The organism is Pantoea sp. SGAir0175, assembly GCF_043547855.1.
This window is the reverse complement of the sequence record NZ_CP028081.1, coordinates 1,095,760-1,326,445: the sequence shown is the minus strand read 5'-3', so window position 1 is coordinate 1,326,445 and position 230,686 is coordinate 1,095,760. Positions and strand designations below refer to the sequence as shown.

Sequence of the window (230,686 nt, the reverse complement as noted above, 5' to 3'; positions counted from 1 at the left end):
CGGGGCCGGCCTGATGACCGGTCTGGTCAGTGTGGCAGTGGCCTCATCCGTAATGGCCATGCTCATCAGCCGCTGAAGCCGGTGCCCGGTTTTAATGCCGGGCACCGTTTCTGACGGCCCCTGTATCCGGCAGTCCTGCGCCGGGGGATCGTGAACAGACCGGCAGACTTAATACCAGGAGAAAAATGATGGAACTTCGTGACGATTCACTGATTGACATGAAATTTATGATGCAGGATTCTGGCTTTACCGACCGCTACTTCTACAAGCAAATCGAGAAAGGCAGACTGCCACCGCCCCGTAAGTATGGTCGGGTGTCCCGGTGGGAATACCAGGAATATCGGCGCTGGAAGGCGTCATTTTCGCGAAAATCAGACGCCTGAACGGACACCTGTTTCATTGTGGGCATAATTGCGGGCACAGCCCATTTTCTGAACTCGAAAACCGCTTACATATCATATAACTGCCCAGCAGAAATGATGTCTGCAGGGGACACCAGTAACAGCTCTTCTGCTTTGCCTAACCGCTTCGTTTATTGGTCCTCTCCCTCTGCCACCCCAATGCTGTTTTTCATCTGCCACAAGGTGTAAATCTGCGATCGCAGGTGCTGTTCGAGCTGGCGTATAAGCTGTTGCCGCTGGGGCGCACTGGCTGGTAGCGAGTGAATTTGCCGCAATTGTTCCTCGATGGGCTCAGCCTGCTGAAAACGGGTCATCATGCCAAATACCGAGGACTTCAGTTCACTCACCGTGATGTATTTGCCTTTTTGCTCATCCAGTCCATTCAGCCGCTCGCTTAACTGTGCCAGCTTCATCATCCCCTGATGCCAGGCCGCAAGGTTTTGCGCTGGCAACGTGCTGGCCTCAAGCTGATACTGCCACCGCGCAGATAACGAACCCGTCTGTTCGGGCCACAGCGCCTGCGCCTGCTCCACCAGCTGCTGGCCATACGCAATGTTCCAGTCGGGCGCGAGTTGTTCCAGACGAGATAACTGCTGCTGCGTGTCGGCGATCAAGGCTGATGGTATGGACGTCCGCTGCCGCAGCACATCCTGCTGCTGTGACGTGAGTGTGGCGGGCACAGGAGCCAGCGATGCCACGAGCTGAGCCTGCAGTGGATCGGGCCGGTGCAGATATTGCCAGCCGCCCACCGCGACTACGCTGATAAGCAGCATGGTAAACATCCCAGCACTGAAAAATTGCCAGTGATTACCGCGGGCCGTTGCCGCTGTCTGCACCTTAATCTTTGGCTGATGTTGCTGCTGCGCGACATACACCCATCTGGCGCTATGCGAAGTTTTCGTTTCATGCGGGTGTGCAGATATCGCCCCGCTATCTAGCGTGGTGCCGGGCAAGATGTCGCTGGTCGTACCGTCACGGCTTTCCAGCCTGGTGGCACTGTTGTGCATCAGAGCACGCAATGTATCAAGCTGGCTAAGATGTTTAAGCTCCAGCCGCTGTAATACGGTCCCCAGGCGGGTAAGCAGTTGTTCAGCACGATAAAGCTGACTCAGATCGCCATAATTCAGGGAAAGGGTGCGCATCTGCTGCTGCACGCGCTGGCTCAGGCTGGTGAGAATGTCCATGCGCGCGTGGATCGGTTGCGGCCACAGCGCACCCCACTGATGCCTCACCAGCGCCTCCAGTAGTGCCAAACCTTCATTCAATCCGACCAAACCAGCCAGCTGCAGGCGGGCAAGCGTGTACCAGGCCGCGGTCTGCAACTCCACTCCATTTTGTTCGAACAGAGAAAGGCAGCGTTGTTCAACGTAAAGCCAGTCTATATCCGGGCGTGCCGGATGGGTCAATTTGCTCAGCTCTTCACGCAGAGCAGCATAATCCGGCAGCTTACGCGGGTCGCTGCCGGTTTTAATTTTACGTTGGGAAAGATTGTTCATGGCCAGATATCCATATGGCGTAGTTGAAGCAGTGGCAATTATTATTTATGCGGCTTAACTTTCTGCATACTCAAGGGCTTGCAAATACTGCAAAGCTATCGGATCTGCAAGGTATTCCACCAGCTCATGATGGCGTTCCACTTCATCGATAATGCGACTGAGTACGATGCGGAAAAACTTTCTACGCAGGTGGATCCTGTTAAACCGGTAACTTTCCAAATAGTCATGCAGGATCTTTTCAAGTGCGGGTGCGTCATCGCATGAACTCATAGCGTGAACATCAAAATAAAAATGTACGGCAGTTCCGCTCGTTTTTTTTACGCGCTTCTTGGGTTCCAGTCGTCATTTCATGCCAATTTTGAAGACATTTTCACCGAAGGATCCAATATTCGAAATCATATACACATGTCCCTGTTTTGTAAGCTGAACCATAGATTTGACACGTTCATATTGCTGGTGTACCTCCTGAATTTTCTGCTCCAGCGCCAGGCGCTGTCTTTCCAGCTCTTCCCTGTGGGCACCTTCGGCAGCGAGCAGGGCTTCTTCCTGTAAACACTGCTGCTCAGCAAGGCGTTACTCTTCCTCTTCCGCTTCGCGCTGTTGCTGGTCCAACTCATCCAGACGCTGTTTCTCTTCCCGCATCTGACGCTTAATCTCAGTCTGATACTCTTTGTCTTCCTGCGCTTTTTCAGCAGGACAACTTTATCCAGAAACTACTGCCTGACGCCTTCCCAGGCAGCATTATCTTCGAGTTCTAGAAAGGTGATTTTCTCACTAAAGGCAGAGTAAGCCTCTCTTTTCCTGAGCAGCTGGTAGTATTTACTTTGCCAGTTATTCTTACGAATATATTGAGCTCGGCAATAGCAATGCGCTGCACTTTTCATCCATTTTTAAAGTAATACTGATAACCAATAAAGGGAATGATTAGCGCTTACTGATTTAGATATTTTTACAAGTTTTCCAATCATAATAACCACCCCCTCTAAAATTCTGTTTAGGATAGTTATCAGGCAGCGTCAGGGACCATCCTTTTAGCTTTGACACGCAAACAACAACAGGAAAAAGGGAATAATCTATTGACTCACTAATGAACTGATCTTTACCTATATTGCTCAGGAATTTATCACCTCGATTCCAAATTGCTTTTCTTAGTCGAATATTCCACTCTCGATAACTTATGCCAGCAATATATCTCCCTCGTCCATTTGTGTTTGTTTTCTTCCAATTAACCTCGCCACCATCACTTAAATATTGCCATATTGCATAGCGCTCAAGTTCAAATTGACTGGGTAATTGACTGGCGTGTGCAGAATTAACATGGTCAAGCAAATGCGGGTCTGCCAGCAACATAGCCATTGCTTTATGCATATAACCAAGCATGATTTCAGGATGCTCCGGCAATCCTTCCTCTGCATTAAACAAGCTAAGATATGATAAATAAAGTGCATCATTTTGCACTGTTCTTCCGTTATCTTTAGCTGTTGCAACTATTTTTGCAGCACGATATTGCAAACTCCCCCAGGATTCTGCGCCGCTGATTGGTCTATAACGATGAGGATAAAGATTTCCTGTAAGGAATCCTTCTGCAGATTTTAGATCCCCGTTGTCAATTGCTGAAACTGCCCGAGCATGATCGGAAAGTGTCAATGTATTATTTTTAATATTTTTTGCAGTATTGATTATAGGTCTGCATCCGGAAGACATAACACTAGAAAACACCACAAAAAAAGCAGAAATCGCGACCCTTTTAATTTTATTCATGAGCTCCCCTTTACTTATATATATATTGCGTTGTTATTTGATATGGTTCAAGTGTAAGCAAGACAACTGTGCGGCCTTTTTCGTAGTCGCTCTGCCATTTTGGGCAATTTGTTATTTTGCTAACATCCAGTCCTTTATTATACCACTCCTTCTGTTTTCTCTTACATTCAGAAAGGCTTTTATAAAACCCCCTCTTGTCTGTAACTGTCTCTTCTTTATTTTTAGCCAGACCATATTGCTTTTCCAGAAATTTAGTTTGTTTTTGATAAATCTCAAGCCCCTCTTTTCCATTATCAACTCTCGCTAATTTATTTTTGTTATCATGCTGTTCATCGACTGATGCTGTAAATACGGCACCTATCAGTCCGGCTTTCTTATCAAAATATAAAATCACATGCTGGAATTCATTAGCATTCAATTCAGATGGTTCTACCTCTGCAGAGATTAGGTTAGGATCCATCCCTGCGTAGTTAATATCCTGGACTTCTAATGAGTACAACGGAATATTCCTTGCCTCATCGTAACTCATACCCCACCTTAAATTGTATGGCGCTGATGGTTCACCATCGTGATTAACACTGGCAACTGCGGCTACAAATATAGACGAAAGGAAACACGCCACTACTATCATTAACTTTACTTTTTTCATTACCATCTCTCTTTTTAATACACCTATTTGAAATCACCTATCATTCAACAATGAATGCATCAGTGATCAACTTTTATAACATCAGTCCTTTTATCAGCCACCAATGATGAGTTGGCTACTTTAATAATTCGGACATCAACCGGGGCAAGACGGTCCTAAGCCACTATATTTCTGACATCCTAATTACAATACATGCTCCACGATAACAACATACTGGCGCAGTGGTTACTGAGTAAAAACATCAATATTAAATCCCGTAAAATTGATTAAATATTCAATCTCTTTGGGTTATCATTGCCATCTGATAGGTCACACTACTTTCAATTGGTTAAATGATTCACTTTGGCGAACAGAAATACCTTCAGGTTTCAGGATAGGATTAACACAGATTTGCTTGCTATATCTCCAATGCGTCAAATGCTTTCTCATCACTAAGGAAATCAGCTCAATTTCATTTCACATCATTAAATTATAATCAATAAAATAGCACCCCCCTGTTTATTGGCATGGATTTGCACTCGTTAGTGGCGACAAAAATTAACAAGGCAGACATCATGATGGAGATATCAGTGCCTGACCTGCAATGAAAAAATAACAGTAGATGTTGAAGCACCGCTTGCTACAGCAAAGGAAAATCAACTTATAGCTTTGTGTATGTATTACTAATTGTCTCCATTTCCTGAATTCTGATGTCATTTTTTCACACGTAAGGCCCGGTCGTATTTAGCCATTTTGATAATTCATGGGATGTCCGAATCATGCCCATCGCACGTCATCACTTGCTGCCAGTTTTTTGTTACGGATATTCATTCAATAGCCGGGCTACACTCTGGCCTGATGATCAAGATAATGCTGCTGCTTCAGATGCCTCAACAGAACCCTTCCCTCGGGCATAAACTCGGTGCCATAGCGTACGAGGCCAATGTCTTTCAATTCAGCATCAATGGCATAATGCAACTCGCCGGGGACATTCTGCTCCAGCATGACGACAGTAATTTTTTTCAGGCGCGGCTCATACCTGAGCAGAACAGCAGACAGGGTGCCAATCAGCTCATGGGCAGTACCCGGCATGCCCTGCAGGATTTTGGTCATATCGGGCAGACCATAGTCCGGCAGATGCGCCAGCGTGCCGGCGCGGCAGTTGAGGATGCGCTGCATATTGTCAAGTACGGACAAAATCACCTGATTTTGTTCGCTGACCTGATGCAGATCGAGGCCACCGGTGAAGTTGCCGGTGAGCATTTCATACAGCGAAGGTGTGTTATGTCCCTGGGGCATCAGTCGTCCTTGAGCGGTTGCAGTGTCAGATGATTGTTACCGGCTTCCAGAATGCGCGGCTTATCCGGGTCAAGGTCTTCACGCCCTATCACCAGCTTCCAGGTGTTGTTAACTCTATCCGGATGGCGGAACAGCCCTGCCACGGCGACAAACTGCGCATCTTCTTCCATTGGCATATCGAGGTTCGCATCACCGCCAGGTTTTACCACTACATCCCGGGTCGCCAGCAGATCGGGTTTCAGGATCGTGTCGCCATCCCTGAGGAGCTGCTGATAGACCGTTTTGTCGAAGGTTTTACGGTCTTTCAGCTGCCAGACACGAATAACCACCGGCTCAGACAGCGAGTTACTTTCACGGGAATCGGTGTTCAGCGCCTCACGAGCGGTGAAATCCAGGTGCAGCACCTTAATCTTTTTGTAAAACACGGCGTTAAATGCCGATTTAGTGCCATCGGTGATCCCCTGCGTCACCCCACACCCCGTCAGGCTGAATGCCAGTAGCGCAGGTAGCCAGCATGCGGATTTAATCAAACTTGTACGTAACACGTCGGTTTCCTTGTTGTGATGATGCAGGCTCCAGCCCGGCGTAATAACCCAGTTCTGTGGTAAAGGTCTGCGGAATATCCTTCGGGAGATCTTCGTCTTCCGCGCCCAGAACGCCATTCATCCCCAGCCAGAATGGGCCTTCGCCGAGCGGCGGCGCAGCCAGCAGGCGGGTTCGGGTGGTCAGGGTGATTTTTGCTTTAAAGCGCCAGCCGAGATACACCCGCAGCATCACCAGAAAGTCCTGATACAGCAGGCCGTCCGGTTTCCAGCCCTGTGATTCCTGCTCGTTATCGGTGGACAGAGCAATCAGCAGCTGGCTGTTGGCATCCATCGCCTCTTCGCCCAGCGGCGTGTTGCCATCCAGCAGAAAATCGTCATCACCGTAAAAGCCCAGCGGCTGGCTGACAGCTACCGGTCGCAGGCAATACGGGCTCACCTGCACCGTCGTGTCGGGTGCCAGCAGGCTCACCAGGGCCTGCATCCCCTCCTGGGTTTTACCTGGCTGCTGCAGCACACCCAGCAGCGCCAGAAATCGGGATACCGGGGTGGCAATGTGCTCTGCGGTGCCCGGTATCCCCAGTCCCACCAGACCCAGCAGTGACTGCGAGATAGCGTCAGTACCGCCGGGCTCAAATGTGGCCGGGTAGGAGTATTTACGCCAGACACGGTAAAACTGCGTCAGGATACGGTGGCTGAAGATATCCAGAAAACCCTGCAGCGCTTCGTGCCCTTCGCGGCGCTGGGTGATGTCATCAAGGTACGCTGTGGGCAAAGGAGAATCGACACCGTACATCCCCATAAAGGTCGTGCGGATGAGCGGTGGCTTGCTGTCATCCTCCTCGTCATATTCGACAGTCTTTATTTCGCTGGCCGGAAATCCCATCCCCGGATGTGGCGCAAACCGCACCGGGTCATCCGCCGGGTGGCTGGTCGAGCCCAGCAGCGGCCTGCCAGGATTACGCTTCTCCAGCAACTGGCATAAGCGGTAAAAGTTGATGCGGTGAAGGTCGGCTTCCAGCCGCGGGGTCAGCCGGGAATGCGGCGATTGTGCTTCTCTTCCCATTCCAGGCGCTCTCCGGTCGGTTGCAGGATGATAATCAGGCGGTTGAACAGATAGATATCGGTATACAGCGCAAAGAAGCGGCTCAGCATCTCGCCGAACAGACAGATGTCGCCGCGCCCGGCAAAGCCGTGACTGTCCAGCGTCACCTCAATCTGCACACCGCGTACCAGATAGCCCTGTTCGAAACGCTCGGTTTCGCGGTGCTTCACATCAATGATGGCTTCCAGCCGACGGCGGTTCATCTCACTGTCGGTCCATTCGTACAGCGCCAGCGTCCCGCGTAGCACGTCGGCGTTATCCATCATCGACAGGAATCCGCTGCCGAGATGGCTCAGCACGCGCCAGTGGAAACGGTCCTGCGCCGGTGGATAACAGGGTAGTGTCGGCGCACACAGGTTACGCACGGCGATACTGGCTGAGGTGGTTTTCATCACCGTATCAAGCACCGTGCTCTGCAGAGCACGTCGTGGCAGCTGGCCGTTGGTGCCGGTGAGCGTCAGCGACAGGCTCTCGTCTTCCGGTACCGTGTGGTTATCAAACGCTTCACCGCCGAGGATAAGCCAGGTGTTATGCAGTCCGGACGGACCGCGACGTACGCGAGTATGGTAGTAATATTCCGGGGCCTGATGGCGCATCATGCCGCCTTTGTGGCGAAAGCTCGAAAACGGTACGTAGGTATGCTGGCTGGATGACATCACCGAATCCACCGCGTAAATCTCGGTATGACCATCCTGCACGCGCATCGGGCGCAGCATGTATTCGGTCTGCAGAGAGTTGAGCGTCAGCGGGTCTGACTCCAGCGGGAATAGGTTAATCACCGGCACACAGTTCAGGCGCAGATGTTTTTCGGTAAAGCTGAAGTCATGTTCCCAGCGCTCCGCCAGCACCACGTCGATTTCAAACCAGGGGAGCTCAGCCGGAAAGACCACGGTCTCCAGCCCACGCAGGCCCGTGAACATGAATTTCTCGCGGAAGGTGAAATACTCCAGCAACAGCTGATAGCCGCTGAAACTGCTGCTGCCCTTCGGCCACAGGTCGTCGTTATCGCCAAAGCCCAGCGCGGTGAAATACCCGTCGAGCGGTCTTCTGTCCATGTCACCCGGCAGGCGCAGCCACAGGCGGGCGACATTCATGGTGAAGGCTTCATGCATGGCACAGGCCAGCGGCGCGTCGGCGTTGAAATACAGCGGAATACAGCTCAGGTCGATGCGCGTCCAGTCAGCCAGGTCACTGCAGTGAAAACGCAGAGTAATAACCGAACGCCCGTCAGGGTCAGTCGACAGACGGACATGTTCCAGCGACAACGGCTGAAGCGTCATCTCTCTGGTGGTGGTATACCGGCAGCGCGTGCCTTTCTCGCCGATCGGCCGCGAGTTCACCTCAAAACCTTTGACGATGCGCATCGGCTCTTTCATCTCGCGCCAGTCAGGGGTGAATTCCACCACCGACATGGACGGAATGGTACGCAGGTAATGTGGCCACAGCAGGCTGACCAGCCCTTCGGTCAGTTCAGGCAGGTCGTCGTCGAGCTTCTCGCGCAGCCGGCCCATCAGGAAGGCAAAGCCCTCGAACAGTCGCTCCACGTACGGGTCGCGCGCTCCTGCTTTATCGAGATTGAGCATTGCCGCCTGCTCGGGGTGAGCACGGGCAAACTCTTCACCGGCTTCCAGCAGGTAGCGCATTTCAGCGTCGTAATAACGCAGGGTTAAATCATCCATAAAAACCTGAATATGTGTGTTTGAAAGGTATGCCTGGCGTTTTAACCGCAAAGCACTGCGCTGCTGGCCGGATCGAGCGCAATCAGACCCGCCAGAAGCTGGTCCATCTCTGGCTGTAACCGTAATTTATCGGTTTCACTGCGTGTGGCTTTCATGCGTAGCAGTCTGAGGCGTCGGGATTTCACTTCAAACAGCAATGCCGGTATCCACTGCGTGAGGGTAATTGACTGTGCGGCACTGTCGAGCTCTCCCAGCAGATGCAGGGCCAGTTCATTTTTGCCCTTCTGCTCGGCCACGCGGGCCATCAGCAAACGCAGCAACCATCTGTCTTTTGTCGAGTCGGTGCCCGGGCGTGTCTGTAGCCAGCGAAGCGTGGCATCCAGACCGTCGGTGTCCGCTTTATCCAGCGCTTCCGGCTCGAGAGCCAGGATATCGTTATCTGTTTCACCGGCGGCACTGACCGGCTCATCCCGCCAGCCGGACATATCGTCCAGTACGTTCTGATTTATCCAGTTCAGCGTCACTTCATCAGCAAACGGCGTACCGTCATTAAAGGCCAGGGTTTCAAGCCCGGTAAGGCGACGCAGTAATCCTTTCAGGTCGGCGGCGATGATCCCGGCAAGCACCTCATGCCCCGATTTCATCAGCGCCTGGTGGATATACCACTGCAAATCCAGCCAGAGGTGATTGGCGCCACGCGAGAAGGTACTGTCCGCCTGCTCCAGTATCTCCAGCCAGCTCTGCTGCAAATACAGGCGTTTGAGCATGGCACGCTGGTCTGCGCGAGGCGGATCTATGCGGGTTTTGCCTTGTGCATCCGGCGCAGGAATGCTGTGCAGCGTGTCATGACGCAGGCTTTTCATCAGCCGGTGTGCGGCAAGCCAGCCATCGGGTTGCTCACGCAGATATCCGGTCAGGGTGCGGGCCTGGGCCAGCAAATCCTGACCAGAGGTGATGCGGCTCAGCACAGGCGCATCTGGCTCCGTCACAGGCGTGGATATCTGTGACAGCGCCTTATTACCTGCATTCTGCGGTACCACGGCATCCACACCACCGGCCTTCATCAGGCGGGATTCCAGCGCGCTGTACAGGGCATTCAGCTCTGGCCGCGATGCTTCCGGCTCTGTGTCCAGACTGTCGCGCAACAGCAGCAGCGCACCGGCAGTGCGCAGTGCATCGTCGCGAATCACTTCCGGCCAGAGTGACAGGCTGTCCAGAACACGGGAGCCTGCGAGCCACTCCAGCGCCGGTTTACGGCTCCGCTCGCGCTGAGGATGAAGCTGCGTGCCATAACGCTGTAGCAATCCCGCCAGCAGCTCAAGTCCTTCGGCAAAACCGGCTTCGCCGTCCCGGTGCAGGCGCGCCCAGCAGTAATAAGTTGCAACGCGGATATCTTTGGCCGCAGTGGTCAGCAGTTTTTCGGCAAGCGTACAAATCAACCCGGTATCAATGCCGGAGAGCTTATTGACCTCTTCGCGGATACGCTGAAAATCATCATCATAGCCCGGGTCTTCACCGGTCGGACTGGCGCTACTTACCGGCGCAAGCCAGGGCTGCCAGTTTTCCGTGCGTGCCTGCGCCTGTTGTCGCAGCTGACTTTCGTCAGCCTGACAGGCGGTGACCAGATTCTGCAGTGTGCTCATTCTTCGACCACCTCCATGTCACTGTTTGCGGTGTTAGCCATCAGCGCCTGCGCGGTGGCCGCGCTGTCGACACTGAATATCTGATCCGGCAGCGTGAAACCGCGCAGATCCAGCAACGCCAGCGGACCTTTCCCGAGTTGTGAGCGCAGCACCCACTGCAAAGTGCGACCGTCCGGGGCAGTAAAGCTCATCATCCACTGGCTGCGGTCAAGCTGCTGGCGTTTGCCCTGGTCCAGCCAGCGAATAAAGCCCCAGGTTCCGGTGTAATCCCCGAACAGACGCGCACCGGCGTTGACTGAGGTCCAGGTCAGCATCGTCCCCGGCTTGTAAGTGTCACCCGGCCAGCGGAAGCTCTGCCAGTCGGCCATCTGATTGAAGTAGTGCAGCTTTTGTCCATCAATAATCAACTGGGTTTCCACGACCTGCGGTACGGGACGCGCCTGCAGCTCAAAGCTGATGCCCTGGCTGCCATCGGTGAACAGAATGTCAGACAGCTGGCTCAGCTGGTTAATCGCCCGCAGCAAGGCCGGGTTAAAGCTCAGCCCCTGGCTGTTGACCTTATCCGGCACCCACTGGCTGCCCTCTTTGTGCAGCACCCCGTTGAGCTCTGTCGTCAGGAAGCGCTCGATACGCCCGCTGTCCTTGCGCACAAATTCAGCCAGCATGGGTAAAGAGGCATCACTTTTGCTGGCGGCAAACGGGAAACGTCCGTCAAAGGCAGTTTGCCAGTTGGCGACAACCGAGCGGCTCCATTTATCATTCAGGCTCGCCGCCGACGGCTGAAGCACGGTCTCCCAGGCCTGAGTCAGAGGCTGGACAAACATCGTGCTGCCAAAACCACTCCACTCTTCGCCCAGGCTTGCCGAAATCAGACTGCCGTACTGCTGGGTGTCGGTCAGATCCACACTTTTGCCCTGGAACACGGTCTGCGCCAGAGTCTGCATCATTGCCTGCGGATCAGAGGCGCTGGCCACCTGCTGCAGGCGCAGACGCACGCGGGTGATGCGGGTCAGATACGTCTGCAGGCTCAGTGAAGTGTCCGTCGACATAACGTTGCTGCCTTTATTTTTACCTAAAAGCTGAAGCAGTGGGCCAAAGGTGTCATCCAGCGGTCCCTGCGGCCCTGATGCAGACTGGTCAATCGCTGGCTTGTCCTGTCCACTTACGAGATCTTTAGCCGATTTGATAATGGAATCCGACAGACTTTCGCTGTGCTGGCCGGTCTGCCCCTGCCAGGCAATGGTATTCATCAGGGCAATCAGTGGCGACTGACGGACATCGCTCATCAGCGTCAGCTGGTCGGTAACGTCTGCGATGTTGTTAGCAGGATTAAGTCGCAGACTGTTAAGGAAGCTCAGCCAGCTACCGGCAAAGTCGGTGAAGTAACGTTGCGTCAGGCGTGCTTGCAGGGCCTCCGGCGACAGATCTGAAGAGACCGCTTTCCGGCTGTCACTCAGCACCCAGTCAATTTCATCCCGGCGGGAGTTGGCGGCCTTTTCGATAGCCTGCTGAATACCGCCCTCCCACGCCTGACGGGTGAACATGCCCGGTACTACTTCATCAGTGGTGAACAGGCGGCGGGCATCAGTACCGCTGGTCATGTCTTCCAGCGGCACATCGGCAAAGTTACGGCGCACCGATGTGAGCATGTTTTCATACAGCGTGCTTTCGGCGTTACGCCGGCCAATCTGTTGCAACAGCACCTGGCGGCTCTGGCTCACCAGCTGCGCATCCGGGGTGATTTTCCACTGTGGTTGCCCAGGCAGTTCGTTAATGTAGAAAGCCCACAAATCCGGCGCCAGGCTTTGCCACAGGCCGGTTGAAATGCCCTTTCGCGTCGGCTGCACTGCTTTCATGGTCTGGGCGTAATACGCGCCGTCGGCTTTATCCGGACGCGCCATCATCAGCCAGGCCTTCAGCTGGTCATAGCCCAGCGTCGCCAGCTGAGCGCGCCGATCGCTGTTCGGTTCGGAATTCGCCAGCGCATTGAGTTTTTTAGTCAGCGCAGCACTGGCCGGATCGCGGATCAGGCGGTTGTTCGTCACGCCATACCAGGGCAGCAATGCCTCGAGCAGCTGCGGGTTATGGTCCAGGCCAAAACGCTGATACCAGGGTGCGCCTTCCTGAATACGATGCTGCAGGCGACCGGCATGATTACGCAGCGTATGCAGCGCCGTCAGCTGCTCATCCGATACCGCAGGATGCTCCACCAGAGCATGGGCCTGCTCAGCAACAGAAACGATCTGCTGACGGTTGACCGCGAACGACAGCAGCGTTCCCGCGCCCCAGATACCCATGATGGCCATCAGCGTCCAGGCAAGCGTCTGTTCCCACGCCATACCGACTCGGCGGCCACGAATACGAGTACAGTCGTCCACGATACCCTGCCAGGTCATCGGCAGGGTCAGCGCATGGCGTTGTGATTCCGGGATATATTTCTCTGCGTCGGCTGTTCCCTCTGTCGGATGAATTGAGTGACTGTCCGGCAGGCTGAACATCAGACCACGCAGCGGAACACGCTGCTGAGAGGCTGTCAGCCATGGCACCAGTTGCTGAGCCCAGCGGGCGATACCGCCGTGTTTGAGGTGCTGGCCCAGGCGCAGCAGGAAGTCGTGGCCGTTGTTCTCAGCGACCTGACTCACCCCCTGCGTCCGCAGGTCCGACAGCATCCGTTCAAGCTGACGACAAATATCGTCAGGCTCAGCACGCAGGGGAAAAGTCGCCCCTACCGTCTGTTCAGTGCGTTTTGCCTGCGACCAGGCGCTGTCGCACAGCTGCCACAAATAAACCGGAGCGGAATAGCGCAGCAGTTCGCTGATTTTTTCCAGACCGCGTAAATCGTTGTCACTGATTTGCGGAGTCAGATTAAACGACGGCGGCATGACGCGGACAATCCCGTCCAGCGGGCGCCCGCGGCGCAGTTTACGCAGCGCGGTGTATTTTTCCTTATCGGATTCAGCAGTCAGGCTGCCGCCGTAAATCAAGACCGTGCGGTTGCCTTCCAGCCACTGGCGGGCTTGCAGGTTGGGCACCAACTGAGCAATGGCGTTTTCATCGCCTGTGACTAACAGCAGGCGGACTTTACTTCGCCAGAAGAGGCTATAACGACGACGGAGATGGTTGCTGATGTCCGCCCTGAGCGGCAGACGGAGCGTTCTTTTATTTTTGACCGGTCTGGAAGAAGCCTCTCCCATCACTTTTTCCCGAATCATTAAATGAAAAGCGATAAACCCCAGCACCAGTACGCAGAGCGACACTCCCCAGACAACAAAACAGGCCGTCATGATTCGACGTATCACGTCCCATTCCGTGGAGAGATCTTCCCCCCAATACCACCACAGTAACCCACCTGCCAGCACAAGTAGCGTGACAGTAGCAACAAACAACACCGCCGTGGCAAACACCGAAAATTCAGCGGGTTTATTTTCCTTCACCATAAGGTTTAATAATTCCAAGAGCGAGAGTATGTAGAGGATCTTTGGCTATCCAGCCGCAGGGTTGTTGATAATTTTTTGCGTAAAGAGCCGCCAGAATCAGCACGATAAGCATTTCCATATCACCGGGGTTCCCCCAGTTGAGGTCCTGAACGTGATGGGTCACATTCCAGCCGCTTTGCGCCAGGGCGGGCAGCGCCGGCTGTGAGAACAGGATGCAGGTGTCATGCGGCGTTTCGAGGTCGCTTTGCTGCTCCGCTCGTTCGCAGACTGCGGTTAAAACCTCTTTCCCGGCGATATCGTAAACTTCCCCCCGGGTGAGACTGATCAGCCCTTTATGCGCGACCAGACACAGTGCAGCGGACTCACCGGCAGGCTGCGCAGAATTAAACGAGGCAGCTATTGAATGACACCCGGCGACCAGAATGGCCTCTGTTTCAGGGAGCGTTTGAGCCGTTGCGGCAAGTGCAGACAACGTCTCTTCGCCTTGCCATGTCTCCGGTTTTTCAGGAAGCGCCACGTCCGGAAATGAAACCTGCATCTGGCTACAGAATGCACGCCAGGCATCCAGAGAACCCTGCCAGTAGCAGTGCCATAAGCGTGGCAGAGAGGAATCTGCACGCTGCGTCCGCCATTGCAGCACCAGCATTTTTGCCAGCAAAGCCTCGCGTTCAGCCACCGTATCGACCAGCGTTCGACCGATACGCAGCGCTTTCCCGCTCGACTCATTTTTTATCTCAGGAACCCGATGCTCCCGCTTTAGCAGCCGCAACCAGTGTGGCGAATCGGTCCCGGCCGGGCCCAGCAGCACCATTTCACTAAGCGCGAAACGGTGCTGATGCCGCTGCCACCAGGCCTGCTGCTGCTGCTCAACCAGTTGTTGGTAATACCGGGCGTTATGGGCCGACGTCCGGTAATACAGCAGGCGTATTAACCAGAGCACGCCCATCAGAATCACCGCGCTTGTCATTCCTTTTATCACCAGTCCGGCACCGCTCCCGGCAGGATGAAGCAGCGCGCCGCCTCCCCCGCACAGCAACACCATCAGCGCCCCCGCTGACAGCCATCGCTTGCCGTCAGGGGCGCGCGCCACCCGGTAGGGTGGATACTCCGGGAATGGTCTCACAGCTCAATGCCGCAATCGGGAAAAGAGCTCACCAGCGTGCAGCCACAGGCACAACGATGACCATGCAGCGCCACCGGCTGTCCGTCCACTTCCGATAACGAACTGCCTTCACTGATGACCGTGATGCCATGTTTATTGCACTTCACTGCATCGCCTTTACAGGCGATCCCTTTCCCGAAGCACAGATAATGCCCGCCCAGCACTTTCCCACCGTACTCCCGCAGGGTATCGCCCTCGCGTATCACTGTTTTCATCCTTCATCCTTCCCTGAATCAGGCCGTTACGGTCGCCTTAAGATTTTCCGCCCAGCTGGACTCAATCATCGTTTTTGCCAGTGCCAGCCGCTGATCGCTGATGAGCTGCGTTTGCTGAGCCACCACTGTGCCTGGCTCCATCGTTGGCGCCTGCAGCTGTGCAGCGTTGGGCAGCATTGGCAGCGGTTTGCCGGAAAGCAGATCGATGGCCTGCGTTTCGAGGTAAACGGCACCCGCGGTACCGGCAAGCCCCGCGAGTTTGCCCTTCGCGCTTTTCTGTCTGATGATAACGGCCGCGCCTGCGGCAAGGGTCGCGACGCCCACCACCGCTCCGGCAATCATCAACGGCGTCATTGGCTTACTGCTGCAGCTGCCGAAATAGATCATCCGGTAAAGGAAATAGCTGCCCCAGGGTTCGCGGGAGCCGAAGGCGTTGTGCATAAACCACGCGCGGGAATCGTGGATCTGATCGTCAAACAGTGCCCGCACCAGCCCGCCTGGTTCAGTGGCGTTACTCGCTTCGCCGGCCGCCGGGAAAAGCACTTTTACACGATCGTCTCCGGCGGTTTTCATGCTGAGCCATTCGCCATACTCATTATCGTTATTCAGCAGGAAGATGGCGTTACTCATTGAATCAACCGCAGTAAAAATCCAGTTACCGGTACCCGACCGGGAGAGGCCGTGGTAATCCTCTCTGAACTCCTCTGCGGCCTGACGCAGCTGGGTTTGCCCCAGCGCGGCGTCGAAATCCTTTGGCCCCGGCGGGAGCATCAGGAAGCCATCTTCAGGTTTATGTTCGGCAATTATTTCCTTACGAGCATCGTCAACTTTTTTCTGTGCTTCTTTCCAGTCATCCTCAGACTGCTTTCTGACCAGCGGATCGCTGTCTTTATCCAGCCCATTTGCCGCCGAATCGACATAGAAGCGCTGGGTCTTGTAGGTTCCCCCGGCATAGCGGTTAATACGCCAGGCGGTGATCCAGCCCATCTGATCTTCAAGGGCTTTCTCCAGGCTGACCGGCGCGCGCGGTGGATCGTATATTGCGGCTTGTTCGGGGAGAATCGGGACTGTGGACGAACTCAGACCGAGGGTAAGCTCGCGCCAGGCGTTGAAACGATTGACTAAAGCAGTATCAATATCGAATTCTAAGACTCTATCGGCATCCATTACCCTCCAGCGCTGAGTTTTAAGATCCTCAGGTAAACTATCCTCTGGAACTTTTAGAGGGGCACCTGATTCAAAAGCAGCGGCGTACATTTCATTTAAAGCAATTTGTGACAACAGCAAACTATCGCCATCACCATTGGCCTTTCCCTGATCTCCCGGTGGATATCCCCCGCCTAAATCCGAGTGCATTCCCGGATAAACCACCTCCTGGCTGTTCGCCGGATACGTACCATCCGGACGGCGGATCGAATCCAGCGGGAAACACAGCCGCTGCTCGTGGGAAGAGACCAGATGGACACACTTTTTAATCAAGCCGCCGTAGATCTTCTCTGCCGGCAGTTCCTGGGTCTCGTCTGCCCAGCCCATATGCCCTTCCGCCACCGGGGCGATATGCGCCACTCCCACCGAGGCCACCGTGTCCAGCAGGCCCAGGAACTCCACACTGAGCGAAATTTTCAGATCGCCCACTGCCAGGCACTGCTCGGGTTTGTCTTTTCCCTCCTCAGGCTTTGGCAGCAGTTCGCTAAGCCAGCGGACAAAAGCTCGTGCTGCCGCTGCGCCGCGGGAAAAGCCGTACACGTACAGCTTGATTCCCAACAGCTTTGGCTTTCCGGGCTCGGTGGGTACCAGAGCCTTTTGCAGCTCTGGTGCCATATCTTTCAGCAGGCTATGGAAGGTCTCAAAACGGTTGGCAGCGCCGGTCAGCCCAAAGGACGCCATAGAGGTGGCCATTTTTTCCACCGCCTTCCAGCTTTCGTCGTCCGACAGCGTATCCAGGCCCATTGTCCGCTTCAGGGCATCGATAATCCGCAGCAGGCCCCAGTTGATTCTGTCTTCCCCGTGCGTCGCCGCCGCCAGCCCCATCATGCTGAAATCCAGGTCGTTCACCTCGGGGAAAGGTGTCCCGACGCCGGGAATATAATATTTGTAGTATTTGTCATCGCCGCTGCCGCTGGCATCCAGCAGCTCCGCTGTTTTATCTGCCAGCCCTCCGGCATAGCCCTGGCCGATAGTGGCGCGGAACAGGCGGGCAATATTAGTGGGGTGCTTTGGGTCAGCAATATATAAGTCGTGATTGAGGTTATTGCCGGTGCCGTCAAAAAACAGGCTGATGTGTAAAGTTTTACAGCAGGGAGGCTCCACGCGCCGCCTGGCGGCCAGGCACAGCTTCTGCCGCCAGGCCAGTTCATCGCTGTCCTGCAGCGCGCAGTTTGCACCAACCAGCGCAGACTTGGTGGGCAAACGCCCCTGAGCCGGAAACGCTGGCGGGAACCATGCCAAATCGGTAATTATTTTGGACATACTTTCGGCTCCGGCATTTGCAATGGCTCGTTGATTGGGTACCCCGGCCGGCCGGGGCTTACACAGCTGGTCGTCACTTTCACCTCATCACAGGGCAGAAAGTGCACCGTGATCCCGCAGGTTTTTTGCCCCGTATAATCCGGTACTGGTACCACCGCGCTGTGCTGCTTATTCTGGGCCTGCATATTTTTTTTCCATTTTTTGAACTTCTCTCTATCTGCAAAGCCGGGAAAACCCTTTGAGCCGCCCACCCCCGTTTCCCAGTCGACCTTCACCGTCATACCCGGTCGCCATTTCGCCGGCACGCCATAGCAGCACCCCCCGCCGCCGCCCTGATACGGACCAATAGCATCGATGCCAGACTGACCGTCGACGCTGAAATGGTTGATCGCCCATTTGGTGTGGTTGATGGCGACAATAATCCCACCGCCGCCGTTCCGGTTTTCCGCCTTTGCCACCGGCTGGCTACAGCCCGCCAGCAGCAGGGCACCCAGTACCACGAGGTAATGTCGTATTTTCATTTTGCATTCCTTTGATGAAGAAACGGATGACGTGCGTCTTGCTCAGCCATGACTTTTCGGGATGGCATGGCTGAGCATTACTGAAGAGGAATAAAAACCAGATCGTGATTAAGGTTATTGCCGGTTCTGTCGAAAAAAGGCTGATATGCACAGTCCTGCCGCCAGGTAAGCTCGTGGCTGTCCTGCAGCGCGCAGTTTGCGCCAACCAGCGCAGCCCTGGTGGGTAGACGCCCCTGAGCCGGAAATGCTGGCGGGAACCATGCCAGATCGGTAATTATTTTGGACATACTTTCGGCTCCGGCATCTTAAGGGGCTCGTTGATCGGGTAGCCCAGCCGGCCGGGGCTCACGCAGCTGGTGGTCACCTTCACCTCATCACAGGGCATAAAGTGCACCGTTATCCCGCAGGTTTTTTGCCCCGTATAATCCGGTACTGGTACCACCGCACTGTGCTGCTTATTCTGGGCTTTTATTTTTTGGGCCCAGGATAAAAATTTTTGTTCATCGGCATAACCCGGAAAATCCATTGAGTATCCCACTCCTGTTTCCCAGTCGATTTTGACCGTCATACCCGGCCGCCAATTCGCCGGCACGCCATAGCAGCACCCCCCGCCGCCGCCCTGATACGGACCAATAGCATCGATGCCAGACTGACCGTCGACGCTGAAATGGTTGATCGCCCATTTGGTGTGGTTGATGGCGACAATAATCCCACCGCCGCCGCTCCGGTTTTCCGCCTTTGCCACCGGCTGGCTACAGCCCGCCAGCAGCAGGGCACCCAGTACCACGAGATAATGTCGTATTTTCATTTTGCATTCCTTTGATGAAGAAACGGATGACGTCCGTCTTGCTCAGCCATGACTATTCGTGATGGCATGGCTGAGCATTACTGAAGGGGAATAAAGGCCAGAACGTGATTAAGGTTATTGCCGGTGCCGTCAAAAAAAGGCTGATATACACAGTCCTGCCACCAGGTAAGCTCGTGGCTGTCCTGCAGCGCGCAGTTTGCGCCCATCAGCGCAGCCCTGGTGGGTAAACGCCCTGAGCCGGAAACGCTGGCGGGAACCACGCCAGATCGGTGATTATTTTGGACATACTTTTGGCTCCGGCATCTTAAGGGGCTCTTTGATCGGATGTTCCGGATGGCCATAGTTGGCACAACTGGTCGTCACTTTCACCTCATCACAGGGCAGAAAATGCACCGTGATCCCGCAGATTTCCTGCCCCGTATAGTCCGGAACTGGTACCACCGCACTGTGCTGCTTATTCTGGGCCTTAATTTTATCTCGCCATTCTCTGTATTTTTTTGAATCAGCGAATCCTGGAAACCCTTTTGTTGATGCTTCGCCACTTTCCCAGTCCACCCTCACCGTCATACCCGGTCGCCATTTCGCCGGCACGCCATAGCAGCACCCCCCGCCGCCGCCCTGATACGGACCAATAGCATCGATGCCCGACTGACCGTCGACGCTGAAATGGTTGATCGCCAATTTGGTATGGTTGATGGCGACAATAATCCCACCGCCGCCGCTCCGGTTTTCCGCCTTTGCCACCGGCTGGCTACAGCCCGCCAGCAGCAGGGCACCCAGTACCATGAGGTAATGTCGTAATTTCATTTTACATTCCTTGTATGGCAGCCTCTCCGGAAGGCGAACTGCCTCATGAACCCACTTTCAGACTTCTGCTGAGGACCGTCCGATCAGGGTCTTAATCACCCAATCCTCGCGCTCTTTATCCAGTATCATCCCTTTGGCGGTGGCTGAAAGCATGCCGTTGAAACAGGCCGTAAACCGTTCAGTCTGCGAAGCAAATCCCGTATCGGGAACGTCCCGATAGCGAAGCATCAGCCTGGCATCGCAGATGCACATCAGGGCTTCAAACTGGCTATCGCTCAAAGCGATGTTTTGGCACTTCTCGTTGATGGCGGGCTGTGCTCCCTGCCCCATCAGCACCCCCGGCTTCTCGTCAGGATCCAGCCAGCTCCAGAACAGCGCCGGGCGCTGCAACTGGGCCTGCTGATCAGGTTCCAGAATATGAGAGAACAAATAAGGAAAAATACGGGCATCAAAGTATCTGAACAGCCCCGCCCGTCCTTCATGTGTCGCATCGGTGCAGGTTGTTAACCATTCCGCCAGCGTAGCGAAAGGCCAGGGAGAACAGAGCACCAGTAGTGGAGCAGTCTTTTGTACTTTCTGAGCCAGCTCAATCAACCACTGTTTCTGAAGCGGATCGTTCAAAGAGATCCTGATCAACAGCGGCGACTCTTCTGGCAGGGCATCTTCCGGCAAGCCCTGATAGAGAGACTGCCATACCAAAGGTGGTGAAAAATCGTGCAGTACCGGAATGACGGAAAAATCAATACCGCACTGGTCGAGAATAAAATCAAGGTGGTTCAGGTTTATATCAGCGCAGGTTTGCTGAAGCAGATTCACCCAGTCAGTGATATGGGTCGTGTTCATTTATGCCTCCCTTGGCACAAAGCCCTGTGCCAGCCGCTGCGCCTTTTTCAGACACTCTTTGCATACTGATGAAGGCAATTCAGGCAGCGGATAATCCTCACTCGCCGGGCCCTGTAATTTATGTTGCCCCTTGAGGCTTAACAGGCCTGGACCATGCACGTTGATTTCGCCCTGTGGCGTCAGCTTGATGTAAGCGCCACCGCAGGCGAGCGTGATCCCATTCTTTGCCGTCAGCTGCAGGTGTCCCTGCGTTGACTGGACGGTGACATCCTTCAGGGAAGTCAGCGACAGCACATCACTATGTGATTCAATCTCCAGTGCACCTTTGGCAGATACCAGCCGCATTCCTTCCTGTAGGGCTAGCAGCGAAACCGCCTGACTTGCGTTCACCGAATAGCGCTGTGCTGCGGTGATATTGACTTCTCCCAGGCTTTGCAGGTACAACCCTTTCCCGCTGTGCAACAGAGTCGTTTCCGGCGTAACGGCGGCAATACCTTTAGGTGAAGACAGCAGCAGCGCAGGCTCTTTAAGCTCACTGGCAGCGGAAACAAATGCTCTTAATGGCCCAGAATCAGGCGTTATGTTGTGGTGAGTCTGCGTAATCGCTCCCCATCCAGTTACCTGATTCAACGCTCCTTTTAGCAGACTGACCGCCGGCTGCATCTCCAGCACCTGGCCCTGTGCTTTCGTCTGGCCATCAGCGCTGATGAACATCCCTTTCTGTGCCCGGATGGCGCCCCAGCTGTCGGTTCTGAGCTCGAAACCCTCCCCACGCTTCTGCTTTTCGCCGTCGACCAGGTGCCCCAGATTCAGCTGACTCTTGCCGCCGTACTCGGTGCTGACCTTGACATGCTCTTTTCCGCGCTCGTCGTCGAGGCGGATTTTGTTGTTCGCCGGCGTGCGCAGCACGTTGCGTTTGTAGTTGCGGATGGTGACGTGGTCGCCGTGCGCCGAGTCGTGCAGCACGCCGGCGATGTACGGCCGGTCCGGGTTACCGTCCTCAAAGCCAATCGCCACTTCGGTGCCCGCCAGCAGCGGCAGGTGCAGACCGTAAGTATCGCCGGCATACGGGCGGGACTGGCGCACCCACAGGCTCTCGAACCCGGTTTCCCGGTTATCCCGGTCAAACAGCATGTTGACGCGATAGCGGCCGTCTTTATCGATGTGGCCGTAGGTGTCATTCTCGGTGGTGCTGGTGACGCGGGCTGGTAATGTGCCGGCCATCATCGGGCGTGAGCCTGGCTCAGGACGGAAACTAAAATCCGTGCTGTCCGGGATCCCGTCAAAATGCACTTCAAAATCCCGGTCACGCCGCGCATGGCTGCGCATCGCCGTGATGACCACGCCCTTGCTGAACACCTCGGCCACTTCATACCCACCGATGACGTTGAGCACCTGACCGGGATAGAGGGTCGGGCAGCTGGTGATGGCATGGGTCCGGGTCTGGCCATTCAGGTAGCGCTCATGACGAATGCGGGCATAGAATGCCCCCGACTCCGCAGCCGGATTGCGGTCGTACGCATTACCCTGGGTAAGGTAGTTGTCCCCCCAGTGGTAGGCATCTCCACAGGTGGTGGCATCCCCGCGGGTCACATCAACCTCGGTATTCATGTCATCCGTGGCCTGGCGGTAGTTGTAGTCGCGGGTGCTGACCTGCTTCTGCACCACGTTATGATGGCTCTCCATCCCCCACACCGCGTCCACTCCGTCTGAATGCTGGCCCGACGGCGGCACTGAGGGCAGCGTCAGGCCTTTTTCATACCCCTGCTGACCGTCGTAAAACTCCACCACGTCGATGTTCAGACGCGTATCCGTGGTAAAGCGGAACCAGATACCCGCCTCACCCAGCAGGCGGGTAATGAAGCGCAGGTCATCCTCGCCGTACTGTATCACCTGCTCCCGGCGCGGGTACTCTTTTGAGAGCGAGAACAGAAAATCCTGACCGCGCAGGTTGTGACGCTCGCGCAGGATTTTTTCCACAATCTGCGGCACCGACATGTCCTGATAAATGGCGTTCTGGTGTGAACGGTCGAGCAGCGCCAGGCGTGGCTGCAGCGTCAGGGCATAATGAGTTTCATCTTTTGATGTACCGAGGCGTTCAAAGCCGCTCACCACGCCCTGAAGGGTGCGCACCGCCTGCTGCATTTTGATGCCGTAACCCTGGTCAACCGGGGCCTGCAGCGTCAGGGAGGCCGCTTTCATCAGCATCATCTCTTTGCTGATGGCATGGTCAGAGCTGGTGAATTCAATACGGTAGCTGAACGGCCGGCTGAGCGCCTCATCGCCGTCAAACGCCAGTACATCGAGCCCGGCTTCACATCCTTTCACCGACAACTGGTGATGGCTGTGGCTGAATCTGATCGGGAGACGGGAGTTCATGCGTTATCTCCTTCAGTCCGGTCAAACTCCAGCCCGATCCCCTCTTCCTCGCTCCAGCTCAGCCATAGCGACTGTGGTTTCTGTCTGGCGGCCATGTGGCTCAGCAGTTGCTGACTCAGCACCGGCAGAATCTGCTGATTGAGCAGGCTGTCAACGTTGCGCGCGCCGGTATCCGGCAGCAGGCAGGCGGCGGTCAGCGCGCCATACAGGCTCTCATCAATCTGCGTGGTCAAACCGTAGTGACGATGTAAGAGTTTGCTGACCTGTGACAGCTTCATTTCCACGATGGTGCGCATCGCCGCTTCTGCCAGCGGGCGGTAAATCACCGTCTGGAAGCGGGCCAGCAGCGCCGGCTGGAAGTGGTCGCGCAATATCGGGCGCAGCAGCTCGTGGAGATTGCCTTCGCTGGCCTCCGGCTGTTCGTCCAGCAACTGCATCAGATGGTCGCTGCCGAGGTTGGAGGTCATCAGGATCACGGTGTTGCGGAAATCGATTTCACGCCCTTCGCCGTCGCGCATAAAGCCGCGATCAAACACCTGGTAGAACAGGTTCATGACGTCGCGGTGCGCCTTTTCCACCTCATCGAGAAGTACCACGCTGTACGGGCGCTTGCGTACCGCTTCGGTGAGAATGCCACCCTGACCGTAACCCACGTAGCCCGGCGGTGAGCCTTTCAACTGGGAAACAGTGTGCGGCTCCTGGTACTCGGACAGGTTGATGGTAATCAGCGATTTTTCACCGCCGTACAGCACGTCCGCCAGCGCCAGCGCGGTTTCGGTTTTACCGACGCCACTCGGGCCGACCAGCAGGAACACGCCCTGCGGGCCGTTCTCTGACGTGAGTCCGGTCTTCGCCGCGCGCAGGCGCCGGGCGATGGCGGTCAGCGCCACGTCCTGCCCGACCACACGCTGGCCGATTTCGTTTTCCAGCATCAGCAGTTCGGTTTGCTCGTCTTTCATCAGCGAGGACAGCGGCACGCCGGTCCAGTCGGCAATTACATTCGCGACGGTGCGGGTGTCCACATCCACCTGAACCAGCACATCGCCCTGCTGCGCCTGTTCGAGCCGCTGTTGCAGGTCGGAAATCTCAGCCTGCTGGCTGATGTCCTGGCGGCTGGCCGTCAGTTGCTGTGCCAGCGCTTTTTCGTGGCTGAAACGTGCTTCCTGCTCTTCGATGCGCGTCTCCAGTTCAGTCCGCTGCTGCTCAATGGCACCCAGGCGGTCATCGTGACGGTTGCTGCCGGCGGCGATATCTTCCCGCAGCGCCTGCGCTTCCAGTGCCAGCGCGGTCAGTTTTGCTTTCAGGCGCACAATTTGTTCTGGCACCGTGTCGAAACTCATCCGCACACGTGCGGCGGCGGTATCCAGCAAAGCAACCGCCTTGTCCGGCAGCTGGCGGCCCGTCAGATAGCGGCGGGACAGCGTGACGGCTGCGCGTACTGCATCATCAGTGATATGCACGTTGTGGTGTTCGGCGTAGCGGGCTTTCAGGCCGCGCAGCATCAGGCAGGCGGTCTCGTCGTCCGGCTCGTCTACTTTTACCATCTGAAAGCGGCGCTCCAGCGCGGCATCGCGTTCGAAGTATTGCTTGTATTCAGACCAGGTAGTGGCGGCGATGGTACGCAGTTCGCCACGGGCGAGTGCCGGTTTGAGCAGGTTGGCGGCATCCGCGCCGCCGGCCTGGTTGCCGGCGCCAATGATGGTGTGCGCTTCATCGATAAACAGCAGAATCGGTACCGGGGACTGCTGCACCGCATCAATCACGTTTTTCAGGCGCTGTTCGAATTCGCCCTTCACGCCTGCGCCCGCCTGCAACAAACCAAGGTCGAGGGTGCGCAGAACAACCGGCTTCAGGCTTTCCGGAACGTTGCCTTCAGCGATACGTAAAGCCAGGCCTTCCACCAGCGCGGTTTTGCCGACGCCCGGTTCGCCGACCAGAATCGGGTTGTTTTTGCGACGACGCGAGAGAATATCCACCATCTGGCGGATCTCCGTATCGCGCCCAAAGACCGGGTCGATTTTGCCTTCTCTGGCTTTGGCAGTAACGTCGAGTGTGAATTTATCGAGTGCGTTCTGCAGCGCTGGATTGAGTTCGCCTTCCTTTATGGCCGCGCCGACCGGGCGCCCGACAAACTCCACCTCACCACCATGACTCTGCGCAAGTTCCGCTGCCTGTTGCCGTTCCGGGCGTTCCTCCGACTGCCCATCAAGCAGCGGGCGCAGACGCTCCAGCTGACTGTGGCCCAGCGTCAGCAGCGGCCACAGCCCGTCACAGCGCACCAGTTTCTGTTTATCAACCAGCGCCATCAGCAGATGGACGCTGCGGATCTGTTCCTCACCGTTAAGAGAAGCAATCAGCCAGGCTTCCTGCATCAGCGTCTGAAGAGTGTCAGACAATTGCGGACGCTGACGGACTGAACGCGGCAGTTTATCCAGCCAGGCAAGCAAATCCTGCCACAGCATATCCATATCCCACTCATAGCGGCGTGCCAGTACCGTCAGGTCACCTTCCCCCTGTTCGAGCAGCTTCAGCAGCCAGTGCTCCGGCAAAATTTCCGCATGGGCGCGGGTCTGACACAGGGAGGCGGCGGCTTCCAGTGCGCGAGCACAGTAAGGGTTAAGGCGGCGTAATAAGGTTGATGCGTGATGCTCCATAAAGACTTTCTCCATTCTGACGCGCACTATCGGGTTTTACCGTATGGGGACTATCGGTTTCAGATATCCCCAACCGGAAGAGCCTCACCGCACACAATTCATGTCCTTTCAGGCAGGGTTACAGCATCTGAAACGCGACGATTAAATGGTATGTTTTTTTGATTTGGGCCGGGTCTAATAATGGCCGCCAATTTCCAGGATCGTTATGGACATTCCTACCACCGAGAATAAAACCCTGTCCTGCTGTGTAAGCCGGACAGAATAGAGGTTACTGTTGCCCTTCAATTTTTCATAATTCATATCTCCTGCAAGTCTTGCAGCATCTGACGGAGAACGGCCGGTCAGAATATATCTACGCCAGTCGTGATATTTCCGCATTCCTGCAGACGGCACACTGATTGATTTTCCTCTTTCCCAGCGCTGCCTGGCAGCTGAATCATCAAAAGTAAATGGCATAATTTTCTCCTTTTATGTCTCAGAAATAAGCCTGATTCATTCAGGCACGCTACCGCCCATCGCTTTTCCTTTTAGTAAGGAAGCCTAAGCGCATTAGGCCAGATTTTTGGATGTTCACTTTTAAACTGTCCCCTCAGCACAAAGGGGCTTTGCTAAAAGCTGCGGACAGGTTTCCCCATCCGCATCAGGCGTTACTCTAAACAACAACCCTGCAGCACCTGGCACGGCAGGTCATTACGCGGTGGCACGTTCGTTCCAGCTATCGGAATGAATGATGTTTCCATCTTTGTAGGTCCAGGTGATTTTTTCGTAACGCAGTTCAAGCTGTTCGAGGTGATTGTGCTTTTCGTAAGAGGGATTCTTAACGTCATGCATCAATGGATTCACTTTCACCACCTTCACATTCTCGAGTCTGGTGTTGAAGTATTCGACTTCCTGACCGGCGTCATTGATTTTGTACCACTTGAACTCTGCTGATTTCAGGGTCTGGCCAGTGGTCACTGCCTTGTACAGATACGGACTGGACGAGTCGATTTCCTTGGTGAACATAAACGGCGTGTGGATACGGGTGCCGGTCAGTTTGCCCGTGTTGTTGTCGGTCGGAATGTAGATATTGTGATCCTGAGCGACAACTTCGATGCTGCCTTCACGGTCCTTAACGTCTACGGAACCTTTGATGTCCGCGCCGCCATCGTCTTTCAGCCACAGATAAACAGGGATTGCCATGGATTACTCTCCGTTGTGTTGTGATACGTCATCATCCTGCGATGACGTCTGGGGGTTGCCCGGTATCTGGCAGGCATCAGCCTGCGGTACCAGACTGATTTCGACGCGACGGTTAAGCGCACGCCCATCCGTCGTGTCATTGGTTGCGACTGGGCGGCTTTCGCCATAGCCCTGCACCGCAAAACAGCTTTCCGGTACATCACCGGTGTCACGCATCCAGTCGCGCACCGCTTCGGCACGTTTCAGAGAGAGCGTTTGGTTCAGTTGCGGGTTACCGGTGTTATCGGTGTGGCCGGCGACCACAATCAGCCAGCCCGGCTTCGCTTTGATGCCGACCAGTGAGTTCACCAGCATTTTGGTGGACCCGGCTTTCAGCGTAGATTTGCCGGAATCGAACAGCGACATGCTGTCGAGGCGGACAATTTTCGGCACCGGTTTCGGCTGCGGTTTTGGCGGCGGTGGCGGGGGCACATACGAACGGATCGCATCCAGCACAGGCATTCGCAGACGCTCGCCCTGATATAGACCAAGGTCCATCCGCATCGGTACGCCATTGCGCGCCTGATCATCCAACCCGGCCGCATCGTCACGCAGAACGGCAACGGCGTCGGCTTTGGGTGCGAAATCCTGCATCGGGATGCGTTCATAACGGGCAATATCGAAGCTGACACGCTGCAGCAACTGGCGATTGTTCCAGCCACTGCTGAGCAGCGCAGCCATGGCCGCCAGCGTGAAAATCGCGAGCGCATAACGGAAGGCTCGCCCACGTGGCGTCAGGCCTCGCCCTTCCGGCAGCAGCGGCAGGATAAAATCCGGCAACGCGGCAATAACCGTACTGTCCGTTCCCACCGGCTGCCAGCCCGCTACCTGTTGCATCGCAGTATAACGGGACAGCCATGCCGTCCAGACCGAGGTGGCCAGACTTCCTGCCAGGATCGGTACCAATCCCCACAGCACCGCAACCGGTGCAATGACCGGAACATCCGGGCTCTCATCGATAAAGACAGCTTCAACGTGCTGATGGAACCAGCTCATCAGGCTGTTCATCAGCACCTGTTGCTGCATCGCAGGCGCGCCACCGGTGGTGACCCATGCAGCGACTGAGCCCGGCGTTGAAGACGCACGCCAGACCCTCACCCCTTCCCCAGGGATAGCCGCTTGCCAGAGCAGATCATTGGTCATCGCACTGCCAACCTGACCATTCAGAACCAGCGGCACAGAATGCCCGGTTTCTTTACGCAGCTGGCTGATTTGCCAGCGCAGCGCCAGCAGACGACGGGTAAGCCGCTCGCTGTCGGCGTGTTTTTGCGGACAGACGCTGACCATCACCGACAGCTGTCGGCCCCAGTCAGGACGCAACCCCAGTATCTGACGGGCAACCTGTTGCAGATCCTGATGTTCCTCCACGCGGATCCAGCATCCCTGTGTCACAGTAAGCACCGGTGACTGCTGCATACATGCCAGCGGCAGATCGCCACAGACCAGCACCACAGGCTGACGGTAAGTGGCTTCCGGGAGGTCATCCAGATTTAGGGCGACGTCATGCTCCGCACGACGCCTGGCGACAATCCACAACGCCAGGATAAGCCCCAGCACCGCAAGCAGAAAGAGCACCGAAACCAGTCGCGATACCGGCAGGAAACTCAGGCAAACCACGGCACTCAGCAGGGCGGCCCACAGCGCAAGCCCGCGCTGCTGTGCAGGACTCATTTCACGGCTCCCGGCAGCAGGGTCACCAGCATCTGATCCAGCCAGTGGCTCAGTCCCCACCACAGCGCAGCCACCAGCACCACGCTCAGGCCAATACGCACGGGCCATGACGCCAGCCAGCCGCCCATTTCTCGTCCGGTACGGCTTTCCGCCAGAACCGGATGGGTTGGTGGATAGCTGAACGGCGTGACATGTTCACTGAGCGCGTTGATAAGCTTCTGGCGCTCCGGATCGTTCAGAGAGCGGAAACTGCCGAGGAACCCCAGCATCATGACCCGCTGAAAGCAGGTCATGACAGCCTGGTCAGGCGCTGGTTCACGCAGCACATCACGCATGCGATCGCACAGCGTATCACCGGCATCCATGGTGCCGAGGAAGTGCCCCTGCAGGGGAATGTCATACCACTGCACGCAGGCGTCATCCTCCACACCACGACCTTTGACCGCCTCATCAAGCAGCGCACACTGTGCGGTGAGAATATGCTGACAGCTGACTTCATCGAGTTCGCTCGCTTTCAGCTCACGCTGCACACGTTCAACATCGGCAATGCAACGCTCCCACAACGTGCGCCCTTCTCCATCCTGAAACGTCGGACCGTGACGCAGGCTGATGACCTGCAGCCAGGTATCCTGCAGCAGAGCATCAATATCAATGGGCGCAGCAGTACTGCGTTTAGGCTCACTCATGTTCTCAGTACCGCAAAAAGTTCAAGTTCAGGCTCGCCGAGCATGCCCGGAACGTAAAACATACAGGTGCCGCTCTGAAGCATTTCACTGGCCAGGGGATGCGAGACATCAAGGCTGAAATACTGGTTTTCCAGACGCAGCGGAATGGCTGCCGGCACATGGCGCAGTGGCGTCAGTGGCACGCCCACCCGTGAGGAATTGACGATACTCCTGACATGATCGGGACTGCCGATCTTGCACTGGCGCGGGAACTGCTCCTGCAGTTGTGCCACCGGCATCGGTGAACGCACGGAAAGGTAGTAATCCGCCCCTTCGCGCAGACGGGAGTCATGCAGACGGGCCTGCCAGACGTGTAGCCGGGCATCGTGCTCAAGCTCAATCGCCACCACCCGCGACGGCAGGCTGGCTTCCAGCAGATCGCCCAGTAAGTCGAACAACGGCGGGAAGACGCTATTCAGCTGTTCATGCTGCCAGACCGGAATAGCACTCACCTGATGTTCCAGCGAGAAAGTCAGCAGGCTGCCCGCAAGCCGCACCAGTTCCGGGTACAAACGCTCCGGTGGGCTTTGCAGGTTACGCTGAAACTGGCCGAGCACCGGTTCTGCGCTGTTCAGGGCATTGAGCAGCCAGAACAACGACACATCAGCCACGGCAAAGTCGGCCATGCGCTCGTTACTTTCACGCCGCATGGACATCAGTCGACTCAGACGGGCACGCAGTTGCGTCATCAATTGTTCCAGCTGGGTTACCAGCCAGCGGCTGCCCTGCAGAGCCAGCAGTGGCGGAAGCCAGGTTTCATCGAGTGCCCAGCTGCCCTGGGAATCCTGCTGCAGACGGGCGACCGGACAGGTCAGATAATCACTGTTGTTCTGATGGGCAAAACGCAGCGTCAGCTCTGGCTGCATCACTGCAATCTGCCGGGTATCGTCGCCAAAGGTGTTGCGGACATCCCGCCAGCGCTGGCGATAACGCACAGGGCGCTCGGCCACCTCATCGGGTTTAAGGCAGTTGCCGCCATTTGCCCGCAGCAGCGGAAGCGCCAGCACCACCACCACGTCCTGTGATTCGCCCTCAAGCATCAGCACCGGCGGCAGGTCATCGGCGTTATCGGTGTCGATAAGCGTGCCATCGGGGAAACGGATGTGCAGGTGACGGGCCTGCAGGCGGCCCAGCTTCAGTGCATCAGGTTCGAAGGTGGCAGCAATCATCCCCCAGGGATGGCAGAGGCCCAGCCGGGCGATGCATTCCGCAGACCAGGCCGCATAGGCAACCTGTTGCTGGAAGTGCTGGGGAGAGACCATAACGCCCCTGCCCCATAACGGTTGTTCCGTTTTCATTGGCTTCCTGCCTTCGCTTACGATTTCGCCTTCGGCATCTGGGAAACCAGTGACAGGTTGACGTCCATGCCCTCTACCTGGAAGTGTGGGATGGCGTACAGCCTGACGCGGAAGAAACCCGGGTTGTCGTCGATATCTTCCACTACCACCTTCGCGTCACGCAGCGGGTGAGAAGCCTGCAGTTCATCGCCCGGATCGGTCATTTCGGTCACCAGACTGCGCACCCAGGTGTTTAACTCCAGTTCCAGCAGACGCCGATCCTTGGTGGTGCCGATGTTTTCACGCTGAATCAGCTTCAGATAATGCGCGATACGCGACAGCAGGAAGATATACGGCAGACGGGCGTTAATGCGGCTGTTGGCGGTGGCATCCGCAGTGTCATACAGCGCGGGTTTCTGGGTGGAGTTGGCTGAGAAGAAGCAGCTGTAGTCGCGGTTTTTGTAGTAAGACAGCGGAATGAAACCGAGATTGGCGAACTCAAATTCGCGGGTTTCCGGGATCATTACCTCACTCGGGATCTTCACCTGATTACCGGTGCCCAGATCGTACAAATGAATTGGCAGATCCTGCACCGCACCACCGGCCTGTGGACCACGGATTTGCACACACCAGCCATTGTTAATAAAGCTGCGCACCATGTTGGATGCGAAGGCAAACGAGGCGTTGGTCCACAGGTATTTGTCGTGATCCGGGCCTTTGACTTCTTCAACGTAGTTGAAGCTGCGCACCGGTACGGTGTCCGGGCCATACGGCAGGCGACCCAGCACACGTGGCATCACCAGACCGATGTAGCGCGAATCGTCCGTCTCGCGGAAGGATTTCCACTTGATGTATTCAGCGCGGTCAAAATAGTTACCGATATCTTTGATGGCAGCTACGTCTTCCATTGAATCCTTGAGGAAGAATTGCGGGCAGGCAGATCCGATAAACGGCATATGCGCCGCAGCAGACACTTTTGAAATATTGCGCAGCAGGGCAACATCCTGCGCAGACGCATCAAACTCATAAGCGGAAATCAGCGCCGCAATCGGCTCGCCGCCTGGTGTGTCATACTCATCAATGTAGGTGTGTTTATACAGACCGCTCTGGATAATTTCCGGGCTGTCCTCGAAGTCCTGACGCAGGTCTTCTTTAGACATATCCAGCAGTTCGACTTTCACGTTCTGGCGGAAATCGGTTTTATCAACCAGCGATTTCACGCCGCGCCACAGGCTCTCCACTGCCTGGAACTCTTCGCTGTGCATGACCGCATCCAGCTGACGACTGATCTGGTGATCCAGCGCGGCGATATGATGGTCAATCAGGTTTTTGTCGAGTTTTTCAACTTTTGCGCCTGATTTTTTCAGGCATTCCAGAAATACCTGCATGCCGGCGGTTAAACGCTCATCCGCCGTTGCATCCGACATCGCCTGCGCATCCTGCCAGATATCCAGCGCGCTCAGCTCAGAAACCGGGTTAAGATTGATTTTTTCAAACAGGGTGGCATAAACCCCATCGGTTGCCGGACGTTCCAGCACCACGCTCTCGCCACCCGTCGCATTCTCATTATTTACAGACATCAGCATCTTCCTTATTAATCCGTTAAATCATCGTGATGGTTATGGCTGTTTTGGTGCCAGAGTTGAGAGCTCAGCGCGCAGTTCTGCGCTTAACGCCGGGTCCAGCAGAATTTTTTCCAGCTCTTTTCGGAAGGCCTGGTTATCCAGCAGGTTGGCTTTTAAATCACGCAGTAAATTACGCATGGAAAGCATGGCCTTCAGCTGAGGTATTTGCCGGGAGACCTGTTCCGGAGAGAAATCTTTCATGCTCTGGAAAGTCAGACTGATGCTGTCTTCGCTGCCGTCATCGACCAGCGTATTTTTAACGGCAACCGTAACTTTTGGCGAATATTCGGAAAGCACTGCGTCAAAATTATTTTTGTTCAGATTAACCTTGGCTCGCTCTGATAATGGTGCGGTCGCCTGACCATGACTGAAGTCGCCTGCCACCAGTAATTTCAGCGGAAGCTCGGTTTTCTTGCTTGCGCCCCCGGTATGCAGGTCAAGTTTTAAGTTAATACGTGCCTTTGGCACTTCATTCTGGAAACTATCTGCCATTTCATCACCCCTCTGTTTATCTCAGCGCACATTTTTCGCGCCATACTACTTTAGAGGTAACAGCAGAGCAATGATCGACAAAAAAGCAAATGAACAGATCTTTAAGCTGAAAAAGTTACGCACGCAAGCCATTAACACTAAAAAAGGCAGATCATTGTCACCTGAAACCAGCTAAAAAAACTGGCAAAGACATTAAAGGCCACACATTAATGCCAATAAAAAATAAAGATGTGGATTAATATTAACAAAGCGTAAATTTGTTGATTCAGGTCAAAATAAAAAATCCGCCCAAAACCATCACACCATCAAGAAAGAAATGACATAAAAAGATAAAAATTGCGGATAGCAGCAGTGCGGAATTTCATACAGGAGGGTAATGAGATGAAGTAAAGATTTCAGGTAAAACAGAGCGCAACTAAGCCCCGTGCTACATCCGTTCAACGTAATCGTATAAATCATCACCCATGCGGGAAATTTCGTATAAATAACGTTCGGGTGCGACCAGAGGGATCAATCAGGATAGCGTGGTTCATGCAATAATGACGTACGCGATCAATCGCGCCGCTGCTAATTCAGTAATCTCTTCCTCACAAACTTCATTCCAACTGTCCCGTCAGCGCTGACGCCATGCCGAGGGTGCCATGCCGTGCAGCTGACGGAAGCGGTTGCTGAAATGGCTGGAGGAGTGGAAACCGCAGCGCAGGGCAATCTCGGTGAGCGACAGCGCGCTGAATTGCAGCAGTTGCTGCGCGGCTTCCATACGGCGGCGCATCACATACTGGTGCGGCGCTTCGCCGGTGCTGCTGCGGAACATACGTGCAAAATGGTATTCGCTGAGCGCCGCCTCTGCCGCCAGTTGGGCCAGCGTTAACGGCTGATCCAGCTGCGTATCGATCAGCGCCAGCACGCGGCGCAATACCACCGGTGCCAGTCCGCCGCGCACCTGCGGCAGCTGCCACTGTACCTGACTGTAGCGCTGCAGCAGATGGGTCATCAGCAGTGTTGAGGCGCTGCTCAGCATCAGCTGGTTAGCCGGCTGCTGCCAGTCGGAGCTCAGCAGAAAATGGCGATACAGCTGGGTGATGCGATCATCGTCGGCAAAAATCTTCTCATGCAGGTTAAGCTGCGCCGGGCTGCGATCCCACACCTGCTCACCGAGGTGACGCAAATGCGCATCGGTGCAATAAAGGTGCACGAAGGATAAATCCGCGCGCAGATCCCAGGTCGACTCGGTGCCAGACGGCATCAGGCAAAAGCGATCCGGCGCGCCGCCGTTGCGCCAGCCGTGCGGTGTTTTGTGCCAGGTGTCGTAACCATCGGCAACGTACAGGCTAAGCGTATGGTGATCGCTGAGGTTGGTCACGCGATCGCCACTGTTGAACCATGCCGCCAGCCGAATGCCGCCGCTCAGCTGCACGCTATCGCGCAGCTGCGCTTTGTGACGCTGAAGCATAGTAAACGTCTGATATTCCGGCATGGTCTGACATCGCTCTCTGGATTGATGTCCTGTAGTTTACGCAACTGACCGGACAGAAAACAGGCCAATGCCGGACCAGGCGGGAAAAAGCGCAAGAATTTGCAAGTGCTGCGCAAAGTCATGCAAGCCGCGCTCCTGTCGCTCAGGCACACTGCGAGCCTGATTCCGCCGGAGAGTTTCTGATGAACCTGATGTTATACCTCGCGGTGGTGCTGATTTGGGGCACCACCTGGATTGCGATTTTTCTGCAGCAGCAGGCCGCCGATACGCCGGTACTGGTGGCGGTATTCTGGCGCTTCCTGTTCGCCTCGTTGACCATGCTGGTGCTTCTCCGGCTGTTGAAACGTCTGCGTACGCTGGATGCGCGTGACCACCTGTTTTGTCTGTTACAGGGCGGCTGCGTATTCGGTTTCAATTTTGTCTGCTTTTACCACGCGGCAGCGATGATCAGCACCGGACTGGAGTCGGTGATTTTTTCGATGGCGGTGCTGTATAACGCGCTCAACAGCTGGATCTTTTTCCGCCAGCGTCCACCTTTCCGCCTGCTGCCCGCCGCCGCGCTGGGCCTCGGCGGGATTGTTGCGCTATTCTGGCAGGATATTCAGTCAGCCCATGTTGCGCCGCAGCTGCTGTGGGGCGTGGGGCTGAGCGCGCTGGGCACGCTCGGTTTCTCCTTTGGCAATATGATTTCTACCCGCCATCAACGTCGTCAGCGCGACGTGCTGACCACCAACAGCTACGCCATGCTGTACGGTGCGCTGATCATGGCCGTGCTGGCGCTGTTGAATGGCGACGCGCTGGCACCGGCACTCAATCTGCAGTGGCTGGGGGCAATGAGCTATCTGGCTTTGTTTGGCTCGGTGCTGGGCTTTGGTGCCTACTTCACGCTGGTGGGGCGCATCGGTGCCAGCCAGGCGGCTTACAGCACCCTGCTGTTTCCACTGGTGGCGCTGACGCTTTCGACGCTGTATGAAGGCTATCAGTGGCATAGCAATGCTATCGTCGGGCTGGTGATGATTCTGGCAGGGAATATGGTGATGTTCGTGCGCTGGCCGGCTCATCGCCGGTTACGTCTGGCGTGAAGCAAGAGCGGGCATGGCGCCCGCTCTGTCACTCCTCTAGCGCCAGCCCCCGACGCCGATGTTGAGCTGGTGAGGTTGGTTAATGGCTTTTCTGGCAATCCAGTAAAGCAGAACGCGTTCATCATCTCTGTCGCGGTCGGCCATCGCCAGTAATTTCAGCGACAGGGTGGACCTGGTCACAGGCTGCTGTTCATCGCTTAACTCGATAACCGCCTGACCGATGATGCAGCAAACCTCATCCCCGCTGGATACGGATTCATATGCCCGGTCTTTCATATTTCCTCCTGTTGAATGAACTATAAGCCTGGCAAAGTTCCTGCATTTTGCCGCGCAGATGCTGCGCTTAAAACACCTTGTTACACATGCTCACCTGTCGCAATGCCTGTTCATGTGACGACATCCGCGCTGCGCTTAAGCAAAGGCGCAATGCCATTCATACCGTTTTCACAGCATTTCATTCCGTCTCCCGCTCCGTTCACGCCCGTCCGTGCCACCCGCGCCCGCGTGAGGCTTATTATCGCTGCAGATTCCGTATTCCCGGATGGGAGAGAGAAAAATGACAACAGCCGTTACCCCTAATCATCAGCGTGTCCGTATCCTTACCCTCGCAGGCACCATCATTACCCAGTTCGCGCTCGGCTCGGTTTATACCTGGAGCCTGTTTAACGGCCAGCTGGCGCAGAAACTGGATGCGCCAGTCAGCCAGGTGGCTTTTTCCTTTGGTCTGCTCAGTCTTGGCCTGGCGATTGCCTCCTCGCTGGCCGGCAAGCTGCAGGAGCGCTTTGGCGTGCGTAATGTCACTATCGGTGCAGGCATTCTGATGGCGATTGGCTTCTGGCTGACCGCCCATGCTGACAACCTGATGATGCTGTACCTGAGCGCCGGCATTCTGGTCGGGCTGGCCGATGGCGCGGGCTATCTGATGACGCTCTCTAACTGCGTGAAGTGGTTTCCCGAGCGCAAAGGGCTGATTTCGGCCTGTTCAATCGGCGCTTACGGCCTCGGCAGCCTCGGCTTTAAATTTATCTGCGGCGCGCTGCTCAGCAGTCAGGGGCTGGAAAATACCTTTATGATTTGGGGCGTGCTGGCGATGACGATGATTATTGCCGGTGCCCTGATGATGCGCGATGCGCCGCTACAGCAGGCCGGCTCACGTCAGCAGCAGGCGGCACAGGAGTTTACGCTGGCGCAGTCGGTGCGCCTGCCGCAGTACTGGATGCTGGCGCTGATGTTCCTGACGGCCTGCATGAGTGGTTTGTATGTGATTGGTGTCGCGAAAGACATTGGTGAAGGCCTGGTGCATCTGAGCACGCAAACGGCGGCCAATGCGGTGACGATAATTGCCATTGCCAACCTGAGCGGACGACTGATTCTCGGCGTGCTGTCGGACAAAATGGCGCGCATCCGGGTCATTTCGCTGGCACAGCTGGTTTCGCTGAGCGGTATGAGCATCCTGCTATTCACCCACATGAATGAAACCACCTTCTTCCTGTCGCTGGCCTGCGTGGCATTCAGCTTTGGCGGCACCATCACCGTCTTCCCGTCACTGGTCAGCGATTTCTTCGGCCTCAACAACCTGACCAAAAACTACGGCCTGATCTATCTCGGCTTCGGCATCGGTAGCGTGCTTGGCTCGCTGGTAGCTTCGGTGTTCGGCGGCTTCACCGTGACCTTCAGTCTGATTATGACGCTGCTGGTGATCTCGCTGGTGCTGTCGCTCAGTATCCGTCTGCCAAATCGTCAAAACCTGGTCGCGCCGGTACTGCATAATTAATTCACCCACCCTGCCGTGTAAATGCACGGCAGGCTTTTTACTGATAACCACAGAATTGATCACGCGTTGAGAATGACTGTTATTTAACCTTGCATTTCAGAGTAATCGGGTTATTATCAGGCGCTATTCAGCTTATTCCGATTGGTTTATTTCCCGCCCTGTCACTTTTAGCTTTTAATTGACATATCTGGTAATAATTACGGAAATAACTCTACATTCACTGCATCTTCACTCCACTTTTCCCGGTTAATCTGGCCTCATTGGAAAAGAGGAGGACTCTCCATGAAGAAGTTAATAAAAGTCGCTTCGGTGGTGGCGATTATGACCATGCTAAGCGGGTGTATTATCGAGCACGACCATGGACGCGGTCCCGGCTGGGGCCACGGGCACGGCGGCGGCTGGCATCACGGCCATGGCGGCTATCGTCACTGGTAATTGGGCAAAGCACACACAGCACATAATAAAAAATGAATAAAGAAAGGGCGGGAATCAATCCCGCCCTTATTTTTTAGCTTTTCACCGCGTAATTACATTGATACCAGACTTTCTTCAGGCCAGGCAAATTGCTGTCCTGCGCCGGAAGCGATTCGACTTTATCGAAGCCGCGCTGGTTACAGTAATTCGCCAGATCAAGTTCCAGCGCATCTTTATCCAGCTTCTGTGGATCGTAACGATACTGTACGGTATTTGAACGGGCATCTTCATCCACGCGCTCAAAACCCCCGGGTTTGCTGACACTACAACCGGCCAGCATAAAAAGCGCTAACGCGCTAATAAGCATTTTATTCATTAGGGTGTCCTCATCAGACGTTGCAGTGTAAAAGGCAACGCCACACGCCTCTATAGGAAAAAGACGCGAAATGTCCGATTAATGCAAAGCTTTCGCCAATCAAATCAATAAAACCAAACGGTTTTCCTTATCACATCAGCAGTGAGAAAATGACTTCAGACAAAACGAAGTCTGCACCACACCAGGTGATACCCACAAAAAGACATACTGAAAGTGACCTTTATGCCCGTGCTGAGCGGGCTTTTTTTTCGCCCGTTATCCGGTAAGGCTGACCATCTTACGCAAAAGATTGGCCGCTTGTTTGTCCGGCAATGCGAGAATTCCGCTGTAAAGATCAATCGACATCGCGCACATCGTGCCGCGATCCACCGCCGTATCCGCCGGCATATTCAGCTGCTGCAGCTTATCGCCCCACTTGCCATACAGTTTTTCCACCACACGCTGCAGATCGCGCTGCGCCTGAGGCTGATCCACCGCCAGCTCATCGCCGGTACTGTTTTGCAGCAGTGTCTCGAGCGCTTCACCATCACGCTGATTAAGCTCCGGCGACAGCACCTGTTGCAGATTGACGCCACCGCTGACCTGCGGATAGAGGAAACGGAAGCAGCGCTGCGTATCCTGCTGCTGCAGCGCCTGCATCTCCTGCACCGAAACGCGGATGTAGTTGATGATTGCCGCATCGCTGGCGCGCGCCATGCGCTGATTCACCAAATCCATCAGCCAGCCGCGCATATCGCCCAGCGCCTGCTCCGCAGGTACGCCCTCTGCCAGCTTGTGCTGCAGCTCACGATTCAGCAGTTGCCACAGCGCCGGCTCCTGCACTTTCAGCACGCGATAACCCGGCGCGTCGCTCAGTTGGGTAGCCACCTGCGCCGCCAGCGCCTCGCGCTCCTGACGCGGATGCAGCCAGCTAAACCACAGCAGATTGGCCAGCAGCACAGGCAGCAAAAACAGCAGGACACCCTGCCAGACGCGCAGCGCGGTGGTGCGCAGCAGTATCACGATGATGATCGCCAGCACCACAAAAGCGGCCAGCGTGAGCGGGAAAAGCGAGAACATGGAGCGACATTAATCCTTGCGAACGTCAATTAAAACCGGACAGCTGGCGCGTTCAATCACTGTTGCGCTTACCGAGCCTTTCAGCAGGCGGTTGAGCGGCGACAGGTGACGACGGCCCATTATAATCATACTGGCGTGCAACGCCTCAGACTGCGCCACAATGGTTTCCGCCGCTTCACCGGCCAGAATCAGCCCGCGTGCGTCAATGCCAGCGCGCAGCAGCGGTGACAGCGCATGGCGTACCACCATTTCAGCCGTGTTTTGTTCATCCTGCGCCACGACAAAATCGTCCGGATCTTCCCCGGCGTCGATCTCAATCGGCTGATTGCACGACGAATAAGCCGGATCGACACAGCACAGCACGGTGACCTGCGCCTGTTGCGCCAGCGCCTGTTCAATGGTCAGGGCGATCACTTTTTCCGCCACCGGTGAGTTATCGATGGCCATCAGCAAGGTTTTCATCAGTCGGTTATCCTTCCGCAGCAGTTATTTTGCCAATTTCGCGAATCAGCGCCTCTTTACACTTTATCAGCGCTGTCCGGTAATGCGTTTCCTGGCGGTGAAAACGTGCCGTCGGCACCAGCAGTGAGATCGAGAAGCGCCCGAACAGCGTATCAATCGCGACCGCCATGGTGGAAATGCCCTCCAGCGTTTCGCCGCGATCGATAGCCAGTCCGCTGGCGCGCACCTCCGCAATCAGCGTCAGCAACTGCGGCAGCGTTTTTACCGTCATTTCCGTCAGTTCCGCATAGGCTTCACCGACCATCACCCGCACATCTTCGTCGCTCTCCAGCGCCAGCAGCGCCCGGCCACCGGACGTACTGTAGAGCGGCAGATTCAGGCCGATGTGGGGCACCACGCGCAGCTCACGCGTGGCCACCACGTAATGGACAATCGCCAGCTGCGTTCCGCTGGCTCGCGCCAGCGATACCGTTTCATTGATTTCCGCCGAGAGTTGTTCGAGGAACGGCCGGACAATTTCCACCACGTCACTGTGCACGCTGGAGATCAGCTTCAGCAACGCCGGACCGAGGCGCAGCCCGCCTGCCCCGCCGCTGCGCACCAGCTGTGCGCTATCCAGCGCCGCCACGATGCGCTGCACCGTCGAGCGCGGCAGATCGACCACCTGCGCAATTTCACCCAGACTCATGCCGCCCGGATGCTCACCGAGCGCATTTAAAATTTTTGCCGCACGCGCAATGACCTGAATGCCACCCGCTTTTTCATCCTCACGGCTTGAGGGAGGTTCTACCATGATACGTTCCTTTTTGGCCTGCCCTACTTTAGCGCGAACGATCGCACTTTTACACCCTGTATCACATTGCAATACACCATATCGAAATGTAAGATGCGAGCTGTATCACATCGCAATACACTGCATCAACTAATAACGAGACACCTGCTATGAATGCCCAGCCCGTCGCGGCACCGGCACCGCATCCTTTTACCCTGCGCCTCGCGCTGGGGCTGGTGGGGGTGCTGATCGCCGCGCTGACCTCCGGATTAAACGATCGCGTTACCGACATCGCGCTGGCCGATATTCGTGCCGCAGTCGGCATTAGCTACGATGACGGCAGCTGGATTATTTCGGCCTATCAGGCAGCGGAAGTCGCCGCGATGATGATTGCGCCGTGGTTCGCCGTCACCTTTTCGCTGCGCCGCTTCGCGCTGGCGGTGTCGGCCGGTTTCATGGTGTGCGGTGTCCTGCTGCCCTTTATGCCCACGGCTCCGCTGTTTATTGCGCTGCGCGTGGTGCAGGGACTGTTTGGCGGCGCCCTGCCGCCGCTGCTGATGACGGTGGCGCTGCGCTTTCTGCCACCGCCGATCAAACTTTATGGGCTGAGTGCTTACGCCCTCACCGCCACGTTTGGCCCGAATCTGGCGGCGTCGCTGGCGGCGTTCTGGACCGATGACGTCAACTGGATGTTTGTGTTCTGGCAGGTGGTGCCGGCCATGCTGATCGCCATGCTGCTGATCGGCTGGGGTCTGCCGCAGGATCCGCTGCGCACTGAGCGATTTAAACAGATTGACCTGTTCGGCATGCTGAGCGGCTGCTCGGGCATGGCGCTGCTGATTCTGGCGCTGACGCAGGGTGAGCGTCTCGACTGGCTCAGCTCGCCGCTGTTTGTCGCCCTATTATTCTGCGCGCTGGCGTTGCTGATTGTGTTCTTTATTAATGAATGGTTTCACCCGCTGCCGCTGTTTAAGTTGCAGATGCTGCGCCGGCGTAATTTGTCGCACGGTTTGCTGGCGCTGGCGGGTGTACTGATTCTGGCGCTGTCCGGTTCGGCGCTGCCGTCGGCCTATTTTGGTCAGGTGGAGGGGTTTCGCACGCTGCAGTTCGCGCCGCTGGCGTTGACCATCGGCCTGCCGCAGTTGCTGATTGCACCGCTGGTCGCCAGCCTGCTGAATATCCGCTGGATTGACTGCCGCTGGGTGCTGATCGCCGGTGTGCTGCTGCTGGCGACCGCCTGCCTGCTCGGCATGCAGATCACCACCGACTGGGCGCGGCAAAACTTCTGGCTGATGCAGATCTTGCAGGCGTTTGGTCAGCCGATGGTGATTCTGCCGGTGCTGATGAGCGCCACCAGCGTGGTCGCGCCGCCGGAAGGACCGTTCGCCTCCGCCATGTTCAATACCGTACGCGGCTTTGCCAGCATCGCTGCCAGCACGCTGGTGGAGTGGTTTATCAGCCATCGCGAGCAGTTTCACTCCAGCGTGCTGGTCGATCAGGCTGCCAGTCGCAGTTGGCTGATGACCGCAGCGGATAGCCAGCAGGCCAGCAGCAGCCTGCCGCTGTTGGCCGACGGCAGCGCCAGCAGCGCGGCCAATCTCAGCGGCTTCGCCACCCTGCTGAAGCATCAGGCGATGGTGCTGAGCCTGAGCGATGCGTATCTGATGCTGATCGCTTTCGCTGTCGGGCTGTTAGTGCTGACGCTGTGCCTGGCGAAACGCGTCTGGCCACCGCAAACCCTGGTTCAACCTGTTACCAAAACTCCGGAATAACTGTTATGCACGCTTTTGCTATGAAACGAACAATCCTGCTGAGCGCCCTGCTGCTGGTTTTGCTGGCGATGGCGTTCTGGCTGTGGTCAGCCATGACCGGCAACGACCATCGCACTGATGATGCCTGGGTGAATGCCGACTACACGCTGGTGGCCCCGAAGGTGTCCGGCTATATCGCCCACGTCAACGTGCAGGATAACCAGCGCGTGCGGGCTGGTGACGTGCTGGCGACGCTCGACGACCGCGACTATCGCGTGGCGCTGGAGACCGCGCGGGCTAATCTGCAGGTCAGCGACGCCAAACGGCTGAGCGCGCAGGCGCAGCTCGACCAGCAGCAGTCCACCATTGCCGAGGCCCGCGCCACGCTGGCCGCCAGTCAGGCATCGGCGCAGTATGCCGGACAGAGCGCGGCGCGCTACAACCAGCTGTACAAGAGCGGCACCATAGCCGCTGACGATCAGCAGAAAGCCAGCTCAACCCAGCGTTCCGCCGCCGCCACGGTGCGCCAGAGCGCAGCGGCGCTGGCGGCGGCCGAACAGCAGGTGAAGGTGCTTGAGGCCGCGCTGCGTCAGGCGGAAGCTGATGTCGCGGCGGCGCAGGCCAGCGTCGACCAGGCCGGGTTGAATCTCTCTTATACGCGTATTATTGCGCCGGTGGATGGCATGGTGGGTCAGCGTTCGGTGCGCGTGGGAGCCTGGGTCAGCGCGGGTACGCGTCTGCTGGCCGTGGTGCCGCTACAGCAGACTTACATCACCGCCAATTATCTGGAGACGCAGCTGGCGGATGTGCGCCCGGGCCAGAAAGTGGTAGTGAAGATTGATGCATTGCCCGGCAAGACCTTCACCGGTCACGTTGACAGTATTGCGCCCGCTACCGGCGCCACGTTTTCCGCGATTGCCCCCGATAACGCCACCGGCAACTACACTAAAGTGGTTCAGCGTTTGCCGGTGAAAATTGTGCTGGATCCGCATCAGAGCGATCTGGCGCAATTACGTGTCGGCATGTCGGCGATTCCGCAGATTGAGACCCGATGAAAATGTGAGCAACTTCTCAGAAGTGACCTATTTATTTTCGGATCGATTCCGCGTAAATTAGCGCTCGATCCTGTTTCGGGGCAGCCCGAAGCGACCTGAGTAGAAAGCGTGTAGCGATGATGAACTCCACCTTTCTCTTATTCTGTTCGGGTTACGCTGGTTTGGGATCGCCATCATTGTAACCGCTCAGAGGAGTTGTTTTGTGAAATACGCCTTGATGGGAATCTCTTTCTTCGTCTTACTTTGGGTCGGCACCTTCGTGCTGATGCTGTAAAGACGCCAGCCGGGGCGACCGCTCAGTCGCCCCGATTTGTAGTTACTCTGCTTCTTCCACCGCTTTTACCGTTCCCGGCAAAATACCGTCGGCGCGGAACATCGCTTTAATGCCACGCACCGCCTGACGAATACGATCGCTGTTTTCAATCAGGGCAAAACGCACGTGGGTATCGCCGTAATCACCAAAGCCAATGCCCGGCGAGACGCACACTTTCGCCTCCTGCAGCAGCAGCTTGGCGAATTCGAGCGAGCCTAAATGCGCGTAATGGTCGGGGATTTTCGCCCAGACGTACATGGACGCTTTCGGCAGATCGACCATCCAGCCTGCCTCATGCAGCCCCTTCACCAGTACATCGCGCCGGCGTTTATACTGCTCGGCGATATCACGCACGCACTGCTGATCGCCCTCCAGTGCCGCAATCGCCGCCACCTGCAGCGGTGTGAAGGTGCCGTAGTCGTGATAGCTTTTGATGCGTGCCAGTGCCGCCACCAGCTCTTTGTTGCCGACCATAAAGCCGATGCGCCAGCCCGCCATGTTGTAGCTTTTTGACAGGGTAAAGAATTCCACCGCCACATCGCGCGCGCCCGGCACCTGCATAATCGACGGCGCTTTCCAGCCATCATAGGTGATGTCGGCGTAGGCCAGATCGTGGATGACCAGCACGTTGTACTGCTTCGCCAGCGCGATGACGCGCTCGAAGAAGTCCAGCTCCACGCACTGCGATGTCGGGTTGGACGGGAAGCCGAGGATCATCATCTTCGGTTTCGGGTAACTTTCGCGGATGGCGCGTTCCAGTTCATTGAAGAAATCGACGCCCGCGACCAGCGGCACCGAGCGCACCTGCGCGCCGGCGATCACCGCACCGTAGATGTGAATCGGGTAGCTGGGATTGGGCACCAGCACGGTGTCACCGTGATCGAGCGTCGCCAGCATCAGGTGCGCCAGGCCCTCTTTCGAGCCGATGGTAACGATAGCTTCGGATTCCGGATCGATATCCACCTGGTAACGCTCGGCGTACCAGCGCGAAATGGCGCGACGCAGGCGCGGAATCCCTTTGGAGGTAGAGTAGCCGTGCGTGTCTTCACGCTGTGCCACCTGACAGAGCTTTTCCACGATGTGCGGCGGTGTCGCGCCATCCGGGTTGCCCATGGAGAAATCGATGATGTCTTCGCCGCGCCGGCGCGCAGCCATCTTCAATTCAGCCGTGATGTTAAATACATAGGGGGGCAGACGTTCAATACGCGAGAAACGACGGGGTGTGCTGTTATCAGCCATGATGTCCTCTGGATTACGTTAGCGCCCGGACCGTCCGAGCGACGCTGGTCACTGCCGTGACCGAAACAAGAACATAACGCGCTGATAACAATATTGTCGAGGGGGGACGGCAAATTTTCTTAGCCTGCTTCGTTTAAGCGCCCAAACACCCAATCGTTTACCCACTGGCCGTTGAGCCGGTAGTTATCGCGTAGCGTGCCTTCCAGCGCGAAACCGTTCTTTTCCAGAATGCGCCGCGACGGCCAGTTGCCCTCAATCACCAGCGCTTTGAGTTTGTGGAAGTCGGCCTGCAGCAGGAACGTGCACAATGCCTGCAACGCTTCGCTGCCGTAGCCCTGACCGGTACAGGCGTGGCGCAGCATGTAACCCACTTCGGCCTGACGATACGGATGCCATTCGGCGCTGCAGCCAAACAGGCCAATCGCTTCACCGCTGTCGCGCAGGCGCGCCACCAGGCACAGCATGTGAAAACTGCTGGGTTGCCACGGTGCCAGCCGCTCGTTAAAGCGCTGGCGGATGTCGTTTTCATCGGGGATCTCGCTCACCCAGGTCATGGTCGCGGCATCTTCATGGACCGCTTTGAAAATCTGCCAGTCTTCCGGCTGTAAACGGCTGAGGGACAAACGAGGGGTGAGTAATTGCATGGCCACGCTCCGCTGTTGTGCTTACGGCAACATAGCAAACCGCATCCGTGACAACCAGTGACCGCTGCACGCTTTCAGCAATCCTCTTTTTAGCACTCAGGATTTCCTCTTTTCAGGTTTCATAGCGGATAATCTGCCTTGCTTCCTTTCAGGGACGGGTGTTATGGGCGGATCTGGTCGCCATAAATGGCGCCCCTGGAGTGCATCCGCAGTCTTGCAGGGTGCGCATTGATGCGCACCGGCAGCGCGACCTTAAAAATTGATCCAGGCTATGAGAAACGTCTGCAGCTTGCCGGGACGCTGGCGGATCGCGATCACATTTTTTATCATGTCCGCAACCTTGCCTGCTCCGGAGAACACCGTGCCTTCCCATTTCGACATGCTGCTGGCGGTGTTTGACCGCGCCGCGCTGATGCTGATCTGCCTGTTCTTCCTGACCCGCACCCGCGTATTTCGTCAGCTACTGCAAAAAGATGAGCACTCAATCGGCGAAAAAGCCGTGGTGACCGCCATCTTCTCGCTGTTTGCGCTCTTCAGCACCTGGTCCGGCATCAACGTTGACGGCTCACTGCTCAACGTCCGGGTGATTGCGGTCATGGCGGGCGGCATTCTGTTCGGGCCGTGGGTCGGCATTGCAACCGGCGTGATTGCCGGCGTGCACCGCTTCCTGATTGATATCGACGGCATCACCTCGGTGCCCTGTCTGATTACCAGCATCGTCGCCGGTATCGCCGCCGGCGCCATCAACCGCTTCGTCAGCAAAGAGCAGCGCTGGCGCGCTGGCATCCTCGGCGGCATGCTGTGTGAAAGCCTGACCATGCTGCTGATCGTGCTGTGGGCGAAACCGATGTCACTCGGTTTAACCATCGTGTCGGAAATTGCGCTGCCGATGATTCTCGGCGCGTCGAGCATTGGTTTGATTGTGCTGCTGGTGCAGAGCGTCGAAGGGGAAAAGGAGGCGATTGCCGCGCGTCAGGCCAAGCTGGCGCTGGAGATTGCCAACAAAACCCTGCCGCTGTTTCGTCAGGTTAATAGCGACTCGCTGCGCAAAGTGTGCGCCATCATTCGCAGCGACATCCATGCCGATGCGGTGGCGATCACTAACACCAAACAGATTCTGGCTTACGTCGGCTACGGCGAGCAGAACTACCACAACGGCGACGACGGCATCAGTCCGACCACCGCGCAGGCGATCGCCAGCGGTAAAATTATCATTAAGAATAATGATGAGGCACACCGCACCAAAGATATTCACTCAATGCTGGTGATTCCCCTTTGGGAAAAAGGGGAAGTGACCGGCACGCTGAAAATCTACTATCGCCGCGCCCATCGTATTACTGGTTCACTGAAAGAGATGGCGGTCGGTCTGTCGCAAATCATCTCGACTCAGCTGGAAGTCTCGCGTGCCGAGCAGTTACGCGAGATGGCCAATAAAGCGGAACTGCGCGCGCTGCAAAGCAAAATCAACCCGCACTTCCTGTTTAACGCGCTCAATGCCATCTCCTCATCGATTCGCCTGAACCCGGACACGGCGCGCCAGCTGGTGATTAATCTGTCGCGCTACCTGCGTTACAACCTGGAACTCAACGACGATGAACCCATCGACATCAAAAAAGAGCTGTGGCAGGTGAAAGATTACATCGCCATTGAGCAGGCGCGGTTTGGCGACAAGCTGTCGATGATTTACGACATCGATGAGGATCTGCACTTTTCGCTGCCCAGCCTGCTGATCCAGCCGCTGGTGGAGAATGCCATCGTGCACGGTATTCAGCCCTGTCGCGGCAAAGGCGTGGTCACGCTAAGCGTGAAAGATCTGGGCGATCGCGTGCGCGTGGCGGTGCGCGATACCGGTGCCGGCATCAGCGAAGAGGTGGTCAGCCGGGTAGCGCGCAACGAAATGCCGGGCAACAAAATTGGCCTGCTGAATGTGCATCACCGGGTGAAACTGCTGTCCGGCCACGGCTTAACCATCACCCGTCATCAGCCCGGTACGGAAATCGCCTTTACCCTCAGCAAAAGTGGTCAGCGGCTGTCCGGCCCGCTCACCCCGTTAGCGGAAACCTCAGCGTGAAAGCCATTATTGTCGAAGACGAATTCCTGGCGCAGCAGGAGCTAAGCTGGATGATCCAGCAGCATAGCCAGATCAGCATCGAAGCCTGCTTTGATGATGGGCTGGAAGTGCTGAAGTATCTGCAGACTCATCGGGTGGACGTGATTTTTCTCGATATCAACATCCCGTCGCTGGACGGCATGTTGCTGGCGCAGAACATCAACCAGTTTATCCATAAGCCGCTAATTGTGTTTATCACCGCGTGGAAAGAGCACGCGGTCGAGGCCTTCGAACTTCAGGCGTTTGACTACATCCTCAAGCCTTATCACGAGTCGCGCATCATCACCATGCTGAACAAGCTGGAGGCCAGTGCACAACAGCAGCAGGCGCAGCAGCACAATCCGGCAGCCAGCGCGCCGCAAACGGTGAATTTAGTTAAAGATGAGCGCATTATCGTGACCGATATCAACGATATCTATTACGTTGAAGCGCATGAGAAGCTGACGTTTGTCTACACACGGCGCGAAGCCTATGTGATGTCGATGGCGATCAGCGAGTTTTGCAGCCGTTTGCCTGAGTCGATGTTCTTTCGCTGCCACCGTTCCTACTGCGTGAATCTGAGCAAGATTGGCGAGATCGAACCGTGGTTTAACAACACCTATCTGGTGAAGCTGCGCGATATGGATGCGCAGGTGCCGGTGAGTCGCAGCAAGGTAAAGGCGTTTCGCCAGTTGATGCATCTTTAGGGCGAACGGCGCAGGAAACCGTTCGCCCGGGTGATTACAGCACGCGCCCCAGCGCCTGACGCAGATGGGCACCGGCGCCAAGCAGGCCCGGCTGGTCGTGAGTAATCATGTAAACAGGAATATCGACGAGATAATCGCGGAAGCGGCCTTTATCTTCGAACGCCGCGCGGAAGCCGGACGCTTTAAAGAACTCGAGGAAGCGCGGCACGATGCCACCGGCAATATAGACGCCGCCAAAGGTGCCGAGGTTCAGCGCCAGGTTGCCGCCAAACCGTCCCATGATGACGCAGAACAGCGTCAGCGCGCGGCGGCAGTCAATACAGCTATCCTGCAGTGCCCGCTCGGTGACATCTTTAGGCTTGAGGTTTTCCGGCTCGCGCTGATCGGATTTCACAATCGCGCGATACAGGTTAACCAGCCCGGAACCCGACAGCACGCGCTCGGCAGAAACGTGACCCAGTTCGGCGCGCAGCACTTCGAGAATCGCGTCCTCTTCTTCACTGTTTGGCGCGAAGTCAACGTGACCGCCCTCGCCCGGCAGGCTGACCCAGCGCTTATCGACGTGCACCAGATGGCTGACGCCCAGCCCGGTGCCGGCACCGTAGATGGCAATCGGTTTATCCTGCACCGGCGATTTGCCGCCGAACTGCAGGACGTCCTGCGCCGTCAGCATCGGAATCGCCATGGAAACCGCGGTGAAATCGTTGATGATTTCCAGCGTCGCAAAGCTCAGACTTTCCTTCATCTGACGCGTTGAGAAAGCCCAGTCGTGGTTGGTCATTTCCACCCAGTCGCCGGTGATCGGACAGGCGATGGCGATGCAGCCGTCGGTAATGTCCTGTTGTTGCTCATCCAGATAGTGACGGATAACTGCTTCAAGGTTGTCGTAGTCTGATGTTGAGAATGTTTTGGCCTGGGAGATGGCGCCGGTCTCCACCTCACACAAGGCGAGACGAGCGTTAGTGCCGCCCACATCGCCGACCAGGGCGTATTTTGTCATTCTTCTGCTGCTCCGCTTGGGTCATAAACAAGTGCAGGACACTATAAAAGCCTGCCAATAAAACAACAACGCTCACCTTGCACGATGAGCGTTGGTCATTCAGTGCGACGCACAGCCTGACTGTCGCCAGCCCAACTGTACAGAGGCAACTGTCCTAAACTTTGTGGCTATTGCGCTGGTGCAGCGCCGCCGTGACGGTGCGCAGCAGCGGCGGCAAATCCTGTTTCTCCATCACCACTTCAATCAGTGACAGGCAACGCGCCTGGCTGAGCAGCGCCATCACGGCGTCGAGCTGCGCCGTTTCACTGATGCGCCAGCTCTGAGCCGCACAATTCAGGCTCATCGCCTGCGGCAGCGCGGTCCAGTTCCACTGCGCGATGTCGTTGTAGCGCTGTTCCGCTCCATGGATCGCGCGTTCGACAGTGTATCCCTCATTATTCAGCAGAAAAATGATCGGGCTTAAGCCGTCGCGCTGGATCGATCCCAGTTCCTGAATGGTCAGCTGCGCCGATCCATCGCCGATGATCAGAATGACGCGGCGGTCAGGCTGCGCCGTCTGGGCACCAAAGGTGGCGGGTAAAGTATAGCCAATGGAACCCCATAAAGGTTGTACCAGCAGCTGCGCATCATGCGGTAAACGCAGCGCGGCAGCGCCAAACGCCGCCGTGCCCTGATCGGCAAGGATAATATCACCGGGCTGCAGGAAACGCTGCATCGCCTGCCAGAAAGCCTGCTGACTGATTACGGCGGCAGCAGCGGGCGGTGCATCGTCCGGCATGTCGGCCTCGCCCGTGGCCCAGTGCGCGCAGTGGCGCTGATAAACCGGCAGCAGCGCGGCCAGCGCCTGCGCCATGCTCAGCGGTGCGAAGGTTTCTCCGGCGACGCTGGCATGAAACGGCTGCAGATCAATCACCCGCTGCGCCGACAGCTGCTGGGTAAACCCGGCGGTCAGGGTGTCGGTAAAACGCACGCCGACGCACAGGGTGACATCGGTGTCTTCAATTGCCGCACGCACGGTTTCGCGGCTGCCGCTGGCGGCGTAGGTGCCGACGAAGCCCGGCTGCTGCTCATCCAGCACGCCCTTGCCCATCAGTAGCGTGGCAGCCGGAATGGCGCGCAGCGCACGCAGCTCAGCCAGCGGTGCCTGCAGCTGCCAGCGGGCAGCGAGAAAATCGGCCAGCAGCGCCACGCGCTGCGCCGGTGCCAGCAGGCGCTCCGCCGCTGCGGCAAACGCCTGCGCCACGTCGCGGTTTTCAGCCGGTGCCGGGCTGGCGCTGGCTGACGGCAGCGTTACCGTGGCGGCGGCGACATCCACCGCCAGCAGCAGATAGCCCGGACGGTGCTGCTGTAGCGCGCCAGCGATGACCCGATCAATTTCAGCTACAGCGTTGTCGGCGCTCAGCACCGCGCTGGCGGCACTGACTTCCTGGGCCATGCGCAGAAAATGGCCGAAATCGCCGTCGCCGAGCGAATGATGCACGCAGTCGCCCTGCTGCTGGGCGTGGCTGGCGGGAGCGCCGACGATGTGAATCACCGGCACATATTCGGCGTAACTGCCGGCGATGCCGTTAATCGCGCTGAGTTCACCGACGCCAAAGGTGGTCAGCAGCGCGGCCGCGCCGTTGCAGCGACCGTAACCATCGGCCGCATAGGCGGCATTGAGTTCATTAGCGCAGCCGACCCAGGTAATACCGGGATGGTCAATGACGCTGTCGAGAAATTGCAGGTTGTAGTCGCCGGGTACGCCGAACAGATGGCGGATACCCGCCTGGTGCAAACGATGCAGTAAATAGTCGCCAACGTTAAGAGTGTTCATCGACCGCTCCTGTGAGGGGGAATGATCAGGAGTATTAGCGATGTGGCTGAACTGGCGAGATTTTCGCCATCATCGCGCTGTCATGCATGGCAAGCATTCGTTACGACGACAGAAAATTCTGTAAGTTGCGATCTTTGCCGCGTTACGGCGCAGTGTAAACGCATACACTGCTATGCTGATGCCACTTTCTCCCACCTGAGACAGGAACGCTGCATGAGTACTTTTCCCCACGCCGAACGTTATCACCAGATGCAGTATCGCCGCAGCGGCCGCAGCGGCCTGAAGCTGCCGGCGATTTCGCTGGGTCTATGGCACAACTTTGGCGACAGCACGCGCGTCGACAACAGCCGCGCGCTGCTGCGTCACGCGTTCGATCGCGGTATAACCCATTTTGATCTGGCCAATAACTACGGGCCGCCGCCCGGTTCTGCGGAGAGCAACTTTGGCCGCATTCTGCGCGAAGATTTTCACGGCCTGCGCGACGAGCTGGTGATCTCCACCAAAGCGGGTTATACCATGTGGGACGGTCCGTACGGCGACTGGGGCTCACGCAAGTACCTGATTTCCAGCCTCGATCAAAGCCTGAAGCGCATGGGGCTGGAGTACGTGGATATCTTTTACCATCATCGTCCGGATCCGGAAACGCCGCTGGAAGAGACCATGCGCGCGCTCGATCAGGTGGTGCGTCAGGGTAAAGCGCTATACGCGGCGATTTCGAACTACCCGGCGGATAAAGCCGCCGCCGCTATCGCCATGCTGCGCGATCTCGGCACCCCCTGCCTGATCCACCAGCCGCGCTATTCGATGTTCGAACGCACGCCGGAACAGGGTCTGCTGGACGTGCTGGGTGACAATGGCGTCGGCTGTATTGCTTTCTCGCCGCTGGCCGGTGGCGTGCTGACCGACCGCTATCTGCAGGGCATTCCGCAGGATTCGCGCATCGCCAGCGGCAGCAAATTCCTCAACGAAAACCAGCTAACGCCAGAGAAGATGGCGAAAGTGCAGCAGCTGCAGGCGCTGGCGCAGCAGCGCGGTCAAAAGCTGGCGCAAATGGCGCTGCGCTGGGTGCTGCGCGACACGCGCGTCACGTCGGTGCTGATTGGTGCCAGTAAAACCGCGCAGATTGATGATGCCGTCGACATGCTGAGCCAGCCTGAATTAACGGCGGACGAGATCGCCGCCATTGAGCAAATTCTGGTGTAACCGTTTACCCGCCCGGACTTTTCCGGGCGCTGTCCTTAGCAGAAAACGCTGCGCAACCTTTCGCTGGCACTTTTTCAGACTAAATCTCAAGGCGTGTCTGGTCCGATATGGCACACTAGCGCCACGGTAGCCTCGATGCTATCGATGAGGAGAAAGTATGAAACGTGCAATTTTGTTTGCCGCTTTGCTGGCAACGTTATCCCCTCTGGCGCTGCACACAGCTGAAGCCAGTAGCGCTACCATCAATCTGGCCCCTGGCGTCACGCTGCATCTCGGCGATCGCGATCGTCGCGGCTACTACTGGGACGGCGGTCGCTGGCGTGAACCGCGCTGGTGGCACGATCGCTATCAGTACAACGATCATCGCTGGTGGCGTCACGAAGAGTGGAAACGCCATCGAGCCTGGGAGCGTGAACGTGAGCGCCGCTGGCACGAGCGCGAACGTCGCGAACACTGGCGTCACGATCGCCGGCGCGATCGACACGACCGCCACGACCATCATCACCATTAAAAAAATCCCGGCGCAGACGCAGCCGGGATTTTTTTATTCAGTTATTCGCTTACCAGCCGAGCGCTTCGCCCACCAGCAGATAGATATTCAGCGCCACCACCAGCACCACAATCAGACGCCCGGCATTTTGCATCAGGCGTGAGTTCACCAGTTCATCGCCCATGATGTCACGGTTACCGGTGAACGACAGCAGCGGAATCAGCGCCAGCGCAATACCGAAGCTCAGCAGCACCTGGCTCATCACCAGAATGCGCGTCGGATCCCAGCCCGCCCAGATAACAATAAAGGACGGCAGCATGGTAATGGTGCGACGGAACCACAGCGGAATGTGGAAGCGGATAAAGCCCTGCATCACCACCTGGCCGGCCAGCGTGCCCACCACGGTAGAAGAGAGGCCGGCCGCTACCAGACTCAGCCCGAACACAATCGCCGCCGCGTGACCCAGCAGCGGCTGCAGCGTCAGATAGGCCTGGTCGAGATCGACAATGCTGGTGTGACCGCTAAAGTGAAACGCGGCCGCTGCGGTGGCCATCATCGCCAGGTTAACGAAACCGGCAATGGTCATGGCGATCGCCACGTCGAGCTTGGTGGAGGAGTAGCGCTCCGCCTTGCTGCCTTTATTACCGTACTGCGTGAGCGCCGAGTGCAGATAAATGACGTGCGGCATAATGGTCGCGCCCAGCACGCCAGCCGCGAGGAATACCGCGTCCGAAGTGGGCAGGCTCGGCAGCGCCATGCCCACCACCAGATCGCTGACGCGCGGCTGCGAGAAGAACAGCTCAACGATATAAGCGGCGGCGACAAACAGCAGCAGCCCGCCAATCACCAGCTCCAGCGGCTTCTGTCCACGGTTCTGCAGCATCAGAATCAGGAACGTGGCGATACCGGTTAACACCGCGCCCTGCAGCAGCGAGATGCCGAGCAGCAGCTTAAAGCCGAGCGCAGCCCCGATGAATTCCGCCAGATCGGTGGCCATGGCGATGATCTCCGCCTGTACCCAGTAGAACCATACCGCCGGGCGCGGGAAGCGATCGCGAATATGCTCGGCGAGGTTTTTACCGGTGGCAATACCCAGCTTGGCAGACATCAGCTGGATCAGCATCGCCATGATGTTGGCCCATACCACCACCCACAGCAGTTTGTAGCCGTACGCGGCCCCCGCCTGGATGTTGGTGGCAAAGTTGCCGGGATCGATATAACCAATGGCCGCGATGAAGGCCGGTCCCAGCAGCGCGAGCTTGATCTTTCTGGCTCCGCGAGCGGCGCGCTCGGCGGTGCGACTTTCTGACATAGTTTTGACCCTGTCCTAACGCTTGTCTGACCCATCCAGCTTACGGGGCATTCAAGGCAAGTGAAATTTGGTTATAGTTATCGCATTGATAGATGGTGCTATAAAGTATAGCCATTGCTATACCATAAGGTAAAGTTAGCGCTTGCTAAAAATTATGCAACAGGTTTCACTCTACTCCCGGGTTAAATTATAGACAATCTCTTTGTGGATATTTCTTGTGATCGATTTGTAAACAGGTTGTGAGCGGTGAGACTAATCTGAGAAATAAAGCGATACCGAATACTTATATTGTGGTTTTGATCTCGTTTTTAAGTAACGCGTTACATAGAATACGCAGCAAAATACAACCCTCCTCAAATTTGGAGCCGATATGTCCCATATTTTGCACTTCCTTTTAGCATTGGTGGTGGTAGCCGTGCTGGCGTTACTCGTCAGTCACGATCGTAAGAGTATCCGGATTCGCTATATCGTTCAGCTGCTGGTAATTGAAGTCCTGCTGGCGTGGTTCTTCCTTAACTCCGAAGCAGGCCTTGGTTTTGTTAAAGGTTTCGCCGGGCTGTTTGATCATCTGCTCAAATATGCAGCAGAAGGCACCAATTTCGTGTTCGGTAACATGAACGAGAAAGGGCTGGCCTTCTTCTTCCTCAATGTTTTGTGCCCTATCGTCTTCATCTCAGCCCTGATCGGTATTTTGCAGCATTTCCGCATCCTGCCGTGGGTGATTCGCGCTATCGGTACCGTGCTATCGAAGATCAACGGCATGGGCAAACTGGAATCCTTTAACGCCGTCAGCTCTCTGATTCTGGGACAGTCAGAAAACTTTATCGCCTATAAGGATATCCTCGGCAAAATGTCACAGCGCCGCATGTACACCATGGCAGCCACCGCGATGTCGACAGTGTCGATGTCGATTGTTGGTGCTTACATGACGATGCTGCAGCCAAAGTACGTAGTGGCCGCGCTGGTGCTCAACATGTTCAGTACCTTTATCGTGCTGTCGCTGATTAACCCGTACCGCGTAGACAGCGAAGAAGACCTGCAGCTGCAGGATCTGCATAAAGGTCAGAGCTTCTTTGAGATGCTGGGTGAATACATCCTGGCCGGTTTCAAGGTGGCGATTATCGTTGCGGCGATGCTGATTGGTTTTATTGCGCTGATCTCCGGCCTCAACGCGCTGTTTGATACCATCTTCGGCATCAGCTTCCAGGGCGTGCTGGGCTATGTGTTCTATCCGTTTGCCTGGGTAATGGGCGTGCCATCCAGCGAAGCGCTGCAGGTGGGCAGCATCATGGCGACCAAGCTGGTTTCTAACGAATTCGTTGCAATGATGGACCTGCAGAAAATCGCCGGTCAGCTGTCGCCGCATGCGGAAGGCATTCTGTCGGTGTTCCTGGTCTCCTTCGCCAACTTCTCCTCCATCGGCATTGTCGCAGGCGCGATCAAAGGTCTGCATGAAGAGCAGGGTAACGTGGTATCACGTTTCGGCCTGAAACTGCTGTACGGCTCGACGCTGGTGAGCGTGCTCTCCGCCGCCATCGCCGGTCTGGTGCTGGGCTTCTGATCTACAGGGCGGGCTGCGGCTCGCCCTTCTCTTCTTTTATATACCTAAGCGTTATATCCCGCGCCAGTCAGCCTGCCGCCGCGTCACGCCCTGCTTCACCGTTTCCCGCAAACCCTTTGCACAATATCGAATTTCCGTTGTTGCCGTCTGCGCCCGTAGCTTTTCCTTCTGACCTCACCTCAGGAGAATCGCATGAGCATTCAGTTCCTCGGCATGATTGGCCACCGGCTTGCCTCAGAAATCATTCCCGCATCCGGCAAGTTGTTCGATAAAGATTACATCGCCCGCTTTGCCCGCGCCCATGAAGCGGCCGGTTTCGACCGCATCCTTGTCGGCTACTGGTCCGATCAACCCGATGGCTTTCTGGTCACCGCTCACGCAGCGGCGCATACCCAGAAGATTAAATTCCTGCTGGCGCACCGTCCGGGGTTTGTCGCGCCCACGCTGGCGGCCCGCAAGCTGGCTTCGCTCGACCATCTCACCGACGGCCGACTGGCCGTGCATATTATCAGCGGCGGCAGCGACAGCGAACAGCGCCGCGACGGTGATTTTCTCAGCAAAGCTGAACGCTATGCGCGCACCGACGAATTTCTCAGCGTGCTGAAACAGAGCCTTGAGTCGCCACAGCCTTACGATCATCAGGGCCGGTTTTACCAGGCTGAGCAGGCTTTCTCTGCCATTAAACCGCTGCAACATAAGCTACCGATCTATTTCGGCGGATCGTCACCGGAGGCGATTAACGTGGCGGCGCGGCATGCTGATGTCTTCGCGCTGTGGGGCGAACCGTTAAAAGGCGCGGCCGAGACGGTACGTAACGTGCGTGCGGCGGCGGCCGCGCAGGGGCGCCAGATTGCGTTTAACATCTCCTTCCGGCCTATTCTGGGTAACACCGAAAAAGAAGCCTGGGAGCGCGCCGAACATATCCGCGCCACCGCAGAGAAGCAGCTGGCGGATACCGGCTATACCTTTGGTTTGCCGAAGCCGCAGAGTGTCGGTGCGCAGCGTCTGCTGGCGGCGGCGCATGAGAGCGATCGCCACGATAAAGTGCTGTGGACCGGCGTGGCAAAGCTGGTGCAGGGCGGCTACAACTCCACCGCGCTGGTCGGCACGCCGGATCAGGTTTCTGAGGCGCTGCTGGATTATTATCGCCTCGGCATTCATAGCGTGCTGATCCGCGGATTTGACCCGCTGAATGATGCGGTGGAATACGGCCGTGAACTGCTGCCGCTGACGCGTGAAAAAGTGGCTGCGCTCAGCGCAACTGAAAAAAGGAGCGCCTGATGCGTCTCGCCGCTCTGTTTGCCGGTGTTGCGCTGGCCCTCGCGTCACTCCAGCCGCTACTGGCGGCCGATAAAGTCACGCTGCGCCTCGGCGATGTGAAAGGCGATCGTTTTGCCGCCCTGAAAGCTTCGGGCGAACTGAACAATCTGCCTTACGATCTTAAGCTCACCGCCTTTGACTCCGGCGCGCCGGTGCAGGAAGCGCTCAATGCCGGGGCGCTCGATGTTGGCTTTACCGGTGATTTGCCGTTTCTGTTTGTCTATGCGGCAGGCGCGCCGGTGAAAGCCGTGGGTGCCTGGCAGAATAACCCGGACAGCATCGCCCTGCTGACCCGCCCCGACGCCGGCATTCACCGGCTGCAGGATTTGAAAGGTAAGCAGATCGCGGTCAACCGCGGCGGCTGGGGACACTATCTGCTGCTTGGCCTGCTGGAGCGCGCGGGCCTGACGCCGCAGGATGTCACGCTGCGCTTTCTCGGACCGGTGGATGGCCGCGCGGCGCTGACGTCCGGTGCGGTCGCGGCCTGGGCGCCGTGGGAGCCCTATATCGCCACCTCGACCGCCATCGACGGCACGGTGCGCGTGCCGGACGGCGGCGGTAAAGGCATTATGTCTGGTTACTCCTACGCGCTGGCCCGCAATGAAGCGTTGCAGGACGCCGGCAAGCGGGAAGCGATTGCCGACCTGCTGGCGCGACTGGCGAAGGCGCAAATCTGGGCGCAACACCATCCGCAGGAATTCGCCGGCGTGCTGAGCAAAACCCTGAATATGCCCCCCGCCATTACCCGCAGCTGGATTGACGATGCGCGCATCCGCCCGCTGGTGTTTGATACGCACCTGATTGCCACGCTGCAGAAATCCGCCGACTTTTTCCATCGTTATCAGGTGTTGCCAAAACAGGTCGATGTCAGTCAGGCGTTTGACTTCAGCCTGTCCGCCGCCGCTAACCGCATCGCCCAGCACGCGCCGGGAGACAAATCATGAGTGATTATCAGCACCATCGCCTGCGCACCTTCGTCGCCCGGCTGGCCACCCTGCTCGACAGCCAGCCGGACGAAGCGACCATTTTGCGGCAGGGCAGCGGCTGGCTGGCCGAACTGATTCGCCACGATGACTGGCTGGATGAGGCGTTTACCCAGCCCCATCCGCAGCACTATCAGCAATATCTGCTGTATGCCGATGCGCAGCAGCGCTTTTCCGTGGTGAGTTTTGTCTGGGGGCCGGGTCAGCAGACGCCGATTCACGATCACCGCGTCTGGGGCCTGATTGGCATGCTGCGCGGCGCCGAGATTTCACAATCGTGGCAGCCGGGCCCGCACGGTTTACAGGCTGAAGGTGCGCCGGTGCGGCTTGAATCCGGCAGCGTGGAGGCGGTGTCGCCGACGGTCGGTGATATCCATCGCGTCATCAACGCCTTTGACGATCGCGTCTCCGTCAGTATCCACGTGTATGGCGCGAATATCGGCGCGGTTGAGCGCGCGGTCTACACCGCCGACGGCCACGAAAAACGCTTTATTTCCGGCTACAGCAACCGTTATCTACCTAACATTTGGGACCTTTCACATGACTAAACCGGTTTTCCCGTTTCGCCAGGCGGCGGAACTGCTGACAGCGCTGCGTCAGCAACAGGAAGTGGCGATCATTGACGTGCGCGATGAGGCGCTGTTTGCCACCGGGCATCCGCTGTTTGCCGTCAACATTCCGCTGTCAAAGCTGGAGCTGGAGCTGCTGGACCGCATTCCCCAACGTCACACCGCCATTACGCTGTATGACAACGGCGAAGGCCTGGCGCAGACCGCCGCTGAACGTCTCGCCGCGCTGGGTTATCAGCAGGTCACGTTACTGGCCGATGATTTAGCCGGCTGGCAGGCGGCTGGCGGCGAGCTGTTTATCGATGTTAATTCACCCAGCAAAGCGTTTGGCGAACTGGTGGAACATCATGCCCGCACGCCTTCGCTCTCCGCCGATGAGGTACAGGCGCTGATTAGCGATGATGCCGACGTGGTGGTGCTGGATGCACGGCGCTTCGATGAATATCACACCATGAGCATTCCGGGCGCCACCAGCGTACCGGGCGGCGAACTGGTGCTGCGCGTGCGCGATTTAGCCCCCTCACCGCGCACCACAGTGATTGTGAATTGCGCCGGACGCACGCGCAGCATTATTGGCACGCAGTCGCTGGTCAATGCCGGTATTCGTAATCCGGTATTCGCGCTGCGCAACGGCACCATTGGCTGGACGCTGGCCGGTCATGCGCTGGAGCATGGGCAGAGCCGCCGCTATGGCAACACCAGCGAAACCGCGCAACGTCAGGCCGCGAGCCAGGCCCGCGCCATTGCCGATCGCGCTGGCGTGACACGCATTCCTCTGGCGACGCTGACGCGCTGGCAGCAGGAAGCACGCACCACCTACCTGTTTGACGTGCGTGATGCCGAAGAGTACGCCGCCGGTCATCTGCCGGGCAGCCGCCACGTGGCGGGCGGCCAGCTGGTACAGGAGACCGATCACTACGCCAGCGTGCGCGGTGCGCGTATCGTGCTGGTGGATGATGACGGTGTCCGCGCCAATATGACCGGCTCCTGGCTGGCGCAGCTTGGCTGGCAGGTGGCGGTGCTTGACGCATTGCAGGCCAGCGATTTCAGCGCTGTCGGTAGCTGGCAGCCGCAGGTGGCGCCGGTTGCTGCGCCGGAATCGATCTCCCCCGCGCAGCTGGCCGAGTGGCTGGCGGCTGGCGACACGCAGGTGCTGGATTTCACCACGCTCGCCAATTACCGCAACAGCCATATTCCCGGGGCGGCCTGGCTACTGCGTTCCACCCTGCAGCAGCAGGGCAAGGCACTACTGCCCGATGCTGGCCGCTATGTGCTGACCTGCGGTAGCAGCCTGCTGGCCAGCTATGCCGTGGAGCAAATTGCCACGCTGAGCGGCAAACCGGTGCGGGTGCTGGCGGGAGGCAATGCAGCCTGGCGTGCAGCCGGTCTGCCCACCGAACAGGGCGAGCAGCGCCTGCTCTCGCCGCCCATCGATCGTTATCGCCGCCCGTACGAAGGCACCGATATTGAACCGGACGTGATGCAGGCCTATCTCGACTGGGAATATGGTCTGGTGGCGCAACTGGATCGCGACGGTACCCACGGTTTTCGCGTGCTGCAGCTGCAGCCACAGGCCGTAACGGTTTAACACGGAAAGGCGCTGCAGGTCAGCGCCATTGCACGCAGCCAGTCGGCGAATGCAACGTCACACTCCGCAAACGGGCAGTATTATTATCGGGTTTTGAATACGTTTGTTCTGAACGAACAGAGAATTGGTGGAGATAAGCGGGATCGAACCGCTGACCTCTTGCATGCCATGCAAGCGCTCTCCCAGCTGAGCTATACCCCCACATCTGGAATTCGTTTTTTCAGTGCAAACCGTTGGGAGCGGTTTGGTGGAGCTAAGCGGGATCGAACCGCTGACCTCTTGCATGCCATGCAAGCGCTCTCCCAGCTGAGCTATAGCCCCGTACCGAAAAAACCGCCGAGTTACCTCGACGGACGGCATAATATGAGACCGCTGTTTGAGTGTCAACGGCAAATTCTCGTTCTGCGTGCGATCGCTGAAAAAGGCGGCAACCCTGTGTCGCCGTGGCTTTTTTTTCAGCGCAGCGCGTGCTCGTCATCCCTGCCCTCAGCCGTTATCTCAACGCCGCCTCAACGGTGCACCACGCCGAGGTTAACTTTAGGTTAAAGATGTTAGCGTCAGGCTTGTTTTCGTTAATGGTGCGTGTAAAACTTAGCGCGCTAATTAACCGGTTAGCCGTCCAGGGTATTCACTCGCTAACCGGCCAGCACGTCCTCCTTGTTTAATAAAAGAAAAGTGAACTATGTCGCTGCATACACCTAAAGAGATCGCGCAACTGGCGATTCAGGCCGGCGTGGCTAAAAGCCGTCTGCCGGTTTCCACCTTATTAATTCTTGGCTTTATGGCTGGCGCGTTTATCGCCACCGGCTTCCTGCTCGATCTGCACGTTATTAACCAGCTGCCTGCTGAATGGGGCTCGTTTGCCGGCTTCCTCGGTGCGGCGGTATTCCCGGTCGGACTGATTCTGACCGTGCTGGCGGGTGGCGAACTGCTGACCGGCAACATGATGACGCTGCCCATTGCCTGGTTCGCGCGCCGCATTAGCGGTTTCAGCGTGCTGCGTAACTGGTTTTGGGTCACCATCGCCAATTTTATTGGCAGCGTTGCGGTAGCATGGTTCTTCGGCCATCTGCTCGGCATGACCGAAGGCGACTATCTGAAGAAAACCGTGGCGATCGCCCATGCCAAAGTGAACGCCGATTTCATGCACGCGTTCATCTCCGGCATCGGCTGCAACTGGCTGGTGTGTCTGGCGGTGTGGCTGGCCTTCGCCAGTAAAGATATGGTCGGCAAAATCTTCGGCATGTGGTTCCCGGTGATGGCCTTCGTGGCAATCGGTTTCCAGCACGTGGTGGCCAACATGTTTATCGTGCCTGCCGCAATTTTTGCCGGTCAGATGAGCTGGGCAGAATTTGCACCTAACGTGGTTGCGGTATTTTTAGGCAATGGTGTGGGCGGTGCGATCTTTGTCGGCCTCACCTATTTCCTCGCCTTCCGTCCGGCACAGGCGGCGGTCAGCGAAGCGCAGTAAACCGATTTTGCCTTTTGTCGCACAGCAAAAGGCATTTTCTGCCTTGATTACTTTTCCCCGTAACGTTTTGTTGTAATATGTAGAGCTAATGTATTTAACAGGGACAGCATCGTGAAAAAGGAATGGCTCACTCCCGAAGAGCTCGCGCTGGAAACGGGCTACAGTCGGCAGACGGTGAATAAATGGATCAAGCGTGAAAACTGGACGACCACGCCCAAGCCCGGTGTACAGGGCGGTAAGGCGCGATTAATCCACATTGATGAGCGTGTCAAAAGCTTCATTCAGTCCACCCGCCATGCAAACGAACCGGCGGCGAATTACGGCGCTCAGCAAAATACGTTACCTGCGTTATTAATAAATTCTGTCCAGCAAATGACGGCCACCGAACAGGAACAACTGGCGGCGCTGTTATTGCGGGAAGGGATCAGGGGCGTATTACAGCGGTTAGGAATCCAGGAAGAATAGAAAAGCCGGAAGCAGTGAGATGCTTCCGGCTTTTTTGTTGCCTGCCTCATCACAGCAGCCTGACAGGCCGCTGTTCAGCTCAATCAGGCCTGTGCTTCACGCTCCGCGATGAACGCCAGCGCTTTTTCGATACGCGCCACGCTGCGGCTGCGGCCGATGGCTTCCACCGTCACGTCGAGTCCAGGCGACTGACCGGCACCGGTTACGGCAACGCGCAGCGGCATACCGACTTTGCCCATGCCGAGCTCAAGTTCATCCGCAGCAGCCTGAATGGCGTGATGCACGTTTTCCGCATTCCAGTCGCTGTCGCTGATGGCCGCCAGCTTGTCGCGCACCACTTCCAGCGGCTGACGCGCCACCGGACGCAGATGCTTTTTCGCTGCATCCGCATCAAACGCGTCAAACTCTTCATAGAAGTAGCGGCAGGACGCGGCGATTTCGACCAGCGTTTTGCAGCGCTCACCCAGCAGCGTCACCAGCTTCGCCAGCTCCGGTCCGGTGCGGGTATCGATATTCTGCTGCTCGATGTGCCACTGCAGCTGGGTCGCGACATATTCCGGCGGCAGCGTATTAATGTAGTGGTGATTGAGCCACTGCAGTTTCTCGGTGTTGAAGGCGCTGGCCGATTTGCTCACCGCATCGAGGGTGAACAGTTCGGTCATTTCCGCCACGCTGAAAATCTCCTGATCGCCATGTGACCAGCCGAGGCGCACCAGATAATTAAGCAGCGCTTCCGGCAGGTAGCCGTCGTCGCGATACTGCATGACGCCCACTGCGCCGTGACGCTTGGACAGCTTTTTACCGTCATCGCCAAGGATCATGGATACGTGCGCATAAGTTGGCACTTCCGCACCAATCGCTTTCAGGATGTTGATCTGACGCGGCGTGTTGTTGATATGGTCTTCACCACGAATAACGTGCGTGATGCCCATATCCCAGTCGTCGACCACCACACAGAAGTTGTAGGTCGGTGAACCGTCGGTACGGCGGATGATCAGATCATCCAGTTCCTGGTTGCTGAATTCGATCGGACCACGAATCTGATCGTCAAAAATCACCGAACCGTCCTGCGGGTTGCGGAAGCGCACCACGCACGGCTCATCGGCAGCATGATGTTCATGGCTGTCGCGGCAGCGGCCGTCATAACGGGGCTTCTCGCCTTTTTCCATCTGCTCTTCACGCAGCGCGTCCAGACGCTCTTTCGAGCAATAGCATTTATAAGCAGTACCGGCTTCCAGCATTTCGTCGATAACGTCGTTATAACGGTCGAAACGTTTGGTCTGGTAGTACGGGCCCTCATCCCAGTCGAGATTGAGCCAGTTCATCCCATCCATAATGGCTTCGATCGCTTCCGGCGTGGAGCGCTCCAGGTCGGTATCTTCGATACGCAGGACGAATTCGCCCTGGTTATGGCGAGCATAAAGCCATGAGTAAAGCGCAGTACGCGCACCACCGACGTGCAGGTAGCCCGTCGGGCTGGGTGCGAAGCGAGTTTTGATTTTCATTCAGCATTGCCTTAAATGCGCAGGTTTCGTTGTCTGGATGACAAAAAAACGGGTTAACGCGGAAAAACAGTGCGCATATTCTAGCAGGTGAGGCTGATTCCTCAATCACTGTCACGCTGGCGGCGCGGGCAGAAGTGCGTTTTTCTGCTAATAAAACCAGCACATTGGCTAAAAGCGCTGCATGATGTCTAAATTTAAAGCGAACGCACATTTATGTTTTAAAAAGCGTTGACTCACTTCGAAGGATCCCTATAATGCGACTCCACACAGCGGGGGTGATTAGCTCAGTTGGTAGAGCATCTCCCTTACAAGGAGGGGGTCGGCGGTTCGAGCCCGTCATCACCCACCACTCTTAATGAGATGGCCCGCAGTGAACAAGAGATAAGATATGGGTGATTAGCTCAGTTGGTAGAGCATCTCCCTTACAAGGAGGGGGTCGGCGGTTCGAGCCCGTCATCACCCACCATATCTTAGTCAGATGACACTCTTGTTAAGCAGTACCGAAGTGGGTGATTAGCTCAGTTGGTAGAGCATCTCCCTTACAAGGAGGGGGTCGGCGGTTCGAGCCCGTCATCACCCACCACTTCGGGTCGTTAGCTCAGTTGGTAGAGCAGTTGACTTTTAATCAATTGGTCGCAGGTTCGAATCCTGCACGACCCACCAAATTCAGAAAAGAGCGCCCTCAGGGCGCTTTTTTCGTTTCTGTGCGCCGATGCTGAACGTGCAGGATGAGAACCTGCTGCAGGTTCGACTGAATCGCCGGGAGCGATTCAGGCTGATGCGCCAGCATCACCCGCAGGGCGAGGCCCCGGATGGGCCGAGGCATATCCTGCACGACCCACCAAATTCAGAAAAGAGCGCCCTCAGGGCGCTTTTTTCGTTTCTTCACATCCCACTTCCCAGGCTATCAGCTAAGCTGCAACTGCATTCAACCACGGTTGCACGTTTGGTAGCGGCGCAATTTATTGCGCGATTAATCGCGCCGCTACGAATAGTGTGCGATTTGCGATTGCCTTACCTGACCGCTCTTACGTTCTCAGGGCGCCTTTTTTGCTTCAGCTATGAAGAAAGAACCCGCTCTGCCTGAGGCCGTGCCCGCCCTATCCCCTTCCTCATCCTCATTCCTGACGAAACCTTTTCGCAAATTTAACACCTCTCACCCTCAAGCCGCAGCGGCTGCGTTCCGATAACGAAAGGGCACATTTGCAAGGAGAACGTTATGACCACCATTTCGACCAATACCAATATTGGCAGCAGCAGTACTTCGGGATCCGGAAGCGCATCCGGCAGTAGCGATAGCGCTTCGAAAATCGCCAGCCTGACCAAACAAATCGCCAGCCTGAACGATGAACTGAAAGACATCGCGAAGGACAAAAGCCTGACCGAGAAGCAAAGAAAGGATAAGCAGGAGACGATTAACGCGCAGATTCAGCTGCTGCAGGCGCAAATCCAGCAGTTGCAGAAGCAGGAAAAGGAGAAAGCGGAGCAGAAGCAGGAGAAACAGGAGGTTACTGCAGTGAAAGCGGATGGTATCAACCGCCCAACCGACAGCAACCAACTTGACGTTTATGTTTAAAACGCCGGATTAAGCGCGCGATCCTGCGTCAGCAGCGCCGCCTGCTGACGCACTTCCTGCCAGATAGCCTCCGCTGCCGGGGTGAGTGACCGGTTTTTGCGTTTAATCAGCATCAGGCTGCGATTGATCTCCGGATAGAGCCGGCGCACCGTCAGCTTACGACCAGACGGCAGCGGCAGCGCCAGTGCCGGTAAGATACTGATGCCAATGCCCGCTTCCACCATCGGATAAAGCGTGGCCGGATGGCCAATCTCCTGCACCACCTGCACGTTCAGCGCCAGCCGCTGCAATGCGGCATCGACCAGCAAACGGCTGCCCGACGCGTAATCCTGCAGCACCATAGCGCGACCAGCCAGCATTGACCACTGGGCCTGCGGCACCTGCGCCAGCGCATCATCCTGATGACACAACAGTAAAAACGGCTCCTGCAGAATCTCCTCGCTATCGAAATCCGCATCCTGCAGCGGACCGATGACGATGCCAAAATCGACTTCCGCATTGCGCACGCTCTGCAATACCCACTGCTGCACGCGATCGTGCAGAATCACCCGAATGTCGGGGTAGCGCAGCTGGCTGCTGGCCAGACATTGCGGCATCAGATGCGCCGAGGGCGTCTGGCTGGCCGCCACGCGCACCGTGCCGCTGCGCTGCTCGCCATAGCTGCGCACATCGAGCAGCGTGGTATTGAGCTCCTCCAGCAGTCGTTCCAGCCGCGTTGCCAGTTGCTGTCCGGCTTCACTCAGTAACACTTCGCGCGTGGTGCGATCCAGCAGCCGTACGCCCATCTCCGCTTCCAGCTCTTTAATACTGTGACTGACAGCCGACTGGCTCAGCCCAATCGCCTGCCCTGCCTGGCTGAAACTGCCGTGCTGCGCCACCGCCACAAAGGTGCGCAGCTGTCGTAAGGTGTAATTCATCGATTACGCTCATAGATTAATGCAATAAATCAATTTTATTTCTAAACGCGACTGACGCACAATCAGCAGCATCATTTATTACATTTAACCGGATTGTAACAATGGGCGTTTTACGACTTGACCCGATGATGGTCAAACTCATCATCACCGTGCTGCTGGCCAGCTTCTTCCCAGCCAAAGGCGGGTTTGTCGATTTCTTCGAATATCTGACCACCGCGGCCATCGCCCTGCTGTTCTTCATGCACGGTGCCAAACTGTCGCGTGAGAAGATCATCGCCGGCAGCAGCCACTGGCGGCTGCATCTGTGGATTATGTGCAGTACCTTCGTCATTTTCCCGATCCTTGGCCTGCTGCTGGTGTGGTGGCATCCGGTTAACGTCGGCGCGGAGATTTATACCGGTTTCCTCTACCTGTGTATCCTGCCGGCGACGGTGCAGTCCGCGATTGCTTTCACCTCCATGGCGGGCGGTAACGTTGCCGCGGCGGTGTGTGCTGCCTCTGCCTCCAGTCTGCTGGGCGTCTTTATTTCGCCGCTGCTGGTTAACCTGGTGATGAATGTGCACAGCGATGCGCCGGGTAACGGCCTGGAGCAGATTGGTAAAATCATGCTGCAGCTGCTGGTGCCCTTTGTGCTGGGCCACCTGGCACGCCGCTGGATTGGTGGCTGGGTGGAGAAGCATCGCAGCCTGATTGGCAAAACCGATCAAACCTCGATTCTGCTGGTGGTCTATTCGGCGTTCAGTGAAGCGGTGGTTAACGGCATCTGGCATCGCGTCGGCGTTGATACCCTGCTGTGGATTCTGGCTGGCAGCCTGCTGATTCTGTTCGTCGCACTGGCGATCAACCTTGGCGCTTCCCGGCTGTTTGGCTTTAGCCGTGCGGATGAGATTGTGGTGCTGTTTTGCGGCTCGAAAAAGAGCCTGGCAAACGGCGTGCCGATGGCTAACATTCTGTTCCCGGCCAGCGCAGTGGGGATTATTGTCCTGCCGCTGATGATCTTCCATCAGGTCCAGCTGATGGTGTGCTCGTTCATTGCCCAGCGCTATAAAGCCGGCAATGAGAAGAAGCTGGCGAAGCAACAGATTGAAGCGCAGAAGTCATAAAACATCAGGCCCGCAATTGCGGGCCTGTCACTTATTCACTGCGCTTGAGCGGTTTAACTAAGCCCTGTAAGCCTTCGATTTTGATCGCCAGCGTCAGCTGCATCAGCTCACCCAGTTTGCCGGCGGGAAATTCATTTTTACGCGCAAACCACAGCAGATACTCTTCCGGCACATCGATCAGCATCCGCCCTTTGTATTTGCCAAACGGCATTGCGGTATTGGCAATCTCAACCAGCTGCTGCTTATCCATCTCAGGCGCCCAGTAACCGAATCATCTCGGCTTCATCGATCACCGCAATCCCCAGCTCCTGCGCTTTTGCCAGCTTGGAACCGGCGGCCTCACCGGCGATCAGCAGATCGGTTTTTTTCGATACGCTGCCGCTGACTTTGGCTCCCAGCGCCGTCAGCCGCGCTTTGGCATCGTCACGGTTCATCTGCGACAGCGAGCCAGTCAGTACCACGGTTTTTCCGGCGAACGGGCTGTCGATCTCTTCGGCTTTGACCACCACCACCGCCGGCCAGTGCACGCCCACCTCCTCCGTCAGTTGGCGAATCACTTCACGGTTGCTCTCCTCTTCCATGAAGTTGCGCACGTGCGCTGCCACCACTTTGCCGACGTCCTGTACCGCAATCAGCGCATCAAGGTCAGCGTTCATGACCTCTTCCAGCTCGCCAAAGTGGTTCGCCAGGTTGGCCGCCGTCGCCTCGCCCACTTCGCGGATGCCGAGCGCATACAGGAAGCGCGGCAGCGTAGTGAGTTTGGCTTTTTCCAGCGCGTCCACCACGTTTTGCGCTGATTTCGGCCCCATGCGGTCCAGTCCGGTCAGCTTGCCGGCGGTAAGACGGAACAGGTCGGCCGGGGTTTTGACGTACTCTTTTTCCACCAGCTGGTCGATGATTTTATCGCCCATGCCGTCCACGTCCATCGCACGGCGTGAGACAAAGTGCTTCAGCGCCTCTTTGCGCTGCGCGCCGCAAATCAGCCCGCCGGTACAGCGCGTTACGGCTTCGCCTTCCACACGCTCTACGTCAGAACCGCAAACCGGACAGTGGCTGGGAAACACAATCTCGCGCGCATCCGCCGGACGTTCGGATTCCACCACGTTGACCACCTGCGGAATCACGTCACCGGCGCGGCGAATCACCACTTTGTCACCGATACGCAGCCCCAGCCGGGCGATTTCATCGGCGTTGTGCAACGTCGCATTACTGACTATCACACCCGCGACCTGCACCGGTTCGAGGCGCGCCACCGGCGTAATCGCGCCGGTACGTCCGACCTGAAACTCAACGTCGCGCACCACCGTCATCTGCTCCTGCGCCGGGAACTTGAATGCTACCGCCCAGCGCGGTGCGCGGGCCACAAAGCCCAGCTGCTCCTGCAGCGCCTGCGAGTCGACTTTGATCACCACGCCGTCAATATCAAAGCCGAGTGACGGACGGTCCTGCTCAACCTGACGATAAAACGCCAGCACTTCATCTGCGGTGTGCACCAGGCGAATCCGATCGCTGACCGGTAATCCCCAGGCCTTAAACTGTTGCAGACGCTGCCAGTGGCTGGCAGGCATTTCGCCGTCCTCCAGCAGGCCAAAGCCGTAGCAGAAGAAGGTCAGCGGACGTTTCGCGGTGATACGCGGATCGAGCTGGCGCAGCGAGCCGGCCGCCGCATTACGCGGGTTGGCAAATACTTTGCCGCCGGTGCGTCGCGCTTCCTCATTCAGCTTCTCAAAGCCGCTTTCAGTCATAAATACTTCGCCGCGCACTTCTACCCGCGCCGGAATATTGTCGCCGTGCAGGCGCAGCGGAATGGCGTGAATGGTGCGCACGTTCGCCGTGATGTTTTCGCCGGTGGTGCCATCGCCGCGCGTGGCGGCTCGCACCAGCAGGCCGTTTTCATACAGTAAACTTACCGCCAGACCATCCAGCTTCAGCTCGCAGCAATAGGTGAGATCGTCAGTGCTTTTCAGGCGATCCTGCACGCGCTTATTGAAGGCAAGAAATCCGGCTTCATCAAAGGTGTTATCGAGCGACAGCATCGGCACTTCGTGGCGTACCTGTTCAAAGGTGGCAAGCGGTGCCGCGCCAACGCGCTGGGTGGGAGAATCCGGGGTGATTAAATCTGGATGCGCGCTCTCCAGCTCACGCAGTTCGCGCATCAATCGGTCATATTCTGCATCCGGGATTTCCGGCGTATCCATCACGTGATAGAGGTATTCGTGGTGGCGTAACGTGGTGCGCAGCGCGGTGATCTGCTCCTGAACCGATGTCATATTCTCTCGTCCGATAAAAAACCCCCGGCAAGCGGGGGTTATTTAGTTAAAGGGTGATACTGCTGGCGGCGCTTAGCCAATAACCTCGCGGATGCGTGCTTTGTAGGTTTCCAGCTTTTGTGGTGTCATCATGCGACGCTCATCATCCAGCACCACGCCACCGACATCATCGGCGATGCGCTGTGCCGATTGCAGCATCAGCTTAAAGTTCTGATTGGCGTCACCGTAGGACGGCACCATCATAAAGATTGAGACGCCCGGCGTGGTGAAATCGCCCATTTCATCCGGATTGAACGAACCCGGTTTGACCATGTTTGCCAGGCTGAACAGCACCGGACCGCTACCGGCCGGGCTAAGATGGCGATGGAAAATGTTCATTTCACCAAACTGGAAGCCGGCCTGCAGAATGCCCTGCAGCAGCGCTTCACCGTTCAGTGCGCCACCGGCATGCGCGGCAACGTGCAACACCAGCACCGCTTCTTTTTTACTGCCCGGCGCAGCGGGCTGCGGTTGCGGTGCAGCTTCCTGCACAGGCGCAGGTTCAGGTTGTTTAACCTCAGGCTCGGCGGCGGTAAACTCCGGAGCCGGCTGGGTGGCGGACAGCGGTTCATTATCCAGCAGCGGATCGGCCTGAATCGGTTGTGGCTGTGGCACGGGCTGCGCCACCGGCGCCTGCGGTTGTGGCGCAGGTGCAGGCTGACGTACCGGCTCATCGTCCAGCAGCGGATCGCCGCTTAACGGCGTTTCCTGGCGTGGAAACGGCTGACGCACCGGTTCCGGCGCACGCGGAGCAGCAGGTTTGGTGACCGGCGCATCGAACTGCGGCTCGTCTTCGGCATCACGCTGACGACGCACGCGTACTTCGCCGACGCCATCGTCTTCGCTGTTCAGCAGATCATCGTCATCCGCTTCTTCACGCTGTTTCAGACGTTTGTGCGGGCGATCGCGAAACACGGAAGAGCGCTCTTTACGGCTGGTCCACAGTCCGTGAAGAAGCAGCGCTATTATGGCGATCGCGCCAACAACGATTAATATCAGACGCAAATCCTGCATCATTGTATTCTCTGTTGTTCCAATACCTTGCCACCACGGCAAACTTTATCCTCTAACTGTATTTGCCCAGCTACACAAGTGCAAGTCTGTGCAGTATTTTCTGACAAATAAGATAGCTGCCCCACGCTTTTTTGCTGTTTTTTCGCGCAAAGTGCGCCTGTCACCGATAAAAAGCCAGGTTATGATGTTGGCGCCGCTACATAAAGGAGAAAGGCTCGCTATGCCCGCTGAGAATTCGGTCTCATCCATGAATGGTATTCATTATTTTGCCCAGGGCTGGAAACTGGTGCGTCTGCCCGGTATCCGCCGCTACGTCATCATTCCGCTGCTGGTAAACATTGTGCTGCTGGGCGGTGCGTTTATCTGGCTGTTTCAGCGCCTCGGCCAGTGGATTCCCCGGCTGATGTCGCACGTGCCGGACTGGCTGCAGTGGCTGAGCTATCTGCTGTGGCCGCTGTCGGTGATTTCGATTGTGCTGGTATTCAGCTATTTCTTCTCCACCATCGCCAACTGGATTGCCGCGCCGTTTTGCGGCCTGCTGGCGGAGCAGCTGGAAGGGCGTCTGACCGGAAAACCCCTGCCGGACAGTGGCTGGCTCGGCATGATGAAAGACATCCCGCGCATCATGAAGCGCGAGTTACAGAAGCTCGGCTACTATTTGCCGCGCGCACTGGGCCTGCTGCTGCTCTATTTTATCCCCGGCTTTGGCCAGACCGTGGCGCCGGTGTTGTGGTTTCTGTTTAGCGCCTGGATGCTATCGATACAATATTGCGACTATCCGTTCGACAACCACAAAGTCAGTTTTCCTCAGATGCGTAACGCGCTGCGTCAGCATAAAACCGCCAATATGCAGTTTGGCGCGCTGGTCAGTCTGTTCACCATGATTCCGATCCTCAATCTCGCCATCATGCCGGTCGCGGTATGCGGCGCGACCGCCATGTGGGTCGATCGCTACCGCAGCCAGCATGCGCGTCATCTATAATGCATCAAAAAGCCTTATGCATTTTTGCATCAGGCTTATGGTCGCAGGCTATATAGATATACGATTTCTTTCCTTCCGCCGGGGGTCAGAACAGGTATGCTCTGAGGGTTCCCAATATTTCATACAGTTAAGGACGGGCTATGAGTAAGATCTATGAAGACAACTCTCTGACAATTGGTCATACGCCGCTGGTTCGACTGAACCGCATCGGTAATGGACGCATTCTGGCGAAGGTCGAGTCGCGTAACCCGAGCTTCAGCGTTAAATGCCGTATCGGTGCCAATATGATTTGGGACGCAGAAAAACGCGGTATTCTGAAACCGGGCGTTGAGCTGGTAGAGCCAACCAGCGGCAACACCGGCATTGCGCTGGCCTATGTCGCCGCTGCGCGCGGCTACAAGCTGACGCTGACCATGCCTGAGACCATGTCGATTGAACGTCGCAAGCTGCTGAAAGCGCTGGGCGCCAATCTGGTGCTGACCGAAGGGCCAAAAGGCATGAAGGGCGCCATCGCTAAAGCAGAAGAGATTGTTGCCAGCGATCCGGACAAATATGTGCTGCTGCAGCAGTTCAGCAACCCGGCCAACCCGGAAATTCACGAAAAGACTACTGGCCCGGAGATCTGGGAAGACACTGACGGCGCCGTAGACGTTTTCATTGCCGGCGTGGGCACCGGCGGTACGCTGACCGGCGTGAGCCGCTACATCAAGAACACCAAAGGCAAGCAGGATTTGATCACCGTGGCCGTTGAGCCTACGGATTCCCCGGTCATCGCACAGGCGCTGGCGGGAGAAGAGATCAAACCGGGTCCGCATAAGATTCAGGGCATCGGTGCCGGTTTCATTCCGGGCAACCTTGACCTGAAACTGATTGATCGCGTGGTAGCCATCACCAATGAAGAAGCGATCAGCACCGCGCGTCAACTGATGGAAGAGGAAGGCATTCTGGCCGGTATCTCTTCCGGTGCAGCAGTGGCGGCTGCCCTTAAGCTGCAGGAAGATGAAGCCTTCGCCAATAAAAATATCGTGGTGATTCTGCCCTCTTCCGGCGAACGCTATCTCAGTACCGCACTGTTTGCCGATCTGTTCACCGAAAAAGAGCTGCAACAGTAAACGCCAGAGTCTGAAAATGATGAAAAAAGCACCCAAATGGGTGCTTTTTTGTGGCGCAGATCTCACTTTTATCACCGGGCAGATTGATTTCAGTGATGCGGCTCTGGTATTTAAGCAGCCAATTATTTCGGTGCCTGAAATTAATCTGCCTTTGAAGTGGATCAAGCTGAATCGATTTACTGATTTGGTGAAACGGCGAATCACGGCATAATCAGCAAAGTGACGTATTGCAGCAGTTTTGATCCGTCATCGAAAAAATGACTTTTTCATTCAAGCGCATTTTTTGGTCAGCGTGATGCCGTACCAGCGCACCTACACAGGCTAAAGTTACGGCTCCAGGCTAGACTTTAGATCCATAACACCAAACCTGATAAAGTTGGGGAAATAGAATGTTCCAGCAAGAAGTTACCATTACCGCACCTAACGGCCTCCATACCCGTCCTGCAGCTCAGTTCGTGAAAGAAGCGAAGGCTTTCCAGTCTGAAATCACCGTTACTTCTAACGGCAAATCTGCCAGCGCGAAAAGCCTGTTCAAACTGCAGACTCTGGGTCTGACTCAGGGTACGGTTGTTACGCTTTCTGCAGAAGGTGAAGACGAGCAGCAGGCGGTTGAGCATCTGGTCAAACTGATGGCTGAACTGGAGTAATTCCGCTCCGGCAAGCCATTAAACCGACTCCTTTGCCCCATTGAGTGCAATTATGTTGATCGCGGACAACCTGTCCGCGTTATTGCTTCCTTAGAGTACTGCTCCGCGACAGTGGCAACGCATTGGGTCAATGAGCCATCGTGATTAAAAGGTAGGGTTATGATTTCAGGCATTTTAGCATCACCGGGTATCGCTTTCGGCAAAGCACTGCTGCTGAAGGAAGACGAGATCGTCATCAGCCGTAAAAAGATTACTGACGACCAGGTTGAGCAGGAAGTTCAGCGCTTCCTCGACGGTCGCAGCAAAGCAGCCGGGCAGCTTGAAGCCATCCGTGTGAAAGCCGGTGAAACCTTCGGTGAAGAGAAAGCGGCGATCTTTGAAGGTCACATCATGCTGCTCGAAGACGAAGAGCTTGAGCAGGAAATCATCGACCTGATTAAAAAAGATCACGTAACCGCTGACGCCGCCGCCCACTCTGTGGTTGAAGGCCAGGCGAAAGCGCTGGAAGAGCTCGACGACGAATATCTGAAAGAGCGCGCGGCTGACGTACGTGACATCGGCAAGCGTCTTCTGCAGAACATTCTGGGTCTGCATATCGTTGACCTGAGCGCCATTGCTGACGAATCCATTCTGGTGGCGAAAGATCTGACGCCATCCGAAACCGCACAGCTGAACCTGAAAAAGGTGCTGGGCTTTATTACCGATCTGGGTGGCCGTACTTCACACACCTCGATCATGGCGCGTTCGCTGGAGCTGCCAGCAATTGTCGGCACCGGCAACGTGACCGCTACCGTGAAAAACGGTGATTTCCTGATTATCGATGGCGTGAACAACAAGATTTACGTCAATCCGACCGATGACGTGCAGGAAGAGCTGAAAGCGATTCAGACGCAGTATCTGTCTGAGAAGCACGAGCTGGCGAAACTGAAAGATCTGCCAGCGATTACGCTGGACGGCCACCAGGTTGAAGTGTGCGCCAACATCGGTACCGTGCGAGATGTCGCCGGTGCTGAGCGCAACGGCGCGGAAGGTGTAGGTCTGTACCGTACTGAATTCCTGTTCATGGACCGCGATTCGCTGCCTAGCGAAGAAGAGCAGTTCCAGGCTTACAAAGCCGTGGCGGAAGCGATGGGTTCCCAGGCCGTGATCGTGCGTACCATGGACATCGGCGGCGACAAAGATCTGCCGTACATGAACCTGCCAAAAGAAGAGAACCCGTTCCTCGGCTGGCGTGCGATTCGTATCGCCATGGACCGCAAAGAGATTCTGCATGCCCAGCTGCGCGCCATTCTGCGTGCGTCTTCCTTCGGCAAACTGCGCATCATGTTCCCGATGATCATCTCGGTGGAAGAAGTGCGCTTCCTGAAGGCTGAACTGGAGATGCTGAAGGCACAGCTGCGTGAAGAAGGTAAAGCCTTTGATGAGTCCATTGAAGTGGGCATCATGGTGGAAACCCCGGCTTCCGCAGTGATTGCCCGCCATCTGGCGAAAGAAGTCGACTTCTTTAGTATTGGGACAAATGACCTGACGCAGTATACTCTGGCGGTCGATCGTGGTAATGATTTGATTTCACACCTCTATAACCCAATGACGCCATCTGTACTGGGCCTCATCAAGCAAGTGATCGACGCATCACATGCCGAAGGGAAATGGACCGGCATGTGTGGTGAGCTGGCTGGTGATGAACGTGCTACACTACTGTTACTGGGAATGGGGCTGGACGAATTCAGCATGAGTGCCATTTCAATCCCAAGCATCAAGAAGATCATTCGCAATACCAATTTCGAAGATGCGAAGGCACTGGCAGAGCAGGCTCTGGCTCAACCCACAGCGGAAGATTTGATGAACCTGGTGAACAAGTTCATCAAAGAAAAAACGCTCTGCTGATCCACGAGACGCTGGCCCCAAATTACTGCTTAGGAGAAGATCATGGGTTTGTTTTCTAAACTTTTTGGCGATAAATCAGAGAGCGCGTCAGGGACTATCGATATCGTTGCGCCTCTGTCAGGCGAAATCGTGAATATCGAAGACGTACCTGATGTGGTATTCGCAGAGAAAATCGTCGGTGATGGTATCGCCATCAAACCTACTGGCAACAAAATGGTTGCACCAGTGGATGGTACTATCGGCAAGATTTTCGAAACCAACCACGCGTTTTCTATCGAGTCTGATAACGGCATCGAACTGTTCGTGCACTTCGGTATCGACACGGTAGAACTGAAAGGTGAAGGCTTCAAACGCATCGCTGAAGAAGGCCAGAAAGTGAAAAAAGGCGATGTGGTGATCGAGTTTGATCTGCCGCTGCTGGAAGAGAAAGCCAAATCCACGCTGACCCCGGTCGTGATCTCGAATATGGATGAGATCAAAGACCTGGTGAAACTCTCCGGTCAGGTTACCGTGGGCGAAACGCCGGTTATCCGCATCAGGAAGTAAACCGCGCTGATTGCGTGAAAACGGCACCCAATGGGTGCCGTTTTTGTTTGCTTCACACGCTGATGAATGATTTGCAGGCGAGCGCTTCTGGCAAAGCGCACCGTGCCTGTTTGAGGGCAGGACGACCGGGCAGAGGAGCAAAGCGTCCCGCGCCATGGATGGCGCGGGCCGAGGCCCAGGGACGGTTTATGCCGTCTTTGCGATCTGTCTGGTCGTCCTGACCGCCTGCGCCTGACGTGATGATTTACGCCTGCTTCCAGCGCGGCAGCCGCAGCGTCACTTCCAGCCCGCCTTCCGGACGATTCACGGCCTGAACTTCGCCGTGATGGGCCAGAACCACTTTGCGCACAATCGACAGCCCCAGCCCGTAGCCTTTGCCCATCAGCGGTGAATTCACCCGAACGAACGGATCGAAGATACTCGACAGCTTCTCATCATCCACGCCCGGCCCCTGATCGCGCACGCGAATTGCCAGCCACTGATTCTCCGCCTGCAACTGCACGCTGATATGCTGCCCCTGATGCGAGAAACGCAGCGCGTTGCGCAGCACATTCTCCACGCCGCGGCGGATTAGCTCAGCATTACCGCGCACGGTGTAATCCGCGTTCTCATCCACCAGAAAATCTACGTGCACACCGGGGATCTGCGCTTCGTAGCGCACATCGGTTACCACCGCATGCAGCAGGCCGGTCAGGTCAAAATACTGCTCGCCAGGCATGCTCTCATGCTCAGCGCGCGATAGCGTCAGCAGTTCGCCGATCATCTTATCCAGGCGGCGCGCCTCCTCGTCGATGCGATTCAGTGAGGAGGCTACCGACTCCGGCGTCTGGCGCGCCAGACCGGTGGCTAACTGCAGGCGCGCCAGCGGGGAGCGCAGCTCGTGGGAGATATCGTGCAGCAGCTCCTCGCGCGCTTTCACCAGCGTATCCAGCCGCTCCACCATCGCATCAAAATCCTGGGCCACAATCGACAGCTCATCATGGCGGCGGCGCATCACCGGATAGAGCCGCACCGACAAATCACCGCGCGACACGCGGGCAAACCCCTCGCGCAGCTGACGCATTGGCCGCGTCAGGTTCCACGCCAGCAGCAGACTGAACAGCAGCCCCAGCGCGCCGGCAAAGGTAAACATCGGCTCGGGGATATTCAGAATGCGACGCGGGCCTCCGCCACCCATTGAACTGTCCTCGCGCAGCCCTTTTACGTCATAGCGCAGTTCGTACTCTTTACCGTCAGCGCCCTTCACCCAGCGCACAATCACCTGCGGAAACGGGCCGTGAAACGGCTGATTAAAGGTCTCCGGCGGCGCATTGTCCGGCGTAGTGGCCGGTCTGGCGTGCTGAATCACCGAGAAAAACTGGCGATCGTTCGGCTCCCAGTCGGCCATCATATCGTCGAGCGAGCTGGGGCCGCCGCGCTCCAGTACCGACACCGCCGAAGCCATTTGCAGATTAACGATCCGACGCACCGCCACAATCTCCGGCGGCTCGTGACGGTTTCCTGACAAGGTAAAGCCCAGCCACAGCAGCTGGCTGATAATCACAAACACAATCCAGAAGCCCAGCAGGATCTTCCAGAACATGCGGCCACGGTAGCTGTGTTTCATCGAATGCGATAACCAATGCTGCGCACGGTTTCAATATTCACGCTGTCTGCGGTTAGCGCAGCCAGCTTCTGGCGGATGTTGCTGATGTGCACATCCACGCTGCGATCGTAAGCTTCACGCGGACGGCCCAGCCCCTTTTCCGACAGCTCATCTTTGGACACCACGCGGTCCGGTGCGCGCAGCAGCAGATCCAGCAGATTGAACTCCGACGCGGTGAGATCAAAAGCTTTGCCCTGCCACTCCGTGATACGCGTAGCCGGGTTCAGGCTGAGATCGCCCCAGCGCAGGACCTCTTTCTTATCCGGCACCGGTGCCTGATCTTCAAAGCGACGCAGCACCGCGCGCAGACGCGCCACCAGCTCGCGTGGATAGCAGGGTTTGGGCACGTAGTCATCCGCGCCCATCTCCAGGCCGATAACGCGGTCGATATTGTCGCCCTTCGCCGTCAGCATAATCACCGGCAGGCGGCTGTTCTGCCGCACCTGACGCAGCACATCAATACCGCTCATATCCGGCAGCATGATGTCGAGAATCATCGCAGTGTAGTGTCCGGATAACGCCCCTTCAATCCCGGCGCTGCCGGTCAGCACCAGCTGGGTTTCAAAACCTTCGGCAATCAGGTACTGGCTCAGCATGGTGCCAAGTTCAACATCGTCATCAACAAGCAGGATTTTCATCTTTTTCTCTCGTACAAAATTGCCGCTATTTTGTCCTGAGTGCCGCGGGAAAGCAGCCGGTTTTACGCGATCCTTACAGTGACCGCGTCAGAACATGCTTAGGGAGACTATAGACAAAAATGGCCCGTACGCCGCGTCACAGGGCGCACGAAGCCAGAAACAGGCGGGGGGAACTAGCGGTGAAAAACGCCGGTGGAGAGATAGCGATCGCCGCGATCGCAGACAATGGCGACAACCACACTGCCCGGCTGCGCCGTCGCGATGCGCAATGCGCCAGCCACTGACCCACCTGAACTGACGCCGCAGAAAATGCCTTCGCGCTGCGCCAGCGCGCGCATGGTCTCTTCTGCCTCCTGCTGCGCCATATCTATCACTTCATCCACCAGTTCCGGACGAAAAATCCCCGGCAGATAGGCCGCCGGCCAGCGACGAATACCGGGAATACTGCTGCCCTCCTGCGGCTGCAAACCAATCACTTTCACCGCCGGAGCAAACTCTTTCAGATAGCGCCCGACGCCGCTGATGGTGCCGGTGGTGCCCATGCTGGAGACAAAATGTGTCATACGACCGTGGCTTTGCTGCCAGATCTCCGGACCGGTGGTGAGATAATGGCCGAGCGGGTTGTCGGGATTATTAAACTGATCCAGCACTTTGCCTTCACCGCGCTGCGCCATGGCCTGCGCCAGATCGCGTGCGCCCTCCATGCCCTGCTCGCGTGTCACCAAAACCAGCTCAGCCCCGTAGGCGCGCATCGCATCCTGACGCTCCTGGCTCATGTTCTCCGGCATCAGCAGGCGTAACCGGTAGCCTTTCAGCGCGGCAATCATCGCCAGCGCAATGCCGGTATTGCCGCTGGTGGCCTCGATCAGGGTGTCGCCGGGCTGGATTTCACCCCGCAACTCAGCGTGGTGGATCATCGACCAGGCCGCGCGATCTTTCACCGAACCTGCCGGATTGTTGCCTTCCAGCTTGAGCCAGATTTCGCTGCCGTTATCCGGCGTCAGGCGCTGCAACTTAATCAGCGGCGTATTGCCGATGGTGTTTTCCAGAGTGGTCACGGTGTCATTCCAGCCGAAAGGAGTACCAATAAATCGGGCGGGAAAATCCCGCCCGAAGGAGTGACAAAAATATCAGGCGCTTTCGGCAAAGGCAACCGGGCGCAGCGGCGTGGTGCCCTGATAGATACGTGCCTGTTGCAGACCAACAAACAGCCGTTCGCCGCGGATTGGCGCCGTCTGTTCACCGGCGAATACCACCGAGATTGGCTCGCTCTGCCAGCCGACGGGCTGAACCACCAGCTGCCAGAAGTGGCCACGCGGACTGACCTCCAGCACCTGTACCGGCAACGGCGTCTCCAGGCTACTCTGGCGTGACACGTCCACTTCCCACGGACGCAGGAACAGCTCCACGTCGCCCTGATGCGCTGGCGTATAGCCCAGCGGCCAGCGATGCGCGCCCACATGGAACTGCGAGCCGTGCACTTCGCCGTCAAAGCGGTTCACTTCGCCGAGGAACTCCAGTACGAAGCGGGTCGCGGGTTCACGCCACACGTCATCCGGTGCGCCCACCTGCTCAATATTGCCCTGACTCATTACCACCACGCTATCCGCCACTTCCATCGCTTCTTCCTGGTCGTGGGTCACAAACACGCTGGTAAATTTCAGCTCTTCATGCAGCTGACGCAGCCAGCGGCGCAGCTCTTTACGCACCTGGGCATCCAGCGCGCCAAAGGGTTCGTCCAGCAGCAGAATCTGCGGCTCAACCGCCAGCGCACGCGCCAGCGCCACGCGCTGTTTCTGTCCACCGGAGAGCTGTGCCGGGTAGCGGTTGGCCAGATGTGCCAGCTGTACCATCTCCAGCAGACGGGTAACGCGCTGCTTAATTTCGGCGCTGTTCGGACGCTCGCGGCGCGGCAGCACCGTCAGACCAAAGGCGATGTTGTCGAACACCGTCATATGGCGGAACAGCGCATAGTGCTGAAACACAAAGCCGACCTGACGATCGCGTGCGTGCGTGCGGCTGACGTCTTTGCCATGAAAATGGATCTGCCCGCTGTTCTGGTGCTCCAGCCCGGCGATAATGCGCAGCAGCGTGGTTTTACCGGAACCGGACGGTCCAAGCAGCGCCACCATCTTGCCGGAAGGAATATCCAGAGAGATATCGTTCAGCACCGGCGTGCGGCCAAATGCTTTATTAATGTGTTTAATCTCAATGCTCATGATTTTCCTCCTGTTGGCGCTTCTGCTGATGCTCTAATCGCCACTGCACCACGCTTTTCAGAAACAGCGTCACAATTGCCATCAGGGTCAGCAGCGCGGCGGCGGTAAAAGCGCCCACGGTGTTGTAATCCTGATGCAGTAATTCAACCTGTAAAGGTAAGGTATAGGTTTCGCCGCGAATCGAGCCGGACACTACCGATACCGCACCAAATTCGCCGATGGCGCGCGCGTTGGTAAGCACCACGCCGTACAGCAGCGCCCAGCGGATATTTGGCAGCGTCACGCGGCGGAACATCTGCCAGCCAGACGCGCCCAGCAGCACGGCGGCTTCATCTTCATGGCTGCCCTGGCTCAGCATCACCGGCACCAGCTCGCGCACCACAAACGGACAGGTGACGAAAATCGTCGCCAGCACCATACCCGGCCAGGCAAACATCACCTGGATGTTGTGCGCATCAAGCCAGCCGCCAGCCGGGCCATTCACGCCCCAGAACAGCAGATACATCAGACCGGCCACCACCGGCGACACGGCAAACGGAATATCGAACAGCGTCAGCAGCAGCTGGCGACCGGGGAAAGTAAAGCGCGTCACCAGCCAGGCCAGCAGCGTGCCGAACACCAGGTTAACCGGCACGGTAATCAGCGCCACCAGCACCGTCAGCCAGATAGCATGCAGCATGTCACTATCCTGCAGGTTGCTAAAGGCCTTGCCGATGCCCTGCCCCAGCGCCTCCCAGAAGATGGAGACCATCGGCACCACCAGCAGGCCAATCGATACCAGCACGCCAATGCCGATCAGCAGCCATTTGCCCCAGTTCACCGGCTGACGCTCGGCATGATTGATCTGTGAAATCTCAGCCATCAGTGACCTCCCAGACGGCGGCCAAAGCGGCTCTGCAGGGTGTTAATCGCAAACAGCAGCAGCAACGACGCCGCGAGGATCACCGAAGCGATGGCGCTGGCAGCCGGATAATCAAACTCCTGCAGGCGAACAAAAATCATCAGCGAGGTCACTTCAGTTTTCCAGGCGATGTTACCGGCGATAAAGATCACCGCGCCAAATTCACCGAGGCTGCGGGTAAACGACAGCGCGGTCCCGGCCAGCAGCGCCGGCGCGACTTCCGGCAGCACCACGCGCCGGAAACTCTGCCACGGCGTGGCACCGAGGGTTTCCGCCGCTTCCTCATACTCCGGGCCTAACTCTTCCAGCACCGGCTGCACGGTACGCACCACAAACGGAATGCTGGTGAAAGCCATCGCCACCGCGATACCGAGCCAGGTGTAAGACACTTTGATATCAAAGTGTGCCAGCCACTGACCGTACCAGCCGTTAACCGAAAACAGCCCGGCCAGCGTCAGACCGGCCACCGCCGTCGGCAGCGCAAACGGCAGGTCTATCAGGCCATCCAGCAGCGTACGGCCGGGAAAGCGATAGCGGGTCAGGATCCACGCCATCAACATGCCAAACACCGCGTTAAACAGCGAGGCCACGCCCGCTGACAGCAGCGTGACTTTATACGCCGCCACCAGCTGCGGATTGCTGATCACCTGCCAGTACTGCGCCAGCGTCATCTGCGACAGCTGCATGATCAGCGCGCTGATTGGCAGCAGCAGAATCAGGCAGGTAAACAGCAGGCTGGTGCCAAGGCTGAGACCAAATCCGGGCAGAACGCGTTTCTGTGCAGAAGCCAACATCAGCCGCGCCCCGCTGCCAGTAATTTATCCAGCTCACCGCCGCTGGCGAAGTGGGTTTTCATCACCTGCGGCCAGCCGCCAAACGCGTCATTAACATTGAACAGCGCAGTCTGCGGGAAGCGATCTTTCTGCTCCGCCATCAGCTGCGGGTTGTTCACGCGATAGTAAAAGCCGGTGATGATTTTCTGCGCCTGCGGCGTGTAGAGGTAGTTAAGATAGGCTTTCGCCGCTTCCGCCGTCCCGTTGTGTTCGACGTTCTTATCGACCCACGCGACCGGGAATTCAGCAAGGATGTTGGTTTTCGGCACAATCACTTCGTATTGGTCTTTACCGTACTGGTTACGGATATTGTTCACTTCCGATTCAAAGCTGATCAGCACATCACCCAGCCCGCGCTCGGCAAAAGTGGTGGTGGCACCACGGCCGCCGGTATCAAACACTTCGACGTTCTTCAGGAACTTCGTCATAAACGCTTCGGTTTTGGCCTGATCTTTGCCGTCCGCCTGGTCGGCAGCGCCCCACGCAGCCAGATAAGTGTAACGGCCGTTACCGGAGGTTTTCGGATTCGGGAAAATCAGCTTCACGTTATCGCGCGCCAGATCGGCCCAGTCATGAATCTGCTTTGGATTCCCCTTGCGCACCAGGAAGGCCATGGTGGAATAAAACGGTGAGCTGCTGTTGGGCAGACGACTCTGCCAGTCGGCCGGGATCAGGTTACCTTTGTCGTGCAGCACCTGCACATCGGTCACCTGATTATAGGTCACGACATCGGCACGCAGCCCCTGCAGAATGGCCAGCGCCTGTTTTGAGGAGCCCGCATGTGACTGTTTAATGGTCAGCTTGTCGTCAGGGTGCGCCGCGTTCCACTGCTGTTCAAACGGCGCATTCAGGGCAACAAACAGTTCACGTGACACATCGTAAGAGCTATTGAGCAGCTCTGTTGCCTGTGCCGCGCCCGCTAAACTCAGCGACAGCGCTATACCGCCAAGCCATTTTTTCGAAACCGAACGTGTCATGCTGCACCCTGAGAAATGGAGTTCGAGCCTATGCCATTAGATGCTGTCAGTGTATTTATAACTCTGGCGAAAGCTGTAACGGTTTTATATATCGTTTAGGGATTTCAAAGTCTAAAAAGGCATAAGCCAGCGGCAGAGTTTATGCGCAGGGCGGGATTAACTGAGCCGCGTCAAGCGGGGATGTGGTGCGCACGGCGGCGCACCGGTAAAACGCGATGGATTAACGTGACAGCGCCTGCAGCGCCGTCAGCGAAGGGGCAAAGAAGTAGCTGCCGCTCACCGGTTTGGTGAACCGTAACATGGCATCCATCTTGCCGTCGCGCTCGCCAAACATGCTCAGCAGCTGCTGCTCAATGTTATACAGACGATGACAGTACGAAATAAAATAGAGACCGTGGCGACCGCTGGCGGTGCCGTACGGCAGGCTCTGGCGCAGAATCTTCAGGCCTTTGCCCGCTTCTTTCAAATCCACGCGACTCAGGTGCGACGTCGCCGGCCGCTGATCGCCCGGCAGCTCTTCATTGTCCTGTTTGGTGCGGCCAATAATCGCTTCCTGCTTATCAATCGCCAGCCGGTTGAACTGCGGCAGGTTGTGCTCCCAGCGCTGGGTAAACACATAGCTGCCGCCGGCATCCGGGCCGTCAGCAATGATCGCCACCTGCTGGCGCGCCTCGCCCTGCGGGTTTTCGGTGCCATCAACAAAACCGGAAAGATCGCGATCTTCGACCCAGCGGAAACCGTGCGTCTCTTCTTCAATGGCGACCGCGCTGGCAAACGCCGTCAGCGCCGCCTGCGCCAGCGAAAAGTTCACGTCGTGACGCAGCGACTGAATATGGATCAACAGATCGCGCTGGGTCGCCGGTGCCGCACCTTTGCCGAGCGGCGTGAAAGCTTTGAGTTCGGGAGCTGAGTCGGTGCCCTGCAGATCGCGCCACAGCGCATCACCAAAGGCGATGACCGCACCAAGGCCGGCGTCCGGGAATTGCTGCTGTAGCGCAGCCAGCTGTTGCAGAAAGGCGTGGCAACCCTGACGCAGCGCAGCGAGGTCGCCGGTGGCGCGGGCTTCCAGCCAAATGGCGAAACGGCGGTGCTCCAGCAGGATCCCGCTCTGAAACTGAGACATGACAATGCTCTCCGGCATAAAAGTTAACGGCGTTTTTTCGCCGGTATCATACCGGAAAGCCCTGCGCAGAAGATGCGTTAACGCAATTTTTTCGCCAGTTAACGCTGCCAGACGATCTTACTGATTTTCCAGCTTTTTAACGTATCGTCCGACGGCATCAGCCCGGTCGGGCCGTGCCACTCGCCGCTGTAGATATAGGCGATATGCTGACTACCCGGCGCGCGGCACTCAACATCGCGCACATCCAGCCCGGCAACCATTTTGCAGTTATCAAACGCTTTGCTGAATTTATCGCTGAACGCATCACCGATTTTACTGCCGTCGGCGCTGCGTGCGTCGCTATCGAGCACTTCAATGCGCTCGACGCTGCGCTGGCCATTGATCACCAGCTTAACCTTACCGTCATCCAGCGCCTGCCAGAAATCCACCACCTGCCCGTTCTGCGTGCGCATGCCCTGACGCAGCTGATAATCATTGTTCAGCGTGGCGCCAATGGCGGATTCCGACATTGCCGTGTTACTGTTCAGCCCGGCGACGCCCTGCTCGGTGACGGTGAGCGAACTGCCAAACCAGCTAAACGGATTGAGCGCCGACCAGTGATAGCTGAGCGGATTGTACCAGTGACTTTCGCTGGTGCTGGCAGAGGAAGAGGAACCGGAACTGGCGCAACCGGCCAGCACCAGGGCGCTGACCAGCAGGGCGGGACGAACAACTTTCATGCAAACTCCTTTCTTTTGTGCCGACTGGCGTGCCTGTTGGAGTCGCAAACCGGCAAAAAGTTTATTCGCTGTTGCTGCATGGCGGGCAGAAACCCGGCCGCGCGACGCGTGGAATCAGTATTCACGGTCTTCAATCAGGCGTTTGCCCAGCAGCAGTGAGTCGACCGGCTCGTAATCCAGCTTCTCGTAGAAAGCCACCACCTGATCGTTCTCTTCGCGCACCATCAGATGGATTTTCGGGCAGCCGCGCGCAATCAGCTTTTTCTCCAGCCGGTTCATCAGCGCATTGGCAAATCCCCGGCCCTGATAATCAGGATGCACCGCCAGATAGTAGGCGGAGCCGCGATGGCCATCGTAGCCGCCCATCAGCGTGCCCACGACCTCGCCGCCTACCTCAGCCACCAGAAACAGCTCCGGGTCATGGTTCATTTTGCGTTCGATGTCGAGTTCCGGATCGTTCCACGGCCGTAACAGATCGCAACGCTCCCAGAGCGTAATGACTTCTTCAAAATCTTCCTGGCGGAAGGAGCGGATTTCCATCGGCGTTACCCTGCAATGAGGCACAATTCGCTGATTATCACGCATTCTTTGCCAGGCGCAACCCTCGCAGGGCGCAACGGCTGAAAAAAACGGCTAAATAGCGATTCGCGGCCTGAAATACAAAGTAATGTCCTGAAATGGTTCGGCAGTCGCCGCCGGACGGCGCTTAGGCTATAACACGGGGCAGGTTTACTCTCAGGGACATGTTAATGAACAAGATTTCACTGCTGCGGCGCCTGACCAATCGCCGCCAGCTGATCCTCTCCGGCCTGGCGCTGGCGGTGCTGTCGCCGCGCGCGGTCCAGGCGCAGGAAACGCGCGCGGCAGTGCCCGTCAGCGCACGCCATACACCGCCGAAACCGGCCACCAGCGGCAAGCGCATTGTGATGATCGATCCCGGTCACGGCGGCATTGATTCTGGCGCGGTGGGTCAGGAAGGCTCAGAAGAGAAGCACATCGTACTGGAAATCGCCAACACCGTGCGTACGCTGCTGCAGAACCACCCGAAGGTGGAAGTGCGGCTGACGCGCGACAGCGACCACTTCATTCCGCTCTACCAGCGCGTGGAGATTGCGCATCAGCACGGCGCCAACCTGTTTATGTCGATTCACGCCGACGGCTACACCAGCCCGGAAGCTAACGGTGCGTCAGTGTTTGCCCTCTCCAATCGCGGTGCCAGCAGCGCCATGGCGCGCTATATGTCGCAGCGCGAAAACGACGCCGATAAAGTGGGCGGCGCGGCGGTGCAGGAAAAAGATAATTATCTTAACCAGATCCTGTTCGACCTGGTGCAGACCGATACCATCCGCAACAGCCTGACGCTGGGTAAACACGTGCTGGATCAGATTCGCCCGGTGCATCACCTGCACAGCCAGCACACCGAGCAGGCGGCGTTCGCGGTGTTAAAATCCCCGTCCATTCCGTCGGTACTGGTGGAAACCTCGTTTATCACCAACCCGCATGAAGAGCAGCTGTTGGGCACCACGGCGTTTCGCCAGAAAATTGCCCGGGCGATTGCTGACGGTATCGTCAATTACTTTGATGAGTACGATCGTCGCCAGGCCTGATAGCGTTTTGTGCTAGAATCGCGGCAAATTTTTGCAATGAGTGAGCCATGAGCAATCCCGATATTTCGCGCGTCAAAGCCTATCTGCTGGCGCTGCAGGATGATATTTGCGCCGGTCTGGCGGCGGAAGACGGCAGCGCCAGCTTTGCCGAAGACACCTGGCAACGCCCCGGCGGCGGCGGTGGACGCAGCCGCGTGCTGCGTAATGGCAAGGTGTTCGAGCAGGCTGGGGTTAATTTCTCCCATGTGTATGGCGAGCAGATGCCCGCCTCAGCCACCGCGCACCGCCCGGAGCTGGCGGGCCGCAGCTTCGAAGCGATGGGCGTGTCGCTGGTGGTACATCCGGAAAATCCGTATGTGCCAACCAGCCACGCCAACGTGCGCTTTTTCATTGCCGAAAAGCCGGGCGCCGATCCGGTCTGGTGGTTTGGTGGCGGTTTCGATCTCACCCCTTATTACGGTTTCACAGAAGATGCCCGGCACTGGCATCAGACCGCGTTCGATCTTTGCCAGCCGTTTGGCGACGACGTCTATGCGCGCTACAAAAAGTGGTGTGACGACTATTTCTACCTGAAACACCGCAACGAGCAGCGCGGCATTGGCGGCCTGTTTTTTGATGATTTGAATACGCCGGATTTTGACCACTGCTTTGATTTCATGCAGGCGGTCGGCAACGGTTTCATGCAGTCCTACCAGCCGATTGTGGCAAAGCGCAAAGAGCTGGCGTGGGGCGAACGCGAGCGTCAGTTCCAGCTTTACCGCCGTGGCCGCTACGTTGAGTTCAATCTGGTGTGGGATCGCGGCACGCTGTTCGGTCTGCAGACCGGCGGTCGCACCGAATCGATTCTGATGTCGATGCCGCCGCTGGTGCGCTGGGAATATGATTATCAACCCGCTGACGACTCCCCGGAAGCCGCGCTGACCCGCGATTTTCTGCCGGTGCAGGATTGGCTGGGGCTGGAAAAATAAGCCAGGTGCGCATTCATGCGCACCCTGCGGAATAACCCGATAAAACGCGCCCCCGTGGGGTCGCCCTGCCGGTCACAACGGCTCGGTCTGCGCTTCCACCACCGCCAGCGCCACCATGTTAACAATGCGCCGCACCGAGGCGATGCGCGTCAGCACATGCACCGGCTTGCGGATGCCCATCAGCACCGGCCCCACCGTCACCCCTTCCGAACAGGACACGCGCAGCAGGTTGTAGCTGATGCGTGCGGCCTCAACGTTCGGCATGATCAGCAGATTGGCGGTACCTTTCAGCGGGCTGTCCGGCATCAGCTCGCGACGAATACTCTCCACCAGCGCTGCATCGCCGTGCATCTCGCCATCAATTTCCAGTTCCGGTGCTCGCTGCTGAATCAGCGCCAGCGCCTCACGCATCTTCCGCGCGCCGGGGGCGTTCGAAGTGCCGAAACTGGAGTGCGACAGCAGCGCCACGCGCGGTTCGATGCCGAAACGCCGCACGGTTTCTGCCGCCAGCAGCGTGATATCCGCCAGCTGCTCAGCGCTGGGATCCTCATTCACATAGGTATCGGCAATAAACGTGTTGCCGCTCGGCAGCAGCAGCGCGTTCATCGCCCCGGCGACCTTGACGTCATCGCGGAAGCCAAACACCTTCTCCACCACGTCATAATGTTCGCGGTAGTCGCCGATGGTGCCGCAAATCATCGCGTCCGCTTCGCCGCGATGCACCATGATGGCGCCGATCAGCGTGGGATTGCCAATCACCGCGCGCTGGGCGGTTTCCGGCGTGACGCCGCGCCGCTTCATCAGCTGATAATATTCATTCCAGTACTCCTTAAAGCGCGGGTCGGACTCGTTGTTCACGATCTCAAAATCACGCCCGGCCTCGATTTTCAGCCCCTGCTTCTGTAAACGCATGGCAATCACGTTGGGACGGCCAATCAGGATCGGCTTCGCCAGCCCGAGCGACACCAGCTCCTGAGTGGCGTGCAGCACCCGCACCTCTTCGCCTTCCGCCAGCACCACGCGCTGCGGCGCTTTGCGCGCCTGCGAGAAGATCGGCTTCATGAACAGATTGGTTTTATACACGAACTCGGTGAGCTGCTCGCGGTAGGCGTCAAAGTCAGCAATCGGTCGCGTCGCCACGCCGGAATCCATCGCCGCTCTGGCGACGGCCGGGGCTATCTGCACAATCAAACGCGGATCGAACGGTTTGGGAATCAGGTATTCCGGGCCAAAGCTCAGATCCTGATCGTCGTAAGCGGACGCCACCACGTCGCTCTGTTCCGCCTGCGCCAGAGCGGCAATCGCATGCACCGCCGCCAGCTTCATCTCTTCGTTGATGGCGGTGGCACCGACGTCCAGCGCGCCGCGGAAGATGAACGGGAAGCACAGCACGTTATTCACCTGATTAGGGAAATCCGAGCGCCCGGTACAGATAATCGCATCCGGCCGCACCTGCTTCGCCAGCGGCGGCATGATCTCCGGCTCCGGATTGGCCAGCGCCAGAATCAGCGGATTTGGTGCCATCTTCTGCACCATCTCTGGCGTCAGCGCTTTCGGACCGGAGCAGCCGAGAAAAATATCCGCGCCGCCAATCACCTCATCCAGCGTGCGTGCCCCGCTATCTTCCACGGCATAGGCGGCTTTGGTCGGCGTCATGTCCGCTTCGCGCTCGCGGTAGATCACCCCTTTTGAATCACACACCACGATATTTTTCTGCTGCATGCCAAGCGCCACCAGCAGATTGAGGCAGGCAATGGCTGACGCGCCAGCGCCCGACACTACCAGCCGCACGTCGGCAATCGACTTATTCACGATGGTCAGGCCGTTAAGCACTGCCGCGGTACAGATGATGGCGGTGCCGTGCTGATCGTCATGAAACACCGGAATCTGCATGCGCTGCCGCAGCTGCTGCTCAATGTAAAAACACTCCGGCGCTTTGATGTCCTCAAGGTTGATGCCGCCGAACGTCGGTTCCAGCGCGGCGATCACCTCAATCAGCTTGTCCGGATCGTGCTCGTCGATTTCGATGTCGAACACATCAATGCCGGCAAACTTTTTGAACAGCACGCCCTTGCCTTCCATCACTGGCTTGCCGGCCAGCGCGCCAATATTGCCGAGCCCCAGCACCGCCGTGCCGTTGGAAATCACCGCCACCAGATTGCCGCGCGCGGTGTATTTGTGCGCGGCCAGCGGGTCAGCGGCAATTTCCAGACAGGGTGCCGCCACACCGGGGGAATAGGCCAGTGCCAGATCGCGCTGCGTCGCCAGCGGCTTAGTGGGTGACACCTGAATTTTTCCGGGGGTGGGATATTGGTGAAAATCGAGCGCGCTTTGCTTGAGTTGATCGTCCATCAGACATCCTTTTGCACGGCTGAAAAGCCCTCAGTATAAGAACGCGCGGCGCAAAAGAGGGTGAAGGCGCTCAAAGAACGCACAGTCGCCAGGGCACGGATTGCCACGGCTTCGCCTGCGGCTTTGGGACAGCCTGCTATGCTTAAGGGTGGCAAAACGCTGAGCTGAACCGATCAGGCAGGCCTGACTATCAGAAACGCGCCCCGACGTCACAATCAGAGAAAACGCATTTTCTTCATCCGGCGTCTGTTGCACTGTGTGGAACCTCCCTTCCCCGATAAGGGCGCACCTAAGACGATGACTGCCCGGGTGCCTGTTTTGCCCACATTATTGCTAATCAAGGAGTTAAGCGATGAACCAGCTAGATGCATTAAAACAGTTCACCACCGTGGTGGCGGACAGCGGCGATATCGAATCCATTCGCCATTACCATCCGGAAGATGCCACCACTAACCCATCCCTGATCCTCAAAGCTGCCGGCCTCGACGCTTACAAACACCTGATTGATGACGCCATTGAGTACGCGAAAAAACAGGGCGGCAGCAAAGAGACGCAAATCATCAACGCCAGCGATAAAGTGGCGATCAACCTCGGTATGGAAATTCTGAAAAGCGTACCGGGCCGTGTTTCGACCGAAGTGGATGCGCGCCTCTCTTTCGATCGTGGCATGTGTGTGACCAAAGCGGAGAAACTGGTCCGCCTGTATGAAGAGAACGGCATCGACCGCTCACGTATTCTGATCAAACTGGCGTCCACCTGGGAAGGCATCAAAGCGGCGGAAGAGCTGGAGAAGAACGGTATCAACTGTAACCTGACGCTGCTGTTCTCCTTCGCCCAGGCGCGCGCCTGTGCCGAAGCCGGCGTGTTCCTGATTTCGCCATTTGTCGGCCGTATCTACGACTGGTACAACACGCGCAAACCGCTCGACCCGTATGTGGTCGACGAAGATCCGGGCGTTAAATCGGTGCGTCGTATTTACGACTACTACAAAAAGCACCGTTACAACACCGTCATCATGGGTGCCAGCTTCCGTAAAGTGGAGCAGATTGTGGCGCTGGCCGGCTGCGATCGCCTGACCATCTCCCCGAACCTGCTGGAAGAGCTGGCCAACAGCGAAGCGCCGGTGGAGCGCAAACTGGAGCCATCAGCCGAGGGCTTCCACCAGCCGGCACCGCTCTCCGAAGCGGAGTTCCGCTGGGAGCATAACCAGGATGCGATGGCGGTGGAGAAACTGTCCGACGGTATCCGCCAGTTTGCCGTCGACCAGCAGAAGCTGGAAGACGTGCTGGCCGCCCGCCTGTAATCCTGAACTCACCTTCTGCCGGACGGGTTGCGGCCCGTCCGCTTTTGCCCAATTACAAGGGAGAACCCTATGTCTTCACGCAGAGAGTTGGCTAACGCGATCCGCGCCCTGAGCATGGATGCGGTACAGAAAGCAAATTCCGGCCACCCAGGTATGCCGATGGGCATGGCTGATATCGCCGAAGTGCTGTGGCGCGACTTCCTGAAGCACAACCCGACCAACCCGGCCTGGGCGGATCGCGATCGCTTCATTCTGTCTAACGGGCATGGCTCGATGCTGCTTTATAGCCTGCTGCATCTCACCGGCTATGATCTGCCGCTGGAAGAGCTGAAAAACTTCCGCCAGCTACACTCAAAAACGCCGGGCCACCCGGAAATTGGCTACACGCCGGGCGTTGAAACCACCACCGGCCCGCTCGGCCAGGGGCTGGCCAACGCTGTCGGTCTGGCGATTGCCGAGCGCACGCTGGCGGCCCAGTTTAACCAGCCTGGCCACGATATCGTCGATCACTTTACCTATGTGTTTATGGGCGACGGCTGTCTGATGGAAGGCATCTCACACGAAGTCTGTTCGCTGGCCGGCACGCTGGGCCTCGGCAAACTCATTGGCTTCTACGATCACAACGGTATCTCCATCGACGGCGAAACCGAAGGCTGGTTTACCGACGACACCCACAAGCGTTTTGAAGCTTATAACTGGCACGTGGTGGGCAGCGCCGAAGGCATCGACGGCCACGATCCGGACGCCATCGCGGCGGCCATCAAAGAAGCGCAAAGCGTCACCGACAAGCCTTCGCTGATCATCTGCCGCACGGTAATCGGCTTTGGCTCGCCAAACAAAGCCGGCAAAGAGGAGTCGCACGGGGCCGCACTGGGCGAAGAGGAAGTGGCGCTGACGCGTAAACAGCTCGGCTGGAATTACGGTCCGTTCGAGATCCCGCAGGATATTTATCAGCAGTGGGATGCCAGAGAAGCCGGGGCCGCGCAGGAGCAATCCTGGGAAGAGAAGTTCACGGCTTATCAGCAGGCGCATCCGCAACTGGCGGACGAATTCAGCCGCCGCCTGAAGGGCGAAATGCCGGCTGACTGGGAAAACAAAACCAGCCAGTTCATTCGCGATCTGCAGGCTAACCCGCAGAAAATCGCCAGCCGCAAAGCCTCACAGAACACGCTGGAAGCCTTCGGTAAACTGCTGCCGGAGTTCCTCGGCGGTTCCGCCGACCTCGCGCCCAGCAACCTCACTATCTGGTCCGGCTCGAAGCCGATCAAAGAGGATCACGCCGGTAACTACATTCATTACGGCGTACGCGAATTTGGCATGACGGCGATTGCCAACGGTATCGCGCATCACGGTGGCTTTGTGCCTTATACCGCCACCTTCCTGATGTTCGTTGAATACGCGCGTAACGCGGCGCGCATGGCCGCCCTGATGAAGGCGCGTCAGATCATGGTCTACACCCACGACTCAATTGGTCTGGGCGAAGATGGCCCGACGCACCAGCCGGTTGAACAGCTGGCCAGCCTGCGCGTAACGCCAAACTTCAGCACCTGGCGACCGTGCGATCAGGTCGAGACCGCCGTGGCGTGGAAAGCGGCGATTGAGCGCCATCACGGTCCGACCGCGCTGATTCTGTCGCGTCAGAACCTGCTGCAGCCAGAGCGCAGCGCGCAACAGGTTGAGAACATCGCGCGCGGCGGTTACATCCTCAAGGATTGTGACGGCACGCCGGACGTCATCCTGATTGCCACCGGTTCCGAAGTAGAGATCACGCTGGGCGCCGAAGCGAAACTCAGCGCCGACGGCCACAAGGTGCGCGTGGTGTCGCTGCCGAGCACTGACGTGTTTGATAAACAGGACGTGGCCTATCGTGAATCGGTGCTGCCCTCCACCGTGCGCGCGCGCGTGGCGGTTGAAGCCGGTATTGCCGACTACTGGTACAAATACGTCGGCATCGACGGCAAAATTGTCGGCATGACCACCTTCGGCGAATCGGCGCCAGCCGGCAAGCTGTTCCCGGCCTTTGGCTTTACCGTCGAGAACGTGGTGAGCCACGCCGAATCGCTGCTTAAGCCTGCCTGAGTGTCTGGCCCTTTCCCGCTGCCGGGAGAGGGCCGTTTTATTTCACAGCCTGATACAGAAAAAAATCCGCCCCGCCCCCTTCCCGCTTTGCGCAAACTGATTACTATAGGTTTTCCTCCGATTCCTATAGCGGACGCTTTCCCGTTGAAAAAACGTACTCCTTTTTTACTGGTCTTAATGGTTGCCGTGCTGCCCTTTACCAGCGCGGCGCAGGTATCGCCCGATCCGCTGCTGGCCTCGCAGATTGTTGATCGCTATGCCGAGCATATTTTCTATGGCAGCGGTGCAACCGGCATGGCGCTGGTAGCAATTGACGGTAACCAGCGCGTGTTCGCCAGCTTTGGCGAAACCCGTCCCGGCAATAATGTGCGTCCACAGCAGGACTCACTGATCCGTATCGCCTCGCTGAGCAAACTGATGACCAGCGAAGTGATGGTGAAGATGGCCGAGCGCGGCCAGATTCGCCTTGACGATCCGCTGAGCAAATACGCGCCGCCGGGCGCCCGGGTACCGACTTACAACGGCCAGCCGATTCGGCTGATCAATCTCGCTACCCACACCAGCAGCCTGCCGCGCGAGCAGCCGGGCGGCAAACCGCATCGTCCGGTGTTTGTCTGGCCAACCAAAGCGGATCGCTGGCAGTGGCTGCGCGGTGCGCAGCTAAAAGCCGCACCGGGCACGCAGGCGGCTTACTCCAACCTCGCCTTCGATCTGCTGGGCGACGCGCTGGCTAAAGCCGCCGGTATGCCTTATCCGGCCCTGCTGCAGCAGCTGGTAACGCGTCCGCTCGGCATGAAGGACACCACCTTCACGCCATCACCGGACCAGTGTCAGCGCCTGATGATCGCCGAAAAAGGGGCCAGCCCGTGCAATAACACGCTGGCAGCCATCGGCAGCGGCGGCGTGTATTCCACGCCGGACGATATGGGACGCTGGATGCAGCAGTTCCTCAACTCGGCGGTGAATCACCGCACGCCGCAGATCGATCGGCTGCAAACGCTGATTTATCGCCGCGACCAGCTGACCAAAGTGGAAGGCATGGACGTGCCAGGACGCGCCGACGCGCTGGGCATGGGCTGGGTTTATATGGCACCGAAGGCGGGCCATCCGGGCATCATTCAGAAAACCGGCGGCGGCGGCGGCTTCATCACCTACATGGCGATGGTGCCACAGCACAACGTCGGCGTATTTGTGGTCGTGACGCGCTCGCCGCTGACCCGCTTCACCCCGATGAGCGATGGCGTCAACAACATGCTGGCTGAGCTGGTGGGCAATCAGACGGGCTCACCGATGATGATCGGCAATATTCGCTAAGTCTTTGGCAAGCAGCCCGCTTGCCTTCCACCACGCGAACGCTCCCCTAAATCATTCGTGCTGCAGGAAGGCGGCAACTGAATGAATCCCCGGGAGCTTACATCAGTAAGTGACCGGGGTGAAAGAAGTCGGCCAACGCCCCTGCAGTGCGAAGGATGACGGAGATTACTGAGTCACCCAGAGGGTGGGCCAGTCATCACTACTATGCCAGGCGTCACAGGTCTTTTCTTCCGCATACTCCGCCAGCACGAAAGCATTACCATTAAACTGCCAGCGTGTGGCCACACCGCAGTCGCCCAGACCGCGCCCTTTGCTGAAGGTATACAGCTGGCCGTTACTGGCATCGAACTCGGCGTTCACCAGCTCCAGCTGATTATCAGTGCGCGACGGCGGGGTAAACGGCAGGTTGAGCGTGATGCCGCGCGACACATACGGCTGGCTGCGCGTGACTTCAAACGCCAGATCGATCACGTTGTAGGCCCCGGTTTCGCAGCTTATCAGCAGCAGCGCTTTGCTGTCGGTGAGTGGCGCAACGCTGACTTCCCGCCGCAGCGGATCGAGCGAGCAGTTATCGGTATTGACACGCCAGGTTCCGTAATCGATCAGGCCGGTGGTTTCCTGCTGCGTCAGCGGCGCGGGTGCGGGCATTGGTGCCGGCAGCTGTGGAATTGAGGGCGGCGGTGGCACATCCCACTGCACGCGATCACCGCGCTTTACCCAGGCGCTGGCACCGTTAACCCGCCCCTGTACGTCATCCATCAGCAGCAGCGCCGCTTTCATACCGCGCAGCGGAATACTGGCGCTGGCTTTATAGGTGAGCTGTAAATTGCTGGCATCCAGCGTCTGGGCGAGAAATTCGTCGATGGCGATGGCGTTGCTGGTGGCCAGATGATGCGGCTCCACCGTCCAGTGTTTGAGGTCCGGATTGAGGCGGCGCTGGTCGAGCAGCAGGTTGTCTTTTAGCGCCGCGCCCGGCAATGCACCGCTGTAGGCGCTGCCGTAATCAATGCGCAGCAGCGGCCGATCGTTGACCCCGGCGTGACGCGAAATCGTCATCACCAGGCCATTATCGCCAGGAAAACTGCGTGCCACGCAGAACGCCGCATTGTTGCAGGTGATCTGCCAGTCGGAAAACGACTTTTGCAGCGGCTCGGCCTGTACGCTGGCAATCAGCAGAAAGGGCAATAAAAGCAGCGACTTCATCCAATACGACATGAAAAAAAACGATCCCCGATTCCTGGAAAGAAAATGATAGCGCAATGCATGCGCGGTCATCAGGCCGAAACTGTGAAGTGGCCTGAAAAGCGAAGTTAACTGCTGAAAAAGCCGTCGCCTTATGGGCGATCTGTGTGGAATAGCGCAACAGCTCCATCATCCGGTGCGGCTGATTTCTGCTCAATCGGATTCGTCGGACAATTTTTACCCCCTTCACAAAACGGTCAAATACACACAAACGGTCACAAACGGTCATGCTATGGTGCTGGCAGAGCGTTAACGCTGTGCACGGCCTCTCTCATTCCCTCGCGTAATAACGCGCATTTATGTGAATGCGATCACTCAAATTTGAAATAAAGAGATCTCATTTACATAAAAAATTCAATGAAAATCACCTTAATGTCGCCGGGCCAGTTGGTCGCTGCGGACTCGTGCCCAGCCCACATTTTCACATTCCGGCATCCAGTAATTTATAGCCATCGGAGGGAAGTCATGTTGCCGATTGAAAGACAGCAGCGAATTATTGACGAGCTTAATTTAAATGGTCGGGTCATTGTCGCTGAATTAGTCACGCTGTGTCAGGTTTCGCAGGAAACCATTCGTCGTGATTTAACGCAGCTGGAGAAACGTGGCGTATTACAGCGCAGTCACGGTGGTGCAGTACCAGCCAAACGACAGGCCGCCAACATTCAGGGAAATACACGCGGTATTAACGAGTATGAATTATCTTTTCGCCAGCGCATGAATGAAAACGTCGAGGCCAAGATGGCGATAGCCAAACGGGCACTCGATTTTATCAGCCCCGGTGATTGTTTATTACTCGACAGTAGTACCACCTGCTGGTATCTGGCACGACAGCTACCGGATATTGAATTAACGGTGTTAACCAATTCTATCAGAATCGTCCAGACCCTTGCAGCGCGCGGCAGTATCCGCACCATCTGCCTGGGTGGGGAATATTCTGACCGTTATGAAGATTTCCACGGCGTCGTCGCAGAGCAGCCGCTACGGGAATTTCAGATCAATAAGATCTTTTTTTCCTGCAGCAGTTTGGGCAATGACGGTTATTTACGCGAAGGTAACGAAAACAACGCACATTTAAAACAGCAAATGTTGTTAGCGGCAGAAAGAAAACATCTGCTGCTGGACGGCAGTAAATTTCTGCGCCCCTCATTCGCGCGTATTTGTCATTACCGCGATGTGGATTTTCTCATCACTGACCAATTAAAAGACAAAGAGCTGGAACAAGAACTGGCGTGGAACGGCGTCAATATTATTGATTGCTCGCAACGCAGCCATTCGATGCAGCTAATAAAAAATTAATCCGGAGTCTTTATGAAAAAACATCTTATCGCCTGTTCTCTGCTTGCCCTGTTTGCCGCCGCTGGCGCGCAGGCCGCTGACAAAATCCGCATGGGCATCGTGGTAAAAATTGGCGGTATTCCGTGGTTCAACGCCATGGAAGCGGGCATCAAAAGTGAAGCGGCAAAACGCGGCATCGACGCGTGGATGGTCGGGCCAACCGCCGCTGACCCGGCGCTGCAGGTGCGCGCGATTGAAGATTTGATTGCGCAGAAGGTCGATATCATCGGCGTGGTGCCAAACGACCCGAAAGTGCTTGAGCCAGTGCTGAAGCGCGCGCGTGAAGCCGGGATCATGGTGATTACTCACGAATCGCCCGGCCAGAAAGACGCCAACTGGGATTTCGAGCTGGTCGATGCGCCAACCCACGGCATCAACCATATGAAAGCACTGGCGAAATGCATGCATGAAGAAGGCAAATACGCCATGTATGTCGGCAGCCTGACGGTGCCACTGCATCAGGAGTGGACCGACGCCGCGCTCAACTACCAGAAACAGCACTATCCGAAGATGCAGCTGGTGACCGACAAGTTCGGCGTCGGCGAATCGCTGGATGACTCCATCCGCACCACCAACGAGCTGATGTCTAAATACCCGGATCTGAAAGGCATTATGGCCTTTGGTTCTCAGGGACCGATTGGCGCCGGCCGCGCGGTCATGAACCGCAACAAGATCGATCAGGTGTGCGTCATCGGTGCCTTCAGCCCGGGCCAGGGCGCGTCGCTGGTACAGCGCGGTGCCATCAAGGGCGGTTATATCTGGAATCCGCAGACCGCCGGTGAAGTATTTGTGCGTATCGCCGACATGATGGAGAAGAAAGAGCCGATCACCGACGGCATGACCATTGAAGGGCTGGGCAAAGTGAAGGTGGATGAGGCGACGCACACCATTCTCGGTAACAACACCGAAAGTCTCGATAAAGAGAACCTGCCAAAACTGGTGAAAATGGGGCTGTAACATGCAAGAGGTCACTCCACAGACGCTGATTGCGCTCGACAACCTGTCGAAAACATTTGGTGGCAACCGCGCACTGAGCGATATCTCGCTGACCCTGCTGGCCGGCGAAGTGCACTGTCTCGCTGGCACCAACGGCTGTGGCAAGAGCACCTTAATTAAAGTCATTTCCGGGGTGCACGCCCCGGACAGTGGCAGCCGCATTACCCTCGGCGACGGCCAGAGTTTCCCGCGTCTGACCACCCGTCAGGCGCGCGACTTCGGTATCCAGGTGATTTACCAGGATCTGTCGCTGTTCCCCAATTTGAGCGTGGCGGAGAACATCGCCTTTGAGCATAACCTCAACGGGTTGCTCGGCTGGCACCGTCAGGCCCGGCTGCGCGACACCGCGCGCGGCATTATTGATGAGCTGAAATTCGATCTCGATCTGAATGAGAAAGTCGCCGCGCTGTCGATTGCCCAGCGCCAGCAGGTGGCGATTTGCCGCGCGCTGGTGGCCGATGCACGACTGGTGATCATGGACGAACCCACCGCGTCGCTGACGCGTACCGAGGTCAATCAGTTGCTGCGCACCGTGCGTTATCTGAAAGACAAGAATATCTGCGTGGTGTTTGTCAGCCACCGGCTGGATGAAGTGCTGGAGATTTCGGATCGCGTGACGGTAATCCGCGACGGCCGCAAGATGGGCTGCTGGCCGGCCAGAGAGATGACGCCGCATCACCTGACCGAACTGATGACCGGCCTCAAGCTCGACTACCAGTTAAAAGCGCCAACGCGCAACGCCGACCGGGCGATTCTCGAAGTAGAGAAGCTGACGCGCGCCGGTCAGTATCATGACGTCAATTTCAAACTCTACGCCGGTGAAGTGCTGGGCCTGTGCGGCCTGCTCGGCTCCGGCCGCACCGAACTGGCGCTGTCGCTGTTTGGCATGACCAAACCGGACAGCGGCAAAATCTGGCTCGACAGCAAGCCGGTGCGTTTTCGCGGGCACGAAGACGCCATCAAAGCCGGTATCGGCTACGTTTCGGAAGATCGCCTGACGCTCGGCCTGGTGCAGCAGCAGTCGGTGGCCGACAACATGGTGCTGCCGATCCTCGATAAGCTGCAAAACCGTTTCCACCTGATCGACGAATACCGCAAGAACAAGCTGATCCTGCAGTGGATTCAGCAGCTCGGCGTGCGCGTGGCCGATCCTAACCTGGCGATCTCTACCCTGTCCGGCGGCAACCAGCAAAAAATCGTGCTGGCGAAATGGGTGCTGACCCAGCCGCGCATTCTGATCCTCGACTCGCCGACCGTCGGCGTGGATGTCGGTGCCAAGGCCAGCATCTATCAGCTGATCCACGAGCTGGCGAAAGAGGGACTGTCGATCATCCTGATTTCCGACGAAGTGCCGGAGGTCTGGTACAACTGCGACCGCATTCTGCACTTCCGCGACGGCACCATCCATGCCGAATACCAACCCGATACCGTGGCGCAGGAACAGCTGGCGGAGGTGATTAATGCCTGATTTCTCTCGTTTACGTCCGCACTCCAGCCAGGGCTGGCTCGCCTGGGTGCTGCTGGCTTTCATGGTGTTCTTCTCGCTGGCCAGCGATCAGTTCCTGACGGTGCAGAACCTGCTGGATCTGGCGGAAAGCTACGCCGTTACCGGCATTTTCGCCCTCGGCCTGTTTGTGGTGCTGGTAACCGGCGGTATCGATATCTCCTTCGCCGCCGTGGCGTCGGTGGTGCAATACCTGATCGCCTCGCTGTTTGTGCAGTTCCAGTTTGATAACGCGCTGCTCAGCATTCTGCTGGCTATCGTCTGTGGCACGCTGTTTGGCGTGATCAACGCCCTGCTGATCACCTCGCTGCGCGTGGTGTCGATCATCATCACCATCAGCATGCAGTCGCTGCTGTTTGGTCTGCTGATGTGGGTTACCGGCGGCAAAAGCCTCTACTCGCTGCCGGACTGGTGGATCACCCTGCGCAGCGTGCTGCCGTTTAGCGTACAGGGCAACAGTTTTCAGATTGGCTTACCGCTGGCGATCATGCTGGTGATTGCCGGGCTCACCGCGCTGCTGCTCAACAAAACCAATCTGGGCCGTCAGCTGTATGCGGTGGGCGGCGATGCGGAATCGGCGCGGCGTATTGGCATCCGCGTGGGATTGATTCACGTGTTTGCCTACGGCTGGCTCGGAGCGATGGCGGCGATTGGCGGGCTGGTGCAGGTGTACCGCATGGGTGAAGTAGTGCCGAACGCGCTGGTCGGCGGTGAGCTGGATGTGCTGGCTGCGACGGTGCTGGGCGGTGCCAGCCTGATGGGCGGCAAAGGCACGGTCAGCGGCACGCTGATGGGCGTATTCCTGATCGCCATCCTGAAAAACGGCCTCAACCTGATCGGCGTCTCCAACTACTTCATGAACATTGTGGTCGGCGGCACGATTATGGTGGCGATTGCCGTCACCCACTACAAAAAACGTAAAGAAACCGACGTCAGTTTCGTCTGACGGGAGGAGCCATCACCATGAAATCTCTCTCTGCGCTGCGGCCGGACGGCACCAACATCGGCCTGATGCTGTTGATTGCGCTGGCGCTGGCCACCTTCAGCGTCATGCTGCCGGGCCGCTTTCTCACCGACTCGACCTTTATGAGCATGGCGTTTCAGCTGCCGGAGCTCGGCCTGTTAACGCTGGCGATGTTTATCGCCATCCTCAGCGGCGGCCTGAATCTCGCCATCATCGCCACCGCCAACCTGACGGCGCTGTTCATCGCCTGGACCCTGATGAGCGCCCTGCCCGCGGATGCCGGTACCGGTCAGCAGCTGCTGTGGCTGTTTATCGCCATCGTCGGCGCGATGGTGATTGCCGCCGTGATTGGCGTAATCACCGGCGTGATGGTAACGCGCATCGGCGCACACCCGATTCTGGTGACGCTGGCCACCATGATGACGCTCAACGGCATCGGCATCTGGCTGACCAAAGGTGCGGCGGTGAGCGGTATGCCGCCGGTGGTGCAGTCGCTCGGCTCAGACACGCTGCTGGGCATGCCGCTGCCGCTGTGGGTATTCCTGGTTGCCGCCGCGCTGCTGGCGCTGTTCCTCGGCAAAACCCGCGCCGGCAAATGCATCTACATGGGCGGCAGCAACATCAACGCCACCTGGTTCAGCGGCATCAATACCCACCGTATGGTGATGCTGGTGTACGTCATCTCCAGCCTGCTGTGCGTGCTGGCCGGCCTGATCATGATGGCGCGCTTTAACTCGGCGCGCATGGGTTACGGCGATGCCTACCTGCTGCTGACCGTACTGGCCATCATTCTCGGCGGCACCGATCCCAACGGCGGTTTTGGCCGCGTGACCGGCGTGGTGCTGGCGCTGATTGCGCTGCAGGTGCTCTCCACCGGCTTCAACCTGATGAACATCAGCCAGCACGTCAGTCTGGCGATGTGGGGTGCCGTGCTGGTGGTGGTGCTGGCCTTCAAACAACTCAAAGCGCGCTTTAACGATCACCGCGCCGTCAGGCTCAGCAAGCTGGCCGCGGCGCTTAATCCTCTGACCGAAAAAAAGGAAGTATGATGCGTATTCAAGTCTCCCCGTCGTTGATGTGTATGAATCTGATGGAGATCAAGCACCAGCTGGCCGTGCTGGACTCCCGCGCTGACTTCCTGCATATCGACATCATGGACGGTCACTACGTTAAAAACATCACCCTGTCGCCGTTCTTTATTGAGCAGATCCGCCCGCATACCCAGGTGGCGATCGATGTGCATCTGATGGTGGAAGAGCCGACCGACTTTATTGAAGCGGTGGCCAACGCCGGCGCCGATTACATCTGCCCGCACGCTGAAACCATCAATCGTGATGCGTTCCGCGTTATCAATCTGATTCGCAGCTACGGCAAAAAAGTGGGCGTGGTGCTCAACCCGGCCACGCCGGTCTCCTTTATCCATCATTACATTCATCTGCTGGATAAAATCACCGTGATGACGGTGGATCCTGGCTATGCCGGTCAGCCGTTTATCCCGGAGATGGTGCAGAAGGTGCAGGAGCTGAAGGCGCTGAAACAGGCGCACGGCCACCGCTACCTGATTGAGATTGACGGTTCCTGTAATACGCGCACTTACAACACGCTGGTCGGTGCCGGTGCCGAAGTGCTGATTGTCGGCACCTCCGGCTTGTTTAACATTCACGAAGACCTCGCCACCGCGTGGAACATGATGCGTGAGAGCATTGATGAAGCGCAGGGCCTGGCGCAGGTGTCGGCATGACAACACGCTGGCTCGGTATCGACATTGGCGGCACCGGCACCCGTCTGCAGTTGATGGAGTCGGGCCGCATCTGGAGCAGCTTTCGTAAAGTGCCCACCGCCAGCTGGGCGCAGCAGCCCGATGCGCTGGCCGCACTCGGGCAGCTGATTGCGGAAACGCTGGAGCAGCAGCCGGTCAGCGGTGTGATGCTCGGCCTGCCGGGTATTCTCAGCCGCGATCGCCAGCAGGTGATTTCACTGCCGTTCATTCAGGCGCTCGATCACCAGCCGGTAGCGGCGCTGCTGAGTGAACGACTGGGCGTGCCGGTGGCGATGGATAAAGACGTTAACCATCTGATGCTGTGGGATCTAATGCAGCTGGAGCAGCTGCCGGAAAATGCGGTAGGTTTGTATCCTGGCACCGGCATGGGCAACAGCCTGTGGATCAACGGCCGCTTCTATCATGGTCAGCATGGCGGAGCCGGTGAACTCGGCCACGTGCCGGTGGCCGGTAACGCGCTGCCCTGCCCGTGCGGCAACCACGGCTGCGCGGAAACCGTGACCTCCGGCCACTGGTTAAGCCAATGGGCGCAGGCCAATGCGGCGCAAACGCCGATGTCGGCGCTGTTTACCCATCACGGTTCTGACCCGGCGCTACAGGCGTTTGTGCAGCGTCTGGCGCAGCTGATCGCCACCGAGATGAACATTCTCGATCCGGAGTACCTGATTCTGGGCGGCGGCGTGCTGGCGATGGCAGATTTCCCGCTGGCGCAGCTGCGCAGCCAGATTCAGCAGCATTTACGGCCGCCGGCCACGCGGGATGGTTTGAAAATCATCTTCAGTCAATCCACCGATCACACCGGCTGTCGCGGCGCCTGCCTCGCCGCAGAACGGCTGTTCAGGAGCGCGCAATGAAAGGAAAAGTGTGTGTGTTTGGCTCGTTCAACCTCGACGTGGTGGCGGTGATGAACCGTTTCCCCCTGCCGGGCGAATCGCTCACGGCGCACAACAGCATGATGGGGCCCGGCGGCAAAGGGGCCAACCAGGCCACCGCCGCGCTGCGCGCCGGGGCGCGCGTGCACTATATCGGTAAGGTGGGTAATGACGATTTTGGCACCTTTGCCCGTCGCCATCTGGAGAAGACCGGTTTCGACGCCATTACGCTGTTCACCTGTAAAGAGAAACCCACCGGCAACGCGCTGATTTACGTGGCGGGCGATGACGCCGAGAACATGATATCGGTCTATCCCGGCGCAAATACCACCGTGACCGCGGCCGAAGTGGCGCGCTGTCAGCCCACCGTGGCTGCCGCCGATATTCTGCTGGTGCAGCTGGAGAACAACCTCAGCGCCATTCAGCGCATGATCGACAACGCGCGTGCCGGCGGCACGTTTGTCATTCTGAATCCGGCACCGTGGCAGAAAGTCAGCGATGCGCTGCTGGCTAAGGTGGATCTGTTAACGCCCAACAGCACCGAAGCGATGCAGCTGAGCGGGATAAAAGTGACCGATTTTGCCAGCGCGCAGCGCGCCGCCGAAGTGCTGCACCGTAAGGGCGCGCGTCAGGTGATTATTACGCTTGGCACCGCGGGCGCCCTGCTCTCCAGCGCGGAGCAGCAGCTGCGTATTCCGCTGTTTCCTGCCCAGCCGCTCGACACCACCGGTGCCGGCGATGCCTTCAACGGCGCACTGGCGGCGCGCCTGGCATCCGGCGATGCGTTACCGCAGGCGGCGCTGTTTGCAGCGGCGTTTGCCTCGCTGTGCGTCGAGCGTTCCGGCGCGGCCAATTCCATGCCCTCCTACGCCGAAGCGCTGGCGCGCATGCAGGCCCATCCGGAGTGTGCAGTAACGCCGTTAAATGCCCCGGAAATAACGCACATGGCGTAGTGGCGCAATGCATTGCGCCCCGGCATCGGCAGAGTCGGCATTCGTGCCGGCCCTGCGATTAACGCCGCGGTTATGCCTGCAACCAGCCCATCAGCTGCGCATAGTGCAGTAACATAATGGTCTTGCCGTCGCGAATGCGCCCCTCTTTCACCATCGCCAGCGCCTGAGGAAACGGCAACTCGAGTACGGTGATCTCTTCATCTTCCACGCCGCCGCCGTCGTTAGCGCGCTGCGCGTCGCTGTATTCAGCGGCGAAAAAGTGCAGCAATTCCGTTACGCCGCCCGGCGACATGTAGGCCTCAAACAGCTTTTCGACCTTACCAACCTGATAGCCGGTCTCTTCCACCGCTTCTTTACGGATGCAATCTTCCGGCGTGTCGTTATCCAGCAGCCCGGCGCAGGTTTCAATCAGCTCACCGCTGTCGTTGTCGTTAACATAGGTCGCGATGCGGAACTGACGAATCAGCACCACGCTGTTTTTTTCACGGTTGTAGAGCAGAATGGTGGCGCCGTTGCCGCGATCGTAGACTTCACGTTTGTGACGTACCACGTCGCCGTTGCTGCGGGTGAGTTCGTAGGTGTAGTTGCGCAGAATGAAATAATTATCAGACAGCAACTTATCTTTGATGATGTTGATCTTTAACGACATAGCCGCTCCACTGCGTAGCTGAGGGAGCCTGAGATGATAGGCTGAAGCCGTGGGGAAAACTATCTGAATTGTCGAGCAGGTTGCCTGCGATGGCGTAATGCCTGTCAGTTGAGCATTACGCCTTTTCAACGTTCATGGCACGAATCGTAGCGGCGCAATTTATTGCGCATCCGGGCAGCTGTGCAGTGATTAACTTATCGCGATGAATCGCGCTGCTACGATGTGTTCAGGATGATGGTGAAGAAATAAAATGCCGCACGAATTGTAGCGGCGCAATTTATTGCGCATCCGGGCAGCTGTGTAGTGATTAACTTAGCGCGATGAATCGCGCCGCTACAATGTGTGCAGGATGAGGGTGCAGAAATAAAATGTCACACGAATCGTAGCGGCGCCATTCATTGCGCATCCGGGCAGCTGTGCAGTGATTAACTTAGCGCGATAAATCGCGCCGCTACGATGTGTGTAGGATGAGGGTGCAGAAATAAAATGCCACACGAATCGTAGCGGCGCCATTCATTGCGCATCCGGGCGGCTGTGCAGTGATTAACTTCGCGCGATAAATCGCGCCGCTACGATGTGTGCAGGATGAGGGTGCAGAAATAAAATGCCGCACGAATTGTAGCGGCGCCATTCATTGCGCATCCGGGCAACTGTGCAGTGATTGACTTAGCGCGATAAATCGCGCCGCTACGATGTTGTGTGGTTTGCGGCTGTATCAACCGGTCGGCACTAACACCCTGATACCGCACCGGCAGGCGCGGCCAGGGTCACGATTAAAAACCGTTTGGCTGGTCTTTCATATCCGGCAGATGGTGGGCAATGCCTTTGTGGCAGTCGATACAGGTCTGTCCGTCCTGCACCGCTTTGCTGTGCATTTTGGCGGCGACCGTTTTCTGCGCGGTGAAGTCCATATAATCGAAGTTGTGACAGTTACGACACTCCTGCGAATTGTTGTTCTTCATCCGGCGCCATTCGTTCTGCGCCAGCTCGATACGCGTCTCTTCAAACTTCTGCGGCGTATCAATCAGGCCGAAGATCTTGGCGTACACCTCTTTACTCGCCTGGATCTTACGAATCATCTTCGGCCCCCACTCGTGCGGCACGTGACAATCCGGGCAGGTGGCGCGCACGCCGCTGCGGTTGTTGTAGTGCACCGTCTGCATATATTCCTGATAGACGTTGTTGCGCATTTCGTGACAGCCAATACAGAACTGCTCGCGGTTGGTCATTTCCATCGCGGTGTTAAAACCGCCCCAGAAAATGATGCCGCCAGCAAAGCCAAGAATCAGCAGCGTGCCGAGCGCCAGACGGCTGGGGCGTCGCCACCAGCGCCAGATACGTAAAAGTTTCTGTTTCATCGCCACCTCACTGCCCAAAGCCGTCAGCCGGCTTAAAGGTGTTTTCCACCACCGGTTTAGCATCGGTCTGCGGCACGTGACACTGCAGGCAGAAGTAGCGACGCGGCGATACCGTGCTGCTCACCACGCCGTCGCGGTCGGTAAAGTGCGTCGGACTGACGCGCGGCGCGCCGGTGGTCAGATAGCTCTGGGTGCCGTGACACTGCAGGCAGCGGTTCACGTTCTTCGTCACCTGGTAGCCCTCCACGCTGTGCGGGATCACCGGCGGCTGATTAACATAGTTCAGCGGCTTGCGGCTCTGCTCTTTGGGCTGATGAATGGTGCCCTGCTGCGTTGCCGTCACTTCCGGTGACTGATTGAGATCGACGCCGTTATTAGCGTACACCACGCCGCCCAGCATCAGGGCGGCAACGGTTACAAGAGTGATAAAAGGTTTCATTGCATCCTGCCTCAGATTTTCACCAGCTTAACGGCGCATTTTTTGTAATCGGTCTGCTTCGACAGCGGATCGGTGGCGTCCAGCGTGATGTTGTTGGCCAGCACGCCGGCATCAAAGAACGGCATAAATACCAGCCCCTGCGGTGGCTGATTACGCCCGCGCGTTTCCACGGTGGCGAGGGTTTCGCCGCGACGCGATACCACGCGCACCTTCTCACCGCGACGGAAGCCGCGATCTTTGGCGTCCAGCGGATGGATATACAGCAGCGCCTGCGGCACCGCGCGGTGCAGTTCCGGCACGCGGCGCGTAATGGTGCCGGTGTGCCAGTGCTCCAGCACGCGACCGGTGCAGAACCACAGGTCATATTCGGCATCCGGCGCTTCCGCTGGCGGCTCGTACGGCAGGGCAAAAATGGTGGCTTTGCCGTCCGGCTTACCGTAAAAACGTACCCCCTCACCGGCTTTCACGTAGCTGTCGAAACCTTCACGATAGCGCCAGCGCGTCTCTTTGCCGTCCACTACCGGCCAGCGCAGACCGCGCGCCTCGTGATAAGTATCGAACGGTGCGAGATCGTGACCGTGACCGCGGCCAAAGCTGGCATACTCCTCGAACAGGCCTTTCTGAATATAGAAGCCAAACTCACGCGCTTCATCGTTGAGGCGATCGTCGGCCACTTCGCTCAGCGGGAACTGATTCACCTGGCCGTTGGCATACAGCACGTCGTACAGGGTTTTGCCTTTCAGCTCAGGCTGCTGAGCAATCAGCGCCTCTGGCCACACGTCCTCAACGCGGAAGCGTTTGGCAAAGGTCACCAGCTGCCACAGATCCGATTTCGCCTCGCCCGGCGCTTTCACCTGCTGATGCCAGAACTGGGTACGGCGCTCGGCGTTGCCGTAGGCGCCCTCTTTCTCTACCCACATCGCCGTCGGCAGAATCAGGTCGGCAGACAGGGCGCTGACGGTCGGATACGGGTCGGATACCACCACAAAGTTGCGTGCATCGCGCCAGCCCGGCATGCGTTCCTGCGTCAGGTTCGGCCCGGCCTGCATGTTGTTGTTACACATCACCCAGTAGGCATTCAGCTTGCCGTCTTTCAGCGCGCGATCCTGCGCCACGGCGTGCAGACCGACTTTGGCTGGCACCGTGCCCTGCGGCAGCTTCCACAGTTTTTCAGCTAAAGCGCGGTGTTTGTCATTGTTCACCACCATGTCGGCTGGCAGACGGTGCGCAAACGTGCCCACTTCACGCGCGGTGCCACAGGCCGATGGCTGGCCGGTGAGCGAGAACGGTCCGGTGCCCGGACGGGAAATTTTGCCGGTCAGCAGGTGGATGTTGTAGCACAGGTTGTTCGCCCACACGCCGCGCGTATGCTGGTTAAAGCCCATGGTCCAGTAAGAGACCACCTTGACGTTCGGATCGGCGTACAGCTCCGCCAGCGCGATCAGCTGATCCTGCTTTACGCCGCTCATGGCGCTGGCTTTTTCCACCGTGTATTCCGCGACAAATTTCGCATACTCATCGAAGCTGATCGGCGTCGACTCGCCGTTGTCCGGATTTTTCGCCGCCGCCTGCAGCGGATTGGTCGGGCGCAAACCGTAGCCGATATCCGTCACGCCTTTACGCAGCGTGACGTGATTCTGCAGGAAGGTTTTATCGACTTTATTGTTCTGAATGATGTAGTTAGCGATGAAGTTGAGGATCGCCAGATCGCTCTGCGGCGTGAAGACGATGGCGTTATCGGCCAGCTCGAAACTGCGGTGGCGATAGGTCGACAGCAACGCCACTTTGACGTTGTCATTGCTGAGACGACGCGCGGTCAGGCGTGACCAGAGAATCGGGTGCATCTCGGCCATGTTCGATCCCCACAGCACAAACGCATCGGCCTGCTCGATGTCATCGTAGCAGCCCATCGGTTCGTCCATACCGAAGGTACGCATAAAGCCCACCACCGCAGACGCCATGCAGTGGCGCGCGTTCGGATCGAGGTTGTTGGTGCGGAAGCCGGCTTTCATCAGCTTTGATGCGGCGTAACCTTCCCATACGGTCCACTGGCCGGAGCCAAACATGCCGACCGATTCCGGGCCGTTGGCTTTCAGCGCCGCCTTAAACTTCGCTTCCATGATGTCGAACGCCTGATCCCAGCTTACCGGGGTAAACTCGCCGTTCTTATCGAATTTGCCGTCGGTCATGCGCAGCAGCGGCTGGGTCAGACGATCTTTGCCGTACATGATCTTCGGCAGGAAGTAGCCTTTGATGCAGTTCAGACCGCGATTAACCTCCGCCTGCGGATCGCCCTGCGAGGCGACCACGCGGCCATTCTGCGTGCCGACCAGCACGCCACAGCCGGTGCCGCAAAACCGGCACGGCGCTTTTTCCCAGCGAATCGGCTCAGCCAGGCTGGTGGCCGCTTTGGTCACGGTCGGAATGGTGAGACCGGCAGCCGTTGCAGCAGCAGCCGCCGCATTGGCCTTCATAAAATCACGACGACTCAGGTTCATGATGCTTCCTTACAGGGTTCTTCAATTTCGTCTTGCTGGTGATAAACCAGCGATACCGCCAGCACATCCGGGATGTTGCGGGTGGCTTCAATGTTGCTCAGCAGCGTGGCGCTGTCGGCCGCGCCCAGCGTTAGCGCCAGCGTGCCGCGTGCGGCATCTTCTGCCGCGATGTCGCTGTCAGCAAAGTTCAGTAGCGCCTGCCGCACCGCAGCGATCGCGGTCGGACGTGCCTGAATCACCAGGCCACATACGTGCCAGCTGTCGTTATTCGTCATGATGCAGTCCTGTGGCTGAGACCGGACACGGCGCGATACAGGCGCCACAGCCGGTGCAGTGTTGCGGAAGGATTTCCGGCTGGCCGATGCCGTTGGGCATCAGGCGAAAACGGATCGCCTGCTGCTCACAACTCTCCTGGCAGCTGCGACAGTTAACGCCAAGAAAAGCGATACAGCGGCTGTCGATGCGGATGCGCCGGCTAAAAGGTTCAGTGTCGCGCGGCTGAAACAGCGGCTGCGGGCAGACATCGGCACAGGCGGCGCAAAAGGTGCATTCCCCCTGCAGAAAGTCGAGCTGCGGCGCTTCGCCAGCGGCGATGCGGATAATGCCGCTCTCGCAGGCTTGTACGCAGCGGGCGCAGCCGTCACAGCCGCTCTCTCCCCGCCACCACGGCAACGCGATACCGCCGGCAGGCATGACGCGCTGCCCGGTAAAGAGTTCACGTCGCGACAGCGCCATCGGCTCACCTCAATGCGGGGATGTAGAGATGGTGCGTAAAATAACCTGAGGTTATGAAGGGCTATATCACCCGAAAGGTGTAATTCCCGATGCGGGATCAAGAGAAGGAGAATTGAAATAAAAACGGGGGCCGACTGGCCCCCGCAGGTGAGCATCGCTGCGATTAACGCGCGTTGTCTTCCGCCAGTTTAGGCGCCGCATCATCCTGATCGTCATGATGATGCTCGTGCTCTTTCATCGCCTCCGCCTGCACGCGCTTACGCACGCCAAACCAGCCGAGCACCAGCAGCACGGCAATCAGCGGAATTGAAGCAATGGTGTAAGTGCCGTTCGGGTAGTCAAACGCCATCAGCACCAGCACGCTCACCAGGAACAGCAGCGTCAGCCACGAGGTAACCGGCGCCCACGGCAGCTTGAAGCTGACATCTTCCGCTTTGCCCTCTTTGATGGCTTTGCGCAGACGCATCTGGCACACCACGATGAACGCCCACGAGGAGATAATCCCCAGCGACGCCACGTTCAGGACGATCTCAAACACCTGCGACGGAACGTAGTAGTTGAGCACCACGCCGATCACGTACACGCCGATGGTCACCAGGATACCGGCGTACGGCACCTGCTGCTTACTCATCTTCGACATGAACTGCGGCGCCGACCCGCCCATCGACATTGAACGCAGAATACGTCCGGTAGAGTACAGGCCCGAGTTCAGGCTCGACAGCGCCGCGCTCAGCACCACGATGTTCATCACGCTGCCAATGTAGGGCACGCCCAGTTTGGAGAAGAAGGTGACGAACGGGCTTTGTCCGGCCTGATAGGCGTTCCACGGCAGCAGCAGTACCAGCAGCACCACGGAACCCACATAGAACAGGCCGATACGCCAGATCACGCTGTTGATGGCTTTCGGCAGCATGGTTTTCGGGTCTTTACACTCGCCCGCCGCCGTGCCCACCAGTTCAATCGAGGCGAAGGCAAACACCACGCCCTGTACCAGCACCAGCGCCGGCAGCAGACCGTGCGGGAACAGCCCGCCGTTGTCGGTGATCAGATGGAAGCCGGTGGTGTTGCCGTCCAGCGGTTTACCGCTGCCGAGGAACACCACGCCGACTATCAGGAACACCACGATAGCCAGCACTTTCACCAGCGCGAACCAGAATTCCATCTCGGCGAACCATTTCACGCCGATCATGTTCATGGTGCCGACAATCGCCAGCGCGCCCAGCGCAAACACCCACTGCGGCACATCGCCAAACGCGCCCCAGTAATGCATGTAAAGCGCCACCGCGGTGATATCGACGATACCGGTCATCGCCCAGTTAACGAAATACATCCAGCCTGCAACGTAGGACGCTTTTTCCCCGAGGAATTCACGCGCGTACGAAACAAAGCTGCCGCTGGAAGGGCGATGCAACACCAGCTCGCCCAACGCACGGAGAATAAAGAAGGAGAAGATACCGCACACCAGATACACCAGTGCCAGTGCCGGACCGGCCATCTGCAGACGCGCGCCGGCACCGAGGAACAGACCGGTACCGATAGCGCCGCCAATGGCGATCATTTGTACCTGACGGTTACCCATCGCTTTGTGGTAACCCGTGTCGTGAGAGTTAAGCCAGCGCCTTCTCGCAGCACGCTGTTCGGCTGGCGTTTTTTTAGTAGATTTCATAGCTTTCCTGTTTGTCCTGTCCATCAATCACCGCGTAACCAATCGATTGCGCCGGGCAGTGCGAAATGGGGTAAAACCGGCCCCTGAGCGGCGGAACGATGCCGCGCGGCGAGCCGGGAAATTACGGCGATGAATCCTACCCGTTCTGCATGAACGAAGCAAAATATACTGGCTGACTGCACGGGTTGATTTGTAATAATCCGTCGCGACGCACAAAAAAACCGGCCAGTGGGGTGGCCGGTAATCGGTGGCTACAGGAAAAAACTACCAGAGGGGAATAATGAAGGGCATTAACGGTAAATCTCGGCGCTGCCGCTCCACATGCTGGAATCGCCTGGATTCTGCATGCCAATGACGCGATAGTGGCTGGCACCCATCTCTTCCGCTTTTTGCGACAGCTGACGGGTGGCGTCATCCAGCGAACCGCGCACGCCGCTCACCGAAACGGTGCCGCTGCTTTGAAGGTCCTGGGTTTGTGCCTCGCTCAACGGCGAGGCGGCAAAGGTAGTAAACGATGCGCTGGCAAGCAGTGCAGCAGTCATTACGGCATAACGTGTCTTCATGAGGTGCTCCTGTTGTCGTGCGGGAAAGGGTTACGCGTCATAGTATCGGCGAGCCAGTGCAAACCAGGCTGCGCGGGCGGTAAAAGCGTTCAATATTTCGCCAGCCAAACGCGACTAATCCAGGGAAACGTAAAACGTGATGAGTTTCTCTGGTAAAAGTAACCAGATGTGTCAATTTCGCGCTCGCCCCCGCGCTGCGGCTGACTTATAATCCCCCGCTCTTGTAAGGGTTATTATTGTGATAGTGAAACGTCCCGTTACCCGCACCATTGCCCGCGCGCTCAGCGCGATTGTGCTGCTGTCGCTGTTAACCACCGGCCTGGCGCTGATGACGCTCTCCAGCAGTTTGCGCGATGCCGAAGCGGTGAATGTCGCCGGCTCGCTGCGCATGCAAATCTACCGGCTGGCGTGGGACAGCACGCGCGATCCGCAGCAGCTGGCGCACCATATGCAGCAATATCAGCAGACGCTGGAGTCACCGGCGCTGCAACATCTGGAGCGTCCGTGGGTGCCGATTGAAGTCAGCAGCCGCTACCGCTATCTGCGCGACAGCTGGCCGGTACTGCAGGAGACGCTGCAGCCGGCGCGGGCGCAGGTGTACCAGCAGCGCGTGGCGGGCTACGTCAGTGAGATTGACCGCTTCGTGCTGGCGGTGCAGCACTATGCCGAGCTGAAAATGCATCTGGTGGCCGCCAGCAGCCTGTTCGGCTTTCTGGCGATTGTCGCGCTGGCGCTGTGGAGCATTGGCTTTATTCGCCGCAACGTGGTGCGTCCGCTCGATTCGCTGGTCACCGCCAGTCAATACGTCGAACAGGCCAACTTCAGTTTTCCGCCGCTTTCCGTGCATCAGCCCAACGAGCTGGGCGTGCTGGCGCAGGCGTTTACCACTATGGCGGAGCGGCTGCATTCGCACTATCGCCTGCTGGAGTGCGCGGTACGCAATAAAACCGAAGATTTAACCCAGGCCAACCGCACGCTGTCGCTGCTGTATGAAAGCTCGCAGATTCTCACCGGCAGCCCGCTCAATCCCGAGCTGTTCCAGGGCCTGCTGCGGCTGGTACAGCGGCGGGAAGCGCTGGAGGTGCTGCAAATCGCCAGCGAGGATATCGCCTTCCAGGCCGGCGTGCCCGCCGACGATCTCAGCTGGCAGCGGCTGCCGCTGCAGCAGGAGGAGCAGCGCCTCGGCGAACTGTGCTGGCAAACCCGCCGCGCGCCGCCGGCCGATGAGCTGATGCACAGCCTGGCCAACATGCTGGCGCGTGCACTGTGGATCTGGCAGACGCAGAAGCAGTATCAGCAAATGCTGCTGATTGAAGAGCGCGCCACCATTGCGCGCGAGCTGCACGATTCACTGGCGCAGTCGCTCTCTTTTCTGCGTATCCAGCTGACGCTGCTGCGGCGTAATGTCGATAGCAGCCAGCCGCAGGCACAGGCGATCATCGCCGATTTCGATCGCGCGCTGGCCGAGGCGTATCAGCAGCTGCGCGAACTGCTCACCACCTTCCGTCTGAGCATTGAACAGGCCGATTTAGTGCAGGCGATGCAGGCGATGATCGCCCCGCTGCAGGAGCAGTCGCAGGCGGCGATTACCTTTGACTATCAGCCAGGCCTGCAAACGCTGGATGCCCAGCAGCAGGTGCACGTGCTGCAGATTGCGCGCGAGGCGCTGCTCAATGCAATTCGTCACGCGCAGGCGCAGCAGATTCAGATTCGCTATCAGCGTGTCGCTGATGATGAGCACCTGCTGACCATCGAAGATGACGGCTGCGGTATCAATAGCGTAGAAGAGCCGCCGGGCCACTACGGGCTGACCATCATGGCCGAGCGCGCGGCGCGTCTCGCCGGCAGCTTACTGATTACCCCGCAGGCGCAGGGCACCTGCGTCACGCTGCGTTTTCCCGCCCGCCCCGCGCACCGGCTGGCTTAACGCATTACACTTAGCAAATGGATTGAAACTCTGGAGAACCTATGGCTCACCCTTCCCTGTCTATTATGATCGTTGACGATCATCCGCTGATGCGTCGCGGTATCCGCCAGTTGCTGGCGCTGGAACCGCGTCTGGAAGTGGTGGCTGAGGCGAATAACGGTACCGAAGCACTGGCCGAAGCGCGCCGTCTGGCACCGGATGTGATTCTGCTCGATCTGAATATGAAGGGCATGTCCGGGCTGGATACGCTGAAGGCGCTGCGCCACGAGGGCGTCGCGGCACGCATTCTGGTGCTGACAGTGTCCGACGCGCGCAGCGATATTTACGCCATGGTGGATGCTGGCGCCGATGGCTATCTGCTCAAAGACAGCGAACCGGAACTGCTGCTGGCGCAGGTAATGCGCGGCGCACAGGGCGAGAACGTGTTCAGCGAGGTGGTGGCAGAATATCTGGCGACCCGCCAGCCCAGCGCCAATCCGTTCAGACAGCTGACCGAGCGCGAACTGGATGTGTTGCAGGAAGTGGCGCGCGGCTTATCCAACAAAGAGATTGCCGCCACGCTGCACATTTCCGAAGAAACGGTAAAGGTGCACATCCGCAACCTGCTGCGTAAGCTCGACGTCCGTTCCCGCGTTGCGGCAACGGTGCTGTGGCTGGAGAGTCGCAATGTGTGATTGCGCACATAAAGCTGCTGCGACTTTTACACTTTCTCCATAATTTATCCACGATTCCCTAATTTGCCCCGCGTACAGTAAGCAGCAGCCGGAGTTTTCAGGATCGCCCTTGCACTCCGCCAGCGTGAAGCGCAGCCTGCGGCACGCTTTTACTAATAACAAGTACAAAGTACGCAGCTGAGGAGTGTCGGTTTCATGTCGAACTTTTTTATCGACCGCCCCATTTTTGCCTGGGTGCTGGCTATTTTGCTGTGCCTGTGTGGCACGCTGGCCATTATCTCGCTGCCGGTGGAACAGTATCCGGATCTCGCGCCGCCTAACGTGCGCATCACCGCCAACTATCCCGGCGCATCCGCGCAGACGCTGGAAAACACCGTCACCCAGGTTATCGAGCAGAATATGACGGGGATCGATAACCTGATGTACATGTCCTCGAACAGCAGCAATACCGGCCAGGCGCAGATCACCCTCACCTTTACCGCCGGCACTAACCCGGATGAAGCGCGGCAACAGGTACAGAATCAGCTGCAGAGCGCGCTGCGCAAACTGCCAGCGGCGGTGCAGTCGCAGGGCGTCACGGTAAACAAAACCGGCGACAGCAACATTCTGATGATTGCCTTTGTCTCCACCGACGGCAGCATGGATAAACAGGATATTGCCGATTACGTTGCCAGTAATATTCAGGATCCGCTCAGCCGCATCGACGGCGTCGGCCAGGTCGATGCCTACGGATCGCAATACGCGATGCGCATCTGGCTCGATCCCAATAAGCTGATTAACTACGCGCTAACCACCGACGATGTGGTCAGCGCCATCGAATCGCAGAACACCCAGGTGGCGGTCGGCCAGGTCGGCGGGTTGCCGTCGGTGGACAAACAGGCGCTAAACGCCACGGTTAACGCCCAGTCGATGCTACAGACGCCCGCGCAGTTTCGCGCCATTACGCTGAAAACCAACACTGACGGTTCAGTGGTGACGCTCGGCGACGTGGCCACCATCGCCATGGGCGCCGAAAAGTATGACTTTCTGAGCCGCTATAACGGCCAGCCGGCATCCGGTCTCGGCATCAAACTGGCCTCCGGCGCTAACGAGATGAACACCGACAAGCTGGTGCGCGCCCGTGTTGCCGAACTGGCGCAATACTTCCCGCACGGACTGGAAGCCAAAGTGGCGTTTGAAACCACGCCGTTCGTCAAAGCCTCCATTAAGGACGTGGTGAAAACCCTGCTGGAAGCGATCCTGCTGGTGTTTCTGGTGATGTACCTGTTCCTGCAAAACTTCCGCGCCACGCTCATTCCCACCATTGCTGTGCCGGTGGTGCTGCTCGGCACCTTTGCGGTGCTGTACGCCTGCGGCTTCAGTATTAACACCCTGACCATGTTCGCCATGGTGCTGGCCATCGGGCTGCTGGTGGATGATGCCATCGTGGTGGTGGAAAACGTCGAGCGCATCATGAGCGAAGAGGGATTATCGCCGCGGACCGCCACGCGTAAATCGATGGGGCAGATTCAGGGCGCGCTGGTGGGCATCGCGCTGGTGCTGTCCGCGGTGTTTGTGCCGATGGCGTTCTTTGGCGGCACCGTGGGCGCTATCTATCGCCAGTTCTCCATCACCATTGTCTCGGCGATGGTGCTGTCGGTGCTGGTGGCGATGATTCTGACGCCCGCGCTGTGCTCCACGCTGCTCAAACCGCTGGCGCAGGGCCAGCACCATGGCCGGCGCGGCTTTTTCGGCTGGTTTAACCGTCACTTCAATGCCAGCGCCGAACGCTACGAGCGCGGCGTAGCGCGCATTCTGCTGAAGAGCGGCCGCTGGCTGCTGCTCTACCTGGCGATTATCGGCGTGATGGCATTCCTGTTTATTCGTCTGCCTACCTCCTTCCTGCCGCTGGAAGATCGCGGCGTATTTCTTACTCAGGTACAGCTGCCGCCGGGCTCGACGCTGCAGCAAACCTCGCAGGTGGTAGCAAAGGTTGAGGATTATTACCTGACTGCCGAAAAGGACAATGTGCTGTCGGTGTTCTCCACCATCGGTGCCGGTCCGGGCGGCAACGGACAAAACGTGGCGCGCCTGTTTGTGCGCCTGAAGGACTGGGAGCAGCGGCCAGGTCGCGATCGTACCTCGTTTGCCATCATAGATCGCGCCACCGCAGCCTTTAAAAAGATCAAAGAGGCACGCGTCATCGCCAGCAGTCCACCGGCGATCACCGGCATGGGTAGCTCCTCCGGCTTTGATATGGAGTTGCAGGATCACGGCGGCATCGGGCATACCGAGCTGATGGCGATGCGCGATCGGCTGCTGGCGCTGGCCGACAACAATCCGGCGCTGTCGCGCGTGCGCCACAACGGGCTCGACGACAGCCCGCAGTTGCAGATTGATGTCGACCAGCGTAAAGCGCAGGCGCTCGGCGTATCGCTGGACACCATCAACGACACCCTGACCACCGCCTGGGGCTCAACCTATGTGAATGATTTTCTCGACCGCGGCCGTGTGAAGAAGGTCTACGTCCAGGCCGCACCGGAATTCCGCATGCTGCCGGGCGACATCAACAAATGGTATGTGCGCAACAACAGCGGCGGCATGGTGCCGTTCTCCGCCTTCGCCACCAGCCACTGGGAGACCGGTTCACCGCGTCTTGAACGCTATAACGGCTATTCATCGCTGGAGATTGTCGGCGAGGCGGCTAACGGCGTCAGCAGCGGCACGGCGATGGATGAGATGGAGAAACTGGTGGCGCAGCTGCCGCTCGGCGTTGGCTTCCAGTGGACCGGTGCCTCCTATCAGGAGCGTCTCTCCGGCTCGCAGGCGCCGGCGCTGTATGCGATTTCGCTGCTGGTGGTGTTCCTGTGCCTCGCGGCGCTGTACGAGAGCTGGTCGATTCCGTTCTCGGTGATGCTGGTGGTGCCGCTGGGCGTGGTGGGCGCGCTGGTCGCCACCTGGCTGCGCGGACTGGAGAATGACGTCTACTTTCAGGTCGGCCTGCTGACGGTGATTGGCCTGTCGGCGAAGAATGCGATCCTGATCGTCGAGTTCGCCAATAAGATCAACAGCAAAGGGCGTGAACTGCTGGAGTCGACGCTGGAGGCATCGCGGCAGCGCCTGCGGCCGATTCTGATGACGTCGCTGGCCTTTATTTTCGGCGTGCTGCCGATGGCGATCAGTAGCGGTGCCGGTTCCGGCAGCCAGCATGCGGTCGGTACTGGCGTGATGGGCGGCATGATCTCCGCCACGGTGCTGGCGATCTTCTTTGTGCCGCTGTTCTTCGTGCTGGTGCGCCGCCGCTTCCCGCTGCGGGCAAAGCCGCACGACTGAGGCTAACTTCGGACAAATAAAAAGCCGCCATGATGAATGGCGGCTTTATTGATGTGTGCGGTAAGAATAACAGCAAGTTGGGAAGTGCCCTGCTTTTCTCTTCACGAGTTACTTACGTAACATCGCTTCGATAAATTCTTTCCAGTTCCCCAGTTCGTGTTCAACCATAATACCCTCTCTTCTTGTAGTGGCGATTTTACGCCGTTTTTTTCTACAGGTGAATACGTTTCCACCTCTCATCACTATCGGCAACTACCGCAGAAAGCTTGAATTTGCCGAAACTGCGGACTGACGCACATTTCAGCAACCTGTTAATGCGACTCATAAAAGCGCGGACTTAATCCGCCAGGCCCGTTTTTGCCGCCTAAGATAATTCTTAGATCGCTAATGATGCCGCAGGCGACAATTTCGCAGGTAAGTGAAAGCGTTTACTGGCCCTGATTAGCGTCGTTTATTGGCGTCGCGGCGAGATGAAAAACAGCGCTGCCACGCGTCTGACCTCACAGCCCATGGCGCGCTATGGTAAACTCGCGCTTTATTTAACACAGGACGGGAATACGCGATGACAGCGCAATGGGTGATGTACGGAATTAAGAATTGCGACACCATAAAAAAAGCACGCAACTATTTGAGCACTTCCGGCATCGACTTTCATTTTCATGATTATCGCGCTGACGGGCTGGATGCGGCGCTGCTGCAATCCTTTATCGACCAGCTGGGGTATGACGTGCTGCTGAACACGCGCGGCACCACCTGGCGTCAGTTGCCGGAAGCGGAACGCGATGCCATCCGCGATGCGGCCAGCGCCAAAGCGCTGATGCTGGCGCACCCGGCGCTGATCAAACGTCCGGTGCTGGCGGCGCCAGACGGTACATTGCTGGTGGGTTTCAAAGAACCCGTTTATCACGCCTTTATCCAGGAGAAGTCATAACATGTTCTGTCCGGTCATTGAGCTGGCTCAGCAGCTTATTCGTCGCCCCTCGCTTAGTCCGGATGACGCCGGTTGCCAGGCCATGTTAATTGCGCGCCTGGAGGCGATTGGTTTCCACGTCGAGCCGATGCACATTGGCGATACGCTTAACTTCTGGGCCACGCGCGGCCAGGGCGAAACGCTGGCCTTTGCCGGGCACACCGATGTGGTGCCGCCGGGCGATGCCAACCGCTGGATCAGCCCGCCGTTTGAACCTTCGATTCGCGACGGCATGCTGTTTGGCCGTGGCGCCGCGGACATGAAAGGCTCGCTGGCGGCGATGGTGGTGGCGGCCGAGCGCTTCGTTGCTGCCCATCCCAATCATGCTGGCCGGCTGGCGTTTCTCATCACTTCCGATGAAGAAGCCAGCGCCGTCAACGGTACGGTAAAAGTGGTTGAGCGCCTGATGGCGCGCAATGAACGCATGGATTACTGCCTCGTCGGTGAACCGTCGAGCACCGAAGTGGTCGGCGACGTGGTGAAGAATGGTCGTCGCGGCTCGATGACCGCCAATCTGACCATTCACGGCGTGCAGGGCCACGTGGCTTATCCGCATCTGGCTGATAACCCGGTACATCGTGCAATGCCAGCGCTCAACGAGCTGGTGGCGACCGAATGGGATCAGGGCAATGAGTTCTTCCCGCCGACCAGCATGCAGATCGCCAACGTGCAGGCGGGAACCGGCAGTAACAATGTGATTCCCGGCGAGTTTTTCGTGCAGTTTAACTTCCGCTTCAGCACCGAACTGACCGATCAGATGATCAAAGATCGCGTGGCGGCGCTACTCGATCGCCACCAGCTGCGCTATACGCTGGAGTGGAATGTGTCCGGTCAGCCATTCCTGACTTCACGCGGCAAGCTGGTGGATGCGGTCGTCAACGCTGTGGCGCACTATAATGAGATCAAGCCGCAGCTGTTAACCACCGGCGGCACCTCTGACGGGCGCTTTATTGCCCGCATGGGCGCACAGGTGGTGGAGCTCGGCCCGGTAAATGCCACTATTCATAAGATCAATGAGTGCGTGAAAGCCTCGGATTTGCAGCTGCTGAGCCGGATGTATCAGCGCATTATGGAACAGCTGATCGCCTGATGGCACCTTGAAGGAGAAACCTCATGGAATGGTTAAAAGAGTACTGGTGGGTGATTGTGATTCTGCTGATGGTGGGCGTGCTGATGAACGTCTATAAAGACCTGAAGCGCATCGATCATAAAAAATATATGGATAACAAACCGGATCTGCCACCGCATCGCGATTTCAACGATAAGTGGGACGATGACGACGACTGGCCGAAAAAGAAGTAGTCGCCGCCGATCGTTTAAAGTACAAGGTCGCCCTGCACGGCGACCTTTGTTTTATGGCGCGCATGTCTCACACCATCATCACCACATCGTCGTCACCCGGCTTCGCCCCGCTCAGCGCCTCATCGAAATAGCGGCGCGGCACGGTATAGCGCAGGTGATTCAGCGCCAGCTGCATGCTGCGTTCATCAATCGCGTGCGGCAGGTCGTCAACGATATCCAGCGTCACATCGCCGCCCAGCGCAGTTAAGCGCTGCATCGCCGCTTCCGCATGCTGCATCGGCACCTGCTCGTCATAATCGCCGTGAATCAGGTGGATAGTGTTGCGCGTGCTGGCCTGCTCCGGCAGCGTGACGTAGCGGCCGCTAAAGGCCACCACGCGTCCCGCCAGATCCGGCTGGGCTTTTACGCCTTCCAGCACCATGGTGCCGCCCTGCGAAAAACCGACCAGCGCGGTGGCTTCCGGCCGCACGCCGCTCTGCTGCTGCCAGTGACGCACCGACTCGACAAAGGACGGCATCACCGCGTCCACGCCCTGCTGCTGCGAGCGGTCGTGTTCCGGTATCTCGGCATACCACTGGCGGCCCTGCGGCGCGCTGGCCGGATAAGGTGCGCCCACCGATACCACCTGCGCCTGCGGAAACGCCTGCGCGAACCAGCTGCCAATCTGCGCCATCGAATCGGGGTTGTCGTTCACGCCGTGATACAGCAAAAACAGCTGCGCGGCGTTATCCGGTTGCTGAACAATTACATATCGTAGTGCCATAACGTCCTCCTCAAATCACTATACGCCGCTGAGGGCAAAGTGATATTGGGAAAATTTGAATGAGATAATGGATTTATTGCAATGTGCCGAGGCGCTGCTGCCAGTGCTGCGCGGCGGCGGCATCCAGCGTGGTGAGTGCGTCAGCCGCCTCCGCGCGCAACCTGAGCATCAGCGCTTTACGCCCGCTCACGCCGGCCAGCCGTGCCGCTTCACTCAGCGTTTGTTTTTGTTGCAGTATGGCACACAGCAAGGGTGGCGATGCGACACCAGCCAGCCGCTGCAGCACCGGATAGCTGGCTTCAAACGGCCGCTGCGCCCAGGCAAACGCGGCCAGCAGCGGCCAGTCGTCGGCGCTGAGAGATTGATGGTCGGTGGACGACAGGGTCAGCGGCACCGCGATCAGCTTTTGCAGCCACGGCCAGTCGCGCGCCAGACGCTGCGCGGCGCGCTGCTGCAGGGCTTCACCGGCAGGCGTCAGCGCACAAATCGCCATCGCCGCATAGCAACCGCTGCTGGCTTCGCGCTGTGAACCGATACGCACCAGCGTAAAGCCGCAGGCGCGCCAGAACTGCCACAGCGCTGCGGTGTAGCCAAAGCTCACCGACAGATAGTCCGCGCCCTGCGCCTGCTGCCGCGCCGTCGCCACCAGCGCGCGACCGATGCCGCGCTGGCGCTGCGCGGCCTGCACGGCGATGCGGCTGATGCGCAGCGAACGTAACGTCGCCGCTTCAGTAAAACCGGCATGTGCCGCTAATGACTGCGCCACCAGATTGCCGCGCGGACGACGTAAGCCGGCCCACACCGCCTGCGCCAGCGCGGCATCCAGTCCGCCCTCTTCCACCAGCCACAGCGCGCCGGTGACCTGCTGCGGCTGCCCGGCCAGCCAGAAATGCATGCCGGGCGCATCCAGCATACGTCGCAGATCGAGTGGCGAGGTGCGATAGTGGGCGCTCGCCAGCAGACGATAGCCGGCCTGTAAGGCACCGGCGTGCTGCGTGGGCGTAGCGGCAAAAATCGCTGTCTGCGCGGGTGCGTCGCAGGCTTCGGCCTCAGCAAACAGCAGCGCCGCACTCAGCCACTGCTCCAGCGGATCCTGCGCCGACCAGCGCAGCGGCTCATCCAGCTGGAAATAGCGCACCTGCGGCAGCGTGGCGCAAAAGCGCAGCATGAAACCGCGCCCGGTACCTTCGTAGCCCTGCACCGTGGTGGTCAGCAGAACGCGTGGAAAACGCTGCACCAGCTGCTGTAACAGCGGCGCGGGGATCGCCGCGGCCTCATCCACAATCAGCCATTCTGCCAGCGGCTGAGCCTCCTGCGGCTGAGCGAGAATCGCATCCGGGGCCATAAATCTAAACTGCTCAGCGGCGAACTGCGCCAGCACCTCCGTCGCGGCTTTGGCCGGCGCCGTCACCAGCGCGCTTTGCGTCTGGCGCGCCAGCATCCCCGCCAGCGCCGATTTGCCGCGACCGCGCGGGGCGATGATCACCGCGACACCGGGCGGCATGGCGCACAGCTGGCGGACAATCTGCGCCTGCTGCTCGGGGGCACGACACTGCCACGGCGCGAAGGACTGCGGCGGCGGCAGGCGCGGCGTCTGGTGCTGACGCAGCAGCATCACCTGCGCATCCTGCAGGATATGCTGTTGCAGATGGTGGATGAAATGCGGCGTGGCGATGGGCTGGTCGACATCGGCCCAGCGCAGGCTGTCGCGATCGGGTTGCGCCGGCCAGGCGTTCCAGTCTGGCGTCAGTAACAGCAGCCAGCTGCCGGCCCGCAGCGTCCCGGCCAGCGCAGCGAACGCTTCCGCATGAAAGCCGTGGCGCGCATCGAAAATGGCATGCCGGAATTCCCGGCCCAGCAGGGTACGCAGCGCCGCAGGCGCGACGCGCTGCGGGAAGTCATCGCTGTCGCTGACCGTTAACCAGTCACCGGGCAGTGCGGCCTGCCATGTGGCCGCCTCATGGCGCGCCCAGCCAGCTTCACCGGCTATTACGCACAGACGGCGGATACCGGCTTGCTGCATCGCCGCCGTCAGTTCAGCGTGCAACATCAGTTACTGGCGAAGGTGTTGCACTGGCCCGGATTGCCGCTGTCAAAACCGCGTTTGAACCAGGTGTAGCGCTGCTGTGAGGTGCCGTGAGTGAAGCTGTCCGGCACTACGCGCCCCTGACTTTGCTGCTGCAGACGATCGTCGCCAATCGCCTCGGCGGCGTTCAGCGCTTCCTGCAAATCGCCCACCTCAAGAATGTTCTCCTGCTGCATATAGTGACCCCAGACGCCAGCAAAGCAGTCCGCCTGCAGCTCCATCTTCACCGACAGCTGGTTCACCTGCGCCTGCGTGGCGCCCTGCTGCATCTGGCGCACTTTCGGTTCGATACCCAGCAGTTTCTGCACGTGATGCCCCACTTCGTGGGCGATGACGTAACCCTGGGCAAAATCCCCCCCGGCTCCGAGTTTGGTTTTCATGTCGTCATAGAAGGAGAGATCGATATATACCGTCTGATCGGCCGGGCAGTAGAACGGCCCCATTGCCGACTGGCCGGTACCGCAGTTAGTGCGCGTCGCACCGCGATACATCACCAGCTTTGGCGGCGCGTATTGTTTGCCCATCTGCTGGAACAGTTTGCCCCAGGTATCTTCAGTGGTGGCGAGGATCACCGAGGTGAATTTGGCCGCCTCGTTATCCTGCGGCGAATTGACCTGACGCTGCTGCTGTTGCGACACCGGCGCGCCGCCTTCCAGCAGCGCGGTGAGGTCGTAGCCGTAATAGCCAGCGACCGCGACCACAATCAGCAGAATAATGCCGCCCTTGCCGCGCGGCAGACGAATCTGGCGTCCGCCAGAACTAAAACCCGGCGAATCGCCGCGACGATCTTCCACATTGTCGCTTTCACGACGCCCTTGCCAGCGCATGGCCTGCTCCTGTTATCAATGACTTTTGCATGATTTTAGTTGGCGGCAGAGGTTAGTACCAGCAATGCGATGCCAGCGGAGCGAGATTGCGCGCAGGGCGCAGCGTGAAGGCCGTAAACAGACGATAAAAAAGGCCGCCAGCCAGGGCGACCTTCATGCGCTGAAAGCTTTGCGTCCGAACTACCGTGACGCACACCGGCAGAAGCTTAGTCCAGTTTGACACCCAGACGGTGTGCCACTTCTTCGTACGCTTCGATCAGGCCGCCGAGGCTCTGACGGAAACGGTCTTTGTCCATCTTGTCCATGGTCTCTTTGTCCCACAGACGCGCGCCGTCTGGCGAGAATTCGTCGCCCAGCGTCACTTCACCTTTGAACAGACCAAACTCCAGCTTGAAGTCCACCAGAATCAGACCGGCATCATCAAACAGTTTGCTCAGCACTTCGTTGGCTTTGAAGGTCAGCTCCTGCATACGCGCCAGGTTAGCCTTGCTCACCCAGCCAAAGGTTTCGCAATACGATTCGTTGACCATCGGGTCATGTTTGGCGTCATCTTTCAGGAAGAGATCAAACAGCGGTGGATTGAGCAGCATGCCCTCTTCCACGCCCAGACGTTTCACCAGCGATCCGGCCGCCCGGTTGCGCACCACGCACTCTACCGGCACCATCTCCAGCTTTTTCACCAGCGCTTCGTTATCAGAAAGCAGCGCTTCCATCTGGGTCGGAATGCCCGCTTCCTGCAGTTTGGTCATGATGAAATGGTTGAACTTGTTGTTCACCATGCCTTTACGATCAAACTGCTCGATTCGTGCACCGTCTCCTGCTGACGTATCGTTGCGGAATTCAAGTACCAGCAGATCCGGATTGTCGGTGCTGTATACGGTTTTCGCTTTACCGCGATACAACTCAGCTCGCTTTTGCATCTTGTTAACTCCAAACATGAAAGAACCTGTGTTCAGCGGTGTTTCACCGCGCGATGACTGCCTGACGCAATCGTTTACCTCGCCGGGCGCTATTATGCCAAAACCAAAACAAAAAGGCCGGAGAATCTCCGGCCTTTATTGCATTTATTTGTTCAGCGCGCCCTGCAGGACCGCCACCAGCGCATCATTCTGCGCCTGGGTGAGTACGTGTCCTTTCGGATCGATGAACTGCAGGCTGCTGCGGTTATCGAGATCGCCCACCTGCAACTTGTAGTCGCCGTTTGGCAGTTCCGGATCTTTCGCGCCGATGGCGTCAAACGCGCTGCTGCCCGGCTGCTTGTAGGTCACTTTCAGACTGCCCTGCGAGCGGTTGTCATCGGTGACTTCCATGCCCATACGCTTCAGCGCCGCCGGCAGACGCTGCCAGGTGACGTTAAACGGTGAGCGCAGCACCAGCAGTGGCAGGCCGGTGTCGTCCGCGCCGCTCTGAACATCAATCTGTCCGCTGGCACGTCCGGCAGCCGCATCCTGACTAGCGGTATCGATCTTATCCAGACCGGTGCTGATGTCATTCAGCATCTGACCGGTATAGCGCTGAACCTGGACCGGCGTGGTGACCGTCTGGCCCTGCTGCTGTAGTTCCAGCAGACGTACGGTCAGCACCTGCTGATAGCCCTGGTTCTGCACGCTGATCTGGTAACGGCCGCGATACTGGTTATCTTCGTCAGCACGGTTCCACTGCACCCAGTCGGTGGTGAGCTGCTGCGCCGCATCATCACGCTGGGCAACCGGGAATTTGTACGACTGCACCACGTTCACCACCTGCGACCAGATGGAGCCACGGCTGCTGTCAACCGCCAGTACGCCGGTGTTACCGGTGAACTGTGCGCGGGTGCCGTTCATCAGCGCCAGCGGCTGCGCCGGCGGACGGATGTCGAGCTCTTTACCCAGCGCGCCTTTCGCCACGCTGTGCGGCACATCGTAATCACCATTCTGCAGCGGCAGAATCATGCCCGCCGGGGCTTTTAAATCATGCAGTTCAGGCGCCTGCAGGTAAGATTCATCACCGCTGACCTGGCGCTTATAACGCTGATCGCTGGAACAAGCTGTTAGCAGCATCAGGGTGGACAGGCCCACCACGGTTGCCAGCGTCGAGCGCTTAACTGAATAACTCATTGATTCTCCCTAAATTATCGCAGACCCGCCTGGATCAGCGCCTGCGCGGTTTTCGCCTGACCGGCTTCGGTCAGCGGCGTCATCGGCAAGCGCAGCGTGTCATCGGCGATTAATCCTAGCTGTTTCGCGGCCCATTTCACCGGGATAGGATTCGGTTCACAGAAAAGCGTCTGGTGCAGGTGCATCAGACGCTGATTCAGGCGACGCGCTTCGGCAAATTTGCCCTCTTGTGCCAGCGCACAGAGTTCAACCATTTCACGTGCTGCAATGTTAGCCGTGACCGAAATAACGCCTTTGCCGCCCAGTTGCATGGAGTCCAGCGCTGTCGCGTCATCACCGCTGACAATAATGAACTCATCTCCAACCAGCTGTTGGATCTGCGAAATACGCGATAAGTTCCCGGTGGCCTCTTTGATTCCGATAATATTTTTGATTTCAGCCAGGCGGGCAACGGTTTCCGGCAGCATGTCACAGCCGGTACGTGACGGGACGTTATACAGCATCTGTGGCAGATCGGTGCTTTCGGCGATCGCTTTGAAGTGCTGGTAGAGACCTTCCTGCGTCGGACGGTTGTAGTATGGGGTCACGGTGAGGCAGCCGACTACGCCGGTGCCGGTGAAGCGTTTTGTCAGAGAGATCCCTTCGGCGGTGGCATTTGCGCCGGTCCCGGCAATCACGGGAATGCGGCCATCGGCCAGCTCCAGGGTTTGCATCACCACATCGCCATGCTCTTCATGGCTGAGGGTCGCGGATTCGCCGGTGGTGCCAACAGAAACAATCGCCGCCGTACCGCTGGCGACATGATAATCAATCAGTTTTTTCAGACTTGCGCGGCAGACATCACCTTTTTCATTCAAAGGCGTAATGAGCGCAACAATACTTCCGGTGAACATGGGCTATCCCCTCGACAAACAAGTGCCTCATGTTACGTTTTCCGCCGAAAGAAAAGCAAGCGAGCCACGCCATTACCGCGCTTGTCAGCAGTTTTTTTTATGTTTACCTTATGGTTATTAGCGAACGTACAGGAAACGCCATTTTGCCGCAGTCACAGCCGCACCATCTGGTGATCACCGCTCTGGGCGTTGATCGTCCGGGTATCGTCAATACCATTACCCGCCACGTCAGCAGCTGCGGTTGCAATATTGAAGACAGCCGCCTGGCGATGCTGGGCGACGAGTTCACCTTTATTATGCTGCTCTCCGGCAGCTGGAACGCCATTACCCTGATTGAATCGACCCTGCCGATGAAGGGTGCCGAGCTGGAACTGCTGATCGTGATGAAGCGCACTAACGCGCGCGTGACGCCGCCGATGCCCGCCACCGTCTGGGTACAGGTGGAAGTGCCAGACTCACCGCATATCATCGAACGCTTTACCGATCTGTTCGATAAACATCAGATGAACATCGCCGAGCTGGTGTCGCGCATTACGCCCGCCCAGGACGACGCGCCGCCGGTGCTCTATATTCAGATGACCGCGCACAGCCCGGCGAATCATGCCAGCGCACCGTTTGAGCAGGCTTTCCATCGGCTGTGCGAAGAACTGCATGCACAAGGTTCAATTCGCCTCTATAGTGTCACCGACGACGCGCACAGCGCCGTCTGAATCAGGCTCCGGGTTATTCCGCCACACACTCTGCCGCGCTGGCATACCGTGTAGTGAAATAACCCTGAGGTAAACTCCACCTGGCGCTTTTGCCGCTGATGGTGTATTACCCACAGCATGAAGAAAAAAATGGAGAGTTGTGATGAATCCACTGAAAGCCGGTGACACCGCACCGAAATTTAGCTTGCCCGATCAGGATGGCGAACAAGTAAATTTGGCCGACTTCCAGGGACAGCGCGTTTTGGTCTATTTCTACCCGAAAGCCATGACGCCGGGCTGCACCACGCAGGCCTGCGGTCTGCGCGATAACATGGATGATTTAAAGAAGGCGGGCGTGGAAGTGCTGGGCATCAGCACCGACAAGCCGGAAAAACTGTCTCGCTTTGTCGAGAAAGAACTACTCAACTTCACCCTTTTGTCGGATGAAGATCATCAGGTTTGCGAGCAGTTTGGCGTCTGGGGTGAGAAAACCTTTATGGGGAAAACCTACGACGGCATTCACCGCATCAGCTTCCTGATTGGCGGCGATGGCAAAGTGGAGAAGGTGTTCGACGATTTTAAAACCTCGAACCACCACGATATCGTGCTCGATTACCTGAAATCAGCCTGATTACCAACGGGTGCCCGCCAGGCACCCGTTTTTTTATCCTGCTGTGACGCTGCGCGATTAATAGCGCGAAACCGTGCTGGCCAGCGCTTCCTGCCCGGCGATCACCACGCAGTTCCGTCCGGCGTTTTTCGCCTGATACAGCGCATCATCGGCCTGCTTCAGAATCTGTTCCTGACTGCCGTGCGTCGGCTGCCAGCTGGCGATACCAATCGAAATCGTGATCTGCCCGACCGGATCAATCCAGCCGCCGGCAATGCTGGTGCGCACGCGCTCGGCAATCACCCGCGCTTCATCAGGGGCGGTGGCGGGAAGCAGCATCAGAAACTCTTCGCCGCCGTTCCGGCACACCACGTCGGTCTGACGCGCGCTCTGGCGCAGCGTGCGCGCCACCTGTTTGATCACCTCGTCGCCAACATCATGCCCGAAGTTATCATTCACCCGCTTGAAATGGTCAATATCCAGCGCCAGCACGGCAAACGGCTGCTGCATGGTATCGAAATAGTCGAGCACCGCGCTCAGGCCGCGGCGATTGAGCAGGCTGGTCATGGGATCGCTCTGCACCTCTGACTTGAGCCGGCCGATTTTATCCTGCACCAGACCAATGCCGGTGAGCAGCGCGCGCTTCACCTGCGCCGCTTCAAAGTACCAGGCGCGGATCACGCCAATTTCACCGGAAACGCCCTGGGTATCCATCTGGCTGGCTTTGCGCGCCAGCTGCCACAGTGGCAAGGCAATCAGCCGGGCCAGAATCACCGCCACCAGCAGCGTCAGCAGCGCAAACGGCACCGAATTCTTCAGCACCTGGAGCAGCAGCCCGGAGAGCGGCGCCAGCGTGACGTTTGTCGGCTTGAGCGCCACCACCATCCAGCCGGTGGTGGGCACCACAGCGTAGCCCGCCAGCTTCGCCGTACCCTCTTCCGTCAGCTGAACTTCGCCATTGCTGTGCTCCTGGCGCTGACGATCGCTGACGATGCCCGGCACGTTTTTGCCAATCAGCTGATTGTTCTGGTGATACAGCACGCGGTTGTCGCGATCCAGCACGTAAACATGGGTGCCGTCACGATAGTACTGCTCGCCGAGCAGCACGTTGAGAATGCTCTTTTTCTTCAGATAAATAGTGCCGCCTACGTAGCCAAGATAGCGCCCATCGGTGCTCCATACCGGCCAGGAAACAAACACCAGCAGGTTATTGGTGGCAGAAATGGTGGGCCGGCTGACCATCGGCTGACGCTGCGCCAGCGCTTCGCGCGAAGACTGGCTGGTGAGCTGCATGCCTTTCAGCATCAGCGATTCCGGCGAAATGGCTTTAATCACGCCGTTGCTGTCGACAATCGCCACCGAGTTAAAACTGCTGGTCTGTTCGCGCAGTCGGTTCACTTCCTGCTGCAGCAGTTCGGGATTGTCGAAATCTTTACCCAGCTGATTGGCGCTGTAGTGCAGCTGCGACTGCGCCAGCTGGAAAAACACTTCGGTGGTGGCCGCCAGCTTGGTGGCGTAAGCGCGATTGGCTTCAAGAGTGCTTTCGATCAGCACCATACGCTGTACGCGCCAGGTGGCGTACAGCGTATTAGCCAGTGTGATGACAATACTGGTGATCGCCAGCAGCGCAATCAGCGTGCGCAGATCAGTTTTTGGCCGGATGCGCGTTAACATGGCGCAACCGCCCTGGTGAGTAGCTTCATAAGTTAGCGTGCCTGACTATCTTGTTATAATTGGAGGTGTTTACCCTGGTGAGGTAACAGACAATTGTACACCTCTGAGCCAAATTGACTACGACGCAGACCCTCAGGAACGCTTTTTTATTGTGCTATTACTGGTGCTAATCAATTAAACCCTGCGCATCGTAAAACGGCCACGGTCCTGGATAATCGCCGATCGCGCACAGATGCGTAGTCATCCCCTGCTGCGGCTGCCAGCGATGCAGCAGAAAACCGGGCGGTTCCAGCACAAAGTTCGCCGGACCGTGGTCACGCAAATCCAGTGCCACCTGATGCGACACACCGGGCGCCACGCAGGCCAGCGTGCCGGCAAAACGCGCCTGCACCGAGCGGTGCAGGTGACCGCTCAACACCCGTTCCACCTGGGGATGCTGACCAACGATGGCAGCCAGCGCCGCCGGATTGCGCAGCGGCTGCCGATCCATATGGCCAATGCCGCTCAGGAACGGCGGATGATGCAGCAGCACCAGCGTCGGCAAATCAGGCTCACGCGCCAGCTGCTCTGCCAGCCATTGCAGCTGTGCGTCATCGACGTAGCCCCACGGCTGATGCGGTACGCTGGAGTCGAGCGCCAGCAGTTGCAGATGATTCACACGCATCTGCCAGTTGAGCGTTTCGCCGTGCTGCAGGTAATGATGCTCAGGAAACGCGGCGCGCAGTTGCTGGCGATCGTCGTGATTGCCCGGCATCAGCAGGAACGGCAGCTGCAGATGGCGCAGCGCCTCGCGCAGCGTCTGGTACTCTTCCGCAGTGCCAAAATCCACCAGGTCGCCGGTAATCACCACCGTATCCGGTCGCGGCACCAGCTGATTCAGCGTGTCGATCACCCGCAGCAGCGCAGCGTGCGTATCCACTTTTTTATAGGAGAGACGGCCATGGGCCTTGATGTGTAAATCGCTGATTTGCGCAATCAGCGTCATTGCGTCAGTCACAACAGCTCCTTATCAGGCAGAAAAGTGCAGCGCGGCATCCTGCGCCAGCGTCCAGCTTACCGGCTGGCCGGCGTGCCAGGCTTCGCGCGCGTGGCGATCAACCTGGATCGGCGCCGCCAGCCCGATATCAATACTCAGCCGCTGCGCTGCGCCGAGAAAGGTGGTGCCGAGGATGAAACCGGGGCGTGCGTAGCGCTGGTCCGCCGCCAGCAGCACATCCTCCGGGCGGCAGAAATGCTGCGGATTGCCACGCGCATCGACCCCGACACAGTTAATCGCGCCGACAAAATCCGCGACAAACTGTGACGCCGGGCGCTGGTAAATATTTTGCGGCGTATCGATCTGCACCAGACGTCCCTGCTCCATCACCGCGATGCGATCGCCCAGCGCCATCGCTTCCTGCTGATCGTGCGTGACGTACACGGCGGTGATCGCCAGCTGTTTCAGCAGCGCACCAATCTCCAGCCGCAGCCGGTCGCGCAGGCGCGCATCGAGCGCCGCCAGCGGCTCATCAAACAGCAGCACCTTCGGACGCGCCGCCAGCGCACGAGCCAGCGCTACGCGCTGCTTTTGACCGCCCGACAGCTTGTCGATGCTGCGCTGCGCCAGCGCGCTGAGATCCACCAGGGCCAGCATCTCCTGCACGCGCGCGTCGCGTTCGGCGCGCGCCACGCCCTGCACTTTCAGGCCGTAGGCGACGTTCTGCGCCACGTTGAGATGGGGAAACAGCGCGTAGTTCTGGAACACCATGCCCACGTTGCGTTTCTCAATCGGCAGCGCTGTCACGTTACGATCGTCAAACCACACTTCGCCGCCGTCGTCACAGCGCTCCAGGCCACTGATGATGCGCAGCGTGGTGGTTTTGCCACAGCCGGACGGACCGAGCAGCACCAGGGTTTCGCCAGGCTGCACCGTCAGATCGAGCGGCTGCAGCGCCAGCTGGTGATTAAAGTGCCGCGCACACTGGCGCAGCGTAACGGTTACGGCCGCAGGGTTCATGCCGCCTCCTTATTAGCACGCGTGAGCGTACGGTTGAGCCAGTGATTGACCGCGTTGAGCATCAGCAGCAGCGGCAGAATCAGCAGAATAAAGATCAGCGTGTAGGCCGATCCCACTTCCAGTCGCATTGAGGCATAGCTGTCTGCCAGCCCCACCGGCAGCGTTTTTGTCAGCGGCGTATGCAGCATCCAGGTGATGTTGAACTCACCCACCGACAGGGTGATCACCATAAACGCTCCGGCGAGAATGCCGTTGCGACAGTTGGGCACCACCACGGTAAAAAAGCGCTGCCACAGGCTGGCACCGAGACTGGCCGCCGCCTCTTCCAGCCGCGGCATCTCCACCGCCTGCATCACCGCCAGCACTGGGCGCAGCATGAACGGCAAGGTAAACAGCACGTGACCGATCAGAATGAACAGCCAGCTATCGCGCAGGCCGGAGAACTGGCCGTACAGCAGAATGATGCCCAGCGCGGTGGCGAGGCCCGGCAGCGCGACCGGCAGCATCAGGCACTCTTCGATGCGCGCCGCCCAGCGCCGCGGCGCTTTTAGCAATCCCCACGCTGCCGGCACGCCGATCAGCAGCGTGATCAGCAGGCAGGCCAGCGCAATCAGCAGTGACAGCCAGAAGGTGTCGGCGTAAAGCTGCCATACCTGGGTCACCCACTTCAGCGTCAGGCCGCTGCGCAGGCCGGTAAAGTAGTTGTTGGTCACGCCGGCCAGCATCGACAGCACCACCGGCACGATCATGAACAGCGCGGTGAGCACGGTGACCAGCAGTTGCAGGCTGAACAGGCCGCGACGTCTCATGTCACCTCCTGGTGAGCCAGTCGGCGCGCCAGCATCAGTGCCAGCCAGGCGACGCCGCCCATCACCACCGACAGCGCGGCGGCGGTGGCGAAATTGGCGTAGTTGGTGAATTCGCCGTAAATGGTCAGCGGCAGCACCGCCAGATCGGTGCCCAGGGTAAACGCAGTACCGAAGGCACCCATGCTGGTGGCAAAACAGAGCGCGCCGGTGGAGAGCAGCGCCGGCTGCAGCCCCGGCACAATCACATCCCAGGTGATGCGCCACTGACTGGCGCCCAGCGAACGCGCCGCCTCTTCGAGAGAACGGTCGAGTTTTTCACTCGCCGCCACCAGCGTGATGATGGCGCGCGGCAGTGAAAAATAGAGATAGCCAATAAACAGGCCGGTAAACGAATAGGCCAGCATCCAGCGCTCGTGAAACAGCGCCAGGCTGATTTGCGCCAGCAGTCCCTGACGGCCCGCCAGCATCACCACCAGAAATCCCACCACCACGCCCGGAAAGGCCAGCGGAAACGTCAGCAGCGCCAGCAGCGTGCTGCGTCCGCTGAAGCGCTGGCGTGCCAGAAAGCAGCCGACTGTCGCGGCGATGGTCAGCGTCACCAGCGTGACGGCGAGCGACAGCAGCACGGTGTTCAGCAGGCTGAGCAGGTAGTGCGGCTGGGTCAGTACCGTCCAGTAGCCGCTGTGCCGGGTGCTGCGGTCGTCCTGCATCGCCATCTGCAGCAGCCGGACAAACGGCAGCAGCCAGAAGGCGCAGAAGAACAGCAGCGCCGGCAGCGTCAGCCATAGCCAGCGGCTGCCGGCCAGGCGCGGTGTCCGGCGGCACGAAGCCGCCAGGGTATCGGTCATCGCCATCAGCGAATCTCACTCAGATAGCGCGCCGAGAAAGCTTTCTGCGCTGCCGCCATCTGCTGATAGTCAACGGTTTGCGCACGCGCATAGTCGCTGTCCGGCAGGAAATATTTCTTCGCTTCTGCGCTCATGGCGCCTGTGCGCACCGGGCGCAGGAACGCGCTGGCCCAGATGGCCTGCCCTTTGTCCGACAGCACATAGTCGATCACTTTTTTGCCGTTCGCCGCGTGCGGTGCATTCTTCACCAGGCTAATGACGTACGGCACCGTTACCGTGCCCTCTTTGGGAATAACAAAGGCGACGTTAGCGTGATCTTTGTAGCGGGCGCGGTAAGCGTTGAAGTCATAATCGAGCAGAATCGGGATCTCGCCGGAAATCAGCCGCGCATACGCGGTCTGCTTAGGCACGATAGGCTGATTCGCCTGCAGCTTTTTGAACCAGTTCAGCGCCGGCGTGAAGTCCTGCATGTTGCCGCCCTTCGCCTGGTTGACTGCCACCGCCGCCACGTAACCGACAAAGGCGCTGGCCGGATCGAGATAACCAATCATGCCTTTGTATTCCGGCTTCAGCAGGTCGTCCCACGATTGCGGCACCGGCGCGCCGCCCAGCGCATCGACGTTGACCATAAAGCCCATGGTGCCCGAGTGCAGCGCCACCCATTTGCCGTTGCTGTCTTTCATGCCGGCAGGAATGTCATCCCAGTGCGCCGGTTTGTAACTGGCGACCACGCCGGCGCTGTCGGCCTGAATGCCGAAGCTGACGCCGTAATAGACCACGTCGGCCACCGGATTGCCCTGCTCAGCCACCAGCTGCGCCAGCGCCTGGCCGGAGTTTTTGTTGTCCTGCGGCACCTGAATGCCGGTGTCTCTGGCAATCGCTTTGAGCTGAGTGCCCCAGTCGGCCCACTCGGGCGGACAGTTGTAACAGATGGCGGTTTCCGCCGCCTGCGTCAGGCTGGTAAACAACGCGCTGGCGCTGAGCGCGATGGCGCCGGCGTAAATTTTTACTTTTTTATGCAGCATCATGAGGTTCCCTGGTGGTGGCAATAAACGCGGGGGCAGCAACACTCTCACCGCTCCGCAACTGATGTGGCAGCACGCGGGTGCCGCGGCTGACGTTATGCAACAACATATCGATGGCGCAGGCGCCGAGCCGTTCGGCGGGCTGCGCTACGCTGGCCAGCGACGGGGCCATTTGTGCCCCCATCGCAATCCCGTCAAAGCCCATCACCGCGAGCTGCTGTGGCACAGGCACGCCCGCGCGCGCCGCCGCGCCAATCAGGCTGATGGCCAGCAGGTCGTTAGTGCAGATTACGGCGCTGAGCGGGGTGGCACCGCCGAGCATCGGGGCCAGCAGCGTAAAGTCGGATTGGGTGTGGCTGGCCATCTCAATCACCGGCAGCGCCGTCAGGCCCGCGTGCTGCATGGCATCGCAATAGCCCTGATAGCGCAGGCGCGCACGGTCTGACTGCAGCATCGGTCCGGCGACCATGGCAATGCGGCGATGACCAAGCGCCAGCAGCTGTGCGGTGGCTTCGCGCATCGCCTGGCGGTTATCCACGCACACCGCCGGCCAGTGGCTGTGCTGCGGCACGTTATGCGCCAGCACAAATGGCAGGCCAGCCGCCTGCAGCGTGCTGAGCACCGCGCTGTTATCCGCGTCGGCCACTGTCAGGACCAGGCCCGCCACGCGCTGGCGCAGCATATGTTCCACGATGGCGGCTTCGCGCTCGGGCTGGTAATCGCTGGTGGCCACCAGCAGGCCATAGCCGGCGTCGCGCGCCTGGCGTTCCATCGCCTGTAACTGGCAGGAGAAGATCGGGTTAAGCAGCGAGGGCAGCAGCACGCCGAAGGTGGTGGAGTGCTGCGTGCGCAGCTGGCGCGCGATGTGGTTAGGACGAAAGCCGAGCTGCTCCGACGCCGCCAGTACTCTCTCCAGCGTGTCGCGCCGCAGCAGATGGGGATCGGAAAAGGCGCGCGCGGCCGTGGCGCGTGAAACGCCTGCCAGCTTTGCCACCGTGAGTAAGTCGGACATGTTCGCCTCGTTAAGTGCCGATGAGATCGATCTCATTGGCGCCTAAACTAACGGCGAACTGTGACAGTGACATCGCGAAGGGATGACGAAAAGATGACAGCAGCCTGCACTGCTGTCGGCAGGATTACAGCATCAGGAAGGCGTACCCTTCATTTTGCAGCGACGCGACGGTGGTGCCGCTGGAGAGCGTATGGGTGACGCGGGTATCAATCCAGTCGCGCTCCAGCTGATGGAAGGCCACCGACTGGTCGCAAATGGTCACTTTCACCCCGGCTTTCTTCAGCTCATCAATCAGCTTCAGGTTAGGGTTATCGCTGCCGTACGCTTTACGGAACTGATCGTTATTGAGCGCGGCCGGCACCGCATCGCTGTTAATCGACACCACAAAGTTGAGCTGATTCAGCGGCACGCCGGCCGCGTAATAGAGGTTGGTGACGCGTGCCACGCGCTCAAGGCCGAGATTCGGCTGATGGATATCCCCTTCGCTGCGGTTGATCTGAAACACAATCTTATTGCTCAGCCCGGGCGTGTTGGCCGGGTTGTAATCCGGCGTGTTAACAAAGTGAATTTTACCGTAACCGGCAATCGCCGGCGTGCTCCAGAAATCCGCCGGTTCGGTTTTCTGGTCAGCGAATTTGCCGCTGACTTTATCCACCAGTTCCGGCAGCTGCAGCACATTTCCGCCGACAAAGCCCGCCAGCGCGGCGATAACAATATAGGATGCTGGACGCATGACACTTCTCCTTAACCAAAGACGCGATTACATCTGTAAAAAGGCATAGCCCTGATTTTCCAGCGTCGACACCGTGGTCGGGCTGGACAATGCATGAATCACCGACCGATCGATCCAGTCGCGCGGATAGTGATGGAACGCCACCGACTGATCGCACACCGAGACTTTGACGCCCAGCTTGTTCAGCGCGCCAATCAGTGCGAGGTTGGGGTTATCGACGCCGTAAAACTGCTTAAAATGCGCGTTATCCAGCGTGGCGGGCGTGGCATCGCCGGTCATTGACACCACAAACTGCAGCTGTTCGGCCGGTACGCCAGCGGCGATGTACAGATTGACCACGCGCGCCACACGCTCCAGCCCGAGGTTAGGCCGTTTGATATCGCCTTCATTGCGGGTCAGCTGGAACACCACTTTGTTGCTCAGCCCCACCGCCGGTTTAAACGCGGCGTCGGCTTCATAATGAATTTTGCCGTAGCCCGCGACCGCCGGCGTGCTCCAGAACCCGTCCGGATCGGCAGGTTCAGCGGAAAAATGGCCCGCGATGCGCTGATACAGGTCATCGCTTTTGATTACGGCGGCACCGACCATCCCACCCACGATGGCAATCAGGGCATAGGAAACAACAGAACGCATAGAAACTCTCCGGCATGCACTGCGCGTTAATTCACAGTCCGTTTGAAAAAGTGCTTTATCTATACCACAGCGCGCGGCGGGCAAAACGCCTGTACTGGCGGGCTGTCCGGCGTTTGGCTGCCAGCAGAAATCATTGCGCCAGCTGATTGAATAAGGCTGTTAATTGAGCGGTGTGGGCGAGTTGAAAAATAGCTGGCCGGAAATACCGGCAGTCACCAGGCAGAGGGATGCACAGCAAATGACAGCGCCTCATCGTGCGGGTTAATACTGTCATCGCGCGTCGCCAGTTGACCAGTGAGCAAAACCTGACCATTCATTTCTGGGCTGGTGATGCACGGCCAGAGCAGCACGATAAAAATCACTGATGGATAAAGCGGGCCAACCGGGGAATTTCAGGCGTGTTTTTCAGAGTAAACCTGGAAAAAACCATGCCAGATTCAATTATTTTGAGCAACTTTACGTAACTTTAATTTCATCAGTGCGTTGCGCCTTTTCCTTTTGCCTTTTCGCTATTCAATTTTTTGCTACAAATTTCGCGTCAGCCAGCCATTCTTTGCCATCACGTCAATGTGACGGCGGCATTTGCTTGTATCCTCACTGTGGTTAAGATAGAGCCGCGGCAGAAAAGGAAACGCCGCCACAGAACATTGGCATGACTTTCCTGTCCAATGGCAGGAGACTTTTACAGGATCAAGGCATGTTTAACCGGTTGAAAAAATCAGTGCTGGCGGCCCTTATTCCTGCGCTGCTGCTCACGCCTGCGGTCGGTGTCCGCGCCGATCTGAGCGACAATTTGCCCGACATAGGCACCACGGCAGGCTCCACGCTTTCCATTAATCAGGAGCTGCAGATTGGCGACTTCTACGTGCGCCAGCTGCGCGCCAGCGCGCCACTGATCAACGATCCGCTGCTTAATCAGTACATTAATGAACTCGGCCAGCGGCTGGTGGCACACGCCCATTCAGTGCGTACGCCGTTTCACTTTTTCCTGATTCAGAATGACGAGCTCAACGCTTTCGCCTTCTTTGGCGGCAATGTGGTGCTGCACTCGTCGCTGTTCCGCTATACCGACAATGAAAGCCAGCTGGCGTCGGTGATGGCGCACGAAATTTCGCACGTGACGCAGCGCCATCTGGCGCGCGCCATGGAAGAGCAAAAGCGCAGCGCCCCGCTCACCTGGGTCGGCGCGCTGGGTTCGATTCTGCTGGCGCTGGCCAGCCCGCAGGCCGGGATGGCGGCACTGACCGGTACGCTGGCCGGTACGCAGCAGGGCATCATCAGTTTCACCCAGGGCAACGAGCAGGAAGCAGATCGCATCGGCATTCAGGTGCTGCAGCGCGCCGGTTTCGATCCGCAGGCGATGCCCGCGTTTCTGCAAAAGCTGGCCGATCAAAGCCGCTTCTCGTCAAAACCACCGGAAATTCTGCTGACGCACCCGCTGCCCGATAGCCGCCTGGCCGACGCGCGTAACCGCGCCAACCAGATGCGCCCGGTGGTGGTGCAGTCGTCGCAGGATTTCTATATGGCGAAGGTGCGCGCGCTGGGTATGTACGCCACCGGCCGCAATCAGCTGACTGACGATTTGCTGAATGAGTACGCCAAAGGCAACACGCGGGAACAGCAGGCGGCGCAGTACGGCAAAGCGGTGCAGTTCCTGCAGGCGAAAGATTTTGCCAACGCGAAAAAGATCATCGCGCCGCTGCTGGCGAAGCAGCCGGATAACCTATGGTTCCTTGATATCATGACCGATATCGACATCGGTCTGAACCAGCCGCAGCAGGCCATCAGTATGCTGAACGCCGCCCGCGGCAGCCAGACCAGCCCGGTGCTGCAGCTTAATCTGGCGAACGCCTACGTCGAGGCGAAGCAGCCGGCCAACGCCAGCCGCATCCTGAACCGCTATACCTTTGCGCACCCTGACGATCTCAACGCATGGGATTTATTGGCGCAGGCCTCAGCCGCGCAGGGGCTGCGCGATGAGGAGCTTTCGGCACGGGCGGAGAGTCTGGCGCTGAACGGCCAGCTTGATCAGGCCATCACCACCCTGAGCAGCGCCAGCGCCCAGGTGCCGCTCGGCAGCCTGAAGCAGGCGCGTTACGATGCGCGTATCGACCAGTTCCGCGAGTTACAGCGGCGTTTTAAGCAGTATGCAAAAGGGTAAATAGCCGGTTACGCGAGTGGATGGCCGGCAGGATTTCGGTGCGCATCAATGCGCACCCTACGGTCGTCAGATAAACCATTTCATCGATTCGCAGGGTGCATATTGATGCGCACCAACAGTTATTCGTAGGGTGCGCATTCATGCGCACCTGGCAACAATGGATTACGCAGGATAAAAAAACATGGTCCGTATTTATCACAATCCGCGCTGCAGCAAGAGCCGCGAAACCCTCGCGCTACTGCAGCAACAGGGCATTGAACCGCAGGTGGTGCTGTATCTCGACACGCCGCCGGACATCGACACGCTGAAAACGCTGCTGCAACAGCTGGGCATGCACAGCGCGCGCGAGCTGATGCGTCGTGGCGAGGAAATCTATAAAACGCTGGGGTTGGCCAGTGACGATCTCAGCGAACAACAGCTGTTACAGGCGATGGTGGAGCATCCAAAACTGATCGAGCGGCCGATTGTGATTCAGGGCGACCGCGCCCGCATTGGTCGTCCGCCGGAAGCGGTGCTGGAGATTCTCTAAAGCCCCAGCGCCTCTTTCACGAAGGGAATGGTCAACTTGCGCTGTGCGCTGATCGAGGCGCGATCGAGGCGATCAAGCGTGTCAAACAGCGTGCGCATTTCGCGGTCGAGGCGTTTCAGCAGGAAACGCCCAACGTCTTCCGGCAGCTCAAAGCCGCGCAGGCCGGCACGCAGCTGCATCGCCTGCAGTTTGTCCTCGTCGGACAGCGGCTGTAAGCGGTAAATTTGTCCCCAGTCGAGACGTGACGCCAGATCCGGCAGGCCCAGATTGAGCTGACGCGGGGGACGATCGCCGGTGATCAGCAGGCGGGTTTTGCCGGTTTCCAGAATGCGGTTGTAGAGATCAAAGATCGCCATCTCCCACTCGGCTTCGCCGGCAATGCACTCAATATTATCAATGCACACCAGCGCCAGATTTTCCATGCCTTCCAGCACTTCCGGCACGAACCAGGTGCGCTTATCGAGCGGCACATAACCCACCGCTTCGCCGCGCGCGGACATTTCGGCGCAGGCTGCGTGCAGCAAATGGCTGCGGCCGCCGCCTTCGCGTGACCAGAAGTAGAGATAGCTGCCGTGCTGTTGCGCCAGCGCGCCCTGCAGCGCCGCCAGCAGTGACGGATTTTCCCCCGGCCAGAAACTGGCAAAGGTTTCATCATCGGGTAGATAGAGTGGCAGTGAAAGCTGTGCCGGCGTGTTCAGAAGTACCTCAACGGATGAGCGGGCAGAAAACCGGGCAAGTTTATCACGATCCTCCGCAGAGATGAACCGGGCTTCCCTGCCCGCAGGATCCTTTAAAGCTCGCGTTTTTCTTCCGCGTCCAGCACCACTTCTTCCGGACGTAACAGACTGATTACGCGGAAAATCAGCGCCAGGCCAACGCCGACGATGGTGGCCAGTGCCATGCCCTTCAGCTCGGCGGCGCCCACGTGCACTTTCGCGCCGCTGACGCCAATGATCAGGATCACCGAGGTGAGGATCAAATTCTGCGCTTTGTTGTAGTCGACTTTGGATTCAATCAGCACGCGAATACCGGAAGCGCCGATCACGCCATACAGCAGCAGCGACACCCCGCCCATCACCGGTACCGGGATCGCCTGAATCGCGGCCGCCAGTTTACCGACGCAGGAGAGCAGAATGGCGAAGATCGCCGCGCCGCCGATCACCCAGGTGCTGTAAACGCGGGTGATCGCCATGACGCCAATGTTTTCACCGTAGGTGGTATTCGGCGTGGAACCAAAGAAGCCGGAGATCATGGTCGACAGGCCGTTGGCAAACATCGAGCGGTGCAGGCCCGGATCGCGAATCAGATCCTTTTTCACGATGTTAGCCGTCACCACCAAATGGCCCACGTGCTCGGCAATCACCACCAGCGCCGCAGGCAGAATAGTCAGCATCGCGGCCCACTCAAAGCGCGGCGTGTAGAAGGTTGGCAGCGCAAACCACGGCGCGTTTTCCACCGTACTCCAGTCAACGATGCCCATCGCCGACGACAGCGCGTAGCCGACCAGCACGCCAATCAGGATCGGGATAATGGCGAAGAAGCCACGGAACAGCACCGAGCCAAACACCGTCACCGCCAGCGTCACCAGCGAAATAATGATGGTTTTACTGTCCGCTGCGGTGCCGTCAGCGGGCAGCAGCCCGGCCATATTCGCCGCCACGCCAGCCAGTTCGAGACCAATAACCGCCACGATGGCCCCCATCGCCGCCGGTGGGAACATGACATCGAGCCAGCCGGTGCCGGCCTTCTTCACAATCAGCGCCACGATGCAGAACAGCGCGCCGCACAGGATAAAGCCGCCGAGCGCCACTTCATAACCGAGCGGCAGCAGCAGCAACACCGGCGAGATAAAGGCAAAGCTGGAGCCAAGATAGGCCGGGATTTTGCCTTTACAGATAAACAGATACAGCAGCGTGCCGACGCCGTTGAACAGCAGCACGGTCGCCGGGTTGATGTGGAACAGAATCGGCACCAGCACGGTAGCGCCGAACATGGCGAACAGGTGCTGCAGGCTGAGCGGAATGGTTTGAAGAAGCGGTGGGCGTTCGCTAACGCCTATGGCTCTGCGAGTCATCATTTATCCCCTATACGTTTATTTTTATGCTCGTTCGTCAACGCCGCACCTTATCGTAGTGGCGCAATTGATTGCGCCTTGTCCGGATGGGCACCATAGCTTGCCCGGCATCAGCGCGATAAATCGCGCCGCTACAAAATGTGCATCCTGTCGATACGGTGTCTGACTGAACGGTATTTTTGCCAAAAAAAAGCCGACTCTCTGGCCGGCTGGTTTATTTATTTGGTTCCGAAAATCTTGTCGCCGGCGTCGCCGAGGCCCGGGATAATGTAGCCCTTCTCGTTCAGGCCCTGATCGATTGACGCGGTGTACAGCTCAACGTCCGGATGCGCTTTCTCCAGCGCGGCAATGCCTTCCGGCGCGGCCACCAGCACCAGCACTTTAATGCTGTTGCAGCCGGCTTTCTTCAGCAGATCGATGGTGGCGATCATCGAGCCGCCGGTCGCCAGCATCGGGTCAACCACCAGCGCCATACGCTCTTCGATGTTTGACACCAGCTTCTGGAAGTAAGGCACCGGCTCCAGCGTCTCTTCGTCACGGTAAACGCCCACCACGCTGATGCGCGCGCTCGGTACGTGTTCCAGCACACCTTCCATCATGCCAAGGCCAGCACGCAGAATCGGGACGACGGTAATTTTTTTGCCTTTGATTTGATCGACGTCGACCGGACCGTTCCAGCCTTCAATGGTCACGCGCTCAGTTTCGAGATCGGCGGTGGCTTCATAGGTCAGTAAGCTGCCCACTTCCGAGGCCAGCTCGCGGAAGCGCTTGGTGCTGATATCATGCTCACGCATCAGGCCCAGTTTATGTTTGACCAGCGGGTGTCTGACTTCCACGATCTTCATGATTATTCTCCCGGAATTGAGTTGAGCTAAAAAAAAATCGCCGGATTATACCGCCTTTTTACCGCCGCGCCACCGGTGATTGGTCAGGTAACGTGCACAAATCGCCTGAGAATAAGGATTAGCGAAAAATCAGCACGCTGCAAAGGTGCCCTGAGATGGGACTCGCAAACGTTTGCCTGCGCTGGTAGAATTGCCGCGCTTAATTTTTGCCACCAACCGCAATCGCGTGGGGATTCCGCAGTGACCGACAAAACCTCTCTCAGCTACAAAGACGCCGGTGTTGATATTGATGCTGGTAACGATCTGGTTGACCGTATTAAAGGCGTAGTAAAGAAAACCCGCCGCCCGGAAGTGATGGGTGGACTGGGTGGCTTTGGCGCGCTGTGTGCGCTGCCGCAGAAATACCGCGAGCCGGTGCTGGTCTCCGGAACTGATGGCGTCGGCACCAAGCTGCGTCTGGCGATGGATCTCAAACGCCACGACAGCATCGGCATCGATCTGGTCGCGATGTGCGTGAACGATCTGGTGGTACAGGGCGCTGAGCCGCTGTTCTTCCTCGACTATTACGCCACCGGCAAGCTGGATGTGGATACCGCCTCCGCGGTGATCACCGGTATCGCCGAAGGCTGTCTGCAGTCGGGCTGTGCGCTGGTCGGCGGTGAAACCGCTGAGATGCCGGGCATGTATCACGGCGAAGATTACGACGTGGCCGGTTTCTGCGTCGGCGTGGTGGAAAAGTCCGGGATCATCGACGGCAGCAAAGTGCAGGATGGCGACGTGCTGATCGCGCTGGGCTCCAGCGGTCCGCACTCTAACGGCTACTCGCTGGTGCGTAAAATTCTTGAAGTCAGCCAGACCGATCCCACCACCAAACAGCTGGAAGGCAAACCGCTGGCCGATCACCTGCTGGCGCCGACCCGCATCTACGTGAAAAATATCCTCAGCCTGATTGAGCAGGTGGACGTGCATGCCATTGCTCACCTGACCGGCGGCGGCTTCTGGGAAAACATTCCGCGCGTACTGCCGGATAACACCCAGGCGGTGATTGACGAGAAAAGCTGGCAGTGGCCGGCGGTATTCAGCTGGCTGCAGCAGGCCGGTAACGTCAGCCGTCACGAGATGTACCGCACCTTTAACTGCGGCGTGGGCATGGTGATTGCGCTGAGCCCGGCCGATGCCGACAAAGCGGTACAGCTTATGACCGCGGCTGGCGAGCAGGCGTGGAAAATTGGCGTAATTAACGCGTCTGATGCCGAAGAGCGTGTGGTTATTAACCCATGAAGAAACTGGTTGTACTGATCTCCGGCAACGGCAGCAATCTTCAGTCCATCCTCGACGCCTGCGAGAGCGGGCGTATCAACGGCAGCGTGGCTGCCGTTTTCAGTAATAAAGCCTCGGCCTATGGTCTGACGCGTGCGCAGCAGGCCAGCGTGCCTGCTCACGCGCTGTCCGCGCAGGATTTCGCCGATCGCGACGCATTTGACCGCCAGCTGATGCAGCAGATCGACGCTTATGCGCCGGATCTGGTGGTGCTGGCCGGTTATATGCGCATTCTGAGCCCGGCGTTTGTCGCGCACTATCACGATCGTCTGCTGAATATTCATCCGTCGCTGCTGCCGAAATATCCCGGTTTGCATACGCATCGCCAGGCGCTGGCGAACGGGGACGCGGAACACGGTACGTCGGTGCATTTTGTGACTGACGAGCTGGACGGTGGACCGATCATTCTGCAGGCGCGCGTGCCGGTATTTGCTGACGATGACGAAGCTGAGATCAGCGCCCGCGTGCAGCATCAGGAGCACGCGATTTATCCGCTGGTGATCAGCTGGTTTGTTGAAGGACGCTTGCAGATGCGCGCGGGCAAAGCGTGGTTAGATGGCGAACCGTTGCCGCCGGAAGGTTATGCGCACGATTAGTTGACCAGGTGCGCATGAATGCGCACCCTACGGGGCATCTCGTGAGATCGCCATTCACGGCGACCACGTGAACAACGCCCCTCTCTACCCAAACCGGCCGGTAATATAATCCTCGGTGCGCCGCGCCTGCGGTGCGGTGAAAATCCGGTCGGTTTCATCAAACTCCACCAGCTGCCCGTTATGCATAAACGCGGTGTAATCGGATACGCGCGCTGCCTGCTGCATGTTGTGCGTCACCAGCACCAACGTGAAATGCTGCTTCAGCGTGGTCATCAACTCTTCAATCACCAGCGTCGAGATCGGATCCAGCGCCGAGGTGGGTTCATCCAGCAGCAGCACTTCCGGCTCGATGGCGATGGCGCGCGCAATCACCAGACGCTGCTGCTGACCGCTCGACAGCGTCAGCGCATTCTGCCCCAGCTGATCTTTCACTTCGCCCCACAGCGCCGCCGCCCGCAGCGCGCGCTCGCAGGCCTCATTCAGCACGCGACGATCGCGCACGCCCTGCAAACGCAGACCGTAAACCACATTCTCATAGATCGACTTGGGAAACGGATTGGGGCGCTGGAACACCATGCCGATGCGCCGCCGCAGCGCCGGCAGATCCTGGTTCGACTGCATCACCGCGTGGCTATCGAGCAGAATCTCACCTTCGATGCGGCAGCCATCAATCACGTCGTTCATGCGATTGAAGCAGCGCAGCAGCGTCGATTTACCGCAGCCGGAGGGCCCAATCAGCGCCGTGATGCGATGCTTCGGGATCTGCAAATCAATGTTATTCAGCGCCTGGCGTTCGCCGTACCACAGCGACAGCTGATTAACGGTGAGCGCAATAGCGTAATCGGGCGTCATGTGTAAACCTTTTTAGTGCGTCATTAGCCGGTAGCGCTCGCGCAGCCGATGGCGCAGCACCATCGCCAGCAGATTGAGCGACAGAATGATCGCCACCAGCAGCAGTGCCGTGGCATACACCAGCGGTCGGTCGGCGTCGATGTTCGGGCTCTGGAAAGCCAGATCGTAAATCTGAAAACCGAGATGCATAAATTTACGGTCAAGATGCAGGTAAGGAAACACCGCATCGACCGGCAGCTCTGGCACCATTTTGACCACGCCCACCAACATCAGCGGTGCGGTTTCGCCGGCGGCGCGCGCCACCGCCAGAATCAGGCCGGTGAGCATTGCCGGTACCGCCAGCGGCAGCACCACGCGCCACAGGGTTTCTGCCTGAGTCGCGCCCAGCGCCAGCGAGCCCTGACGCAGATTGTCCGGAATACGCGACAGCCCCTCTTCGGTGGCGACGATCACTACCGGCAGCGTCAGCAGCGCCAGCGTCAGCGCCGCCCACAGCAGGCCGGGCGTGCCGAAGGTAGGATTGGGCAGCGAGCGGGAGAAGAACAGCTGATCGAGGGTGCCGCCAATCAGCCAGACAAAAAAGCCGAGGCCAAACACGCCATACACAATCGACGGCACGCCAGCCAGATTCACCACCGCAATGCGCACCAGCCGGGTGAGCGCGTTGCGCCCGGCGTATTCGTGCAGCCAGACGGCGGCCACCACGCCCAGCGGCATGACAATCACCGACATCAGCAGCACCATCAAAACAGTGCCGAAAATCGCCGGCAGCGCGCCATTTTCACTGCCGCCCGAGGTGGGCGAGTCACTGACAAACTGCCAGATCTGACTGAGGAAATGCCCGATTTTCTGCCCGATGCTCAGGCTGTTTGGATACCAGGCGGCCACCACCTGCGCCAGCGGAATCAGATGATCGTCGCCCTGCACGTCGCGCAGCACCAGCGTATCGCGCTGGCTTTCATGCTGCAGATGCGCCAGCTGCTGCGCCAGCGCGCCGAAGCGTTTATGCAGCGCCGCGCTGTTGGCATCCAGTTCTGACTGATCCTGCAGGCTGAAGTGACCACCGCGCCGCTGCTCGTCGGCCTGCTGTTGCAGACTCTCCAGCTGCGCGTTAAGGCGCGCCATTTCAATACGCCGGATGTTGCTCGCCTGGCGCAGCTGCTCATGCACCTGCTTCAGCCGCTGCTGCAGCAGTGCATCGCGGTCGCGCGCGGTCAGCACCTCGTTGTCTTCACGCAGCTCCACCAGCCAGCCGTAGGCATTGCCGCCACTGCGTCGCTGTAGCACCAGCACTTCTGCCGGGCGTCGGGTTTGCGCTTCGCCCTGACTGACGATGACGCGGAAATCCGGCGCGGCAAAATCGCGGTTGCCGGTTTTCACTACGTAGCGCCAGCGATCGCCCTGCTGCTGGCGATCCAGCGTTTCACCCAGCACCATCAGCGGTGCCCCCTGCGGCGGCTGGAACTGATACTGATCGACCGGCTGCGGCCAGAACGCCCTGACGCCCTGCCAGCCCAGCAGGCCGATTAATAAGGTAAATGCCAGCAGGCAGACGGCGACCGCACCGGCAGTCAGCCAGCGCCAGCGATCGTTTTGACGCAGCGCGCTCATGCCTGCCCCTCATGCTGACTGTAGCGCTGGCGCAGCCGCTGACGAATCAGTTCCGCCACGGTGTTGATCGCCAGCGTGAATATCAGCAGCAGCAACGCACTGAGAAACAGGATGCGATAATGGGCGCTGCCCGCCGCGGCTTCCGGCATTTCAATAGCGATATTGGCCGACAGCGCGCGCAGCCCGGCAAACAGTCCGCCTTCGCTCACCGGCGTGTTGCCGGTGGCCATCAGTACGATCATGGTTTCGCCCACCGCACGGCCAAAGCCGATCATCAATGCAGCAAAAATACCTGCCGACGCGCCCGGCAGCACCACGCGCGTCAGGGTTTGCCACGGTGTCGCGCCCAGCGCCAGCGAGCCCTGCCCCAGTGCCACCGGCACGCTAAACAGCGCATCTTCCGCCAGGGTAAAGATCAGCGGCACCAGCGCAAAGCCCATCGCCAGCGCCGCCACCAGCAGATTACGCTGCTCATAGTGCGCCAGCTGTTCGCCCATCTGCGGCCACCACAGTGTCGGCAGCCACAGCGTCAGTAACGTCACCAGTAACAGCAGCGGCATCAGCAGCAGCACTTCAAAACCGGGCCGCCGCCAGCGCGCCGGCAAACGCGGACTGAGCACGCCGCACACCAGCAACGTGGCGGCCAGTACCAGCGGCAGCAGCATCACGCCGGGCAGTGCACGGCTGATGTGCGGCGCCAGCCACACGCCAGCGATCAGGCCAATCACCACGCTCGGCAGCGCGCCCATCATTTCAATGCCCGGCTTGACCCAGCGGCGCAGGCCCGGCGACATAAACCATGCGGTATACATTGCCGCCGCCAGCGCCAGCGGCGTGGCAAACAGCAGCGCCAGCGACGCCGCTTTCAGCGTGCCGATCACCAGCGGCATCAGGCTGAATTTGGCCTGATAGCTGTCGCCAGCGGCGGTGGACTGCCATACCCAGTCCGGCTGCGGATAGTTTTCATACCAGATTTTCTGCCACAGATTGCGCCAGCTGAAATCGGGCCACGGATTATCCAGCGCGAACTGCTGCCACTGTCCGGCACGTTCGACGATCAGGCTATCGCCGCGCGGAGACAGCGCCAGCGCGCTGATGCCCGCGGCCAGCTGACGCGTGACGATCGGGCCCGCCTGCTTGCTGGCGAACAGGCGCACCACGCCCTGCGCGTCAAAGCTGGCAAAAACGCGCCGTTGCGCCTCAGGCACGATGCCGAGCGCACCCGCGCTGTGCGTGAAGGTGTGAATCTGCTGCAGCCGTGGCCCGTGGTCGCCGGTGATGGCAAACCATTGCTGGATGCCGCGCGCATCCTGAATCAGTAAGCTGCGCCCGCCCGCCAGCAGTTGCAGGCTGCGCGGTTGCTGAGTCAGCGTCTGGGTTTCCCTCAGCTGCGCGCCCTGCGGCGTGATCTGCCATACACGCAACAGCCGTCCGGCGCTGGCGTACAGCAGCGTTCCGTCCGGCGACAGCAGCAGATGGTCGGCCGGTTCACCGGGCAGCACAATCTGATCGACGGTTTTCTGGCCGGCAAAGGTCAGCAGGCTGATACCGGCCGGCGTTTGCGCGGCGATGCGCCACTGGTGATCACCCGGCACTGCCAGCGCCATCTGGCTGACCGCGCCCTGCGGCAGATGCAGCGGCCGATCGCCCAGCGGGAAATACCATTCACCGTGCTGGCCGTGGATGAGCGGTTGCATCAGCAACAGATCGCCCTGCATATTGAGCAATACGCTGCTGCCGTCGCTGCTGGTCACTGCCGCCTGCGGCTGGCCTTTCAGCGCCAGCGCGTCGCCCGCTGGCTGGCCGTCGAGCGGAATAAAGCGCGCCTCGTTGCGGCTGATGCGCCAGCCGAGCTGGCCTTCGCTGCCCAGCGCCAGCGCCGGGGCTTTGTCCCACAGCTGCTGACTGAGCGTCGGCTGCATGCCCGGCGCGCTGAACAGCGGCATTACCACCCAGATCAGCCAGAAGAACAGCAGCAGCATCAGCAGTAAAATTCCCACACCGCAGGCCGTGACGATGCGGCGCACGAACTGATCGATGGCGCGTCGACGACGGTCACTAAAGTGGACAGGAATACGATTTATGCTCATGCAGGCCAGAGTTACCCTTGAAGTTATGCCGCTATGTTGCCCGTAGCTGATTGATAAGACAACTGTTGAGGTTGGACAAGGCTGCCATACTCTCGCCATAATGGTGGAGGACACTGAGCGGAACCGCAATTTTGCGTTTATTCCGCCGGACATTCCGTCCAGCAACAGCATCACGGAGTCAGAATGGGTCAGGAAAAGCTGTATATAGAAAAAGAACTAAGCTGGTTAACCTTTAACGAACGCGTGCTGCAGGAAGCCGCTGATAAAAGCAATCCGCTCATTGAGCGCATGCGTTTTCTCGGCATCTATTCCAATAACCTGGAAGAGTTTTATAAAGTGCGCTTTGCCGATCTCAAGCGCCGCATTCTGATTGGCGAAGAACAGGGGACGCCCACCACCCTGCGCCATTTGCTGAAAAAGATTCAGCTGCGGGTACAGAAATCGGATCAGGAGTTCGATGCGCTGTATAACGACCTGCTGCTGGAGATGGCGCGCAACCAGATTTTCCTGATCAACGAGCGCCAGCTGTCACCCAATCAGCAGGAGTGGCTGCGCTACTACTTCAAGCATCAGCTGCGCCAGCACGTCACGCCCATTCTGATCAACCACGACACCGACCTGATTGAGTTCCTGAAAGACGACTACACCTATCTGGCGGTGGAGATTATCCGCGGCGAAGAAATCCGTTACGCCCTGCTGGAGATCCCGTCCGATAAAGTGCCGCGCTTTGTGAATCTGCCGGCAGAATCGCCGCGCCGTCGCAAACCCATGATTCTGCTGGATAACATTCTGCGCTACTGCCTTGATGAGATTTTTAAAGGCTTCTTCGATTACGACGCGCTGAACGCCTACTCAATGAAAATGACGCGCGACGCCGAGTACGACCTGGTCACGGAGATGGAATCCAGCCTGCTGGAGCTGATGTCCTCCAGCCTGAAACAGCGCCTGACCGCCGAGCCGGTGCGCTTTGTCTATCAGCGCGATATGCCCGATGCGATGGTGGAAATGCTGCGCCATAAGCTGTCGATCTCCAGCTACGACTCGATTGTGCCGGGCGGCCGTTATCATAACTTCAAAGATTTCATCGGCTTCCCGAACGTGGGCAAAGCCAATCTGGAAAATCGTCCGCTGCCGCAGATTCGTCATATCGGTTTTGATGGCTTCCGCAACGGCTTTGATGCCATCCGCAACCGCGATGTGCTGCTTTACTATCCGTACCACACCTTTGAGCACGTGCTGGAGCTGCTGCGTCAGGCGTCGTTTGACCCGAACGTGCTGGCCATCAAGATCAACATTTACCGCGTGGCCAAGAATTCGCGCATTATGGATGCGATGATCCACGCCGCCTACAACGGTAAAAAGGTCACGGTGGTGGTCGAGTTGCAGGCGCGCTTTGATGAAGAAGCCAACATTCGCTGGGCGAAGCGGCTGACCGAAGCGGGCGTGCATGTGATTTTCTCAGCGCCCGGCCTGAAGATTCACGCCAAGCTGTTCCTGATCTCCCGCCGCGAGGGTGAGGAAGTGGTGCGTTACGCCCACATCGGTACCGGCAACTTCAACGAAAAAACCGCGCGTATTTACACTGACTATTCGCTGCTGACCGCCGATGCGCGCATCACCAATGAAGTCCGGCGCGTATTTAACTTTATCGAAAACCCGTATCGCCCGGTAACGTTCGAACACCTGATGGTGTCGCCGCAAAACTCGCGCGCCATGCTGTATCAGCTGATTGATAACGAGATTGCCAACGCGCAGCAGGGCAATCCTTCCGGCATTACGCTGAAAATCAACAACCTGGTGGACAATGGTCTGGTGGATCGGCTGTATGCCGCCTCATCGGCCGGCGTGAAGATCAACCTGCTGGTGCGCGGCATGTGCTCGCTGATCCCCGATTTGCCGGGCATCAGTGAAAATATTCGCATCACCAGTATCGTTGACCGCTACCTCGAGCACGACCGCGTCTATATTTTTGAAAGCGGCGGCGATAAAAAAGTATTCCTGTCGTCGGCGGACTGGATGACGCGCAACATCGATTATCGTATCGAAGTGGCGGTGTCGGTGCTCGATCCGCGCCTGAAACAGCGCATACTGGATATCATTGCCATTCTGTTAAGTGATACGGTAAAAGCCCGCATCGTAGACAAAGAATTGAGTAACCGTTATGTTCCGCGCGGCAATCGCAAGAAGGTGCGCTCGCAGCTGGCGATTTACGATTACATCAAGAAACTGGAACAACCCGAATAACGCCTATGCCAATCTCCCATAAAAGTACGCCGAAACCGCAGGAATTCGCCGCCATCGATCTCGGCTCGAACAGCTTCCACATGGTGATTGCCCGTGTGGTGGATGGCGCCATGCAGGTGCTGGGACGCCTGAAACAGCGCGTGCACCTCGCCGACGGGCTGGATGCGCAAAATCGACTGAGCGAAGAAGCGATGGAGCGCGGACTGAGCTGCCTTGCGCTGTTTGCCGAACGCCTGCAGGGGTTCAGTGCCGCCAACGTCACCATCGTCGGTACGCACACGCTGCGCATCGCGTCCAACGCGGAAGAGTTTCTGCAGCGCGCCGCGGAGGTCATCCCGTATCCGATCGAGGTGATTTCCGGCAATGAAGAGGCGCGCCTGATCTTTATGGGCGTTGAGCACACGCAGCCGGAGAAAGGCCGCAAGCTGGTGATTGATATCGGCGGCGGTTCAACCGAGCTGGTGATCGGCGAAGATTTTGAGCCGCAGCTGGTGGAGAGTCGCCGCATGGGCTGCGTCAGCTTCGCCAACCTCTACTTCCCGAAAGGCGAGATTAGCCAGGAGAATTTCCGCCGCGCCCGACTGGCCGCCGCGCAAAAGCTGGAAACGCTGGCGTGGCAATACCGTCTGCAGGGCTGGCAGTATGCGCTGGGCGCGTCCGGCAGTATCAAAGCGGCCTGTGAGGTGCTGCTAGCGATGGGCGAGAAAGAGAAGCGCGTGACGCCGGAAAACCTCGACATGCTGGTGAGCGAAGTGCTGAAGCACAAATCCTTTGCTGCCCTGAGCCTGCCGGGCCTGTCTGATGAGCGCAAGGCAGTGTTTGTGCCGGGGCTGGCGATTCTGTGTGGCGTGTTTGACGCGCTGGCCATTCGCGAGCTGCGCCTGTCGGATGGCGCGCTGCGTGAAGGCGTGCTGTATGAAATGGAGGGCCGCTTCCGTCATCAGGATATCCGCAGCCGTACCGCGCAGAGCCTGGCAAATCATTACGCCATCGACAGCGACCAGGCACGCCGCGTGCTGGAAACCACCGAACAGCTATACAGCCAGTGGCTGGAGCAGAATCCGAAGCTGGCCAATCCCCAGCTGACGGCGCTGATGAAGTGGGCAGCGCTGCTGCATGAAGTCGGGCTGACCATTAACCACAGCGGTATGCAGCGTCATTCGGCCTATATCCTGCAGAACTCCAATATGCCGGGCTTTAATCAGGATCAACAGATGCTGCTGGCCACGCTGGTACGCTTCCACCGTAAAGCGGTGAAGCAGGATGAGATGCCGCGTTTCACCTTGTTTAAGAAGAAACAGTTCCTGCCGATGATCTTCCTGCTGCGGCTCGGCACCCTGCTGAACAATCAGCGTCAGGCCACCACGCGCCCCGACACGCTGAAGCTGAGCACCGACGATGGTCACTGGACGCTGACTTTCCCGGCCGGTTTCCTCAGCCAGAACACGCTGGTTCAGCTGGATCTGGAGCGGGAGCAGGCTTACTGGAATGACGTCACCGGCTGGAAACTGATGCTGGAAGAGGAGTAAAGCGGGCTTCAGGCCCGCAATAGCACTATGACAACACGCCCCGATAACTATTTTGCGGAGAAATACGGTCTGACGCCGCCCCACTCCGAAGTGCTGGCCGCGCTGCCAAAACTGGCAGTGGGTAACGCGCTGGACCTCGGCTGCGGCCAGGGCCGCAACAGCCTGCTGCTTAATCAGCACGGTTTTACGGTGACCGCCTGGGACAACAATCCGCAGAGCCTGGAGCGCCTTAACAGCATCATCGCGGAAGAGCAGCTACAGCAGATACATACCGAACAGTGCGACCTGAATCAGGTGCGCTTCAACGGTGATTATCAGTTTGTGTTTTCCACCGTGGTGATGATGTTCCTGCAGCCGGCGACCATTCCGCAGCTGATCGCCGATATGCAGGCCAGCACGCGCAAGTACGGTTACAACCTGATTGTGGCGGCGATGAGCACCGACGATTATCCCAATACGCAAAACTTCCCGTTTACCTTTAAATCAGGCGAGCTGAGCCATTATTACCGTAACTGGCACATCGTGAAGTACAACGAAGAGGTCGGTGAACTGCATCGCCGCGATGAACACGGTCAGCGCATTAAGTATCGCTTCGCTACCCTGCTGGCGCAGAAAGCCAGCTACTGATGGCTGGCATCATGATGGTCCGGTCGCCATGAATGGCGACCCTACAACGGATTAATGCGGTTGGTGAAAGTATGCGGGTTCTGGTCGCCATAAATGGCGTGATGCCGTTCGGTGACGAAAACGCAAGCCGCACCCTATCGTAGCGGCGCGATTTATCGCGCAATAAATTGCGCCGCTACGAAAAGTGCCTCTTTTTAAATAAAATCAAAGGTTAACTGGTAAGCGTTACATCATGCGGGTTCTGGTCGCCATCAATGGCGTAATGCCGTTCGGTGACGAAAACGCAAGCCGCACCCTATCGTAGCGGCGAGATTCATCGCGCAATAAATTGCGCCGCTACGAAAAGTGCCTCTTTTTTGAACCAATTCAAAGGCTAACTGGCATGAGTTACATCATGCGGGTTTTGGTCGTCATCAATGGCGTGATGCCGTTCGGTGACGAAAACGCAAGCCGCACCCTATCGTAGCGGCGCGATTTATCGCGCAATAAATTGCGCCGCTACGAAATGTGCCTCTTTTTTTAAATAAATTCAAAGGTTAACTGGCAAGCGTTACATCATGCGGCTTTCGGTCGTCATAAATGACGCCCCTGCTGAGTCGATGACGCACGCTTCGCCCGGCGGCTGATATCGATCAAGGCAATCTTAACCTTTTCTGCTCATTTTTCACGCAGCGGTTGACCTCCCGGTCGGGTTGTGACTAAATGTTGCCACCGCCCAGCCGGGCTTTGACAGGAACCACCCCGCGTGAATAACGCCATCTCTGCACGAAGACGTCCCAAAACCGGTACCATGACCCGCATCGTTTTGCTGATCAGTTTCTTTATTTTGGTTGGCCGTCTGATTTTCATTATTCCCGGTGCCATCGAGCATCATCAGCAAAAGAAAGCCGCACCTGAACCGGTCACACTGAGCACCAGCGAGACGCGCTAAGGAATTTGCGGGTCATCGTCGCTCTGCCATCACATTGTCCGCCGCGGCAATGCTGCTTGTTACGCCCACTTTACCCGCAACGCGCTACACTTTGACCTGACTTTACAGACACAAAGGACGCGTTATGTCTGCTTCGCACGCACAACAACTATCAGAAACCCGCCAGCGAATTCTGCACCTTCTGCTCAGCGAGCACGATTTAGTCGATGTGCTGCTGGATAAATCCGTCGACCTCAATGCCGCCGAACTGCGCAAAATCACCGGCTGGCGTCAGCAGCTGGAGCATGAACTGCCGCAGCTGCACGCCGCCGACCTCGCGGACATTCTCGAAGCGCTGCCGGAAGAGGAGCGTCTGGCACTGTGGCGGCTGGTGCCCTACGAGCAGCGCGGTCGCGTGCTGGTGGAGGCCTCCGAAACCGTATGGGCCAGCCTGACGGAAGAGATGACCGACCGCGAAATCCTGCGCGCCATCGAGCCGCTGGATATTGACGATCAGGTCTATCTGGCGCGTTATCTGCCGCGCGATCTCACCGGCCGCCTGCTCACCACGCTCGATCCCAGCCTGCGCGCCCGGCTGCTGGACGTGATTGAGCTGGATCGCGATCGCGTCGGCCAGGTGATGGACTTCAATATCCTCACCGTGCGCTCAGACGTGACGCTGGCGACGGTGCAACGCTTTCTGCGCAAGCGCAAAAGCATGCCGGACGGCACCGATAAAATATTCATCACCGACGAACACAATCAGCTGCTGGGTGAACTGGCGCTGACCGATATCCTGCTCAACAAGCCTAAAACGCTGGTGGCTGAGGTGATGAACCCGCGCCCCACCACTTTCCAGCTGGATGACAAAGCGGAAGAGGCCGCCAGCGCCTTCGAACGCTATAACCTGATCTCTGCTGCGGTGACCGATGCCAAAGGCAAGCTGATTGGCCGTATCACCGTGGAAGATGTGATTGACCTGGTGAACGAAGAGAACGAAAGCAACATCCGTAAGATGGGCGGCATCAGCCAGGGCGAGGACGTGTTTGCACCGGTGCGCAAAGCGGTGAGAAAGCGCTGGACCTGGCTGGCCGTCAACCTGTGTACGGCGTTTATCGCCTCGCGCGTCATTGGTCTGTTTGAGGACACCATTTCGCAGCTGGTGGCGCTGGCCACGCTGATGCCGATTGTCGCCGGCATTGGCGGTAACACCGGCAATCAGACCATCACCATGATCGTGCGCGCGCTGGCGCTGCATCAGGTTGAACCCGGCAACTTTTCGTTTCTGATTGCGCGCGAACTCGGCGTGGCGCTGCTTAACGGCCTGTTCTGGGGCGGCATCATGGGCGGCGTGACCTGGCTGATGTACGACAACCTGCAACTGGGCGGCGTGATGATGCTGGCGATGGTGCTGAATCTGCTGCTGGCGGCGCTGATGGGCGTGCTGATTCCGCTGATTATGACCAAACTCAAACGCGACCCGGCGGTCGGCTCCAGCGTGCTGATCACCGCCATCACCGATACCGGCGGCTTCTTTATCTTCCTCGGTCTGGCCACGCTGTTTCTGCTGCACGGCCACTAAAGCGCAGCTACAATCAGCGTTGATCCCTAATCAGCTGGAGAGCAGTGATGTTTAACGTGGATGATTTTGTGCAGGCGAAAACCGGTGGGCCAAAAATGCAGGTGCTGCGCGTTGCGGGCGATACGCTGTGGTGCGCCCGCGTTGACGATCCGATCAAAAAAGAGATCGAGGTGAAGGCCGACAGCGTCAATCTCTATCATGAAGACGGGGATTTCGGCGTCTGTTAACGGCTGCGAGCCCGCGCCGCCCGCGAACCGATGCTGTCGCGGCGCGGCGCTGTCTCAGGGCTTATCCTTCTGTAAATTATCCTGCCCCACCCCGCCGATAAACGGCAGCCGCAGACGCAGCGGGGTGAAATCCAGCCCCAGATTCAGTCCCAGCAGATTCACCTCCACGCCCTCTTCCGCACCCAGCGTGACGCCCAGCACGCCGAGCAGCGACAGCTGCACGCCGCGCCCGGATGGCGGCAGGCCAAGCGGATGCAGCAGCGAACGGAAATCCTTACCGATGGCATTGGCGGGCAAATCGAGCTTCAGCGCTGGCACTTCACGACCGATGTGAGCGAGGAAGGTGTTGCTGTTGGGGCCCGGCCATGCATGATAGGTGTTGGGCCACGGATAGGATTGAATCGCCGCTTCAATCTGCGGGATCATCGCCTGCGCAGCCGCACCGCGATGTGACACCAGCAAACGCGGACGCGCACCGTACCAGTAGCCGTCCGGCAGATTGCTGTTGCGCCGCACTTTATCGCCGCTGCCCCAGCTGATCACCTCATAACGGTTGTAGCGGGTTTCTCCGGCGCGCTTAAAGATAATCCACGGATGCACGGCCACCGCGCCTTTCCAGCCGTAGGTCGGCGCAGCATACACCTGCACAATTGCCTCACTGGCGAAGCGCTGCGGATCCGGTGCCAGCCCGGCCGAATCACGCCGCGCCGTCGCCCAGCCACCGCGTTCGGTGGTGAACTCACCGCTGCGCGTCGCCTGCGCCAGGCTGGCCGCCAGCGACAGTAACACCACACAGAGAAAAGAGAGTAAAACAGCTTTAACAGGCAACATGCATGAACATCCCGGTGGTGAAAAAACGCTCCCGCCATGATGCGCCGAAACGGCAGCGTCTGTATTCACCAACTATGCGGTGGACAAAAAATGCGTTGCGGTGCCCGGTCAGCTGATTTTTCCTTAGTCAGGCAGGGCGATACCACTGATATCGGCGCATATCGCCAGCAACTGCTGCTGCAGCCGTGGATTGCGCGCCTGCGGATTAGCCGCCAGCGCCTGACGGTGATAAAAATACTCTCCGCTGACCCGCGCCTCATCGGCGGTGGCTAACCACACCTGGGTACGATGCGCCTGATCAAGATCGTCGGGTGCCCCGGCACCGCCCATTTTGGTCGGCACCCAGCCTGGCTCCAGCGCGTTGCTGTATACCTGCGGCCAGCGCCGGGCGATGGCAAACGCCAGTATGGCATCATGCAGTTTACTCTCAGCATAAGCCTGCGAAGCGTGCCAGCGCCGCCGCCGCCACAAAATATCATCCAGGTTAGCTTCGGCATGATGATGCATGCCGGAGCTGAGGTAAATCAGCCGCTGCGGCCGTTCAATCAACGCCGTAAGAATATAGGGTGCCAGCGTGTTGATGGCGAACAGATGCGGCAGGCCATCTGCGGTTAACTGATAAGGCTCGCGATAGCCAACCGCCACGTTGTGGATCACCGCATCAAATCTGCCGAGCGCATTAACCTGCTGCGCCACACTGCGGGCACCGGCGATGGTTATCACGTCGCCGCTGACCACGGCTTCAGCCTGCGGTAGCGCCTCCTGCGCGGCGCGGGCACGCGCGGCGTTGCGTCCGTGCAGCACCACCTGATGGCCCTGCTCAACCAGCAGTTCAGCCGCCATCAGCCCGAGGCCGGTGGATGAACCGGAAATAAAAATACGTGACATGGAAAACTCCTTAAGCGTGAAGTGAAGCGGCGCGCGATGTCAGCGCCAGCAGCGCACCGAGCAGCGCACAGGCCGCACCAAACAGATAGACGGCGGCATAGCTGAAGTGGCTGGCGATGGCACCGGCAATCGGTCCGGAAATACCATAAGCGATGTCGAGAAAAGCAACGAACGCGCCCATGGCGCTGCCGCGACTGGCCGGCGGCACGCGCTTCAGCGCTTCCACGCCGAGGGCGGGAAAGATCAGCGCACAGCCAAGACCGGTAATCAGCGCGCCGGTGAGCGCCAGCGTTTCGTCAGGCGCAAACCACAGCAGCATCTGCCCCAGCGCCTCCACCAGCAGTGAATAAGCCGCCACGCGGTAGCCACCAATGCGATCCGGCAGATGTCCCAGCACCAGGCGCACGGCGATAAAACCAACGCCAAACGCGGTCATCACCCAGCCGGCGAGCTGCCAGTGACGCGCGGCGAAGTAGAGCGAGGCGAAGGCCGTCAGGCCGGCCAGTCCGACGCCCTGCAGCATCAGGCCACAGCCTTCACGCCAGATGCGGCCAATCACCCGATAGAACGGCAAACGTGTTCCCCCGACCACGCGATAACCGCTGGCAGCCGTGGCGATGAGCGCCGCCAGCAGCGGAGCCGCGATGCAGGCCAGCATCGCCGCCGCTAAGCCGACATGCTGATACAGCATCATGCCGGCAGGGGCACCGAGCGACAGCGCAGCAAACATGGCGATACCGGTCCAGGACATCGACAGACCGGCACGCTGTGGCCCGACCGAGGCGATTGACCAGGCAACGCAGCCGGTGACGAACTGGCTTTCGCCCATACCCGCCGCCAGCCGTCCGGCAATCACCAGCGCCAGACTGACCGCCGGTGAAAAGCCCGGCAGCGCGGCCAGCCAGTACAGCACGCCAGCCAGCGCACACACCGCCGCGCCCTGCAGCGCCGAGCGCTTACCGCCAACGCGATCGGTCAGTTGACCGGCGTAACCGCGCGTCAGCACGGTGGCAACAAACTGTATCCCGATCACCAGCCCGACCCACAGGTTGCTGAAACCGAGATGCTGATGGATAAACAGCGGGATTACCGGCAGCGGCAAGCCGACCGCCAGATAACCGCAAAACAGCGCGGCAATCACGCCGGTCGCCGGTCGCGACAAATGCGCAGCTTCAGCCTGCGCGCTTAATGCAGACATAACAGCCTCCATAAATGAACAGACAGCGCGGCAGGCCGCCGCGCTGCGGAAAATCAGGCAAACAAAGGATGGTGATAGCCGCTGGCATTCAGCAGATAGTCGCGCGAAGCGGTGATTTCCGCGTTCAGCTGTGCCACATCGACGTTGAGCAACTGACCATGACGTTTACGCAGTTCACCCGCCACCATCACGGTATCAACATCGGCGCGTTGCACCGCCTGCACCACCGTTGCCGTCACGCTGGTCAGCGGGAAAACGCCGATACCATCGGTGCGCAGCATAATAACGTCAGCCTGTTTACCTGGCGTGAGCGTGCCCGTTTGCTGCTCCAGCCCGGCCGCACGCGCGCCATTGATCGTTGCCGACTGCAGTACGGCTTCCACGCTAATCGGTGCCGGTACGTCGCTTTCGCCCCGGAAGCGGCGATAGCGCATCGCTGAGCGCTGCTGGTTAAACAGCGCCTGCATTTCACCGAACAGATCGCTGCCGAAGGCGGTATCGAGATCGATACCGAGCGCCGGCGTCATTCCGCGATCGACCGCCTGCTGCCAGGCAAAGCTGTCGTCGTCGAAACCAAACAGCGCATCCGAACGCGGATTCACGGTAATGTTGACGCCCGCGTCCGCCAGCTGCTGCCAGGTGTGCGCCGGTACGCGCGTACAGTGGTTGAAAATGTTGTGCGGACCCAGCAAGCCGGCTTCGGCAAACTCCGCCGGCAGCTGCGCCAGGTCACCAATAAACTCAGTGAGAATGCGCATATCCAGCTCGCGCGCCACGCGCCACCACGCCAGATTGAGCTGGCCAAACAGGCCAACCTGCACGCGACTGCCGGCTTGGTTCCAGCGGCTGGCGAGACGGGCCAGATCGCCCGGCAGATGATCGCTGGAAGCCTGCTTATCCATTGCTGCGCCAACCATGTGCAGCGCACGAATCCCGCTCTCCTGCAGCGCGTCGAGCGCCGCATCGGTATGCGCCGGACTGCGTGAACTGTGGCAGGCATCAATCACCGTGGTGATGCCGGCATCCAGGCAAGCCAGCGCCGTCAGCCGGGTGCTGAGGTACATATCCAGCGGACGGTAGTGCGCGCCGAGCGTTTCTGCCACCACATCGATATAGACAAACAGGTCGTCAACGTTGGGCATCAGGCGGCGCATCGCGCCCAGCCACATATGGTGATGCGCATCCACCAGGCCCGGCATCACGATATGGCCGCGGGCATCAATCACCTGCGCATCATCGGCGGAAAGGTTTTCCCCCACGGCGGCAATACGCTCGTCCTCAATCAGCACATCGCCACAGACGAGGTCGGGCACGCTGGCGTCCAGCGTCAGGATAGTGCCGCCTTTAAAAAGGGTGCGCCGTACAGTCATAACATTCTCCTCAAAAGGGATCAGGAATCCGGCGGTCAGTGCCGGTCGCGTTTCGGAGCACACAATAAGTTGCAGCGCATTTTTGATAAAGGTAGGCTCAGGAAAATGATCTTTGCTAAAAATCAAAGATGGAGAACAGGATGAGTTTTGATGGCCGACTATTATCCGGCATGAGCGTGCTGGCAGCCGTGGTTGAAGCTGGCAGCTTCAGCCGCGCCGGTGAAGTGCTGGGGTTGTCCGCCTCGGGCGTCAGCCGGGCGATTTCACGACTGGAACAGCGTCTCGGCGTGCGCCTGCTGGATCGCACCACCCGCACCCTGCATCTCACCAGCGAAGGTGCCAGCCTGTATGAGCGGGCGGCGCCGCATCTGGAAGGGATTGAAGAAGCAGCAAACTACGTCTCCGGCGCCGCCGTGACGGTGCGCGGTACGCTGCGCGTGAGCCTCAATCCGCTGTTTTCCCGCTATGTGCTGGCGGCAAAGCTGCCGCTGCTGCGTGCCCGTTATCCGCATCTGGAACTGACGATTTTGCAGCAGCCCGATGTGGGCGATCTGGTGGCAGAAGGTATTGATGTGGCGGTGCGTTTCGGGCCACAGCCGCCGTCCACCATGACCTCACGCCTGCTGTTACAAACGCGCGTCCTGACGGTGGCCGCCCCGGACTATCTGGCACGCTGTGGTCGCCCGACGCAGCCGCAGCAGCTGACTGAGCACAATTGTCTGCAATACATCGATCCGCGCAGCAATAAGCCCTTTAGCTGGGAGTTTCATCGTGGCACGCAGCGGCTGACGGTCGCCACCCACGGCCATCTGACCACCACCGATCCGGATTTAATGGTACAGGCGTGCGTCGGCGGTGCCGGCGTAGCCCAGGTGCTGGCGCTGAGCGTGCAACATCTGATCGCCAGCGGTGAACTGGTCGAACTTTTCCCCGACTGGCCTGACGAAACCTATCCGCTGTTTATCACCCGGCCTTCGCGCCGTCTGGCCCCGGCGGCGGTGGAGGCATTTCTCGGTTTTTGCCTGGAGATTTGTGCGGAACAGAGCTGACGCAAATTACCGATTATCCTCAGCGCGTGTTTGCCGATAATAGCCCACCAGCTGAACGATGAAGGTGAGCGTCGCGAGTAACAACAGTATCCCACCCAGGGGAATGGTGCCGAGCAGGAACCAGCCCATGACGCCTAATTCATACAGCAACTGGCCGCGATCTTCTCCCAGGATGTAACAGGGATGCACGTTGCCTTCGTCCAGCTTGCAGCCTGCCAGACTGGCGACATATCCGGCGCCCATCGCGCAGATCAGCGGCAGAAACGCGAGAAAAGCCGTACCGCACAGCATCGCAAGATAGAGAATGATGATGGATGTCAGCGAGCGTTTGCCAGGTGGTGCGCGCTTGCCCGCGGCTCTGAAATTAAACAGCACGTTTCCTCCTGAAGCCTCTGCCGTTAACGCCAGATTATTAACATATCCTTATCCCCTGCGACAAACCGGTAAACAAACGCCCGCGGGGTAGCGGGCGCATTTTTACTGCGACATGACGCCAGGCGTTAAGGGTTGGCGCGGATAATCACTTTGCCGCGTGCATGGCCGGTCGCCACCTTCTCCAGCGCGGAGCGCGCATCATCCAGCGAAAAGATAGCGTCGGTGATGACCTGTAACTGCCCGGCCTGGAACAGGCCGCTCGCCCGGGCAAGATACGGCGTCGCGCTGGCGAAGAAGACAAACTCGCCGTGATGGCCGCTGGCAGGCGTGATGCCGAACTCCACCAGCGTGGCAATGCGCCCGCCGGCGCGCAGCACGGACCAGGAGCGGCTCAGCGTTTCGCCGCCGACGCTGTCTATCACCAGGTCGATATCGCGCGTTGCTGCAAAGTCCTGCGTGCGGTAGTCAATCACCTCATCGGCACCCAGACTGGTCACCAGCGCGTGGTTTTTCGCCGACGCCGTGGCGATGACATAAGCGCCCGCCTGATGCGCCAGCTGAACCGCCATGCTGCCGACGCCACCCGCTGCGGCGTGAATCAGCACGCGCTCGCCACGCTGCAGCTGGCCCACATCGAACAGCGCCTGCTGCGCGGAGCCAAACGCGGTAGGCAGCGCCGCGGCCTGTTCGGCGCTCATCGCTGCCGGGACAAGGCATACGTCATCGGCGGCGATTACCAGGCTTTGGGCAAAAGCCCCGCCTGCACCCGGTGGCGTGCGCCCGAATACGCGATCGCCCACGTTTAAATGGCTCACGCGCTCGCCAGCTGCCGTAATCACGCCGCAGAAATCCATGCCCGGCACGTAAGGCAGATCCACCGGGAAAACCTGCTGCATGTGCCCTGAGATGATTTTCACATCCAGCGGATTAACGCTCGCCGCTTCAACCTGCACCGTCACCTCATCCGGACTGGCGGCGCGAAGTTGACGTTCGCCAATCGTCAGCACATCGGCGGTGCCAAACGTATCAATCAATGCTGCTTTCATTATCAACTCTCCGGTCTGATTCAGGCTTGTGGCGGAAACTGGCCAAGCTGGAGGAACAGGCCAAACCAATCCTCCATGTGCCAGGTGGTGATCAGACGGCCGTCCTCCAGCGCATGGAACTCATGCAGACGGAAGCTCACTTTCTTACCAGTCGGCGCGATACCGAAAATTTCGCCGAGATGGGTGCCGCTGATTTCCGCCCGCGCCGCGATGCGGCCAGGTTCCTGAATCATGTCATGCACCACGATCTGCACGTCCGGAAAAGCCTGCGCCAGCATGCGAATGATCGGCTTGATGCCTTCCGGTCCGGCAACTTGCCCTGGCGCCAGCGGAATGTCTTCCCATGACGGTGCCAGCACGCTATCGACCAGATCGGGGTTGTTGTCGCTGAAGGCCTGATAGAGCGTCTCTACCGCCTGCCGTTCAATTTTGAGCCGTTGTACGTATTCTGCTGCTGGATTCATCGTTATTCACTTTCAGGTGGGGGTCGGTTGTGGAATTTTGCGCAGCGCCCTACAATTCGTCCAACAAATATTCAATATGAGTGATTATTTGCCGTATGGATTTTCATGGCATCGATCTTAATCTGTTAGTGGCTTTTGACGCGCTGATGAACGAGCGCAACGTCACGCGGGCGGCAACCCAGGTGGGCGTCAGCCAGCCGGCGATGAGCGCCGCTTTGTCACGGTTACGCACCCTGTTCGGTGACCCGCTGTTCATGCGCAGCGCGGAGGGTTTATTGCCGACTGCGCGTGCGCGCGATCTGTCCGGCCCCATCGCCGGGGCGTTGCGCCAGCTCGAAGCGACGCTGGTGGCAAAGCCCGTATTTGCAGCGGAAAAAGCGCAAATAAACTTCAAACTGGGCGTGTCGGAGTATCCGGCTTTCGTGTTGCTGCCTTCGTTAATGCAGGCGCTACAGGACGCCGCCCCCGGCGTGTCATTGAATGTGCAGGCGTTTACCAACCGCGATCACGCGGTCGATTTGTTAGATGCCGGCGCGATTGATGTCGCCATCGGCGTCATGCCTACGCACAGCGATAGCCGCATCATCTCCCGGCCGGTATTGCGCGACGAATTCGTCACCATCGTTGCCAGCAACCATCCGGCGGCCAGACGCGGCATGGACATGGAGAGCTACCTGGCGCTGCCGCATATTCTGGTCTCGCCGGAAGGTGAACTGTACGGCCTGGTTGATCAGGTGCTGGCGCAGCAAGGTAAAAAGCGCCGACTGGGGCTGACGGTCCAGCAGATGTTTACGGTGCCGTCTATCGTGGCGCAAACCCACATGACGGCGACCGTGATGAAGCGCGTGGCGCTGCATGCGCAGGCCAGTCGCCAGCTGGTACTGTTCCCTCCCCCGCTGTCGTTGCCCGAAATGGTGTTCAACCTGATCTGGCACCGGCGCAGCGACGCGCATCCCGCCCAGCAGTGGTTCAGGGAATTTATTGAACAACAGGCGGCGCGGCTGTAGGCGCTGTATCTGAATTCTGCGCTGATCGGGCGATGCGAAAGATGGCAGGATAAAAAAGCCCGCTGTTACGCGGGCTTTGAGGCTTAAGGTGCTGGTGGTTGGCTGAGTGGGAGTTACTCCCACTCCATCATAAATAGAAAATTAAAACATTTATAAGGCAAGGAATGAATACAAGAAAAAATCTAAACACCATGAGAAATACCCTACCCAGTAAATTCAAAAAGTCGAATTAACCTCTCCCGCGGCAAACGCTACCGATAGTTGCCTCACCAAGATAGATAACTCATCCGTGCTACCATCCTGGACACATTCCGCCATATAAGATGGATCGGCCTAGAAAAGCTCGACCATTGCCTCGCCGTAACTTTGGTCTTTCTTCAATCACCCATAATTCATGGATGCCCTCAGCTTGCAGAATAGACTGCTCAGGCCACTAAAATCCGTCCATTTCTGGCAGTACCGCTTTTCAGAACTGACAGAAGCCGGTCACAAGCAGTCATTGCTACTCGTCCGGCTCATCAGTCTCGCCGAATAAGAATTTTCCTATGTGCCAAATCGATCGCCCAACGTTGTGAATGAGTTGCTCTCCCTGCCGCAATGGCGAGCCTTCTTCATCGATGCCCGCGAGCTTGATCGCGTCTGATATCTTTGAGCCTGTAGGGTGTGCATCTCCAACTCGCATATCATAAGCACCGGCAATCTCAGCAAACACACTCTTGGCTTTGTCGTCTCCAATTTTCTCAGCCAAAATACTTTGGAGTAACTTGTTTGAGCCGAGCTTGGCTTTATCTTGGTGTGAAGAAAGCTTGCGTAGCTCGGTTACGTTGAGCCTGTCCGAGAATACGCGAATGATGTCCTTGGCTAATCTGAGTAAGGTCGCTCTGTCTTTGCTTGTAAACCTAGATATTTGCTGCCCTAATTCGATGTCATCAATATCATGGGTGAATAGCGATATTTCGTATTTATCCCTGAAGCCCTCTTCCAAAAGCCTCATGCTTCCAAAAAACATTTCTTCAACCGCATATGTGGATGCCGGTTTCGCCCTCACCTGAGCGTCTAGCAGCTCACTTGAAACCTTCCCTTCAGGAGCTACATTATGCCCCGCCCAAACATGCTGCTCCCATGAGGCTAGTCGTGCGATGTCATGAGCATATACGGTGATAAGATCCGAACTGTTTATTCCGAAATGCGTTTTATATCCTGATGTGGAATTAATAGCTCCAGTTTCAGCCGTGTACCACGCCAACTTAAATCCTCGACTATTGAGAAGCTCATTCACGACGCTGACTCGAAACCATAGCCAGCGGCCTATGTCCTCGTTATCAAGATCTGCTGATCTCATTCGCGTTCCATCGGTTTCCACAATGAATTGCGGGAGATTCGGATCTGCATCTCCACGAACGCGTAGGCTTTTTGATTGGTGGTCTATCCATTCCTCACGCCAAAACTCCCCCTCTACCCGTACACCTTTATATCCCCCACGATGCCCGTTTGAACTTTCATAGTCAGTATTCGAGTCATTCTCAGGGCCCATCACAGGGGCGTCTTCATCCTTATCTACGTCCGTTCGCCATGCTCGAAACATTGCCCAGCTTCCCCCAAAGACGTCATCAAGCTTGCGAACGATTAGGGTGAATTTACCGTTATCTCTTTCCTCACTGTGAGGTTGCAAATTTGAATATGCGCTGTCCTCAAATATGGGGACATTTTCTACCCTCTGTCGGTAGTATGAAAGGCGAAGCGACAGATTTCTGGCCGCTAGATAGTCGAGTAAAAATTCTCTTTTTATTTCTATCTGACGATACTCGCCATCTTTACTCACTGTCTCGCGAGCTACCACAACGAAATTTTCTTCAGGCCTGACCCAGTTGTCCCCCTCTTTGACCAAATGCAGCGCAACCACCAAATCAGGGCTAAGTATCCATTTTCTACCACCAACAACAGGTTGTGGGTGTTCATAAACTAGATTGACACCTATTGGCTCTTTATCATTGTATTGATATTGGTCAATAGACGCATAATATCCATCTTCGTATGCATAAGGCACGACTGTGCGCCCAATGCCTATGTCGCTCCATCCAAGACGTTCCTCAACTAGCTGGCGATGCTCTGCCGGGAATGCAACAGAGCCACAGCCGAAATATTCACTGACATAGCCTACTTCTTTTAGATCCCCTTTCTTGTTCTCAACTGACGCTCTCAAAGGAACCCATGCCGCGTTAGAAAATACCCTGCGGGTTTCCTTTGCTTGGAGAATCCACTCTTCACTCATGGTCGAATTTCCTTTATTCATGACAGCATGCTGGAATTAAGCAATGGCCATTGCTCGATAGTCTCCTGCCTGCCGTGGATCGATTAGTTGTAGCGGAATGAAATCGACCCCGCAAGCGTGATGGTTACATAGAGGCCGTCACGGTCGTTCACTTTGTAGAGCTTGTCTTTCGGCTTGATGTTACGCCGCTTGGTATCGGTCAGCGGGGTCGGGTTTCCTTTAAAACACCATGCTCACCCCTCATCGCATCAAACAAATAAAAATACTATGTATCAATATATTAATTTAAATAGATACCATGCCTTTCTGGCTAGGAGCGATGTTATTAAGTGCCAAGCATGGCATTAGGGTCAGATCGTACCATCCACCATGCCATAAAAATCGTGGTGCCTGGCGATGCGAAAACTTGCCAGATAGTGCAAGGTCGAAAACGCAAAAAGCCCGCATTTACGCGGGCTTAGGAGTGTTTTAATGCTCTTTGGTGCCGGTCTATGCCGGACGCGGGATTACTCCCACTCAATCGTCGCGGGCGGTTTACCTGAAATATCGTAGACTACCCTTGAGATGCCATTAACCTCATTAATGATACGGTTGGAGACGCGGCCGAGGAAGTCGTACGGCAGGTGCGCCCAGTGGGCCGTCATGAAGTCGATGGTTTCGACAGCACGCAGGGAAACCACCCAGTCGTATTTACGGCCATCGCCCATCACGCCGACGGAGCGCACCGGCAGGAACACGGTAAAGGCCTGGCTGACTTTGTTGTACAGATCCGCTTTACGCAGCTCTTCGATAAAGATGGCATCGGCACGGCGTAGCAGGTCGCAGTACTCTTTCTTCACTTCACCCAGTACGCGCACGCCCAGACCCGGGCCCGGGAAGGGATGGCGGTACAGCATGTCGTAAGGCAGGCCGAGTTCCAGACCGATTTTACGCACTTCATCTTTGAACAGCTCTTTCAGCGGCTCAACCAGGCCCATCTTCATCTCTTTCGGCAGACCGCCCACGTTGTGGTGCGATTTGATTACGTGCGCTTTACCGGTAGCTGAAGCCGCCGACTCAATCACGTCCGGATAGATGGTGCCCTGCGCCAGCCATTTCACGTCGGTCAGCTTCAGTGCTTCTTCGTCAAACACTTCCACGAACACGCGGCCGATGATTTTACGTTTGGCTTCCGGATCGTTCTCGCCCGCCAGCGCGTCGAGGAAGCGCCCTTCTGCCGCAACGTGCACGATGTTCAGACCAAAGTGGTCGCCGAACATGTCCATCACCTGCTCAGCTTCATTCAGACGCAGCAGTCCGTTATCGACGAACACACAGGTCAGGCGCTCGCCAATCGCGCGGTGCAGCAGCATCGCGGTCACGGACGAGTCCACGCCGCCGGACAGGCCGAGAATCACACGGTCTTCACCCACCTGCTCACGGATGCGCTCTACCGCATCTTCGATGATTTTGGCTGGCGTCCACAGCGCTTCACAGCCGCAGATGTCGCGCACAAAACGCTCCAGCATGCGCAGGCCCTGACGGGTGTGCGTCACTTCCGGGTGGAACTGCACGCCGTAGAAACGCTTCTCTTCGTTGGCCATGATGGCAAACGGGCAGCTTTCGGTACTGGCAACCGTCACGAAGTCTGCCGGGATCGCCGTGACTTTGTCACCGTGGCTCATCCACACGTCGAGCAGCGGTTTGCCCGCCGCGCTGATGGCATCTTCGATATCACGCACCAGCGCGCTCGGGGTTGTCACTTCAACCTGCGCGTAACCAAATTCACGCTCGTTCGAGCCTTCAACCTTACCGCCCAGCTGCATCGCCATGGTCTGCATGCCGTAGCACACGCCCAGCACCGGCACACCAGCGTTGAACACATATTCCGGCGCGCGCGGGCTGTTGTGCTCGGTGGTGCTTTCCGGACCACCGGACAGGATGATGCCGTTCGGGTTGAACTGGCGGATTTGCTCTTCGGTGACATCCCACGCCCAGAGTTCGCAGTAGACGCCCAGCTCACGCACGCGGCGCGCGACCAGCTGCGTATACTGAGAACCAAAATCGAGGATCAAAATACGATGTTTATGAATATTTTCAGTCGTCATTGAGGCGTTTCCATTGGGATGGACTTAATAATAAAAGCGCCCGGCTGGAGCCGGGCGGGAAATCTTACGGGATTATGAACCCATGCGGTAGTTCGGTGACTCTTTGGTAATGGTCACATCGTGCACGTGGCTTTCGTTGATCCCGGCGCCGCTGATGCGCACGAACTCGGCTTTGGTGCGCAGATCGTCGATGGTCGGGCAACCGGTCAGGCCCATGCAGGAGCGCAGGCCGCCCATCTGCTGGTGCACGATCTCTTTCAGGCGGCCTTTATAGGCAACGCGCCCTTCGATACCTTCCGGCACCAGTTTGTCGGCGGCGTTATCGCTCTGGAAGTAACGGTCAGACGAGCCTTTGGACATCGCGCCCAGTGAACCCATACCGCGGTAGGATTTGAACGCACGGCCCTGGTAGAGCTCAATTTCGCCCGGTGATTCTTCGGTACCGGCCAGCATGGAGCCAACCATTACCGCCGACGCACCCGCAGCGATGGCTTTGGCGATATCACCAGAGAAACGGATACCGCCGTCAGCGATGACCGGAATACCGGTACCTTCCAGCGCTTCAACCGCGTCGGATACTGCCGTGATCTGCGGTACGCCAACGCCGGTAACGATACGGGTAGTACAGATGGAGCCCGGGCCGATGCCCACTTTCACCGCGCTCACGCCCGCGTTAGCCAGCGCCAGTGCGCCTGCACCGGTCGCCACGTTGCCGCCGATGATTTCGAGGTCTGGATATTTTGCGCGGGTTTCACGGATACGCTGCAGCACGCCTTCGGAATGGCCGTGCGAGGAGTCGATCAGCAGTACGTCAACGCCCGCAGCGACCAGCGCATCAACGCGCTCTTCGTTGCCGGCACCGGCACCCACTGCGGCACCGACGCGCAGACGACCCTGCGCATCTTTACAGGCGTTAGGTTTACGCTCGGCTTTCTGGAAATCTTTAACGGTAATCATGCCCAGCAGGTGGAAGCTGTCGTCAACAACCAGCGCTTTCTCGACGCGTTTTTCGTGCATTTTCTGCAGCACGACTTCACGCGCTTCACCCTCTTTCACCGTCACCAGGCGCTCTTTCGGCGTCATGACCGCGGTCACCGGCAGCGTCATATCGGTCACGAAGCGCACGTCACGACCGGTAATGATGCCCACCAGCTCGTTGTCGGCGTTGACCACCGGGTAACCGGCGAAGCCGTTACGTTCGGTCAGCTCTTTCACCTCGGCCAGCGTGGTAGTTGGCAGCACGGTCTGTGGCTCCGTTACGACGCCGCTTTCGTGTTTTTTCACCTTGCGAACTTCATCCGCCTGGCGCTCAATCGACATGTTTTTGTGGATAAAGCCCAGACCGCCTTCCTGCGCCAGCGCAATCGCCAGACCGGCTTCGGTTACGGTGTCCATCGCTGCAGACAGCATAGGAATGTTGAGACGGATGTTTTTGGTCAGCTGGGTGCTGAGATCGGCCGTGTTGGGTAAAACAGTGGAGTGAGCGGGAACGAGCAGGACGTCGTCAAATGTGAGGGCTTCTTTCGCGATTCTTAACATTGCAATATCTCCACCTGGGGCGTTTAAAACAGATAAAATATTGCCGCGGCATTATACAGGCCGAAATCGGTTGCCTCCAGTGTTTTTTCGGAAAAAGTCTTGATCCTCCGGGGCAGGCATGTAGTATCGGTTGATTAACCCTCTGATTTGAAATTTGATCCTCATCACATGTCGCTACCGCCAACCGCCAATATTTTTACTGTCAGCCGCCTGAACACCACGGTGCGCCAACTGCTGGAAAATGAGATGGGCCTGGTGTGGCTCAGCGCTGAAATTTCCAATTTCACTCAGCCCGCTTCCGGTCACTGGTACTTCACTCTGAAGGACGATGGCGCGCAGGTGCGCTGTGCCATGTTCCGCAACAGCAATCGACGCGTCAGCTTTCGCCCGCAGCACGGTCAGCAGGTGCTGGTGCGTGCCAGCATCACGCTGTATGAGCCGCGCGGCGACTATCAGCTGATTATCGAAAGCATGCATCCGGCCGGTGAAGGGCTGCTGCAGCAACAGTTTGAGCAGCTGAAAGCCCGGCTGGCGGCGGAGGGGCTGTTCGACCAGCAGTTTAAACAGCCGCTGCCGGAGCCGGCGCGCCAGGTGGGTGTGATCACCTCCGCCACCGGCGCGGCATTGCACGATGTGCTGCGCGTGCTGCATCGCCGTGATCCCTCGCTGCCGGTGGTGATCTATCCGACCGCAGTGCAAGGCGTTGATGCGCCCGCCGCCATCGTGCGCGCCATCGAGCTGGCCAACCAGCGTGACGAGTGCGACGTGCTGATCGTCGGGCGCGGCGGCGGTTCACTGGAAGATCTGTGGAGTTTTAACGACGAGCGCGTGGCGCGGGCCATCTTTGCCAGCCGCCTGCCAATCGTCAGCGCCGTTGGGCATGAAACCGATGTGACCATCGCCGACTTTGTTGCCGATCTGCGCGCGCCGACGCCTTCTGCCGCTGCCGAACTGGTGAGCCGCAACCAGATCGAGCTGCTGCGCCGTTTGCAGTCTCAGCAGCAGCGCATGGAGATGGCGATGGACTATTACGTGGCGCAGCAGCAGCGCCGCTTCACCCGGCTGCAGCATCGTCTGCAACAGCAGCATCCGCAGCTGCGCCTGGCACGCCAGCAAACCACGCTGATCCAGCTGCAGCGTCGTCTGCAGGAAGCGGCCGACCAGCGGCTGCGCCTGGCGCATCGCCAGCAGGATCGCCTGCTGCAGCGCCTGCAATCCCAGCAGCCGCAGGGACGTATTCTGCGCGCTCAGCAGCAGTTACAGCAGTGGCACTACCGGCTGCAGCAGGGCATGGAAAAACAGCTCAATCACAGCCGGCAGCGTTTTGGTACCCTGGCAGCACAGCTGGAAGGCGTGAGTCCGCTGGCGACGCTGGCGCGCGGCTTTAGCGTCACCACCGATGCTCAGGGCCAGGTGGTGAAAAAGACCCGTCAGCTGCATACCGGCGATCTGCTGCGTACCCGGCTGGATGATGGCTGGGTGGAGAGTCAGGTGACGGCGTTACAACCACAGAAGACGCGCAGCCGTAAGGCGTGATAATCTTTTCAGCCGCATAAATGGTTGATAACCCCCCGTAAATCGCGCGTACTGCAGACGCAGCGGCGCGCGATTGATAAGCGGGTCTATACTTTCTGACATATCCATCCGTCAGGGAGTCCGACATGCCTTACAGCGTTATTCCTCCGTACATTCTGCGAAACATCATCGATAACTGTTCCGGCGCACAGCAGGATTACGCGCGGCGCACCCTCACCCACGTGCAACAGCTGATGGCGGAACATCCTCACACCGCCAGCGCAGCCAGCACCGCGCAGCCCGGCAGTGTTTTGCGTGCTATCTACGATGCGGGTAATACGCAAAATCTGCCCGGCACCCTGATCCGTGAGGAAGGCCAGCCCGGTAACGGTGACGTCGCCGCCGACGAAGCGTGGAACTATCTCGGCATCACCTATGATTTCTACTGGCAGATCTATCAGCGCAACTCGCTGGACAACAAAGGCCTGAAACTGGATGGCACCGTGCATTACGGCAAGGAGTACCAGAACGCCTTCTGGAATGGCCAGCAGATGGTATTTGGCGACGGCGACGGTGAGATCTTCAATCGCTTTACCATTGCCATCGATGTGGTCGCGCACGAGCTGACGCACGGCGTGACCGAAACCGAAGCCGGGCTGATTTACTTCCAGCAGGCGGGTGCGCTCAACGAATCGATGTCCGATGTGTTTGGCTCGCTGGTGAAGCAGTATCACCTCAGGCAAAGCGCCGATCAGGCCGACTGGATCATCGGCGAAGGGCTGCTGGCGGCGGGTATTAAGGGCAGCGGCCTGCGCTCGATGTCCGCGCCCGGTACCGCCTATGACGATCCGCTGCTCGGCAAAGATCCGCAGCCTGCCGATATGGATCACTATATCGACACGCGCGAAGACAACGGCGGCGTGCATCTTAACTCCGGCATTCCTAATCGCGCCTTCTATCTGGCGGCGACCGCGCTGGGCGGCTTTGCCTGGGAACGGGCCGGTCAGGCATGGTACGACACGCTGTGCGATAAGGAATTGCCGCAGGATGCCGACTTCAGCACCTTTGCGCGCTTTACCGTACAGCATGCCGCAAAACGTTTTGATAATACGGTGGCACAGGCGATCCAGTCCGCGTGGCACGAGGTAGGTGTAAGGTGAATATTCAGCTGACCGATGACGCCATCATTGAGCTGGCGCGTGAAGGCGGCATTGCATTTATCCCCGGCCTGCGCAGCGAGCGGCGATTTGCGCTGGCGCAGCTGCCGGAACCGCAGAAGCAGCGCGTGTGCAACGTACTGGAGCAGGCGCTGCCGCTCGGCGAGCCGGAGGAACAGGCCGCCAGCATCGGGCGCGGCGACCAGCGCTATTTCCGTATCCAGATTAGCTACGCGACTCATCGCGAAGCCGGAACGATTGTGATTCTGATTCCGGAAAACGTTGCGCCTCCTGAACTGCAGGCGCTGTGGCGCGACGGCGAAGAATAACTTAGACAGTTCCCACAGCATCGCCGTAACTAACTGACTATACTGGATAACGTGGCTAGCTAGTCCACATCAAAGAAAATACCCTTAGATGAGGTCTCTGCTATGACACAAACCAAGCAACGAGGCGGTGCCGGGAACTTTGCAGAGGACCCGGAGCGCGCCAGGGAAGCCGGTAGCGCGGGCGGCAAAGTCAGTGGGGGCAATTTCAGGAACGATCCTGAGAGAGCCAGGGAAGCTGGAAGAAAAGGAGGTCAAAAAAGCCGTCGCCCCTCTAAGCAGAAGTAAGTAAGGATCCTTACAGGAAGGAGTACGCCACGGAAGGTTAATAAAAAAGGCCGACATCATGATGTCGGCCTTTCTTTTACTGCGGCTTACTTGCTGTCGGGCAGCGCGTAAGCAATCACGTAATCACCGCGATCCGGCGACTGACGCGCACCGCCTGCGGAGATCAGGATGTACTGTTTGCCGGTTTTCGGCGAAACATAGCTGATTGGTCCGCCCTGGCTGCCCACCGGCAGACGTGCTTTCCACACTTCTTTACCGGTTGAGCTGTCGAAGGCGCGCAGGTAGTAATCCTGGGTGCCGGCAATAAATACCAGACCGCCCTGCGTTGCCAGCGTACCGCCCAGCGTCGGCATACCGACCGGCATCTGCGCATGCATTTTGATACCAAACGGACCGGTATCCTGCACCGTACCCACCGGCACCTGCCACACAATCTGACGGGTCTTCATGTCGATGGCCGACAGCGTACCGAACGGCGGTGCCTGGCATGGAATGCCCAGCGGCGACATGAAGCGGTTTTTGTTTACTGCGTACGGCGTGCCTTTCAGCGGTACCGCACCCATGCCGGTGTTGATGGCTTCACCGCCGTTGCTGGCAGCCGATTTGGTGGTGTCCTGCGGAATCATCTGCACCCACAGGCCAAGGCGCATATCGTTGACGAACATGTACTGGTTGTTCGGATCGAACGAGATGCTGCCCCAGTTCATGCCACCGAGCGAGCCCGGGAAGCTGAGCGAAACATCGGTGTCCGGCACGGTGAACAGGCCGTCATAACGCATGCCTTTAAAGGCAATACGGCAAGCCAGCTGGTCAAACGGCGTGGCGCCCCACATGTCTGACTCGGTCAGTTTCTGATTGCCAATGTTTGGCATTTCTACCGAGTGCGGCTGAGTTTTGGTGTACTGCTCGTTCGGGATATGGCCCTGCGGCATCGGCAGCTCTTCAACTTTGGTCAAAGGCTTGCCGGTCAGGCGATCCAGCACCCAGATCATGCCGGTTTTCCCGCCGATCACCACCGCAGGTTTGGTGGTGCCGTCCTTCATCGGGAAGTCCACCAGGCTCGGCTGCATTGGCAGGTCGAAGTCCCACAGGTCATTGTGGACCGTCTGATACACCCACTTCTCTTTACCGGTGGTCGCGTCCAGCGCCAGCACCGACGCGCCATATTTGTGATCCAGCGCGGTACGGTTGGCACCCCACAGGTCCACCGACGAGCTGCCCATCGGCAGGAACACGGTGTTCATCGCCGGATCGTAAGAGATTGGCGCCCATGAGTTTGGCGTGCTGCGGGTGTAATCCTGACCCGGCATCAGCACGGCATTCGGATCTTCATTGCCCGGGTCAAATGCCCAGCGCATCTGGCCGGTGATGACGTCGAAGCCACGCAGAACGCCGCCAGGCATGTCTGTCTGGACGTTATCCGCGACGCGACCGCCCACCACGACCGTGGTGCCCGCTACCTGCGGCGGCGAGGTCAGCTGATACTGCGGGTCCGGCGCGCTGCCAAGACCTTGCTTCAGATCGACCACGCCGTGGTTACCGAAGTTTTCACACAGCTCGCCGTTATCGGCGTTGATGGCAATCAGACGCGCATCGATGGTGTTCATCAGGATGCGACGCTGGCAGCTATCGCCCGCCGCCAGCGTTACCGCTGGCACCGGCGTGGAGCCCGGCTGCGTTGGCTGCTGTACCGGTTTGGTGGCATCAAAGTACGCCAGACCACGGCAGCGGTTCCACACCTGCGCCTGCGCATTGATTTCGCGCTTCCAGATCTGCTTACCGCTGTCGGCTTCCACCGCAATCACGTTGTTGTGCGGCGTACACAGATACAGGGTGTTACCCACCTGCAGTGGCGTTTCCTGATCTTCTGCACCGTTACCGGTCGGGCTGATCGGCGTGTCGCCGGTATGGAACGTCCAGGCAACCTGCAAGTCTTTCACGTTGTCGCGGGTAATCTGGTCGATAGCGGCAAAACGGTCGCCCTGCGGCGTACGGCCGTAGCTGCTCCAGTCCTGCTGCGGTTTGCTTTTATCTACCGGGATCAGCGGCAGCTGCTTGCCGGTGAAAGCCACAGTCGGATGCGGCTGGAACATCTGGACAAAGGTGACCACCATACCAACGGCAATCACCGCTGACAGCGCATATGAAAGCTTCGCCAGCGAGGCCTTGCCTTCACGCTTACGCAGCGCCGGCCAGGTAATAAATGCCAGCACCATCAGGCCGGCCGGCACCATCAGGCGCGACACCAGCGGCCAGAACTGCCAGCCAGCATCGTACAGCGCCCAGATCAGCGTACCGGCGAAGACCAGAATGAACAGCGTAACCGCCGAGGATTTACGGCGAAAGAACTGAATCGCCGATAGTAACATGACGATACCGGCAATGAGGAAGTACCAGCTGCCGCCCAGGGCCACCAGTTTACCGCCACCGATCGCGAAGAACAGGCCGATCGCCAGCAGGACCAGCCCGAATAACACGGACCAGAGACTCAACCCTTTACCGGGACGAGCGGAATTTTCTGCCATAACACAAACTCTCCTGAAAAAATAACGCGTGGCGGCCGGAATGCGGGAGCAGCCGGTCAATGTCTTCCTGACTGAGCAGGGACAGGAAGTGATCCGTTACGCTTTATTTTATATCTGTTGGTACGGGAGCTACGCCCGTTATGCAGCGCTTGTGAGCGAGGCCGCAGGAACAACATTCGCTGGCATTCGCCACAAGGCGGGCAGGATTGTACCATCCGGTACAATTAAAAGTGAACATCCATAACGCGGTAGTTACTGGGCAATAGCATTTTTGCTACAAACGTAGCGCGAAGCGAGCAGCCAGCGCCACTTCGCGCTATCGCAACCCCTCATTCCCTGACGTCTTCCGGGCGATAATGCACGCGCCTGCTTGAGATCAGGCCGTGACCGTGGGTACAGAAATAATCTATGGCACCGCACGCTTTCAGCACCTGCAGCGGCTGCTGGCAGTCGGGACAGCAGGCCAGCGCGGTGAAATGACGCTGGCAGTGCGGGCAATCGAAGCGTTGTTCGCTGTAAGTGAGCGGTTGCTGACAGTGAGGACATGGGGTGAGCATGATGACTCCGGAATCGTGGCTGAGGATCGTGATAAACCGGATGTTACGCCAAAAAAAGAGGGCCCATCCGGGCCCTCATCATGTTTAGCGTTTGTTTTTCTTCAGATGCGATATCAGACGCTTACGCTTACGCTGCTGGGTTGGCGTCAGCAGGTTACGTTTGCCCGCATACGGGTTATCGCCCTCTTTGAACTGGATGCGAATCGGCGTTCCCATCACGTTCAGCGAGCGGCGGAAGTAGTTCATCAGGTAACGCTTGTAGGAATCCGGCAGATCCTTCACCTGATTACCGTGAATCACCACAATCGGCGGGTTATAACCACCGGCATGCGCGTATTTGAGTTTCACGCGGCGACCACGCACCAGCGGCGGCTGATGGTCGTCAGCAGCCATGTTCATGATACGCGTCAGCATGGAGGTATTTACGCGTTTGGTCGAGCAGTCATACGCTTCGGTCACGGATTCAAACAGGTTGCCCACGCCGCTGCCGTGCAGTGCCGAGATAAAGTGCACACGCGCGAAGTCGATAAAGCCGAGACGGAAGTCCAGCGTCTCTTTCACTTCATCTTTAATCTCCTGCGACAGGCCATCCCACTTGTTGACCACAATCACCAGTGAGCGCCCACTATTCAGGATAAAGCCGAGCAGCGACAGGTCCTGATCGGAAATGCCCGCGCGCGCGTCAATCACCAGCATCACCACGTTGGCATCTTCAATCGCCTGCAGCGTTTTGATGACGGAGAATTTTTCCACCGTATCAGTGATTTTGCCGCGCTTACGCACGCCCGCGGTATCAATCAGAATGTACTCGCGGTCATCACGCTCCATCGGAATGTAGATGCTGTCGCGCGTGGTGCCCGGCATGTCGTACACCACCACACGGTCTTCACCGAGGATACGGTTGGTAAGCGTTGACTTACCTACGTTGGGACGCCCGACAATCGCCAGTTTGATCGGCAGACCGGTCGGATCGAAGGCTTCTTCCTCTTCTTCCTCCAGCGCTTCACCGTTCTCTTCGGCGGCTAACGCGGCCCAGTAAGCTTCGTTTTCGTCCTCTTCGCTGACTTCCCGCGGCGCGATATCATCCATCCACGGCAGCAGCGCGGTTTCCAGCAGGCTGGTGACGCCACGACCGTGCGACGCGGCAATCGGGTGAATCTCACCCAGGCCGAGCGCGTAAAAGTCCAGCACCGCAGCATCCGGATCGAGACCGTCAGTTTTGTTGGCAACGAGGAACGTCGCTTTATCGCGCGAACGCAGATGATTGGCGATCTGCTGATCCGCCGGCATGACGCCAGCACGCGCATCAACTAAAAACAGCACCACATCGGCCTCTTCAATCGCCAGCAGCGACTGCTCCGCCATGCGGTTTTCCACGCCTTCCTCGGTGCCATCAATACCGCCGGTATCGATAACAATAAATTCGCGCCCTTCCACTTCGGCGCGACCATATTTGCGATCGCGAGTCAGTCCAGGGAAATCGGCCACTAACGCATCACGTGTGCGCGTTAAGCGGTTAAACAGCGTGGATTTCCCCACATTGGGACGCCCAACCAGCGCGACCACAGGTACCATAACACTTGCCTCAGTTTTAAAAATAAATCGCCCGAATGGCGTGATTATAACGGCATTTGCCGTCAGGTTCAGGCCGCAGGCGCCAAGAATATCATGCCTGACTAAAAACAGAACGGCCCCTGACGAATCAGGAGCCGTATCAATGCGTGCGAAACGCTGCCCGTCGGGCCATCGCCTTAACGGGTGATGGCGTAAACCTCACCGCCTTTCGCCTGGATCAGCAGCTTGTCACCGGCCACGACTGGCTCGGTCTGGAAGCCATCGCTGTCCAGTTTCTGCTGCGCCACGAAGCGGCCGTCCAGGGTGTTGATCCAGTGCACGTAGCCTTCGCTATCGGCGACCACCAGGTAACCGTTGAACAACACCGGAGACGTCAGATTACGGTGCAGCAGATCGCTCTGACGCCAGATCGCCACGCCGCCATCGGCGTTGAGCGCAATCACGCGGTCATCCTGATCCACCAGATAGATGCGACCGGCATCGACGATCAGATCTTTGACGCCGCCGATTTCACGCTTCCACAGAATCTGACCGGAACGCAGATCCAGCGCCGTCAGGTTACCGTTGTAGGCCAGCGCATAGACCACGCCATTAACGATCACCGGCGTGGTGTCGACATCGTTAAGACGATCGATCTCAGTCGCGCCGCTCGGCTGGGAGATACGCTGCTGCCAGATCAGCTGGCCCTGGTTCATGATCACCGCGCTAACGCGGCCGTTATCACCGCCAACAATCGCGCCGCCGAACGCTACTGCCGGCGCCGATTCACCGCGCAGCGACAGCGCTGGCATATCCAGATTCACGCTCCATTTCACCGCGCCGCTGCTCTGATCGAGCCCCTGCAGCATACCGTTGCTGGTGTGAATCAGTACCAGACCATCGCTGACCACCGGACGCGACAGCGCTTCGCCAGCCACTTTGGTCTGCCAGGCAATGCTGCCGTCGCTGCTGTTCAGGGCAAATACCTGTCCCCGCTCGCTACCGATGTAGAGGCGATCGCCATTGGCAGTGATACCGCCAGACAGCAGTGCCGAAATGTTTTTCGAGAAGAAGCCGGTCTTCTCAGAGAGGTTCACTTTCCACTTCTCTTTGCCGTTGCTGGCGTCGAGCGCTTTCACGATACCGAAGCGGTCGGCGGCATACACGGTGCCGTCCTGCCAGGCGGGATGCAGATTGGAGTAGAAATCACCCACGCCGTCACCGACCGAGGTGCTCCACGCGGTTTCCGGCGTGAACTGGTTTTCAACCTTCGGCAGCGGGGCCATTTTCACTACATCTTCTTCGCCGCTGAACAGCGAGCAACCGCTGAGCAGAGTGACTGACATCAGCCCTGGCAGCAGGTATTTACGTAATTCCATGTGCGCTCTCTTGACTGGCTTAACTTAAGTTATTCATCTTCATCTGCAGCATCTGCTTCAGCGCAGGAGATGCCTGCGATTCCGCACCTTTGCTCCAGGCATCACGGGCGCCCTGCTTATCGCCTTTGCTCAGCAGTGCTTCGCCACGAATGTCCGCCACAATAGCTGTCCAGCCATCACCCTTCACATTGTTCAGGGTAGTAAGGGCGGCATCGGCCTGATTTTGCTGCAGTTGAATGCGTGCCAGACGCAGGTTGATCACCGCCTGCAGATTGGCATCTTTGGTGTCTTTCAGCCCGCTCTGTAACAGCGTGATGGCTTTGTCTAACTGATTGGCGGCAACGTACTGTTTAGCCAGATCCAGCGCGGCCAGCGCACCGTAGGTGTTGTTGTTCTCGCTGGCGAAGCTGGCGACCGCTTCCAGCGTCTGCGGCTTGTCTGCCTGCATGGCACTGGTCAGCTGCTGATACTGCGCCGACGCGGCTTTGTCCGCTCCTTCCTGATGGCTGCTCCAGAAACGCCAGCCACCCAGCGCAGCGATACCGACGATGACCCCGACCGCCAGCGCTTTGCCATTATTGGCAAAGAAGCGACGCAGCGCATCAACCTGTTCGTTTTCGTTGCTGTAAACTTCCACGCAATCCCTCTCCTTAAAATGCCTGTTGCAGTGCTGCGCTTACTGCAGCAGCGTGTGCAGCGTCGCGGCGGCGTCGCTCTGCGCCAGCGTCTGCTGATCGCCGGTGCGCAGGTCTTTAATCACCACCTGGCCCGCTTTCACTTCGTCTTCGCCCAGCACCAGCGCAATGCGTGCGCCCCACTTGTCTGCACGGGCAAACTGCTTCTTGAAGTTACCGCCGCCGAAGTTGGTCATCAGCTTCAGCGCCGGGTCGGCATCACGCAGTTTTTCCGCCAGTTGCATCGCGGCGGACTGCACGCCCTGCCCCGAAGCGATAACATAGACATCAACAATGCGCGTCGGTTCAAATTCCGGATTCACCGCCTGCACCAGCAGCACCAGACGCTCGAGCCCCATGGCAAAACCGACCGCCGGTGTCGCGCGGCCGCCCAGTTGCTCCACCAGACCATCATAGCGACCGCCGCCGCACACGGTGCCCTGCGAGCCGAGGCTGCTGGTCACCCATTCGAACACGGTGCGATTGTAGTAGTCGAGGCCGCGCACCAGGCGCTGATTGATGCGATATTTGATGCCGGCATCGTCGAGCAGCGCGCACAGGCCGCTGAAGTGTTCACGTGACTCCTCGTCGAGAAATTCACCCAGCGTCGGCGCGTCGTTAAGCAGCGTCTGAATATCCGGATTTTTGCTGTCCAGCACGCGCAGCGGATTGGTATACATGCGGCGTTTGCAATCTTCGTCCAGCACCTCTTTATGCTGTTCGAGGAAGGCCACCAGCGCGCTGCGGTAGTTGGCGCGCGCGTCCAGTGAACCGATGGAGTTCAGCTCCAGCTCAACGTGGTCAGCAATACCCAGCGCTTTCCACCAGCGATGGGTCAGCATGATCAGCTCGGCGTCCACGTCCGGCCCCTGCAGGCCAAACACTTCCACACCCATCTGGTGGAACTGGCGATAGCGCCCCTTCTGCGGACGCTCGTAGCGGAACATCGGACCGATGTACCACAGGCGCTGCTCCTGATTGTACAGCAGACCATGTTCGATACCGGCGCGCACGCAGCCTGCGGTGCCTTCCGGACGCAGCGTCAGGCTCTCGCCGTTGCGGTCTTCAAAGGTGTACATCTCTTTTTCAACCACGTCGGTGACTTCACCGATCGCGCGGCTGAACAGTGGGGTTTGCTCGACGATTGGCAGACGGATTTCACTGTAGCCGTAGCTGGCCAGCACCTGCTTCAGGGTGCCCTCAATACGCTGCCAGATGGCGGTATCTGCCGGCAGGTAATCGTTCATCCCGCGAATCGCTTGAATATTCTTCGCCACGTTAGAATCTCTTAATACAAAAAAACCTGTCCGGCATCATACCTTATGAGGATGAAACCGCACAGGTTCAATCACAACTGGCGTGCGCCGGGCGCACACCGTCCTTTATTTTTCCAGCTGCTGCACGTTGATGCGGCGGCTCTCGTCCAGCATGGTGGCTTTCGCACGGATGCGCGCTTCCAGCTGATCGATCATGTCGTTGTTGTCGAGGCGATCGCGCTGGCGCACGCCATCTTCGTAGAAACCGCTTTTCTTGTTGCCGCCGGTGACGCCGAGCGTCGATACCGTGGCTTCGCCGGGACCGTTCACCACGCAGCCAATGATCGAGACGTCCATCGGCGTGATGATGTCTTCCAGCCGCTCTTCCAGCGCGTTCACCGTGCCAATGACGTCAAACTCCTGGCGCGAACAGGTCGGGCAGGCGATGAAGTTGATGCCGCGTGAGCGGATGCGCAGTGATTTCAGGATGTCGTAGCCGACTTTGACCTCTTCAACCGGGTCGGCGGCCAGTGAAATACGCAGCGTATCGCCAATCCCTTCCGCCAGCAGCAGACCAAGGCCGATCGCTGATTTCACCGCTCCCGCACGCGCGCCACCAGCTTCGGTGATGCCAAGGTGCAACGGCTGATCGATGGCTTTTGCCAGCAGACGGTAAGATTCCACCGCCAGGAACACATCGGAGGCTTTGACGCTCACTTTGAACTGGTCAAAGTTGAGGCGATCGAGGTGATCAACATGACGCATCGCAGATTCGAGCAGCGCCTGCGGCGTTGGCTCACCGTATTTTTCCTGCAGATCTTTTTCCAGCGAACCGGCGTTAACGCCGATACGGATCGGAATATTGTGGTCACGGGCGCAATCCACTACCTGGCGAATACGCTCGTTGTTACCGATGTTGCCCGGGTTAATGCGCAGGCAATCGACGCCGTACTCGGCCACTTTCAGAGCGATGCGGTAGTCAAAGTGAATGTCCGCTACCAGCGGCACGTTGACCTGCTGCTTAATCAGTTTGAAGGCTTCCGCCGCATCCATAGTGGGCACGGACACACGCACGATATCCACGCCGACGCGCTCCAGCTGACGGATCTGATTCACCGTGGCTTCGACGTCCGTGGTACGGGTGTTGGTCATTGACTGAACGGCGATAGGCGCGCCATCGCCAACCGGCACCTTGCCGACGTAAATACGTGTAGATTTGCGACGGATAATGGGTGCTTCGTTATGCATATTCTCTCTCCACAATTACCCGGAAAGCGCGCTGCGCGTTATTGCGCACCCAGCGTCAGACGGGCAACCTGGTTATTACGGATAAAACGACTTAAATCAACGGGCTGATTCTGATATTGCACGTCAACCGCACCCGGAGCGCCAATTTTCAGACGATACGGAGCGGTGCCGGACAGGCTGAGTTTACCGCCGCTACGTTGCAATCCGCTGAACAGCTTCTTACCGGTCGCATCGGTGACTTCCAGCCAGCAGTCAGCTTTGAAGTTCATCACCACGGCGTTAGGATCGCCCGCGGGCTGGCTGACGGCCGCGGTACCGGTTGGCATTGAGCCTGCCGGCACGCTGTTGGCCGGAGCCGGTGAGGTGGCCGCTGGCGGTGCGTTATCAATCGGCGCCTGGCTCGGTGACACCACTGCGTTGTCGCTGCTGGTTGCCGTGTTGCTGCTGGTCGCTGCTGGCGCAGAGTTAGTGCTGCCCGCGTTGTCTGGCGTGCTGACCGCACCGGCACCGGTGTCGATCGGGGTACCGGCCGCGTTAGTGTCGCTGTCGGCGGTGCTGTCCGTGCTGTTGTCACCCAGCGGAATCGACTGGCTGTTGTCACTGCTGCTGCCGTTCTGGTCAGCCATCGACACCAGATCCGCCTGCGAGGCTTTATGGTTCTGCCACCACCAGGCGCCGGTCAGGCCGACCACCACGAAAATCACCAGCCAGGTGAAGATCATCAACCAGCCGTCACGCTTTTTACGACGCTTACCCAGTGAGAAGCTCTGCATCGGCTCAATTTTCGCCGCACGCACCGGAGCCTGCTTCGCCATCATCGGCAGCAGGTCATCTTCAGGTACATGCACCAGACGCGCATAAGAGCGAATGTAGCCGCGCAGAAAGGTCGAGGCCAAATCCGCCGGGGATTTATCCTCTTCAATATCACGCACGGTAGAAAGTTTCAGGCACAGGCGCTCAGCGACGTTTTGCTGGGTCAGCCCCATCTGCTCACGGGCCAGACGCAGGCGTTCACCTGTGGAATGTACTGCAGAATTCTCTTGAGTGGCTTCAGTATTCATTAGCTAAATAACGCTGGTACTGTATCGATTGTGGAAAACTTCGCGCCAACCGGTCGCCATAACGTGTAACGTCAGCAGCGTTTCCCTGTTGCGCGGCGAAACGTATCTGTAACCCCAGACTCTCTGCCGTTGCCGGCAAATGCTGATGGTAAACTTCTAAAAGCAGCGGCACTGAAGCCCACTGCTGCTGTTCAAGCCGTCGTTCCACTTCCGTCAGCAGCATACTGCCCTGCTCCGGTGCGGCATCCAGCGCGAGATCGAACTGCTGGCGCGCGGCGCGATCCTCTCCCGCCTGCAGGTAACAATAGCCCGAAAACAGCAGGGCATCCTGAGCGGCGTCGCTGTGCTGCGCTTCAGTTGCCAGCTTAAACTGTTGATGCGCTTCGTCATACTGCCTCAAACCGCAGAGAAACGCACCGTAATTGTTAGCCACATAACCATTCAGCGGCGCTAACTGCTGCGCGCGCTGGTAGTAATGGCGCGTCCGGGCGTTATTCTGCTGTGCCTGCGCGACGCGCGCAAGCGCCAGCGGCACCCGGTAATCGCGCGGCGCGGCCTGCTGCGCGCGCAGCAAATTGCGCTGCGCCGCGGCATAATCCTTCACCGCCAGATAGTGCAATCCCAGCTGCAGCCGGATATCGGCCGCGCCGTGCCGCGCCGGTGCTTCGACACACCCGGTTACAACAAAGCCGGCCAGCAGCGCGGCGGATATTCCTTTATGCATCTCAGTCTCTCCCTGTCAGTTCAGCGCAGAGACTGCCATGCCTGACGCCCGATGCGTAGCAGCGGGCGCGATCTTTCAGAGCGCCTTCACAGAGATGGCTTCACCGGCCATTTTTTTACGCAGCGTACGCTTGGTGCGGTCGATAACATCGCCGGCCAGCTGACCACAGGCGGCATCAATGTCGTCGCCGCGCGTTTTACGCACGATGGTGGTGAAACCGTACTCCATCAGCACTTTGGAGAAGCGGTCAATACGGCTGTTCGAGCTGCGGCCATACGGCGCGCCCGGGAAGGGGTTCCACGGAATCAGGTTGATCTTGCACGGCGTCTCTTTCAGCAGCGCCGCCAGCTCATGCGCGTGTTCGGTGCTGTCGTTGACGTGATCCAGCATCACGTACTCAATCGTTACGCGGCCCTGATTGGCGTTGGATTTGCCAATGTAGCGCTTCACCGCCGCCAGGAAGGCTTCGATGTTGTACTTTTTGTTGATTGGCACGATGTCATCGCGGATGGTGTCATTCGGTGCGTGCAGCGAAATCGCCAGTGCCACGTCGATCATATCGCCGAGCTTGTCCAGCGCCGGCACTACGCCCGAGGTCGACAGCGTCACGCGACGTTTGGAGAGACCGAAACCGAAGTCATCCAGCATGATCTCCATCGCCGGCACCACGTTGGTAAGGTTGAGCAGCGGCTCGCCCATGCCCATCATGACCACGTTGGTGATCGGACGCTGGCCGGTCACTTTAGCGGCACCGATAATTTTTGCCGCGCGCCATACCTGACCGATGATTTCAGACACGCGCAGGTTACGGTTAAAGCCCTGCTGCGCGGTCGAACAGAATTTACACTCCAGCGCACAGCCTACCTGCGAGGAGACGCACAGCGTGGCGCGGTCGGCTTCCGGGATATACACGGTTTCCACCAGCTGATCGCCGACGCGAATCGCCCACTTGATGGTGCCATCGCTGGAGCGCATCTCTTCCGCCACTTCCGGCGCACGAATTTCAGCGCGCTGCATCAGCTTGCCACGCAGCACTTTATTGATGTCTGTCATCTGCTCGAAATCATCGCAGCAGTAGTGGTACATCCACTTCATGACCTGATCGGCACGGAACGGTTTTTCGCCCATCTCAACAAAGAATTCGCGCATCTGCTGACGGTTAAGATCCAGCAGGTTAATTTTTTCGTTTTTCGGGGAAACAACCACGGGGGAAGCGGACGACGGCGTCACAATCTGTTCGGACATAATGTTCTCTGGCCTCGTTGTTACACGTTACGGCTCTGGTTAAGAATAGGAAAAAAACAGCGCCCTCGCTGAGCCAGGCTCAACAAGGGCGCATAATTGTACTACATCTGCTGCGTGATGCCAGGGGAACGTCTTAGCCGCCGGTTACAAGGTGTAAAGACGCCTGTCCGCATCCGCTACCGCGCACTTAGCGGGTACGTGGGCAGACTTCGTTTTCTGCGAAGAAGTAAGCGATTTCGCGTGCCGCAGATTCTGCAGAGTCAGAACCGTGGGTGGCGTTTTCGGTGAAGCTGTCTGCGTAGTCAGCACGCAGCGTACCGGCCAGCGCGTTGTCCGGGTTAGTTGCACCCATCAGATCGCGGTGACGCTGGATAGCGTTTTCGCCTTCCAGAACAGATACCACAACCGGGCCAGAAGTCATGAACTCAACCAGACCATCAAAGAACGGACGACCTTTGTGCTCCGCGTAAAAGCCTTCAGCCTGCTCTTTGGTCAGGTGCAGCATTTTCGCACCAACGATTTTGAAGCCAGCGCTTTCGAAACGGTTGTAGATAGCACCAATCACGTTCTTAGCGACGGCGTTTGGTTTGATGATGGAGAAAGTGCGTTCGATTGCCATGATTACCTCTGATTAGCATCCTGAAGAAACCGGGAACCCGCTCCCGGTAAGAAAACGCGCCGATTATAGGGAGATCGGCGCGCCTTGCCTATGAGTGAAGAGAGGAATTATTGAAAATAATTGATTTCTGTCGGGGCAAACACGCAAAAAATATGCCATAGCGCTGCGTTTAGCCACGCGTGAAGGACACCGAAGCCAGCTGCCCGGCCTCATCCATCACCACCAGCTGATAACGACCGGGCTCGCGCAGCACCAGCGAGGCGCTGCTTTTTCCCGCAGCAAGCTCCACCGGCTGCCCGTTTAAAAACCACCAGCGCTGCGTACCCTGCCCGCCCTGCACCGCCACCGGCAGCAGCAATACGACCTTACCGGGCAGCGGCTGCACGCGCTGGCCATTGATCACGCCGGTCACCAGCAGCGGCGCGCTGTCCCCCTGATTCAGCGGCGGACAGGTCGCATCCACCGGCGGCAGGCGCTGCGCCCGCCGTTCGCCCGGTGGCAGCCACGGCTCTAGCGGCAGCGGCCACATCACGCGTTCCCGGCTTTGCGCATCCGGACAATCCGCCGCCACGCGCAGCCCTTTGCTGTTTTGCCAGAAGCGCTGGCGTAAGCCATTGACGCCCTCCTGACCCGGCGCCAGCAACGTTGGCGGCACGGTCTGATTTAACACCCAGCTATAACGCCGCTGCCGGCAGTTCTCGTCGCCGGCGGGCAATGGCTGGCCGCCGGGCCAGCAGATACTGACGGCGCTGACCGTCGCCGGGCGCGGATCGCCGGGCACGCCGCGCGCCGGCAGGTGTCCCGCCAGCAGGTGATTAACCTGCTGCATCACCGGCACCGCCGATGCGTAACCGAACTGGCCGGCAACCGGCGTGGCATCCGGCCTGCCCACCCAGACGCCAATCAGATAGCGCGGCGTGATACCGACGCTCCAGGCGTCGCGATAGCCGTAGCTGGTGCCGGTTTTCCACGCCAGCGGCACGATATCGGCGACCGCCCCGCTGGCGGCAGGCTGTGCCTCACCGGCGAGAATGCGGCGCACAATCCACGCCGCGCCGGGCGACAGTAACGGGCGCTGCAGCAACGGCTGCTGTGGCAGCCAGCGCAGCTGTGCAGCATTACCGTGGCGGGCAAAGGCGCTGTAGGCGGCGACAATGTCGTCCAGCCGCGCGCCGGTGCCGCCCAGCACCAGCGACAGATTCGGTTCACCGCCCGCCGGAAAGCGCAGATTCAGGCCGACGTTGCGCAGCCGCGCGGCGACGTTTTTCGGTCCAAGCGCCTCCAGCAGCTGCACCGCCGGCAGATTGAGCGAACGCTGCAGCGCTTCACTGGCGCTGACCGGGCCGTGAAAGCCGCTGTCGAAATTGCCGGGACGATAGTCACCAAAGCGGCGTGGCACATCCTGCAGCAGCGATTCGCCATGAATCAGGCCATCATCCAGCGCCATGCCGTAGACAAACGGCTTGAGCAGCGATCCCGGCGAACGAACGCTGGCAATCATATCCACATGGCCAAAGCGGCTATCGTCATTGAAAGACACCGAGCCGACGTAGCCGCGCACCTTCATGGTGCTGTGGTCGACAACCAGCAGTGCCAGCGAGGTGCGCGGCGGCAGCCGGGTTTGCAGCGACGCAGCGAGGTTCTCCAGTTCACGCTGCAGCGACACATCCAGCGTGGAGGTAATTTTGCTGTCGGGCGACAGCGACAGCAGCCGGCGCGCCAGCAGCGGTGCCAGCTGCGGCAGCTGGCGCGGCGGCAGCCATACCGGCTCCTGTTTGATTTCGGCGACGGTATGCGCCGGCCACACCTGATACTGCGCCAGGCGATCCAGCACTTTATTGCGGGCAGCTTCAGCGCGCTGCGGCCAGCGGTCCGGGCGCAAACGGCTGGGTGCCTGCGGCAGCACCGCCAGCAGCGCCGCCTCGCCGCGGGTAAGCTGCGACGCCGGTTTGCCCAGCCACATCCAGCTGGCAGCGCCGACGCCCTCAACCGTGCCACCAAACGGGGCGCGGTTGAGATACAGCGTGAGGATCTCGCGCTTCGACAGATGCCACTCCAGCTGCAGCGCGCGCCACGCCTGCACTACTTTGCCACGCAGGGTACGCGGCTGCGGATCAATCAGCCGCGCCACCTGCATGGTCAGTGTGCTGCCGCCGGAGACAATGCCGTGCTGCAGCAGGTTTTGCCCGACGGCGCGCACTATCGCCAGCGGATTAATGCCGGGATGGTGCCAGAACCAGCGGTCTTCGTAGGTCAGCAGCGCCTCGATATAGGCCGGTGACACCTCGTCCAGCGTCACCGGATAGCGCCACACACCCTGTCGATCGGCAAAGCGCCACAGCGGCGTGCCATCTTCCGCTACCACCACCCGCGCCGGCTGTAACTGGCGCAGCGGCAGCGGATCGAGCCGGTCCAGCAGCCATACTGCGCCCACCAGCAGCAGTAACAGCAGCGCCAGCCCGCACAGGCGTGGGTGGCGCTGCGTCACGGGCGCTTAACGCACATGAAGTTTTTCCGGCGTGGTGCCGATGGCGCGCCACGCGGGCACATACATCGACTCCACCTGCGGTGGCGGCAGACGATAACTGCCCGGCGTCACCGCGCGCGCCAGATACAGCAGCGTGCCGGGCGTGTAGCCATCCAGCGCCAGCGCGGCGACAAAGCGGTCGTCGCGGAACTCAAGATGTTTGATGTTGGCCTGCTGCATGTCCATCATGCTCTCTTTCAGCGCATCGGCACTGTCGCCCAGGCTGGCGCTGCTGTCGCTCAGGTTTTGATTTTCCAGCTCCAGTCCGGCCGGCAGCAGATCCACCACCAGCGCATCGCTGACGCGCTGACTGGCGCCCACCTTCAGCCGCACCACCAGCAGCTCGCCGCTCTTAAGGTTATTGAGATCGGCCGGTTTGCCGTCCAGCGTGAAGTATTCGCGACTGATGCTGAGCACGTTGCTGACCGGTGACGGCGCAGTGCGCGGATAGCCGACCACATTGAGCGTGCCGTACAGCGGCGACGGTGTGTCGCTGGTCACCGTCAGGCCCTGCTGCAACTGCTGCGCGCTCAGCCCGAGACTCAGCGGCCGATCGCTGCGCAGCGGCTGGTCCTGCAGCGTGGCCTGCCAGGTCTCACCCTGATGCTGCTGCAGCGTCCGCGCGGCGAGGAACAGCGCATTGTTCTCCTGCGTAGAGAACCAGCGCTGCCCGTGCAGCGTTTGCGCCAGTTCAATCAGCAACGGCCCCTGCTGCTCCGGCAGCAGCTGATTTTCCGTCAGCAGCGCCAGCGTCAGCGCGCGGTCACGCAGCGGGCTGCCGTAATCGCCCAGCCACATGTCAGGCTGGCGTTGCAGCGCGATGCCCTGCATCAGCGCCAGCTGCGCGCGCTGCGTATCGCCCATCTGCTGCAACGCCACACCAAGCTGCACCAGCGCCAGTCCGGACTTCGCCTGGGCGCGTTGGTCATACAGCGCCCGCAGCGCGCCGAGCGGCGCCTGCTGCTGACGCGCCAGCACCAGCCCCGCGTAGGCCTGCACGCTAAAACGCAGCGCATCGGCATCGCTGCTCCAGCTGGTTTCGATTTGTGCCGGATCCTGCAAATAACGCAGCAGGCGCTGGTCGGCGCGATTAATCACGCCCTCCGGCACGCTGTAGCCCGCTTCGCTGGCGCGCAGCAGGAAGTCATTGACGTAAGCGGTGAGCCAGAACTCCTCACTGCTCTCTTTGCTCCACAGGCCAAAGCTGCCGTTACCGCGCTGCATGCCGGCCAGGCGCGTAATGCCGGTGTCAATTGCCGCGCGGCGCGCCTCATCACTGCTGGTTTTGATGCCCATCGCGCTGAGCTGGGCGTGATTGGTGAAGAGTGAAGGCCAGATGCCGCTGGCGGTCTGCTCCAGACAGCCATAGGGATAAGCGTAAAGCTGGCTGATGTAGCTGGCGATATTCAGCGGCGGCTGAGAACTCAGCGACAGCTGGCCGCTCAGCGTGCCAGCCTGCAGGCCGTTGAAAGCGCTTGCCATCACCTGCCAGCGCTGCCCGCTGTTCATTACGTTATCGAAACTCAGGGTTTGCGCCGGATAAGCCGGACGCACGCCAATCTTCCAGCGGCGCACGCTCGGTGCCAGCGTCTCGTTCGGCAGACTCAGCCCCGAAACGGTCACCTGCACGTCGCCCTCACCAAAACCGTCCTGCGCTTTAACCGGGATCGCCAGCGTGGTTCGCGCCCCTTTCGCCAGCTGCACCCTGGCCGGGATTTGCCCGTTGAGTGCAATCAAGCCGCTGGCATTAACCGTGACGTTCAACGTTTGAGGTTGATCGGTGAGGTTGGTCAAATCCAGCGCCAGTGTTGATTGATCGCCGCTGGCAAGAAAGCGCGGCGTCGCCAGTTCGCTTACCAGCGGTGCGGCGACCACCAGTTTACGATCTGCCGCGCCGAAACTGTCTTCGCTCCACACCTGCGCCATCAGCCGCAGCTCGCCGTTGAAGGCTGGTACCGGCAGTTCCAGCGTGCCCTCGCCGCTGGCATCCAGCGTCACCGGTTGCAGCTGCTGCGCCACAATCTGCGCCTCGGTGACCGGCTTTTTACCGCCGCGCGACAGCGCATCGGCATCATCCCCGTCACCGCCAAAACGCAGCGCCGCCAGTTTGCCACCGCCCTCAATCAACTGCCCGAATACGTCATATTGATCGGCGTTGTAGCGCTTGCGGCCAAAGAAGCCGTTCCACGGATCGGGGGTGGCATAGTCGGTAATGCTCAGCACGCCGCTGTCCACCGCCGACAACAATACCTGCACCTGCTGCGGCAGCGCACCGCCCTCGCGGCGGGCTTTAACCTTGACTTGCACGGTTTGTTCCGGCCGAATCCTGTCCGGTGCCTCAAGCGCCAGCGTCAGGCGGCGCGCGGCGGTTGCCATCGGCAGATGCAACAAGCCGACCGCGCGTTTTGGCGTGGTGCCGTTCGCTTTGTCGCCGTCGCGCACCACAATCGCGCTGAGATACAGATCGTGGCGCTTCCACTCCGCACTGACTGGCACATTAATGGTTGCGCCGCCCGCCGGTACATCCAGCGGTTGCCACCACAAGGTGCCGCTGCTCGACTCCACCAGCAGATAGCCTTTGCCGGCCGCCGGGGATTCCACCGTGACACGTGCGGTGTCGCCGGGTTGATAGGCGGCTTTGTCGATCTTTAGTTTGACCTGATCCGGACGCAGCGCGCCGGTGCCGTTGGTGTTGTCCTGCCACCAGTAACCTGCCTGGAAACGCACGCTGCTGACGATGTTGTCACCAGCATGCACTTCAAGACGATAGGTGCCCCACTCCACCGGGAAGCTGACTTTCTGGCTGCCGCCCGCCGCAATGCTGATGCGCTGCTGCTCTTCCTGCAAATCTTTTTCATCGTAACGTGACTGCCAGCCTTCGCTGTCAGAGAAGCTCCAGAAGTAGTCGCGACGTTCGTGGATCAAACGCACATCAAGGTCCTGCGCCGCCAGCTTTTCGCCCTGCGCATTGGCGTACACCACGTCAAATTCGGCGAGGCTGTTTTCCGGCACGGTTGGCTCGTCGTTATAACGATCGGTGCGATAGTCGTACACCGATTCGCTGTTAAACAACGGACGTATGCCCGGCAGCGCGGCCGCAGGCCAGATCGCTTGCGTGGCGCGGCGCGTTACCGGACGACCGCCGGTCTCCAGCAGGCTGGCCTGCAAAATCAGGTTGAGCGGAGAGTGGCTCTCCGCCCAGCTGCTTTCGACCCTGAGCTGCAGCCTGCCGCTGTCGTCCAGCTTTTCATCCACATCATCAAGGCTACGTTTCAGTTCCTCAGTGATGTCGCCAAACTGATAACCTGGCAACGCAGCGACCGCTTCACGCGCCGGACGCAGGAACAGCTGGCCCTGTAGTTCGTTGCCTGCCGCTGGCGCGCCATACAAATAACGACCTTCAACATCAAAGGTGACGTTGGCATCTGGCGACAGGGGCTGAGCGTTGCTTTTAAGCGACAGCGCCATCCGTTCGGGCAGGAAATCTTCTACATTGAACGGCCAGCTGCGCGGCTGGTTGTCGCCGCTGTTAATACGTAGCGTCCATTTACCGGTCATCGCCGAGGCCGGTAAGGCAAAACGTTGTTGATAAACGCCGTTCTCTGGCTGCCAGACGAAGGTTTGTGCCACTTCACCATTCGGCTGCACCACTTCAGCTTTCACCGGCTGCGGCGGCAGTGGTTTGCCATCGGCATCGCGCAGCAGCGCATTAACGATGACCGTTTCGCCGGGGCGATAGAGATCGCGCGGGCCAAAAATGAAGAACTGTTTGTCGTAGCCTTGCGGGCCATCAATCGGGAATTCGGCCAGATCCAGCGCCGGGCGATTAAGGTCGATGAGCGAAGTCTGGCCCTTACTGGTCGCCAGCAGCAGCTTGCCTTTGGCGTTAGCCGCTAAACGCAGATGCCCCTCGCTGTCGCTGCTGCCGCTCGTCAGCTGTTGGCCTTTTTCATCCAGTAGCTGCACGCTGACATCCGCCAGCGGATCGCCACTGGCGAGGCTTTGTGTAAACAATTCCAGCTGGGTGGGAAAACGGTGCAGCGACAGCCCAATGTCGCTCAGGGTGAACAGCGTGGCCGGTTGCGTGTAGTTGTAGGTGCCGGCCTGTTTCATCACCGCCAGATAGACACCCGGCTGTTTCAGCGCCGCGACGTCGCCGAGCGGCAGCTGCATTTTTTCCCGCGTATTGCGTGCCGGGTTGAGATCGAAGCGGCCGCTGTAAACCAGATCGGCGTTTTTCAGCAGATCGCGCGATTCCCAGTACGACAAATTGTTGCCGTAATTCCACTGGGCGAGAAAATCTGCCAGTGAGGCATTTTTCACCCGGAAGAAATCAACATCGATCTGGTTAACGTTGAGCGCCAGCACCGGCAGTCCCTGCGCCAGGCGCAGCGGCAGCAGCGAGCCACGACTGGCGAAACCGACCATCGGCTGGATGTCGCGCGTGGTGAGTGTCTGGCTGAATGGGCTGGCTAAGGCACCACCATCCGCGGCCTTCAGGCCGGCATTGACGGTGACAGTGAGCTTGCGCGCCGGCTGCGGATGGCGGAAGCGCAGCACTTTGCCGTTCTGCGCCAGCTCCCAGCCTCCGTCGACCTTGCCGCTGCTGTCATCGGTGAGGCTGATCCAGTGGTTGAAATCCTGCTGACCGTCGAGCGCGCGGTTAAAGGTCAGTACCAGCGCCGCCGCGCCGTCCAGCTGCAGTTCGGACAGGTCGATCACCGCAAGAGCGCGTGTCGCGGCCTGCGGCGCAGGCGTATCAGCCGCCTGCAGCGACGGCTGCGCGCCGCCCAGTAATGCGCCGCCGATCAGCACGCTGAACAGCAGTCGTTTTACACATCTTGCCATGGTAATTCCCTCACCAGCCCCAAAAGGTTAAACGTGTTGTGCTGCGCAATTTCACATCAAGCCGCCAACTTTAGCAATGTTACCCTTGAGATAGCCTTCACATTCCCGGACACTGGGCCTTTGCCGCTGATGGAGAAGAGGTTGCTATGACAGCCATGTTTGTGTCCGCTGATTGGTTGAATGAACATTACCACGAAGAGCGTTTGCAGGTGCTGGATGCCCGCATGCTGCCGCCAGGTCAGGAAGCGGTGCGCGATATCACGGCGGAGTATCTGGCCGGGCATCTGCCGGAGGCGCCTTTTTTCAACATCGAAGCGCTGTCCGATCACACCAGCCCGTATCCGCATATGATGCCGCGCGCAGAGACCTTTGCCGTGGCGATGCGCGAGCTGGGCATCAGCCAGGATAAACATCTGGTGGTGTACGACGAAGGCAATCTGTTCTCCGCGCCGCGCGCCTGGTGGATGCTGCGTGCCTTTGGCTGTAAACAGGTGTCGATTCTGGCGGGCGGCCTGCAGGGCTGGAAAGCCGCTGGCTTCAGCCTGGCTACCGGTCCGGTAAATCTGCCTGAAGGCGAGTTCGACGCGCAGTATGACAGCAGCCAGGTAAAGCGCCTGACCGATGTCCTGCTGATCAGCCACGAGGGCGGCGCGCAGATTGTCGATGCGCGCGCGGCCAACCGTTTCAATGCCGAAGTGGATGAGCCGCGTCCCGGCCTGCTGCGCGGCCATATCCCGCACAGCCTGAATATGCCGTGGAACGATCTGGTGGCCAACGGTGAGCTGAAACCGGCCGCCGAACTGCGCGATCTGTTTGCAAAGGCAGGCATTAAGCTGGATCAGCCGATTGTCGCCAGTTGCGGCTCCGGCGTGACGGCGGTGGTGGTGATTCTGGCGCTGACCGCGCTTGGCGTGCGTGATGTGACGCTGTACGACGGTTCGTGGGGAGAATGGGGCAGCCGCGACGATTTACCGATTGAGAAATAAGTGTATCCGGTCGCCGTAAGGTGCGCGTTGTCGGATGTTGTGCACATTTATCCGGTCGCCGTAAACGGCGACCCTACATGTAGGGTGCGCATTTATGCGCACCTGGGTGAAATCGGTGCGATTTTGATGACGCATTTATGCGCACCTGGGTGAAATCGGTGCGATTTACCGGCGCACTGATGCGCATCGGCACTAAATAATCCGCTGGCTGCCTTTGAAATCGCGCAGGAAGCTGCCCCAGCGGCGCTCATAAAACGGCGTAATGTGCGCGGTGAAGAAATGGCTGACACCCTGCTCGTTGCTGACCACTTCACAGATATCAATCGGCGCGTCATCGGGCAGCGTATCGGTCGCCACGCTGCCGGCCGCCTGAATAATCGCATCAATATCGCTGTCGGCTTCAATCCCAATCAACAGATTCGCCTGTTCATCGGCACGCTCACGAATGCTGGCAACGTAGGCGCGACGCACCTGTTTGTATTTCGCAAACAGCTGGGTCAGCGAATCGATCATCTGCGCTGGCGGCTCGGCCACTTCGGACAGCAGCAATGCATGACCGCCCTCCAGCACCGTTTGCTGGCTCAGCGCACTGCCCTCTTCGCCCAGCAGATGCGCGATCTCGCCGGGTGAAAATTCTTTGCCGGCCGGCAGTTTTGGATTGAGGAACAGCGTTTCGCCCAGCGTCATTTCAAACAGCGTGCGCGTCGGTAAACGCAGGTACGGCTGCTCACCCTGGATAGCTTCGCTCATCGCTGCTTCTGAGGTAAAGAAAGGGATCACGCTGCCGCCGCCCTCTTTCTCCCAGTGCTGTAATTCTACCGGCGAGGTGGCATCAAACTGCTCCGCGGGACTTTCGCCCGGCACCCAGACATCGGCCTCCAGCAATAGCTGAAAAAATTCCGGACGGTGCGCAGGCTCGGTGGCCGCCAGCTTCAGCACCTCTTCAAGACGGTTACTCATAAGGGATAGGCTTCCAAAAAAGACGGCAGGTTGCAGCCTGCCGTTGTCGGGATTATTTCAGTAACAGATTGGCAATGGTACGCACGCCAAGGCCAGTCGCACCGGCAGACCACTGATCGACCGCGCTTTTGCGATAGGTCGCAGAGCAGTCAATGTGCAGCCAGCCCTGCTGATAGTTGCTGACGAACCATGAGAGGAACGCCGCCGCGCTGCTGGCGCCCGCTGCATGTGCCGCGCTGGCGATGTTATTCAGATCGGCGAAATTGGACGGCAGGTGGTTGCGGTGAAACTCGGCCAGCGGCAGACGCCAGAAGGCTTCATTCTCGCTGGTGGCGCTGCCCAGCAGCGACTCCGCCAGCACGTCGTCAAAGGTAAACAGCGCATGGTAATCGTTGCCCAGCGCGGTTTTCGCGGCACCGGTCAGCGTGGCCGCATCAATCAGCAGCTGCGGACGCTGTTCGCTGGCGTCGATCAGTCCATCGGCTAGCACCAGACGCCCTTCGGCGTCGGTGTTCATCACTTCCACCGATTTCCCGTTGCGATAGCGGATGATGTCGCCGAGGCGGAACGCGTTGCCGCTTACCATGTTATCGGCGCAGCACAGGAACAGCTTCACGCGCTTATCCAGGCCGCGCGCAATCGCCAGCGCCAGCGCACCGGTTACCGTTGCCGCGCCGCCCATATCGGATTTCATCGAATCCATGAACGCGCTCTGCTTCAGGCTGTAGCCGCCGGTATCAAAGGTGATGCCTTTGCCCACCAGGCAGGCGTACACCGGTGTGCTGTCGTCGCCGCCGGGGTTGAAGTCCAGCGTCAGCAGCACTGGCGGGCGCGTCGAGCCGCGGCCTACGGTATGAATTCCGGCATAGCCCTGCTCACGCAGATCCTCACCTTTGATGATGCGATAGCTCACCGCATCACCGCCTACTTCGCTGATCAGATCGATGGCACTGTGCGCCAGCTGCTCCGGACTCAAATCTTCCGCAGGCAGGTTGATGGTGTCGCGCACCCAGTCAACGATCTTCAGGCGCCGATCGAATTCGGCCTGATCGGCCTCACTCAGCGTCGGCCATTCGACCTGACGCTGGCCTTTCGGGCTGCGGAAACCCTGCCAGAACGCCCAGCATTTCTCCAGATCCCAGCCTTCGCCGCTCAGCGCGACGTGGCGAATGCCCTGACCGTCCAGCTTGCGTCCGGCACGTTGAATGCTCATCAGCGCATCGGCACCGGTCAGGTGAACGGTCATGCCACTTTCATTGCTGCTCAGCAAGGCTTTCTCGCCCCAGCGCGCATCTGCGGCCTGGGAGCTGAGCGTAATCGTCATGGGTTGTGTTGTCATCGCGTGGCTCCGTTTGCGTTTGTTATCCCTGCACACTGACCGGCGCAGGGCGAAAATTTAGCGGGAAGTGGCCGGCGTCAGCGCCCGTAAGCGCGTTACCGCCTTATGTACCACCCCGATGGCATAATCGATCTCTTCCTGCGTGGTAAAGCGACCCAGCGAAAAGCGCAGCGAGCTGTAAGCCAGCTGCTGATCCACGCCCATGGCGCGCAGAACGTAGGAAGGTTCAAGGCTGGCAGAGGTACAGGCGGATCCCGACGACAGCGCCAGATCTTTCAGCGCCATGATCAGCGATTCGCCATCGACGTGGGCAAAACTGATATTGAGGATATTCGGCGCGCCCTGTTGGAGTGAACCGTTGAGCTGTACGTCGCTTAGCGTGCTGATGCCCTGCCACAGACGATGGCGCAGCGTAGCCAGGCGCGCACTCTCGTCCGCCATCTCTTCGCGCGCGATGCGATAGGCTTCGCCCATGCCGACAATCTGGTGCACCGGCAAGGTCCCCGAACGCATGCCGCGCTCGTGACCACCGCCGTGCATCTGCGCGTCGATCTGCAGTTTTGGTTTACGCCGCACCCACAGCGCGCCGATGCCTTTCGGCCCGTACAGCTTGTGCGCTGAGAACGACATCAAATCCACCGGCAGCGCGCTGACGTCGAGCGGCAGTTTGCCCACGCTTTGCGTGGCGTCCACGTGGAACAGGATGTCGCGCGCGTGACACAGCGCGCCCAGCGCGGCGATGTCCTGAATCACGCCGGTTTCATTATTGACGTGCATCAGCGACACCAGCACGGTGTCGTCGCGCAGTGCCGCCTCCAGCATCGCAGGCGTGACGATGCCGTCCGCGCCGGGCTGCAGAAAGGTGACGTCAAAGCCTTCGCGCGCCAGCTGAGCACAGCTGTCGAGCACCGCTTTGTGTTCGGTCTGACTGGTGATGATGTGTTTACCGCGCGCCTGATGCTGCTGCGCCGCGCCTTTGAGCGCCAGGTTATCGGCTTCGGTGGCACCGGAGGTAAACACGATTTCGCGTGGATCGGCGTTGATCAGTTCGGCAACCTGGTTGCGCGCCACGTCAACGGCCTCTTCAGCCTGCCAGCCAAAACGGTGGGAACGGGAAGCGGGGTTACCGAAGGTGCCATCCAAAGTGAGGAACTGCATCATTTTGCTGGCGACACGCGGATCCGCAGGCGTTGTCGCTGCGTAATCCAGGTAGATCGGTAATTTCATTGCGCTAAAACTCCGTATAAAAAATCATACGTCTTTATAGCACGATTCAGCCTCTCCTGGGTTAACAGCAGAGGCTGAACGGGAGAGGATCAGGCGCGCAGATTGACGTTGATGGTTTCCTGCACGCGATGCTGCTGGAAGCGACGGTTATCAACGCTGTTCTGGCGATCGGCCACGTCGAGGATCTCCTGGTTATTCACCAGTTCCGCCAGCGTGATGTTGTTGAGGAAATCGCTGATGCGCTCGCTCAGGTCGCGCCACAGGACGTGGGTCAGGCAGCGCTCGCCGCCCTGGCAACCCTCTTTACCCTGGCATTTGGTGGCGTCAACGGATTCGTCCACCGCGGTGATCACCGCACCAACTGCAATCGCGCCGGCGTCTTTGCCTAACAGATAACCGCCACCCGGACCCCGCACGCTGGCCACCAGACCGTGCTTACGCAGACGCGAGAATAACTGCTCCAGATAGGAGAGCGAAATGCCCTGACGCTCTGAAATATCGGCCAGCGGTACCGGGCCCTCGTGCGAGTGCAGGGCAACGTCCAGCATAGCGGTTACGGCATAACGTCCTTTGGATGTCAGTCTCATAGCATACAACCTCGTAAGCGTCCGCCAGCGAGTCGGCGGGTTATCTGAAGAATGGAGGCCAGTCTGACATTCCCGAGTATTTTGGTCAACTATTTAACCGAGTATTTCGCTCAACTATTTAACCTGGTGTTTTACTCAACTATTACCCTTGTCGTTTTTGGGTTTTTCAAACGACGACAGCATGCCGCGCAGAATGTTGAGTTCGTCGCGCTCCGGACGCGCACGGGTATAGAGGCGACGCAGTTTGCTCATCACCTGGCTCGGTGTGCCCTGGCGGATAAAACCGCTGTTCAGCATCATCTGTTCGATGTGCTGATAGAAGCGCTCCAGATCGTCAACCAGCGGATACGGCGAGGCTTCGTACTGGGGCTGCGGACTGGCTTTCTCCTGCGCGTCCAGCCACGCCATGCGCACTTCATAGGCGATAATCTGCACCGCCATCGCCAGGTTGAGCGAGCTGTACTCCGGGTTGGCCTGAATGGCGACATGATAGTGGCACTTCTGCAGCTCTTCGTTGGTCAGGCCCACGCGCTCGCGGCCAAACACCAGCGCCACCGGCGCCTGCTGGCCCTCTTCCACGCTTTTGATGCCGCATTCACGCGAGTCAAGCATCGGCCACGGCAGCGAGCGCGAGCGTGCGCTGGTGCCCACCACCAGGCTACAGCCGGCAATCGCCTCATCCAGCGTATCGACGATCTTCGCCTCACCGATCACATCGCTGGCACCGGCAGCCAGTGAAATGGCCTGCGAGTCCGGTTTCACCAGCGGATTGACCAGATACAGGTTGCTTAAGCCCATGGTTTTCATGGCGCGGGCAACGGAACCCATGTTGCCGGTGTGCGAGGTTTCTACCAGTACGATTCGGATATTTTGCAGCATAATAGATAGCGATAAGGAAATGATGGCGCGCATCCTAACATAAAAGCAGGACATTTGCTGAACACCCTGATATACTCCGCGCCGTTTTCACCCCGTTCTTTAACATCCAGTGAGAGATACCGATGCATCCGATGCTCAACATCGCCGTGCGCGCAGCGCGCAAGGCCGGAAATTTAATTGCCAAGAATTATGAAACCCCGGACGCCGTCGAAGCCAGCCAGAAAGGCAGCAACGACTTCGTTACCAATGTTGACCGCGACGCAGAACGTCTGATTGTCGAAGTGATTCGCAAATCCTACCCGCAACACACCATCATCACCGAAGAAAGCGGTGAGCTGGCGGGCGACGATCAGGATGTTCAATGGGTAATCGATCCACTGGATGGCACCACCAACTTCATCAAACGTCTGCCCCACTTTGCTGTTTCTATCGCCGTGCGCATCAAAGGCCGCACCGAAGTGGCGGTGGTTTACGATCCAATGCGTAACGAACTGTTCACCGCTGTACGCGGTCAGGGCGCGCAGCTTAACGGCTATCGCCTGCGCGGCAGCACGGCGCGTGACCTCGACGGCACCATTCTGGCTACCGGCTTCCCGTTCAAGCTGAAGCAGCACGCTACGCCGTTCATCAACATCGTGGCAAAACTGTTTACCCAGTGCGCTGATTTCCGCCGTACCGGCTCTGCTGCGCTGGATTTGGCCTATGTGGCCGCAGGTCGCGTTGACGGTTTCTTTGAGATTGGCCTGAAGCCATGGGATTTCGCTGCCGGTGAACTGCTGGTGCGTGAAGCGGGCGGTCTGGTGACCGATTTCACCGGTAACCACGGCTATATGCTGTCTGGCAACCTGGTGGCCGGTAACCCGCGTGTGGTGAAGGCGATGCTGGCAAGCATGCGCGAAGAACTGAGCGAAGCGCTGAAGCGCTAAGCAAAAAAGGCGGCTAAATCAGCCGCCTTTTTTATTACCGACTTTATTACCGACGCTCGTGGGTTAACACGGTGCGCGGCTGGGTACGCCGACCGACACCACCGAGGACCGCCGCCAGCACCGCCTCGATCAGCATCATGAAGAAGGCAAACCAGCTGGCTTTCGCCGTTGCCGCCGCGGCTTTCTCTGCGGCTTCACGCGCTTTCTGCTCCGCTTCCTGCTTCAGCTGCTGATATTTCTGCATCGCCTGTTGATAGCTCTGCTCAGTCTGATTAACGATCTGCTCCGCTTCCTGATCGCTTTTTCCGGTCCGCGCTTTAATAATGTTTTTCAGCGCATCGCGGTCTGCCGCCTGCAGCGTATCGGCATGGCGACTCAGTACACCACGGATCCAATTGGCAATATCATTGTCGGCATTCTGTGGATTCTGTGCCGTCTGTTTCGCCTGGTTTTGCGCATTATTCGCTTCGCTATTTACATCCTGCTGTAAATTTTCCGGCTGCAGTTCCGGTTTGCCGGTCTGACGCAGCGTGGTTTGCAATTCATTTTGCAAATCATCCAGGTTGATATTATTTTCCTGCAGCTTCTCTTTCGCCATATTGGTCACCGATGGCGCTACTGCAGAAATACCGTTACCCAGGGCATTAAAACCGGAGCCTAAAATATTAAAGGCGCCGCCGATAATACCGCTGGCAAGTGAAATCGCCAGCCACAGTGTAATCAGGGTACTGACACCAAACATCAGCAGACCGTGCAGCGCACCTTCGCGCTGAGCCAGCCGTCCGGCAACGTAGCTACCGACCGCCAGCGCAATCAGCATGCTGGCCCCGGTCCAAATCAGCGCCCCGGTCCCGAGGTGTTCCAGCGGATTTTGTTCCTGCTGGGGATCGATGGTCGTGGCACCGATTGCGGTTCCCAGCAGCCCCAGTAAAATATGAATGATTAATGCCGCAATCACCCCTGCAAATACGGCACTCCAGGAAATGCGTTTCAACGGTAAACCGCCGTGCGTTTCCACCACCGTTTCCGTGCTGCCATTATTAGTCCAGGTTTCAGGCATATTTATTTCCTCACAAACATTGACGATAAAGAGTAACGCATATAAGAGCACACCCTGTCCTTTTTGATATTATCTAGCGTAGACAGAGAAAACTCTTTTCACCAGATCGTCGGGCAAGAGAAATTAAACTCTGCGTCGCGGGCAAAAAAAAACGCAGCATATTCAGGGAACATGCTGCGCTTATTTTTTAAAGCGTATTAATTAAAAAGGACGCAGACCGCCACCGAAGCCGGGCGTAGCACTGTGCCATAAAATAAAGCCGGCCAGCAGCAACAGCAGGCTGCCAGCCAGCATCACGGCCGGCAACAACCATTGCGCTGCCCCTGTGCTGCTGACCCTGCCGAGGCGCACCGCCAGCACGCGCGAGCGCTGCACCAGCAACCCCAGCAGCGACACGGTGAGCGCGGTGCCCAGCGCCATGGTCAGCGCCGAGGCCACGCCCCAGCCATACACGCCAATCACTTTGGCAAACAACAGCATCATGATGGCACCGGAACAGGGCCGCAGCCCCATCGACAGCACCACCAGCGCCTGGGTTTTGCCGCTCACCGCACCGGCCAGCTGTTGCGCGCTCGGCAGGTGGGCATGACCGCAGCCGCAGTCAGCATGGTGCTGATGATGCGGTCGTACCGCGCGAATCTGGAGCCCGGTTGCCGGACGGAACGCGCGGCGTAACCCCTGTAGCGCGCGCCAGCCCACCCAGACGCCGAGCGCCATCACCAGCAAATAGCTGCCTTTCTCCAGCCAGTAACTGGTGAGATGCAGCTGGCGCGACGAGGTTTGCAGCACTACCAGCATCAGCGTCACCAGAGCAATCGCCACCGTGCCCTGCAACAGCGCCGCCAGCAGCGTCAGCTTCATGCTGGTTTGCAGCTGCGCCGGATGGGTAGCGAGAAAGGTGCTGATCACCACTTTGCCGTGGCCCGGCCCCAGCGCATGCAGCACGCCATAGGCAAGGCTGAACAGCATCAGCGTGACACCGGCCTGCTGCGGCTGCTGCGCCACCTGTTGCAGGAGCTGCGTCATCTCGCGGTGCAGAACCTTCTGCCACAGTACGCTTTGCAGCAGAATCTGCGGCCAGTGCAGCCACAGCATCCCGCCCGAAGAAATTAGCAGCGCAGCCAGCAGCCACAGCGGCCACCAGCGACGGGAAGCGCCAGGCAGTGAAATCAACGACATGTCAGGGTTACCGTCTGGGCAAACTGCTGGCCGAGATCCATATCCTCGGGCGGTGCGTCAGCTTTATCCAGCGACAGCGCGTACTGTTTTAGCGAGTCATCCGGTTTGGGCGTGTGTAAGTCAAACTGGCAATGGGCTTTCACGGTCTCATCCATGGTGATGGCTTGCGGATTGTCATAATACATATCAACAAAGTAACTGGGATCGAAGGTCTGGATGCGGTACTGCCTGGCGCTTAACGACTGCGGTTCGCCGAACGGCACAATGAACTCCAGCACTGCTTTGTTGCCCTTGCGCGACAGCTGATACTCCTGCGGCAGGTTGAGAAATTTCACCCGATTTTTATCCTGCCACACTTCGGTAAAATAGTGCTGGCCCAGCACATTGGCCATTACCTGTGCCGCCAGCTTTTTCCACACCACCTCGCCGGGTTTGGCGTTGCCGGCATCGTACAGCAGATCGGCGGAGGTGATTTCATCCATGGTCCATACCATCTTCATCGCGCTGAGATGATCGTCCTTACCGAGCAGTTCGATCTGCATATCAATAAAGCTGTGTGGATGCGCCCACACGGCGCCGCTGAACAACAGCGTAAAGCTAACGAGCGCAATTTTCATATGTTATAAAGTAACAAATTTTAAAGTCAGAAGGATACCGGGCCAGAAAAAACTGTGACCCGCCCTGAAGCTCTGAACAAAAGTCATGACAAAGGCCAGGGTCAGCGCGCGGAGTTGGCTATTCTTAGCTGAAAAATGACCTGCGGATAACACGATTGATGAGTTCAGCGCATTCTACTGCTCCCCTCTTCAGCCGCGCCCAGCGTCGTTGCCATCTGCTGTTGCTGCTGTTTCTGCCTGCTCCCGCGTTAACGCTTGAAAAGCTCTGCCAGTTGAATGGCGTGGACCCTGTTGTCGCCCGACAGGATATCGCGGATGTCGGAGATGAGATACAGCGCTTTCACCAGCTGGAATTACACCAGATGGTGGATGGCAGCTTTCGCATTCATGGCACGGAACTGGACCGGCGTCTGTGCCTGCTGCACTGGCTGCGCCGCGCGCTGCGCCTGTCGCAGGATTTCGTCTGCACGCATTTTGCGCCGGCACTGCGCCAGCGGCTGAAGGTGCTGAAAATTGAGAAAGCGCTGTGGGATGAAACCAATCTGCAGGCGCTGATCCAGCATTGCAGCCTGCGGCTGGCGCGCGATTTCACGCCTCGCGACCGGCTGTTTCTGCAAATCTTCATGAAATATGCGCTGTGTCAGCGTCAGACGGCGCTGTTCAGCGAGCGCCAGCGCGCCTGGCTGGCGGCGAAGATCGAACGTAGCGCAGCGGATGACGTGATCCATCACTGGCAAAAACGTTGCCATCTGGCACCGGACGTCAGCGAAACCGATTTCTGGACGCTGCTGTTCAGCCTGATTCATGCACCCGACGGCAGCCAGCTGGCGGACAGTCAGGCACACAAGCTGATGGCCGCGGTGGAAGCGCTGATCGCCCGCTTTGAGCAACTGGCGCAGACGCGTATCAAAAACCAGCAGCAGCTGAAGCTGCAGCTCTATACTCACCTGGCGCAGGCGCTGGATCGCAGCCATTTTGCCATTGGCATTGATAACAGCGTGGCGCTGGACGTGGCGCGTCTCTATCCGCGCCTGCTGCGCACCACGGCGCGCGCGCTGCAGCACTTCAGCAGCGATTTCGGCACGCAGTTTAGCGCGGAAGAAGTGAGCCTGGTGGCGGTGCAGTTTGGTGGCTGGCTGATGCAGGAGAGCGCGCTACAGGAGAAACAGGTGCTGTTACTGACCGGCGCTGACGCAGCGCTGGAACAGCTGCTGGAGCAGCAGCTGCGGGAAATGATGCTGCTGCCAATCAATATTACCTATCAGGATATGCTGCACTTTCAGCGTGAAGGCGCACCGCGCGATGTGGCGCTGGTGGTGACGCCCTACGCCACCGCCCTGCCGCTCTACTCGCCGCCGCTGATCCACGCTGAGCTGCCGCTGAGCGATCACCAGCAGCAGCGCATTCGTCAGCTGCTGGAGTCTTAAGCCGCGCGTGGCCGCAGGAACAGCGCCGGCAGCGCCACCAGCGCCATTACCCAGAACAGCTGGCCGTGCAGGTGGGTAAACAGCACGCCGCACACCATCGTCATCACCGCGATGCCGCCGCCCATTGCCAGCGCCGAATAGAGCGACTGCAGACGAATCACTTCTGCGCCTTTACGCGCGGCAATAAAGCGCATCGCCGCCAGATGGCAGATGGTAAAGCTGCCGCAGTGCAGAATCTGCGCCACAATCAACAGCGGTAGCGCTGTGCTGGCACCCAGCAGCGTCCAGCGCACCAGCGCGCACACGCCGGACAGCAGCAGCAGATCGCGCGCGCTCCAGCGGCGAAACAGCCGGTTACTCAGGGCAAAAATCACGATTTCGGCCACCACGCCCAGCGACCACAGATAACCGACCACCGAGGCCGAATACCCTGCTTCCTGCCACCAGATGGCGCTGAAGCTGTAATACGCGGCGTGTGCGCCCTGCATCAGCGTTACGCACAGCATGAAACGCCAGACGCTGTTCTCGCGCAGCAGGTCGCGCCACGCCGCCCAGCCACCGCTCGCGCCCTGGCGTAGCTCACCCTGCGGTCGGGTTTGTGGCGGCAGCAGCATGCCGGACAGCATCGCCAGCGCGCCTGCGCTTAGCAGCAGCAGAATCACCTGCGATGACCAGGCGCTGACCAGCATACCGGTAAGCGCCGAGCTGATAACAAACGCCAGCGAGCCCCACAGCCGTACCGGACCATAGGCCAGCCCGATTTGCTGTGTCCAGGTGGCCGCCAGCGCATCACTCAGCGGCACCAGCGGCGAGAAGAACAGGTTAAAACCAATCATCACCAGCAGCAGCCATAGCCACTGACCGCCCAGCCAGAAACCGAGCGCGAACAGACAGGTCACCAGCGCCAGCAGGCGCAGCGCAACAATCAGCTGCGCTGGATTTTTCACCTGCGAAGCAATCAACAGGCTGCCGGCAAAGCGCGCCACCATGCCACAGCCGAGCAGCAGGCCAATTTTTTCCGCATCCAGCCCGTTGCCTTTCAGCCACACGCTCCAGAACGGCAGATAGATGCCATAGCAGAAAAAGTAGGTGAAGTAGCTCAGTCCCAGCCACCTGGCCGATCCGATGGTCATGTTTCCTCCTGTTGACGCTCCGCCGTGCGCGGAATGGCCGCTACTTTCTCAAAGCCGCCTGCGAAAGGGAATAAAAAAAGGATGGCTTGCGCCATCCTTCTTCACACTGCGGGTTTAGCGCTTATCAGGCATAAACCGGCAGACGGGCACAGATATCCAGCACTTTCTGTTTGGTGCGCTCGATAGTGGCTTCGTCGTTGATATTGTCGAGAACGTCAGCGATCCAGCCCGCCAGTTCGCGCACTTCCGCTTCTTTGAAGCCGCGACGGGTCACTGCTGGCGTACCGATACGCACACCGGAGGTCACAAACGGGCTCTTCGGATCGTTAGGTACGCTGTTTTTGTTCACGGTGATGTTGGCGCGGCCCAGAGCGGCATCCGCCTCTTTACCGGTCAGCCCTTTGCTCACCAGATCGATCAGGAACAGGTGGTTGTAAGTACCGCCTGAGACGATGTTGTAACCACGCTCCAGCAGCACTTCCACCATCGCTTTGGCATTCTTCGCGACCTGCTGCTGATAAGCCTTGAACTCCGGCTCCATCGCTTCTTTGAACGCGACGGCTTTACCGGCGATAACGTGCATCAGCGGGCCGCCCTGACCACCCGGGAACACCGCGGAGTTCAGTTTCTTGTACAGCTCTTCGTCGCCGTTTTTCGCCAGGATCAGGCCACCACGCGGACCGGCCAGCGTTTTGTGCGTGGTCGAGGTCACGATGTGCGCGTGTGGTACCGGGTTCGGGTACACATCAGCAGCGATCAGACCGGCAACGTGGGCCATATCAACAAACAGCCAGGCGCCGATGCTGTCGGCGATTTCACGCATTTTTGCCCAGTCGCACACGCCAGAGTAAGCAGAGAAGCCGCCCACGATCATTTTTGGCTTGTGGGTCTGCGCCAGTTCGGCCAGCTCTTCGTAATTGATTTTGCCGGTTTCATCGATGCCGTAAGGGATAACGTTGTACAGTTTACCGGACAGGTTGACCGGCGAACCGTGGGTCAGGTGACCACCGTGTGCCAGGTTCATGCCCAGAATGGTGTCGCCCGGCTGCAGCAGCGCGGTATACACCGCGAAGTTAGCCTGGGAGCCGGAGTGCGGCTGCACGTTAGCGTAATCCGCGCCGAACAGCGCTTTGGCGCGATCGATCGCCAGCTGCTCAACGATATCCACATATTCACATCCGCCGTAGTAGCGTTTGCCCGGATAGCCTTCGGCATATTTGTTGGTGAGCTGTGAACCTTGCGCCTGCATAACGCGTGGGCTGGTGTAGTTTTCCGAAGCAATCAGTTCAATGTGCTCTTCCTGACGCACCTTCTCCTGCTCCATAGCCTGCCACAACTCGGCATCATAATCGGCAATGTTCATATCACGCTTTAACATCCGCATCTCCTGACTCAGCAACTTTTTAACGGCAGTTTAAGCCCCGGCTGGGGGCGAAGGCCAACAGTGTAAACGGTTTTGCCAGGGGACGGTAGCGCCAATCTCCTCTTTTTACGCAAACGATTGGCAAGGCGCTGGCACGGGATTTTTACGCTTTTTAGCCGGGGAAGAAAACCGGATATTTGTTCATCAGCAGCGGGAAAATTTTTCAGCTTTGCGCGCCCGCCAGCAGATTGGCACTCGTCACCCCAGACAAAACGGGGGATTTACAGTGCGCGGCAACAGGCATAACATGCATTTAAAATACATGTTTAAAATTACTCTGAGGATCAGCCCATGCTTGACGCACAAACCATCGCCACCGTGAAATCTACCCTGCCCGCGATTGCTCAACTCGGCCCGCAGCTGACCGGTCACTTTTATCAGCGGATGCTGACGCAGCATCCCGAGCTGAAGAACGTGTTTAACATGAACAACCAGCGCAGCGGCAATCAGCGTGAAGCGCTGTTTAACGCGATCTGCGCGTACGGCAGCAACCTGGAAAATCTTGAGGCGCTGCTGCCGGCGGTGGAGAAAATTGCGCAGAAGCATGCCAGCCTGAATATTCAGCCGGCGCAGTACGCGATTGTCGGGGAAAACCTGCTGGCGACGATTAAAGAGCTGCTCAATCCAGGCGATGAAGTACTGGCGGCGTGGGGCAAAGCCTATGGCGTGCTGGCTGAGGTGTTTATCCAGCGTGAAGCAGCGATTTACCGTGCGTCGGAAGAAAAGGTCGGCGGCTGGCGCGGCGCGCGCGATTTTCGTATCCGTGCGATTACCGCGCAGAGCTCGGTGATCAAAAGCATTGAGCTGGTGCCGAATGATGGAGAGCCGGTGGCGGACTTCCTGCCCGGCCAGTATCTGACCCTCAGTCTGCGCCCGGCGGACAGCGACTACATTCAGCACCGCCAGTATTCGCTGACGCATCTGCCGGATGGCAAAGCCTATCGCATTGCAGTGAAGCACGAAGCGCAGGGCAGCGTCTCCGGCTGGCTGCATCAGCATGCGAAGGTCGGCGATATCGTGCAGTGCGCCGCGCCGGCCGGGGATTTCTTCCTGCAGGCAGCAGCGCAGACGCCGGTGACGCTGATCTCAGCAGGCGTCGGGCAAACGCCGCTGTTAGCCATGCTGGCCAGCCTGGCGGAGCAGCAGCATTCGGCCGCGGTATGCTGGCTGCACGCCGCCGAAAACGGCGCGCAGCACGCGTTTGCTGATGAGGTCGCGGCGCTGGGCGCGCAACTGCCGCGCTTTAGCCGCCACGTCTGGTATCGCCAGCCGCAAGCTGACGATGCGGGACGTTACGACGCGCAGGGTCTGATGGATTTAGCCACCGTCTCAACCGCACTGACCCAGCCCGAGGGTGAGTTCTGGATTTGCGGCCCGCTGGCGTTCATGCAGTTTGTTGCGCGCCAGCTGACTGATGCCGGCATCAGCGCCGACCGTATCCACTACGAAGTGTTCGGTCCGCACAAAGTGCTGTAAATGAAAAAGCCTGCACGCGGCAGGCTTTGTGTCTGGTGAGGAGCGAAGGGCTCAGATGGCCTCTTCGTCTTCCTCGCCGGTACGAATACGCACGACGCGCGCCACGTCAAAGACAAAGATTTTGCCGTCGCCGATTTTACCGGTCTGCGCGGTTTTCATGATGGTTTCTACGCAGGTATCGACGATATCATCGCCCACCACCATCTCGATTTTCACTTTTGGCAGAAAATCGACCATGTATTCGGCACCGCGATACAGCTCGGTGTGGCCTTTCTGACGTCCGAAGCCTTTCACTTCGCTAACCGTCATCCCGGTGATGCCCACTTCCGCTAAGGCTTCACGCACATCATCGAGTTTGAATGGTTTGATAATTGCATCGATCTTTTTCATCACAGATCCTTTTTTCGCTCCCTCCATGATGGACGGGTAACTATGAGTATAAGTGTTCCTGACGCTGCCGCAGCAAGCTACTCTTTAAATTCGCTGGCGTCCAGTTCGTGGCGCGACAGCAGCTTATAAAACTCGGTACGGTTGCGTCCAGCCAGACGCGCCGCATGCGTCACATTACCTTTGGTCATCTGCAGCAGTTTGCGCAGATAGTTAAGCTCAAACTGGTTGCGTGCTTCGACAAAGGTCGGTAGCGCCGTGTTCTCGCCAGCCAGCGCCTGCTCTACCAGCGCGTCACTAATTACCGGCGACGTAGTAAGCGCCACGCACTGCTCAATCACGTTGACCAGCTGGCGCACATTTCCCGGCCAGCTGGCACTCACCAGCCGTTTCATCGCATCGACCGAGAAGCTGCGCACAAACGGTTTGTGGCGATCGGCCGACTGGCGCAGCAGATGGTTGGCCAGCAGCGGGATGTCTTCGGCGCGTTCGTGCAGTGCCGGGATCCTGAGATTCACCACGTTGAGACGATAGTAGAGATCTTCGCGGAAGCTTTTCTTCTCCATCGCCTTCGGCAGATCGCGGTGCGTGGCAGAGATGATGCGCACGTTGATGTCGAGATCGCGGTTGCTGCCCAGCGGGCGCACTTTGCGCTCCTGCAGCACGCGGAGAAGTTTTACCTGCAGCGCCTGCGGCATGTCGCCAATCTCATCGAGAAACAGCGTGCCGCCTTCCGCCGCCTGAAACAGCCCTTCGCGCGCACTTACGGCACCGGTGAAGGCGCCTTTGGCGTGGCCAAACAGCTCCGACTCCAGCAGCTGTTCCGGCAGCGCGCCGCAGTTGATGGCAATGAAAGGTTTGCCGGCGCGAGGGCTGGCAGCATGAATCGCCTGCGCCAGCACCTCTTTGCCGGTGCCGCTCTGGCCGTTAATCAATATACTGACGTCAGATTGCGCCACCATGTGCGCCTGCTCCAGCAGCCGCAGCATCAGCGGATTACGCGTGACGATCGCTTCGCGCCAGCCGTCGTCGCTGACCGGCGCGCGCTGCGCCAGCGCTTCGTCAATCGCTTTGTATAGCGCATCGCGATCGACCGGTTTGGTCAGAAAGCTGAACACGCCCTGCTGCGTGGCGGCTACCGCGTCCGGAATCGAGCCGTGCGCGGTCAGGATGATGACCGGCAGTCCGGTATGGCGCTTCTGGATTTCAGCAAACAGCGCCAGGCCATCCATTTCATCCATGCGCAGATCGCTGATCACCAAATCGACTTTCTCTTTCTGCAGATGACGCAGGGCTTCCGGCCCGCTGGCCGCGGTCGCTACCTGATAGCCTTCACTGCTGAGACGCATACCGAGCAGCTTGAGTAAGCCCGGATCGTCATCCACCAGCAGTAAGCGTGCGGCCTGTTTCATGGTTACTGCTCCTCGCTTTGGGCATCGCTGGCACCGTGTGTGCTGTCGCCGCTGTCCGGCGCTTTGCGCGATGACAGCTGACGCTCGATGTCAGTCAGTCGCTGCAATTTACGCTGGGTATCGTCCAGCGTTTGCCGCAGTTGCGTTTGCTGCTGACGCAGGCGATCCAGTTCGGCGTCATTGCTTTGCTGCAGCGCGGCGTAGCGGCCGCGCGCCTCGCTCAGCTCCAGCTGCGCGGCCTGGTTACTGCGCCACAGCTGCAGCAGCGGACGCACCGCCGCCGGATAATCCGCGCTATAGCTGTCGAGCGTATCAACGTACTGACGGCGCTCCACCGGCGTCACGTTGCCGTTCGCCAGCAGGATGCCCTGCTTAAAGGCGCGCGCCCAGTTCTGTACCGGCCAGCGCCGCGCTTCCGCCCGCGCTTCGGCCGCCGACAGCCGCTCACCGCAGTCGATAGCGCGCTGCCAGTATAGTGGATTGCTCATGGCCGCCGGTGCTTCAATCTGCCAGACATTCTGGCAATCGGTGGCCAGATAATCCGCCAGGCGCACGTCCGGCTCCGGCAGGTTCACCGCACCGCGCGGCGTACTGCTCTGGGGAGGCGCCTGACAGGCGCTCAGGCCGATGGCGATCAGTGCGCCGACGAGAAATCGGCTGGATGTGAGTTTCATTAATCAGGCATTCCCGGCGCTGGTAGTCAAAATGATACGAAAACAGACGTCCGCGTCCGTGCGCGTGACCAACTGCAAATCACCCTGCATCCTGCGCAGGCAATCTTTGGCGATGCTTAATCCCAGCCCGCTGCCTTTTACCGGCCCTTTGCGCTGCTGGCTCCCCTGATAAAAGGGCTCAAAGATCATCGCCTGCTCTTCAGCCGGAATCGGCGTGCCGGTGTTGGCCACCTCAATCCACACCTGGTTGCCCTTCTGCTGGCTCTGCAGCCAGATGTTACCGGATTCGCTACCGTAGTTCACGGCGTTCGAGTAGAGGTTATCAATCACCCGCTGCAACAGCGTCGGTTCCGCCAGACAATAGCGGGCCTGCAGATCGATATGCGTGTGCATCTGGCGCGCGCTGGCGGGCAGTGAGTGCACCCTGACGACGCTATCAATGATAGCGTCGATAGCCACCGGTTCCAGCCGCAGCGGACTCTCCGCCAGCCGGCGATTGTAGTCGAGCAGCTGTTCAATCAGCCGCTGCAGATGACGGCTGCTGGTATCGAGAATGGCGACAACTTCCTGCTGCTCCGCATTGAGCGGGCCGGCAACCTGGTCGGCCAGCAGTTCGGTGCCTTCGCGCAGGCTGGCCAGCGGCGTTTTGAGTTCGTGCGACAAATGGCGCAGAAACTCATGCCGCTGCGCTTCCAGCCAGCTAAGACGTTCGCTGAGCCAGACAATGCGCTGTCCCAGCGAGCGAATTTCGCGCGGCCCGCGAAAGCTGACGCTATTGCCCAGCGTTTTGCCCTCGCCCAGCCGGTTAATCATGCGTTCGACGCGCTTAACCGGGCCGATAATCATGCCGGTGAACAGCAGCACCAGCACCAGACTGATCAAAAACAGTATCAGCGCCTGCCAGCCAAAAAACTGGCCGCGATCGGCAATTTCGCGCTGCAGCTGCAGGCCGCGTGAAAATACCACTTCACGCGTGGCCTGCACCATGCGGGTGTTGGCGGCGGAGAATGCCTCCAGCGCGCTTGCCGCCGGTGCCAGCAGATTGCCGTTATCACACTGCAGCTTTTCCAGCTGCGGCAGCGCGCTCTGCAATATTTTGAACGTTGGCAAATCGGGCAGGCTGGCGGCATGGCTGCTGAGCATCTGGCCATAGCGGCTCCACTGCGTTTGATACAGGCGTGCCAGACTGGCATCGCCCAGCACGCAATACTGGCGATAGCTACGCTCCAGCTCCAGCGCCGTACGCGCCATCGCCTCGCTGCGACGCACGTCGGTGAAGGTGTTGCGGTTAGTGTCCGCCGCCTGATTACTCAGCGCTGACAGACTTTCCCACGCCTGCCATGCCAGCACCAGCAGCGGCAGCAGCACCAGCAGAAAGGCCATTAATACCAGTTGCCGCAGGGATCGGGGAAACAGACGCCATCTCTTCACAACCGCGCTTCCTTTGAGGTGAGTTGCAGGCATGCTAGCGAAGTCCGGCAAGGTTAGAAAGGCTGAAAACGAAAACGGCAGGCCTTTTGGCCTGCCGTGAGAGCGACGCCGCAGCATCGCCTGCAAAATAGGTGGAGCCTAACTCAACGTTGCGTCCGGTGCTTGATAACGTTGCAAAGCAAGCGATTATCGGTTGGGTGGACGGCAGGCTCCGTTTGGTGCGTCATTCGATATTTTATGAGCTCAACCGCAGTGCGGGGCAATCATAGACAGGAGAATGAGCAACGTAATGAGTATAGCAACTATCGTGCCAGAAAATAAATAGCCTTGTTAATCAGCACACTGCCAGCTCAGAGAGGGAATTAACGACGCTTTCGGACCGGCTGGTCTGGAAAAAGTGTCGCCGATTAGCAACGGCTTTAACGCACTAACTTTGCGCCTATAAAAAACAACGATTTAAATGTCACCTTTTAGCGACAATTCAGTCATGGGATTGTCGTCATTTTCCGACATGCCACAGATGTCAGGGAATCACAGCGGATCGACAGCGGTGCCCACGCGAAAAAAAATAAAAAAGGCCGCGTTGAGCGGCCTTTGCACGGTGCCCGTGAATGAGCACCGGTAAGAGACAGGATTCAGGTTTAACCCAGCTGCTTGCGCGCGTTGCGGAAAATGCGCATCCACGGGCTGTCTTCGCCCCACTCCGCCGGATGCCACGAATTGCTGACGGTGCGGAACACGCGCTCCGGATGCGGCATCATGATAGTGACGCGCCCGCTTTCGTTGGTCACGGCGGTGATACCGTTTGGTGAGCCGTTCGGGTTCGCCGGATAGGTCTCGGTGACTTTACCGAAGTTATCGACGAAGCGCAGCGCCACCAGCCCTTTCGCTTCCAGCTCAGCCAGATGCGCACCGTCACGCACTTCAACAAAACCTTCACCGTGCGAGACGGCAATCGGCATGCGAGAACCGACCATGCCGTCCAGCAGCAGTGACGGGCTGGCGGCCACTTCCACCAGGCTGAAGCGTGCTTCAAAGCGCTCGGACTGGTTACGCACAAAGCGCGGCCACAGCTCGCTGCCCGGAATCAGTTCGCGCAGGTTCGACATCATCTGGCAGCCGTTACACACGCCCAGCGCCAGCGTCTGCGGACGATGGAAGAAGTTTTCAAACTCGTCACGCACGCGGCTGTTGAACAGAATCGATTTCGCCCAGCCTTCGCCCGCACCCAGCACGTCGCCGTAGGAGAAGCCGCCACAGGCGACCAGCGCGTGGAACTCCTCCAGACCACGACGGCCCGCCAGCAGATCGCTCATGTGCACGTCAACCGCGGTAAAGCCTGCGCGGTGGAAGGCAGCGGCCATCTCAACGTGCGAGTTCACGCCCTGCTCGCGCAGCACGGCAACGCGCGGACGCGCGCCAGTGGCGATCATCGGTGCCGCCACATCCTCTTCCGGACGGAAGGTCAGCAGCACGTTCAGGCCAGGATCGTTATCGTCTTTCTTCGCTTCATGTTCCTGATCGGCACAGGCCGGGTTATCACGCAGGCGCTGCATCTGCCAGGTGGTTTCAGCCCACCAGGTACGCAGGGTGGTACGGCTTTCGCTGTACACCGCGCTGTCGCCGGAGCGGATAACAAAACGGTCGCCCGGCAGCGCTTTACCGATGACGTGAACATTGCTGCTCAGACCGTGATCGGCAAATACTTTTTCCACGGCCGCGCGGTCGGCAGCGTTAATCTGCAGTACTGCGCCCAACTCTTCCGTAAACAGTGCTGCCAGCGCATCGCTGCCCAGCGCGGCGATATCCGCCTCAATACCGCAGTGGCCGGTGAAGGCCATCTCAGCCAGCGTGACCAGCAGACCGCCATCCGAGCGGTCGTGGTAAGCCAGCAGTTTCTGCTCGCTGACCAGCGTCTGAATCGCATTGAAGAAGCCGGCCAGCTGCGCGGCATCGCGTACGTCGGCCGGTTTGTCGCCCAGCTGGCGATACACCTGTGACAGCGCCGTGGCGCCGAGGGTGTTAGCACCGTTGCCGAGGTCCACCAGCAGCAGCAGGTTGTCGCCTTCCGGCTGCAGCTGTGGCGTCACGGTGCGACGCACATCTTCAACGCGTGCAAAAGCCGTAATGACCAGCGACAGCGGCGAAGTCATTTCGCGCTGTTCAGTGCCCTGCTGCCAGCGGGTTTTCATCGACATGGAGTCTTTACCCACCGGAATGGTGATCCCAAGCGCCGGGCACAGCTCTTCGCCCACCGCTTTCACCGCGGCGTACAGGCCTGCGTCTTCGCCCGGGTGACCGGCTGCAGCCATCCAGTTTGCCGACAGCTTCACGCGCTTCAGCGAACCGATCGCGGTCGCGGCCAGGTTGGTCAGCGCTTCGCCCACCGCCAGGCGGCCAGACGCAGCGAAATCCAGCAGCGCTACCGGCGCACGTTCGCCCATGGCAAACGCTTCACCGTGGTAGCTGTCGAGGCTGGCGGTGGTCACGGCGCAGTTCGCCACCGGGATCTGCCACGGCCCGACCATCTGATCGCGCGCCACCATGCCGGTTACGCTGCGGTCACCGATGGTCACCAGGAAGGTTTTTTCCGCCACGGTTGGCAGGTGCAGCACGCGGTTTACCGCATCGGCAATGGTAATGCCGTCCCGCACCAGCGCATCACCTTTCGCCTGCTGGCTGGCCACGTCGCGCGTCATTTTTGGCGTTTTACCCAGCAGCACGTCGAGCGGCATGTCGATCGGTTTGTTTTCGAAATGGCTGTCGGCAAGGTTCAGATGCTGCTCTTCGGTCGCTTCACCAATCACCGCATACGGCGCACGTTCGCGCTGGCACAGCTCATCGAACAGCGCCAGTTTGTCCGGCGCAACCGCCAGCACATAACGCTCTTGTGACTCGTTACACCACACTTCCAGCGGGCTCATGCCTGGTTCATCGCTGAGGATGTCGCGCAGGTTGAAGTTGCCGCCGCGGCCACCGTCGCTCACCAGCTCCGGCATGGCGTTAGACAGGCCACCGGCACCGACGTCGTGGATAAACAGAATCGGGTTGGCTTCGCCCAGCTGCCAGCAGCGGTCAATCACTTCCTGACAGCGACGCTCCATCTCCGGGTTGTCACGCTGCACCGAGGCGAAGTCGAGATCGGCATCCGACTGGCCGGACGCCATCGAGGACGCCGCACCGCCGCCAAGGCCGATATTCATCGCCGGACCACCCAGCACGATCAGCTTCGCGCCAACCACGATCTCACCCTTCTGCACGTGATCGGCGCGGATGTTACCAATGCCGCCGGCCAGCATGATCGGCTTGTGATAGCCGCGCAGCTCAACGCCGTTGTGGCTGTTGACCTGCTCTTCATAAGTACGGAAATAGCCGTTCAGCGCCGGGCGACCAAATTCGTTGTTAAACGCGGCGCCGCCTAACGGGCCTTCGGTCATGATATCCAGCGCGGTAACAATGCGATCCGGCTTGCCGAAATCCTCTTCCCACGGCTGTTCAAAGCCGGGAATACGCAGGTTGGAAACCGAGAAGCCGACCAGACCCGCTTTCGGCTTCGCGCCGCGTCCGGTGGCACCTTCGTCACGGATTTCCCCGCCGGAACCGGTGGCGGCGCCCGGCCATGGCGAAATGGCCGTCGGGTGGTTGTGGGTTTCCACCTTCATCAGGATATGCGCGGCTTCCTGATGGAACTCATATTCACCCTGCTGCGCATCCGCGTAGAAACGCCCGACCTCGGAGCCTTCCATCACCGCGGCATTGTCTTTATACGCCGACAGGACGTGTTCCGGATGCTGCTCAAAGGTGTTTTTAATCATTTTAAACAGCGACTTCGGCTGTTTTTCGCCGTCGATAATCCAGTCGGCGTTAAAAATCTTGTGACGACAGTGCTCGGAGTTCGCCTGAGCGAACATATAGAGCTCGATGTCGTTCGGATTGCGGCCCAGTCTGGTGAAGGCATCGAGCAGGTAATCAATTTCGTCATCGGCCAGCGCCAGGCCGAGCGTGCGGTTAGCCTGTTCCAGCGCCTCGCGCCCTCCGCCCAGCACGTCTACGCTTTTCAGCGGCTGCGGCTCATGATGCGCGAACAGCTGTTCTGCCGCGCTGAGCTCCGTGAACACGGTTTCCATCATGCGGTCGTGCAGCAGGCTGGCCAGCTGCTGCCACTGCGCGTCAGTCAGCTGCGGTGCCTGTACATAGAAGGCCAGACCGCGCTCCAGGCGCAATACCTGTGGCAGGTCGCAGTTGTGGGCGATATCGGTGGCTTTCGATGACCAGGGAGAAATGGTGCCGGGACGCGGCGTCACCAGCAACAGACGCCCTTGTGGCGCATGTTCGGCGAGAGAAGGACCGTATTTCAGCAGACGCTGCAGGCGGGCTTGCTGTTCCGCGCTGAGCGGTGCGCTGACATCGGCGAAATGGACGTACTCGGCGTAAATATCACTCACCGGCAGATGAGCGTCCTGAAAGCGGGTCAGCAGTTTGTTTACACGAAATGCCGACAGAGCGGGCGAACCACGCAGAATTTCCATCATTAAAGATCTCTCGTCTTCGAAGCGCCGGGCGACGCTTCATGGGGCGCAACAGGGAAAACGGGCGGTATTATAGAGAAATGGCACGGGTTACGAAACCGTTTGCGCAGAAAAACTGAGCCTCAGGATTTGCCTGAATTTTGCGCAAATCTTGCTATATAAGTTGCCCTGCTGCGCTTTGTTGCGCAAAATGCCCCTCGCTCTGGGAGTGCAAAACAACATAAATACTGCCTTTAAAAGACAGAGGCCTGTGAGCCATTACGAGACAACTATTTGAAACGACTGAAATTAAATTATCTGTTTATCGGTCTGATCACCGTGCTGCTTGCGCTGGCGCTGTGGCCGTCCATCCCCTGGTACGGGGGCGGAAAAGACGCGTTATCACAGATCAAATCGCGGGGAGTGTTGCGCATCAGTACTGTCAACTCGCCGCTGACTTACTACACCATCAATAATGCACCAGCCGGTATGGACTACGAGCTGGCGAAGCGTTTCGCCGATTATCTTGGCGTGAAGCTGGAAGTCACGGTGCGGCCCAACCTCGGCGACCTGTTTGACGATCTTGACGACGGCAAAGCCGACCTGCTGGCCGCCGGGCTGATCTACAACAGCGAGCGCCTCAGCCGTTATCAGAGTGGCCCGAGCTACTATTCCGTGTCGCAGCAGCTGGTGTATCGCATCGACAAGCCGCGGCCCAAAAACCTTGGTGATCTGAAAGGCCGGCTGATTGTGCAGTCCGGTTCGGCCTATCTGTCAACGTTACGTTCCGCCAAAGCGGACAGCTATCCCGATCTCGACTGGGCCATTTCCACCGATATGGGCCAGAAAGCGCTGCTGGAAGCGGTTGCCGACGGCAAGCTCGACTATACCGTGGGAGATTCGGTGACCATCGGCCTGCTGCAGCGTATCCATCCACAGCTGGCGGTGGCGTTTGATATTACCGATGAAGAGCCGGTGACCTGGTATCTGCCACGTAACGATGACGATAGCCTGAACGCCGCCATGCTCGACTTCTACAGTCAGATGGGGGAAGAAGGCACTATGGCGCGGCTGGAAGAGAAGTATCTCGGCCACGTCGGCACCTTTGATTATGTCGATACCCGCACCTTCCTGCGGGCGATTGATAACACGCTGCCGGATATCAAGCCGCTGTTTGAGAAGTACGCGTCCAGTATCGACTGGCGCCTGCTGGCGGCGATTTCCTATCAGGAGTCGCACTGGAATCCGCAGGCGACCTCGCCCACCGGCGTGCGCGGCATGATGATGCTGACGCGCAATACCGCTGACAGCCTCGACGTGAACGATCGTCTCGATCCGGAACAGAGCATTCGCGGCGGCAGCGAATACCTGCGGCGCATGATGGAAAAAGTGCCGGAGACCATTCCGGAAGATGAACGCATCTGGTTTGCGCTGGCGGCCTATAACATGGGCTACGCACATATGCTGGATGCACGCCGGCTGACCCTCAAACAGGGTGGCAATCCGGACAGCTGGGCCGACGTTAAGCTGCGCCTGCCGATGCTGAGCCAGAAGCGCTATTACGCGCAGACCACTTATGGCTATGCGCGCGGCCACGAAGCTTATAACTACGTTGAGAACATCCGTAAGTATCAGATCAGCCTGGTAGGCTATCTGCAGGAGCAGGAGAAACGGCTGGCGCAGCAATCGGCGCTGGAAGCGGAACTCGGTGCCGGTTATCCGGCTGTCGAACCGAAGATTGCGATGAACTAATCGGCGCGCAGCGCCTGCCGCTGCGCACGTTTCTGTTCGCGCCGCATGCGGAAAAAGTCGCTCAGCAGCATGGCGCACTCCTCGGCCAGCACGCCATGCGCAATCTCTATCTGATGATTCATGCCCGGATGGCCGATCACATCCAGCAGCGAACCGGCGGCACCGGTTTTCTCATCCTTCGCGCCATAGACCAGACGGGTAATCCGGCTGTGCACCATGGCACCGGCACACATCACGCACGGCTCCAGCGTCACGTATAAGGTGGTGTCGAGCAGCCGGTAGTTATCAATCACTTTTCCGCCCTGACGCAGCGCCATAATCTCGGCATGCGCGGTCGGATCGCACTGGCTAATCGGCCGGTTCCAGCCCTCGCCAATCACTCGGTCACCCTGCACCAGCACCGCACCGACCGGCACTTCGCCCTGCTCCCACGCACGCCGCGCCAGTTCAAGCGCGTGGCGCATCCAGTATTCATCAGTTTGTGGGTTCAACGGGCAACTCCTGCGGATTAACAAGGCGGCGCATTATAGACGGAATCCAGCTGCGATTCACTCCAGCTGTTGCAGTTCACCGCGCGGCGTCACGCGCCAGCGGTGCTGGCAGAAAAACAGCAGCGGATTATCCTGCTTGCTGTCGCTGTAGCCGCTGTACAGCTGCAGCGGCGTACCGATTTTTTCCTCGAGCTGCGCCACTTTTTCATGGCCAAGACAGCGCATGGCTAATACCCGACCGCCACGGCCCGGTTTCATCTGGCTGGCGATCAGTTTCACCCGCGGCAGAAACGCGGAATCAAAATAGACCTGCTCCACCAGCGACTGCGGCGAGCCGGTAATCAGCCAGACATCGGCGTCTTCACTGCTGAGGTAGTCAGTCAGCCGCTGCTGCACCACCGGAAACGCGGTAACGCGCTCGCGAAACCAGCGGGCAAATTCGGCCTCACGCTGGCGCAGCGTGGCCTCACGATGGCCAAAGGTGATAGCCCACAGCAACAGGCTCATCGGCCAGCGCGCGGCGCGGCCCTTTATCAGCATACCCATGCCGATGACCGGCAGCAGCGGCACCACCAGCACCAGATTGAGCGGCTGGCGGCGCAGCAGATAACGCATAAATGTGCCAAACATGTCCTGCTGATGCAGCGTGCCGTCCAGGTCAAAAAATACCACGCGGCGATGCGAACCCTTTGTCAAACCCGACTCCTTTTTCTAAACGCGGCGATACCTGCTCTACAGTGTAGCCAGCATCGCGCGCCGGGGCGAAAGCTGTCATTTTTAATTCCAGTGGCTACAATGCCATTTGAATAGTTTATTCTCTGCGTCGGCGCGATGTCATCTGACATTCCTGGCCAGACATTTCCTTCCGCGAGCGGCTAAGCTGTGTGCGGGACTATGGATTAAGGATCGGACATGAGTTCATTGCTGCGAATTCGCCAGCTCTACCCACGCCTGGCGCTGAACGAGCGTCGGCTGGCGGATTTTTTACTGTCGCAGCCTGATCGGGCACGGCATCTGAGTTCACAAAAACTGGCGGAAGAGTCAGGCGTCAGCCAGTCGAGCGTGGTGAAGTTCGCCCAGAAACTGGGTTACAAAGGCTTTCCGGCGCTGAAGCTGGCGCTGAGTGAGTCGCTGGCCGACCGCGATGCCATCACCGTGCACAACCACATTCTGAGTGACGATCCGCTTAAAGTTGTCGGCGAAAAGCTGCTGACGGAAAAAATTTCGGCGATTCGCGCCACGCTGGATATCAACAGCGAAGAGAAACTCACGGAAACGCTGCAGCTGCTGAAAAACGCCAACCGCATTCTGCTGGTCGGCATTGGCGCTTCCGGGCTGGTGGCGAAAGATTTTTCGTGGAAGCTGATGAAGATTGGCATCAACGCCGTCGCCGAGCAGGACATGCACGCGCTGCTGGCCAGCGTTCAGGCGATGGCACCCGGCGATGTGCTGCTGGCAATCTCCTACACCGGCGAACGTCGCGAGATCAACCTCGCGGCACAGGAAGCCGCAGCCATTGGCGCCGATGTGCTGGCGTTCACCGGCTTTACCCCGAATTCGCTGCAGCAGTGCGCGACGGTCTGCCTGTACACCGTCGCCGAGGAGCAGAGCACGCGCAGCGCGGCCATCTCCTCCACCAGCGCCCAGCTGGCGCTGACCGATCTGCTGTTTATGGCGCTGGTGCAGAACGATCCGGAACGCGCCTCCAGCCATATTCGTCACAGCGAGGAGCTAGTGAAAAAGCTGGTCTGATTGCCCCATGATCAGGGTATTCCCCACCCTGCCTTAGCCCGAAATTGATCATCGGGCGGGGCAATGCTTTTGTTGCCTGTCGTTATCCTTGTTTCGGCCCGATTAAACGCATTTTCAGCATCGGGCTTGCAGGATAATTTCCGATGTATATGATCAGGGCAAATTTACTCATCTCTCTCGTCATGCTGAAACTTATTTCCCGTTATGCAGGAATTGGCGTTATCAACACCGCGATTCACTGGACGGTGTTTGCGCTTATTCTCAAGCTGTTCGAGTCAGGCCAGGCTATGGCAAACTTTGGTGCATTCTGCGTTGCGGTGACGTTTTCTTTTTTTGCTAATGCCCGCTGGACCTTCTCTTCTGCAGCCACGCCCTTGCGTTACCTGCTTTATGTCAGCTTTATGGGAGGCATGGCGGCGCTGGTTGGCTGGATGGCCGACGCCTGCACGCTTTCCCCGGTGATTACCCTGATACTCTTTTCCTTTATTAGCCTGGGTTGCGGCTTCATCTACTCTAATTACATCGTTTTCAGGGAAGTAAAATGAAATTGTCTCTCGTCGTGCCCGTCTTCAATGAAGAGGAAACCATTCCGCTCTTTTATCAGGCGGTTCGTCATGAATTAGCCGGCTATCAGGTGGAAATTGTTTTTATCAATGACGGCAGTAGCGATGGCAGCGAAAACATCATCAATGCTCTGGCCATCTCTGATCCGCTGGTCATTGCGCTGTCATTTACCCGCAATTTCGGCAAAGAACCCGCGTTGTTTGCCGGACTAGAGCATGCCACCGGTGACGCGGTTATCCCGATTGATGTTGATCTGCAGGATCCCATCGCCGTTATCCATCAACTGGTTGAACGCTGGCAAGCGGGTGCCGATGTGGTTCTGGCTAAACGGAAAGATCGCAGCGCCGATGGGCATGTCAAACGTAAAACAGCCGAGTGGTTTTATCACTTTCACAACCAAATCAGCTCGCCGAAAATAGAGGAAAACGTTGGCGATTTTCGTCTGCTGTCGCGCGAGACGGTAGAACATATAAAAAGCCTGCCGGAAAGAAATCTGTTCATGAAGGGCATTTTATCCTGGGTTGGCGGTAAAACAGCGATTGTGGAATATGATCGGGCTGAACGCGTCACAGGGATGTCGAAATTTAATGGCTGGAAATTATGGAATCTGGCATTAGAAGGATTAACCAGTTTTTCAACCTTCCCCTTGCGCATCTGGAGTTACATCGGCGGTAGCGTCGCGTTACTCTCCTTTCTTTATGGATTCTGGATGATCATCGATAAACTGCTCTGGGGCAATCCGGTGGCGGGTTACCCTTCGTTGCTGGTTTCCATTCTGTTTTTGGGTGGAGTGCAACTTATCGGCATCGGTGTTCTGGGCGAATATATTGGCCGAATCTACATTGAGTCCAAACAAAGACCACGCTACGTGATTAAGAGCAGGAAATGAAAAAAACAGTTTTTGAGCGTCATCCCTCCACCATGTATCTGATACTGGCCGTCGCTTTACTCATCGGTTATAGCCCGGTTTATTTATCAACATACGGATTTTCCGACGACTGGTTCTATTTATACGCATCCACTACCGATGCATTCAGTATTTTCAAATGGGATATCTTATCGGGCCGACCTTTTTATGGTGCTATCCGTTACTTCTTCGCTTTCCTGATCGATGACGTGCAGGATTTGACCTGGCTTCGTGTACTCTCATTATTAAGCCTGATTTTACTGGGCGGTTACATCATCCGTTTCCTTGAGCGTCGCAGCATTTTCGCCAGCGCGGTCCAGCGTCTGACGTTTGCCACGTTGATTTGTTTGCTGCCCTCATTTCAGGTTTTTGTCGGCTGGACAGTCTGCTTTCCTTATGTCCTGTCCGTGCTGCTGGCGGGCATCAGTTATTCAACGCTGGCGGAAAACAAAGGCCTGGGCCGGGTGCTACTGTCGGCTATTTGCCTGACGCTTTCCTTTGCGATTTACCAACCCGCAGCCATGAGCTTCTTATTCTTTGCCCTGCTCGATCTGGGCATGACCCGGAATAATTATCAGCGTAGCGCGGTGATCAAGCTGATGTTGATGCTGGGATTTGGCATGGTGATGGCGCTGGTACTGGCGAAAGTTCTGCCGCTCGTGCTGTTTAATGAAGTACTGGCCAGAACCAATATCACCTTAGCGCCGCTGAAAAAAATCACCTGGTTTATCGCTGAGCCGCTCAGAAATGCGCTGTGCAACTTTGATACCGGGCGCTCGATTGTCAGCATTATCATCTCCTGCTCCCTGATCATCGTGGGCATTGTGAAGGCACCCGATTTCAAACCGCGTAAAGCTTTTCTGTTCCTGTTTTTCCTGGTCGCGGCGGGCATTCCTAATCTTTTGGTGAGTGAAGATTGGGCAGCCTATCGCACGGTTATCGCGCTGTCGTTAATCACTACCTCAGCCTTCATTGCTGGCTTATTCGTGATCTTTAATAAGCTGAAGATAACCACGTCTGCCAGTATCGTTTGCCTTGTTATTGCGGTGCTCTCTTGCATGCTGAATATTCAGAAAGGCTTCTCTACGCCTCAGCAGCGCGAGTATCAGTTGTTAAGCAACGCAATCATAGAGAACGTGCCTGCAGAATACTCTGGCCAGCTTTATTATCGTATCGATAGCGACAACTTACCTGCTGTCGCAAAATCCAAAAAATACGATGAGTTCGGTTCGCTTTCGCTGGGTATGCCATGGACCTTTGCCGGTATGGCCGACGCGATTAAAAAAGAGCACGCGATGAAGTTTTCCTTGCCAAAAGCGCCCGTTATCTACGGCAGCGATCAATGTCCAGGCGACTGTCTGACGCTGGATGCCACCCACGTGCTGGCACCGGTAAAATAAAGGCCAGCGCCGCCACTATTTCGCTAACCGCGCAACGGCTCTGCTTACCGTTGCGTGGTTTTCTGGCTATAGCGCGACATCAGATCGGCTGGTCGCAGCCACGTCGCCACGTTCTGCTGGCGGCCGAATACTACGCTAAGTCATTTTTTGAACGCCACCCGGCGTGATAATATGCGTGCCGCTCAGCGGAACGCCCCGCTGGTTTACGCCTGCATCGATTGAACAATCACACTGCAAAGCGCTATTTCAGCAGGCGTTTTGCGCCAGAGAGCGGAATTAACCAAGAAACATGCAATGAAAACAAGCAACTGATGAGCTTATGCCATGGCACTGATAATTACTGAGCGCTGCATTAACTGCGACATGTGCGAGCCTGAGTGCCCGAACCAGGCGATTAGCATGGGTGAATCGATCTATCAGATCGACGCTGACCGCTGCACCGAGTGCGTGGGTCATTATGATGAGCCGACCTGTCAGAGCGTCTGCCCGATTGATAACACTATCCTTTCAGACCCGCAGCACGTGGAAAGTCGCGACGCGCTGTGGGAGAAATTTGTGCTGCTGCACGCTTAATCTTCGATAATCACCGTGGCGCAGGCGTAGTGGCGCTCGTCGGCCAGCGTGACGTGCACATGCTGCACGCCCAGCTGGCTGGCAATCACTTTGGCCTGTTCAAAGAAGCGCAGGCCAGGCTTCCCCAGCGCATCGTTGTACACTTCAAACTGATTGAACGCTAAACCACCGCGAATGCCGGTGCCGAAGGCTTTTGCCGCCGCCTCTTTCACCGCAAAACGTTTGGCGAGGAAGCGCACCGGCTGCTGATGCGCCTGATACTGCTGCCACTCAGCTTCGCTCAGCACGCGGCGCGCCAGGCGATCGCCAGAGCGTTCAATTACGCCGGCGATACGCTCGATCTCGACGATATCGCTGCCCAGCCCCAGAATGGCCATTAGCGGCGCGCTTCCCGCATCAGCGCTTTCATGTCGCTGACCGCCGCTGCGAGACCGCTGAACAGCGCACGACCGATAATCGCGTGACCAATGTTCAGCTCATGCATTTCCGGCAGGGCAGCAATCGGCTGGACGTTGTGATACGTCAGACCGTGGCCAGCATTCACCTTCAGGCCGCGGCTGGCAGCAAAGGTCGCAGCGCTGGCGATACGCGCCAGCTCGGCATCGCGCGCCAGCCCTTCCGCTGCTTCAGCATAGGCGCCAGTGTGGATTTCAATGTAAGGCGCACCGCTGGCGACCGCCGCTTCAATCTGGCGCTGATCGGCATCGATAAACAGCGACACCAGAATGCCCGCCTCACTCAACTGTTTGACTGCCGCGTTGACTTTATCCTGCTGACCGGCCACATCAAGGCCGCCTTCCGTGGTCACTTCCTGGCGCTTTTCCGGTACCAGGCAGACAAAATGCGGTTTGATGTCGCAGGCGATGCCCACCATTTCGTCGGTGACTGCCATCTCAAGATTCATGCGGGTATGAATGGTGTCGCGCAGAATCCGCACGTCGCGGTCGGTGATGTGACGGCGGTCTTCACGCAGGTGCACGGTAATGCCGTCTGCGCCCGCCTGCTCCGCGACAAACGCGGCCTGTACCGGATCGGGATAGTTTGTGCCACGTGCGTTACGTACGGTGGCGATGTGATCGATATTGACCCCTAACAGCAACTCAGCCATGACAATCCTTAAATGTGTTCAGTATGTTTGCAGTGTAACGCGCAGAGCCTGTCAGGTGCATCACCCGCGCTCGTCGTTTGCCACGTTCGGTCGTTTTTTCGGCACAAACTGACGGAACAGCTCCTGACTCTTCAGCGGCTTACCGCCCAGATAAGGTTTCAGCGCCATGCGCGTGAAGCGTTTAGCGGCACGCAGCGTGTCGGCATCGGGAAATTCGCGCTCCCACAGCGCGCGCAGCTGGCGGCCGGTGAAACTGCGCTGATTGACCACCAGACTGGCGATAAAGCCTTTCTCTTCGCGATAGCTGTAGGTCATACCGTCGTCGACCGCCTCGCCGCTGCCGGCGCAGTGCAGAAAGTCGACGCCGTAGCCCAGGTGGCCCAGCAGCGCCAGCTCAAAACGGCGCAGCGCTGGCTCGGGCGAACCGTTGGCCGCCGCCAGCGTCTGGATACATGAGAGATAATCGAAGAACAGTTCGGAGAAGGGAATTTCCTGCTCCAGCACCCGCGACAGCAGCTCGTTAACATACAGGCCACAGTAGAGCGTGATGCCGCTGAGCGGCAGCGCCAGCGACACCGCTTCGGCGTTACGCAGGGTTTTGACTTCGCCACGGCCGCCCCAGCGCACCAGTAGCGGTGTAAAGGGTTGCAGTGCGCCTTTAAGCTGGGAACGGCGCGAGCGTGCGCCCTTGGCAAGGACGCGGACGCGTCCCTGACTTTCGCTGAACAGATCGAGCAGCAGGCTGGTTTCGCTGTAAGGGCGACTATGCAGCACAAAGGCGCGTTGCCAGCCTTCCATCAATTAGTCGTCTGTATAACCCAGGCTGCGCAGCGCACGTTCGTCGTCCGCCCAGCCCGATTTCACTTTAACCCACAGCTCGAGATGGACTTTCGCCTCGAACATCTCTTCCATGTCTTTACGCGCTTCGATACCGATGGTTTTGATTTTGGCACCTTTGTTGCCAATCACCATCTTCTTCTGCCCTTCGCGCTCGACCAGAATTAAACCGTTGATGTCATAGCCGCCGCGCTCGTTAGAGACAAACTGCTCGATCTCCACGGTTACCGAATACGGTAACTCGGCACCGAGGAAGCGCATCAGTTTTTCACGGATGATTTCTGAGGCCATGAAACGCTGCGAGCGATCGGTGATGTAGTCTTCCGGGAAGTGGTGATCCGACAGCGGCAGGCGCTTGCGGGCGATCTCCGCAATCGCATCCACGTTTTTACCGGTTTCGGCGGAGATCGGCACGATCTCGAGGAAGTTCATCTGCTGGCTGAGGAACTGCAGGTGCGGCAGCAGGATGCTTTTATCCTGGATGTTGTCGACTTTGTTTACCGCCAGCACCACCGGCACTTTGCCGTCACGCAGCTTGTTCAGCACCATCTCATCGTCAGGCGTCCAGCGCGTGCCTTCCACCACAAAAATTACCAGCTCAACGTCACCGATGGAGCTGCTGGCAGCACGGTTCATCAGGCGGTTGATCGCCCGCTTCTCTTCCATGTGCAGGCCGGGTGTATCCACGTAGATCGCCTGATAAGCGCCTTCGGTATGAATACCCATGATGCGGTGGCGCGTGGTTTGCGGCTTGCGCGAGGTGATCGACACCTTCTGCCCCAGCAGCTGGTTCAGTAAGGTGGATTTGCCGACGTTAGGCCGGCCGACAATCGCGATAAAGCCGCTGTATGTTTCGAGTTCGCTCATTCGGGTCCTGATTGGGCAGCCTCACTGCTGAGGCTGCGAAATGACAATTTATTCGAGGCCGAGCTTGATTAACGCCTGTTCGGCGGCGGCCTGCTCTGCTTTACGGCGGCTCGAGCCCACGCCCACCACCGGTTCAGCCATCCCACTCACCTGACAGTGAATGGTGAATTCCTGATCGTGCGCTTCGCCACGCACCTGTACCACCAGATAAGACGGCAGCGGCAGATGACGGCCCTGCAGATACTCCTGCAGGCGCGTTTTCGGATCTTTTTGCTTATCGCCCGGGCTGATCTGCTCAAGGCGATTCTGGTACCAGTCGAGAATCAGCTTCTCGACCGTCTGAATGTTGCTGTCGAGGAAGATGCCGCCGATCAGCGCCTCTACGGTATCCGCGAGGATGGATTCCCGGCGGAACCCGCCGCTTTTCAGCTCGCCCGGCCCCAGACGCAGACATTCGCCCAGCTCAAACTCGCGCGCCATTTCGGCCAGCGTGTTGCCGCGTACCAGCGTGGCACGCATGCGGCTCATGTCGCCTTCGTCCACGCGCGGGAAGCGGTGATACAGCGCGTTGGCAATCACATAGCTGAGGATAGAATCGCCAAGAAATTCAAGACGCTCGTTATGTTTGCTGCTGGCGCTGCGGTGAGTCAGAGCCTGCTGCAGTAATTCCGGATGAGTAAAAGTGTAGCCCAGTTTGCGCTGCAGCTTGTTAATGAGGATGGGGTTCATGCGATTCCAGTTGTTCTGTGCGTCTGTGACTCTGCATACCAAACAGGGCTGAAGTTCCAGCACGTTCTGTTTGGTGTGCAGTGGCTCCCTGACCCGCAGGAAGCCAACCGTTTTTAAATCAGTGAATACCGCCAATGCGACTCAGTCGCACGCCGGTCGGCCACTGTCCTTCCTGTTTCTCAAAGCTCATCCAGATAGCAACCGCTTTGCCGACCAGATTCTTCTCGGGCACAAAGCCCCAGTAGCGGCTGTCGGCGCTGTTATCACGGTTATCGCCCATCATGAAGTATTGCCCCTGCGGCACAATCCACGTGGCCTGCGGCTGACCCGGCTGCTGATAATACATGCTCGCCTGGCTCTGCGCTTCGTTCACCAGCAGGATATCGTGCGTGACGTTGCCCAGCGTCTCTTTGCGCGTGCCAAGACGCAGGCCGCCCCGCAGCGTTTCGCCCTGCGGCACCTGGTAGAAACCGTTGCCGGTTTCGTTACCATCAAAGCCGCTGAAGGTCTGGATGAAATCGCTTGGCTCAATGTTGGTATAGGTCACCGGCAGCGCCGTGTCACACTTGCCCGAGCCGCAGCCTGGGTTGATGGTCAGCGTTTTGCTGTAAGGATCAAACACCACTTTGTCGCCCGGCAGACCGATCACGCGCTTGATGTAATCCACGCTCGGATCTTTCGGGTATTTGAACACCGCGACATCTCCGCGCTGCGGATGGCCGGTCGGGATCAGCGTGGTTTGCGTGATCGGATCTTTGATGCCGTAAGCAAATTTCTCCACCAGGATGAAGTCGCCAATCAGCAGCGTCGGCATCATCGAGCCAGAAGGGATCTGAAACGGTTCGAAGATAAACGAGCGCACGATCAATACCACCGCCAGCACCGGGAACACCGACGCTGCGGTTTCAACCCATCCCGGCTGCGCGGCCACTTTGGCCAGCGTTTTGCTGTCGAGCGAATTACCTGCCTGAGCCTTTGCCGCCGCCTGCTTTGCCCGGCGCGCCGGGGCCCACTTAAAGCGATCGATACACCAGATGATGCCGGTTAACAGAGTGGCAATCACCAGAATCAGGGCGAACATGTTAGCCATTAAAGTTCCTTATTTGCTGTCTTTACCGACATGCAGAATGGCAAGGAATGCTTCCTGCGGCAGCTCAACGTTGCCGACCTGCTTCATTCGCTTCTTACCTTCTTTCTGCTTCTGCAACAGCTTTTTCTTACGGCTGACGTCACCGCCATAGCATTTCGCCAGGACGTTTTTACGCAGCTGCTTCACTGTTGAGCGAGCGATAATGTGGTTGCCGATTGCTGCCTGAATCGCAATATCGAACTGCTGGCGCGGGATCAGATCTTTCATCTTCTCCACCAGCTCGCGGCCACGATACTGTGAGTTATCACGGTGCGTAATCAGCGCCAGCGCATCAACGCGTTCTGAGTTAATCAGGACGTCGACGCGCACCATGTCAGAGGTCTGGAAACGTTTGAAGTTATAGTCCAGCGACGCATAGCCGCGCGACGTTGATTTCAGACGGTCGAAGAAGTCGAGTACCACTTCTGCCATCGGAATCTCATAGGTCAGCGCAACCTGTTTGCCGTGGTAAACCATGTTAGTCTGCACACCGCGTTTTTCGATACACAGCGTAATGACGTTGCCCAGAAACTCCTGCGGCAGCAGCATATGACACTCAGCGATCGGTTCGCGCAGTTCAGCAATATTATTCAGCGGCGGCAGCTTCGATGGGCTGTCGACGTAAACCACTTCTCCGTCAGTGGTTTCCACTTCGTACACAACCGTTGGCGCGGTGGTGATCAGGTCGAGATCGTATTCACGCTCCAGACGCTCCTGGATGATCTCCATGTGCAGCAGGCCGAGGAAGCCACAGCGGAAGCCAAAGCCCAGCGCGGTGGAGCTCTCTGGCTCATAGAACAGTGAGGCGTCGTTCAGGCTCAGCTTGCCCAATGCATCACGGAAAGCTTCGTAGTCGTCAGAGCTTACCGGGAACAGACCGGCATACACCTGTGGCTTCACTTTTTTAAAGCCCGGTAGCGCTTTATCCGCTGGATTGCGCTGCAGCGTCAGGGTATCGCCCACCGGTGCGCCGAGGATGTCTTTGATGGCACACACCAGCCAGCCTACCTCGCCACACTTCAGCTCGGTACGGTCAATTTGTTTTGGCGTGAAAATGCCGAGACGGTCAGCGTTGTACACCTGGCCGGTACTCATTACCTTCACTTTATCGCCTTTGCGCAGCGTGCCGTTTTTGATACGGATCAGCGAGACCACACCGAGGTAGTTATCAAACCATGAGTCGATGATCAGCGCCTGCAGCGGGCCTTCCGGATCGCCTTCCGGCGGCGGAATGTCGCGCACCAGACGTTCCAGCACATCCGGCACGCCGACGCCGGTTTTCGCCGAGCAGCGCACCGCATCCGCGGCGTCGATGCCGACGATATCTTCAATCTCTTCCGCCACGCGCTCCGGGTCAGCCGCAGGCAGGTCGATCTTGTTCAGTACCGGTACCACTTCCAGATCCATTTCCATGGCGGTATAGCAGTTCGCCAGCGTCTGCGCTTCAACGCCCTGACCTGCATCAACCACCAGCAATGCCCCTTCACAGGCCGCCAGCGAGCGGGAAACTTCATAAGAGAAGTCAACATGGCCTGGGGTGTCGATAAAATTGAGCTGGT

At 58.2% G+C, this 230,686-nt stretch carries 203 protein-coding genes, 6 tRNA genes, 1 other RNA gene and 2 pseudogenes (1 of these 212 cut by a window edge); 78 read left to right on the top strand and 134 right to left on the bottom strand.

Features of this window, described 5'->3' with window-relative positions:
• Positions 1–185: 185 nt before the first annotated feature.
• Positions 186–383, top strand: coding sequence for a helix-turn-helix transcriptional regulator (locus C1N56_RS05955; RefSeq protein WP_136546037.1), 198 nt, complete (start codon positions 186–188; stop codon positions 381–383).
• Positions 384–532: 149 nt separating this feature from the next.
• Here the strand turns inward: C1N56_RS05955 and C1N56_RS05950 are convergent, their stop codons facing one another.
• The 27 genes and pseudogenes from C1N56_RS05950 to C1N56_RS05820 all read right to left on the bottom strand — a co-directional run bounded on the left by C1N56_RS05950 (position 533) and on the right by C1N56_RS05820 (position 34,337).
• Positions 533–1,897 (bottom strand): VasL domain-containing protein, encoded by a 1,365-nt coding sequence (locus tag C1N56_RS05950; RefSeq protein WP_394517235.1) that lies wholly within the window; start codon positions 1,895–1,897, stop codon positions 533–535.
• Between the two features lie 54 nt (positions 1,898–1,951).
• Positions 1,952–2,733, bottom strand: a pseudogene (locus C1N56_RS05945) (GIY-YIG nuclease family protein); the annotation flags it as partial.
• Between the two features lie 103 nt (positions 2,734–2,836).
• A complete protein-coding gene (locus tag C1N56_RS05940) occupies positions 2,837–3,601 on the bottom strand; it encodes a transcriptional regulator (protein ID WP_394517454.1) in 765 nt (254 codons plus the stop codon).
• Between the two features lie 67 nt (positions 3,602–3,668).
• Complete coding sequence (locus tag C1N56_RS05935) at positions 3,669–4,307, bottom strand: hypothetical protein (protein WP_394517234.1); 639 nt, start codon at positions 4,305–4,307, stop codon at positions 3,669–3,671.
• 822 nt (positions 4,308–5,129) lie between these two features.
• The gene (gene tssE / locus C1N56_RS05930) at positions 5,130–5,585 is read right to left on the bottom strand and encodes a type VI secretion system baseplate subunit TssE (RefSeq protein WP_264442453.1); all 456 of its coding nucleotides are present in this window, start codon (positions 5,583–5,585) and stop codon (positions 5,130–5,132) included.
• Positions 5,585–6,130 carry a type VI secretion system lipoprotein TssJ gene (gene tssJ, locus C1N56_RS05925; protein WP_264442450.1) on the bottom strand — a complete coding sequence of 182 codons (546 nt, stop codon included), beginning with the start codon at positions 6,128–6,130 and terminating at the stop codon, positions 5,585–5,587. Before tssJ ends, tssE begins: the two co-directional genes overlap by 1 nt.
• Positions 6,108–7,193, bottom strand: a complete 1,086-nt coding sequence (tssG, locus tag C1N56_RS05920) for a type VI secretion system baseplate subunit TssG (protein ID WP_264442448.1) — start codon at positions 7,191–7,193, stop codon at positions 6,108–6,110. Before tssG ends, tssJ begins: the two co-directional genes overlap by 23 nt.
• Complete coding sequence (tssF, locus tag C1N56_RS05915) at positions 7,157–8,911, bottom strand: type VI secretion system baseplate subunit TssF (protein ID WP_394517233.1); 1,755 nt, start codon at positions 8,909–8,911, stop codon at positions 7,157–7,159. The genes tssG and tssF overlap by 37 nt, the downstream gene beginning before the upstream one ends.
• Before the next feature lie 41 nt (positions 8,912–8,952).
• Positions 8,953–10,554, bottom strand: a complete 1,602-nt coding sequence (gene tssA, locus C1N56_RS05910; RefSeq protein WP_394517232.1) for a type VI secretion system protein TssA — start codon at positions 10,552–10,554, stop codon at positions 8,953–8,955.
• Positions 10,551–13,991 (bottom strand): ImcF-related family protein, encoded by a 3,441-nt coding sequence (locus tag C1N56_RS05905; RefSeq protein WP_394517231.1) that lies wholly within the window; start codon positions 13,989–13,991, stop codon positions 10,551–10,553. Before C1N56_RS05905 ends, tssA begins: the two co-directional genes overlap by 4 nt.
• The gene (locus C1N56_RS05900; protein ID WP_081317651.1) at positions 13,975–15,033 is read right to left on the bottom strand and encodes a hypothetical protein; all 1,059 of its coding nucleotides are present in this window, start codon (positions 15,031–15,033) and stop codon (positions 13,975–13,977) included. The genes C1N56_RS05905 and C1N56_RS05900 overlap by 17 nt, the downstream gene beginning before the upstream one ends.
• A gap of 77 nt (positions 15,034–15,110) precedes the next feature.
• Entirely contained in the window at positions 15,111–15,368 is a 258-nt protein-coding gene (locus tag C1N56_RS05895; RefSeq protein WP_058782050.1) for a PAAR domain-containing protein, read from the bottom strand.
• 18 nt (positions 15,369–15,386) lie between these two features.
• Positions 15,387–17,837, bottom strand: coding sequence for a T6SS phospholipase effector Tle1-like catalytic domain-containing protein (locus tag C1N56_RS05890; protein ID WP_394517230.1), 2,451 nt, complete (start codon positions 17,835–17,837; stop codon positions 15,387–15,389).
• Entirely contained in the window at positions 17,825–18,358 is a 534-nt protein-coding gene (locus C1N56_RS05885) for a DUF3304 domain-containing protein (RefSeq protein WP_058785602.1), read from the bottom strand. Before C1N56_RS05885 ends, C1N56_RS05890 begins: the two co-directional genes overlap by 13 nt.
• A gap of 274 nt (positions 18,359–18,632) precedes the next feature.
• A complete protein-coding gene (locus C1N56_RS05880) occupies positions 18,633–19,166 on the bottom strand; it encodes a DUF3304 domain-containing protein (protein ID WP_058775852.1) in 534 nt (177 codons plus the stop codon).
• Between the two features lie 273 nt (positions 19,167–19,439).
• Entirely contained in the window at positions 19,440–19,973 is a 534-nt protein-coding gene (locus C1N56_RS05875) for a DUF3304 domain-containing protein (RefSeq protein ID WP_394517229.1), read from the bottom strand.
• A 57-nt stretch (positions 19,974–20,030) separates the two neighbouring features.
• Positions 20,031–20,816 carry a DUF4123 domain-containing protein gene (locus tag C1N56_RS05870; protein WP_262257485.1) on the bottom strand — a complete coding sequence of 262 codons (786 nt, stop codon included), beginning with the start codon at positions 20,814–20,816 and terminating at the stop codon, positions 20,031–20,033.
• Positions 20,817–23,195 (bottom strand): type VI secretion system Vgr family protein, encoded by a 2,379-nt coding sequence (locus C1N56_RS05865; RefSeq protein WP_394517228.1) that lies wholly within the window; start codon positions 23,193–23,195, stop codon positions 20,817–20,819. It lies immediately after the preceding gene.
• Complete coding sequence (tssH, locus tag C1N56_RS05860; RefSeq protein ID WP_394517227.1) at positions 23,192–25,849, bottom strand: type VI secretion system ATPase TssH; 2,658 nt, start codon at positions 25,847–25,849, stop codon at positions 23,192–23,194. The genes C1N56_RS05865 and tssH overlap by 4 nt, the downstream gene beginning before the upstream one ends.
• A 174-nt stretch (positions 25,850–26,023) precedes the next feature.
• Positions 26,024–26,305 carry a type II toxin-antitoxin system RelE/ParE family toxin gene (locus C1N56_RS05855; protein WP_288445122.1) on the bottom strand — a complete coding sequence of 94 codons (282 nt, stop codon included), beginning with the start codon at positions 26,303–26,305 and terminating at the stop codon, positions 26,024–26,026.
• 234 nt (positions 26,306–26,539) lie between these two features.
• Positions 26,540–27,031 (bottom strand): type VI secretion system effector Hcp, encoded by a 492-nt coding sequence (gene hcp, locus C1N56_RS05850; RefSeq protein WP_021509115.1) that lies wholly within the window; start codon positions 27,029–27,031, stop codon positions 26,540–26,542.
• Positions 27,032–27,034: 3 nt separating this feature from the next.
• Positions 27,035–28,741, bottom strand: a complete 1,707-nt coding sequence (locus tag C1N56_RS05845) for an OmpA family protein (RefSeq protein WP_394517226.1) — start codon at positions 28,739–28,741, stop codon at positions 27,035–27,037.
• Positions 28,738–29,427 carry a type VI secretion system protein TssL, short form gene (gene tssL, locus C1N56_RS05840; RefSeq protein ID WP_058781797.1) on the bottom strand — a complete coding sequence of 230 codons (690 nt, stop codon included), beginning with the start codon at positions 29,425–29,427 and terminating at the stop codon, positions 28,738–28,740. The genes C1N56_RS05845 and tssL overlap by 4 nt, the downstream gene beginning before the upstream one ends.
• Entirely contained in the window at positions 29,424–30,764 is a 1,341-nt protein-coding gene (gene tssK, locus C1N56_RS05835) for a type VI secretion system baseplate subunit TssK (RefSeq protein WP_394517225.1), read from the bottom strand. Before tssK ends, tssL begins: the two co-directional genes overlap by 4 nt.
• Positions 30,765–30,781: 17 nt before the next feature.
• Positions 30,782–32,329 (bottom strand): type VI secretion system contractile sheath large subunit, encoded by a 1,548-nt coding sequence (tssC, locus tag C1N56_RS05830; RefSeq protein WP_394517224.1) that lies wholly within the window; start codon positions 32,327–32,329, stop codon positions 30,782–30,784.
• A 33-nt stretch (positions 32,330–32,362) separates the two neighbouring features.
• Positions 32,363–32,860: a type VI secretion system contractile sheath small subunit gene (gene tssB, locus C1N56_RS05825; protein WP_159378588.1), complete on the bottom strand. Its 498-nt coding sequence runs from the start codon at positions 32,858–32,860 to the stop codon at positions 32,363–32,365.
• Between the two features lie 613 nt (positions 32,861–33,473).
• Positions 33,474–34,337, bottom strand: a complete 864-nt coding sequence (locus C1N56_RS05820) for a helix-turn-helix domain-containing protein (RefSeq protein WP_021509109.1) — start codon at positions 34,335–34,337, stop codon at positions 33,474–33,476.
• 182 nt (positions 34,338–34,519) lie between these two features.
• On the opposite strand from C1N56_RS05820, the gene C1N56_RS05815 reads away from it, so the two are divergent.
• Positions 34,520–35,419 (top strand): DMT family transporter, encoded by a 900-nt coding sequence (locus C1N56_RS05815; protein ID WP_394517223.1) that lies wholly within the window; start codon positions 34,520–34,522, stop codon positions 35,417–35,419.
• A gap of 36 nt (positions 35,420–35,455) precedes the next feature.
• On the opposite strand, the gene C1N56_RS05810 is transcribed toward C1N56_RS05815, so the two are convergent.
• Positions 35,456–35,695 carry a hypothetical protein gene (locus C1N56_RS05810; protein ID WP_021313687.1) on the bottom strand — a complete coding sequence of 80 codons (240 nt, stop codon included), beginning with the start codon at positions 35,693–35,695 and terminating at the stop codon, positions 35,456–35,458.
• Between the two features lie 280 nt (positions 35,696–35,975).
• Between C1N56_RS05810 and C1N56_RS05805 the strand changes: the two genes are divergently transcribed.
• Positions 35,976–37,193: an L-lactate MFS transporter gene (locus tag C1N56_RS05805; protein ID WP_394517222.1), complete on the top strand. Its 1,218-nt coding sequence runs from the start codon at positions 35,976–35,978 to the stop codon at positions 37,191–37,193.
• A 282-nt stretch (positions 37,194–37,475) separates the two neighbouring features.
• The gene (locus tag C1N56_RS05800) at positions 37,476–37,628 is read left to right on the top strand and encodes a hypothetical protein (RefSeq protein WP_166711810.1); all 153 of its coding nucleotides are present in this window, start codon (positions 37,476–37,478) and stop codon (positions 37,626–37,628) included.
• Between the two features lie 73 nt (positions 37,629–37,701).
• On the opposite strand, the gene C1N56_RS05795 is transcribed toward C1N56_RS05800, so the two are convergent.
• The 4 genes from C1N56_RS05795 to C1N56_RS05780 form a co-directional block, all read right to left on the bottom strand.
• Positions 37,702–37,983 (bottom strand): membrane lipoprotein lipid attachment site-containing protein, encoded by a 282-nt coding sequence (locus C1N56_RS05795; protein WP_021509105.1) that lies wholly within the window; start codon positions 37,981–37,983, stop codon positions 37,702–37,704.
• Between the two features lie 255 nt (positions 37,984–38,238).
• Positions 38,239–39,042, bottom strand: a complete 804-nt coding sequence (locus C1N56_RS05790) for a hypothetical protein (protein ID WP_348879140.1) — start codon at positions 39,040–39,042, stop codon at positions 38,239–38,241.
• Between the two features lie 9 nt (positions 39,043–39,051).
• A complete protein-coding gene (locus C1N56_RS05785; RefSeq protein WP_394517221.1) occupies positions 39,052–39,504 on the bottom strand; it encodes a universal stress protein in 453 nt (150 codons plus the stop codon).
• Positions 39,505–39,511: 7 nt separating this feature from the next.
• A complete protein-coding gene (locus tag C1N56_RS05780; RefSeq protein WP_058776553.1) occupies positions 39,512–40,297 on the bottom strand; it encodes an IclR family transcriptional regulator in 786 nt (261 codons plus the stop codon).
• Positions 40,298–40,446: 149 nt separating this feature from the next.
• Between C1N56_RS05780 and C1N56_RS05775 the strand changes: the two genes are divergently transcribed.
• From C1N56_RS05775 to ypdK, 3 genes are all read left to right on the top strand, one after another.
• Entirely contained in the window at positions 40,447–42,048 is a 1,602-nt protein-coding gene (locus C1N56_RS05775) for an MFS transporter (protein ID WP_152390599.1), read from the top strand.
• Positions 42,049–42,053: 5 nt separating this feature from the next.
• Entirely contained in the window at positions 42,054–43,082 is a 1,029-nt protein-coding gene (locus tag C1N56_RS05770) for an HlyD family secretion protein (protein ID WP_021509100.1), read from the top strand.
• 202 nt (positions 43,083–43,284) lie between these two features.
• Entirely contained in the window at positions 43,285–43,356 is a 72-nt protein-coding gene (gene ypdK, locus C1N56_RS05765; protein ID WP_006120362.1) for a membrane protein YpdK, read from the top strand.
• A gap of 42 nt (positions 43,357–43,398) precedes the next feature.
• On the opposite strand, the gene alaC is transcribed toward ypdK, so the two are convergent.
• Positions 43,399–44,634, bottom strand: a complete 1,236-nt coding sequence (gene alaC / locus C1N56_RS05760; RefSeq protein WP_058758368.1) for an alanine transaminase — start codon at positions 44,632–44,634, stop codon at positions 43,399–43,401.
• Between the two features lie 119 nt (positions 44,635–44,753).
• A complete protein-coding gene (locus C1N56_RS05755) occupies positions 44,754–45,278 on the bottom strand; it encodes a GNAT family N-acetyltransferase (protein ID WP_031280018.1) in 525 nt (174 codons plus the stop codon).
• Between the two features lie 379 nt (positions 45,279–45,657).
• Here C1N56_RS05755 and C1N56_RS05750 point away from each other — a divergent pair, with 379 nt between their 5' ends.
• Positions 45,658–47,349 carry a sensor histidine kinase gene (locus C1N56_RS05750; RefSeq protein WP_058781787.1) on the top strand — a complete coding sequence of 564 codons (1,692 nt, stop codon included), beginning with the start codon at positions 45,658–45,660 and terminating at the stop codon, positions 47,347–47,349.
• Entirely contained in the window at positions 47,346–48,074 is a 729-nt protein-coding gene (locus tag C1N56_RS05745; protein ID WP_021508252.1) for a LytR/AlgR family response regulator transcription factor, read from the top strand. Before C1N56_RS05750 ends, C1N56_RS05745 begins: the two co-directional genes overlap by 4 nt.
• Positions 48,075–48,108: 34 nt before the next feature.
• On the opposite strand, the gene glk is transcribed toward C1N56_RS05745, so the two are convergent.
• Positions 48,109–49,074 (bottom strand): glucokinase, encoded by a 966-nt coding sequence (gene glk, locus C1N56_RS05740; RefSeq protein ID WP_348879136.1) that lies wholly within the window; start codon positions 49,072–49,074, stop codon positions 48,109–48,111.
• A gap of 154 nt (positions 49,075–49,228) precedes the next feature.
• Positions 49,229–50,890 (bottom strand): alpha-keto acid decarboxylase family protein, encoded by a 1,662-nt coding sequence (locus C1N56_RS05735; RefSeq protein WP_394517220.1) that lies wholly within the window; start codon positions 50,888–50,890, stop codon positions 49,229–49,231.
• A gap of 213 nt (positions 50,891–51,103) precedes the next feature.
• Here C1N56_RS05735 and mgrA point away from each other — a divergent pair, with 213 nt between their 5' ends.
• Positions 51,104–52,093 (top strand): L-glyceraldehyde 3-phosphate reductase, encoded by a 990-nt coding sequence (mgrA, locus tag C1N56_RS05730; RefSeq protein ID WP_021508249.1) that lies wholly within the window; start codon positions 51,104–51,106, stop codon positions 52,091–52,093.
• Positions 52,094–52,250: 157 nt separating this feature from the next.
• Positions 52,251–52,604 (top strand): DUF2502 domain-containing protein, encoded by a 354-nt coding sequence (locus tag C1N56_RS05725; RefSeq protein WP_394517219.1) that lies wholly within the window; start codon positions 52,251–52,253, stop codon positions 52,602–52,604.
• Positions 52,605–52,653: 49 nt separating this feature from the next.
• On the opposite strand, the gene C1N56_RS05720 is transcribed toward C1N56_RS05725, so the two are convergent.
• On the bottom strand, positions 52,654–53,895 hold the full coding sequence (locus tag C1N56_RS05720) for an Nramp family divalent metal transporter (protein ID WP_021508247.1): 1,242 nt from the start codon (positions 53,893–53,895) through the stop codon (positions 52,654–52,656).
• A gap of 370 nt (positions 53,896–54,265) precedes the next feature.
• On the opposite strand from C1N56_RS05720, the gene C1N56_RS05715 reads away from it, so the two are divergent.
• The 5 genes from C1N56_RS05715 to C1N56_RS05695 all read left to right on the top strand — a co-directional run bounded on the left by C1N56_RS05715 (position 54,266) and on the right by C1N56_RS05695 (position 59,916).
• Positions 54,266–55,456 carry a NupC/NupG family nucleoside CNT transporter gene (locus C1N56_RS05715; RefSeq protein WP_031279840.1) on the top strand — a complete coding sequence of 397 codons (1,191 nt, stop codon included), beginning with the start codon at positions 54,266–54,268 and terminating at the stop codon, positions 55,454–55,456.
• Between the two features lie 192 nt (positions 55,457–55,648).
• The gene (locus tag C1N56_RS05710; protein ID WP_394517218.1) at positions 55,649–56,737 is read left to right on the top strand and encodes an LLM class flavin-dependent oxidoreductase; all 1,089 of its coding nucleotides are present in this window, start codon (positions 55,649–55,651) and stop codon (positions 56,735–56,737) included.
• A complete protein-coding gene (locus tag C1N56_RS05705) occupies positions 56,737–57,720 on the top strand; it encodes an ABC transporter substrate-binding protein (protein WP_058781782.1) in 984 nt (327 codons plus the stop codon). The genes C1N56_RS05710 and C1N56_RS05705 overlap by 1 nt, the downstream gene beginning before the upstream one ends.
• Entirely contained in the window at positions 57,717–58,307 is a 591-nt protein-coding gene (locus C1N56_RS05700) for a cysteine dioxygenase family protein (RefSeq protein WP_394517217.1), read from the top strand. The genes C1N56_RS05705 and C1N56_RS05700 overlap by 4 nt, the downstream gene beginning before the upstream one ends.
• Positions 58,300–59,916 (top strand): rhodanese homology domain-containing protein, encoded by a 1,617-nt coding sequence (locus C1N56_RS05695; RefSeq protein ID WP_058781780.1) that lies wholly within the window; start codon positions 58,300–58,302, stop codon positions 59,914–59,916. The genes C1N56_RS05700 and C1N56_RS05695 overlap by 8 nt, the downstream gene beginning before the upstream one ends.
• Before the next feature lie 125 nt (positions 59,917–60,041).
• Here the strand turns inward: C1N56_RS05695 and C1N56_RS05690 are convergent.
• Both C1N56_RS05690 and C1N56_RS05685 read right to left on the bottom strand, forming a co-directional pair.
• Positions 60,042–60,117, bottom strand: a tRNA-Ala gene (locus C1N56_RS05690).
• 44 nt (positions 60,118–60,161) lie between these two features.
• Positions 60,162–60,237 (bottom strand) — tRNA-Ala (locus tag C1N56_RS05685).
• 361 nt (positions 60,238–60,598) lie between these two features.
• Here C1N56_RS05685 and C1N56_RS05680 point away from each other — a divergent pair.
• A complete protein-coding gene (locus tag C1N56_RS05680) occupies positions 60,599–61,387 on the top strand; it encodes a formate/nitrite transporter family protein (protein ID WP_021508241.1) in 789 nt (262 codons plus the stop codon).
• A 111-nt stretch (positions 61,388–61,498) separates the two neighbouring features.
• Entirely contained in the window at positions 61,499–61,852 is a 354-nt protein-coding gene (locus tag C1N56_RS05675) for a YfeC-like transcriptional regulator (protein WP_058758359.1), read from the top strand.
• A gap of 83 nt (positions 61,853–61,935) precedes the next feature.
• Here the strand turns inward: C1N56_RS05675 and gltX are convergent, their stop codons facing one another.
• Positions 61,936–63,357 carry a glutamate--tRNA ligase gene (gene gltX, locus C1N56_RS05670; RefSeq protein WP_058776541.1) on the bottom strand — a complete coding sequence of 474 codons (1,422 nt, stop codon included), beginning with the start codon at positions 63,355–63,357 and terminating at the stop codon, positions 61,936–61,938.
• 273 nt (positions 63,358–63,630) lie between these two features.
• On the opposite strand from gltX, the gene C1N56_RS05665 reads away from it, so the two are divergent.
• The 6 genes from C1N56_RS05665 (at position 63,631) to C1N56_RS05640 (ending at position 64,933) form a co-directional block, all read left to right on the top strand.
• Positions 63,631–63,706: transfer RNA gene (locus C1N56_RS05665), tRNA-Val, on the top strand.
• Positions 63,707–63,747: 41 nt separating this feature from the next.
• A tRNA-Val gene (locus tag C1N56_RS05660) sits at positions 63,748–63,823 on the top strand.
• A 41-nt stretch (positions 63,824–63,864) separates the two neighbouring features.
• Positions 63,865–63,940, top strand: a tRNA-Val gene (locus C1N56_RS05655).
• A 4-nt stretch (positions 63,941–63,944) separates the two neighbouring features.
• A tRNA-Lys gene (locus tag C1N56_RS05650) sits at positions 63,945–64,020 on the top strand.
• Positions 64,021–64,064: 44 nt separating this feature from the next.
• Positions 64,065–64,201, top strand: a non-coding RNA gene (locus tag C1N56_RS05645) — RtT sRNA.
• A 375-nt stretch (positions 64,202–64,576) separates the two neighbouring features.
• Positions 64,577–64,933, top strand: coding sequence for a FlxA-like family protein (locus C1N56_RS05640; RefSeq protein ID WP_021508090.1), 357 nt, complete (start codon positions 64,577–64,579; stop codon positions 64,931–64,933).
• Here the strand turns inward: C1N56_RS05640 and C1N56_RS05635 are convergent.
• Entirely contained in the window at positions 64,930–65,850 is a 921-nt protein-coding gene (locus C1N56_RS05635) for a LysR family transcriptional regulator (protein WP_021508089.1), read from the bottom strand. The genes C1N56_RS05640 and C1N56_RS05635 overlap by 4 nt on opposite strands.
• Positions 65,851–65,951: 101 nt before the next feature.
• On the opposite strand from C1N56_RS05635, the gene C1N56_RS05630 reads away from it, so the two are divergent.
• Positions 65,952–66,953 carry a bile acid:sodium symporter family protein gene (locus tag C1N56_RS05630; RefSeq protein ID WP_394517216.1) on the top strand — a complete coding sequence of 334 codons (1,002 nt, stop codon included), beginning with the start codon at positions 65,952–65,954 and terminating at the stop codon, positions 66,951–66,953.
• A gap of 31 nt (positions 66,954–66,984) precedes the next feature.
• On the opposite strand, the gene C1N56_RS05625 is transcribed toward C1N56_RS05630, so the two are convergent.
• The 3 genes from C1N56_RS05625 to zipA all read right to left on the bottom strand — a co-directional run bounded on the left by C1N56_RS05625 (position 66,985) and on the right by zipA (position 70,279).
• A complete protein-coding gene (locus C1N56_RS05625) occupies positions 66,985–67,203 on the bottom strand; it encodes a DUF3820 family protein (RefSeq protein WP_021508087.1) in 219 nt (72 codons plus the stop codon).
• Position 67,204: 1 nt separating this feature from the next.
• Complete coding sequence (gene ligA / locus C1N56_RS05620; protein ID WP_264442353.1) at positions 67,205–69,223, bottom strand: NAD-dependent DNA ligase LigA; 2,019 nt, start codon at positions 69,221–69,223, stop codon at positions 67,205–67,207.
• Positions 69,224–69,295: 72 nt separating this feature from the next.
• Positions 69,296–70,279: a cell division protein ZipA gene (gene zipA / locus C1N56_RS05615; protein WP_058775693.1), complete on the bottom strand. Its 984-nt coding sequence runs from the start codon at positions 70,277–70,279 to the stop codon at positions 69,296–69,298.
• A gap of 217 nt (positions 70,280–70,496) precedes the next feature.
• Between zipA and cysZ the strand changes: the two genes are divergently transcribed.
• From cysZ to crr, 6 genes are all read left to right on the top strand, one after another.
• The gene (gene cysZ, locus C1N56_RS05610; RefSeq protein WP_021508084.1) at positions 70,497–71,258 is read left to right on the top strand and encodes a sulfate transporter CysZ; all 762 of its coding nucleotides are present in this window, start codon (positions 70,497–70,499) and stop codon (positions 71,256–71,258) included.
• A gap of 140 nt (positions 71,259–71,398) precedes the next feature.
• The gene (gene cysK / locus C1N56_RS05605) at positions 71,399–72,370 is read left to right on the top strand and encodes a cysteine synthase A (RefSeq protein WP_021508083.1); all 972 of its coding nucleotides are present in this window, start codon (positions 71,399–71,401) and stop codon (positions 72,368–72,370) included.
• 16 nt (positions 72,371–72,386) lie between these two features.
• Positions 72,387–72,581 (top strand): hypothetical protein, encoded by a 195-nt coding sequence (locus C1N56_RS05600; protein WP_159378601.1) that lies wholly within the window; start codon positions 72,387–72,389, stop codon positions 72,579–72,581.
• A gap of 178 nt (positions 72,582–72,759) precedes the next feature.
• Positions 72,760–73,017, top strand: a complete 258-nt coding sequence (ptsH, locus tag C1N56_RS05595) for a phosphocarrier protein Hpr (RefSeq protein ID WP_007889063.1) — start codon at positions 72,760–72,762, stop codon at positions 73,015–73,017.
• Between the two features lie 159 nt (positions 73,018–73,176).
• Positions 73,177–74,904 (top strand): phosphoenolpyruvate-protein phosphotransferase PtsI, encoded by a 1,728-nt coding sequence (gene ptsI, locus C1N56_RS05590; protein ID WP_021508081.1) that lies wholly within the window; start codon positions 73,177–73,179, stop codon positions 74,902–74,904.
• Between the two features lie 42 nt (positions 74,905–74,946).
• Positions 74,947–75,450: a PTS glucose transporter subunit IIA gene (gene crr / locus C1N56_RS05585; protein WP_010617547.1), complete on the top strand. Its 504-nt coding sequence runs from the start codon at positions 74,947–74,949 to the stop codon at positions 75,448–75,450.
• 244 nt (positions 75,451–75,694) lie between these two features.
• Here crr and C1N56_RS05580 read toward each other — a convergent pair whose 3' ends face one another.
• The 10 genes from C1N56_RS05580 to C1N56_RS05535 all read right to left on the bottom strand — a co-directional run bounded on the left by C1N56_RS05580 (position 75,695) and on the right by C1N56_RS05535 (position 85,045).
• A complete protein-coding gene (locus C1N56_RS05580) occupies positions 75,695–77,056 on the bottom strand; it encodes an ATP-binding protein (RefSeq protein WP_021508080.1) in 1,362 nt (453 codons plus the stop codon).
• Entirely contained in the window at positions 77,053–77,733 is a 681-nt protein-coding gene (locus tag C1N56_RS05575; RefSeq protein ID WP_021508079.1) for a response regulator transcription factor, read from the bottom strand. The genes C1N56_RS05580 and C1N56_RS05575 overlap by 4 nt, the downstream gene beginning before the upstream one ends.
• 173 nt (positions 77,734–77,906) lie before the next feature.
• Positions 77,907–78,791, bottom strand: a complete 885-nt coding sequence (gene cysM / locus C1N56_RS05570) for a cysteine synthase CysM (RefSeq protein WP_021508078.1) — start codon at positions 78,789–78,791, stop codon at positions 77,907–77,909.
• Positions 78,792–78,863: 72 nt separating this feature from the next.
• On the bottom strand, positions 78,864–79,952 hold the full coding sequence (cysA, locus tag C1N56_RS05565) for a sulfate/thiosulfate ABC transporter ATP-binding protein CysA (RefSeq protein ID WP_021508077.1): 1,089 nt from the start codon (positions 79,950–79,952) through the stop codon (positions 78,864–78,866).
• Complete coding sequence (cysW, locus tag C1N56_RS05560; RefSeq protein WP_104188618.1) at positions 79,942–80,814, bottom strand: sulfate/thiosulfate ABC transporter permease CysW; 873 nt, start codon at positions 80,812–80,814, stop codon at positions 79,942–79,944. The genes cysA and cysW overlap by 11 nt, the downstream gene beginning before the upstream one ends.
• Entirely contained in the window at positions 80,814–81,647 is an 834-nt protein-coding gene (gene cysT, locus C1N56_RS05555) for a sulfate/thiosulfate ABC transporter permease CysT (protein WP_141496618.1), read from the bottom strand. The genes cysW and cysT overlap by 1 nt, the downstream gene beginning before the upstream one ends.
• Positions 81,647–82,663 carry a sulfate ABC transporter substrate-binding protein gene (locus C1N56_RS05550; RefSeq protein WP_132464837.1) on the bottom strand — a complete coding sequence of 339 codons (1,017 nt, stop codon included), beginning with the start codon at positions 82,661–82,663 and terminating at the stop codon, positions 81,647–81,649. The genes cysT and C1N56_RS05550 overlap by 1 nt, the downstream gene beginning before the upstream one ends.
• Before the next feature lie 220 nt (positions 82,664–82,883).
• Complete coding sequence (locus tag C1N56_RS05545; protein WP_166711950.1) at positions 82,884–83,786, bottom strand: Dyp-type peroxidase; 903 nt, start codon at positions 83,784–83,786, stop codon at positions 82,884–82,886.
• Between the two features lie 98 nt (positions 83,787–83,884).
• The gene (locus tag C1N56_RS05540; protein WP_262257447.1) at positions 83,885–84,505 is read right to left on the bottom strand and encodes an RpoE-regulated lipoprotein; all 621 of its coding nucleotides are present in this window, start codon (positions 84,503–84,505) and stop codon (positions 83,885–83,887) included.
• 114 nt (positions 84,506–84,619) lie between these two features.
• Positions 84,620–85,045: a GNAT family acetyltransferase gene (locus C1N56_RS05535; RefSeq protein ID WP_021508071.1), complete on the bottom strand. Its 426-nt coding sequence runs from the start codon at positions 85,043–85,045 to the stop codon at positions 84,620–84,622.
• Positions 85,046–85,254: 209 nt separating this feature from the next.
• Between C1N56_RS05535 and amiA the strand changes: the two genes are divergently transcribed.
• Both amiA and hemF read left to right on the top strand, forming a co-directional pair.
• Positions 85,255–86,112, top strand: coding sequence for an N-acetylmuramoyl-L-alanine amidase AmiA (amiA, locus tag C1N56_RS05530; RefSeq protein WP_262257446.1), 858 nt, complete (start codon positions 85,255–85,257; stop codon positions 86,110–86,112).
• A 47-nt stretch (positions 86,113–86,159) separates the two neighbouring features.
• The gene (gene hemF / locus C1N56_RS05525) at positions 86,160–87,080 is read left to right on the top strand and encodes an oxygen-dependent coproporphyrinogen oxidase (protein ID WP_262257445.1); all 921 of its coding nucleotides are present in this window, start codon (positions 86,160–86,162) and stop codon (positions 87,078–87,080) included.
• A 72-nt stretch (positions 87,081–87,152) separates the two neighbouring features.
• Here hemF and maeB read toward each other — a convergent pair whose 3' ends face one another.
• Positions 87,153–89,432 (bottom strand): NADP-dependent oxaloacetate-decarboxylating malate dehydrogenase, encoded by a 2,280-nt coding sequence (gene maeB, locus C1N56_RS05520; protein ID WP_394517215.1) that lies wholly within the window; start codon positions 89,430–89,432, stop codon positions 87,153–87,155.
• Positions 89,433–89,784: 352 nt separating this feature from the next.
• Between maeB and tal the strand changes: the two genes are divergently transcribed.
• The 3 genes from tal to ampH all read left to right on the top strand — a co-directional run bounded on the left by tal (position 89,785) and on the right by ampH (position 94,128).
• Positions 89,785–90,735, top strand: a complete 951-nt coding sequence (tal, locus tag C1N56_RS05515) for a transaldolase (protein ID WP_394517214.1) — start codon at positions 89,785–89,787, stop codon at positions 90,733–90,735.
• 69 nt (positions 90,736–90,804) lie between these two features.
• Positions 90,805–92,814 (top strand): transketolase, encoded by a 2,010-nt coding sequence (gene tkt, locus C1N56_RS05510; RefSeq protein WP_058758343.1) that lies wholly within the window; start codon positions 90,805–90,807, stop codon positions 92,812–92,814.
• 144 nt (positions 92,815–92,958) lie between these two features.
• On the top strand, positions 92,959–94,128 hold the full coding sequence (gene ampH / locus C1N56_RS05505; RefSeq protein WP_125309136.1) for a D-alanyl-D-alanine-carboxypeptidase/endopeptidase AmpH: 1,170 nt from the start codon (positions 92,959–92,961) through the stop codon (positions 94,126–94,128).
• A gap of 165 nt (positions 94,129–94,293) precedes the next feature.
• On the opposite strand, the gene C1N56_RS05500 is transcribed toward ampH, so the two are convergent.
• Positions 94,294–95,343 (bottom strand): DUF1176 domain-containing protein, encoded by a 1,050-nt coding sequence (locus C1N56_RS05500; protein WP_394517213.1) that lies wholly within the window; start codon positions 95,341–95,343, stop codon positions 94,294–94,296.
• A 492-nt stretch (positions 95,344–95,835) separates the two neighbouring features.
• Between C1N56_RS05500 and C1N56_RS05495 the strand changes: the two genes are divergently transcribed.
• From C1N56_RS05495 to rbsK, 8 genes are read left to right on the top strand one after another with little or no spacing between them, the layout of a single operon-like run.
• A complete protein-coding gene (locus tag C1N56_RS05495) occupies positions 95,836–96,666 on the top strand; it encodes a DeoR/GlpR family DNA-binding transcription regulator (protein WP_021508063.1) in 831 nt (276 codons plus the stop codon).
• A gap of 12 nt (positions 96,667–96,678) precedes the next feature.
• Positions 96,679–97,662, top strand: a complete 984-nt coding sequence (locus tag C1N56_RS05490; RefSeq protein ID WP_058758342.1) for a substrate-binding domain-containing protein — start codon at positions 96,679–96,681, stop codon at positions 97,660–97,662.
• A gap of 1 nt (position 97,663) precedes the next feature.
• Entirely contained in the window at positions 97,664–99,169 is a 1,506-nt protein-coding gene (locus C1N56_RS05485) for a sugar ABC transporter ATP-binding protein (protein WP_021508061.1), read from the top strand.
• Positions 99,162–100,151, top strand: a complete 990-nt coding sequence (locus C1N56_RS05480; RefSeq protein ID WP_125309140.1) for an ABC transporter permease — start codon at positions 99,162–99,164, stop codon at positions 100,149–100,151. The genes C1N56_RS05485 and C1N56_RS05480 overlap by 8 nt, the downstream gene beginning before the upstream one ends.
• Positions 100,152–100,168: 17 nt before the next feature.
• Positions 100,169–101,218, top strand: coding sequence for an ABC transporter permease (locus tag C1N56_RS05475; RefSeq protein WP_021508059.1), 1,050 nt, complete (start codon positions 100,169–100,171; stop codon positions 101,216–101,218).
• Positions 101,218–101,910 (top strand): D-allulose 6-phosphate 3-epimerase, encoded by a 693-nt coding sequence (alsE, locus tag C1N56_RS05470; protein WP_031279804.1) that lies wholly within the window; start codon positions 101,218–101,220, stop codon positions 101,908–101,910. Before C1N56_RS05475 ends, alsE begins: the two co-directional genes overlap by 1 nt.
• Positions 101,907–102,803, top strand: coding sequence for an allose kinase (alsK, locus tag C1N56_RS05465; RefSeq protein ID WP_394517212.1), 897 nt, complete (start codon positions 101,907–101,909; stop codon positions 102,801–102,803). Before alsE ends, alsK begins: the two co-directional genes overlap by 4 nt.
• The gene (gene rbsK / locus C1N56_RS05460) at positions 102,800–103,774 is read left to right on the top strand and encodes a ribokinase (RefSeq protein ID WP_141496608.1); all 975 of its coding nucleotides are present in this window, start codon (positions 102,800–102,802) and stop codon (positions 103,772–103,774) included. Before alsK ends, rbsK begins: the two co-directional genes overlap by 4 nt.
• 70 nt (positions 103,775–103,844) lie before the next feature.
• On the opposite strand, the gene nudK is transcribed toward rbsK, so the two are convergent.
• The 8 genes from nudK to C1N56_RS05420 form a co-directional block, all read right to left on the bottom strand.
• Positions 103,845–104,423: a GDP-mannose pyrophosphatase NudK gene (gene nudK / locus C1N56_RS05455; RefSeq protein ID WP_166711967.1), complete on the bottom strand. Its 579-nt coding sequence runs from the start codon at positions 104,421–104,423 to the stop codon at positions 103,845–103,847.
• A gap of 773 nt (positions 104,424–105,196) precedes the next feature.
• Positions 105,197–105,781 (bottom strand): cytochrome c-type protein NapC, encoded by a 585-nt coding sequence (gene napC / locus C1N56_RS05450; RefSeq protein WP_058758337.1) that lies wholly within the window; start codon positions 105,779–105,781, stop codon positions 105,197–105,199.
• Between the two features lie 7 nt (positions 105,782–105,788).
• Positions 105,789–106,220: a nitrate reductase cytochrome c-type subunit gene (napB, locus tag C1N56_RS05445; protein WP_058758336.1), complete on the bottom strand. Its 432-nt coding sequence runs from the start codon at positions 106,218–106,220 to the stop codon at positions 105,789–105,791.
• Positions 106,221–106,231: 11 nt separating this feature from the next.
• On the bottom strand, positions 106,232–108,718 hold the full coding sequence (napA, locus tag C1N56_RS05440) for a nitrate reductase catalytic subunit NapA (protein WP_394517211.1): 2,487 nt from the start codon (positions 108,716–108,718) through the stop codon (positions 106,232–106,234).
• Entirely contained in the window at positions 108,715–108,993 is a 279-nt protein-coding gene (locus C1N56_RS05435; protein ID WP_021508051.1) for a chaperone NapD, read from the bottom strand. The genes napA and C1N56_RS05435 overlap by 4 nt, the downstream gene beginning before the upstream one ends.
• Positions 108,983–109,453, bottom strand: coding sequence for a ferredoxin-type protein NapF (gene napF / locus C1N56_RS05430; protein ID WP_021508050.1), 471 nt, complete (start codon positions 109,451–109,453; stop codon positions 108,983–108,985). The genes C1N56_RS05435 and napF overlap by 11 nt, the downstream gene beginning before the upstream one ends.
• Positions 109,454–109,616: 163 nt before the next feature.
• On the bottom strand, positions 109,617–111,119 hold the full coding sequence (gene ansP / locus C1N56_RS05425; RefSeq protein WP_031279802.1) for an L-asparagine permease: 1,503 nt from the start codon (positions 111,117–111,119) through the stop codon (positions 109,617–109,619).
• Between the two features lie 290 nt (positions 111,120–111,409).
• Positions 111,410–111,682, bottom strand: coding sequence for a YdgH/BhsA/McbA family protein (locus tag C1N56_RS05420; protein WP_058770823.1), 273 nt, complete (start codon positions 111,680–111,682; stop codon positions 111,410–111,412).
• A 238-nt stretch (positions 111,683–111,920) separates the two neighbouring features.
• On the opposite strand from C1N56_RS05420, the gene narQ reads away from it, so the two are divergent.
• From narQ to acrD, 3 genes are all read left to right on the top strand, one after another.
• A complete protein-coding gene (narQ, locus tag C1N56_RS05415; protein WP_058758332.1) occupies positions 111,921–113,609 on the top strand; it encodes a nitrate/nitrite two-component system sensor histidine kinase NarQ in 1,689 nt (562 codons plus the stop codon).
• Positions 113,610–113,650: 41 nt separating this feature from the next.
• Positions 113,651–114,283, top strand: a complete 633-nt coding sequence (locus C1N56_RS05410) for a response regulator (RefSeq protein ID WP_058758331.1) — start codon at positions 113,651–113,653, stop codon at positions 114,281–114,283.
• Between the two features lie 195 nt (positions 114,284–114,478).
• On the top strand, positions 114,479–117,595 hold the full coding sequence (gene acrD / locus C1N56_RS05405; RefSeq protein WP_394517210.1) for a multidrug efflux RND transporter permease AcrD: 3,117 nt from the start codon (positions 114,479–114,481) through the stop codon (positions 117,593–117,595).
• 108 nt (positions 117,596–117,703) lie between these two features.
• Here acrD and ypfM read toward each other — a convergent pair whose 3' ends face one another.
• The gene (gene ypfM, locus C1N56_RS05400; protein ID WP_104085366.1) at positions 117,704–117,763 is read right to left on the bottom strand and encodes a protein YpfM; all 60 of its coding nucleotides are present in this window, start codon (positions 117,761–117,763) and stop codon (positions 117,704–117,706) included.
• 394 nt (positions 117,764–118,157) lie between these two features.
• Here ypfM and C1N56_RS05395 point away from each other — a divergent pair, with 394 nt between their 5' ends.
• The 3 genes from C1N56_RS05395 to C1N56_RS05385 are packed head-to-tail and all read left to right on the top strand — an operon-like array spanning position 118,158 to position 119,867.
• Positions 118,158–118,526, top strand: a complete 369-nt coding sequence (locus C1N56_RS05395; protein ID WP_021508043.1) for an ArsC family reductase — start codon at positions 118,158–118,160, stop codon at positions 118,524–118,526.
• Position 118,527: 1 nt separating this feature from the next.
• Positions 118,528–119,655: a succinyl-diaminopimelate desuccinylase gene (gene dapE, locus C1N56_RS05390; protein WP_010617581.1), complete on the top strand. Its 1,128-nt coding sequence runs from the start codon at positions 118,528–118,530 to the stop codon at positions 119,653–119,655.
• A 23-nt stretch (positions 119,656–119,678) separates the two neighbouring features.
• Entirely contained in the window at positions 119,679–119,867 is a 189-nt protein-coding gene (locus C1N56_RS05385) for a YpfN family protein (RefSeq protein ID WP_021508042.1), read from the top strand.
• Between the two features lie 67 nt (positions 119,868–119,934).
• Here C1N56_RS05385 and ypfH read toward each other — a convergent pair whose 3' ends face one another.
• From ypfH to dapA, 6 genes are all read right to left on the bottom strand, one after another.
• Positions 119,935–120,630 carry an esterase gene (ypfH, locus tag C1N56_RS05380; RefSeq protein ID WP_021508041.1) on the bottom strand — a complete coding sequence of 232 codons (696 nt, stop codon included), beginning with the start codon at positions 120,628–120,630 and terminating at the stop codon, positions 119,935–119,937.
• A gap of 73 nt (positions 120,631–120,703) precedes the next feature.
• A complete protein-coding gene (locus C1N56_RS05375; RefSeq protein ID WP_394517209.1) occupies positions 120,704–122,680 on the bottom strand; it encodes a tRNA(Met) cytidine acetyltransferase TmcA in 1,977 nt (658 codons plus the stop codon).
• Positions 122,680–123,543: a KPN_02809 family neutral zinc metallopeptidase gene (locus tag C1N56_RS05370; RefSeq protein WP_394517208.1), complete on the bottom strand. Its 864-nt coding sequence runs from the start codon at positions 123,541–123,543 to the stop codon at positions 122,680–122,682. The genes C1N56_RS05375 and C1N56_RS05370 overlap by 1 nt, the downstream gene beginning before the upstream one ends.
• A 206-nt stretch (positions 123,544–123,749) precedes the next feature.
• The gene (gene purC / locus C1N56_RS05365; protein WP_031279423.1) at positions 123,750–124,463 is read right to left on the bottom strand and encodes a phosphoribosylaminoimidazolesuccinocarboxamide synthase; all 714 of its coding nucleotides are present in this window, start codon (positions 124,461–124,463) and stop codon (positions 123,750–123,752) included.
• Between the two features lie 144 nt (positions 124,464–124,607).
• Positions 124,608–125,639, bottom strand: coding sequence for an outer membrane protein assembly factor BamC (gene bamC, locus C1N56_RS05360; RefSeq protein ID WP_021506605.1), 1,032 nt, complete (start codon positions 125,637–125,639; stop codon positions 124,608–124,610).
• A gap of 14 nt (positions 125,640–125,653) precedes the next feature.
• Complete coding sequence (dapA, locus tag C1N56_RS05355) at positions 125,654–126,532, bottom strand: 4-hydroxy-tetrahydrodipicolinate synthase (protein WP_021506604.1); 879 nt, start codon at positions 126,530–126,532, stop codon at positions 125,654–125,656.
• A 143-nt stretch (positions 126,533–126,675) separates the two neighbouring features.
• On the opposite strand from dapA, the gene C1N56_RS05350 reads away from it, so the two are divergent.
• Positions 126,676–127,242 (top strand): glycine cleavage system transcriptional repressor, encoded by a 567-nt coding sequence (locus C1N56_RS05350; protein WP_059011708.1) that lies wholly within the window; start codon positions 126,676–126,678, stop codon positions 127,240–127,242.
• A gap of 142 nt (positions 127,243–127,384) precedes the next feature.
• Complete coding sequence (gene bcp / locus C1N56_RS05345; RefSeq protein WP_021506602.1) at positions 127,385–127,852, top strand: thioredoxin-dependent thiol peroxidase; 468 nt, start codon at positions 127,385–127,387, stop codon at positions 127,850–127,852.
• A gap of 57 nt (positions 127,853–127,909) precedes the next feature.
• On the opposite strand, the gene C1N56_RS05340 is transcribed toward bcp, so the two are convergent.
• The 9 genes from C1N56_RS05340 to C1N56_RS05300 all read right to left on the bottom strand — a co-directional run bounded on the left by C1N56_RS05340 (position 127,910) and on the right by C1N56_RS05300 (position 136,561).
• Positions 127,910–129,505, bottom strand: a complete 1,596-nt coding sequence (locus C1N56_RS05340) for a sensor domain-containing diguanylate cyclase (RefSeq protein WP_136548287.1) — start codon at positions 129,503–129,505, stop codon at positions 127,910–127,912.
• 166 nt (positions 129,506–129,671) lie between these two features.
• Entirely contained in the window at positions 129,672–130,490 is an 819-nt protein-coding gene (locus tag C1N56_RS05335; protein ID WP_021506600.1) for a phosphodiesterase, read from the bottom strand.
• Positions 130,491–130,514: 24 nt separating this feature from the next.
• On the bottom strand, positions 130,515–131,501 hold the full coding sequence (locus tag C1N56_RS05330; RefSeq protein ID WP_021506599.1) for an ABC transporter ATP-binding protein: 987 nt from the start codon (positions 131,499–131,501) through the stop codon (positions 130,515–130,517).
• The gene (locus tag C1N56_RS05325; RefSeq protein WP_021506598.1) at positions 131,498–132,310 is read right to left on the bottom strand and encodes an ABC transporter permease; all 813 of its coding nucleotides are present in this window, start codon (positions 132,308–132,310) and stop codon (positions 131,498–131,500) included. Before C1N56_RS05325 ends, C1N56_RS05330 begins: the two co-directional genes overlap by 4 nt.
• Positions 132,307–133,164, bottom strand: coding sequence for an ABC transporter permease (locus tag C1N56_RS05320; protein WP_059011715.1), 858 nt, complete (start codon positions 133,162–133,164; stop codon positions 132,307–132,309). Before C1N56_RS05320 ends, C1N56_RS05325 begins: the two co-directional genes overlap by 4 nt.
• Entirely contained in the window at positions 133,164–134,186 is a 1,023-nt protein-coding gene (locus tag C1N56_RS05315) for an ABC transporter substrate-binding protein (RefSeq protein WP_058775667.1), read from the bottom strand. Before C1N56_RS05315 ends, C1N56_RS05320 begins: the two co-directional genes overlap by 1 nt.
• A complete protein-coding gene (locus C1N56_RS05310) occupies positions 134,173–135,195 on the bottom strand; it encodes a substrate-binding domain-containing protein (protein WP_021506595.1) in 1,023 nt (340 codons plus the stop codon). The genes C1N56_RS05315 and C1N56_RS05310 overlap by 14 nt, the downstream gene beginning before the upstream one ends.
• A gap of 124 nt (positions 135,196–135,319) precedes the next feature.
• Positions 135,320–135,928 carry a DsrE family protein gene (locus tag C1N56_RS05305; RefSeq protein ID WP_021506594.1) on the bottom strand — a complete coding sequence of 203 codons (609 nt, stop codon included), beginning with the start codon at positions 135,926–135,928 and terminating at the stop codon, positions 135,320–135,322.
• A gap of 27 nt (positions 135,929–135,955) precedes the next feature.
• Positions 135,956–136,561, bottom strand: coding sequence for a DsrE family protein (locus tag C1N56_RS05300; protein ID WP_021506593.1), 606 nt, complete (start codon positions 136,559–136,561; stop codon positions 135,956–135,958).
• Positions 136,562–137,258: 697 nt separating this feature from the next.
• On the opposite strand from C1N56_RS05300, the gene C1N56_RS05295 reads away from it, so the two are divergent.
• Both C1N56_RS05295 and arsC read left to right on the top strand, forming a co-directional pair.
• A complete protein-coding gene (locus C1N56_RS05295) occupies positions 137,259–138,722 on the top strand; it encodes a beta-barrel assembly-enhancing protease (RefSeq protein WP_394517207.1) in 1,464 nt (487 codons plus the stop codon).
• Positions 138,723–138,903: 181 nt separating this feature from the next.
• Positions 138,904–139,251 (top strand): arsenate reductase (glutaredoxin), encoded by a 348-nt coding sequence (gene arsC, locus C1N56_RS05290; protein ID WP_104188654.1) that lies wholly within the window; start codon positions 138,904–138,906, stop codon positions 139,249–139,251.
• On the opposite strand, the gene hda is transcribed toward arsC, so the two are convergent.
• The 3 genes from hda to upp all read right to left on the bottom strand — a co-directional run bounded on the left by hda (position 139,248) and on the right by upp (position 142,170).
• Positions 139,248–139,949 carry a DnaA inactivator Hda gene (hda, locus tag C1N56_RS05285; protein WP_031279417.1) on the bottom strand — a complete coding sequence of 234 codons (702 nt, stop codon included), beginning with the start codon at positions 139,947–139,949 and terminating at the stop codon, positions 139,248–139,250. The genes arsC and hda overlap by 4 nt on opposite strands.
• 92 nt (positions 139,950–140,041) lie before the next feature.
• The gene (uraA, locus tag C1N56_RS05280; RefSeq protein WP_275029010.1) at positions 140,042–141,325 is read right to left on the bottom strand and encodes a uracil permease; all 1,284 of its coding nucleotides are present in this window, start codon (positions 141,323–141,325) and stop codon (positions 140,042–140,044) included.
• 218 nt (positions 141,326–141,543) lie between these two features.
• Positions 141,544–142,170, bottom strand: coding sequence for a uracil phosphoribosyltransferase (gene upp, locus C1N56_RS05275; RefSeq protein ID WP_010617600.1), 627 nt, complete (start codon positions 142,168–142,170; stop codon positions 141,544–141,546).
• Between the two features lie 240 nt (positions 142,171–142,410).
• On the opposite strand from upp, the gene purM reads away from it, so the two are divergent.
• Both purM and purN read left to right on the top strand, forming a co-directional pair.
• Entirely contained in the window at positions 142,411–143,451 is a 1,041-nt protein-coding gene (gene purM / locus C1N56_RS05270; protein WP_275028242.1) for a phosphoribosylformylglycinamidine cyclo-ligase, read from the top strand.
• Positions 143,448–144,086, top strand: a complete 639-nt coding sequence (gene purN, locus C1N56_RS05265) for a phosphoribosylglycinamide formyltransferase (protein ID WP_021506587.1) — start codon at positions 143,448–143,450, stop codon at positions 144,084–144,086. The genes purM and purN overlap by 4 nt, the downstream gene beginning before the upstream one ends.
• Positions 144,087–144,170: 84 nt before the next feature.
• Here purN and pstB read toward each other — a convergent pair whose 3' ends face one another.
• Genes pstB through C1N56_RS05250 form a run of 3 tightly spaced genes read right to left on the bottom strand, consistent with a single transcriptional unit; the run spans position 144,171 to position 148,639 of the window.
• Positions 144,171–144,938 (bottom strand): phosphate ABC transporter ATP-binding protein PstB, encoded by a 768-nt coding sequence (pstB, locus tag C1N56_RS05260; protein ID WP_136547117.1) that lies wholly within the window; start codon positions 144,936–144,938, stop codon positions 144,171–144,173.
• A gap of 12 nt (positions 144,939–144,950) precedes the next feature.
• A complete protein-coding gene (pstA, locus tag C1N56_RS05255; RefSeq protein ID WP_021506585.1) occupies positions 144,951–146,549 on the bottom strand; it encodes a phosphate ABC transporter permease PstA in 1,599 nt (532 codons plus the stop codon).
• Entirely contained in the window at positions 146,546–148,639 is a 2,094-nt protein-coding gene (locus C1N56_RS05250; protein ID WP_394517206.1) for an ABC transporter permease subunit, read from the bottom strand. The genes pstA and C1N56_RS05250 overlap by 4 nt, the downstream gene beginning before the upstream one ends.
• Positions 148,640–148,822: 183 nt before the next feature.
• On the opposite strand from C1N56_RS05250, the gene ppk1 reads away from it, so the two are divergent.
• The 6 genes from ppk1 to C1N56_RS05220 all read left to right on the top strand — a co-directional run bounded on the left by ppk1 (position 148,823) and on the right by C1N56_RS05220 (position 155,758).
• Positions 148,823–150,883: a polyphosphate kinase 1 gene (ppk1, locus tag C1N56_RS05245; RefSeq protein WP_021506583.1), complete on the top strand. Its 2,061-nt coding sequence runs from the start codon at positions 148,823–148,825 to the stop codon at positions 150,881–150,883.
• 5 nt (positions 150,884–150,888) lie between these two features.
• Positions 150,889–152,412 carry an exopolyphosphatase gene (gene ppx, locus C1N56_RS05240; protein ID WP_021506582.1) on the top strand — a complete coding sequence of 508 codons (1,524 nt, stop codon included), beginning with the start codon at positions 150,889–150,891 and terminating at the stop codon, positions 152,410–152,412.
• A 27-nt stretch (positions 152,413–152,439) separates the two neighbouring features.
• Entirely contained in the window at positions 152,440–153,039 is a 600-nt protein-coding gene (gene tehB / locus C1N56_RS05235) for a tellurite resistance methyltransferase TehB (RefSeq protein ID WP_021506581.1), read from the top strand.
• Positions 153,040–153,784: 745 nt separating this feature from the next.
• Entirely contained in the window at positions 153,785–153,970 is a 186-nt protein-coding gene (locus C1N56_RS05230; protein ID WP_021506580.1) for a YfgG family protein, read from the top strand.
• Positions 153,971–154,094: 124 nt separating this feature from the next.
• On the top strand, positions 154,095–155,531 hold the full coding sequence (gene mgtE, locus C1N56_RS05225; RefSeq protein ID WP_394517205.1) for a magnesium transporter: 1,437 nt from the start codon (positions 154,095–154,097) through the stop codon (positions 155,529–155,531).
• Between the two features lie 47 nt (positions 155,532–155,578).
• Positions 155,579–155,758 (top strand): hypothetical protein, encoded by a 180-nt coding sequence (locus C1N56_RS05220; protein WP_010617609.1) that lies wholly within the window; start codon positions 155,579–155,581, stop codon positions 155,756–155,758.
• 54 nt (positions 155,759–155,812) lie between these two features.
• Here C1N56_RS05220 and C1N56_RS05215 read toward each other — a convergent pair whose 3' ends face one another.
• From C1N56_RS05215 to C1N56_RS05200, 4 genes are all read right to left on the bottom strand, one after another.
• The gene (locus C1N56_RS05215) at positions 155,813–156,589 is read right to left on the bottom strand and encodes a DUF3750 domain-containing protein (protein WP_021506578.1); all 777 of its coding nucleotides are present in this window, start codon (positions 156,587–156,589) and stop codon (positions 155,813–155,815) included.
• A gap of 123 nt (positions 156,590–156,712) precedes the next feature.
• On the bottom strand, positions 156,713–157,477 hold the full coding sequence (locus C1N56_RS05210) for an SDR family NAD(P)-dependent oxidoreductase (protein WP_315658760.1): 765 nt from the start codon (positions 157,475–157,477) through the stop codon (positions 156,713–156,715).
• 10 nt (positions 157,478–157,487) lie between these two features.
• Entirely contained in the window at positions 157,488–158,675 is a 1,188-nt protein-coding gene (locus C1N56_RS05205) for an arabinose transporter (RefSeq protein WP_072208956.1), read from the bottom strand.
• Between the two features lie 53 nt (positions 158,676–158,728).
• On the bottom strand, positions 158,729–160,045 hold the full coding sequence (locus C1N56_RS05200; protein WP_394517204.1) for an amidohydrolase family protein: 1,317 nt from the start codon (positions 160,043–160,045) through the stop codon (positions 158,729–158,731).
• A gap of 140 nt (positions 160,046–160,185) precedes the next feature.
• Here C1N56_RS05200 and C1N56_RS05195 point away from each other — a divergent pair, with 140 nt between their 5' ends.
• The gene (locus tag C1N56_RS05195; RefSeq protein ID WP_136546898.1) at positions 160,186–161,094 is read left to right on the top strand and encodes a LysR family transcriptional regulator; all 909 of its coding nucleotides are present in this window, start codon (positions 160,186–160,188) and stop codon (positions 161,092–161,094) included.
• A gap of 6 nt (positions 161,095–161,100) precedes the next feature.
• Here the strand turns inward: C1N56_RS05195 and C1N56_RS05190 are convergent, their stop codons facing one another.
• The 3 genes from C1N56_RS05190 to C1N56_RS05180 form a co-directional block, all read right to left on the bottom strand.
• Positions 161,101–161,469, bottom strand: a complete 369-nt coding sequence (locus tag C1N56_RS05190; protein WP_394517203.1) for a hypothetical protein — start codon at positions 161,467–161,469, stop codon at positions 161,101–161,103.
• A 125-nt stretch (positions 161,470–161,594) separates the two neighbouring features.
• Positions 161,595–162,515, bottom strand: coding sequence for an NADP-dependent oxidoreductase (locus C1N56_RS05185; protein ID WP_338670876.1), 921 nt, complete (start codon positions 162,513–162,515; stop codon positions 161,595–161,597).
• Between the two features lie 20 nt (positions 162,516–162,535).
• On the bottom strand, positions 162,536–162,979 hold the full coding sequence (locus C1N56_RS05180) for an ester cyclase (RefSeq protein ID WP_127834436.1): 444 nt from the start codon (positions 162,977–162,979) through the stop codon (positions 162,536–162,538).
• A 95-nt stretch (positions 162,980–163,074) separates the two neighbouring features.
• Here C1N56_RS05180 and C1N56_RS05175 point away from each other — a divergent pair, with 95 nt between their 5' ends.
• Entirely contained in the window at positions 163,075–163,986 is a 912-nt protein-coding gene (locus C1N56_RS05175) for a LysR family transcriptional regulator (protein WP_211725369.1), read from the top strand.
• Between the two features lie 502 nt (positions 163,987–164,488).
• Here the strand turns inward: C1N56_RS05175 and C1N56_RS05170 are convergent.
• The 4 genes and pseudogenes from C1N56_RS05170 to guaB all read right to left on the bottom strand — a co-directional run bounded on the left by C1N56_RS05170 (position 164,489) and on the right by guaB (position 169,884).
• Entirely contained in the window at positions 164,489–166,258 is a 1,770-nt protein-coding gene (locus C1N56_RS05170) for a hypothetical protein (protein WP_394517202.1), read from the bottom strand.
• An 86-nt stretch (positions 166,259–166,344) separates the two neighbouring features.
• Positions 166,345–166,461, bottom strand: a pseudogene (locus tag C1N56_RS05165) (DUF4102 domain-containing protein); the annotation flags it as partial.
• Positions 166,462–166,764: 303 nt separating this feature from the next.
• A complete protein-coding gene (gene guaA / locus C1N56_RS05160; protein ID WP_021506569.1) occupies positions 166,765–168,345 on the bottom strand; it encodes a glutamine-hydrolyzing GMP synthase in 1,581 nt (526 codons plus the stop codon).
• Positions 168,346–168,417: 72 nt separating this feature from the next.
• Positions 168,418–169,884 carry an IMP dehydrogenase gene (gene guaB, locus C1N56_RS05155; protein WP_021506568.1) on the bottom strand — a complete coding sequence of 489 codons (1,467 nt, stop codon included), beginning with the start codon at positions 169,882–169,884 and terminating at the stop codon, positions 168,418–168,420.
• Between the two features lie 168 nt (positions 169,885–170,052).
• Here guaB and xseA point away from each other — a divergent pair, with 168 nt between their 5' ends.
• The 4 genes from xseA to C1N56_RS05135 all read left to right on the top strand — a co-directional run bounded on the left by xseA (position 170,053) and on the right by C1N56_RS05135 (position 173,170).
• Positions 170,053–171,420, top strand: coding sequence for an exodeoxyribonuclease VII large subunit (gene xseA / locus C1N56_RS05150; protein ID WP_058770878.1), 1,368 nt, complete (start codon positions 170,053–170,055; stop codon positions 171,418–171,420).
• 125 nt (positions 171,421–171,545) lie between these two features.
• Entirely contained in the window at positions 171,546–172,559 is a 1,014-nt protein-coding gene (locus C1N56_RS05145; protein ID WP_104188672.1) for a M4 family metallopeptidase, read from the top strand.
• Positions 172,556–172,885 carry a protealysin inhibitor emfourin gene (locus tag C1N56_RS05140; protein ID WP_021314501.1) on the top strand — a complete coding sequence of 110 codons (330 nt, stop codon included), beginning with the start codon at positions 172,556–172,558 and terminating at the stop codon, positions 172,883–172,885. The genes C1N56_RS05145 and C1N56_RS05140 overlap by 4 nt, the downstream gene beginning before the upstream one ends.
• 102 nt (positions 172,886–172,987) lie before the next feature.
• On the top strand, positions 172,988–173,170 hold the full coding sequence (locus tag C1N56_RS05135; RefSeq protein WP_071813581.1) for a con-10 family general stress protein: 183 nt from the start codon (positions 172,988–172,990) through the stop codon (positions 173,168–173,170).
• Positions 173,171–173,256: 86 nt separating this feature from the next.
• Here the strand turns inward: C1N56_RS05135 and C1N56_RS05130 are convergent, their stop codons facing one another.
• The 13 genes from C1N56_RS05130 to C1N56_RS05070 form a co-directional block, all read right to left on the bottom strand.
• The gene (locus C1N56_RS05130; protein ID WP_021506565.1) at positions 173,257–175,695 is read right to left on the bottom strand and encodes a glucose/quinate/shikimate family membrane-bound PQQ-dependent dehydrogenase; all 2,439 of its coding nucleotides are present in this window, start codon (positions 175,693–175,695) and stop codon (positions 173,257–173,259) included.
• A gap of 329 nt (positions 175,696–176,024) precedes the next feature.
• Positions 176,025–176,252 carry a zinc ribbon domain-containing protein gene (locus tag C1N56_RS05125; RefSeq protein ID WP_132464726.1) on the bottom strand — a complete coding sequence of 76 codons (228 nt, stop codon included), beginning with the start codon at positions 176,250–176,252 and terminating at the stop codon, positions 176,025–176,027.
• Between the two features lie 84 nt (positions 176,253–176,336).
• On the bottom strand, positions 176,337–177,827 hold the full coding sequence (gene der / locus C1N56_RS05120) for a ribosome biogenesis GTPase Der (RefSeq protein WP_021506563.1): 1,491 nt from the start codon (positions 177,825–177,827) through the stop codon (positions 176,337–176,339).
• Between the two features lie 176 nt (positions 177,828–178,003).
• Positions 178,004–179,185 (bottom strand): outer membrane protein assembly factor BamB, encoded by a 1,182-nt coding sequence (bamB, locus tag C1N56_RS05115; RefSeq protein ID WP_058758300.1) that lies wholly within the window; start codon positions 179,183–179,185, stop codon positions 178,004–178,006.
• Positions 179,186–179,204: 19 nt separating this feature from the next.
• On the bottom strand, positions 179,205–179,822 hold the full coding sequence (locus C1N56_RS05110; RefSeq protein ID WP_021506561.1) for a YfgM family protein: 618 nt from the start codon (positions 179,820–179,822) through the stop codon (positions 179,205–179,207).
• Positions 179,823–179,861: 39 nt separating this feature from the next.
• The gene (gene hisS, locus C1N56_RS05105; protein WP_031279395.1) at positions 179,862–181,136 is read right to left on the bottom strand and encodes a histidine--tRNA ligase; all 1,275 of its coding nucleotides are present in this window, start codon (positions 181,134–181,136) and stop codon (positions 179,862–179,864) included.
• A 105-nt stretch (positions 181,137–181,241) separates the two neighbouring features.
• Complete coding sequence (gene ispG / locus C1N56_RS05100) at positions 181,242–182,363, bottom strand: flavodoxin-dependent (E)-4-hydroxy-3-methylbut-2-enyl-diphosphate synthase (protein ID WP_021506559.1); 1,122 nt, start codon at positions 182,361–182,363, stop codon at positions 181,242–181,244.
• Between the two features lie 38 nt (positions 182,364–182,401).
• A complete protein-coding gene (gene rodZ / locus C1N56_RS05095) occupies positions 182,402–183,424 on the bottom strand; it encodes a cytoskeleton protein RodZ (protein WP_394517201.1) in 1,023 nt (340 codons plus the stop codon).
• Positions 183,414–184,148 (bottom strand): type IV pilus biogenesis/stability protein PilW, encoded by a 735-nt coding sequence (gene pilW / locus C1N56_RS05090; protein WP_021506557.1) that lies wholly within the window; start codon positions 184,146–184,148, stop codon positions 183,414–183,416. The genes rodZ and pilW overlap by 11 nt, the downstream gene beginning before the upstream one ends.
• A 75-nt stretch (positions 184,149–184,223) precedes the next feature.
• Complete coding sequence (locus C1N56_RS05085; RefSeq protein WP_021506556.1) at positions 184,224–185,393, bottom strand: bifunctional tRNA (adenosine(37)-C2)-methyltransferase TrmG/ribosomal RNA large subunit methyltransferase RlmN; 1,170 nt, start codon at positions 185,391–185,393, stop codon at positions 184,224–184,226.
• Positions 185,394–185,580: 187 nt separating this feature from the next.
• Positions 185,581–186,012, bottom strand: a complete 432-nt coding sequence (gene ndk / locus C1N56_RS05080; RefSeq protein WP_021506555.1) for a nucleoside-diphosphate kinase — start codon at positions 186,010–186,012, stop codon at positions 185,581–185,583.
• A gap of 169 nt (positions 186,013–186,181) precedes the next feature.
• Positions 186,182–188,500 carry a peptidoglycan glycosyltransferase PbpC gene (pbpC, locus tag C1N56_RS05075; RefSeq protein WP_394517200.1) on the bottom strand — a complete coding sequence of 773 codons (2,319 nt, stop codon included), beginning with the start codon at positions 188,498–188,500 and terminating at the stop codon, positions 186,182–186,184.
• A gap of 6 nt (positions 188,501–188,506) precedes the next feature.
• On the bottom strand, positions 188,507–193,387 hold the full coding sequence (locus tag C1N56_RS05070; protein ID WP_394517199.1) for an alpha-2-macroglobulin family protein: 4,881 nt from the start codon (positions 193,385–193,387) through the stop codon (positions 188,507–188,509).
• 146 nt (positions 193,388–193,533) lie between these two features.
• Between C1N56_RS05070 and sseA the strand changes: the two genes are divergently transcribed.
• Positions 193,534–194,373: a 3-mercaptopyruvate sulfurtransferase gene (sseA, locus tag C1N56_RS05065; RefSeq protein WP_394517198.1), complete on the top strand. Its 840-nt coding sequence runs from the start codon at positions 193,534–193,536 to the stop codon at positions 194,371–194,373.
• Positions 194,374–194,565: 192 nt separating this feature from the next.
• On the opposite strand, the gene sseB is transcribed toward sseA, so the two are convergent.
• The 5 genes from sseB to trmJ all read right to left on the bottom strand — a co-directional run bounded on the left by sseB (position 194,566) and on the right by trmJ (position 199,365).
• Positions 194,566–195,333, bottom strand: a complete 768-nt coding sequence (sseB, locus tag C1N56_RS05060) for an enhanced serine sensitivity protein SseB (RefSeq protein WP_058758294.1) — start codon at positions 195,331–195,333, stop codon at positions 194,566–194,568.
• 52 nt (positions 195,334–195,385) lie between these two features.
• On the bottom strand, positions 195,386–196,672 hold the full coding sequence (gene pepB / locus C1N56_RS05055; protein ID WP_058758293.1) for an aminopeptidase PepB: 1,287 nt from the start codon (positions 196,670–196,672) through the stop codon (positions 195,386–195,388).
• Positions 196,673–196,729: 57 nt separating this feature from the next.
• Complete coding sequence (locus C1N56_RS05050) at positions 196,730–197,899, bottom strand: IscS subfamily cysteine desulfurase (RefSeq protein WP_058775653.1); 1,170 nt, start codon at positions 197,897–197,899, stop codon at positions 196,730–196,732.
• 89 nt (positions 197,900–197,988) lie between these two features.
• Entirely contained in the window at positions 197,989–198,486 is a 498-nt protein-coding gene (gene iscR, locus C1N56_RS05045) for a Fe-S cluster assembly transcriptional regulator IscR (RefSeq protein ID WP_031279392.1), read from the bottom strand.
• A gap of 135 nt (positions 198,487–198,621) precedes the next feature.
• Positions 198,622–199,365: a tRNA (cytosine(32)/uridine(32)-2'-O)-methyltransferase TrmJ gene (gene trmJ, locus C1N56_RS05040; RefSeq protein WP_031279390.1), complete on the bottom strand. Its 744-nt coding sequence runs from the start codon at positions 199,363–199,365 to the stop codon at positions 198,622–198,624.
• 122 nt (positions 199,366–199,487) lie between these two features.
• Between trmJ and suhB the strand changes: the two genes are divergently transcribed.
• Complete coding sequence (gene suhB / locus C1N56_RS05035; RefSeq protein WP_058758291.1) at positions 199,488–200,291, top strand: inositol-1-monophosphatase; 804 nt, start codon at positions 199,488–199,490, stop codon at positions 200,289–200,291.
• Between the two features lie 46 nt (positions 200,292–200,337).
• Here the strand turns inward: suhB and C1N56_RS05030 are convergent, their stop codons facing one another.
• The 3 genes from C1N56_RS05030 to C1N56_RS05020 all read right to left on the bottom strand — a co-directional run bounded on the left by C1N56_RS05030 (position 200,338) and on the right by C1N56_RS05020 (position 203,147).
• The gene (locus C1N56_RS05030; protein WP_058758290.1) at positions 200,338–201,351 is read right to left on the bottom strand and encodes a hypothetical protein; all 1,014 of its coding nucleotides are present in this window, start codon (positions 201,349–201,351) and stop codon (positions 200,338–200,340) included.
• A gap of 201 nt (positions 201,352–201,552) precedes the next feature.
• Positions 201,553–202,530 (bottom strand): nickel/cobalt transporter, encoded by a 978-nt coding sequence (locus C1N56_RS05025; protein ID WP_394517197.1) that lies wholly within the window; start codon positions 202,528–202,530, stop codon positions 201,553–201,555.
• The gene (locus tag C1N56_RS05020; protein ID WP_394517196.1) at positions 202,521–203,147 is read right to left on the bottom strand and encodes a DUF1007 family protein; all 627 of its coding nucleotides are present in this window, start codon (positions 203,145–203,147) and stop codon (positions 202,521–202,523) included. The genes C1N56_RS05025 and C1N56_RS05020 overlap by 10 nt, the downstream gene beginning before the upstream one ends.
• A gap of 158 nt (positions 203,148–203,305) precedes the next feature.
• Here C1N56_RS05020 and csiE point away from each other — a divergent pair, with 158 nt between their 5' ends.
• The gene (gene csiE, locus C1N56_RS05015) at positions 203,306–204,574 is read left to right on the top strand and encodes a stationary phase inducible protein CsiE (RefSeq protein WP_058770857.1); all 1,269 of its coding nucleotides are present in this window, start codon (positions 203,306–203,308) and stop codon (positions 204,572–204,574) included.
• Here the strand turns inward: csiE and C1N56_RS05010 are convergent.
• A complete protein-coding gene (locus C1N56_RS05010) occupies positions 204,571–205,707 on the bottom strand; it encodes a 3-phenylpropionate MFS transporter (protein WP_238561645.1) in 1,137 nt (378 codons plus the stop codon). The genes csiE and C1N56_RS05010 overlap by 4 nt on opposite strands.
• Before the next feature lie 124 nt (positions 205,708–205,831).
• A complete protein-coding gene (glyA, locus tag C1N56_RS05005; protein WP_021506540.1) occupies positions 205,832–207,085 on the bottom strand; it encodes a serine hydroxymethyltransferase in 1,254 nt (417 codons plus the stop codon).
• Positions 207,086–207,421: 336 nt separating this feature from the next.
• Between glyA and hmpA the strand changes: the two genes are divergently transcribed.
• A complete protein-coding gene (gene hmpA, locus C1N56_RS05000; RefSeq protein WP_166712012.1) occupies positions 207,422–208,606 on the top strand; it encodes an NO-inducible flavohemoprotein in 1,185 nt (394 codons plus the stop codon).
• 51 nt (positions 208,607–208,657) lie between these two features.
• Here the strand turns inward: hmpA and glnB are convergent, their stop codons facing one another.
• From glnB to purL, 5 genes are all read right to left on the bottom strand, one after another.
• On the bottom strand, positions 208,658–208,996 hold the full coding sequence (glnB, locus tag C1N56_RS04995; protein ID WP_007886217.1) for a nitrogen regulatory protein P-II: 339 nt from the start codon (positions 208,994–208,996) through the stop codon (positions 208,658–208,660).
• 77 nt (positions 208,997–209,073) lie between these two features.
• Complete coding sequence (gene glrR, locus C1N56_RS04990) at positions 209,074–210,405, bottom strand: two-component system response regulator GlrR (RefSeq protein WP_125309206.1); 1,332 nt, start codon at positions 210,403–210,405, stop codon at positions 209,074–209,076.
• A gap of 2 nt (positions 210,406–210,407) precedes the next feature.
• On the bottom strand, positions 210,408–211,079 hold the full coding sequence (gene qseG / locus C1N56_RS04985) for a two-component system QseEF-associated lipoprotein QseG (protein ID WP_021506537.1): 672 nt from the start codon (positions 211,077–211,079) through the stop codon (positions 210,408–210,410).
• A 3-nt stretch (positions 211,080–211,082) separates the two neighbouring features.
• Positions 211,083–212,510 carry a sensor histidine kinase gene (locus tag C1N56_RS04980; protein ID WP_275028227.1) on the bottom strand — a complete coding sequence of 476 codons (1,428 nt, stop codon included), beginning with the start codon at positions 212,508–212,510 and terminating at the stop codon, positions 211,083–211,085.
• 641 nt (positions 212,511–213,151) lie between these two features.
• Positions 213,152–217,042 (bottom strand): phosphoribosylformylglycinamidine synthase, encoded by a 3,891-nt coding sequence (gene purL, locus C1N56_RS04975; protein ID WP_394517195.1) that lies wholly within the window; start codon positions 217,040–217,042, stop codon positions 213,152–213,154.
• Positions 217,043–217,312: 270 nt separating this feature from the next.
• Between purL and mltF the strand changes: the two genes are divergently transcribed.
• Entirely contained in the window at positions 217,313–218,770 is a 1,458-nt protein-coding gene (gene mltF / locus C1N56_RS04970) for a membrane-bound lytic murein transglycosylase MltF (RefSeq protein ID WP_021506534.1), read from the top strand.
• Here mltF and tadA read toward each other — a convergent pair.
• Both tadA and yfhb read right to left on the bottom strand, forming a co-directional pair.
• On the bottom strand, positions 218,767–219,261 hold the full coding sequence (gene tadA, locus C1N56_RS04965; RefSeq protein ID WP_241798360.1) for a tRNA adenosine(34) deaminase TadA: 495 nt from the start codon (positions 219,259–219,261) through the stop codon (positions 218,767–218,769). The two genes, mltF and tadA, sit on opposite strands and share 4 nt — an antisense overlap.
• Positions 219,262–219,318: 57 nt before the next feature.
• A complete protein-coding gene (yfhb, locus tag C1N56_RS04960) occupies positions 219,319–219,957 on the bottom strand; it encodes a phosphatidylglycerophosphatase C (RefSeq protein WP_010618503.1) in 639 nt (212 codons plus the stop codon).
• Between the two features lie 216 nt (positions 219,958–220,173).
• Between yfhb and C1N56_RS04955 the strand changes: the two genes are divergently transcribed.
• The 5 genes from C1N56_RS04955 to C1N56_RS04935 all read left to right on the top strand — a co-directional run bounded on the left by C1N56_RS04955 (position 220,174) and on the right by C1N56_RS04935 (position 224,457).
• The gene (locus C1N56_RS04955; protein WP_021506531.1) at positions 220,174–221,013 is read left to right on the top strand and encodes a MurR/RpiR family transcriptional regulator; all 840 of its coding nucleotides are present in this window, start codon (positions 220,174–220,176) and stop codon (positions 221,011–221,013) included.
• A 182-nt stretch (positions 221,014–221,195) separates the two neighbouring features.
• The gene (locus tag C1N56_RS04950; protein WP_031279382.1) at positions 221,196–221,558 is read left to right on the top strand and encodes a GtrA family protein; all 363 of its coding nucleotides are present in this window, start codon (positions 221,196–221,198) and stop codon (positions 221,556–221,558) included.
• Positions 221,555–222,466, top strand: coding sequence for a glycosyltransferase family 2 protein (locus C1N56_RS04945; RefSeq protein ID WP_260640763.1), 912 nt, complete (start codon positions 221,555–221,557; stop codon positions 222,464–222,466). The genes C1N56_RS04950 and C1N56_RS04945 overlap by 4 nt, the downstream gene beginning before the upstream one ends.
• Entirely contained in the window at positions 222,463–223,884 is a 1,422-nt protein-coding gene (locus tag C1N56_RS04940) for a hypothetical protein (protein ID WP_394517194.1), read from the top strand. The genes C1N56_RS04945 and C1N56_RS04940 overlap by 4 nt, the downstream gene beginning before the upstream one ends.
• Before the next feature lie 324 nt (positions 223,885–224,208).
• The gene (locus C1N56_RS04935) at positions 224,209–224,457 is read left to right on the top strand and encodes a YfhL family 4Fe-4S dicluster ferredoxin (protein ID WP_010617759.1); all 249 of its coding nucleotides are present in this window, start codon (positions 224,209–224,211) and stop codon (positions 224,455–224,457) included.
• Here the strand turns inward: C1N56_RS04935 and acpS are convergent.
• The 7 genes from acpS to lepA all read right to left on the bottom strand — a co-directional run.
• Positions 224,454–224,834: a holo-ACP synthase gene (gene acpS, locus C1N56_RS04930; RefSeq protein ID WP_010617758.1), complete on the bottom strand. Its 381-nt coding sequence runs from the start codon at positions 224,832–224,834 to the stop codon at positions 224,454–224,456. The genes C1N56_RS04935 and acpS overlap by 4 nt on opposite strands.
• A complete protein-coding gene (gene pdxJ / locus C1N56_RS04925) occupies positions 224,834–225,565 on the bottom strand; it encodes a pyridoxine 5'-phosphate synthase (RefSeq protein ID WP_021506526.1) in 732 nt (243 codons plus the stop codon). Before pdxJ ends, acpS begins: the two co-directional genes overlap by 1 nt.
• 60 nt (positions 225,566–225,625) lie before the next feature.
• Positions 225,626–226,363 carry a DNA repair protein RecO gene (recO, locus tag C1N56_RS04920; RefSeq protein ID WP_021506525.1) on the bottom strand — a complete coding sequence of 246 codons (738 nt, stop codon included), beginning with the start codon at positions 226,361–226,363 and terminating at the stop codon, positions 225,626–225,628.
• Positions 226,364–226,366: 3 nt separating this feature from the next.
• The gene (gene era, locus C1N56_RS04915) at positions 226,367–227,269 is read right to left on the bottom strand and encodes a GTPase Era (RefSeq protein ID WP_058758278.1); all 903 of its coding nucleotides are present in this window, start codon (positions 227,267–227,269) and stop codon (positions 226,367–226,369) included.
• A 48-nt stretch (positions 227,270–227,317) separates the two neighbouring features.
• Positions 227,318–227,998, bottom strand: a complete 681-nt coding sequence (rnc, locus tag C1N56_RS04910) for a ribonuclease III (RefSeq protein ID WP_021506523.1) — start codon at positions 227,996–227,998, stop codon at positions 227,318–227,320.
• Between the two features lie 118 nt (positions 227,999–228,116).
• On the bottom strand, positions 228,117–229,088 hold the full coding sequence (gene lepB / locus C1N56_RS04905) for a signal peptidase I (RefSeq protein ID WP_394517193.1): 972 nt from the start codon (positions 229,086–229,088) through the stop codon (positions 228,117–228,119).
• Positions 229,089–229,097: 9 nt separating this feature from the next.
• A protein-coding gene (gene lepA, locus C1N56_RS04900; RefSeq protein WP_031279376.1) for a translation elongation factor 4 crosses the window boundary here: on the bottom strand, positions 229,098–230,686 show its 3' portion. Its footprint extends 211 nt past the window's final position; the window shows 1,589 of its 1,800 coding nt (coding positions 212–1,800); its start codon lies off the right edge, out of view; the stop codon is at positions 229,098–229,100.

Coding starts and splice junctions, on each gene's coding strand:
- C1N56_RS05955 (WP_136546037.1), top strand. CDS start 186: ATGATGGAACTTCGTGACGATTCACTGATTGACATGAAATTTATGATG.
- C1N56_RS05950 (WP_394517235.1), bottom strand. CDS start 1,897: ATGAACAATCTTTCCCAACGTAAAATTAAAACCGGCAGCGACCCGCGT.
- C1N56_RS05940 (WP_394517454.1), bottom strand. CDS start 3,601: ATGTCTTCCGGATGCAGACCTATAATCAATACTGCAAAAAATATTAAA.
- C1N56_RS05935 (WP_394517234.1), bottom strand. CDS start 4,307: ATGAAAAAAGTAAAGTTAATGATAGTAGTGGCGTGTTTCCTTTCGTCT.
- tssE (WP_264442453.1), bottom strand. CDS start 5,585: ATGCCCCAGGGACATAACACACCTTCGCTGTATGAAATGCTCACCGGC.
- tssG (WP_264442448.1), bottom strand. CDS start 7,193: ATGGGAAGAGAAGCACAATCGCCGCATTCCCGGCTGACCCCGCGGCTG.
- tssF (WP_394517233.1), bottom strand. CDS start 8,911: ATGGATGATTTAACCCTGCGTTATTACGACGCTGAAATGCGCTACCTG.
- tssA (WP_394517232.1), bottom strand. CDS start 10,554: ATGAGCACACTGCAGAATCTGGTCACCGCCTGTCAGGCTGACGAAAGT.
- C1N56_RS05905 (WP_394517231.1), bottom strand. CDS start 13,991: ATGGTGAAGGAAAATAAACCCGCTGAATTTTCGGTGTTTGCCACGGCG.
- C1N56_RS05900 (WP_081317651.1), bottom strand. CDS start 15,033: ATGGTGTTGCTGTGCGGGGGAGGCGGCGCGCTGCTTCATCCTGCCGGG.
- C1N56_RS05895 (WP_058782050.1), bottom strand. CDS start 15,368: ATGAAAACAGTGATACGCGAGGGCGATACCCTGCGGGAGTACGGTGGG.
- C1N56_RS05890 (WP_394517230.1), bottom strand. CDS start 17,837: ATGTCCAAAATAATTACCGATTTGGCATGGTTCCCGCCAGCGTTTCCG.
- C1N56_RS05885 (WP_058785602.1), bottom strand. CDS start 18,358: ATGAAAATACGACATTACCTCGTGGTACTGGGTGCCCTGCTGCTGGCG.
- C1N56_RS05880 (WP_058775852.1), bottom strand. CDS start 19,166: ATGAAAATACGACATTATCTCGTGGTACTGGGTGCCCTGCTGCTGGCG.
- C1N56_RS05875 (WP_394517229.1), bottom strand. CDS start 19,973: ATGAAATTACGACATTACCTCATGGTACTGGGTGCCCTGCTGCTGGCG.
- C1N56_RS05870 (WP_262257485.1), bottom strand. CDS start 20,816: ATGAACACGACCCATATCACTGACTGGGTGAATCTGCTTCAGCAAACC.
- C1N56_RS05865 (WP_394517228.1), bottom strand. CDS start 23,195: ATGAACTCCCGTCTCCCGATCAGATTCAGCCACAGCCATCACCAGTTG.
- tssH (WP_394517227.1), bottom strand. CDS start 25,849: ATGGAGCATCACGCATCAACCTTATTACGCCGCCTTAACCCTTACTGT.
- C1N56_RS05855 (WP_288445122.1), bottom strand. CDS start 26,305: ATGCCATTTACTTTTGATGATTCAGCTGCCAGGCAGCGCTGGGAAAGA.
- hcp (WP_021509115.1), bottom strand. CDS start 27,031: ATGGCAATCCCTGTTTATCTGTGGCTGAAAGACGATGGCGGCGCGGAC.
- C1N56_RS05845 (WP_394517226.1), bottom strand. CDS start 28,741: ATGAGTCCTGCACAGCAGCGCGGGCTTGCGCTGTGGGCCGCCCTGCTG.
- tssL (WP_058781797.1), bottom strand. CDS start 29,427: ATGAGTGAGCCTAAACGCAGTACTGCTGCGCCCATTGATATTGATGCT.
- tssK (WP_394517225.1), bottom strand. CDS start 30,764: ATGAAAACGGAACAACCGTTATGGGGCAGGGGCGTTATGGTCTCTCCC.
- tssC (WP_394517224.1), bottom strand. CDS start 32,329: ATGCTGATGTCTGTAAATAATGAGAATGCGACGGGTGGCGAGAGCGTG.
- tssB (WP_159378588.1), bottom strand. CDS start 32,860: ATGGCAGATAGTTTCCAGAATGAAGTGCCAAAGGCACGTATTAACTTA.
- C1N56_RS05820 (WP_021509109.1), bottom strand. CDS start 34,337: ATGCCGGAATATCAGACGTTTACTATGCTTCAGCGTCACAAAGCGCAG.
- C1N56_RS05815 (WP_394517223.1), top strand. CDS start 34,520: ATGAACCTGATGTTATACCTCGCGGTGGTGCTGATTTGGGGCACCACC.
- C1N56_RS05810 (WP_021313687.1), bottom strand. CDS start 35,695: ATGAAAGACCGGGCATATGAATCCGTATCCAGCGGGGATGAGGTTTGC.
- C1N56_RS05805 (WP_394517222.1), top strand. CDS start 35,976: ATGACAACAGCCGTTACCCCTAATCATCAGCGTGTCCGTATCCTTACC.
- C1N56_RS05800 (WP_166711810.1), top strand. CDS start 37,476: ATGAAGAAGTTAATAAAAGTCGCTTCGGTGGTGGCGATTATGACCATG.
- C1N56_RS05795 (WP_021509105.1), bottom strand. CDS start 37,983: ATGAATAAAATGCTTATTAGCGCGTTAGCGCTTTTTATGCTGGCCGGT.
- C1N56_RS05790 (WP_348879140.1), bottom strand. CDS start 39,042: ATGTTCTCGCTTTTCCCGCTCACGCTGGCCGCTTTTGTGGTGCTGGCG.
- C1N56_RS05785 (WP_394517221.1), bottom strand. CDS start 39,504: ATGAAAACCTTGCTGATGGCCATCGATAACTCACCGGTGGCGGAAAAA.
- C1N56_RS05780 (WP_058776553.1), bottom strand. CDS start 40,297: ATGGTAGAACCTCCCTCAAGCCGTGAGGATGAAAAAGCGGGTGGCATT.
- C1N56_RS05775 (WP_152390599.1), top strand. CDS start 40,447: ATGAATGCCCAGCCCGTCGCGGCACCGGCACCGCATCCTTTTACCCTG.
- C1N56_RS05770 (WP_021509100.1), top strand. CDS start 42,054: ATGCACGCTTTTGCTATGAAACGAACAATCCTGCTGAGCGCCCTGCTG.
- alaC (WP_058758368.1), bottom strand. CDS start 44,634: ATGGCTGATAACAGCACACCCCGTCGTTTCTCGCGTATTGAACGTCTG.
- C1N56_RS05755 (WP_031280018.1), bottom strand. CDS start 45,278: ATGCAATTACTCACCCCTCGTTTGTCCCTCAGCCGTTTACAGCCGGAA.
- C1N56_RS05750 (WP_058781787.1), top strand. CDS start 45,658: ATGCTGCTGGCGGTGTTTGACCGCGCCGCGCTGATGCTGATCTGCCTG.
- glk (WP_348879136.1), bottom strand. CDS start 49,074: ATGACAAAATACGCCCTGGTCGGCGATGTGGGCGGCACTAACGCTCGT.
- C1N56_RS05735 (WP_394517220.1), bottom strand. CDS start 50,890: ATGAACACTCTTAACGTTGGCGACTATTTACTGCATCGTTTGCACCAG.
- mgrA (WP_021508249.1), top strand. CDS start 51,104: ATGAGTACTTTTCCCCACGCCGAACGTTATCACCAGATGCAGTATCGC.
- C1N56_RS05725 (WP_394517219.1), top strand. CDS start 52,251: ATGAAACGTGCAATTTTGTTTGCCGCTTTGCTGGCAACGTTATCCCCT.
- C1N56_RS05720 (WP_021508247.1), bottom strand. CDS start 53,895: ATGTCAGAAAGTCGCACCGCCGAGCGCGCCGCTCGCGGAGCCAGAAAG.
- C1N56_RS05715 (WP_031279840.1), top strand. CDS start 54,266: ATGTCCCATATTTTGCACTTCCTTTTAGCATTGGTGGTGGTAGCCGTG.
- C1N56_RS05710 (WP_394517218.1), top strand. CDS start 55,649: ATGAGCATTCAGTTCCTCGGCATGATTGGCCACCGGCTTGCCTCAGAA.
- C1N56_RS05705 (WP_058781782.1), top strand. CDS start 56,737: ATGCGTCTCGCCGCTCTGTTTGCCGGTGTTGCGCTGGCCCTCGCGTCA.
- C1N56_RS05700 (WP_394517217.1), top strand. CDS start 57,717: ATGAGTGATTATCAGCACCATCGCCTGCGCACCTTCGTCGCCCGGCTG.
- C1N56_RS05695 (WP_058781780.1), top strand. CDS start 58,300: ATGACTAAACCGGTTTTCCCGTTTCGCCAGGCGGCGGAACTGCTGACA.
- C1N56_RS05680 (WP_021508241.1), top strand. CDS start 60,599: ATGTCGCTGCATACACCTAAAGAGATCGCGCAACTGGCGATTCAGGCC.
- gltX (WP_058776541.1), bottom strand. CDS start 63,357: ATGAAAATCAAAACTCGCTTCGCACCCAGCCCGACGGGCTACCTGCAC.
- C1N56_RS05640 (WP_021508090.1), top strand. CDS start 64,577: ATGACCACCATTTCGACCAATACCAATATTGGCAGCAGCAGTACTTCG.
- C1N56_RS05635 (WP_021508089.1), bottom strand. CDS start 65,850: ATGAATTACACCTTACGACAGCTGCGCACCTTTGTGGCGGTGGCGCAG.
- C1N56_RS05630 (WP_394517216.1), top strand. CDS start 65,952: ATGGGCGTTTTACGACTTGACCCGATGATGGTCAAACTCATCATCACC.
- C1N56_RS05625 (WP_021508087.1), bottom strand. CDS start 67,203: ATGGATAAGCAGCAGCTGGTTGAGATTGCCAATACCGCAATGCCGTTT.
- ligA (WP_264442353.1), bottom strand. CDS start 69,223: ATGACATCGGTTCAGGAGCAGATCACCGCGCTGCGCACCACGTTACGC.
- zipA (WP_058775693.1), bottom strand. CDS start 70,279: ATGATGCAGGATTTGCGTCTGATATTAATCGTTGTTGGCGCGATCGCC.
- cysZ (WP_021508084.1), top strand. CDS start 70,497: ATGCCCGCTGAGAATTCGGTCTCATCCATGAATGGTATTCATTATTTT.
- cysK (WP_021508083.1), top strand. CDS start 71,399: ATGAGTAAGATCTATGAAGACAACTCTCTGACAATTGGTCATACGCCG.
- C1N56_RS05600 (WP_159378601.1), top strand. CDS start 72,387: ATGATGAAAAAAGCACCCAAATGGGTGCTTTTTTGTGGCGCAGATCTC.
- ptsH (WP_007889063.1), top strand. CDS start 72,760: ATGTTCCAGCAAGAAGTTACCATTACCGCACCTAACGGCCTCCATACC.
- ptsI (WP_021508081.1), top strand. CDS start 73,177: ATGATTTCAGGCATTTTAGCATCACCGGGTATCGCTTTCGGCAAAGCA.
- crr (WP_010617547.1), top strand. CDS start 74,947: ATGGGTTTGTTTTCTAAACTTTTTGGCGATAAATCAGAGAGCGCGTCA.
- C1N56_RS05580 (WP_021508080.1), bottom strand. CDS start 77,056: ATGAAACACAGCTACCGTGGCCGCATGTTCTGGAAGATCCTGCTGGGC.
- C1N56_RS05575 (WP_021508079.1), bottom strand. CDS start 77,733: ATGAAAATCCTGCTTGTTGATGACGATGTTGAACTTGGCACCATGCTG.
- cysA (WP_021508077.1), bottom strand. CDS start 79,952: ATGAGCATTGAGATTAAACACATTAATAAAGCATTTGGCCGCACGCCG.
- cysW (WP_104188618.1), bottom strand. CDS start 80,814: ATGGCTGAGATTTCACAGATCAATCATGCCGAGCGTCAGCCGGTGAAC.
- cysT (WP_141496618.1), bottom strand. CDS start 81,647: ATGTTGGCTTCTGCACAGAAACGCGTTCTGCCCGGATTTGGTCTCAGC.
- C1N56_RS05550 (WP_132464837.1), bottom strand. CDS start 82,663: ATGACACGTTCGGTTTCGAAAAAATGGCTTGGCGGTATAGCGCTGTCG.
- C1N56_RS05545 (WP_166711950.1), bottom strand. CDS start 83,786: ATGTCTCAGTTTCAGAGCGGGATCCTGCTGGAGCACCGCCGTTTCGCC.
- C1N56_RS05540 (WP_262257447.1), bottom strand. CDS start 84,505: ATGAAAGTTGTTCGTCCCGCCCTGCTGGTCAGCGCCCTGGTGCTGGCC.
- C1N56_RS05535 (WP_021508071.1), bottom strand. CDS start 85,045: ATGGAAATCCGCTCCTTCCGCCAGGAAGATTTTGAAGAAGTCATTACG.
- amiA (WP_262257446.1), top strand. CDS start 85,255: ATGAACAAGATTTCACTGCTGCGGCGCCTGACCAATCGCCGCCAGCTG.
- hemF (WP_262257445.1), top strand. CDS start 86,160: ATGAGCAATCCCGATATTTCGCGCGTCAAAGCCTATCTGCTGGCGCTG.
- maeB (WP_394517215.1), bottom strand. CDS start 89,432: ATGGACGATCAACTCAAGCAAAGCGCGCTCGATTTTCACCAATATCCC.
- tal (WP_394517214.1), top strand. CDS start 89,785: ATGAACCAGCTAGATGCATTAAAACAGTTCACCACCGTGGTGGCGGAC.
- tkt (WP_058758343.1), top strand. CDS start 90,805: ATGTCTTCACGCAGAGAGTTGGCTAACGCGATCCGCGCCCTGAGCATG.
- C1N56_RS05500 (WP_394517213.1), bottom strand. CDS start 95,343: ATGTCGTATTGGATGAAGTCGCTGCTTTTATTGCCCTTTCTGCTGATT.
- C1N56_RS05495 (WP_021508063.1), top strand. CDS start 95,836: ATGTTGCCGATTGAAAGACAGCAGCGAATTATTGACGAGCTTAATTTA.
- C1N56_RS05490 (WP_058758342.1), top strand. CDS start 96,679: ATGAAAAAACATCTTATCGCCTGTTCTCTGCTTGCCCTGTTTGCCGCC.
- C1N56_RS05485 (WP_021508061.1), top strand. CDS start 97,664: ATGCAAGAGGTCACTCCACAGACGCTGATTGCGCTCGACAACCTGTCG.
- C1N56_RS05480 (WP_125309140.1), top strand. CDS start 99,162: ATGCCTGATTTCTCTCGTTTACGTCCGCACTCCAGCCAGGGCTGGCTC.
- C1N56_RS05475 (WP_021508059.1), top strand. CDS start 100,169: ATGAAATCTCTCTCTGCGCTGCGGCCGGACGGCACCAACATCGGCCTG.
- alsE (WP_031279804.1), top strand. CDS start 101,218: ATGCGTATTCAAGTCTCCCCGTCGTTGATGTGTATGAATCTGATGGAG.
- alsK (WP_394517212.1), top strand. CDS start 101,907: ATGACAACACGCTGGCTCGGTATCGACATTGGCGGCACCGGCACCCGT.
- rbsK (WP_141496608.1), top strand. CDS start 102,800: ATGAAAGGAAAAGTGTGTGTGTTTGGCTCGTTCAACCTCGACGTGGTG.
- nudK (WP_166711967.1), bottom strand. CDS start 104,423: ATGTCGTTAAAGATCAACATCATCAAAGATAAGTTGCTGTCTGATAAT.
- napC (WP_058758337.1), bottom strand. CDS start 105,781: ATGAAACAGAAACTTTTACGTATCTGGCGCTGGTGGCGACGCCCCAGC.
- napB (WP_058758336.1), bottom strand. CDS start 106,220: ATGAAACCTTTTATCACTCTTGTAACCGTTGCCGCCCTGATGCTGGGC.
- napA (WP_394517211.1), bottom strand. CDS start 108,718: ATGAACCTGAGTCGTCGTGATTTTATGAAGGCCAATGCGGCGGCTGCT.
- C1N56_RS05435 (WP_021508051.1), bottom strand. CDS start 108,993: ATGACGAATAACGACAGCTGGCACGTATGTGGCCTGGTGATTCAGGCA.
- napF (WP_021508050.1), bottom strand. CDS start 109,453: ATGGCGCTGTCGCGACGTGAACTCTTTACCGGGCAGCGCGTCATGCCT.
- ansP (WP_031279802.1), bottom strand. CDS start 111,119: ATGAAATCTACTAAAAAAACGCCAGCCGAACAGCGTGCTGCGAGAAGG.
- C1N56_RS05420 (WP_058770823.1), bottom strand. CDS start 111,682: ATGAAGACACGTTATGCCGTAATGACTGCTGCACTGCTTGCCAGCGCA.
- C1N56_RS05410 (WP_058758331.1), top strand. CDS start 113,651: ATGGCTCACCCTTCCCTGTCTATTATGATCGTTGACGATCATCCGCTG.
- acrD (WP_394517210.1), top strand. CDS start 114,479: ATGTCGAACTTTTTTATCGACCGCCCCATTTTTGCCTGGGTGCTGGCT.
- C1N56_RS05395 (WP_021508043.1), top strand. CDS start 118,158: ATGACAGCGCAATGGGTGATGTACGGAATTAAGAATTGCGACACCATA.
- dapE (WP_010617581.1), top strand. CDS start 118,528: ATGTTCTGTCCGGTCATTGAGCTGGCTCAGCAGCTTATTCGTCGCCCC.
- C1N56_RS05385 (WP_021508042.1), top strand. CDS start 119,679: ATGGAATGGTTAAAAGAGTACTGGTGGGTGATTGTGATTCTGCTGATG.
- ypfH (WP_021508041.1), bottom strand. CDS start 120,630: ATGGCACTACGATATGTAATTGTTCAGCAACCGGATAACGCCGCGCAG.
- C1N56_RS05375 (WP_394517209.1), bottom strand. CDS start 122,680: ATGTTGCACGCTGAACTGACGGCGGCGATGCAGCAAGCCGGTATCCGC.
- C1N56_RS05370 (WP_394517208.1), bottom strand. CDS start 123,543: ATGCGCTGGCAAGGGCGTCGTGAAAGCGACAATGTGGAAGATCGTCGC.
- purC (WP_031279423.1), bottom strand. CDS start 124,463: ATGCAAAAGCGAGCTGAGTTGTATCGCGGTAAAGCGAAAACCGTATAC.
- bamC (WP_021506605.1), bottom strand. CDS start 125,639: ATGAGTTATTCAGTTAAGCGCTCGACGCTGGCAACCGTGGTGGGCCTG.
- dapA (WP_021506604.1), bottom strand. CDS start 126,532: ATGTTCACCGGAAGTATTGTTGCGCTCATTACGCCTTTGAATGAAAAA.
- bcp (WP_021506602.1), top strand. CDS start 127,385: ATGAATCCACTGAAAGCCGGTGACACCGCACCGAAATTTAGCTTGCCC.
- C1N56_RS05340 (WP_136548287.1), bottom strand. CDS start 129,505: ATGTTAACGCGCATCCGGCCAAAAACTGATCTGCGCACGCTGATTGCG.
- C1N56_RS05335 (WP_021506600.1), bottom strand. CDS start 130,490: ATGACGCTGATTGCGCAAATCAGCGATTTACACATCAAGGCCCATGGC.
- C1N56_RS05330 (WP_021506599.1), bottom strand. CDS start 131,501: ATGAACCCTGCGGCCGTAACCGTTACGCTGCGCCAGTGTGCGCGGCAC.
- C1N56_RS05325 (WP_021506598.1), bottom strand. CDS start 132,310: ATGAGACGTCGCGGCCTGTTCAGCCTGCAACTGCTGGTCACCGTGCTC.
- C1N56_RS05320 (WP_059011715.1), bottom strand. CDS start 133,164: ATGGCGATGACCGATACCCTGGCGGCTTCGTGCCGCCGGACACCGCGC.
- C1N56_RS05315 (WP_058775667.1), bottom strand. CDS start 134,186: ATGATGCTGCATAAAAAAGTAAAAATTTACGCCGGCGCCATCGCGCTC.
- C1N56_RS05310 (WP_021506595.1), bottom strand. CDS start 135,195: ATGTCCGACTTACTCACGGTGGCAAAGCTGGCAGGCGTTTCACGCGCC.
- C1N56_RS05305 (WP_021506594.1), bottom strand. CDS start 135,928: ATGCGTCCAGCATCCTATATTGTTATCGCCGCGCTGGCGGGCTTTGTC.
- C1N56_RS05300 (WP_021506593.1), bottom strand. CDS start 136,561: ATGCGTTCTGTTGTTTCCTATGCCCTGATTGCCATCGTGGGTGGGATG.
- C1N56_RS05295 (WP_394517207.1), top strand. CDS start 137,259: ATGTTTAACCGGTTGAAAAAATCAGTGCTGGCGGCCCTTATTCCTGCG.
- arsC (WP_104188654.1), top strand. CDS start 138,904: ATGGTCCGTATTTATCACAATCCGCGCTGCAGCAAGAGCCGCGAAACC.
- uraA (WP_275029010.1), bottom strand. CDS start 141,325: ATGACTCGCAGAGCCATAGGCGTTAGCGAACGCCCACCGCTTCTTCAA.
- upp (WP_010617600.1), bottom strand. CDS start 142,170: ATGAAGATCGTGGAAGTCAGACACCCGCTGGTCAAACATAAACTGGGC.
- purN (WP_021506587.1), top strand. CDS start 143,448: ATGAAGAAACTGGTTGTACTGATCTCCGGCAACGGCAGCAATCTTCAG.
- pstB (WP_136547117.1), bottom strand. CDS start 144,938: ATGACGCCCGATTACGCTATTGCGCTCACCGTTAATCAGCTGTCGCTG.
- pstA (WP_021506585.1), bottom strand. CDS start 146,549: ATGAGCGCGCTGCGTCAAAACGATCGCTGGCGCTGGCTGACTGCCGGT.
- C1N56_RS05250 (WP_394517206.1), bottom strand. CDS start 148,639: ATGAGCATAAATCGTATTCCTGTCCACTTTAGTGACCGTCGTCGACGC.
- ppk1 (WP_021506583.1), top strand. CDS start 148,823: ATGGGTCAGGAAAAGCTGTATATAGAAAAAGAACTAAGCTGGTTAACC.
- ppx (WP_021506582.1), top strand. CDS start 150,889: ATGCCAATCTCCCATAAAAGTACGCCGAAACCGCAGGAATTCGCCGCC.
- tehB (WP_021506581.1), top strand. CDS start 152,440: ATGACAACACGCCCCGATAACTATTTTGCGGAGAAATACGGTCTGACG.
- mgtE (WP_394517205.1), top strand. CDS start 154,095: ATGTCTGCTTCGCACGCACAACAACTATCAGAAACCCGCCAGCGAATT.
- C1N56_RS05220 (WP_010617609.1), top strand. CDS start 155,579: ATGTTTAACGTGGATGATTTTGTGCAGGCGAAAACCGGTGGGCCAAAA.
- C1N56_RS05215 (WP_021506578.1), bottom strand. CDS start 156,589: ATGTTGCCTGTTAAAGCTGTTTTACTCTCTTTTCTCTGTGTGGTGTTA.
- C1N56_RS05210 (WP_315658760.1), bottom strand. CDS start 157,477: ATGTCACGTATTTTTATTTCCGGTTCATCCACCGGCCTCGGGCTGATG.
- C1N56_RS05205 (WP_072208956.1), bottom strand. CDS start 158,675: ATGTCTGCATTAAGCGCGCAGGCTGAAGCTGCGCATTTGTCGCGACCG.
- C1N56_RS05200 (WP_394517204.1), bottom strand. CDS start 160,045: ATGACTGTACGGCGCACCCTTTTTAAAGGCGGCACTATCCTGACGCTG.
- C1N56_RS05195 (WP_136546898.1), top strand. CDS start 160,186: ATGAGTTTTGATGGCCGACTATTATCCGGCATGAGCGTGCTGGCAGCC.
- C1N56_RS05185 (WP_338670876.1), bottom strand. CDS start 162,515: ATGAAAGCAGCATTGATTGATACGTTTGGCACCGCCGATGTGCTGACG.
- C1N56_RS05180 (WP_127834436.1), bottom strand. CDS start 162,979: ATGAATCCAGCAGCAGAATACGTACAACGGCTCAAAATTGAACGGCAG.
- C1N56_RS05175 (WP_211725369.1), top strand. CDS start 163,075: ATGGATTTTCATGGCATCGATCTTAATCTGTTAGTGGCTTTTGACGCG.
- C1N56_RS05170 (WP_394517202.1), bottom strand. CDS start 166,258: ATGAGTGAAGAGTGGATTCTCCAAGCAAAGGAAACCCGCAGGGTATTT.
- guaA (WP_021506569.1), bottom strand. CDS start 168,345: ATGACGACTGAAAATATTCATAAACATCGTATTTTGATCCTCGATTTT.
- guaB (WP_021506568.1), bottom strand. CDS start 169,884: ATGTTAAGAATCGCGAAAGAAGCCCTCACATTTGACGACGTCCTGCTC.
- xseA (WP_058770878.1), top strand. CDS start 170,053: ATGTCGCTACCGCCAACCGCCAATATTTTTACTGTCAGCCGCCTGAAC.
- C1N56_RS05145 (WP_104188672.1), top strand. CDS start 171,546: ATGCCTTACAGCGTTATTCCTCCGTACATTCTGCGAAACATCATCGAT.
- C1N56_RS05135 (WP_071813581.1), top strand. CDS start 172,988: ATGACACAAACCAAGCAACGAGGCGGTGCCGGGAACTTTGCAGAGGAC.
- C1N56_RS05130 (WP_021506565.1), bottom strand. CDS start 175,695: ATGGCAGAAAATTCCGCTCGTCCCGGTAAAGGGTTGAGTCTCTGGTCC.
- C1N56_RS05125 (WP_132464726.1), bottom strand. CDS start 176,252: ATGCTCACCCCATGTCCTCACTGTCAGCAACCGCTCACTTACAGCGAA.
- der (WP_021506563.1), bottom strand. CDS start 177,827: ATGGTACCTGTGGTCGCGCTGGTTGGGCGTCCCAATGTGGGGAAATCC.
- bamB (WP_058758300.1), bottom strand. CDS start 179,185: ATGGAATTACGTAAATACCTGCTGCCAGGGCTGATGTCAGTCACTCTG.
- ispG (WP_021506559.1), bottom strand. CDS start 182,363: ATGCATAACGAAGCACCCATTATCCGTCGCAAATCTACACGTATTTAC.
- rodZ (WP_394517201.1), bottom strand. CDS start 183,424: ATGAATACTGAAGCCACTCAAGAGAATTCTGCAGTACATTCCACAGGT.
- pilW (WP_021506557.1), bottom strand. CDS start 184,148: ATGCATAAAGGAATATCCGCCGCGCTGCTGGCCGGCTTTGTTGTAACC.
- C1N56_RS05085 (WP_021506556.1), bottom strand. CDS start 185,393: ATGTCCGAACAGATTGTGACGCCGTCGTCCGCTTCCCCCGTGGTTGTT.
- ndk (WP_021506555.1), bottom strand. CDS start 186,012: ATGGCAATCGAACGCACTTTCTCCATCATCAAACCAAACGCCGTCGCT.
- C1N56_RS05070 (WP_394517199.1), bottom strand. CDS start 193,387: ATGGCAAGATGTGTAAAACGACTGCTGTTCAGCGTGCTGATCGGCGGC.
- sseA (WP_394517198.1), top strand. CDS start 193,534: ATGACAGCCATGTTTGTGTCCGCTGATTGGTTGAATGAACATTACCAC.
- sseB (WP_058758294.1), bottom strand. CDS start 195,333: ATGAGTAACCGTCTTGAAGAGGTGCTGAAGCTGGCGGCCACCGAGCCT.
- pepB (WP_058758293.1), bottom strand. CDS start 196,672: ATGACAACACAACCCATGACGATTACGCTCAGCTCCCAGGCCGCAGAT.
- C1N56_RS05050 (WP_058775653.1), bottom strand. CDS start 197,899: ATGAAATTACCGATCTACCTGGATTACGCAGCGACAACGCCTGCGGAT.
- iscR (WP_031279392.1), bottom strand. CDS start 198,486: ATGAGACTGACATCCAAAGGACGTTATGCCGTAACCGCTATGCTGGAC.
- trmJ (WP_031279390.1), bottom strand. CDS start 199,365: ATGCTGCAAAATATCCGAATCGTACTGGTAGAAACCTCGCACACCGGC.
- suhB (WP_058758291.1), top strand. CDS start 199,488: ATGCATCCGATGCTCAACATCGCCGTGCGCGCAGCGCGCAAGGCCGGA.
- C1N56_RS05030 (WP_058758290.1), bottom strand. CDS start 201,351: ATGCCTGAAACCTGGACTAATAATGGCAGCACGGAAACGGTGGTGGAA.
- C1N56_RS05025 (WP_394517197.1), bottom strand. CDS start 202,530: ATGTCGTTGATTTCACTGCCTGGCGCTTCCCGTCGCTGGTGGCCGCTG.
- C1N56_RS05020 (WP_394517196.1), bottom strand. CDS start 203,147: ATGAAAATTGCGCTCGTTAGCTTTACGCTGTTGTTCAGCGGCGCCGTG.
- csiE (WP_058770857.1), top strand. CDS start 203,306: ATGAGTTCAGCGCATTCTACTGCTCCCCTCTTCAGCCGCGCCCAGCGT.
- C1N56_RS05010 (WP_238561645.1), bottom strand. CDS start 205,707: ATGACCATCGGATCGGCCAGGTGGCTGGGACTGAGCTACTTCACCTAC.
- glyA (WP_021506540.1), bottom strand. CDS start 207,085: ATGTTAAAGCGTGATATGAACATTGCCGATTATGATGCCGAGTTGTGG.
- hmpA (WP_166712012.1), top strand. CDS start 207,422: ATGCTTGACGCACAAACCATCGCCACCGTGAAATCTACCCTGCCCGCG.
- glnB (WP_007886217.1), bottom strand. CDS start 208,996: ATGAAAAAGATCGATGCAATTATCAAACCATTCAAACTCGATGATGTG.
- glrR (WP_125309206.1), bottom strand. CDS start 210,405: ATGAAACAGGCCGCACGCTTACTGCTGGTGGATGACGATCCGGGCTTA.
- qseG (WP_021506537.1), bottom strand. CDS start 211,079: ATGAAACTCACATCCAGCCGATTTCTCGTCGGCGCACTGATCGCCATC.
- purL (WP_394517195.1), bottom strand. CDS start 217,042: ATGATGGAAATTCTGCGTGGTTCGCCCGCTCTGTCGGCATTTCGTGTA.
- C1N56_RS04955 (WP_021506531.1), top strand. CDS start 220,174: ATGAGTTCATTGCTGCGAATTCGCCAGCTCTACCCACGCCTGGCGCTG.
- C1N56_RS04950 (WP_031279382.1), top strand. CDS start 221,196: ATGCTGAAACTTATTTCCCGTTATGCAGGAATTGGCGTTATCAACACC.
- C1N56_RS04945 (WP_260640763.1), top strand. CDS start 221,555: ATGAAATTGTCTCTCGTCGTGCCCGTCTTCAATGAAGAGGAAACCATT.
- C1N56_RS04940 (WP_394517194.1), top strand. CDS start 222,463: ATGAAAAAAACAGTTTTTGAGCGTCATCCCTCCACCATGTATCTGATA.
- C1N56_RS04935 (WP_010617759.1), top strand. CDS start 224,209: ATGGCACTGATAATTACTGAGCGCTGCATTAACTGCGACATGTGCGAG.
- acpS (WP_010617758.1), bottom strand. CDS start 224,834: ATGGCCATTCTGGGGCTGGGCAGCGATATCGTCGAGATCGAGCGTATC.
- pdxJ (WP_021506526.1), bottom strand. CDS start 225,565: ATGGCTGAGTTGCTGTTAGGGGTCAATATCGATCACATCGCCACCGTA.
- recO (WP_021506525.1), bottom strand. CDS start 226,363: ATGGAAGGCTGGCAACGCGCCTTTGTGCTGCATAGTCGCCCTTACAGC.
- era (WP_058758278.1), bottom strand. CDS start 227,269: ATGAGCGAACTCGAAACATACAGCGGCTTTATCGCGATTGTCGGCCGG.
- rnc (WP_021506523.1), bottom strand. CDS start 227,998: ATGAACCCCATCCTCATTAACAAGCTGCAGCGCAAACTGGGCTACACT.
- lepB (WP_394517193.1), bottom strand. CDS start 229,088: ATGGCTAACATGTTCGCCCTGATTCTGGTGATTGCCACTCTGTTAACC.